Origin of the sequence: Shewanella glacialimarina (assembly GCF_020511155.1) — a bacterium.
Lineage (GTDB): Bacteria > Pseudomonadota > Gammaproteobacteria > Enterobacterales > Shewanellaceae > Shewanella > Shewanella glacialimarina.
The window spans coordinates 2,306,857-2,537,542 of sequence record NZ_CP041216.1; the positions used below are offsets into that span (position 1 = coordinate 2,306,857).

Annotated in this window: 171 protein-coding genes, 6 tRNA genes and 3 pseudogenes (2 of these 180 running past the window's edge); 85 read left to right on the forward strand and 95 right to left on the reverse strand. The window is 40.5% G+C overall.

Annotation, left to right across the window (positions count from 1 at the left end; all coding sequences use genetic code 11):
• The 8 genes from FJ709_RS10055 to FJ709_RS10090 all read right to left on the reverse strand — a co-directional run.
• Nucleotides 1-148, reverse strand: the 5' end (the start) of a protein-coding gene (locus FJ709_RS10055) for a response regulator (protein WP_226409938.1). It extends 215 nt beyond the left edge of the window; only the first 148 of its 363 coding nucleotides appear in the window; it begins with the start codon at nt 146-148; its stop codon lies off the left edge, out of view.
• A gap of 58 nt (nt 149-206) precedes the next feature.
• The gene (locus FJ709_RS10060) at nt 207-1,373 is read right to left on the reverse strand and encodes a methyl-accepting chemotaxis protein (protein WP_226409939.1); all 1,167 of its coding nucleotides are present in this window, start codon (nt 1,371-1,373) and stop codon (nt 207-209) included.
• A gap of 863 nt (nt 1,374-2,236) precedes the next feature.
• Entirely contained in the window at nt 2,237-3,241 is a 1,005-nt protein-coding gene (gene ruvB / locus FJ709_RS10065; protein ID WP_226409940.1) for a Holliday junction branch migration DNA helicase RuvB, read from the reverse strand.
• 20 nt (nt 3,242-3,261) lie between these two features.
• The gene (gene ruvA, locus FJ709_RS10070) at nt 3,262-3,879 is read right to left on the reverse strand and encodes a Holliday junction branch migration protein RuvA (protein WP_226409941.1); all 618 of its coding nucleotides are present in this window, start codon (nt 3,877-3,879) and stop codon (nt 3,262-3,264) included.
• Entirely contained in the window at nt 3,876-4,397 is a 522-nt protein-coding gene (gene ruvC / locus FJ709_RS10075) for a crossover junction endodeoxyribonuclease RuvC (RefSeq protein ID WP_226409942.1), read from the reverse strand. Before ruvC ends, ruvA begins: the two co-directional genes overlap by 4 nt.
• Nucleotides 4,398-4,405: 8 nt before the next feature.
• Complete coding sequence (locus FJ709_RS10080; protein ID WP_226409943.1) at nt 4,406-5,152, reverse strand: YebC/PmpR family DNA-binding transcriptional regulator; 747 nt, start codon at nt 5,150-5,152, stop codon at nt 4,406-4,408.
• 157 nt (nt 5,153-5,309) lie between these two features.
• Nucleotides 5,310-7,088 carry an aspartate--tRNA ligase gene (gene aspS, locus FJ709_RS10085; RefSeq protein ID WP_226409944.1) on the reverse strand — a complete coding sequence of 593 codons (1,779 nt, stop codon included), beginning with the start codon at nt 7,086-7,088 and terminating at the stop codon, nt 5,310-5,312.
• Between the two features lie 399 nt (nt 7,089-7,487).
• Complete coding sequence (locus FJ709_RS10090) at nt 7,488-10,310, reverse strand: transporter substrate-binding domain-containing protein (RefSeq protein ID WP_226409945.1); 2,823 nt, start codon at nt 10,308-10,310, stop codon at nt 7,488-7,490.
• A 304-nt stretch (nt 10,311-10,614) separates the two neighbouring features.
• On the opposite strand from FJ709_RS10090, the gene cmoA reads away from it, so the two are divergent.
• The 7 genes from cmoA to FJ709_RS10125 are packed head-to-tail and all read left to right on the forward strand — an operon-like array spanning nt 10,615 to nt 18,480.
• Nucleotides 10,615-11,346: a carboxy-S-adenosyl-L-methionine synthase CmoA gene (cmoA, locus tag FJ709_RS10095; protein WP_226409946.1), complete on the forward strand. Its 732-nt coding sequence runs from the start codon at nt 10,615-10,617 to the stop codon at nt 11,344-11,346.
• On the forward strand, nt 11,343-12,335 hold the full coding sequence (gene cmoB, locus FJ709_RS10100) for a tRNA 5-methoxyuridine(34)/uridine 5-oxyacetic acid(34) synthase CmoB (RefSeq protein WP_226409947.1): 993 nt from the start codon (nt 11,343-11,345) through the stop codon (nt 12,333-12,335). The genes cmoA and cmoB overlap by 4 nt, the downstream gene beginning before the upstream one ends.
• A 25-nt stretch (nt 12,336-12,360) precedes the next feature.
• Nucleotides 12,361-13,137 carry an ATP-dependent zinc protease family protein gene (locus FJ709_RS10105; RefSeq protein WP_226409948.1) on the forward strand — a complete coding sequence of 259 codons (777 nt, stop codon included), beginning with the start codon at nt 12,361-12,363 and terminating at the stop codon, nt 13,135-13,137.
• A gap of 8 nt (nt 13,138-13,145) precedes the next feature.
• Nucleotides 13,146-14,651, forward strand: a complete 1,506-nt coding sequence (locus FJ709_RS10110; protein ID WP_226409949.1) for an inactive transglutaminase family protein — start codon at nt 13,146-13,148, stop codon at nt 14,649-14,651.
• Nucleotides 14,651-15,607: an alpha-L-glutamate ligase-like protein gene (locus FJ709_RS10115; RefSeq protein WP_226409950.1), complete on the forward strand. Its 957-nt coding sequence runs from the start codon at nt 14,651-14,653 to the stop codon at nt 15,605-15,607. Before FJ709_RS10110 ends, FJ709_RS10115 begins: the two co-directional genes overlap by 1 nt.
• Nucleotides 15,570-17,363, forward strand: coding sequence for a hypothetical protein (locus FJ709_RS10120; RefSeq protein ID WP_226409951.1), 1,794 nt, complete (start codon nt 15,570-15,572; stop codon nt 17,361-17,363). The genes FJ709_RS10115 and FJ709_RS10120 overlap by 38 nt, the downstream gene beginning before the upstream one ends.
• A complete protein-coding gene (locus FJ709_RS10125; protein ID WP_226409952.1) occupies nt 17,341-18,480 on the forward strand; it encodes a DUF3541 domain-containing protein in 1,140 nt (379 codons plus the stop codon). Before FJ709_RS10120 ends, FJ709_RS10125 begins: the two co-directional genes overlap by 23 nt.
• Before the next feature lie 77 nt (nt 18,481-18,557).
• On the opposite strand, the gene grxD is transcribed toward FJ709_RS10125, so the two are convergent.
• Nucleotides 18,558-18,899, reverse strand: coding sequence for a Grx4 family monothiol glutaredoxin (gene grxD / locus FJ709_RS10130; RefSeq protein WP_226409953.1), 342 nt, complete (start codon nt 18,897-18,899; stop codon nt 18,558-18,560).
• A 244-nt stretch (nt 18,900-19,143) separates the two neighbouring features.
• Here grxD and sodB point away from each other — a divergent pair, with 244 nt between their 5' ends.
• From sodB to FJ709_RS10170, 8 genes are all read left to right on the forward strand, one after another.
• Nucleotides 19,144-19,725, forward strand: a complete 582-nt coding sequence (gene sodB / locus FJ709_RS10135; protein WP_226409954.1) for a superoxide dismutase [Fe] — start codon at nt 19,144-19,146, stop codon at nt 19,723-19,725.
• 296 nt (nt 19,726-20,021) lie between these two features.
• Nucleotides 20,022-21,956 (forward strand): PrkA family serine protein kinase, encoded by a 1,935-nt coding sequence (locus FJ709_RS10140; RefSeq protein WP_226409955.1) that lies wholly within the window; start codon nt 20,022-20,024, stop codon nt 21,954-21,956.
• A gap of 68 nt (nt 21,957-22,024) precedes the next feature.
• A complete protein-coding gene (locus tag FJ709_RS10145; RefSeq protein ID WP_226409956.1) occupies nt 22,025-23,293 on the forward strand; it encodes a YeaH/YhbH family protein in 1,269 nt (422 codons plus the stop codon).
• 8 nt (nt 23,294-23,301) lie between these two features.
• A complete protein-coding gene (locus tag FJ709_RS10150) occupies nt 23,302-24,849 on the forward strand; it encodes a SpoVR family protein (protein ID WP_226409957.1) in 1,548 nt (515 codons plus the stop codon).
• A 524-nt stretch (nt 24,850-25,373) separates the two neighbouring features.
• Complete coding sequence (locus FJ709_RS10155; RefSeq protein ID WP_226409958.1) at nt 25,374-26,441, forward strand: efflux RND transporter periplasmic adaptor subunit; 1,068 nt, start codon at nt 25,374-25,376, stop codon at nt 26,439-26,441.
• Nucleotides 26,442-26,453: 12 nt separating this feature from the next.
• Nucleotides 26,454-29,705: an efflux RND transporter permease subunit gene (locus FJ709_RS10160; protein WP_226409959.1), complete on the forward strand. Its 3,252-nt coding sequence runs from the start codon at nt 26,454-26,456 to the stop codon at nt 29,703-29,705.
• Nucleotides 29,702-32,767 (forward strand): efflux RND transporter permease subunit, encoded by a 3,066-nt coding sequence (locus tag FJ709_RS10165; RefSeq protein WP_226409960.1) that lies wholly within the window; start codon nt 29,702-29,704, stop codon nt 32,765-32,767. The genes FJ709_RS10160 and FJ709_RS10165 overlap by 4 nt, the downstream gene beginning before the upstream one ends.
• 47 nt (nt 32,768-32,814) lie before the next feature.
• Nucleotides 32,815-33,711, forward strand: coding sequence for an MBL fold metallo-hydrolase (locus FJ709_RS10170; RefSeq protein WP_226409961.1), 897 nt, complete (start codon nt 32,815-32,817; stop codon nt 33,709-33,711).
• A gap of 296 nt (nt 33,712-34,007) precedes the next feature.
• Here the strand turns inward: FJ709_RS10170 and FJ709_RS10175 are convergent, their stop codons facing one another.
• The 3 genes from FJ709_RS10175 to FJ709_RS10185 form a co-directional block, all read right to left on the reverse strand.
• A complete protein-coding gene (locus FJ709_RS10175) occupies nt 34,008-35,129 on the reverse strand; it encodes an AI-2E family transporter (protein ID WP_226409962.1) in 1,122 nt (373 codons plus the stop codon).
• Nucleotides 35,130-35,204: 75 nt separating this feature from the next.
• Entirely contained in the window at nt 35,205-36,233 is a 1,029-nt protein-coding gene (locus FJ709_RS10180) for a DUF2955 domain-containing protein (RefSeq protein WP_226409963.1), read from the reverse strand.
• A gap of 4 nt (nt 36,234-36,237) precedes the next feature.
• The gene (locus FJ709_RS10185) at nt 36,238-37,401 is read right to left on the reverse strand and encodes an HlyD family secretion protein (RefSeq protein WP_226409964.1); all 1,164 of its coding nucleotides are present in this window, start codon (nt 37,399-37,401) and stop codon (nt 36,238-36,240) included.
• 445 nt (nt 37,402-37,846) lie between these two features.
• Between FJ709_RS10185 and FJ709_RS10190 the strand changes: the two genes are divergently transcribed.
• Nucleotides 37,847-38,710: a delta-class carbonic anhydrase gene (locus FJ709_RS10190; RefSeq protein ID WP_226409965.1), complete on the forward strand. Its 864-nt coding sequence runs from the start codon at nt 37,847-37,849 to the stop codon at nt 38,708-38,710.
• A 1,025-nt stretch (nt 38,711-39,735) separates the two neighbouring features.
• On the opposite strand, the gene FJ709_RS10195 is transcribed toward FJ709_RS10190, so the two are convergent.
• Nucleotides 39,736-39,981: a hypothetical protein gene (locus FJ709_RS10195; protein ID WP_226409966.1), complete on the reverse strand. Its 246-nt coding sequence runs from the start codon at nt 39,979-39,981 to the stop codon at nt 39,736-39,738.
• On the opposite strand from FJ709_RS10195, the gene FJ709_RS10200 reads away from it, so the two are divergent.
• Nucleotides 39,965-41,290: a hypothetical protein gene (locus FJ709_RS10200; protein ID WP_226409967.1), complete on the forward strand. Its 1,326-nt coding sequence runs from the start codon at nt 39,965-39,967 to the stop codon at nt 41,288-41,290. The two genes, FJ709_RS10195 and FJ709_RS10200, sit on opposite strands and share 17 nt — an antisense overlap.
• A 305-nt stretch (nt 41,291-41,595) precedes the next feature.
• Here FJ709_RS10200 and FJ709_RS10205 read toward each other — a convergent pair.
• From FJ709_RS10205 to FJ709_RS10215, 3 genes are all read right to left on the reverse strand, one after another.
• A tRNA-Leu gene (locus FJ709_RS10205) sits at nt 41,596-41,681 on the reverse strand.
• Between the two features lie 42 nt (nt 41,682-41,723).
• A tRNA-Gly gene (locus tag FJ709_RS10210) sits at nt 41,724-41,799 on the reverse strand.
• Between the two features lie 274 nt (nt 41,800-42,073).
• Nucleotides 42,074-43,513 (reverse strand): glyceraldehyde-3-phosphate dehydrogenase, encoded by a 1,440-nt coding sequence (locus FJ709_RS10215; protein ID WP_226409968.1) that lies wholly within the window; start codon nt 43,511-43,513, stop codon nt 42,074-42,076.
• Between the two features lie 203 nt (nt 43,514-43,716).
• On the opposite strand from FJ709_RS10215, the gene FJ709_RS10220 reads away from it, so the two are divergent.
• Both FJ709_RS10220 and gap read left to right on the forward strand, forming a co-directional pair.
• A complete protein-coding gene (locus tag FJ709_RS10220) occupies nt 43,717-44,553 on the forward strand; it encodes a DUF2989 domain-containing protein (RefSeq protein WP_226409969.1) in 837 nt (278 codons plus the stop codon).
• A gap of 192 nt (nt 44,554-44,745) precedes the next feature.
• The gene (gene gap / locus FJ709_RS10225; RefSeq protein WP_226415926.1) at nt 44,746-45,756 is read left to right on the forward strand and encodes a type I glyceraldehyde-3-phosphate dehydrogenase; all 1,011 of its coding nucleotides are present in this window, start codon (nt 44,746-44,748) and stop codon (nt 45,754-45,756) included.
• A gap of 193 nt (nt 45,757-45,949) precedes the next feature.
• Here the strand turns inward: gap and dauA are convergent.
• The 6 genes and pseudogenes from dauA to astE all read right to left on the reverse strand — a co-directional run bounded on the left by dauA (nt 45,950) and on the right by astE (nt 54,152).
• Nucleotides 45,950-47,670, reverse strand: a pseudogene (gene dauA, locus FJ709_RS10230) (C4-dicarboxylic acid transporter DauA).
• A gap of 309 nt (nt 47,671-47,979) precedes the next feature.
• Nucleotides 47,980-49,047, reverse strand: coding sequence for a quinolinate synthase NadA (gene nadA / locus FJ709_RS10235; protein ID WP_226409970.1), 1,068 nt, complete (start codon nt 49,045-49,047; stop codon nt 47,980-47,982).
• Between the two features lie 110 nt (nt 49,048-49,157).
• Nucleotides 49,158-50,774: a dihydrolipoyllysine-residue acetyltransferase gene (locus tag FJ709_RS19720; RefSeq protein WP_226409971.1), complete on the reverse strand. Its 1,617-nt coding sequence runs from the start codon at nt 50,772-50,774 to the stop codon at nt 49,158-49,160.
• 8 nt (nt 50,775-50,782) lie between these two features.
• The gene (locus FJ709_RS10245) at nt 50,783-51,760 is read right to left on the reverse strand and encodes an alpha-ketoacid dehydrogenase subunit beta (protein ID WP_226409972.1); all 978 of its coding nucleotides are present in this window, start codon (nt 51,758-51,760) and stop codon (nt 50,783-50,785) included.
• A 3-nt stretch (nt 51,761-51,763) separates the two neighbouring features.
• Nucleotides 51,764-52,942, reverse strand: coding sequence for a thiamine pyrophosphate-dependent dehydrogenase E1 component subunit alpha (locus FJ709_RS10250; RefSeq protein ID WP_226409973.1), 1,179 nt, complete (start codon nt 52,940-52,942; stop codon nt 51,764-51,766).
• Between the two features lie 166 nt (nt 52,943-53,108).
• On the reverse strand, nt 53,109-54,152 hold the full coding sequence (gene astE, locus FJ709_RS10255) for a succinylglutamate desuccinylase (protein ID WP_226409974.1): 1,044 nt from the start codon (nt 54,150-54,152) through the stop codon (nt 53,109-53,111).
• Between the two features lie 203 nt (nt 54,153-54,355).
• Here astE and msrA point away from each other — a divergent pair, with 203 nt between their 5' ends.
• Together msrA and trxB are read left to right on the forward strand one after the other, a co-directional pair.
• Complete coding sequence (gene msrA / locus FJ709_RS10260) at nt 54,356-54,835, forward strand: peptide-methionine (S)-S-oxide reductase MsrA (RefSeq protein WP_226409975.1); 480 nt, start codon at nt 54,356-54,358, stop codon at nt 54,833-54,835.
• 202 nt (nt 54,836-55,037) lie between these two features.
• The gene (gene trxB / locus FJ709_RS10265) at nt 55,038-55,991 is read left to right on the forward strand and encodes a thioredoxin-disulfide reductase (RefSeq protein ID WP_226409976.1); all 954 of its coding nucleotides are present in this window, start codon (nt 55,038-55,040) and stop codon (nt 55,989-55,991) included.
• 133 nt (nt 55,992-56,124) lie between these two features.
• Here the strand turns inward: trxB and FJ709_RS10270 are convergent, their stop codons facing one another.
• On the reverse strand, nt 56,125-56,754 hold the full coding sequence (locus tag FJ709_RS10270) for a GNAT family N-acetyltransferase (protein ID WP_226409977.1): 630 nt from the start codon (nt 56,752-56,754) through the stop codon (nt 56,125-56,127).
• Nucleotides 56,755-56,933: 179 nt separating this feature from the next.
• Here FJ709_RS10270 and FJ709_RS10275 point away from each other — a divergent pair, with 179 nt between their 5' ends.
• The 5 genes from FJ709_RS10275 to FJ709_RS10295 all read left to right on the forward strand — a co-directional run bounded on the left by FJ709_RS10275 (nt 56,934) and on the right by FJ709_RS10295 (nt 65,576).
• Complete coding sequence (locus FJ709_RS10275; RefSeq protein ID WP_226409978.1) at nt 56,934-58,130, forward strand: efflux RND transporter periplasmic adaptor subunit; 1,197 nt, start codon at nt 56,934-56,936, stop codon at nt 58,128-58,130.
• Between the two features lie 2 nt (nt 58,131-58,132).
• Nucleotides 58,133-61,309 carry an efflux RND transporter permease subunit gene (locus FJ709_RS10280; RefSeq protein ID WP_226415927.1) on the forward strand — a complete coding sequence of 1,059 codons (3,177 nt, stop codon included), beginning with the start codon at nt 58,133-58,135 and terminating at the stop codon, nt 61,307-61,309.
• A 327-nt stretch (nt 61,310-61,636) separates the two neighbouring features.
• A complete protein-coding gene (locus FJ709_RS10285) occupies nt 61,637-64,351 on the forward strand; it encodes a bifunctional acetate--CoA ligase family protein/GNAT family N-acetyltransferase (protein WP_226409979.1) in 2,715 nt (904 codons plus the stop codon).
• Nucleotides 64,344-64,943: a pentapeptide repeat-containing protein gene (locus FJ709_RS10290; RefSeq protein WP_226409980.1), complete on the forward strand. Its 600-nt coding sequence runs from the start codon at nt 64,344-64,346 to the stop codon at nt 64,941-64,943. The genes FJ709_RS10285 and FJ709_RS10290 overlap by 8 nt, the downstream gene beginning before the upstream one ends.
• Before the next feature lie 111 nt (nt 64,944-65,054).
• Nucleotides 65,055-65,576, forward strand: coding sequence for a DUF1993 domain-containing protein (locus FJ709_RS10295; protein WP_226409981.1), 522 nt, complete (start codon nt 65,055-65,057; stop codon nt 65,574-65,576).
• 77 nt (nt 65,577-65,653) lie between these two features.
• Here the strand turns inward: FJ709_RS10295 and FJ709_RS10300 are convergent, their stop codons facing one another.
• The 5 genes from FJ709_RS10300 to FJ709_RS10320 form a co-directional block, all read right to left on the reverse strand.
• On the reverse strand, nt 65,654-65,935 hold the full coding sequence (locus FJ709_RS10300) for a YeaC family protein (protein ID WP_226409982.1): 282 nt from the start codon (nt 65,933-65,935) through the stop codon (nt 65,654-65,656).
• A complete protein-coding gene (locus tag FJ709_RS10305) occupies nt 65,932-66,249 on the reverse strand; it encodes a zinc ribbon domain-containing protein (RefSeq protein ID WP_226409983.1) in 318 nt (105 codons plus the stop codon). Before FJ709_RS10305 ends, FJ709_RS10300 begins: the two co-directional genes overlap by 4 nt.
• Nucleotides 66,250-66,273: 24 nt before the next feature.
• Nucleotides 66,274-67,398, reverse strand: a complete 1,125-nt coding sequence (locus tag FJ709_RS10310; RefSeq protein ID WP_226409984.1) for a M14 family metallopeptidase — start codon at nt 67,396-67,398, stop codon at nt 66,274-66,276.
• Between the two features lie 118 nt (nt 67,399-67,516).
• The gene (locus FJ709_RS10315) at nt 67,517-68,179 is read right to left on the reverse strand and encodes a response regulator transcription factor (RefSeq protein ID WP_226409985.1); all 663 of its coding nucleotides are present in this window, start codon (nt 68,177-68,179) and stop codon (nt 67,517-67,519) included.
• A 175-nt stretch (nt 68,180-68,354) separates the two neighbouring features.
• A complete protein-coding gene (locus FJ709_RS10320; protein ID WP_226409986.1) occupies nt 68,355-70,145 on the reverse strand; it encodes a DUF885 domain-containing protein in 1,791 nt (596 codons plus the stop codon).
• 414 nt (nt 70,146-70,559) lie between these two features.
• On the opposite strand from FJ709_RS10320, the gene FJ709_RS10325 reads away from it, so the two are divergent.
• Nucleotides 70,560-70,790, forward strand: coding sequence for a hypothetical protein (locus FJ709_RS10325; protein WP_226409987.1), 231 nt, complete (start codon nt 70,560-70,562; stop codon nt 70,788-70,790).
• A 74-nt stretch (nt 70,791-70,864) separates the two neighbouring features.
• Here FJ709_RS10325 and FJ709_RS10330 read toward each other — a convergent pair whose 3' ends face one another.
• From FJ709_RS10330 to FJ709_RS10350, 5 genes are all read right to left on the reverse strand, one after another.
• Nucleotides 70,865-72,256 (reverse strand): DEAD/DEAH box helicase, encoded by a 1,392-nt coding sequence (locus FJ709_RS10330; protein ID WP_226409988.1) that lies wholly within the window; start codon nt 72,254-72,256, stop codon nt 70,865-70,867.
• A gap of 87 nt (nt 72,257-72,343) precedes the next feature.
• Nucleotides 72,344-72,431, reverse strand: a tRNA-Ser gene (locus FJ709_RS10335).
• Nucleotides 72,432-72,553: 122 nt separating this feature from the next.
• Complete coding sequence (locus tag FJ709_RS10340) at nt 72,554-73,177, reverse strand: YchE family NAAT transporter (RefSeq protein ID WP_404829952.1); 624 nt, start codon at nt 73,175-73,177, stop codon at nt 72,554-72,556.
• Between the two features lie 595 nt (nt 73,178-73,772).
• Nucleotides 73,773-75,818: a S9 family peptidase gene (locus FJ709_RS10345; protein WP_226409990.1), complete on the reverse strand. Its 2,046-nt coding sequence runs from the start codon at nt 75,816-75,818 to the stop codon at nt 73,773-73,775.
• Nucleotides 75,819-75,945: 127 nt separating this feature from the next.
• Nucleotides 75,946-77,487: a fumarate hydratase gene (locus tag FJ709_RS10350; RefSeq protein WP_226415928.1), complete on the reverse strand. Its 1,542-nt coding sequence runs from the start codon at nt 77,485-77,487 to the stop codon at nt 75,946-75,948.
• Nucleotides 77,488-77,655: 168 nt separating this feature from the next.
• On the opposite strand from FJ709_RS10350, the gene pabB reads away from it, so the two are divergent.
• Nucleotides 77,656-79,101, forward strand: a complete 1,446-nt coding sequence (pabB, locus tag FJ709_RS10355; protein ID WP_226409991.1) for an aminodeoxychorismate synthase component I — start codon at nt 77,656-77,658, stop codon at nt 79,099-79,101.
• Between the two features lie 78 nt (nt 79,102-79,179).
• Here pabB and FJ709_RS10360 read toward each other — a convergent pair whose 3' ends face one another.
• From FJ709_RS10360 to zwf, 4 genes are read right to left on the reverse strand one after another with little or no spacing between them, the layout of a single operon-like run.
• Nucleotides 79,180-79,821 (reverse strand): bifunctional 4-hydroxy-2-oxoglutarate aldolase/2-dehydro-3-deoxy-phosphogluconate aldolase, encoded by a 642-nt coding sequence (locus FJ709_RS10360; RefSeq protein ID WP_226409992.1) that lies wholly within the window; start codon nt 79,819-79,821, stop codon nt 79,180-79,182.
• Between the two features lie 17 nt (nt 79,822-79,838).
• Nucleotides 79,839-81,665, reverse strand: coding sequence for a phosphogluconate dehydratase (gene edd, locus FJ709_RS10365; protein WP_226409993.1), 1,827 nt, complete (start codon nt 81,663-81,665; stop codon nt 79,839-79,841).
• 12 nt (nt 81,666-81,677) lie between these two features.
• Nucleotides 81,678-82,376 (reverse strand): 6-phosphogluconolactonase, encoded by a 699-nt coding sequence (pgl, locus tag FJ709_RS10370; protein ID WP_226409994.1) that lies wholly within the window; start codon nt 82,374-82,376, stop codon nt 81,678-81,680.
• 10 nt (nt 82,377-82,386) lie between these two features.
• Nucleotides 82,387-83,856, reverse strand: a complete 1,470-nt coding sequence (zwf, locus tag FJ709_RS10375) for a glucose-6-phosphate dehydrogenase (RefSeq protein WP_226409995.1) — start codon at nt 83,854-83,856, stop codon at nt 82,387-82,389.
• A gap of 323 nt (nt 83,857-84,179) precedes the next feature.
• On the opposite strand from zwf, the gene FJ709_RS10380 reads away from it, so the two are divergent.
• The gene (locus FJ709_RS10380) at nt 84,180-85,034 is read left to right on the forward strand and encodes a MurR/RpiR family transcriptional regulator (RefSeq protein WP_226415929.1); all 855 of its coding nucleotides are present in this window, start codon (nt 84,180-84,182) and stop codon (nt 85,032-85,034) included.
• Between the two features lie 319 nt (nt 85,035-85,353).
• On the forward strand, nt 85,354-86,793 hold the full coding sequence (gene pyk / locus FJ709_RS10385) for a pyruvate kinase (protein WP_226409996.1): 1,440 nt from the start codon (nt 85,354-85,356) through the stop codon (nt 86,791-86,793).
• A gap of 280 nt (nt 86,794-87,073) precedes the next feature.
• On the opposite strand, the gene FJ709_RS10390 is transcribed toward pyk, so the two are convergent.
• From FJ709_RS10390 to FJ709_RS10400, 3 genes are all read right to left on the reverse strand, one after another.
• A complete protein-coding gene (locus tag FJ709_RS10390; protein WP_226409997.1) occupies nt 87,074-89,350 on the reverse strand; it encodes an acyl-CoA dehydrogenase in 2,277 nt (758 codons plus the stop codon).
• A gap of 22 nt (nt 89,351-89,372) precedes the next feature.
• Entirely contained in the window at nt 89,373-90,014 is a 642-nt protein-coding gene (locus tag FJ709_RS10395; RefSeq protein ID WP_226409998.1) for a TetR/AcrR family transcriptional regulator, read from the reverse strand.
• Nucleotides 90,015-90,433: 419 nt separating this feature from the next.
• Nucleotides 90,434-91,033, reverse strand: a complete 600-nt coding sequence (locus FJ709_RS10400; protein ID WP_226409999.1) for a Smr/MutS family protein — start codon at nt 91,031-91,033, stop codon at nt 90,434-90,436.
• 111 nt (nt 91,034-91,144) lie between these two features.
• On the opposite strand from FJ709_RS10400, the gene FJ709_RS10405 reads away from it, so the two are divergent.
• Together FJ709_RS10405 and FJ709_RS10410 are read left to right on the forward strand one after the other, a co-directional pair.
• Nucleotides 91,145-91,723, forward strand: a complete 579-nt coding sequence (locus tag FJ709_RS10405) for a DUF4440 domain-containing protein (RefSeq protein WP_226410000.1) — start codon at nt 91,145-91,147, stop codon at nt 91,721-91,723.
• Entirely contained in the window at nt 91,723-92,238 is a 516-nt protein-coding gene (locus tag FJ709_RS10410) for a YchJ family protein (protein ID WP_226410001.1), read from the forward strand. The genes FJ709_RS10405 and FJ709_RS10410 overlap by 1 nt, the downstream gene beginning before the upstream one ends.
• A 43-nt stretch (nt 92,239-92,281) precedes the next feature.
• On the opposite strand, the gene FJ709_RS10415 is transcribed toward FJ709_RS10410, so the two are convergent.
• The 3 genes from FJ709_RS10415 to FJ709_RS10425 form a co-directional block, all read right to left on the reverse strand.
• Nucleotides 92,282-94,498 carry a bifunctional diguanylate cyclase/phosphodiesterase gene (locus tag FJ709_RS10415; protein WP_226410002.1) on the reverse strand — a complete coding sequence of 739 codons (2,217 nt, stop codon included), beginning with the start codon at nt 94,496-94,498 and terminating at the stop codon, nt 92,282-92,284.
• Between the two features lie 195 nt (nt 94,499-94,693).
• A complete protein-coding gene (locus tag FJ709_RS10420; RefSeq protein WP_226410003.1) occupies nt 94,694-94,981 on the reverse strand; it encodes a DUF406 family protein in 288 nt (95 codons plus the stop codon).
• Nucleotides 94,982-95,125: 144 nt separating this feature from the next.
• Nucleotides 95,126-95,623, reverse strand: a complete 498-nt coding sequence (locus FJ709_RS10425) for a VC2046/SO_2500 family protein (protein ID WP_226410004.1) — start codon at nt 95,621-95,623, stop codon at nt 95,126-95,128.
• Between the two features lie 125 nt (nt 95,624-95,748).
• Here FJ709_RS10425 and FJ709_RS10430 point away from each other — a divergent pair.
• The 4 genes from FJ709_RS10430 (at nt 95,749) to FJ709_RS10445 (ending at nt 97,315) form a co-directional block, all read left to right on the forward strand.
• Nucleotides 95,749-95,833, forward strand: a tRNA-Tyr gene (locus FJ709_RS10430).
• Between the two features lie 38 nt (nt 95,834-95,871).
• Nucleotides 95,872-95,956: transfer RNA gene (locus FJ709_RS10435), tRNA-Tyr, on the forward strand.
• A 29-nt stretch (nt 95,957-95,985) separates the two neighbouring features.
• A tRNA-Tyr gene (locus FJ709_RS10440) sits at nt 95,986-96,070 on the forward strand.
• A 171-nt stretch (nt 96,071-96,241) separates the two neighbouring features.
• Nucleotides 96,242-97,315, forward strand: coding sequence for a PLP-dependent cysteine synthase family protein (locus tag FJ709_RS10445; protein ID WP_226410005.1), 1,074 nt, complete (start codon nt 96,242-96,244; stop codon nt 97,313-97,315).
• Between the two features lie 42 nt (nt 97,316-97,357).
• On the opposite strand, the gene queE is transcribed toward FJ709_RS10445, so the two are convergent.
• Entirely contained in the window at nt 97,358-98,026 is a 669-nt protein-coding gene (gene queE, locus FJ709_RS10450) for a 7-carboxy-7-deazaguanine synthase QueE (RefSeq protein ID WP_226410006.1), read from the reverse strand.
• A 185-nt stretch (nt 98,027-98,211) separates the two neighbouring features.
• On the opposite strand from queE, the gene queC reads away from it, so the two are divergent.
• Both queC and rrtA read left to right on the forward strand, forming a co-directional pair.
• Nucleotides 98,212-98,925 carry a 7-cyano-7-deazaguanine synthase QueC gene (gene queC, locus FJ709_RS10455; RefSeq protein ID WP_226410007.1) on the forward strand — a complete coding sequence of 238 codons (714 nt, stop codon included), beginning with the start codon at nt 98,212-98,214 and terminating at the stop codon, nt 98,923-98,925.
• Between the two features lie 8 nt (nt 98,926-98,933).
• A complete protein-coding gene (gene rrtA, locus FJ709_RS10460; protein WP_226410008.1) occupies nt 98,934-99,557 on the forward strand; it encodes a rhombosortase in 624 nt (207 codons plus the stop codon).
• Between the two features lie 38 nt (nt 99,558-99,595).
• Here the strand turns inward: rrtA and FJ709_RS10465 are convergent, their stop codons facing one another.
• Entirely contained in the window at nt 99,596-100,600 is a 1,005-nt protein-coding gene (locus tag FJ709_RS10465) for a hypothetical protein (protein ID WP_226410009.1), read from the reverse strand.
• Nucleotides 100,601-100,802: 202 nt separating this feature from the next.
• Here FJ709_RS10465 and trhA point away from each other — a divergent pair, with 202 nt between their 5' ends.
• The 3 genes from trhA to FJ709_RS10480 all read left to right on the forward strand — a co-directional run bounded on the left by trhA (nt 100,803) and on the right by FJ709_RS10480 (nt 103,002).
• Nucleotides 100,803-101,483, forward strand: a complete 681-nt coding sequence (gene trhA / locus FJ709_RS10470) for a PAQR family membrane homeostasis protein TrhA (RefSeq protein WP_226410010.1) — start codon at nt 100,803-100,805, stop codon at nt 101,481-101,483.
• Nucleotides 101,484-101,581: 98 nt separating this feature from the next.
• On the forward strand, nt 101,582-101,953 hold the full coding sequence (locus tag FJ709_RS10475; protein ID WP_226410011.1) for an MGMT family protein: 372 nt from the start codon (nt 101,582-101,584) through the stop codon (nt 101,951-101,953).
• Between the two features lie 95 nt (nt 101,954-102,048).
• On the forward strand, nt 102,049-103,002 hold the full coding sequence (locus FJ709_RS10480; RefSeq protein WP_226410012.1) for a DUF3108 domain-containing protein: 954 nt from the start codon (nt 102,049-102,051) through the stop codon (nt 103,000-103,002).
• Between the two features lie 83 nt (nt 103,003-103,085).
• On the opposite strand, the gene FJ709_RS10485 is transcribed toward FJ709_RS10480, so the two are convergent.
• Complete coding sequence (locus FJ709_RS10485; protein ID WP_226410013.1) at nt 103,086-103,874, reverse strand: class II glutamine amidotransferase; 789 nt, start codon at nt 103,872-103,874, stop codon at nt 103,086-103,088.
• Nucleotides 103,875-104,123: 249 nt separating this feature from the next.
• On the opposite strand from FJ709_RS10485, the gene fadE reads away from it, so the two are divergent.
• Nucleotides 104,124-106,571 carry an acyl-CoA dehydrogenase FadE gene (gene fadE / locus FJ709_RS10490; RefSeq protein ID WP_226410014.1) on the forward strand — a complete coding sequence of 816 codons (2,448 nt, stop codon included), beginning with the start codon at nt 104,124-104,126 and terminating at the stop codon, nt 106,569-106,571.
• A gap of 69 nt (nt 106,572-106,640) precedes the next feature.
• Nucleotides 106,641-107,059 (forward strand): annotated as a pseudogene (locus FJ709_RS10495) (PaaI family thioesterase).
• A 98-nt stretch (nt 107,060-107,157) separates the two neighbouring features.
• On the opposite strand, the gene FJ709_RS10500 reads toward FJ709_RS10495, so the two are convergent.
• The 4 genes from FJ709_RS10500 to dapA form a co-directional block, all read right to left on the reverse strand.
• Nucleotides 107,158-110,250, reverse strand: coding sequence for an efflux RND transporter permease subunit (locus tag FJ709_RS10500; RefSeq protein WP_226410015.1), 3,093 nt, complete (start codon nt 110,248-110,250; stop codon nt 107,158-107,160).
• Nucleotides 110,247-111,329, reverse strand: a complete 1,083-nt coding sequence (locus tag FJ709_RS10505; protein WP_226410016.1) for an efflux RND transporter periplasmic adaptor subunit — start codon at nt 111,327-111,329, stop codon at nt 110,247-110,249. Before FJ709_RS10505 ends, FJ709_RS10500 begins: the two co-directional genes overlap by 4 nt.
• 364 nt (nt 111,330-111,693) lie before the next feature.
• Entirely contained in the window at nt 111,694-112,794 is a 1,101-nt protein-coding gene (gene bamC / locus FJ709_RS10510; protein WP_226410017.1) for an outer membrane protein assembly factor BamC, read from the reverse strand.
• Between the two features lie 3 nt (nt 112,795-112,797).
• Nucleotides 112,798-113,682 (reverse strand): 4-hydroxy-tetrahydrodipicolinate synthase, encoded by an 885-nt coding sequence (gene dapA / locus FJ709_RS10515; RefSeq protein ID WP_226410018.1) that lies wholly within the window; start codon nt 113,680-113,682, stop codon nt 112,798-112,800.
• Between the two features lie 350 nt (nt 113,683-114,032).
• Between dapA and FJ709_RS10520 the strand changes: the two genes are divergently transcribed.
• Entirely contained in the window at nt 114,033-114,572 is a 540-nt protein-coding gene (locus FJ709_RS10520; RefSeq protein WP_226410019.1) for a glycine cleavage system protein R, read from the forward strand.
• 86 nt (nt 114,573-114,658) lie between these two features.
• Nucleotides 114,659-115,123: a thioredoxin-dependent thiol peroxidase gene (gene bcp / locus FJ709_RS10525; RefSeq protein WP_226410020.1), complete on the forward strand. Its 465-nt coding sequence runs from the start codon at nt 114,659-114,661 to the stop codon at nt 115,121-115,123.
• Between the two features lie 106 nt (nt 115,124-115,229).
• On the opposite strand, the gene FJ709_RS10530 is transcribed toward bcp, so the two are convergent.
• The 6 genes from FJ709_RS10530 to FJ709_RS10555 all read right to left on the reverse strand — a co-directional run bounded on the left by FJ709_RS10530 (nt 115,230) and on the right by FJ709_RS10555 (nt 124,583).
• A complete protein-coding gene (locus FJ709_RS10530; RefSeq protein WP_226410021.1) occupies nt 115,230-117,377 on the reverse strand; it encodes a cation:proton antiporter domain-containing protein in 2,148 nt (715 codons plus the stop codon).
• Between the two features lie 443 nt (nt 117,378-117,820).
• Entirely contained in the window at nt 117,821-118,993 is a 1,173-nt protein-coding gene (gene prpF, locus FJ709_RS10535) for a 2-methylaconitate cis-trans isomerase PrpF (RefSeq protein WP_226410022.1), read from the reverse strand.
• An 80-nt stretch (nt 118,994-119,073) separates the two neighbouring features.
• Nucleotides 119,074-121,668, reverse strand: coding sequence for a Fe/S-dependent 2-methylisocitrate dehydratase AcnD (gene acnD, locus FJ709_RS10540; protein ID WP_226415930.1), 2,595 nt, complete (start codon nt 121,666-121,668; stop codon nt 119,074-119,076).
• Nucleotides 121,669-121,753: 85 nt separating this feature from the next.
• Complete coding sequence (gene prpC / locus FJ709_RS10545) at nt 121,754-122,878, reverse strand: bifunctional 2-methylcitrate synthase/citrate synthase (protein WP_226410023.1); 1,125 nt, start codon at nt 122,876-122,878, stop codon at nt 121,754-121,756.
• 107 nt (nt 122,879-122,985) lie between these two features.
• Entirely contained in the window at nt 122,986-123,864 is an 879-nt protein-coding gene (prpB, locus tag FJ709_RS10550; RefSeq protein ID WP_226410024.1) for a methylisocitrate lyase, read from the reverse strand.
• A gap of 62 nt (nt 123,865-123,926) precedes the next feature.
• Nucleotides 123,927-124,583 carry a GntR family transcriptional regulator gene (locus FJ709_RS10555; protein ID WP_226410025.1) on the reverse strand — a complete coding sequence of 219 codons (657 nt, stop codon included), beginning with the start codon at nt 124,581-124,583 and terminating at the stop codon, nt 123,927-123,929.
• 278 nt (nt 124,584-124,861) lie between these two features.
• On the opposite strand from FJ709_RS10555, the gene FJ709_RS10560 reads away from it, so the two are divergent.
• From FJ709_RS10560 to FJ709_RS10570, 3 genes are read left to right on the forward strand one after another with little or no spacing between them, the layout of a single operon-like run.
• Nucleotides 124,862-125,605, forward strand: a complete 744-nt coding sequence (locus FJ709_RS10560) for a (Fe-S)-binding protein (protein WP_226415931.1) — start codon at nt 124,862-124,864, stop codon at nt 125,603-125,605.
• 12 nt (nt 125,606-125,617) lie between these two features.
• The gene (locus tag FJ709_RS10565; protein WP_226410026.1) at nt 125,618-127,018 is read left to right on the forward strand and encodes a lactate utilization protein B; all 1,401 of its coding nucleotides are present in this window, start codon (nt 125,618-125,620) and stop codon (nt 127,016-127,018) included.
• A complete protein-coding gene (locus FJ709_RS10570; protein WP_226410027.1) occupies nt 127,018-127,641 on the forward strand; it encodes a LutC/YkgG family protein in 624 nt (207 codons plus the stop codon). The genes FJ709_RS10565 and FJ709_RS10570 overlap by 1 nt, the downstream gene beginning before the upstream one ends.
• Before the next feature lie 63 nt (nt 127,642-127,704).
• Here the strand turns inward: FJ709_RS10570 and FJ709_RS10575 are convergent.
• Both FJ709_RS10575 and FJ709_RS10580 read right to left on the reverse strand, forming a co-directional pair.
• A pseudogene (locus FJ709_RS10575) lies at nt 127,705-128,602 on the reverse strand (LysR family transcriptional regulator).
• A 425-nt stretch (nt 128,603-129,027) separates the two neighbouring features.
• The gene (locus tag FJ709_RS10580; protein WP_226410028.1) at nt 129,028-130,674 is read right to left on the reverse strand and encodes a methyl-accepting chemotaxis protein; all 1,647 of its coding nucleotides are present in this window, start codon (nt 130,672-130,674) and stop codon (nt 129,028-129,030) included.
• A 286-nt stretch (nt 130,675-130,960) separates the two neighbouring features.
• On the opposite strand from FJ709_RS10580, the gene FJ709_RS10585 reads away from it, so the two are divergent.
• Nucleotides 130,961-131,710: an SDR family oxidoreductase gene (locus tag FJ709_RS10585; RefSeq protein WP_226410029.1), complete on the forward strand. Its 750-nt coding sequence runs from the start codon at nt 130,961-130,963 to the stop codon at nt 131,708-131,710.
• A 110-nt stretch (nt 131,711-131,820) separates the two neighbouring features.
• On the opposite strand, the gene FJ709_RS10590 is transcribed toward FJ709_RS10585, so the two are convergent.
• From FJ709_RS10590 to FJ709_RS10650, 13 genes are all read right to left on the reverse strand, one after another.
• Nucleotides 131,821-132,354 (reverse strand): cell division protein ZapC, encoded by a 534-nt coding sequence (locus tag FJ709_RS10590; protein ID WP_226410030.1) that lies wholly within the window; start codon nt 132,352-132,354, stop codon nt 131,821-131,823.
• A 170-nt stretch (nt 132,355-132,524) separates the two neighbouring features.
• The gene (gene pyrD / locus FJ709_RS10595; RefSeq protein ID WP_226410031.1) at nt 132,525-133,544 is read right to left on the reverse strand and encodes a quinone-dependent dihydroorotate dehydrogenase; all 1,020 of its coding nucleotides are present in this window, start codon (nt 133,542-133,544) and stop codon (nt 132,525-132,527) included.
• Nucleotides 133,545-133,606: 62 nt separating this feature from the next.
• Entirely contained in the window at nt 133,607-138,451 is a 4,845-nt protein-coding gene (locus FJ709_RS10600; RefSeq protein WP_226410032.1) for an NAD-glutamate dehydrogenase, read from the reverse strand.
• 270 nt (nt 138,452-138,721) lie between these two features.
• Nucleotides 138,722-141,031 (reverse strand): efflux RND transporter permease subunit, encoded by a 2,310-nt coding sequence (locus FJ709_RS10605; RefSeq protein WP_226410033.1) that lies wholly within the window; start codon nt 141,029-141,031, stop codon nt 138,722-138,724.
• 43 nt (nt 141,032-141,074) lie between these two features.
• Nucleotides 141,075-142,082 carry a WD40/YVTN/BNR-like repeat-containing protein gene (locus FJ709_RS10610; RefSeq protein ID WP_226410034.1) on the reverse strand — a complete coding sequence of 336 codons (1,008 nt, stop codon included), beginning with the start codon at nt 142,080-142,082 and terminating at the stop codon, nt 141,075-141,077.
• Nucleotides 142,083-142,156: 74 nt separating this feature from the next.
• Nucleotides 142,157-143,521 (reverse strand): DUF1329 domain-containing protein, encoded by a 1,365-nt coding sequence (locus FJ709_RS10615; protein ID WP_226410035.1) that lies wholly within the window; start codon nt 143,519-143,521, stop codon nt 142,157-142,159.
• A 13-nt stretch (nt 143,522-143,534) separates the two neighbouring features.
• Nucleotides 143,535-145,571, reverse strand: a complete 2,037-nt coding sequence (locus FJ709_RS10620) for a DUF1302 domain-containing protein (RefSeq protein WP_226410036.1) — start codon at nt 145,569-145,571, stop codon at nt 143,535-143,537.
• 311 nt (nt 145,572-145,882) lie between these two features.
• Nucleotides 145,883-146,101 carry a DUF2835 family protein gene (locus FJ709_RS10625; RefSeq protein ID WP_226410037.1) on the reverse strand — a complete coding sequence of 73 codons (219 nt, stop codon included), beginning with the start codon at nt 146,099-146,101 and terminating at the stop codon, nt 145,883-145,885.
• 74 nt (nt 146,102-146,175) lie between these two features.
• Nucleotides 146,176-148,734 (reverse strand): aminopeptidase N, encoded by a 2,559-nt coding sequence (gene pepN, locus FJ709_RS10630; RefSeq protein ID WP_226410038.1) that lies wholly within the window; start codon nt 148,732-148,734, stop codon nt 146,176-146,178.
• Nucleotides 148,735-148,807: 73 nt separating this feature from the next.
• A complete protein-coding gene (prc, locus tag FJ709_RS10635) occupies nt 148,808-150,859 on the reverse strand; it encodes a carboxy terminal-processing peptidase (RefSeq protein ID WP_226410039.1) in 2,052 nt (683 codons plus the stop codon).
• 22 nt (nt 150,860-150,881) lie between these two features.
• A complete protein-coding gene (gene proQ / locus FJ709_RS10640) occupies nt 150,882-151,505 on the reverse strand; it encodes an RNA chaperone ProQ (RefSeq protein WP_226410040.1) in 624 nt (207 codons plus the stop codon).
• 276 nt (nt 151,506-151,781) lie between these two features.
• Entirely contained in the window at nt 151,782-152,240 is a 459-nt protein-coding gene (locus tag FJ709_RS10645) for a GAF domain-containing protein (RefSeq protein WP_226410041.1), read from the reverse strand.
• A 75-nt stretch (nt 152,241-152,315) separates the two neighbouring features.
• Nucleotides 152,316-152,600: a YebG family protein gene (locus FJ709_RS10650; protein ID WP_226410042.1), complete on the reverse strand. Its 285-nt coding sequence runs from the start codon at nt 152,598-152,600 to the stop codon at nt 152,316-152,318.
• Nucleotides 152,601-152,783: 183 nt separating this feature from the next.
• Here FJ709_RS10650 and FJ709_RS10655 point away from each other — a divergent pair, with 183 nt between their 5' ends.
• The 4 genes from FJ709_RS10655 (at nt 152,784) to can (ending at nt 157,565) form a co-directional block, all read left to right on the forward strand.
• Nucleotides 152,784-153,410, forward strand: coding sequence for a paraquat-inducible protein A (locus tag FJ709_RS10655; protein WP_226410043.1), 627 nt, complete (start codon nt 152,784-152,786; stop codon nt 153,408-153,410).
• 88 nt (nt 153,411-153,498) lie between these two features.
• Nucleotides 153,499-154,095, forward strand: coding sequence for a paraquat-inducible protein A (locus tag FJ709_RS10660; protein ID WP_226415933.1), 597 nt, complete (start codon nt 153,499-153,501; stop codon nt 154,093-154,095).
• On the forward strand, nt 154,082-156,757 hold the full coding sequence (locus FJ709_RS10665; RefSeq protein ID WP_226410044.1) for a PqiB family protein: 2,676 nt from the start codon (nt 154,082-154,084) through the stop codon (nt 156,755-156,757). The genes FJ709_RS10660 and FJ709_RS10665 overlap by 14 nt, the downstream gene beginning before the upstream one ends.
• Before the next feature lie 196 nt (nt 156,758-156,953).
• A complete protein-coding gene (gene can / locus FJ709_RS10670) occupies nt 156,954-157,565 on the forward strand; it encodes a carbonate dehydratase (protein WP_226410045.1) in 612 nt (203 codons plus the stop codon).
• Nucleotides 157,566-158,007: 442 nt separating this feature from the next.
• On the opposite strand, the gene serS is transcribed toward can, so the two are convergent.
• The 6 genes from serS to lrp all read right to left on the reverse strand — a co-directional run bounded on the left by serS (nt 158,008) and on the right by lrp (nt 165,168).
• The gene (gene serS / locus FJ709_RS10675) at nt 158,008-159,294 is read right to left on the reverse strand and encodes a serine--tRNA ligase (RefSeq protein WP_226410046.1); all 1,287 of its coding nucleotides are present in this window, start codon (nt 159,292-159,294) and stop codon (nt 158,008-158,010) included.
• 18 nt (nt 159,295-159,312) lie between these two features.
• Nucleotides 159,313-159,687: a fluoride efflux transporter CrcB gene (crcB, locus tag FJ709_RS10680; protein ID WP_226410047.1), complete on the reverse strand. Its 375-nt coding sequence runs from the start codon at nt 159,685-159,687 to the stop codon at nt 159,313-159,315.
• Nucleotides 159,680-161,011 (reverse strand): replication-associated recombination protein A, encoded by a 1,332-nt coding sequence (locus tag FJ709_RS10685; protein WP_226410048.1) that lies wholly within the window; start codon nt 161,009-161,011, stop codon nt 159,680-159,682. The genes crcB and FJ709_RS10685 overlap by 8 nt, the downstream gene beginning before the upstream one ends.
• Nucleotides 161,012-161,017: 6 nt before the next feature.
• Nucleotides 161,018-161,650, reverse strand: coding sequence for an outer membrane lipoprotein chaperone LolA (gene lolA, locus FJ709_RS10690; RefSeq protein WP_226415935.1), 633 nt, complete (start codon nt 161,648-161,650; stop codon nt 161,018-161,020).
• Between the two features lie 20 nt (nt 161,651-161,670).
• On the reverse strand, nt 161,671-164,409 hold the full coding sequence (locus FJ709_RS10695; RefSeq protein ID WP_226410049.1) for a DNA translocase FtsK: 2,739 nt from the start codon (nt 164,407-164,409) through the stop codon (nt 161,671-161,673).
• Between the two features lie 258 nt (nt 164,410-164,667).
• Nucleotides 164,668-165,168, reverse strand: a complete 501-nt coding sequence (lrp, locus tag FJ709_RS10700; protein WP_226410050.1) for a leucine-responsive transcriptional regulator Lrp — start codon at nt 165,166-165,168, stop codon at nt 164,668-164,670.
• A 182-nt stretch (nt 165,169-165,350) separates the two neighbouring features.
• Between lrp and ald the strand changes: the two genes are divergently transcribed.
• Nucleotides 165,351-166,469, forward strand: a complete 1,119-nt coding sequence (gene ald / locus FJ709_RS10705) for an alanine dehydrogenase (RefSeq protein ID WP_226410051.1) — start codon at nt 165,351-165,353, stop codon at nt 166,467-166,469.
• Nucleotides 166,470-166,668: 199 nt separating this feature from the next.
• Here ald and FJ709_RS10710 read toward each other — a convergent pair whose 3' ends face one another.
• The 4 genes from FJ709_RS10710 to FJ709_RS10725 all read right to left on the reverse strand — a co-directional run bounded on the left by FJ709_RS10710 (nt 166,669) and on the right by FJ709_RS10725 (nt 173,409).
• Nucleotides 166,669-168,903 carry a sensor domain-containing phosphodiesterase gene (locus FJ709_RS10710; RefSeq protein WP_226410052.1) on the reverse strand — a complete coding sequence of 745 codons (2,235 nt, stop codon included), beginning with the start codon at nt 168,901-168,903 and terminating at the stop codon, nt 166,669-166,671.
• A 144-nt stretch (nt 168,904-169,047) separates the two neighbouring features.
• Complete coding sequence (locus tag FJ709_RS10715) at nt 169,048-170,262, reverse strand: RsmB/NOP family class I SAM-dependent RNA methyltransferase (RefSeq protein WP_226410053.1); 1,215 nt, start codon at nt 170,260-170,262, stop codon at nt 169,048-169,050.
• 145 nt (nt 170,263-170,407) lie between these two features.
• The gene (locus tag FJ709_RS10720; protein ID WP_226410054.1) at nt 170,408-171,676 is read right to left on the reverse strand and encodes a sugar MFS transporter; all 1,269 of its coding nucleotides are present in this window, start codon (nt 171,674-171,676) and stop codon (nt 170,408-170,410) included.
• A 107-nt stretch (nt 171,677-171,783) separates the two neighbouring features.
• Nucleotides 171,784-173,409: an alpha-glucosidase gene (locus FJ709_RS10725; protein WP_226410055.1), complete on the reverse strand. Its 1,626-nt coding sequence runs from the start codon at nt 173,407-173,409 to the stop codon at nt 171,784-171,786.
• Nucleotides 173,410-173,909: 500 nt separating this feature from the next.
• Between FJ709_RS10725 and FJ709_RS10730 the strand changes: the two genes are divergently transcribed.
• The 19 genes from FJ709_RS10730 to FJ709_RS10820 all read left to right on the forward strand — a co-directional run bounded on the left by FJ709_RS10730 (nt 173,910) and on the right by FJ709_RS10820 (nt 204,368).
• The gene (locus FJ709_RS10730) at nt 173,910-176,633 is read left to right on the forward strand and encodes a TonB-dependent receptor (RefSeq protein WP_226410056.1); all 2,724 of its coding nucleotides are present in this window, start codon (nt 173,910-173,912) and stop codon (nt 176,631-176,633) included.
• A gap of 81 nt (nt 176,634-176,714) precedes the next feature.
• Nucleotides 176,715-178,214 carry a tryptophan halogenase family protein gene (locus FJ709_RS10735; protein WP_226410057.1) on the forward strand — a complete coding sequence of 500 codons (1,500 nt, stop codon included), beginning with the start codon at nt 176,715-176,717 and terminating at the stop codon, nt 178,212-178,214.
• Between the two features lie 261 nt (nt 178,215-178,475).
• The gene (locus FJ709_RS10740) at nt 178,476-180,434 is read left to right on the forward strand and encodes a glycoside hydrolase family 13 protein (RefSeq protein WP_226410058.1); all 1,959 of its coding nucleotides are present in this window, start codon (nt 178,476-178,478) and stop codon (nt 180,432-180,434) included.
• A 62-nt stretch (nt 180,435-180,496) separates the two neighbouring features.
• A complete protein-coding gene (locus tag FJ709_RS10745; RefSeq protein WP_226410059.1) occupies nt 180,497-182,449 on the forward strand; it encodes an alpha-amylase family protein in 1,953 nt (650 codons plus the stop codon).
• A 337-nt stretch (nt 182,450-182,786) separates the two neighbouring features.
• Nucleotides 182,787-183,653, forward strand: a complete 867-nt coding sequence (locus FJ709_RS10750; protein WP_226410060.1) for a GGDEF domain-containing protein — start codon at nt 182,787-182,789, stop codon at nt 183,651-183,653.
• Between the two features lie 145 nt (nt 183,654-183,798).
• Nucleotides 183,799-184,101 (forward strand): MscL family protein, encoded by a 303-nt coding sequence (locus FJ709_RS10755; protein WP_226410061.1) that lies wholly within the window; start codon nt 183,799-183,801, stop codon nt 184,099-184,101.
• A gap of 103 nt (nt 184,102-184,204) precedes the next feature.
• Nucleotides 184,205-186,784: a chemotaxis protein CheB gene (locus tag FJ709_RS10760; protein ID WP_226410062.1), complete on the forward strand. Its 2,580-nt coding sequence runs from the start codon at nt 184,205-184,207 to the stop codon at nt 186,782-186,784.
• Entirely contained in the window at nt 186,781-189,459 is a 2,679-nt protein-coding gene (locus FJ709_RS10765) for a sensor domain-containing protein (RefSeq protein WP_226410063.1), read from the forward strand. Before FJ709_RS10760 ends, FJ709_RS10765 begins: the two co-directional genes overlap by 4 nt.
• Nucleotides 189,460-189,675: 216 nt before the next feature.
• Complete coding sequence (gene trmY, locus FJ709_RS10770; protein ID WP_226410064.1) at nt 189,676-190,272, forward strand: tRNA (pseudouridine(54)-N(1))-methyltransferase TrmY; 597 nt, start codon at nt 189,676-189,678, stop codon at nt 190,270-190,272.
• Nucleotides 190,273-190,883: 611 nt separating this feature from the next.
• The gene (mscL, locus tag FJ709_RS10775) at nt 190,884-191,288 is read left to right on the forward strand and encodes a large-conductance mechanosensitive channel protein MscL (protein ID WP_226410065.1); all 405 of its coding nucleotides are present in this window, start codon (nt 190,884-190,886) and stop codon (nt 191,286-191,288) included.
• Nucleotides 191,289-191,631: 343 nt separating this feature from the next.
• The gene (locus tag FJ709_RS10780; RefSeq protein ID WP_226415937.1) at nt 191,632-192,807 is read left to right on the forward strand and encodes a porin; all 1,176 of its coding nucleotides are present in this window, start codon (nt 191,632-191,634) and stop codon (nt 192,805-192,807) included.
• Between the two features lie 168 nt (nt 192,808-192,975).
• Nucleotides 192,976-193,500, forward strand: coding sequence for an FMN-binding protein (locus FJ709_RS10785; RefSeq protein WP_226410066.1), 525 nt, complete (start codon nt 192,976-192,978; stop codon nt 193,498-193,500).
• 34 nt (nt 193,501-193,534) lie between these two features.
• Nucleotides 193,535-194,383: a PepSY domain-containing protein gene (locus tag FJ709_RS10790; RefSeq protein WP_226410067.1), complete on the forward strand. Its 849-nt coding sequence runs from the start codon at nt 193,535-193,537 to the stop codon at nt 194,381-194,383.
• 435 nt (nt 194,384-194,818) lie between these two features.
• A complete protein-coding gene (locus FJ709_RS10795; protein ID WP_226410068.1) occupies nt 194,819-195,016 on the forward strand; it encodes a CPXCG motif-containing cysteine-rich protein in 198 nt (65 codons plus the stop codon).
• Nucleotides 195,017-195,227: 211 nt separating this feature from the next.
• Nucleotides 195,228-197,021 carry a protein adenylyltransferase SelO gene (locus FJ709_RS10800; RefSeq protein WP_226410069.1) on the forward strand — a complete coding sequence of 598 codons (1,794 nt, stop codon included), beginning with the start codon at nt 195,228-195,230 and terminating at the stop codon, nt 197,019-197,021.
• A gap of 237 nt (nt 197,022-197,258) precedes the next feature.
• Nucleotides 197,259-199,289: a glycoside hydrolase family 97 protein gene (locus FJ709_RS10805; protein WP_226415939.1), complete on the forward strand. Its 2,031-nt coding sequence runs from the start codon at nt 197,259-197,261 to the stop codon at nt 199,287-199,289.
• Between the two features lie 363 nt (nt 199,290-199,652).
• Nucleotides 199,653-201,206, forward strand: a complete 1,554-nt coding sequence (locus FJ709_RS10810; RefSeq protein ID WP_226410070.1) for an MFS transporter — start codon at nt 199,653-199,655, stop codon at nt 201,204-201,206.
• A gap of 122 nt (nt 201,207-201,328) precedes the next feature.
• Nucleotides 201,329-203,788 (forward strand): glycoside hydrolase family 15 protein, encoded by a 2,460-nt coding sequence (locus tag FJ709_RS10815; protein ID WP_226410071.1) that lies wholly within the window; start codon nt 201,329-201,331, stop codon nt 203,786-203,788.
• A gap of 178 nt (nt 203,789-203,966) precedes the next feature.
• Nucleotides 203,967-204,368, forward strand: coding sequence for a DUF805 domain-containing protein (locus FJ709_RS10820; RefSeq protein WP_226410072.1), 402 nt, complete (start codon nt 203,967-203,969; stop codon nt 204,366-204,368).
• A 180-nt stretch (nt 204,369-204,548) separates the two neighbouring features.
• On the opposite strand, the gene FJ709_RS10825 is transcribed toward FJ709_RS10820, so the two are convergent.
• The 4 genes from FJ709_RS10825 to FJ709_RS10840 form a co-directional block, all read right to left on the reverse strand.
• Nucleotides 204,549-205,499 carry a DUF808 domain-containing protein gene (locus FJ709_RS10825; protein ID WP_226410073.1) on the reverse strand — a complete coding sequence of 317 codons (951 nt, stop codon included), beginning with the start codon at nt 205,497-205,499 and terminating at the stop codon, nt 204,549-204,551.
• Nucleotides 205,500-205,525: 26 nt separating this feature from the next.
• Entirely contained in the window at nt 205,526-206,449 is a 924-nt protein-coding gene (locus FJ709_RS10830) for a transporter (RefSeq protein ID WP_226410074.1), read from the reverse strand.
• A 105-nt stretch (nt 206,450-206,554) separates the two neighbouring features.
• A complete protein-coding gene (locus tag FJ709_RS10835; protein WP_226410075.1) occupies nt 206,555-207,586 on the reverse strand; it encodes a LacI family DNA-binding transcriptional regulator in 1,032 nt (343 codons plus the stop codon).
• 46 nt (nt 207,587-207,632) lie between these two features.
• Nucleotides 207,633-208,334, reverse strand: coding sequence for a DUF3334 family protein (locus tag FJ709_RS10840; protein WP_226410076.1), 702 nt, complete (start codon nt 208,332-208,334; stop codon nt 207,633-207,635).
• A 271-nt stretch (nt 208,335-208,605) separates the two neighbouring features.
• Here FJ709_RS10840 and FJ709_RS10845 point away from each other — a divergent pair, with 271 nt between their 5' ends.
• The 8 genes from FJ709_RS10845 to FJ709_RS10880 all read left to right on the forward strand — a co-directional run bounded on the left by FJ709_RS10845 (nt 208,606) and on the right by FJ709_RS10880 (nt 216,511).
• Nucleotides 208,606-210,213: a methyl-accepting chemotaxis protein gene (locus tag FJ709_RS10845; RefSeq protein ID WP_226410077.1), complete on the forward strand. Its 1,608-nt coding sequence runs from the start codon at nt 208,606-208,608 to the stop codon at nt 210,211-210,213.
• A 100-nt stretch (nt 210,214-210,313) separates the two neighbouring features.
• Entirely contained in the window at nt 210,314-210,571 is a 258-nt protein-coding gene (locus tag FJ709_RS10850; protein ID WP_226410078.1) for an HPr family phosphocarrier protein, read from the forward strand.
• Nucleotides 210,572-210,580: 9 nt separating this feature from the next.
• Nucleotides 210,581-212,299, forward strand: a complete 1,719-nt coding sequence (gene ptsP / locus FJ709_RS10855) for a phosphoenolpyruvate--protein phosphotransferase (protein WP_226410079.1) — start codon at nt 210,581-210,583, stop codon at nt 212,297-212,299.
• Between the two features lie 246 nt (nt 212,300-212,545).
• The gene (gene crr / locus FJ709_RS10860) at nt 212,546-213,061 is read left to right on the forward strand and encodes a PTS glucose transporter subunit IIA (protein WP_226410080.1); all 516 of its coding nucleotides are present in this window, start codon (nt 212,546-212,548) and stop codon (nt 213,059-213,061) included.
• 288 nt (nt 213,062-213,349) lie between these two features.
• Nucleotides 213,350-213,694, forward strand: a complete 345-nt coding sequence (locus tag FJ709_RS10865) for an ArsC family reductase (protein WP_226410081.1) — start codon at nt 213,350-213,352, stop codon at nt 213,692-213,694.
• Nucleotides 213,691-214,821: a succinyl-diaminopimelate desuccinylase gene (gene dapE / locus FJ709_RS10870; protein ID WP_226410082.1), complete on the forward strand. Its 1,131-nt coding sequence runs from the start codon at nt 213,691-213,693 to the stop codon at nt 214,819-214,821. Before FJ709_RS10865 ends, dapE begins: the two co-directional genes overlap by 4 nt.
• Before the next feature lie 20 nt (nt 214,822-214,841).
• Entirely contained in the window at nt 214,842-215,534 is a 693-nt protein-coding gene (locus tag FJ709_RS10875) for a M15 family metallopeptidase (RefSeq protein WP_404830052.1), read from the forward strand.
• Nucleotides 215,535-215,701: 167 nt separating this feature from the next.
• Entirely contained in the window at nt 215,702-216,511 is an 810-nt protein-coding gene (locus FJ709_RS10880) for an alpha/beta fold hydrolase (RefSeq protein WP_226410084.1), read from the forward strand.
• Between the two features lie 19 nt (nt 216,512-216,530).
• Here FJ709_RS10880 and FJ709_RS10885 read toward each other — a convergent pair whose 3' ends face one another.
• Nucleotides 216,531-217,757, reverse strand: a complete 1,227-nt coding sequence (locus FJ709_RS10885) for a nucleoside recognition domain-containing protein (protein ID WP_226410085.1) — start codon at nt 217,755-217,757, stop codon at nt 216,531-216,533.
• 143 nt (nt 217,758-217,900) lie between these two features.
• On the opposite strand from FJ709_RS10885, the gene rsmF reads away from it, so the two are divergent.
• A complete protein-coding gene (gene rsmF, locus FJ709_RS10890; RefSeq protein WP_226410086.1) occupies nt 217,901-219,352 on the forward strand; it encodes a 16S rRNA (cytosine(1407)-C(5))-methyltransferase RsmF in 1,452 nt (483 codons plus the stop codon).
• Nucleotides 219,353-219,704: 352 nt separating this feature from the next.
• Here the strand turns inward: rsmF and FJ709_RS10895 are convergent, their stop codons facing one another.
• From FJ709_RS10895 to apbC, 9 genes are all read right to left on the reverse strand, one after another.
• Nucleotides 219,705-220,493 carry a TatD family hydrolase gene (locus tag FJ709_RS10895; protein WP_226410087.1) on the reverse strand — a complete coding sequence of 263 codons (789 nt, stop codon included), beginning with the start codon at nt 220,491-220,493 and terminating at the stop codon, nt 219,705-219,707.
• Between the two features lie 45 nt (nt 220,494-220,538).
• Nucleotides 220,539-220,865 (reverse strand): PilZ domain-containing protein, encoded by a 327-nt coding sequence (locus FJ709_RS10900; RefSeq protein WP_226410088.1) that lies wholly within the window; start codon nt 220,863-220,865, stop codon nt 220,539-220,541.
• 64 nt (nt 220,866-220,929) lie between these two features.
• Nucleotides 220,930-221,889, reverse strand: coding sequence for a DNA polymerase III subunit delta' (holB, locus tag FJ709_RS10905; RefSeq protein WP_226410089.1), 960 nt, complete (start codon nt 221,887-221,889; stop codon nt 220,930-220,932).
• Nucleotides 221,890-221,915: 26 nt separating this feature from the next.
• Entirely contained in the window at nt 221,916-222,560 is a 645-nt protein-coding gene (gene tmk, locus FJ709_RS10910) for a dTMP kinase (protein ID WP_226410090.1), read from the reverse strand.
• Nucleotides 222,557-223,570: an endolytic transglycosylase MltG gene (gene mltG, locus FJ709_RS10915; protein ID WP_226410091.1), complete on the reverse strand. Its 1,014-nt coding sequence runs from the start codon at nt 223,568-223,570 to the stop codon at nt 222,557-222,559. Before mltG ends, tmk begins: the two co-directional genes overlap by 4 nt.
• 47 nt (nt 223,571-223,617) lie before the next feature.
• The gene (gene pabC, locus FJ709_RS10920; RefSeq protein ID WP_226410092.1) at nt 223,618-224,451 is read right to left on the reverse strand and encodes an aminodeoxychorismate lyase; all 834 of its coding nucleotides are present in this window, start codon (nt 224,449-224,451) and stop codon (nt 223,618-223,620) included.
• Nucleotides 224,448-225,035, reverse strand: a complete 588-nt coding sequence (gene dcd, locus FJ709_RS10925) for a dCTP deaminase (RefSeq protein ID WP_226410093.1) — start codon at nt 225,033-225,035, stop codon at nt 224,448-224,450. The genes pabC and dcd overlap by 4 nt, the downstream gene beginning before the upstream one ends.
• Before the next feature lie 46 nt (nt 225,036-225,081).
• The gene (udk, locus tag FJ709_RS10930) at nt 225,082-225,720 is read right to left on the reverse strand and encodes a uridine kinase (RefSeq protein ID WP_226410094.1); all 639 of its coding nucleotides are present in this window, start codon (nt 225,718-225,720) and stop codon (nt 225,082-225,084) included.
• Nucleotides 225,721-225,729: 9 nt separating this feature from the next.
• Nucleotides 225,730-226,851, reverse strand: a complete 1,122-nt coding sequence (gene apbC / locus FJ709_RS10935; protein WP_404829953.1) for an iron-sulfur cluster carrier protein ApbC — start codon at nt 226,849-226,851, stop codon at nt 225,730-225,732.
• 151 nt (nt 226,852-227,002) lie between these two features.
• On the opposite strand from apbC, the gene metG reads away from it, so the two are divergent.
• From metG to hisD, 3 genes are all read left to right on the forward strand, one after another.
• The gene (metG, locus tag FJ709_RS10940) at nt 227,003-229,084 is read left to right on the forward strand and encodes a methionine--tRNA ligase (RefSeq protein ID WP_226410096.1); all 2,082 of its coding nucleotides are present in this window, start codon (nt 227,003-227,005) and stop codon (nt 229,082-229,084) included.
• A 560-nt stretch (nt 229,085-229,644) separates the two neighbouring features.
• Nucleotides 229,645-230,544, forward strand: a complete 900-nt coding sequence (gene hisG / locus FJ709_RS10945; protein ID WP_226410097.1) for an ATP phosphoribosyltransferase — start codon at nt 229,645-229,647, stop codon at nt 230,542-230,544.
• 44 nt (nt 230,545-230,588) lie between these two features.
• Nucleotides 230,589-230,686: the 5' end (the start) of a histidinol dehydrogenase gene (gene hisD / locus FJ709_RS10950; RefSeq protein ID WP_226415941.1), read on the forward strand. 1,195 nt of this gene lie beyond the right edge of the window; the window shows 98 of its 1,293 coding nt (coding positions 1-98); it begins with the start codon at nt 230,589-230,591; the stop codon falls past the right edge of the window.

The following is a 230,686-nucleotide window of genomic DNA, read 5'->3' on the forward strand; positions in this document are numbered from 1 at the left end:
TTAGGTTAATTTGCGCACCAGCAAGTTTTTTTAGTGCATCGACACCATCGCAAGCTTCCACAGTATTATAGCCAGCCCCTTTAAGGGTAATACTGACAACCTGCCTTATACTTGCAGAATCATCTACTATCAAAATTGTTTTAGCCATTGGTAATTCCCTGTTTTTTGTTATAATTTCCGATGTTGACTCACTAAGGGTTTTAAGATTAAAAGAAGGTTATCTCTTCCGTGACATCTAATTTTTGCCTAATTGAGTTATGATTCATTCTTTGATCCAGCATGGCATAACCCTTTTCCATATTAGTAAGCCAATGACTGAGATCTTTGTCAGTAAAGTCTTTGCCGATTTGCTTATTCTCATGTGCATGAGCCATTGTCAAACTCAGTTCCTCAATACTGTTGTAAACTTGTGTCAAAATTTGGCTAGTTCGATCTTGGAACTGCAAAGACACTAACATTTCAGATATTTCTTGTTGTATTTTTTGCCCTTCTTGTTGCATGGCCTGTTTAGAATCAGCCAACTCCTCAACAGTAATTGTAAAGCTAGCCAGCACTTCTTTAATGGATTTTTCCGCACGTTCCATGATGCCATCATCATCCTTAGTGGCTTTTTCTGCCACCGCAAATGCGCCATTAACTGCACCATTAATGACATTGACTTTTTCGGTCATATTTCTGCCGGTTGCACTGGACAATGACGATAACTTTCTCACTTCATCTGCGACTACGGCAAAGCCTCTGCCCGCTTCACCTGCTCTAGCCGCTTCAATCGCGGCATTCAACGCCAGTAAATTTGTCTGTCCTGCAATAGCATCAACTTCAGTAGCCATCTTTTTTAACTCATCAGTGTAAGTCGTTAACATTCTAACTTCATCCAAGATTGCTGCTCTATCATGTTGTGTTGCTTGCAAGGAGGCCATAACACTATTAAGCGCTTTTTCTGAGAAAGAAAACGTTTTCTCTATCGTGTTATCTTGTTCACTGTTTGAACTTGAATGGGACGGGAAAGCTTGGCTTAAACTTTCAACTAACAAGCTAAAATTGTTGGCTAACTCTGTGGTTGCTGTTTCTGTTTGTTTGCGTGTTGTTTCTATTTGTCGACTCCAGATAGGGAACACTGCTAAGCAGAGTTTATCTGTGTTATTGATTATTTTATTCGTTTCGATTTGAGTATTAACTTGAGATTTGAGTTCAACAAGTTGTATGTTAATTGAACTTAATGCTTGATGAGTCCAGAGGCTAAACAACAAACCTAATCCAGTAAGAAATAAAGCACTGGTGATGATAACGAGGGACAATGGAGAAAATGATAACAAAAGTATGCTACCAAGAACCCCAAGCACTAATGGGTAGATATGAACTTCTGTACGCATAACACTCCCTGTCACTCTGTGGGTTATATTTTGCCAAAAATCTGATGCTGACCAGAATATCTAATTTGATTAGATTGGCAGCTTTTTTAACAAAGAAACGTTAATAAAATAATTATTTATTAACGTTTATATAACGTCTGTAATTAAATATATCAGACATTTTTTTATTTGCAATCAATCACAAAAATAAACTTAACAGCCATAAACTGAGTCATACAGTCCTATCTTTATAGCATTAATTGGGTGCTATGAAGAGGTAACAAAAATACAGATAAGGATAAGGATTTAACCACGTGATTTAGATTATTTTATTAAAAAAATCAGTAGCTTCAGTCACAATCGCCTTAACGCAAGAACACTCTTCGATTAACTTTATTATATATGCTTGATTTTTAAGGTGGCGAGAACCGAAAATAGGCTCAATTTAATGTTGTAAATTTCATAACTCATCAGATACAGCAAAAGTAATACTTTAGACTTACCAACCTTGATGCTTTCTAATCGTTAATATATATTTACGTTAAGGTTTCAACAGTCGCCGCAGCTGAATTTAAAAGAAATATTCTACCTGCATAACAAATCATTTTCTTCAATAAGATTAATAATTGGGGGGCTTTACTCTTTTGTTTTTATTTTTTCTCTGCACGCCGAATAGTATAGTTACGGAATTTAGGTGGTTTAGATGGTTTAGATGGTTTAGATGGTTTAGGTGTCTATTTAATATTAAATTATGGTTTGATTAGCTATTAAAGGACATTAAAGTAATGAATATTAATTGAAGATAAAATTAGTGCTGATAACTCCAGACGTCATATAATAAATTTAAGAGCACCTAAGTGCTCTTATATCATAGATAATTTCAACTATTCTGGTTTGATTATATTAAAGTGCTGATAAGCCCTTTGAGTTGCAATACGACCCCGGGGAGTTCGCTGGATAAACCCTTGTTGAATTAGAAATGGCTCTAAAACATCTTCAATGGTATCTCTATCTTCACCAATTGCGGCAGCAAGGTTATCAAGGCCTACAGGTCCCCCCATAAATTTATCTATAATTGCCAACAGCAGCTTTCTATCTAAATAATCAAAACCTTCAAGATCAACATCAAGCAAGTCAAGAGCTTGTTCTGCCACTTCCTTAGTGACTACACCATCATGCTTCACTTCAGCGTAATCTCTGACTCGGCGCAAAAGGCGGTTTGCTATTCGAGGTGTTCCGCGGGAGCGCCGAGCAATTTCAACCGCACCTTCTGGTGCAATCGATAAACTCATCACGTTAGCTGAGCGAGTAACAATAGTGGTTAAATCAGCCACATTATAAAACTCAAGACGCAACGGAATACCAAAACGGGCTCGCAGTGGCGATGTGAGTGCACCTGCTCTGGTGGTTGCACCCACCAATGTAAAGGGCGGCAAATCCAATTTAATCGAACGCGCAGCAGGTCCTTCGCCAATCATAATGTCTAATTGATAATCTTCTAAAGCTGGATATAAAATTTCTTCAACTACCGGGCTAAGACGATGTATTTCGTCAATAAACAGCACATCGCCCTCTTCTAAATTAGTCAACAATGCAGCTAAGTCACCCGCTTTCTCTAAAACTGGCCCTGAAGTAGACTTAATATTAACGCCCATTTCATTGGCAACAATCATTGCTAAAGTAGTTTTACCTAATCCTGGAGGCCCGAAAATTAACATATGATCAAGCGCTTCTTTTCGATTAAGTGCCGCTTGAATAAAAATCTTTAGTTGTGCTCGAGTATCATCTTGCCCGGTATACTCATCGAGCATTTTAGGACGCATAGCCCTGTCGACAACTTCATCGTGAATTTGAATTTCAGGCTGTATTAATCGATCTGCTTCAATCATAGTGTTATTGTCCTTTTACCTTAAAGCATCGACTTGAGTGCCGCTTTTATCAGTACTTCTGATGTCATACCAAGCTTGAAATTAGCTGAAACAGCTTTACTGGCTTGAGCTGGCTTATAACCTAATGATATTAAAGCTGAAATAGCATCTTCTTCAGCACTTTCAGCAGCAGGAGATGGGGAATAATTAGATTGCAGCACAAATTCGCGCTCTGACCCTACTGATGCCTCAAGTAAAGATCTTAGTTTATCTCGCATTTCAACAATCAAGCGTTCTGCAGTTTTCTTACCGACACCGGGTAATTTAACTAAAGTGACAATATCATCCCGCTCAACACAGGCAACAAACTCTCCCGCATTCATGCCAGACAAAATGGTTAATGCCAATTTAGGGCCTACGCCATTGGTTTTGATTAACAAACGAAATAACGCGCGCTCTTGCTTTGTGATAAAACCATATAACAGCTGAGCATCTTCGCGAACCACAAAATGGGTATATACCATCGCGGGTTGATTAAGTTCAGGTAACTCATAAAAACTGGTTAGCGGTACTTGAAGCTCATAACCCACGCCATTAACATCGATGACGATTTCTGGCGCATGTTTTTCAACTAAAATTCCATTCAAACGACCAATCATTTGTATCTTCCATATGTTCTTGTATTTGCACGGCCGCTCAACGCAACTAAGCTTTGACTGGTGTGATAATGACATATAGCCACAGCCAGGGCATCTGCAGCATCAGCTTGCGGCGCTGCGGGTAATTTCAATAATTGAGTGATCATATGCTGCACTTGAGTTTTTTCAGCTCTGCCTGTGCCAACCACTGCACTTTTTATTTGTGTTGCACTGTATTCTGCAACCGGTAAGTCTGCACATGTCGCAGCCACAATAGCAGCACCGCGAGCCTGGCCTAGTTTTAATGCTGAATCGGCATTTTTCGCCATAAATACACGTTCAATCGCAAATTCATCGGGTTGATATTGTCTAATAATTTCAGATAACCCAGCATAAATCTGCTGTAACCTAAGGGGGAGCTCATCAGATTGTGTACGGATACAACCACTGCCTAAATACTGCTGTTGTCTACCCACACACTTTATTACACCGTAACCGGTGATCCGTGATCCAGGGTCAACGCCTAAAATAATTGCCATTAATTGAGTTAGCCTAATTGTTCCATTACATCATTACTTATATCAGCATTATGATACACTTCTTGTACATCATCATGATCTTCTAATGTATCGATTAATCTTAAAAATTGTTCGGCATTTTCAAGGTCAAGTTCGGCTTTTGTCGAAGGCACCATAGTGACCTCTGCATTGTCGCTGGTAAATTCGGCTTTATCTAATGCATCTTTGACTTTGCCAAAAGCATTGGGTGAGGTATAGACATCAATAGAGCCATCATCATTGACAATAACATCATCAGCACCAGATTCTATTGCTGCATCCATCACGCTATCTTCGTCTACACCTTCTGAATATGATATAACGCCAAGTTTGGTAAATAAGTATGCCACAGATCCATCAGTACCTAAATTACCGCCATTTTTACTAAAAGCATTGCGAACACCTGATACGGTTCGATTTCTATTATCTGTCATGGTTTCAACCATAACGGCACTGCCACCAGGACCATAACCTTCATAGATGATAGTTTCTAGTTGCTGGCCTTCGATTTCACCCGCACCGCGTTTTACCGCGCGCTCAACAGTGTCACGGGTCATATTATTTGATAAGGCTTTATCAATGGCAGCTCTGAGCCGTGGATTCGCGTCAGGATCTGATCCTCCTTCACGAGACGCAACGGTTAATTCTCGAATAAACTTAGTAAATAACTTTCCGCGTTTAGCATCTTGTGCCGCTTTACGGTGTTTAATGTTGGCCCATTTACTATGTCCTGCCATGAAAACTCCTTTGTATTTTTTTGTAACGCTACCGCTTTTAAATAATCATTTACTGCTTAGTGAAAGCCTGTTGGCCACTTTAACAAAAATAGGGTGCCATAAACACAGACCGAGGCATAAGCCTCGGAATGTAGGTAAAACTTAGCTTAACAGTAAATTACTCTGCGTCAGCTTTAGGCTTCTCAATCACTTGAATACCTAATTCGATTAATTGCTGTGGATTAGCAAAACCAGGGGCATTAGTCAACGGACACGCCGCAGTGGTTGTTTTGGGAAACGCCATCACATCACGAATTGAACTAGCACCTGTCATTAGCATAATAATTCGATCTAAACCAAACGCTAAACCTGCATGAGGAGGCGTACCATATCGTAATGCTTCAAGTAAGAAACCAAATTTTTCCTTAGCTTCTTCTTTCTCGATACCTAATAGATCAAACACGGTACTTTGCATTTCAGCATTATGAATACGCACTGAACCGCCACCTAACTCACAACCGTTTAATACCATATCGTATGCATCAGATACTGTGTTAGCAGGATCAAGTTTTAATTGCTCTGCGCTCACACCGCGTGGCGCGGTAAATGGATGATGCACTGCGTGCAAGCCGCCTTCAACCTTTTCAAACATTGGGAAGTCAACAACCCATAATGGACGCCATTGGCCTTGTAATAAGTTAAAGTCTTCACCCGCTTTTAAGCGTAATGCACCTAGTGCCTCAGCAACTACATTAGCTTTATCGGCACCAAATAAAATGATGTCACCCGTTTGACCGCCTGTACGTTCAATTAATTGCTTAACGATGTCTTCATTTAAGAATTTAAGCACTGGAGATTGAATACCGTCCATACCGGCATCAACATCATTTAGCTTCATCCAAGCTAAACCTTTTGCACCATAAATGCCGGCATATTTGGTGTAATCATCAATTTGTTTACGTGATAACGAAGCGCCAGTTGGAATGCGAAGTGCTGCAACACGACCTTCGATGTCATTTGCTGGACCGTTAAAAACCGCAAATTCAACCTCTTTAACTAAATCGGCAATATCCACTAATTCAAGAGGATTGCGTAAATCTGGCTTATCAGACCCAAAACGGCGCATTGCATCTGCATACGTCATTCTCGGAAAATCACCTAGGTCAACATTTAACAAATCTTGAAATAAACCGCGCATCATTTGCTCAGTTTTTTCCATCACTTGCTCTGATGTCATAAAAGATGTTTCGATATCAATTTGCGTAAACTCAGGTTGACGATCTGCACGTAAGTCTTCATCACGGAAACATTTTACGATTTGATAATAACGATCAAAACCTGACATCATTAATAGCTGTTTAAATAGCTGTGGTGACTGTGGTAATGCAAAAAATTGACCTTTATAAGTACGACTTGGAACTAAATAATCCCGAGCGCCCTCAGGGGTTGCCTTGGTCAAAATAGGCGTTTCAATGTCTAAAAAGCCATTGGTGTCGAGAAAGTTACGCACATAACTAGTCACTTTAGCGCGGAATATAATCCGTTCAGCCATTTCAGGACGACGTAAATCAAGATAGCGATATTTTAAACGTTGTTCTTCACTATTATTTTGATAATTGTCCATGCTAAGTGGTAATGGCGCAGATGCATTGATAATCGTTAAGCCTTTACCTAAGATTTCAATTTCACCTGTTTTCATTTGCGCATTAACTTGGCTGTCTGGACGAGCACGGACTAAACCAGTTACTTGGACACAAAATTCACCGCGCAAGGTACTGGCGATATCAAATACGTCTTTTAAGTCAGGATCGTAAACAACTTGAACTAACCCTTCACGATCACGTAAATCTAAGAAAACCACACCGCCTAAATCACGGCTACGATTAACCCAACCTACTAAGGTAACTTCTTGACCTAAATGAGACTTATTAATGTCTCCACAATAATGGCTACGCATTGAACTCTATCCTTTAAATAAAAGCGATTTTAGCAAAGCAAACGTTCGCATATCAAAAATGATAAAAACGGCATTATATACCCAAACAAACCTAAGATGCTCGTCTCAATAATAATTTATTAATCCTAATTGAGCCTATATTACGCGGCTTTGGCTTTTAAAAATTAAATAGCTAAAGTAGCGGTCATCGTTAAGAATAACTAGGCTATATGCCGTTATCAGAATATAAAAGGCAGTATCAAGGAGAATGAGTTAATTAACCAGAGTAGAAGTGATTATTTGTCATCAACTGAATAAAAAAACGACACTCTATGCCGGTTTTAAAAAATTGTATCTCAATATATTGCTGGTTCTGATAGAAACAACTGCAATATTAGCTACATACTGGAAGACTCTCCTTTAATAGCTTATTCGATGTTGATGACCACCCACTCTTTTAGCTTGATACATCAGAATATCAGAATGTTTCATTAATTCCTCTGCTGTTACGCCATCATGTGGGTACATGGCAATGCCGATACTGGCAGATATTTGAATTGATTTACCTTCAATATTATCAATTTGAGACAAGTTTTTAAGCAAGGTACTCGCCAGCTTTTTTGAATCATCAACTTTCTCTAATTGATTGATCAAAATGACAAATTCATCTCCACCGAAACGAGCAACAGAGTCAGTATCTTTAATAAGCGATTTAAATACCTCAGCAACTTGTGCTAACAGAATATCACCGATGGCATGGCCATGAACATCGTTAACAATTTTGAATCCATCCAAATCAATAAACAATATTGCAAACTTTGAGTGAGTTTTTTGATGGGTCTCAATTGCAATAATTATCTGCTTATCGAGTAATGTACGATTAGCTAACCCAGTCACGCTGTCATGATTTGCCAAAAACACCAATTTATCTTCGGCATCTTCGCGGCGCTTAATCTCTATTTTTAATCGGCGATTAACCACTAAAACCATTACAGTTATCGCACTTACGACCAAGAGCCCAATGATAAGAGAATTCATCCAACGCTGGTAAAATTGATCATCGGTATTTAATTTAACATCGTTCCACTTTTGATAAAGTTGTTGTTGAGCAGTCTTGTCAATTGTACCAATCACCCTATTAATAAGGGGCACTAGTTCCTCAAGGCCCGAAAATATACCTATCCTACTCTGCTGATCAGCTAAATCCGCAAGTAAAGACAGTTTTAAACTAGGGTAATCGCCATTTTTAAGTGAATCAGCCAATGAGGTTACTTTTTCAATAAACATATCAGCAGTACCACTCACAACAGCATTTAGGCCTGCACGTGTATCTGGGACTAATACCAACTTCAACTCAGGATATTGTTGATTTAATTGTTCAACTAACTGATACCCTTCAACAACAGCAATAGTTTTATTGTCTAATTGATTGATATTAAAAATAGGCGGTTGAGTTAAATCACTGGCCACAGCCCAAGGTGAAGGCCAATAAGGATCACTAAATGAAATCGTATTATCACGCTCGCTGTTAGACGCCAAACTGGCCACCAATTGTATCTCACCACTTCGAAGCTGCTGCATCATTTTATCAAAGGTGTCGAATGCAACAGGGATAACTGATACACCCAAATGATTAACAAATAAGGATTTAACATCAGAGTTAACCCCTAAAAACTCGCCATTTTTACCTTGAAACTCCATCGGACGCCAATCTTTAACGTAACCCATTTTGATCGCGCCTAAACTCGATAAGTATGTTTTATCTTGACTGGATAACACAATGCTTTGATTCTGCCCTGAAAAATATCGATCATCAGGATTAATAAGCCATTTTCGTTCTATTTGCAGGCGTTCTTCGGGAGAAATCAATTCAAAACCAGCGCGAATTCGCTCCTCTAAACCACTGTCTTCCGTGCGGATCAAGCTATAGATGTCAGTTGAAAACTCAATATTAATATATTGAGTAAAATCAGCCCAAAGCTTGCTGCCTAATAAATAATGAGAAGTAGTTGCAGAAGAGGCTATAAAACCAATAATGTCACCTTTAAGCGCAGCGTCAACCATCAGCTCAGTCGATTCATAAAAACGTAATTGTGCATTTGGGTATAAGTCATGGATTTCAGAAATATATGGTGCGGTAGGAAACACACCAATTCGAATATTATCAAGTGTATTTAAATCAGCAATATTCTTTTTTAAACTAAAAAAACGGCTCTTGACTGACGTGATATGCCAAGCTTGTTTGAGACCAGTGTTCATTTCATTGCTTTCAGGATAGCCAATATGAACATCAGCAAAGCCTCGCTTAACATCTGCAATAGAGCTGTTCATATCGCCAACAACAAAATCAATACTAATGCCGCTTTTACTTGACCAGAGCTTCCATAAATCAACAAATAACCCGTGGGGTAATCCGTCGTTACCGATATCAACGAAAGGTTCAACATTGCTTTGCATGGCAATAAGTAGTCCAGCATTCTGTCGGTTATAACCTAACCAACGCCGCTCAATTCGTTTAATTTGTTCAACATCAACTTTTTCGAAACCTTGATTAATTTTAGCCAGTAACTGAGCTTTACCATTTCTAACTGCTGCAACTAGATCTACCTTCGCTATCGGGATCCTTGCTGAACTATAATAGTCATTAGCAATATTTTGCTCTAATGCCATATCTCGTTGATAGCCTTCAATTCCAGCAAAGACCAGCACCTCGCCGTTCATCGCTCCAACAAGTAATGCTTCTCTGCTACTATATTTTTGAAAATTAAAGTTTGGATTAACAGCTAGAAGAGATTGTTCATGGGATGAACCATTTACAATACCTATTTTATAAGGCACTAAATCAGATAACTGATGCTTTTTACCAATCGTTTTATGAATAAATAAATAGGTTTGCAACGATGTAATTGGATTGGAGAAATCAAACAAAGTTTGTCTAGAAGCATTAGATGCCATGCCGATATGTATATCGGCATCACCCGACTGGAGCTGGTCCAAAGATTGTTGCCAATTCTGTATAAGGAATTCAACTTTAGTATCTGTAACAAGTGCCCACTCTCGCCAAAGATCAACTAAGATACCTGCAGCATGCTGATTTTCGTCTACATATTGAAATGGATAAGAATCCTCTCCCATTACAATTTTCAATGTTCCCTCTGCAACGGCGGTATCTTGTGAGCTTGCAAAAACTATATTGGCAGTACTGATTACTAAACAGAAGAGTAATCCGACGATTAATTTCAAGTGTCATCCCTATCTACTAGATATACTAATCACTATTAACGGATATAAAGCAATGCTTGTTGATTATATTCCACTAATAGTTAACAAAAATTGAACATCCCTAAGATCGTAATTTACCTCAGATTGCGTCATAATTCTAATAAATATTGCCTTGTTAACGGCCAGTTTAGCAAGGTTTTTACATAAAACGTCAAATAAGACATCACACACAAGATAATAAAATTTAATATATTTTTAACCAGTACTTGCTGGTCATCACTATGATTAGCTAAAATGTGCTTAGAATTTTAAAACCTGTTATCACATGCACTCAGAATTAGATAATATTTATGCCTCAGCAACTAATAAAGTTGCTGATTTTGTATTTGATCAAAAAGTCGCTGGCGTGTTTAACGACATGATACGTCGATCTGTTCCTGGATATGGTCAAATCATTAATACTATTGGTGACTTTGCTAGTACTTATGTCACCAAAAACTCCACTGTTTACGACCTTGGCTGTTCGCTTGGAGCTGCAACATTAAGTATTCGGCGCCAAATTGAACAACGTCAATGTAAAATTGTTGCCGTTGATAATAGTAAGTCGATGATAGAACGTTGTAGTGAAAACCTTTTAGCCTATGTCAGTGATACGGATGTAGAACTTGTTTGCGGTGATATTAGGGACATTGAATTTAAAAATGCTTCTATGGTGGTGTTAAATTTTACCCTACAATTTCTGCCAATAGCCGATCGTGACACGTTAATTAACAAAATATATCAGGGTATGCTACCTGGTGGTATTCTGGTTATCTCTGAAAAGTTACGTTTTGATGATGAAACCATACAAGTATTACTTGATAAACATCATTTAGATTTTAAACGTGCAAATGGCTACAGTGAGTTAGAAATAAGCCAAAAAAGAAGTGCACTTGAAAATGTGATGCGCCCAGATACACTCAGCCATCATCAACATCGCTTTGAAAAATGTGGCTTTCAACACTTTAATGTGTGGTTTCAATGTTTCAATTTTGCATCGATGGTGGCGATTAAATGATAAGCTTTAGCGCATTTTATAAAGAAATAGCAGATTCTAATTTGCAACATTGGTTAGAAACGCTACCGTCTATTCTGGGTAATTGGCAGCGTGAACACAAACATGGCAACTTACCCAAATGGGAAAAAGTGCTCAATAAACTGCATTATCCCACACCAGATCTAGTTGAGTTCACCTCAAATGTTACCATTGGTAGTGGCAAACAGCTTACTGATGGTCAGACAGAAAAACTGTCTAATTTACTCGGCGTATTTCAACCGTGGCGCAAAGGTCCCTTCTCTATCCATGGCATTGAAATTGATACAGAATGGCGAAGTGATTGGAAATGGGATAGAGTTAAGCCACATATATCACCTTTAAAAAATCGAACTGTATTAGATGTTGGCTGTGGAAGTGGCTACCATATGTGGCGTATGTTTGGTGAAGGCGCAAAATGCGTTGTGGGAATAGACCCTTCTCCGTTATTCTTATGTCAATTTGAGGCAGTAAAAAGATTAGCGGGTAACCAACACCCAATTTATTTATTACCATTAGGTATTGAAGAACTTCCACCTTTAGATGCTTTTGATACGGTATTTTCCATGGGCGTACTTTACCATCGTCGCTCGCCGATTGATCACATTATGCAGTTACGTGACCAATTGAGAATGGGAGGAGAGCTCGTAATCGAAACGTTAGTTATAGATGGTGATGAAAACGCGGTACTTGTCCCTAAAGACAGATATGGCAAAATGAATAATGTGTGGTTTTTACCTTCAGTGGCTGCATTAATTCTGTGGCTAGAAAAGTGTGAATTTACCAACGTCAGATGCGTTGACGTCGATATCACTTCATTAGCAGAACAACGCAGCACAACCTGGATGAAAAATGAATCGCTTGTTGATTATCTTGACCCAAATGATGTGAGCTTAACGGTTGAAGGCTACCCTGCACCGAAAAGAGCCATTATTATTGCCACTAAAAACCAACCCAATTTAGATTTAATTTAACTCATAATATTCAACAGGAATTGACATGTTTAAGCAGGCACTTGCACTAACTATTGCAGTATTGATTGTTTCAGGTTGCACAGCAACCCAGCATTCCCATGCACCATCAATCTCAAATGCTGATTTAAACAGCACGCTGCAAACATCCCAAGCACAAATTATTACCGCTTTTAATGACCAATGCAGCAAACAATCTGACGATATTACTGGATTATCGATCGAGTTACGTAAGTTAAAGACACAAGTTAGCGAAGCAATGGCACAGTCGCAAAAGCTCGCTGTCGTCCCTGTCGTTGCACCAGCACCTAGACCTGTAGCAGTGCCATCACAATGTCCTGAATCGCTCATTGGTGAGAAATTCTTATTAGGTGAAGCTGAAAGTGTTTATATGGATGAAGTTAAAACAACATTCGCTACCCGTATCGATACCGGAGCTGAGTCATCTTCATTAGATGCTCGAAACATTGTCCTTTTTGAACGAAATGGCGAAGAATGGGTGAGATATGATGTGATGACTAACGGCCCAGATAAAGCAGGAAATACTTTCGAGTCAAAAGTTGAACGCTTTGTACGTATAAAACAAGATGCTACCAGTGAAGATGATCGCCGCCCTGTTATTCATGCGCATTTAAAAATTGGTCAATATTCAGCTGAAACTGATCTAAATTTAACTGACAGAAGCCATTTAGATTACCCACTACTTCTTGGCCGTAAATTTATGAAAGATATTGCCATCGTTGATGTAGGTCAAATCTACATTCACGGTAAAGACAAAAACCAAGTGACCACACTTATTAAATAGGCGACAAAATGCACTCTCGTAAACCGTTTTATATATTTGTATTTTTACTGTTTTTTGTCGGTATTGGTGCCAGCATCTATCGTGGTATTGAGCATAACGTGCCATTTTTACCCGGTGAACAGGTTCAAAGTTGGGCAATTGATGCAAAAGTGAGCTTTAACGGCCGTAACCAGCCCGCAGAAGTGCAATTCTCATTACCTAATGATCCCGCATTTGACATTTTGGTCGAAAACACAACCTCACCAGGTTACGGTTTAACTATTACTGAAGAGCAAAATCGCAAAGCGATTTGGTCGATTAGAGAAGCATCTGGACCACAGTCTTTGTTTTACCGTGTCACACTGGTGCCAACAGGTAAATTAGAAATTAAATCTGAACAAGAACCCACTGACACTGAAGTCTATCTTTGGCCTGCAACAGAGAAGGCAGCTGCAGAACAAATTGTAGAAGAAGTTTGGCTTCGCAGTGCGACCAATTTATCTTTTGCAAAGCAATTGTTGGATTTGATCCACGATAAAAATCAAAGTCAAAATATGTCGTTATTACTGTCGACTAACACTTCGACCAAATTATTCTTACAAATGTTACATACAAAAGGTGTTCCAGCACGAAATGTCAGTGGCTTAGTATTAGAAGATCAACGTCGTCGTCAAACCTTAACGACTTATGTGCAAGTTTATCAAGATGGCTTATGGCACTTATTTGATGTTGTTAACAACAAGCAAGGCAGAGACGGTAATCTTGTATTATGGGAATATGCTGGTGGCTCTGTTTTAGAAGTCATGGGCGGTCGTAGCTCACAAGTTAGCTTTTCAATGTTACAAGATACGCGCTCCGCATTAGCTACATCTATTGATATGATGATGACTGATGACGCATTAGATTTTTCTTTGTATCAACTTCCACTTGAAGAGCAAAGTTTATTCAAAGGTATATTATTGATCCCTATTGGTGTAATGGTGGTTGTTTTCCTTCGCGTGATTGTCGGTATTAAAACATCTGGTACTTTTATGCCAGTATTAATTGCGATGGCCTTTATTCAAACCACCCTGCTAACGGGTTTAATTGGTTTTCTATTAATTGTGGCTTTCGGATTAATGATCCGCTCCTACCTCTCCACGCTCAATTTATTGTTGATATCCCGAATATCCGCGGTGATTATTGTGGTGATTTTTATCATCGGCTTGTTTACGTTAATCTCATTTAAACTGGGATTAAGTGAAGGGTTAACTGTGACCTTTTTCCCAATGATTATTTTAGCCTGGACAATCGAGCGCATGTCTATTTTATGGGAAGAGGAAGGCCCTAAAAAAGTGTTTATTTCAGGTGGCGGCAGTTTGTTTGTTGCAACCATAGCTTACCTCGCTATGAGCAGTGAATTAGTACAACACTGGGTGTTTAACTTCTTAGGTATTCATTTGGTTATCTTAGGTTTAGTACTGGTTATGGGACAATACACGGGTTACCGTTTGACCGAGTTAAAACGCTTTAAACCCTTAGTGGGAGAGAAGTAATGAAGTATGCCTGGCCTTGGGAATTAAGCCGCGCAGGCGTGCTAAACATGAACAAGCGTAATATCGGTTATATTGGTAAATACAATCCACGTAAACACTATAAACGTGTCGACGATAAGTTAATTACCAAGCAATTAGCATTAGCAAATGGCATTGCCGTACCCGATTTAATTGGTGTTGTTCAAGAACAACATGATATTGAACTGATACCTGCGATGGTAATTGATAGAAGCGGTTTTGTTATCAAACCCGCTAAAGGGTCTGGTGGTAAAGGGATCCTGGTGATTACTAGAGTTGATAATGGCCGTTATTACAAGGCTAATGGCGATGAAGTAACCCCTAACGAAATATATCGTCATGTATCGAATACATTAAGCGGTTTATTTTCACTGGGGGGCAGACCCGATGTTGCCATTGTGGAAGGCTTAATTGTATTTGATCCCGTATTCAACGGTGTCAGTTACGAAGGTGTGCCTGATATACGATTAATCGTGTTCAAAGGGTTCCCAGTCATGGGCATGCTGCGTTGTTCAACTGCAGCCTCTGACGGTAAAGCTAACTTGCATCAAGGCGCTGTTGGTATTGGGTTAGATATTGCCACAGGCAAAAGTTTACACGCGGTTCAATTTGACGTTCCAGTAGATAAACATCCTGATACTCACTTCCCTTTATCCGACATTCAAGTGCCGCATTGGGAAACGCTACTGCATACAGCTTCTAGAGCCTATGAAATGTGTGAAATGGGCTATCTTGGGACCGACATGGTATTAGATAAAAATCGTGGCCCCTTGCTCTTAGAGCTTAATGCTCGTCCAGGTTTAACCATTCAAATAGCAAATGGTAAAGGCATTCTCCCCCGCCTTAAACACGTAGAGTCTTTAAAAGGCGCGACAATGTCAGTTGACCAACGTGTAGAATATGCGAAAAAGCATTTTTGCGATCAGCCTAAGTTTTAATTTATTGGCCACGGCATTCGCCGTGGCCAATCCTTTAAGCCTGTTTGTAGATCAGTGTTTACAATTTGATGCCGAAAGTCAGGTTGCAATCCCTAATGCCTGGAAATCATCAAGCACAACACCTTATACCCCCATAACACAATCAGTATCATTAAATGAATTAGTTGAATTTGAGTCGTCGCTTCTGTCGCTCAATAATTTAAATGATCGCAATAATTACTATCGCCGCTTAACCCAACAAACAGAATATCAGCAGAATCTGCTGATGTGCCAAGTTCATTTAGCTGATGAACTCTCATGGATACTTAATCAAATTGATCCTCAATTATTGCAAGCCGATAAAACCAGATTCAAATTATCTCCACCTCAGCAGCCTTATTATTGGTATCTAACCAGTATTCAACAATTAAAAAATACCCAGCTCAATATGGACGTTAAATCTATGCTTCATGGCTTACAAACAAGCATAGAACACCAGCTAAGACAGCAGTATTTATTCGAGGCAAACGCAGAATGTGCACTAGATACTTCCTCTGAATCAACAAAGAAATCAATTGATAATATTTCTACTACTGCGCAGAATGTTGCTCGTTATCTTGTTTTGCAGCCGAAATCATCTTGTCGACAACAAGCGTGGTTAGCTTATCAAGGGCGAGCGAAAGAGATTAACCAATCAAATTTACTTGCTATTCATAAAATTAAAACAAAGCAGGCAATAGATAATAAATTTACAAACACTGCTGACTTCCAATTAAAAAACAGTGGGTTAACTGTTGAACAATTATCTCTATTTTTAAACAGCCAAACAGAAAATATCCAAATTACGCCTTGGGATTTACCACAAGCATTAAAAAAACAGCCCAAAATTGAAACCGAGATTCAAACTACTGCGCATTTCATTGACACGGTATTTGAGCAGCTATCCCTATTTAGTTTAGATTTTGAACGACTTCCAACAAGTGCAAATACCACCGATATTTATCGCGTTTGGCATAAAAAAAGATTACTAGGTGAAATTTTCTTGGATATTAATACTGGCGAAGCAGCCCAGCCAGTATACGTTAACTATTTCACGATAAAGCAGTCTGTTGTAGGGCAACAATTAGGACAATATGCTTTAAATCTGCCTTTTGAATTAACTAAGGTAAAACAGTATGACGACCTAGTATTTGCCCTAAGCGATATAGTGAATCAGTTAGCAAAAGGAAGTCCATTTTACTATGTTAATCTGCAGAATATTTCGCCACTTAATCAGCAGTTAGGTACCTATTGGTTAGCAACATGGTTAACATCAAATTTAAAACTAGATCATGAACAACACCCTAGAGTCAAACTCATTAACTCTTTTAAGAAACAACAACAGGTCTTTCGCTCAAAAGTTGCGCTACTCTTTTACCAACAACAAGATCTATCTATATTTACGTTACACCAGCCCATTTTGAATCGAATATTGTCCCAATTCTTTGAAGACAGTTTTGGTGTGCCTTATTTAACCGCTTCTGATTCAATATTTAGTTATCTTGCTATTGCTAATCAAGGGATTAATTATTATCTTCTGCTGTGGCATCAAACACTGGCGCAGTTAATTTACAATGAAACACATTCCAGTAGCCAAGCCACGGAAATGTTTGATTTAATTGTTGTAAATGAACATCACCAAAGTCTTTATGAGCAATTATCTGCCGTTTTTAAACAACCAATGGATTTTGAACACCTATTATGGAGAATCAATTATGTTGGCACTGAGCAAGAGTAAGACACTCTCGTTAGTTGCATTATCCGCTGTCTTATTCAGTAGCAGTTTATTTGCCAAAGAATCATTCGTTAATCCGATGCACAATTTAACGGGTGAACAAATTTACAGACAAATCAAAACTAATTTTGAAACTAACCTTTATACTTTACCACCAAGGGTTCAAGGCCATTACGCTATTCGTCAATTTCGCATGACAGGCGATACAAAGTACGCTAATGGGTCACTAATTGACTTGCTTACCATAGCTGAATCACAAGCTTATTTTGCCTGTAATCTCAATAAACCAAACTTCATTGATGATGAGTCAGCATTAGCGGCAAGTCTGTTAGGTGACAAAGCAAGAGGTTTAGCACGTAAAGAAGCTATTGCTCCTTATCCAAAATTTATGTTATTTACTGACTTATTGCGTTTTTCAAGTCGTATCGATGAGTTTGGTTTTACGGGTCCTTGTCATGATTTGCTATTGAGCACCTTAAAGTCGCATGATTTTGCTCCTTCCTTTACCGATAAGAAAATGATTGAGTCATGGGCTGCACAACTTATTAACTATGTATATTGGGCTAAGCAAGTCGGTGTGGGGGATTATTACCAAGTCTATAAAACGGCGTTTATTAACACTTATCCTGATAGTAAAGATGCGACACTTTCAAAGGCACAGTACAAAAATAAGATTTATGGCATGACCCATTTTATTTTTGCTGCCAGCGGATATTATCAAAATGAAGTCGATCCAAAAGAGTTTCAATGGATTTTAGATTATTTTGAAAAAAACCTAGATAAAATTATCGCCGACACTACAGCGGATATCATTACAGAAGTGGGGATTAGTTTCCTAATAACGGGGCATAAAAATCACAGCGTCACTCAACAAATTAAAAAGCACATCATTGCGGCATATAATCCAGAAACTCAAATGATACCATCACCTAAGGGGAGATCGGACTTGTCCTCAGGCGAACACAGAAACGTACTTGCCATGATGCTACTAAATTGGCCAGAAACGCTTCATCCAGGCCCATATCTGAGCAATATCGCTAGTACGAAGAAGAACCTTCCTCGTTTAGTGAATATAAAATCAGTTCAAAATACACTCGATAGCAAGCAGCAATCACATTAGTAATATCGTTGCCCAGTCTTTAATACAAAAAACCCAATGCATGCATTGGGTTTTTCTTAAACTAAACAACAAACAGTTTATTCTGAAGCATCTTCAGTACGAAATTTATCTGCTGTGGCTTTGATAATCGGTTGCAACTCACCTTTTTGGAACATTTCAGTAATAATATCACAGCCGCCAATCAACTCACCTTCGACCCATAATTGTGGAAAGGTAGGCCAGTTTGCAAACTTAGGTAATTCAGCACGGATGTCCGGGTGCTGTAAAATATCTACAAACGCAAACTGCTCACCACAGTTAATCATCACTTGTGCAACTTGAGAAGAAAAACCACAACTAGGTAATTTTGGAGAGCCTTTCATATAAACAATGATTGGGTTTTCACTCAGTTGCTGCTTAATTTTTTCTACAGTTTCCATTTTCATTCCTAATGGTAGATAAAGTATTAATTGTCGTATTGTACGACACCTTAAGCCATAACAAAATGCCACAGTTTGTAAGGGTATAGATTAATTCATCTTATGAATGGCCATAATTGAGATTTTTCCAGAAACAATGATTCACATCACAAAAATAATCAGTACAATAGCTGCAGAGCAGTGTACCTATTTAGTATTTAATTTAGGTATGAAAACGATAACCTAACTCCATGGAGAGAGACTAATGGCTTTCGAATTACCAGCATTACCTTATGCAAAGAACGCACTTGAACCGCATATTTCTCAAGAAACGATTGAATACCACTATGGTAAGCATCACAACACTTATGTTGTAAAATTAAATGGTTTAGTTGAAGGCACTGAATTTGCAGGAAAAAGCTTAGAAGAAGTCGTTAAAACTTCTACTGGTGGCATGTTCAATAATGCAGCTCAAGTTTGGAACCATACCTTTTACTGGAACTGCCTAGCACCAAATGCTGGCGGCGAAGCAACTGGTGCTATTGCAGCAGCTATCGATGCTTCTTTCGGTTCTTTCGAAGAATTCAAAACTAAATTTACTGATTCTGCAGTAAACAACTTTGGTAGCGCTTGGACTTGGTTAGTAAAGAAAGCTGATGGTTCATTAGCAATCGTTAACACTAGCAATGCCGCTACACCACTGACTGATGAATCAGTGACGATTTTAATGACTGTAGATGTTTGGGAACATGCTTATTACGTTGATTACCGTAATGCACGTCCAGAATATTTAAATCACTTCTGGCAATTAGTTAACTGGGAATTTGTGAACAGCAACTTCGCTTAATCACAATCCTCGTTATCTTAAAAAGAGCCCTAGGGCTCTTTTTTTATATGTGTAATTTTGCTTATTTACTTATTAAGAACTGTAAAAAACTATTACTAACTATAAATGCAACTATTGCAATTGCTACGTTCCCCCTTGTTTTATAAACAATAATTTATAAATCTGTTGCGCAATGTCACACTTTCTATTCTAAGCTTATATAGTAGAGGCCAAAAAGATTGATTGGCAATAACGCCAATATTGCTTAATTCCTCGCCATTGTTGCCATCCCGGCATAGACGTCTAAGGGGCTTATTATGGGCATTTTCGAACATTACCAAAAACGTTACGAGAAAAAACTCGATGATGAATATACCTTAGAGCAATTCCTCGATATCTGTAAACAGGATAAAGGTGCCTACGTTTCAGCTGCAGAGCGGTTGTTAATGGCCATTGGTGCACCTGAAGTCATAGACACATCGAAAAACTCTGTCTTAAGTCGTATATTTTCCAATCGTCTAATCTCTCGCTACCCTGCTTTTAAAGATTTTTATGGCATGGAAGAAGCGATTGAACAAATTGTGTCTTACCTTAAGCATTCTGCTCAGGGCTTAGAAGAATCGAAGCAGATTTTATATTTATTAGGCCCTGTAGGTGGTGGTAAATCATCACTGGCAGAAAAGCTTAAATCCCTTATTCAACATATGCCTATCTATATTTTAAGCGCAAATGGCGTTCGTAGCCCAGTTAACGATCATCCATTCTGTTTGTTCGATTTGGATGAGGATGGCAGCATTTTACAACAGGAATATGCAATACCGCATCGCTATCTTAAAACCATCATGTCCCCTTGGGCGGTTAAACGGTTACATGAATTTGGCGGCGATATTAGCAAATTTAGAGTCGTTAAAGTCTACCCATCAATTCTAGATCAAATCGGAATAGCAAAAACCGAACCTGGCGATGAAAACAACCAAGATATTTCGGCACTCGTCGGTAAGGTAGACATTCGCCAATTAGAGCACTTTTCACAGGACGATGCTGATGCTTACGCCTATTCAGGCGCATTATGCCGAGCAAATCAAGGCATGATGGAATTTGTCGAAATGTTCAAAGCGCCGATAAAAGTGTTACACCCATTACTGACCGCCACACAGGAAGGTAACTATAACGGTACGGAAGGATTATCGGCTTTGCCCTACACAGGTATTATTCTGGCACACAGTAATGAATCAGAATGGACAACGTTTAGGAATAATAAAAACAACGAGGCCTTTTTAGACAGGGTTTATATCGTCAAAGTGCCCTACTGTTTACGTATTTCAGAAGAAATGGAAATTTACCAAAAACTGTTGTTCAATTCTGAGCTATCTCAGTCTCCTTGCGCCCCTGGCACACTGGAAACATTGGCCCAATTTAGTGTGTTATCTCGGATTAAAACGCCTGATAACTCCTCTGTTTACTCAAAAATGCGTGTTTATAACGGTGAAAGCTTAAAAGACACAGACCCTAAGGCAAAGTCGTATCAAGAATATCGTGACTATGCAGGTGTAGATGAAGGGATGAACGGTCTATCTACTCGTTTCGCGTTTAAAATTTTGTCTAAAGTGTTTAACTTTGACCATACCGAAATCGCCGCAAATCCGGTGCATTTATTTTATGTGCTTGAGAAGCAAATCGAACAAGAGCAATTCCCCAGTGAGGTAAGTGAACGTTACCTTGAGTTTTTAAAAGGCTATTTAATCCCTAAATACGTTGAGTTTATTGGCAAGGAAATTCAAACCGCTTATCTAGAGTCCTATTCCGAATATGGTCAAAACATATTTGATCGTTATGTAACCTATGCTGACTTTTGGATCCAGGATCAAGAGTATCGAGATCCTGAAACAGGACAACAATTTGACCGAGCATCACTCAATGCTGAGTTGGAAAAAATAGAGAAGCCAGCCGGAATTAGTAACCCTAAAGACTTCAGGAATGAAATTGTTAACTTTGTATTACGCGCCCGCGCTAATAATGAAGGCAATAATCCTTTGTGGACCAGTTACGAAAAACTGCGAACCGTGATTGAAAAGAAAATGTTCTCCAATACCGAAGACTTACTACCAGTGATTTCATTTAATGCCAAGACATCGAACGATGATCAACGCAAACATGATGATTTTGTTAATCGCATGATGGAGAAAGGCTATACCAAGAAACAGGTCAGATTGCTGTCGGAATGGTATTTACGCGTACGTAAATCATCATAACCCAACAACATAGGCTTTACTGAACAGTACTGGGATGTAAAGCCTGCATTTAGGCTTGGGAGGTGCGTATGGCTAACTTTATAGATAGACGATTAAATGCTAAAGGAAAAAGCACGGTTAATCGTCAACGATTTATTGAACGATATAAAACCCAAATAAAAAAAGCCGTCAGTGATGCAGTGACTAGACGCAGTGTGACTGATATTGATAAAGGAGAACAGATTAGTATTCCAACTCGGGATATTAGTGAACCATCGTTTAGACAAGGACAAGGTGGTAGCCGTGAAAGAATTCACCCAGGCAACGACCAATTTAATCGCGGCGATAAAATAGCCCGCCCTCAAGGTGGACAAGCAGGCGGCTCTGGTGACGGTGATGCTTCTGATTCTGGTGAAGGTCAGGAAGATTTTGTCTTTCAAATATCAAAAGATGAGTATCTTGAACTGTTATTTGAAGATTTAGAATTACCCAACTTACAGAAAAACCGCTTAAATAAATTGGTTGAGTATCAAACGTATCGTGCAGGATTTACCAATGATGGGGTACCTGCAAATATCAATATTATTCGTTCATTACGCTCATCTTTAGCCAGAAGAATAGCCATGAGCGGCAGTAAGAAAAAGCGACTTAACCTACTTGTGCAACAGCTTGCTGAACTTGAAAACACCCCCGGAGCCAAAGCCGAGCTTATTTTGGACTTAAAAGCTCAAATTGACATATTACAAAAACAAATTGCTAAAGTGCCTTTTATCGACACCTTTGATTTACGCTTCAACAATTACGCAAAGCGAGAAAAACCCTCAAGCCAAGCGGTGATGTTTTGCTTAATGGATGTCTCTGGTTCAATGGATCAGGCAACCAAAGATATGGCCAAGCGTTTTTATATCTTGCTGTATCTTTTTTTAACTCGTACGTATAAAAACCTCGAGGTGGTTTACATACGCCACCATACCCAAGCTAAAGAAGTCGATGAGCAGGAGTTTTTTTACTCCCAGGAAACCGGCGGCACAATAGTGTCGAGTGCTTTAAAATTAATGCATGAAATCCAACAAGCACGTTACCCCGCCAGTGAATGGAATATTTATGCCGCGCAAGCATCTGATGGTGACAATTGGTCAGACGATTCACCCGTGTGTAAAAACTTGCTTAGTCAGCATATTTTACCTTTAGTGAGGTACTTTAGTTACATTGAAATAACCCATAGACCTCACCAGAGTTTATGGCAGGAATATCAACAATTGCAACAAAGCTTCGATAATATAGCGGTACAAAATATTAAGCAAGTTGATGATATTTACCCGGTATTTAGAGAACTCTTTAAAAAACAAGCTGTATAGGAGGCACTATGGATACATCTTCCCGTTCGCCTTTAAGCGATGGTCCAGAGTGGACTTTTGACTTGTTACAGGCATACCTTCATGAAATTGAAGTGGCGGCTAAATTTTTTAAAATTGATGCTTACCCCAATCAAATTGAAATTATTACCGCAGAACAAATGATGGACGCCTATGCAGGAATTGGAATGCCTATCGGATATACCCATTGGTCATTTGGAAAACGTTTTATTGAAACAGAACAGGGTTACCGCCGCGGACAGATGGGACTGGCCTATGAAATAGTAATTAATTCTGATCCGTGTATCGCTTATTTAATGGAAGAAAATACCATTACTATGCAAGCGTTAGTGATGGCTCACGCCAATTTTGGGCACAATAGCTTTTTTAAAAATAACTATTTATTTAAAACCTGGACAGACGCGAGTTCAATTATTGATTATTTGGTTTTTGCTAAAAACTATATTCATCAATGCGAGCTAAAGCATGGCGTTGAGCAAGTAGAACTAACCATTGATTCATGCCACGCCTTAATGAATTACGGTGTAGATCGTTACAAACGTCCTTCTGAAATATCTTTTAGTGAGGAACAGGCTAGACAGGAAGAACGTGAGGCTTATTTACAAAGTCAAGTCAACGACCTGTGGCGCACAGTGCCCACCAGCAACCAAGAGCAAACCACTAAAAAAAGTAAACAATTTCCGTCAGAACCTCAAGAGAACCTTTTGTATTTTATTGAGAAAAATGCACCACTTCTAGAACCCTGGCAACGTGAGATAGTGCGCATTGTGAGAAAAATGGCACAATATTTTTATCCGCAAAAACAAACCCAGGTAATGAATGAAGGTTGGGCTACTTTTTGGCACTACACTATTTTAAATCGCTTATATGATACAGGAAAAGTCACCGACAGATTTATGCTGGAGTTTTTGCGCAGCCACACAGCAGTAGTAGCTCAACCTGCCTACAACAGCCCTTACTACAACGGCATAAACCCCTATGCTTTAGGTTTTAGTATGTTTGTTGATATTAGGCGTATTTGTGAAAACCCTACCGATGAGGATAAACTCTGGTTTCCAGATATTGCTGGCAGCGATTGGTTAACTACCCTGCACTTTGCAATGAAAAACTTTAAAGATGAAAGTTTTATCAGCCAGTATTTGTCGCCTAAAGTTATCCGCGATTTTAAATTGTTTGGCATATTAGATGATGAAAAACGTACAGAGTTAAATGTGTCAGCAATACATAATGAACAGGGTTATCAAGAAATTCGTCAAATGCTGTCGCAACAATATAACTTAGCGAATATTGAGCCTAACATTCAAGTACAACATGTCGACATTAATGGTGACCGTTCTCTAACTTTACGTTACACACCGCACAATGACATACCTTTAGCCAATAACCATGCCGAAGTATTGAAGCATTTACACCGATTATGGAAGTTTAAAGTCAGTATTGAACAAGTCGATCATGCTAATAAAGTGTCGGTTTTATCAAGCTGTCCGGATTCTAAAACTGATACTGGAGATCAAAAGAGCACTATATTCTCCCAATAGAATTCTTAACAAATAGTCTAGCCTTGTAAACAGATCCAATGTATCAGTCTCAATTACATCGATAAACATCAGCAACCTCTTCTCATCAATGGCCAGTAACTTGTTAATCAAAGTTGCTGGCCAGCTACTTTCGTGCAATCAATAAACTAATACTGTTATTAATATATTTATTGATAAAGTCGCTATTATAGTCACTAGCTGATTTATAATATTGAACCTCACACCGATCATTATTAGTACATTAAGTCAAACTTAACAAATATTAGTTATTCTCACCAATTATTTAACATTATAACTAGCTCTATAAATTCAACGAAGTCACCCGCAAACAAAATTTACGCTAAGCCTTTGTAAGTAAACTATTTATTATTTTGGCACAATTAATGCTTTCAACGTTCATAAACTTATTATTAATTGTTACAAAAGTCAGCGTGACGGCAGCATTTATTGGCGTAGTCTTATTCTTAAGCTACCGCTAAATAATCGCAAGGTAGCACTTGGCTTCACTATAAAGGCAGGTACCCATGGACAGGTTTCAATCCGTTAAAAAAGTTGTTATTCCTTTTTGTTGTTTAGTAATGTTAGCTGGTTGTACAGGAGATGAAGAGCAAGTAAAAGAAGAAGAAAAATTTGCTGTTCCAGTAGAAACAACCTTTGTTGAACAAGGTGATGTGTCTTCGTTTTACAGTACCACTGCAACCTTAGAAGCCCCACAAGAAGCCCATGTGATGACTCGTATTTCTGGCTTAATAAATACTATCAATGTTGAAGAAGGTGATCGGGTAATTAAAGGGCAAGTATTAGCAGTTATTGATGCAAAACGCCAACAGTATGACTTCAATCGCTCTCAGGCTGAAGTTCAAATCATTGAGCAAGAATTAAATCGTCTGCGCAAAATGGATAATAAAGAGTTCATTAGCCAAGACACAATGGCAAAATTAGAGTTTAACCTGCAAGCAGCTGTCGCCCAGCGAGATCTTGCTGAACTACAGGTACAAGAAAGTCGTATTGTCTCCCCGATTGATGGAGTGGTCGCTAAGCGTTACGTAAAGCAAGGCAATACCGTTAAAGAGTTTGACGAACTTTTCTATGTTGTGAACCAAGACCAATTATACGGTATTGTCCATCTACCAGAGCAGCAACTGCCTAGTTTACGATTAGGACAACATGCCAGTGTTCGTCAAAATCAACACAGTACCAATATAATAGATGCTACCGTACTGCGTATTAGCCCCATAGTTGATGCCCAAAGCGGTACCTTTAAAGTCACTTTGAATGTTCCCAACAACAGTGGACAGTTAAAAGCAGGTATGTTTACCCGGGTTGAAATTAAATATGATACCCATAACAACGTGATTACCGTGCCTTATAACGCATTGATAAATCAAGATGACACTCAAGCTATCTATGTTATTAAAGACACTGTGGCTGAGAGACGAGAGGTAAATTTAGGATATCGTCAAGATAATACGATTGAGATTACCTCTGGAGTGATATTAGGCGAGCAAATCGTTATCCGTGGTCAGCAAAACTTAAAAGATCAATCACTGGTCGAAGTGATAAATCCTCTAAACGTAGCTGCTATTAGATAACGGAGCGACCCTATGTCAATCATTAATACTGCTGTCAACCGTCCTGTGACGGTGTGGATGTTCATGCTTGCGGTAATGTTATTTGGTATGGTCGGCTTTAGTCGACTTGCGGTAATGTTATTGCCAGATCTAAGTTATCCCAGCGTCACTATTCGTACCGCCTATGATGGCGCAGCTCCAGTTGAAATTGAGCAACTCGTGTCTAAACCCATTGAAGAAGCGGTTGGCGTTGTTAAAGGCTTACGTAAAATCAGCTCTATTTCACGCTCAGGTATGTCAGATGTTGTCCTAGAGTTTGAATGGGGCAGCAATATGGACATGGCCAGTCTTGAAGTGCGTGAAAAACTAGACACCATTGAACTGCCATTGGACATCAATAAACCATTGTTATTAAGGTTTAACCCTAATCTTGACCCAATAATGCGCTTAGCCTTTTCAGTACCCGATGCGTCAGAGAAAAATTTAAAACAAATGCGTACCTTTGCCGAAGAGGAATTAAAACGCCGCTTAGAAGCGCTATCAGGGGTGGCTGCAGTAAGATTGTCTGGCGGGCTTGAGCAAGAAGTTCATATTCTCCTTAATCAACAAAAGCTTAGCCAGCTGAACTTAAATGCGGATGATATTAAACAAAGAATCAATCAAGAAAACATCAATCTGTCCGCGGGTAAAGTGATTCAAAGTGACAAAGAGTATTTGGTTAGAACTTTAAATCAATTTAATTCACTAGAAGAACTGGGCAATGTCATCATCTTCCGTAATGACCAAACCCTGGTTCGCCTTAATGAAGTGGCTGAAATAAGTGATGCTTATAAAGAACGCAGTGATATCACTCGTATTGGTGACGTCGAATCTATCGAACTCGCTATTTACAAAGAAGGTGATGCCAATACAGTTACCGTTGCTAAAAAACTTCAGGCTGAGCTGGCATTAATCAACAAAGCTGATGAAAATAAGCAGCTGAATATTATTTATGATCAATCAGAGTTTATTGAAAGCGCAGTCAATGAGGTTACTTCATCGGCATTAATTGGCAGCGTGCTTGCCATGTTGGTCATTTACCTATTCTTGCGCAATATCGTCGCTACCCTGATCATTTCTATCTCTATCCCGTTCTCGGTCATTGCCACCTTTAATATGATGTATTTTGCTGATATCAGTCTCAATATCATGTCGTTAGGCGGTATTGCACTCGCTATCGGGCTGTTAGTTGATAACGCCATCGTGGTGTTAGAAAATATTGACCGTTATCAATCACAAGGTATGAGTAAAATTGAAGCGGCGGTTACTGGGTGTAAAGAAGTTTCAGGAGCAATATTTGCCTCCACATTAACGACATTAGCCGTATTTGTGCCGTTAGTGTTTGTCGATGGCATAGCAGGGGCATTATTCGCAGATCAAGCTCTCACCGTCACCTTTGCTTTGTTAGCTTCATTGTTTATTGCTTTAACAGCAATACCTATGCTGGCTTCTCGCCAAGGGTTTAAAAGCTTACCTGCGCCAACTGAAACACCCATCAAAACTATCCCACAATCGAAACTAGGTAAAACCGGTTATTACACTCTTGCCGTTATATCTTGGCCATTCAAGTTGTTGTTTAGTTATATACCCGCAGGTTTATTAACTTTCGGCTTACTGGCTATCCGCTTTTTCAGTTGGTTAATAGGCTTAGTCATGCGCCCACTCGCCAGTGCGTTCAATTATGTTTATGACGCCTTAGCTATAGTGTATGACGGTTTACTGAATAAAGTACTCAAACAAAAAGGGCTTACACTACTGATTGCCCTTAGCATTACTTTAGGCGCAGGAGGTTTATTGCCTAAACTGGGCATGGAACTTATTCCACCAATGAATCAAGGTGAGTTCTATGTAGAGCTATTATTACCACCAGGAACCGAGGTCAGTGAAACAGACAAAGTATTACAGCAGTTAGCCTTGAGCATTAACGATAACCCAGATGTAAAACACACCTTCAGCCAGGCTGGCAGTGGCGGATTAATGACATCAGATACCGCCAGAGGTGGTGAAAACTGGGGGCGTTTACAGGTTGTACTGGCCAATCCTAGTGCATTTGACGCTGTGGCTCATATTTTAAGGCAAACCGCTAAAAAAATACCCGAGTTAGACGCTAAAATTGAGCAACCTGAGTTATTCAGTTTTAAAACACCATTAGAAATTGAATTATCTGGCTATGATTTAGCACAGTTGAAGCAAAGCGCCGACACTTTAGTGAGCGCGTTAAGCCAATCAGCACGCTTTACCGATTTAAATACCACGCTGCGCGATGGCCAACCTGAAATCAGTATTCAGTTTGATCACCAAAGGCTTGCAGCATTGGGTATGGATGCCCCTACCGTAGCACGTCGTATTGCGCAACGTGTTGGCGGAACAGTTGCCAGCCAGTACACAGTGCGCGATCGTAAAGTGGATATTTTAGTTCGCAGCGAGCTGTCAGAGCGCGATCAGATAAGTGATATTGACTCACTTATCATCAACCCTAACAGTGACCAGCCTATTCCGCTAAGTGCAGTAGCAGAGATTAAATTACAGGTTGGTCCATCTGCGATTAACCGTATTAGTCAGCAACGTGTTGCTATTGTGTCAGCAAACCTAGGTTTTGGTGATTTAAGCGATGCGGTGGTAGAAGCAAAACAGATTTTAAGCCAACAACAATTTCCCTCTTCAATTCAGTCCTCTTTTGGTGGCCAAAATGAAGAAATGGAACATTCATTTAGCTCATTGAAAATTGCATTATTGTTAGCGATATTTTTAGTCTATCTGGTTATGGCCAGTCAATTTGAATCATTGCTACATCCATTACTGATCTTAATTGCTGTTCCTATGGCGGTTGCCGGTAGTATTTTAGGCTTATTCATCACCAACACCCATTTAAGTATAGTGGTGTTTATTGGACTGATTATGTTAGCCGGTATCGTAGTCAATAACGCTATCGTATTAGTTGATAGAATTAACCAATTGCGTCGGGAAGGAATAGAAAAAATCAGCGCTATTGAACAAGCTGCTAAATCACGTTTGCGCCCTATTTTAATGACAACATTAACCACAGCGCTGGGGTTATTACCTATGGCGATTGGTATTGGCGATGGCAGCGAAGTACGTGCTCCTATGGCGATTACGGTTATCTTTGGCTTACTGGTTTCAACATTACTGACTTTGTTGGTGATCCCTTGTTTATATGCCCTGTTTGACCAGAAGTCTTATGCCACAGAGTCAGAGCAGGCAGTATCAGCAGAGGCAACGGTATGAACCTTACCAAACTAGCGTTAAAACGCCCTGTCACCACCAGCATGTTCTTTGTCGCTATTATGCTATTTGGTATGGCGGCAAGCAGAATGTTGCCGTTAGAAATGTTCCCTGGTATCGACATTCCTCAAATCATGGTGCAAGTGCCTTATAAAGGTTCAAGCCCAGCTGAAGTAGAACGCGATATTACCAAAGTACTTGAAGAAGCCTTAGCCACCATGGGCGGCATTGAAGAGTTGCATTCTGACTCCACCCAAGATGGTGCTTATATTCAAATGAATATGAAATGGGGAGAAGCTGTTGCCACTAAAAGCTTAGAAGTACGTGAGAAAATTGACTCGGTTAGGCACCTTTTACCCAAAGATGTTGAACGGGTGATGATCCAGCAATTCTCTACCGCCGATATGCCGGTGCTCACCATCAGGATATCCAGCGAACGTGAACTATCTAACGCCTTTGATTTACTCGACAAACAACTTCGTAAACCTCTTGAAAGAGTCGAAGGAGTATCAAAGGTCACTTTATACGGCGTTGAACAAAAGCAAATTGATATACGAGTTAATGCCGACAAATTAGTTGCCAGTGGTATTAGTAATCAACAACTGCAAACCAGCTTGTCAGCACAAAATTTTGTCATCAACGCTGGCACATTAAGAAGCAATGGCAATGTGTTTCAAGTATCGCCTAAGGGTGAGTTTACCAGTTTAGATGATATCACCCGCTTAGTGCTTATTCCTGGTATCACGTTAGGCGACATCGCTACAGTTAAATTTGCCTTACCAGAAAAAATTGAAGGTCGTCATTTAGATCAAAGATACGCCGTGGGTATCGACGTGTTTAAAGAATCAGGGTCTAATTTAGTCGAAGTATCTGATCGTGTTATGAAGGTCATTGAAAAAACCAAGCAAGATAAGCAATTCAATGGCGTTAAGTTGTTTATTATGGAAGATCAGGCCTTTGGCGTGAAATCTTCATTACAAGATTTACTGTTATCCGGTTTATTGGGTGCGCTATTATCTTTTGGCGTACTGTATTTATTCTTACGCAATTTAAAGATGACGTTAGTGGTGGTCTCTTCTGTGCCTATATCACTTTGTATGACCTTAGCTGGAATGTACTTTTTTGGATATAGCCTCAATATTCTATCCATGATGGGATTATTGCTCGCCGTGGGTATGCTTATTGATAATGCGGTAGTAGTGACTGAGAGTGTATTACAAGAAAAACAAGCTGGTCATATAGATGATACCCAGCAAACTAAAGCCAATGAGCGTGCTGTGTTAACAGGGGTAGATAAAGTCTCCCTTGCGGTGTTAGCGGGTACATTGACCACAGCCATTGTATTTTTACCTAATATCTTTGGCGTTAAAGTACAGCTAACTATTTTTCTTGAGCACGTTGCCATTGCGATTTGTATTTCATTAGCCGCATCGTTGTTAGTGGCTAAAACACTTATCCCGTTAATGCTGAACAGCTTCCACTTCGATATTAAGACAGATGATAAGCAAGGCAAAATGGCGGCATTTTATGAGCGCAGCTTGTCTTGGGTATTAACTAGACCTAAGCGTTCTGGTGTTATTGCCGTACTTATTTTAGCCTCAACGGCCTTGCCACTCAGTATGGTTCAGCAAGATCAAAATGACGGCGAAGGCAATGACCGCCTTTATATTAACTATCAGCTAGAGGGACGTCACGCCCTTAGGGTAACCGAAGCGCTTGTCAGTGAAATGGAGGCTTATCTATATGCCAATAAAGAGAAATTTTTTATTGATGCCGTATACAGTTACTATGCCCCACATGATGCGCAATCTACCATTATTTTGCAAAAAGATATCCCTATTGAAACATCTCAACTGAAAAAAATGATCAGAGAAGGGTTTCCTAAATTCTCCATTGCCACGCCACAATTTGGTTGGGGCAATGAGCAAAATGGAATACGTGTCACCTTAACAGGTCGCTCAACTTCAGAACTGATTAACTTAAGTAATCAAGTCGTGCCATTGCTTAATGGAATTGAAGGATTAGTGGACGTCCGCTCGGAAGTGAATAGTGCCCAGCAAGAAGTTGTGGTGATAATTGACAGGGAAATGGCCGCGAGACTTGACGTGCAATTAAGTGAAGTGGCGTCAAGTATTGCATTGGCATTAAGAGGCACACCACTGAGATCATTTAGACACGACCCATCTGGTGAGCTGCGAATTGAACTGGCCTACGATAAGCTATGGCAGTATTCACTTGAGCAGTTAAAACAGCTACCTGTGTTACGACAACAGGACAGGGTTTACACCTTAGACAGCCTTGCACAAATAAAAATTGTGCCTCGTTTTGACAGTATCAAACATTATAATCGCCAAACGGCCTTATCTATTGGTGCCAATCTAGATAAGTTAACCACTGAGGAAGCACAGGAAAAAATAACCCACATTATGGATTCGGTTAATTTCCCCTACGGATACAGTTATTCATTGCGGGGCGGATTTGAGCGCCAAGATGAAGATCAAAACATCATGGCAGTTAATATGATATTAGCTATAGTGATGATTTATATCGTTATGGCAGCATTATTCGAATCATTGTTATTGCCTACGGCAATTATCACCTCTATTTTATTTTCAATTACCGGGGTGTTTTGGGCCTTATGGTTCACCGCAACGCCTATGTCTGTTATGTCCATGATAGGGATCCTTATCTTAATGGGGATCGTAGTGAACAACGGCATTGTGTTAGTAGACCAAATTAATCAAATGACCCCTGCGCTGGATAAGCTGTCGGATACTATATTAAGTGTCTGTAGCACCCGTTTACGTCCAGTACTGATGACGGTGGCCACAACGGTATTAGGTTTAGTGCCATTGGCCATGGGGGATACACAAATTGGCGGTGGCGGCCCCCCTTATTCACCTATGGCAATAGCCATTATTGGCGGGTTAACCTTTTCCACTGTCACCAGTTTGTACCTTGTGCCATTGTGTTATCAAGCGCTATATAGAGTTCGCCATAACGCGGCCATTAGATTAGGTCTAGCTGACAAATTTGCCAAAAAACTGCTACCTTGGACTCGGTAGCAGTAATGTGTAAATGATATTTTAATAGACTATATTAAGGAAAAATTATGCCGTTAAGTGCTTTAAACCAAAAAACAAAGCGTAAACCGCTCGCAAACTTACTTGCCTTAACAGTGCTGGCAAGTATGACGCTTAGCGGTCAGAGCTTTGCCGATGACAAATTTAAAGATGTCACTATTACCTCAAAGCAGCTCACCGATACCACCTTTATGTTCACAGGTTCCGGTGGCAATATTGGCGTATCGGCTGGTACTGACGGTATATTGATTATTGATGACCAATTTGCCCCGCTGGCGGAAAAAATTACCGCATCGCTTAATAATATTCAGCCCGGTGTGCCTAAATATATCGTCAACACCCACTACCACGGCGACCATACTGGCGGTAATGCTCACTTTGGTGAAAAAGGCACTATTTTAGCTCACCATAATGTCTTGAAGCGTTTAGCTTCAGATAGCAATACTCCAAAAAGTGCCCTTCCTGTCATCACATACACTGACAGTATCTCGATACATTTTAATCAAGATACGCTCGATGTCATCCATTTAGGCCCTGGACACACTGATGGAGACAGCGTAGTTCATTGGCAAAACGCCAATATTATCCATATGGGCGATTTATACTTTAAAGATAGATTCCCCTATATTGACCTAGACGGTGGTGGCTCTGTTTTAGGTTATCGCGATAATATCGCTATCATATTAGATAGAATAGATGACAAAACTCAGATCATTCCGGGTCATGGAGATTTAGCTAATAAAACTGAATTACTCAAGTTTAAACATATGCTTGATGACAGTATTAACTGGATAAAAGCGGAAAAAGCTAAAGGTAACACCTTAGCCCAGATAAAAAAGATGGGCGTACCTAAAGCATACCAAGATTGGAGTTGGGCATTTATCAATGGCGATAAGTGGATAGAGACACTTTACAATGGCTTGTAAGGATATATAACCGACCATCAGCATAAAACGGCTAGCTTTCATGTTAGCCGTTTTTATTGATGCACAGTAATGATAATAACTAGCCTTAACTCATATTAAGGGGACAATAACACACCCCAGCTGAACCATCTTCCTCTCGTTACTATCATACTAGCCATTAAGTTTACTCACCAGAGGCATTAATGCCCCTGTAAATGACCCTGTAGTTTGACTATTGCAAGTTAATACAACACAGTTAGCAACACCAAATTCTGTTTAATAACCGTGTGTATTTCAGCTAAGGTTAATTACTTAACTTACGCAGTTGTCTCTAGTCGATTCTCCGTTTCTTCTGCAGGTAACTCATCATTATTTATTTCAATAACTAACCAAGCGGAAAACAGTTTGTAACTCAATGCTAGTACCACTGCCCCAACAAATAAGCCCACTATACCTGACAGTAGCATGCCTCCAATTGCACCCAGTAAAATCACCAGCATTGGAATATCAACACCGCGCCCCATCAATATGGGCTTTAAGAAAGTATCGCTAGTGGCAACCAATAAACTCCAAATCATAAATATTGTCGCTATTGTAGAGCTCTCAACGGTATAAACATAAGCTATCACTGGGCCCAGTATAATGAGTGCAGGTAATTGAACAATGGCTAATATAAGTACTAATAACATCCAAATTCCAGTCCCTGGCACGCCAACCAGCCACATACCGACACCTGACAAAATACATTGAATAAATGCCACACCAATAACACCTTGAACGACACTGCGCACTGTGGCTACCGATAATGAAGCAAACTCGTTGCCATGACTTCCTGCCAACCTAACAGCAATTTTATAGAACATCTGACTTGAACCATCGGCGTTTTTCATGAATACGCCCGCAATAATAATTGAAATAATGAACTGCAACACCGTCAATCCCAAACTGCCTATAGTCGCTGCTGCTGATGCAGAAAAATCAGCAATATATTCTTTATTTTCCTTGAGAACATTTTCTAAATCTGATGATAAGTGCAACCATGACTTGTACAGTTGCTTGCCTATAATTGGCAGTTCGGCTACTGAATCTTTAGGCGGAGGTATAGCAAAGGACCCCTCTTTCATCTCAGTCACAAATTCAGTCGTTCCGCTAACCAAAGCACCAGAAAATATGACACTAGGAACAATTAATAAAGATAACGCTAACAAGGTCACTATTAAACTTGATTTGCCAACAGACAGCTTGGTTTTTTTCGATAGTAATATCACAATGGGATAGAGCGCAATGGCGATAATACCGCCCCATAAAATTGGCATTAAGAAAGGTCTGACAATTTCAAAACACCAAACCACCATTACAAACACCATAGCCACTTTAATAGCCGCATCAACAACAGCATGAGTGAATGCCCCTGAAGTAAAGTCCTGCTTTTTATTCATTTTTTAAATCCTTTATTATTTTTTTAATATTGTTCAGGCTACATGATATTTAACCCAATGAACTCTTGCTTCAGTCTACTTACGTTGCTGCAAAAATGACCAATTACGGGTTTCTAAGTAATATGATGCAATCACCATATAAATACCCACTAAAAAGATTTGAGCTAATCTAACATAAAAATTACTGGCAACATCTGCATCGGCCGATGCAGCTGTTGAACCCACAACAACCAACAGGGTCGAGAATATACCTGCATAAATCGGGGCTTTGGCGGGATCGCTATAAACTTTGTAACCAAACAACATGGCACAAAGCATCGACAAAGCGATATAGAAACTTAGTGTTGGCACTGTGACTAAAAGATTATAAAAAACTATGGCTAACAACCCGCCAATGCCATTGATAATAATTAAAAACAAGCTGACTTTGACACTTTTCTGGCCCGCGGTTTGCTGCGACAAAATAGCGATCATGATCATCGTTAATAAGGCACCGGTAATTTCAAGTAAATAAAAAAAACAAATAATAGGAAAAGCCATTAATAAAGCACGAAAAGCTTCGTGTTCACGAGACTCTTTATCAAGTTCAGGTAGCTGATATTGATCTTTCTGTTCAGCCAAGTCTGGCAGTAATACATGCAATAGCGCAAATATCACCACAGAGACCACACCGGATAAACTTAAGCCATAGGCGACAGCCATCGCAGCACCAGGATGCAGTATGGCCAAATACGGCAGAACGATCGTCGCTACAATAAGAATTAATGCAAAAAAGTTCCATTTTGGGTGGCTAAATAAATAGTAAGCCCACAGCATGCCAACAGCAATTAGAGGTAATAAAATCGACGGATAATGCGTTGGCCCAACACTGACAAGCCACCCCATGGCAAGGGTAACTAACATGGCGATGAGTAGCTCATAGACTGTTTGTACCGTCGGGGCTTGGCGCTCTACTAGAAACTTAGCCACAAATATCGGCACAATATAAGCCAAAGGCCATGAGAAAATAGCCGATACCGCCACAGCGAGACCAATGCCTAAGGCAAACCTTAATACCCGTCGATTGAGTATTTTTTGTGTGAGCGATTCACTCGTATCAATCATCACTCTACCTGACATAAGATAACCAGCTAATTAAGCGGATCCACAATTTACCAAAAACATTGACGATACTACTGTCATCAGTATAAACAATCACATCAGCCTGGCCACCAACACGTTTAAAGCCTTTTGCTATCTCTTTATCAAAAGTTATTGTTACCGGAAAACGTTGAGACTGTCTTAACCATCCAGTTTGACCTGATGCTTGTGCTAATTTACCACTCTGCTCGTTCTGTCCCCAATCAATGCCATAATCAATGAAAGCAACCTTGCCTTTAAACACCTTACCTGGGGCAAAATCTAAAGCAAACTCAACATCATCGCCAGCCTTCATATTACCTAAGCTGTTTTCTCTATAACTGGCTTCAATCCACACATCTTCAGATGAAATAAAGGTCATTATAGGCTGTCCCGCAACGGCATAAACGCCTTCTTTTAATCTAAAATTAGCTGCAACCCCGCTAGTCGGAGCGATAATATGAGTTCTCTCTAGGTTAATCTTAGCTTGTTCAAGTGCTAATAAAGCCGATTTAACATTAGTATTGTTTTCGCCCTCACTGCCTAGTCTCTCTTTCGATTTAGCTAAATCCGCTTGAGCACTGGCTACGCCAGCTTCTGCACTGGATAATTCGGCTCGAGCATTATCGGCATCAGCCTGTGACATCACCCCTTTATCAGCCATAGCAAAAATACGTTTTGACTGAACTTGGGCATTTTTAAGACTTGCTTTAGCACTGGTTACTTTTGCTTCAGAAGCAGTAACATTAGCAGATAATGCCCCCATATTCTGACCAGCCTGTGTGACATTTTGCTGCGCGGTTTGTAATGCTATTTCATAATCAATTGGATTGATTTTAGCTAATACATCTCCCTCTTGTACCAGTGTATTTGGGATAACAGATATCTCGATGACTTCTCCCGAGACTTGTGGAGTAATAGGAACAACAAAGCCTCTTACACGGCCTAAATCGGTTATCGGTATAAATCTATCGGCAATTAAATGAAAAACAAACAAACCGCATACTACCAATAAAATAATATTGGTAACTTTTCTTATTTTTAGTGTTTTAGCATTATCTTTAGCTATATGTTGCTGAGAAGACTCTTTTGTCGCATCTTCAGGCATTGCGAGATCTTCCACGTTTGACGCAGGTTGTTTGTTATCAGTCATACTTATCCTTTACATAACTATTCGGTTTACTGACTTTTCGTCTGTAGATATGGTCCGAAATAGGCAGGGTTACTCAACATATAGGGTAATAGCACCCTAATTAACAATCATATTGAGGTCTTAAATATCATTATCCATAACATAGCTAAATTACTTTATCATTGCCATCTTATTGATTAGGAATCAATAGATCAGCACTCGTATGATGAATCATTTTCATCTTACAAATTAAATATTGTCCCCAAATCACAATCAATCTTGCACTAAAGTGATGATCAAATTCAGATTAAATAGATACCGCACAGTAGATTTAAATCTACTATTAGATTTTTGTACTAATATTGTTTAGCTACAATTTGTAGCACCTAACCCACCTAGCAAAATCGAATATTCACAACGTCGTACCAAACCTAATAGCTAATGCTTTTTTTTGAAAGGATACAAAATGAAACATATATTTATGCTTGTAATTGCCTCTGCCACGGTCTCTTTGGGAGTAACTGCCAAAGACAATCTTGCGGAGCACCATATCGCTGTGTCAGATAAGATCATTGCTGCGCAGCGTGCAGAACTTGCAGAAAACACCCATGGAAAAGGTTTCGGTCCTCAATCACCTCGCGATATTAATTCTTTAGCTGGCAACAATAAAATTGTTTTCAACCAAGCACCGGCTTATACCCAAATGAATCTATGTAATATTCATTTTCATAAAAATGCTGAACATTCTGGTGGAGAATTCACTACCTATGCCGGTAACGGTGACGGTAAAGGTGACTCATCTGGTTTCAAATATTCAGGTAGCTTAAATAAAAAAGACTTATTACCTGTGAAGCAAGCCATTTGTCCGAGTCAGCATGGCGGCCTAACGCCTGGGGATACTATTGAAGTGCATTATGTGCATTCTACCGCTCAAGTAAGCCCTGGCCCGACATTAGGTGCTTGTTTAAGTGAATCGATTAACAATCCACAACTTAGAGTTGAAACTCAAGTTTTTGTATTGGTGAATAATTCAGATGCGTTAGATTTTGGTCAGCTAACCCAATTAGGTCAAAGCGATGGTTATAACCAGGCATTAAATATTCCATCAAATACTGGTGATGCGATTCAATATGCCGGCTCGACAACGGGCCCTGGATATAATGAACAAGGCTCACCGCTTCAAGTATCGTGGAGTGTTCGTCCAAAAGTGGCTCAGGTGAATATCGCCACTGTGGGTAAATGGTGTGAAAGTAATGTGTTCAATGAAGATCATGCCCATGGCGTAAGAAATCTAGTGACGAATCTTGAGTTATTGTCTGCTGCTCAATAGTTTTTTAACACAGTAACTCATTTCTAACTCAGTAACAGTGGCTATCTGGTCACTGTTACATTTTACCTCCTGCTCAAAAACATTAAGTAGCCTTCATTCTACGGCTATCAAACTTTTGGATAAATAAGTTTTACTGACGCCAGTGTTTCAGATTATTTTTATGAAAGTTTACTTTTACCCTACTAAACATCTGAACTCTAATCACTCTAATCACTCTAATCACTCTGATTAGTGTAACTAGTCCAATACTTCATGGATACTTATTGCCTGCCGCAAGCTCGTCCATGTGGGCTTAACCAAAACAAATAACATCCATGTTAAACAGCCAGTTCGGCATCCATGCCTCTCGCTCACAAATGTTTCACTTAGTGAAACTTCGCCCTGTTTTGGATACTCGCTGGCTCATCTGAACCTCAATTATTATCTCTTCGATTTAGCGGCATAGATAACTGTAGGAAAGCGATATAAAAGCTGCTCGGTTAACTCCCTTTTGGACAAAAGTGAGTTAGAGTAATCAAACTAATGTAGTCTCAGCAAATTAGAAAATGTATTCTTAGCGTCTAATGTTGCGGCCAATAATTCTTAGCCACTACAGTGGAATAAACAGGATGCGAGTTAGTTTTTGCTCTAACAAGTAAAGGAGCCCAAATGTATTACAACTTTTCTTTATTTTGAATAAAAGAGCACTAGTAATTATCAGACGTTAATAAACGGACTTGTGGTGCTGCAACCAAATTAATATTATTTACCCAACCAATTGGGTCTATTTTGTTGCAAAAAAGATGATGTAGTATTTATTTTCAGTTACTTAGCGAGTAGAATATTCCTGCATTAGGCTTAAAGAGCCAAGGATGGTCGGTAAAGAATTTACAGGGCAGTAAAGATACTTCGCGCTTGTTTAATCCATTTCCCGCCCCATTCCAACTCAAAAAAAGCTTAACCATCTGATTAAATTATTAAAAAAATTTAAATTGATTCTTTTGGTTTAGCCATTAGATCAAAATAAAAATAATGTAGTAAGGATATTACATGACCTTAGTTCCAAATAAGTGGCTAGTACCCGTCGCGATAGCTATCACGTTATCATTAACGGCTTGTGGTGGTAGCTCAAATTCAGCCGATACTGAAGTAATTTCACCTCCTCCACCACCGCCTCCTCCACCGCCACCTCCACCGCCACCTCCACCGCCACCTCCACCGCCACCTCCACCGCCGCCTCCACCGCCGCCTCCACCGCCGCCGGTGACTGTAGGTTTGTCTGGTAAGGTCATTGACGGTTATGTGTCTGGTGCAACTGTGTGGTTAGATATAAATGGCAACAGTATTTTTGATGTAGATAGCGAGCCATCTGCAATATCTGGTGCAGCGGGTGAATATGCGTTTGAGTTCACTCCAGAACATGCTGAATGTGTCCCATATTCAACTATGTATGTGGATGTGCCTGTGGGCACGATAGATGAAGATACTGGCCCTGTGACAGAGGCTTATCAGATGGCATTACCACCTTCTATTACCCCGCTAACAGATGATGAAATCCGTCATATATCACCACTAACATCGCTATTATGGGAGCAAATCTCTGCCAAGCTAAAAGCAGCTCAACAGCCTATCTTAAGCTGTGAGAATTTAAAAAATAATGTTCAGCTCACAAATGACCTGCAAAATGAAATTCGATTAGTAATGATATACTTAGTGACTCATTATAATCTTTCTGAAGCACAAATTTTTGCTGATTTTATCGCCGATAATAATACTCAAGCCTATGAAATAGCTCAGGCTATCGTCAAAGGGTTAAAGGCCTCTTTTGGCCATAAAGCGAATATACAAGCACAATATCCTGACGCTGTAGAAATTCGAGTCATTATTTATCAAGATAAAAATAAGGATGAAAAATATCAATTCGATAATGCTTGGTACCGAGAGACTTTTGTCAGCCTATCAGACGGTTGGATACTGAACATTGTTAAAATGGAACAAGACTTATTTGAAGTCGATATTATCTTGTCTGACGTAGTTGCCCACAATAGTAGTTGGGGAGATCAAACATTCGCGGGAAAATTACAGATCCGTAAAGATGCTTACTACGATATAGAGCGTGGATATAATTGCTCTGCTTCTGAACAAGTCACCTTTAAAAAAGATGATATTGAGTATCAATTAACTAACATCCCTAAATTTAATTCTGTTAATGCAATGTCTGAGTGCACACAAAATCTTGAGGTTCCTCTAGATCGTATGCATACGGTGTCGTTTTCCGAAAATGGCATGGACTACTTTGCTGAATTTATTTTCCGTGAGGCGAATCCTGAATTTGCGTCATTGCCTGACTGGATAAATATGAAGGATAAGGCTCAACAGCTTAATGCTACCGAACTTATCGAGCATTTATCTATTCTGCCAAAGGGCTGGGATGAGCATGTGTCGATTGACACTCACCATTGGCGTAAACGGATGAATAACAGCTTGGTGCAAATTGATAAGAATAGTTTAGGTGAATGGACTAAAGCCACTCTTCAGGATGATGGAACTAAAGTAAATGAGTGCAGTATTGACGGCATTACATGGACTGGTTGTAACTAAAACTATTAGCTGGTCATAGTTTTATAAAAGGCCTTCGCAGGTTATGGCGAAGGCCTTTTCGCATCAAATAAAGTATTAATGCTATCCAGCTCTAATCTCGTCACTCTTTTCAAGTGATTCTCAGGTGAACTATTATTTCTATAAGCTGAGCTTACTTTAGAATAAACATGAGTCAGAACAGTTAAATAGACTAGGATAAATTGACCCTACGGATAAATGCATAGATATAAAAAAGCCCCGACATAATGTCGAGGCTTTTTTATCCATCACTCTATTTTAACTTTGCAATTAAAAGAGTCTAATAATGGTACCCGAGGCCAGACTTGAACTGGCACGCTTATTCAGCGAGGGATTTTAAATCCCTTGTGTCTACCGATTCCACCACTCGGGCAAAACATTTATTTAAACTGAAATGCACAATTTAAATTAAATTTGGAGCGACATATCGGGTTCGAACCGATGACCTATACCTTGGCAAGGTATCGCTCTACCAACTGAGCTAATGTCGCATTTACTTGTTTATTGCAATTTTACTTTTAACACACTTAACTATACTCACCTTGCGGTGAAGTTCCCCTTAGTGCGGGTTCGCATTCTACCGTTTTCACTTTCAGAGTCAATCAATAAAATAACAATTATTGGTTATTTTGAGTTAACTGCTGAATAAACGTTCATCACTGTTTAAAAGTTAACAGATAGACCTAAAAATAGAAAAAGTACCCTAAGGTACTTTTTCTAAATATCCATTCCCTGCTCGTTAAACGACAGCAGGGACTGAGTTATCTATTGGCTATTTGGTAAAGATAACGTGGTTAATCCAAGCATTTTTTGCATAACACCAACAACTTGACAGCTATAACCAAACTCGTTGTCATACCAAACGTATAAAATGGCACGTTTTCCCTCAGCAATAGTCGCTTGAGAATCAATCACACCGGCATAACGTGAACCGACTAAGTCACTTGATACAATTTCTGTCGATTCTGTAAAATCGATTTGATTCTGCAATTCAGACAATAAAGCCATATCTTTTAAGTATTCATTTAAGTCATGACGGTTAGTTTCAGCATTTAAATTGACACTAATTATCGCCATAGACACGTTAGGCGTTGGGACGCGGATCGCATTACCGGTTAATTTACCTTCTAATGCAGGTAGCGCCTTAGACACCGCTTTAGCCGCACCAGTTTCAGTGATCACCATATTAAGTGGGGCACTACGACCACGGCGATCTGCGCTGTGGTAGTTATCAATTAGATTTTGATCATTGGTGTACGAGTGAATTGTTTCCACGTGACCGTTTTCAATACCGTATTTATCGTTTAATGCTTTAAGTACAGGCGTTATTGCATTAGTAGTACAACTGGCCGCAGAGACAATGGTGTCTTCTGGCAGAATATCATTATCATTAACACCGTGAACCACGTTCTTGATTGCGCCACTCGCTGGTGCGGTTAATAATACTTTTGCCGCGCCAGGACTCTTAAGGTGTAAGCCAAGACCGGCTTCGTCTTTCCAAATACCTGTATTATCGACAATCAGCGCATCCTTGATCCCGTATTGGGTATAATCGACTTCATCAGGTGAATTGGCGTAGATAACTTGAATATAAGTACCATTTGCAATAATGGCATTATTTTCTTCATCAATCTCTACTGAACCATTGAAAGGCCCGTGTACTGAATCGCGACGTAATAAACTTGCCCGCTTCTCTAAATCACCCTTCTTACCGCCACGTAACACAATGGCACGTAAGCATAATTTATTACTTTTACCTGTACGTTCAATTAATAAACGCGCGAGTAAACGACCAATACGCCCAAAACCGTATAACACCACGTCACGTGCTGGCGTATCATCACCATAATTTATGCCCGCTGATAACTCAGTAGCCATATACGCTTCTATTTGGCTAGCATCGCTGTGGTCGCGCCAATAATTTACGGCTAATTTACCAATATCGACTTTACACTGCTTGACAGCAAGCTTGCTAAGAGCTTGAATAAATGGGAAGCTTTCACGTAGTCGTAATTTATCACCTACATGACGACGAACCAAACGGTGAGACTTGATGATTTCAATGGTTGATGCGTTTAATAATGGCTTGCCGTATACCACAACTTCGACACCTTGGTTACGATATAACTTACCAAGTAAAGGTTGCATGGCTTCTGCCATTTCAAAACGTTCTTGCCAGCTTTGTAGATGTTTATCTGCGCTCATGTAGGGTTCCTTTATCTCACTTTTCTTTAAATAGTTTTAGAAAGGTTTGAGTAACAAAAAGAAAAGACCAATAATTAGTGTATTGATGGGGAGTCATCCCCGCTAGGTCGGCGTCATTGTAATGAAATCAGTGGCATTTCGCCAGTAACTAATTTTCGCTAAACCTGTAATTTTATTAGACAATTACTCGCCAGGAGCCTCTTTTGAAGCAAAATCTAGTAATAATTACATCATTTAGTTTTTTTATAGGTTTTTTAGGCCTTTTGGGCTGTGAAAATGACCGAAACAGCGACATGATTTGTAAAAATAATCCTGAAATTTGTGCCGATTTACACCAAGATAGTTGGTGTCGATTTGAAAAAGCCGACCTAATCCGCCATAGACTACAATTAAAGCAAACCGAAAACCCGACTGGTCTGCAACTTTATCAACAACTCATTCATCTGGAAAACTACAGTAATTGTATCGAATTAGCTGCAGGGGTTCAGCACATATTAAATCCGCAGCGAACCCAAGAACGTGCAAGAGCCTTTGCTGTCAGCACCCAGACATTGAGTGAATTACGCGACTATACCAAGGACAATCCAGATATTTACTTAGCTTATTACCGCTGGATACGCTTCAACGATAAAAATTCACAAGATATTGTTATCAAACATTATCAAAATGGCGCAATTGACGATCCAGAAATACTGAGTCAATTAGCAGCTTATTATGTTCGTGTATCTCCAGTGGATGCCAAACGAATATACCGCTTTTTATTTACCTCCGTTGCGGCTGAACAATTTAATCCTGACTGGTTGTTAGGTTTGGCCAGTGTTTTTCAGCAACAACAAAATTTTGAATACGCATATTTGTTTACCAAGGCCAATTCGTTAATGACTGATAATCAAGTTGATCAAAAGCAACTCAACGGATTGATTAATGGTAATACTGAATTAGCGACTGTTTTAGATACACAAGCGCAAGCCTTAATCATAGACATAAAAAGCGCTAATTTTGCCAATTCAATCAGTGCTCAGTTATTAGAAGATAAATAAGTTATGCATAAACACTTTCAATTTCCTGTCTAAAAAAGCCACTAAATGCACAAAATGGATAAAAATTACGAAATTTATAGGTCTAAAAGCGCTTTTCAGACCGATTTAGCTTGACGAAAGCCGTCAATTTGGTAATTTTACAACCAGGCGATTTATATGCCACCAAATTTATTTTCAATTGAGGGATATGAGATGACTATCCGTGTTGCAATTAACGGCTACGGCCGTATCGGTAGAAATGTTTTACGTGCGCTTTATGAAAGCGAAAAAGACTATCCAATCGAAATCGTTGCGTTAAACGATTTAGGTGATGCGTCAATTAATGCTCACTTAACTAAATATGACACTGTACATGGTCGATTTAACGCTAAAGTTGATCATGACGAAGAAGCTATCTACGTTAATGGTGACAAAATTTTAACTTTCCAAGAACGTGACCCATCAAAGTTGCCTTGGGCTGAGTTAAAAATTGATGTTGTGTTTGAATGTACTGGTATTTTCACTTCAAAGGAATCAGTACAATCACACCTTACTGCTGGTGCAAAGAAAGTGCTTATTTCTGCGCCGGGTAAAAATGTTGATGCTACCGTAGTTTACGGCGTAAACAACGAAGTATTAACCGCTGACATGACTGTGGTTTCAAACGCCTCTTGTACCACTAACTGTTTAGCACCTATTGCTAAACCGTTAAATGATGAGTTAGGTATTGAATCAGGTTTAATGACCACTATCCACTCTTATACTAACGATCAACGTTTATCTGATGTGTATCACACAGATTTACGTCGTGCTCGTGCTGCTGCAATGTCAATGATCCCAACTCAAACTGGTGCAGCTGCTGCTGTTGGTCTAGTGGTTCCTGAGCTTCAAGGCAAATTTGACGGTTTAGCAGTACGTGTGCCAACCATTAACGTGTCTTTAGTTGATTTAACATTCTTAGCATCTCGTGACACCACGGTAGAAGAAGTTAATGCCATCATTACCCGCGCTTCACTAAAGGCGCCAATGTCTGAAGTGTTAGCGATTAATGTTGAGCCATTAGTGTCTATCGACTTTAACCACAACCCTTTCTCTTCTAATTTCGACGCAACACAAACACGTGTTAACGGCCGTTTAGTGAAAGTGATGTCATGGTATGACAATGAATGGGGTTTCAGTAACCGCATGTTAGATAATGCTGTTGCACTAATGAACGCTAAGTAATCTACTTTTAGATTAGCTGGTTGGATTTAGTTTTGCTTACAAGCCTCGCATTTATGCGGGGCTTTTTATTACTTGTAATTTATTTGTAATTTACTTGTAGTTAAAGCTTATTAGTTCAAATTCATTACTTAACGTCATACAGGCTTATCTGTTTACCACTGAGATTAATACTTCATTGTGGTGATTGTTATCTTTATTTAACAACATCCTCTAGCGCATCGGCTAAAGTTGAATACGTCACGCACTGCACGCCGTCAGGCTTAAAACCTGCCTTAGCTAAGGTTTTAAGTGGCTGAAATTGAAAATCGGCCAATAATACCCGAGTATTATCACGCTGACATTTATCAATAAACTTATACAGCGCAGAGACACCACCAGAATCTAAAATAGACACCCCGTCGAAATACAACACCACGCCATCTTGGTCGCAGCTCAAATGTGCCAGCTCACCAAAGACACTGTCTGCGGCAGCAAAAAATAATGGACCATTGATTTTGAAGACTTTCCAGCGCGGCGGTAATTCAACATGTACGTGCTTCTTATGCTCGCTTATGTCATGTACCTTGGTCATGTCGGCTACTTGCTTCATGAATAGTAACGACGCCAATATGATGCCGGCACTGATGGCAATCACCATGTCGAATAAGATAGTCAGTAACAAGCACACCATCAACACTAATACTTCACTGGCAGGCGCTTTTTTAACAAGATGGACAATCTTAGGCGCTTCGCTCATGTTCCATGCCACCATAATAAGCAGCGCCGACATGCCCGCCATGGGGATATACGCCAAAACAGTACTGAGCGATAATAATGACACTAATACCACCAGCGCATGGATCATCGCCGCGATAGGGCTTATCGCACCCGCTTTGTAGTTAGCAGCAGAACGAGCAATAGCAGCAGTCGCGGTAATACCACCAAAAAACGGTGCAACAATATTACCTATACCTTGGCCAAGTAACTCGCTATTGGCACTGTGCTTTTTACCTGACATGCCGTCTAGGACCACAGCACACAGTAACGATTCAATTGCGCCTAACATGGCAATCGCAAAAGCTGCGGACAATAAGTCGCTGGCTAATTGCCAGCTGAAGACCAATGGTGCTTCCCCCCTTGAGCGCGTAACCAGGGCCATTGAAAGTCAGGCAACATGGATGGTATACCTGCACCGACTGAGCCGTCGGCTAAGGTGAAGCTGAAAGTTGAGCCAATTGTTGCCACATGAAAACCAAGTTGATTCAGTACCAGCGCCACCACACTAGCAACAACAACAGCAGGAAGATGTGCGGGCACCGCCAACTTGAGTTTTGGCCACAAAATAAACACCACTAAGGTGCTTAATCCCACCAGTAACGTAGGTCCAGAAAACCCTGGAACTTCTTGGGTTAAAGTAATGACTTTACCGACAAAACTTTCTGGCATTTCGCTAATATTTAACCCTAAAAAATCCTTCACTTGTAGCACGGCTATCACCACCGCAATACCACCAGTAAAACCTAACGTGACTGACTCGGGAATATATTGGATATAGCGCCCAAGTCGAAGCAGCGCCATAACGATCAGAATTAGCCCAGACAAAATACTCGCCAGCAGTAAACCAGACAAACCATATTGATGCACTATGGGATAGAGAATCACCACAAACGCGGCAGTAGGGCCAGACACGCTATAACGTGAGCCACCAGTGAGTGGAATAATAAACCCAGCAATAATGGCAGTATACAAACCATATTGCGGCGCAACACCTATGGCAATAGCTAGGGCCATTGCTAATGGAATAGCAATAATGCCAACGGTTAAGCCGGCTAATAAATCTTTAGTGAATGCATTGGTTTTGTAGGGCGCGTCTTTTAACGTCTCTCGCAGTGCATGCCCTATACGAAGAGAAAATAAATGTGTGCGGTATTTCATTGCTATAATCCCATAACCTGGTACGGCGTCAAGATACCCCTAATTATAGGCCGATTACCTTACAGTACAATCGAATTTAATTACCATCTAATGGTAATTTCATTATAATTATATGGTAATGTTTGATAACACAAATAGATCAGGTACCAATGTGGTTAGTGTACCGTGTTAATACTCTTTGAATTATCTAGCCTTTTCCTGGGTGAGTTCACTGTCATTATAATAAGTAGAGCTGTCAGCTTTTCTGACTAAACAAAAAAGCCGACATGATGTCGGCTTGATATTTTATTTTCACAACAAGCTTAACGCTTACGCGTTACCCTTCACTTTCATGTTCAATTCTTTGGCAAAATCTAGCATGCGTGTCAGTGGAATTAATGCTTTTATGCGTAGTTCATCATCGACAAAAATCTCGTGGTCTGTTTTATCCATATCAGATAACGAGGCTTCAATGGCTTGTAGACCATTCATCGCCATCCATGGGCAATGGGCACAGCTTTTACAGGTTGCGCCGTTGCCGCCGGTTGGGGCTTCAAGTAATATTTTACCGGGAGCCGCTTGTTGCATTTTATAGAAAATACCGCGATCGGTTGCGACAATAAACTTATCATTTGGCATGGTTTGCGCGGCTTTAATCAACTGACTAGTGGAGCCTACTGCATCAGCAAGTTCAACCACACTAGCAGGTGATTCTGGATGAACCAGAATAGCTGCACTTGGATGTTGTTTTTTAAGCTCGCGTAATGCTTTGGCTTGAAACTCATCATGCACAATACAGTCGCCTTGCCATAACAGCATATCAGCACCAGTTTGTTTATTAATGTAAGCGCCTAGGTGACGATCCGGTGCCCAGATGATTTTTTTATCTTGGCTATCTAAGTGCTCTACAATTTCTAATGCAATGCTTGAGGTGACAACCCAATCTGCACGGGCTTTCACTGCCGCTGAGGTATTAGCATAAACCACCACTGTATGATCAGGATGCGCATCGCAAAAAGTATTGAACTGCTCAATAGGACAACCTAAATCTAATGAACAGGTTGCTTCTAAAGTTGGCATTAAAATGGTTTTTTCTGGGCTTAAAATTTTAGCGGTTTCACCCATAAATTTGACCCCTGCGACAATTAATGTTTTCGCAGGATGATCACGACCAAAACGAGCCATTTCTAATGAGTCAGATACACAACCACCGGTTTCTTCTGCCAAGGCTTGAATTTCAGGGTCGGTATAATAATGGGCAACGAGAACCGCATTGTGATCAATCAGTAATTGCTTAATGCGTGCCTTATAAGCCAGCTTCTCTGAAGCAGATAAGACTGCGGGTTTAGGCGGAAATGGATAATTAATCGTTTCGATTTGGGGGGCCGACAAGCTCATAACGGTTCCAATAGTGTGGATCTTGGGCGAATTATACGAAAAATCACCCTAAAACAAAAGGACGCATTACGCGTCCTTTATCAAATTAGCATTTATTCTGTTTAGGCTGACTAGCGCATAGCCATTAACATCTCTTGTGGCTGCTCTAAATAGTGCTTCCACAAGTTACAGAATCTCGCAATGGTGCCGCCATCAATCACACGGTGGTCGCCAGACCAACTGACTTGCATGATTTTACGCGCCTCAACTTCACCTTTGGCATTAAAACGTGGCAATACTTGTAACTTACCTAATGCCACTATAGCGACTTCAGGTTTGTTAATAATAGGCGTTGCGACTGTGCCACCTAATGCACCTATATTTGAAATAGAAATTGTGCCTTCTTTCAAATCCGCCGGTGATACTCGGCCACTTCTTGCATCTGTGGTCAAACGGGTGATTTCAGCAGCAATATCTAAAATAGATTTTAACTGTACGTCCTTGACGTTTGGTACCAACAAACCCACTTTTGAATCAACCGCCATCCCAATATTATGGCGAGACTTATAGGTTAACTCTGTGCAATCGGCATTGACTTGACTATTCAAAATCGGGAACTGAGTTAATGCTAAAGACATGGCTTTCATAAAGAAAGGCATCATAGTTAGCTTAACTTCATCAGTTGAATAGCGCTGCTTCATCGTTTCACGTAATGCGACCAGCTCAGTTAAATCAAACTCTTCACAATAGGTAAAATGAGGAATAGTCGATACAGATTCAACCATCATTCGCGCCATAATGGCTTTAACGCCTTTAATTGGCTCGACACGATCTGCTGTATTAATAGTTGCTGTATTAACAGAGCTAGAAACTGTCGCTGAAGGCGCTGTTGTCAAAGCGTTAACCGTTGACACTGGCGCAGAGTTAACAACTCCGCCTTGCTGATGACGTTCTATATCTTCTTTGTATACACGACCATGCTTACCTGAACCTGACACATCGGCAATGTTAATGTCTAAACTGCGCGCTAAACGGCGAACGGCTGGGCTAGCTAGCGCTTTACCTTGAGTAACAGGTTCCGTAGACGAACTGTGGTTTGAACTTGCTGCGTGCTGAGTATCTTGTTGGACAACTTCAGCTGTCGCAGCAGTATTAACAAATTCACTTTCAACTTCAATGGCAAATAAAGGTGAATGCACTTTAGCTAACTGACCTTTACGGTAATAATGCTTCACAATTTTACCGGCTTTCATTGCTGGTATTTGTACTAGCGCTTTATCTGTCATCACATCAGCAATGGGTTGATCTTCAACAACCATTTCACCTTCTGCAACTAACCAATCAACTAATTCACACTCAACAATGCCTTCACCAATATCGGGTAATAGAAAGTCTTCAATTGTTGTGCTTGATACATTTGCACCACTGACATTAACGGTTGAAGTATCAGCAGTTGCCGTCACAGTTTGTGACGCAGGGATAGTTTCAGCAGAGTCTGCATCTGAATCATCAGCTAATCTGACTGAATATAAAGGTGCGTGTACTATCGCTATCTCGCCTTTGGCATAGTACAGCTTAGTGATCACCCCAGCGTTAGGAGCCGGTATTTGCACTAACGCTTTGTCAGTCATCACATCAGCTATCGGTTGGTCTTCTTCTACTGTGTCACCTTCGGCAACTAACCAATCCACCAACTCGCATTCAACAACGCCTTCACCAATGTCGGGTAAAATAAAATCTTTAATCATGCCCACTCCTAAAATGCCATTGTGGTTTTGATGGCTTCAAATGTTTTCAGCTCATCTGGCATATATTCTTTTTCATGAATAAGTGGATAAGGTGTATCTAAACCACAGACTCGATTGATCGGAGACTCTAAATGTAAGAAACATTCCTGTTGAATCGTCGCCGCGATTTCACCCGCAAAACCACCTGTCAATGGTGCTTCATGGTTTATGACTAAGCGGCCTGTTTTCTTAACCGACTTAGCCACAGTATCGATATCCCACGGTGCTAAGGTACGTAAATCGATAATTTCGCATGAAATACCTTCTTTAGCCGCCATAGCACAGGCTTTCTCAACGATTTCAACCTGAGCGCCCCAGGCTAAAACAGTCACATCTGTGCCCTGTTTAACCACGTCAGCTTTACCAAGTTCGATAATGTAATCGCCTTCAGGCACTTCCCCAACGGATGCGCGATATAAACGCTTTGGCTCGAAGAAAATCACTGGATTTGGATCGCGGATTGAGGCTAACAATAATCCTTTAGCTTGCTCAGGATTACGCGGTATAACCACTTTTAATCCCGGAGTTTGGGTAAAGTACGCTTCTGGAGACTGGGAGTGATAATGACCACCAGCAATACCACCACCATAAGGGGTGCGGAAGGTTAATCCACCCACATTAAACTCATTACCACTGCGATAACGGAATTTAGCCGTTTCATTGACGATTTGATCGAACGCTGGAAAAATATAATCTGCAAACTGGATCTCAGCTACCGCGGTCATGCCGTGTGCAGCTAAACCGTTAGCAAAACCCGCAATACCTTGTTCGGTTAGTGGTGTATTAAAGCAGCGATCACGACCAAACTGCTCTTGTAATCCAGAAGTTGCTCGAAAAACACCACCGAAGTGGCCAACATCTTCCCCAAAAACTACCATGCGCTCATCGGCTTTCATGGCAATTGATAACGCCTCATTGATGGCGTGTAACATATTCATTTGAGCCACGGCTTATAGTCTCCCTGCACTTTTTGGATAGGCTTTAGGATATTTGTTGATGTGTTCTTTCAACTCTTTAAGCTGCTTTTTCAGCACTGCAGTTGGTTGATCTAACACATCTTCAATAATTTCATCTAATCGAGGTACAGGTATCTTCTCGGCGACTTTCACCGCAGCAAGCACTTCTTCACGGTATTTCTCGTGGGCTTTACTGTCATCAGCTTCGTTAATCCAACCTTTATTGATTAACCATAGCTTGAAGCGTTTTACCGGGTCATGTTGTTGCCATTTTGCTTCTTCATCTTTAGAGCGATATCCCGATGGATCATCTGATGATGAATGCGCACCAAGACGATACGTCATGGCTTCAATTAATACTGGTGCATTGTGCTCTAATGCATAAGCACGCGCTTGCTGTGTTGCAGCCAGTACAGCCAACATATCATTCCCATCAACACGAATAGTATGCATGCCATAACCTACACCGCGACTGGCAATACCGTTACCCGCGAATTGCTCTTCTGTTGGGGTTGAAATAGCATAGCCATTGTTACGGCAGAAAAAGATGACTGGGGCTTTTAACACCGCGGCCATATTTAAGCCTGCATGGAAGTCACCTTCTGATGCTGCACCTTCGCCAAAATAACAAATAGTGACATTACGCTCGCCTTTTAGCTTTTGCGCATATGCAACGCCAGTAGCTTGCGGTATTTGAGTGGCTAAAGGAGATGAAATAGTATGGTAATTAAGCGCTTTACTACCATAGTGGATTGGCATTTGACGGCCTTTACCCAAATCTTTTTCATTACTGAACATCTGATTCATAAATTGTTCAGTGGTAAAACCACGATAACGCAGTGCAGCATGCTCACGGTACTGAGCTAAAATCACATCACCTTGGTCTAACGCAGCAACACTACCAATAATGGCCGCCTCTTCACCGGTACAGGTCATATAAAAGCTAATACGCCCCTGGCGCTGTGCACCTAACATACGTTCATCTAAAACTCGGGTAAATATGCAAGTGTCATAGATTTTCGCCGCTAAATCTTGATCGATAACGGGTAACACTGCGTTTTCGTAAGTGTTGCCATCTGCCTGTAAAACACGCAAAATGGGAATGTGCAATGACGCCTTGTCGAGAAAGCTGACACGATGCACTGTTTCGTTGCTCAGTGGTGCGTTGCTCATAATGTGCTCTTGTTCTTGTGAGATGCTACCTCAAGAGTAGCAGTCTAATTATAGTTTGCCGACAAACATTACGTTAACGTAAACTTCCATACAATAGTTTAGCCAGGCCATTAATGAATTCTTAGTCTGTTAAATTGTATAATTTGCTTTACGCTAACTCAGTAGCCTACTGTACATCTTCATTTGGTGCAGGTACTAGGCACAATACGGTTCGTTGACCTATAGGTACTTTAGCATTAGGAAACACTATCGCCTCGACTTCTTGTTGCACTTTTATCTCAGTGCCGGCCTCTGTTGCAAGGGTTTCACCTTGGTTAAATTGACTAAAATTGGGTGCATCATTAGCAAAGCTGAAAGCAAAATCGTCAGCACTTTTATTAATTGAACGCGATACTTTGTATAAATTCAATGATGCTGAATTATAGTCTGGCAACTTGACCACATCTTGGGTAATTAACGCCGTTAACATTTTGTGGGTATCTTCAAAACGAGTCATATCGTTTTCGCCAAATGGCATGACTTTACCCAACTCAACCGTAAACGCATCGGCCTTGAAGTGCTCAGAAGAGTAATAGCTGAATGTGGTTGTGGGCTCATGGTGAAACAATATGGTGTCGACGCCACATGCAGCCAAAAACATCATTTGCTCACCACTAAATGCTCGACCTGGGCGGTATGGATAAATAGCAAATTTTTCATGTTTTGATGGGCGTATCGCTGTATGCAAATCGTAATGAATACGCTGACTACCTGATACGCCATTATTGAAAAAGTCGGCCACATACTTTTCTAAAGCTTTGGCACGAATACGCTCAGCATTAACTAACCCCTGTCCTTTTGAATGGGCACCGCTAAATAAACGGTTCATATTCTCTTCTAGAAAACGGGTTTTATTAAGTATTGACGAAGGATTGCCAATTAAAAACAATAGTCGATGTTGAGTAATAATAGTTTCACTCAATAACGACTTAATCAGTTGATTACAAATCTCAATCGGTGCGGTTTCATTACCATGCACAGCACACGACAGTACAATATCTTTTTTAGCAGTGGCAGTTGCAGTTAACGGGGTAAATACAATCACACCGGTATCAAGGATATCAACCTGAGTGTGGTCCCCTAAATGAAAATGGTACTGCTGTGGTAGTGAAAGCGGGCTTGCTAAAGTAAAAGCTAGAAAATCTCTGGTATCCATAAGCGGTAAAGTCAATTTAAGCTCCTTGTTGTTTTTATTATGCAAATCTGGACAGTTTGCTTGTATTTCCTACGTCTAATTCTACCACAAGCCAAACAAAATGAAATTGATCGCCACTAAACTGCAGTTAAAGACGAATCAATGCTTGCAATAATGGTTAAACTTGAACACAATTATAGCCATCTAGACTTCTATTAAAACTTTTGTAAGGGTGTGTCATGGCGTTAGCAACTTTTGGTGCGGGTTGTTTTTGGGGTGTTGAATACTTTTTTCGTGAAATTAACGGCGTAAGTAATGCTACCTGTGGGTATATGGGCGGAAAAGATACTGCAACAACCTATAAAGAAGTTAAAACTGGCTCAACCGGTCATGCTGAAGTCGTTCAAGTTGAATTCGATCCTGCTGTGGTGAGCTATGATGATTTGTTAACTGTTTTTTGGCAAAATCACAACCCGACACAACTGAATATGCAAGGTGGTGATATCGGTAACCAATATCGCAGTACTATTTTCTTCCATGATAAGCAGCAAAAAGCTGAGGCTGAAGCGTCTAAGTTGGCCTTTGCACGTAGTGGCCGTTGGGGACAACGCCATATAGTAACTGAAATAGTGCCTTTACAAACTTTTCATATCGCTGAAGATTATCATCAAAATTATTTAGAAAAAAATAATCTGCCTTCGTGTCATATCGCATATTAATGACCTGACAATATCAAGGTGTCTGTTGATTAATACATCACTGACACCATTTATTGACAGATTAGATTGCCTCAATCGATTATCAATCATAACCGCACCCTTTACCCGCTTTGCTAAATTCCCTACAATCCTGCCTAATTGCATTTTTATTGATTGCACTTTTTTTATTGCGCAATGTATCGTATCTAATCGGAGAATTAACATGAGTGAAGCTCGTCATAGTAACCTATTGATTTTAGGTTCAGGCCCAGCGGGTTATACCGCTGCAGTATATGCAGCGCGTGCCAACCTAAAACCTGTCATGATCACAGGTATGCAACAAGGTGGTCAATTAACCACGACAACTGAAGTTGAAAACTGGCCAGGCGATGCTGATGACTTAACCGGTCCTGCACTAATGGAACGTATGCAAAAGCATGCTGAAAAGTTTGATACTGAAATTCTTTTCGATCACATCAACGAAGTGACTTTAACTGAACGTCCATTTCGCTTGAAAGGCGACAATGGCGAATACACCTGTGACGCATTAATTATTGCCACCGGTGCATCAGCTAAATATCTAGGCTTACCATCAGAAGAAGCCTTTATGGGCCGTGGCGTATCAGCTTGTGCTACCTGTGACGGTTTTTTCTATCGCAACCAGAAAGTTGCTGTAGTAGGTGGTGGTAATACTGCGGTTGAAGAAGCGCTGTATTTAAGTAATATCGCCTCAGAAGTTCACCTTATTCACCGTCGTGACAGCTTCCGCTCTGAAAAAATCTTAATTAATCGTTTAATGGATAAAGTGGCTAACGGCAATATCATTCTCCACTTAGATGAAACTCTAGAAGAAGTGGTTGGTGACAACATGGGTGTAACCGGCCTGAAGAAAAAAAGTACCAAAGACGGTTCAATCACTGACTTAGAAGTCGCTGGCGTATTTATTGCCATTGGTCATAGTCCTAATACTGGTATTTTTGCCGGTCAATTAGAAATGAATCACGGTTACTTACAAGTGAACAGTGGTTTACAGGGTAATGCGACCCAAACCAGTATTGAAGGTATTTATGCCTGTGGTGATGTGATGGACCAACATTATCGTCAAGCTATTACTTCTGCTGGTACAGGCTGTATGGCTGCATTAGATGCAGAACGCTACCTAGACGCACTTAAGTAATCATTTCTGTTCGCTTTGATCCTTGGATTAAAGGGCACAATTAAAAATGCCAATCGCAAGATTGGCATTTTTGTATGTAGACCCTTGTCAGCGAGGATAATAATCTTACGTTCGCTGAGGTACTACATCACGGCTATTTGTTAAGCGAAAGACGATAAAAAACCACTTGCTGATTGTCAGGAACATCAGGATGAGCTTGTTTTTTAACAAAGGTCATGCCCAACTTTTTCATAATATTAATTGAGCCAGTATTATCTTCATCGGCTATCGCACTCAATGAAGTGACTTCGGTATGATTAGTAACTAGATCAGCAACTGCCTTGGCCGCCTCAGTGGCGATGCCCTTTCCCCAGGTAGATTGCTTAAAACGCCAGCCGAGCTCAATGTCATGTAAATGAGGATTATCAGTAAAAAAGAACATCGGCCTCACTAAAATCCAACCTAAAAACTGCCCAGCCCGCTCTTCTGTAACTCTGTTGCTCTCAGTAGTAACAAATGCGGCTTTAGCAATAACCTTCCATAAACCATATCCTTTTAGGGGATTATGATAGCGGCGTAGTCTGGGCATAAAGCGTTGTTCAATGTCTTCCATGGTTGTTTTACGCCCACCATTAATGTAACGCATCACGGCTTCATCTTGATCAAGCTCAAACAGTAAGTCTTGTTCATTTAAAGACATTTGTATCAAGCTCAGACGCGCAGTTTCAATAACAGTAGGTACCGATTCGGCGGTGATAGGCTGACAAGCGTGATCATTTTCCATTAATATCTCGTATTTATTCGCTTATTGACACACAAGTTTACACATTGAAATAACACACAAACAACATATAGATTAATATAACCTTAAATATGCTTGGAAACGAAACTGCAACCAGGCTAAAAAGATAAAACTGACAACAATCATTACATAAAAATAATCAGATAAATTGAGGAAGAGTCGTGGCGACAAAAAAACAGATTATATTACCCATAGTTGTCTTAGGACTGGGTATTGGCGCATTAGCAGGGATTTCAGCTTTAAAAAAGCCGCCTGAAGAAAAACCTGCACTGGATACCACTCCTTTGGTTTCAGTCGAAGAGATCCAATTTCAGCCAATGATGTTTAACGTATCGTCATATGGTGTAGTTAATCCGAAATATAATACCAATTTAGTGTCACAGGTAATGGGTGAAATAACCTATTTATCTGATTCATTTGTCAAAGGTGGATTTGTTAAAGCTGGCGATATTTTAGCTAAAATTGATGCCAGTGACTATGAAGCCGATTTATTAGATGCTCAGGCCAGTATTGCTTCGGCAAAAGCAGCCTTGGTACAAGAACGCGCTAACGTAAAAGTGGCTGAAACAGAATGGGCTCAAATTAGTAACGGAACGCCTACTGATTTAAGTCTACGTAAACCGCAATTAGCACAAGAAATAGCAAAATTAAAAAGTGCAGAAGCGGGCTTACATCGCGCACAACGAAATCTTGAACGAACGGTTATCCGCGCTCCATATGATTCATTAGTCTCTAGCCGAGAAGTGGGTTTAGGCTCTTATGTTAGCAAGGGCACACCTGTCGGGGCACTATTAAGTACTGACATTGCAGAAGTCCGCTTACCGCTAGCAGATAAAGAAATTCAATACCTTGAAGCCAAAGGCGTTAATGCCACTGTTGAACTAGTTGGTAACTTTGCCGGCAGTAAACAAGAATGGATCGGTAAAATCGTTCGCAGCGAAGGCGTTGTAGACAGTAAAAGCCGTATGACCTACTTAGTCGCTGAAATTGTTGATCCCTATGGATTAAAAGCCGACAAGCGCGAATTACGATATGGCACTTATGTTACCGCCAATATTAGCGGTGCAAGCGCTGGAGAAGTTACCATTGTTCCTCGTCACCTGATTGTTAACGGTCAAGTTGCTATTATGGACGATGAAAAATTATTACGTTACATAGATGTCACCATGCTGCGTCAAGAAGGCTCTAAAGTAGTTATTTCTGATGGTCTTGAAAATGGCATGAAACTGATTACCTCAGCATTAGATTATCCTATTGAAGGCATGAAGCTAGCACTGCCAGAAGACAGGATACTGCAAAAAGAGACCCAAGCTGAAGCAGCACAAAGCACTGAATTAGCAATGGATAGTGAGGATTAATGATGGAGGACACCAATAAGGGGCTAATTGCCTGGTTTGCGCGTAACTCTGTTGCAGCTAACCTGTTAATGATCATTATCATCATCGGTGGTTTACTCACCGCCAACTCTATCCGTAAACAGTTTTTCCCTGCGGTAGAAATTAACTGGATTGAATTCAGCGCAGTTTATTCAGGCACGGCACCACAGGAAGTTGAGGAAGGCATTACGGTTAAAATTGAACAAGCACTTGAGCGGGTTCAAGGCCTTAAAAGAATTATCACTTATTCAAATAGAAACATGGCAAATGGCTATTTTCAAATTGAAGATGAGTATGATCCACAGGTAGTGTTGGAAGAAGTTAAGTCTGAAATTGACTCAATCTCTACCTTCCCTGCTGGCATGGAACCGCCAAAAGTAGAACAAATTAAAATACGTCAAGAAGTCATGTACCTCAGTTTATATGGCGATTTAGAGCAACGTCAGTTAAAAGATTTAGGTGAGCGTATTCATCAAGAGATGATGCAACTGCCAGGGGTTAATATCACCGAATACTATGGTGGTTTGGCGTATGAAATTAGTATCGAAGTCAGTAAAGATCGTTTGCGTGAATTCGGCCTAAGCTTTAATGATGTAGCAGAAGCGGTACGCGGCTATTCTCGCAATATGTCAGCGGGACAAATCAAAGCGGAAAACGGCTATATTAATCTACGAGTAGAAAACCAGGCGTATGTCGGTTATGAGTTTGAAGATTTACCACTGCTCACACTAGAGGATGGCACTACCGTATTAGTCGGTGATGTCGCAACCGTCACCGATGGTTTTGAAGATGGTATTCAGTACTCTAAGTTTAATGGTAAAAACTCAGTCACTTTCTTTATTGGTGCTGCGCGTAATCAAAGTATTACCGATGTCGCTGAAACTATCCGTACCTATGTAGAAAAGAAACAGAAATCTCTTCCCACTGGTGTCAATTTTGAGCCTTGGGTAGATATGACCTATTACTTAGAAGGTCGTTTAGACTTGATGCTAGACAGCATGAAAACCGGTGCAGTGCTGGTGTTTTTAATGTTAGCGTTATTTTTACGTGTGCGTCTCGCCTTTTGGGTCATGATGGGTTTACCTGTTTGTTTCTTAGGTACGCTGCTCTTTATGCCGCTGTCGTTTATCGACGTCACCATTAACGTGATAAGCTTATTTGCCTTTATTTTAGTGCTAGGGATAGTAGTCGACGATGCCATTGTAATGGGTGAAAGTGCCCACACAGAGTGTCAAGAAAATGGTCAAAATGTAGAGAACGTTATTCGCGGTGTACAGCGCGTAGCTATGCCTGCCACATTTGGTGTATTAACCACAATTGCCGCATTTTTACCGATAACCTTAGACAATGGTCCTTCAAGTGCCTTTGGTCAAGCTATTGGTTATGTTGTTATTTTATGTTTGTTTTTCTCTCTGGTTGAATCAAAACTGATTTTACCTTCGCATTTAGCCCATATGAAAAAGCCTAAAGTGGTTCAGCCAGGGTCTAAAAATCCATTGGATTGGTTACGCAATGGGGTTAACTATGTGCAATCGCACGTTGATACTGGCCTAAGCTGGTTTATTGAAACCGTTTACCGCCCAAGCTTAGAAGTGGCGGTTAAGTACCGCTATACCGTGATAATGGTGTTTATTAGCTTAATCCTGATCTGTGTTGGCTTATATGCTGGTGGCTTAGTCCGCTTTATCGGTCAACCTAAAATTCCTCACGATTTTCCACGTGTTAAAGTGGAAATGAATGTCGATGCATCCGAAAAAGCCACTCTTGAAGCCGCATTAGCCATTGAATCTACCTTGTATAATGTCGATAAAGAACTGGTTAAAACCTATGGTCAAGGCATGATTGCAGAAATGCAGATAGATCTTCGCGGTCGTACTAGCGCAGAAATTATGACTAAATTAGTCGACCCAAGTATACGTCCTATCAATACCTTTGAAGTGGCTGAGCTATGGCGTCAAGCCATGCCGCTTATTCCTGGGGTCAAATCCTTCACTATACAAGACAGTTTATTTGGTGGTGGCCGAGAAGATGGCGATATTAGTTTCCGCCTAGAAGGTAAAGATGAATCACAACTAGTGGCAGCCTCCCTTGCACTAAGAGACAAGCTTGCCTCACTAAAAGGTGTGAGCGACATCAATGACAGCCGACAATCAAGTGCTAAAGAAGTGCAATTTGAACTAAAGCCACTGGCCCACAGTTTAGGACTGAGCTTAGCCAATATTGCGGGTCAGGTCGGTAACAGTTTTTATGGATTAGAAGCACAACGTATTATTCGCAACGGCGAAGAAATTAAAGTCATGCTTCGTTACCCTGAAGAGCAACGTAACTCTATTGCGTTAGTGCAGGATGTATTAATTAAAACCAGCCAAGGTGCAGAGCTTCCACTATCGGAAGTCGCTGAAATTTCAGTGGTACAAGGTGTGAACAGTATTCGACGTGAAAACGGTAACCGGACTATTAACGTTTGGGCTTCTGTGGACGCAGAGCAAGCTGAGCCATTCAAGTTAGCCAAAGATATACGGGATAATTTTATCCCTGAACTATTAGCTAAATATCCACGAGTAAAAAGTGAAGTCTCTGGCAGTATTCAAGAGCAATTAGACAGTGCAGACACCCAAACCCGTGACTTTATTATCTCTTTGCTGGTGATTTACAGCTTACTTGCTATTCCACTGCGCTCGTATTTACAACCTATCATGATCATGTCGGTGATCCCATTTGGTGTTATTGGCTCGGTTTTAGGACATATCATCTTAGATATAGACTTAAGTGCCCTGTCAGTATTTGGTATTATTGCCGCAGCAGGGGTTGTAGTTAACGACAGTCTGGTGATGGTAGATTATGTCAATAAATCACGCATACAAGGGGTGCCAATGAAGTTAGCAGTATTAAATGCGGGCTGTAGACGCTTTAGAGCCATTATGCTGACATCACTGACCACCTTTATTGGTTTGGTGCCTATTATGGCTGAAACCAGTATGCAGGCTCAAATGGTAATACCAATGGCGGTGTCACTGGCATTTGGTGTGTTGTTTGCGACCGTGGTCACTTTATGCTTAATCCCCTGTTTGTATATTGCCATAGAAGACAGTAAAAGTATGATGCGTAAGCTTATTAGCATCTATGTTCCGGAGAAAAACACTCATCAGGCATCCACATAACGTGTAGGTTTGAGTGGTTTATTAAAATAAAAATGCCAGCATATGCTGGCATTTTTATAGTTCAATGTTACGCCTATAATGATTAGCATAAAAATAACTACAAATAGAATATGATTTGTGCCTGTTATAAGATTAACTCACATAATGACTGCGATTGAAGTGTTATTCTAGGTTGTGGGTTTTATACGACAAAACAACAAAGAGTAATTAATGTCCCAGCCTGTCTTAATATGGTAGATAGGTGGACATACATCACTAGTTAACAGCTTATCTCATCACGATATATGCTTACAAAGCTAACGCGTTGGATTTTAAAGGGAGCATTAAATGAGTCAACGAAGTATTCTTGCATTGTTCAAGCCGACATCAGTGGCTGTAATTGGCGCTTCTGACTCTCCTACCCGGGCTGGCCGCGCCGTGATGCGCAATTTATTATCCGGGGGCTTTTCTGGTCCAATAATGCCAGTCACCCCAAAATATACTGCGGTAATGGGCGTATTGGCCTATCCAAGTATTGAAGCCTTGCCGGTAAAACCCGATTTGGCAATTATCTGCACTGCCGCTCACCGAGTACCAGCAATAGTTGAACGTTTAGCCCAATTTGGCTGTCAAGCGGCCATCATTATGGCCAGTGGCATGGCAGATACCTTTGATGAACAAGGCCAAAATTTATTACATCTTACCCTGCAACATGCAAAACGTTACGGCATGCGTATTCTTGGCCCCAATAGTCTAGGCATGATCTTACCCACTATTGGCCTAAATGCCAGTTTAGCCCACGCCAGTGCCAAACAAGGTAAAGTGGCTTTTGTATCGCAATCATCGGCAATTTGTACCACAGTTTTAGACTGGGCAAACAACAAAGACATTGGATTTTCATCGTTTATTTCACTCGGTGATGGCTCAGATATTGATTTTGATGAATTACTGGATTACCTCGGCCGAGACAGTAAAACCTCAGCTATCATGCTTTATATCGATTCAATTAATGATAAACGCCGATTCTTATCTGCCGCTCGGGCAGCATCACGTAATAAACCTATATTCGTGATTAAATCAGGCAGAACCCATGAAGGTTCAAAAGCCGCCATGATCCACACAGGTGGTGTACAGGGCAATGATGCGGTATTTGAAGCCGCGTTTAAGCGTGCAGGTATGTTGCGTGTTAATGACCTTATAGAACTGTTTGCCGCAGTGGAAAGTTTAGCGCATGCCAGTGTGTTAAAAGGCGAACGCCTTGCAATTATGAGTAATGGCGGTGGCCCTGCGGTACTTGCCGCTGATGAACTGATTATTAAAGGCGGTAAATTAGCACAACTGTCACCAGAGTTGATTAACGATTTGCATCAGCAACTGCCTAACACCTGGTCGAAACAAAACCCTATTGATATGGTCGGTGACGCTAATGCAAATCGTTATGGTGATACCCTTAAACGGCTAATGGATGAAGATAATATTGATGCTATTTTAATCCTGCATTCACCGTCGGTTTTACAACAAAGTGAATTAATTGCACAAAATGTTATTGATACTTATCAGCAGCATCCGCGTAAAAATAGAGTCAACATTTTAACCAACTGGAGCGGTGAAGACTCAGCATATCTTGCGAGGAAGAAATTTAACAAAGCCAGTATTCCAACTTATCGCACACCTGAAGGTGCTGTGCGCGCCTTTATGCATATGGTGGAATATCGCCGTAATCAAAAATTACTCCAGGAAGTGCCACAATCTATCCCCGACAATATTCCAACCGACAGCGTAACAGCCAGAAAGCTGTTACAAGCAGCACAGCAACGTAACCAGTTAGTGCTCGGCACATATCAAGTCAGTAATATATTAAAAGCCTATGGCTTGAATACTATTGACACCTGGTTTGTCAGTGATATTGAAGATGCAGTTGCTACGGCAGATGCTGCTGGTTACCCGGTTGCCTTAAAAGTGCAATCACCTGACTTACAATATAAGTCAGATGTTCACGGGGTCATGCTTAATTTAACCAGTGCAGAGGAAGTGAGCCAGGCTGCTCATTCAATAATAGATCGGGTTCATCAAATTAATCCTAGTGCACATATTGAAGGATTAGTAATCCAGAAAATGGCCTTAACCTCAGGGGCACAGGAAATTCGCGTATCAGTGATCAACGACCCTGTATTTGGGCCAGCCATTTGCTTAGGAGAAAGTGGCACCCTGTGGGATCCAACCCAAGATGCTGCGGTAGCATTACCACCGTTAAATATGGCGTTAGCGCGCTATATGGTGATTCAAGCCCTCAAAGCCAACAAACTACGCGATAGACACCTACCGCTTGGGCTGAATATGAATGCGCTATGTGTGATGCTAACCCAAATATCACACTTAATTATCGACTGCCCTGAAATTGCCGAACTGGATCTCAATCCTGTGCTAGCCGCGGGTGACAATATTACTTTACTCGATGTAGATATGCGTTTACATCCGCTGGATTATGACACAAGTAATCGCCTGGCTATTTTGCCCTACCCTAAAGAATTAGAAGAAACCCTGATCCTAAAAAATGGTTTGAAAGTCATGTTGAGACCTATTCTGCCTGAGGATGAACCTAAACATATGGACTTTGATAATTCATTATCTGAAGAAGATCGCTATAAACGCTACTTTGGTGTGCGGTCTAAAATGACCCATGAAGAAATGGCTGTACTCACTCAAATAGACTACTCCCGTGAAATGGCCTTTATTGCCACCACAATATTGGCCGATGGCCAAGAGTTAACCTTAGGCGCGGTAAGAGCCTCTACCGACCCCGACAACACAGAAGCTGAATTTGCTATGGCCGTTCGCAGTGACTACCAAGGTATTGGTTTAGGTAAGCGGTTATTGGAAAAATTAATCCACTATTATCGCAATAATAACACTCCGGTATTGACCGGGTTTACCATGTTTGAAAACCGTAACATGGCCAATTTAGCCAAATCTTTAGGCTTTCAAGTCTCGTTTGATATGGAAGAACATTTAATAAAAATGCATATGCCTTTCGAGCCAAAAAGTAGAGATAAAAGTGATTAAAATACAGGATAATCAACAATACTATAATCAAGCTTTTAATGAGTTAGTTATCGGATCCCGACTTATCTCTGGGGCAGAGTTTGAAGAATGTGAATTTAGCGCTTGCGACTTTGCTTCTACCACCTTTGCCCATTGTAAATTTGTTAACTGTCATTTTAATCACTGTAACTTCAGTTTGGCAAAAGTCGATTACTCGCAGTTTCTAGAAGTGAGTTTTAAAGAATGTAAAATGATCGGCATTAATTGGACAAAAGCCAATTGGCCCAAATTTACTGTTAATCCTGAGTTATCTTTTATTCGCTGCATTATCAATGACAGCTCCTTTTTTGGATTAACCTTGCACGGCCTTATCTTAGAAGAATGTAAAGTCCATGACGTTGACTTTAGGGGGGGCGACTTTACCCACGCATGCATGACCTATTGTGATTTTAGCCACAGTTTATTTATGCGTACCAATCTACAAAAAGCTGACTTTGCTGAGTCTACTAACTTCAATATTAATGTACTTGAAAATACCCTTAAACAGGCCAAGTTCTCACGATATGAGGCCTTAAGTTTATTAGACAGTTTGGGAATTGAATTAGTCGACTAATGATTTGAAATATTGATTTTAAATGAAAAACTTTAACGGCTTTACCTGCTTTTGTGTTATCACTAACAACCTATATGCTGCCAGTTTGCAGCTTTCATTGAGGATGCCTCCATGCTATACGATTTAACCGTAGTACAATTTAGTAAAATGCTTAACAACTTAAACCATGTTCTTGATAAAGGTGAAGCATTTGCCGCACTTAAACGTGTTGATATCGCGGTGTTACTAAACTCTCGTTTAGCTGCTGATCAGTTTAACTTGATCCGCCAAGTACAAATCGCCTGCGACACTGCTAAAATTGGCGTAGCTAGATTAACAGGTAAATTAGACTCTGCGCCAAAACATGACGACAGCGAAACGACACTAGCAGAACTACGCTTACGCATTACTTCAGTACTTGAATATCTGGATAGTTTTAGTGAGGCTGATTTTGCACACGCTGCTACCATTCATATCTCTCAACCGCGCTGGGAAGGTAAATATCTTACCGGTTATGAATTTGCCATTGAACACGCTATTCCTAACCTGTACTTTCACATCACCACAGCTTACGCCATATTGCGTCATAACGGTGTAGAAGTGGGTAAGAAAGACTATTTGGGCGCCATGCCTTACAAAGCACCAATACTTTAAGTCGGTAGTTATCTCAATCGATAAAAAATGCGAGCTTATTGCTCGCATTTTTTATAACAGACAATTCGCAAACACGACTACATTTCTGGTTCTTTAAACTCAGCGATGGCTTCGCCTTTAAACTGCTTTTTCAATTCAGTTTTAGACAATTCATTAATCGCCCCACCAGCACCAATAGTGAAGTGGTCAGTCTGCTTCAGCTTGCGCGCTTGATAAAGCATAACGACTTGTAGTGTTGACTCACGTTGAGCTTCAGACAAAACCGTACCATCTTCCCACTTACCCAGTTCAGTGGCTGATACTAATCTGTGGTAAACTTCTTCTGGCATTTCATCAATGACTTTATTGATATCATTCATACTGATTTCCGTTTATGTAACACGAGTCTCACTCGGGTAATAAAATATCCTACAAAACCAACAACAAAACAAGAAACAGCCACAATGGCTTGTACTCCTTGTGCTTGCTCCCCACCCCAAAACCAAGCTACTGCCCCAGCAATGAACAGTGATAAAAAAATCAAACTGTGATTCATCAATTTATTCGATTGCTGAATATGGCTGATTTTAGTTAATGACTCAGTACTTCCTGCCAAACTCACTTTACAGTGTTGACATTCCTTAGCCTTGCTAGAAATGCGTTTCTGACACTTAGGACATTCAATTAAGGCCATGAATAAAAACCCTTATGTTACTATTTACAGTTCATCTACTACTGCTAACATTGCTATTAGTGACGCTTCACCTAGATAAATACTACGCTCTGGCGACCAACCCACAAATGGATCAGATAAGTTAGCATTGTCTTTAAATGGCATTTCTAAGGTGTTGGATAAACACTTAAACGTATTCGCAACCCAATTTGAACCTACGGTTAAATTCGCTTTACCGGGTTCATCTTTTGCATAACCATATTGTGTTTGGAAATCAGCGCTAGCAAGTTGCAGCGAAGACACAAACTTACTTTGAAGTTGCGCCATTTTATCTGTGTAGTGAGGCACACCTTCACAGCCCGCGACAAACACATAAGGTAGACCTTCGTCACCATGGACATCATAAAATAGATCAACACCGGTTTCTTTCATCTTATTGACGACATAAAACACTTCAGGGCTTTTTTCTAAACTTGGTGTTTGCCATTCACGGTTTAGGTTAGTGCCAACGGCGTTGGTGCGTAAATGACCACGTACGCTGCCATCTGGATTCATATTTGGCACAATATAGAAATTAGCTTTATCTAGTAGAGACTTGGAATTAGGATTGTCGCCATCTAATAACTGACTCACCAAACCTTCAACGAGCCATTCTGCCATAGTTTCGCCTGGATGTTGTCTTGCGGTAATCCAAATGCTTTTCTTGTCTTCGTCATCATCACCAATTTTTAACAAGGTCATATCACGACCATCAAGGGTCAGCCCTAAGTGTTCTAGACTCACTGAAGGGTGCAACTGTACTTCACTTATAAAGTCTAAATGACGTTCATAGCTATAGGGTGCAAAGTAAGCAATTTGAATAGCCTCACAATCTAAATCTACTGTAATAGTTAATTTACCATCTTGATACGATGTGGGCAGGCGGAACCAATGTTGACGGTCATAACTTGCCACTGCTTGGTAATCTTCCCAGCCTTTAGGGTAAGATGCTGTGCCGGCATTATTGATGTGCATGGTGTAAGTTTGACCAACAGAACCTTCTAAACGAAAGTTAAACCACTGGTAAAACTCACCTCCGAAATCTGGTCTTATAGCAAGCTGAATATCATCGTGTTTATCGATGTTAATCACTTCAATATTGCCGCCATCAAAATTTGCACTGATCCGCATTAGGTTTTCCTTTAGTAAGTTGCTGTCTCATTTTGTCTACAAGTAAAAGATATTATTGATGTAAGTAGACTCATTTTTATTGTCACAGTTTACCAAATACCGCTATTAGTGGGAACCGTTAAAAACTAAAGCTATAGCCTTGACCTCTGACTGTATTGATCAAATCACGGGGTAAATTGCGACTCGCTAGTTTTCTACGGGTATTACTAATATGCATATCTAAATTACGGTCAAATTTACCTAATGGTTTATGCAGCACACGAAGCTGCAACTCTTGTTTGGTTACCACCTCACCTTGGCGCTCATAAAGATATTTAAATAGCCGATATTCGGTATTGGTTAAGGTGATTTTATTACCATTACAGTTTAATGAGTAACTTGGATCATCAAAATGGATCATTGTTTGCTTTTCAGCATTATTGCCAAGATTACTTCGCCGCTTTATAACGTTGAGCCTTAATTGTAACTCACGCAGATTAAAAGGTTTTGATAAGTAATCATCTGCACCCAGCTCTAGTGCATTAATTCTTTCAAAATCATCATTTTTACTTGCAAGTGTAATAATGGGTGTCCAACATTTTCTGGCCATAAGTAGCCAAAATGATTCCATTTTAGGCACTGATAGATCAACTAATGCAACATCAAATAGCTGAGTTTCTATATTAACTAGCGCTTGGAATGCATTATTAACCACAATGACCTGATAACCAATTTCAGTTAATTGCGCGCCTAGATCAAAACCTATTTCGAGTTGTTGATCGATCAATAATATTCTTTTCACAAACACACCACAAATGATAATTATTTGCATTAAGATTAACATGCCAAGTATCGTTAATCTACTTTTTACGTTGAAATGGATTGATAATGAGATCTTTATTACTTTTTTGAAAAACAAAAAAAGCCTGAACACTCAGGCTCAGGCTTTTGTCGTTGGTTGCTGGTTTGGTTATCAGTTATTTCATCAACTGGCGTATGTACTTCACCGGTGCGCTACCGTAGCTTAAAAACTGTTCATGGAACTGTTTTAAATCAAAATCAGCCCCTTTTTCAGCTTTTAACTCTTCTCTGAAGTCATAAATTTCACGGTAACCTGAATAATAACTGGTTAACTGCACCTGGCTTAATGTCGCACGACGCCACTTCCCTTCCGCTTCAGCGCGCTGCTGGAAAGCTTCATTCTCCATTAGCGCAATAGCATCTTGCTCGCCCATGCCTTTAACTTGAATGCTGTAATCTAAAATAGTGTTAGCAATAACGCGTAAATTCCACTTGTAGTACATTAACCACATTTCAGGTTCAAAATTACCATAACCCTCTTCAAGCATCATACGTTCTGTGTAAACCGCCCAGCCTTCAACCATTGCACCATTACCAAATAAGCTTTTAACTAAACTAGGTGATTGATTTGAATATACAAGCTGGGTGTAATGACCAGGGATCGCTTCGTGGATATTAAGCACCTGTAAAATCCAGTGATTATATTCACGTAAATAGCTTTCGGCAGACTCATCAGTCATATCATCAAGGGGGGTCACGTTATAATAAGTATTACTGCCCTTTTCATATGGCCCAGGCGCACTAATTGACGCGCCAGCAAAGCCACGCATATATTCAGGCGTTTCACGCACCACAAGCGGCTTCTTCGGATCAAGGGTAATGAGCTTTTTATCATTAACAAACTTAACTAACTCTGGAATTTGTTTGCGTACATCATCGACAAAGTCTTCACGTTTCACATGCTTTGATGACAACACATCAATAAGTTGTCTGATGGCCAACTTGTCATCCGCAGGCTTTGCAGTATCAATATGTTTTGCCCAAATATCAGTAGTGATTTTGGCCATTTCTGCTTGAACACGATTCTTATCTTCAACGGCTTTATCATACAGTTGTTTCGCTGTCATACCGGCTTGAATATCTAAGGCAAACTTTTGTTCATACAAGTCTTCACCAATTCTAAAGTCACGGCTGCCATTGGCTTGTAAGTCTGTTTCTAGAACGGTTAACCAATCGATGTAAGTATTTATAGCTTGTTTTGCGCTATTGAAGCGACTGGTAAACATGGCTTTTTGTTCAGCATTTAAGCCTGACTGGGCAACCTTGTTAGCTAAATCGTCATTAAGTACTGAAAAAGCGCCACGGTTTTGTTGAATCGCTAATTGAGTGTGTGCCAATGTGGGGTTGTTGATATTATCTTTAGCAGCTTGATAATAAGCCGGCACACTTTCTAGCCGTGCAATAACAGATATCAGGCGCTCATCTAATGGGGCAAAATCTTCATTAATGATTTGTGCAAAGCCACCAGCAACATTATAACTGGATGGATCCCATTGCCATGATTTGAATGTGTTTACTTCCCACTCAAACTTATTCACTAGATTTTCAAGTAATTTATAATCAATCAGTTCATTGGCAGATAATGTGTCTTGATTAAAGGTATTTAATAAACCTTTTTGTTTTGCTACAAATGCGAGGGTTTTGTCACGACTTGCTTGGTTAGGCACATCAAGATAGCCATCGTTAATATGCTTACCGTTGTACATTGCCCAGGTTGGTGCTAAAAGCCATAAATCGTCAATAAAGCTCTGTGAAAAATCAGCAAACGATAATTGAGTAGCTTGTTGAGATGATACTGAATTCTGCGCTGCCTCAGCTGACGCATTACTGGAAGTGACTGGGTCTTGGCAGCCAACAAGTCCGGTAAGCACTGCCGCTACTGAAAGTGAAATTAACGCCTTTTTCATATAATGCCTTTATTGTGTAATTATTGTTTAATTAACCTAAATACGATTAATGCCACTAGTTTGTACTCATTAGTACTCAGGTGCATTTTTGTGCTCGTTTAAGGTTAAAATATTTTGCAAATAGTTAACCATTTTTCAATGCTATTTGCAGTACAATTTGCACTTTTGACACGTCTTGTCACACAATTATTGATTGAATTACAAAGCCAATAGACTTAAGGGTGATTTATTCATTTAACATTAACCGCGGACAGATTTGAGGCTATAGTACATAAACAAAAACCGTTAGCTGAGATTTAGCCATTTTATCCCTGTGATAGGCTTATGAGCCGCATTTTGGTGACAAATGTCACTGGTTTAAACGGTTGAATAGAATCAATATAAGAATACAAACAACATCAGTTAGGAAGCATTATGAACCCAGCTACTTTAGCGTTACTTATTCCAATTCTAGCCATTCTAGGCAGCTTTACTGTCAGTATAATGAAACTCAGAGAGCAACAAATACGTGCTGCCAGTGAAAATAACAGCCATAATAAGTCGTTACAGAAGGAAGTAAACGCATTGCGGGAGCGTGTTGAAATTTTAGAAAGGCTTGTCACAGACGATTCATATGACTTAAAACAAAAGATCAATAACGCTTAACTAAGGCTCACGCAATAACAACCCATATCTGTTATTGCGCGGTCTTGAATATTTAAACGTTTTCGTTGTTAAGCTTAACCTTTTGGTAAACCCCATGGATTTAACGGTAAAGGCTTATCAGCGCGACTTGAAGTGTCAGTTCTTGGTGACGATGAATGTTGATGTTTAGCAGTTTGATCACCGCTTCGAGGCTCGCCACTAAAATTAGGTGCAGAGCGGCCTCTTGCTGTCTCCTTACCTTTATTTAAAGATAAGCTCACTTGTGGTGTTTTATCTTTGTTTGCTTGATGTCGAGCTTGAGGAACAAAGTTTAAGACTGAAATAGGTATAGGCCTTTTCGGCTCAAAACCTTCTATTACTCTACGTTCAATTAGCTCACTCATTCGGCTTTCAATCATACACAGATTTTTAAAGTCATCGTTCGATACTAACGAAATCGCTAAGCCACTTGCGCCGGCTCGGCCTGTTCGCCCAATACGGTGAATATAATCGTCAGCAGGAAAAGGTAAATCATAGTTCACTACAACCGGTAAATCATCAATATCAATACCGCGCGCAGCGACTCCCGTAGCGACAAGATATTGAATATTGCCTTGTTTAAAGTCAGCAAGCAGTTGTTCGCGCACCACTTGACTGCGCCCACCGTGAATACATTCTGCAACTATGTCACGCTTAGCAAGTTGACTCACAAGCTTGGCTGCACCTTGTTTAGTTTCAATAAAGATCAGCGCTTGTGGCCATTGCTGTTGTTGTATCAAGTGACTTAATAATGCCGACTTTTTATCTTTATCAACCGTGGTCAACCATTGCTCAATTTTAGGCTTAGTGGCCACTTGTTTATTCAAGGTTATTTCAACGGCATTACGTACCGCAGTTTTTGCTAGTACTCTGACTTGATTTGAAAGTGTGGCTGAAAATAATAAGTTTTGTCTGTCCTCTGGCAGCTTTGCCAGAATCTTATTAATGTCTTCAATAAAGCCCATATCGAGCATACGATCAGCTTCATCAAGCACTAACACTTCGATTTCATCAAAGTGTAATGCGCGTTGAGTATACAAGTCTAATAATCGACCAGGGGTAGCCACCACAATGTCAACACCGTCTAACAATGCTGCTTTTTGCTCTTTACTGTCAATGCCACCATACATTGCCATAGAACGTAGCGACAAACCTTGCGCATAACGTTCAATATTTTGATGCACTTGTGATACTAGTTCTCGGGTTGGCGCTAATATCAGCGCACGCATTCTTTTTTTGCGCCCCGTTTCGCCTTTGGCCAATTTATCTAAAATTGGCAATACGAAACTGGCGGTTTTACCCGTACCGGTTTGTGCTGCCGCAATAACATTTTTTCCATTTAGGATTTCAGGGATCGCTTTTTGTTGAATCGCGGTCGGTGTCTCATAACCTAATGTAGCTAGGTTATCGATAATAGTGGGATGTAACCCAAGGGATAAAAATGTCATAGAAAGGCGCTCAAACAAGGTGATTGGCAAGGATTAGAAGTCATTATAAACAAAAAAGACGTCCGAAGACGTCTTTCTTTTAGAATATGGCGGTGACGGAGAGATTCGAACTCTCGAAAGGTTGCCCTTTACACACTTTCCAGGCGTGCTCCTTCAGCCACTCGGACACGTCACCTTAAGATTGTTTTAAAGAGTCAATCACTCTGCGGCCGCTACTTTACGCAAATGGTGATGGTGGGTCAAGCTAAAAAGCCAACCCTGTTAGCGTTTGCACAAATGCTGTGCAACATTAAGTATTTAGCCCATAAGTTGAGGGAACAAACCTTTTATACCCGCGGCGATAACTTCGATACCTAAAGATAACATTAACAAGCCCATCAAACGCGTGATCACGTTAATACCGGTTTTACCCAATAGTTTGAAAATCGCGGGAGCCATGTTAAACAATGACCAACTGAGTATGCCAAATAGCAGCACGGTACCAAACATCCCAACAAAATCAATTAAGGTATTATGCTCAGCGGCAAATACGATAACCGAACTAATCGCACCTGGACCGGCCATCAAAGGCAATGCTAGTGGCACAACCGCAACCGACTCCATACCTGATGACTCACGATCTTCTTCTTGGTTTCGTTTAACTTCACTGATTTTACCTTGCAGCATCGACATCGCGATAATACAGATCAGACTACCGCCGGCAATTCTAAACGCTGACAGTGAAATACTGAACATGTTTAAAATATGCTGACCTGCAATAATAGTGACAAATAAGATAACCACTACGGCAAAGTTAGCCACTCTGTTAGTGTGTTTTCGTTCTAAGTCTGTCTGATGGCTGGTTAAACTGACAAAAACTGGCAGCAAACCAACAGGGTTAATAATCGCTAAAAGCCCTAAAAAGAACTTAATGTAAAGCATGTAATCCAATGAGATACCCTCTAAATAGATTGTTTTTAAAGCACATAAAAAAGGAGCGCTACTCTAATGTAAGTTATCAGTTTATAGAAGTGATATTTTCTATAAATTAACAAGTTTTTCATTAGTTTTATTGATGTCACTTAATAATCATTAATTAAGCACGTTATTGTAACTAAGTAACCACGTGCGCACAATAAACACCAACTAAAGACTACTAACGTTATATTTTGGGTTTTTTTTGGTTACAAAATGACACTTTAATGTAATTTTACCTAATTACCCTCGCAAGCAATGTGCTTTGAAATCGACATTAATGTACAATGTTTTACATTAAAAAGATTTCTGCTTAATTGCAATATTCATAAGGATTTTTATGGCGCTGCGCAATAAAGTTTGCCAAAAGAATAATAGTCGTAAATTCAGTAGTTCGCGAAGAAGAATGACCTATTTTTTATGGATAATAAAGCCACACCAAGATAGAGAATCTGACGCCGCTGAGTTGGCGAATGCTCAGAAAAAATCTGCTTCATTTTTTAAAGCATAAAAAAATGTGGTGCCATTGCTGACACCACATCTTATTTCAAATCATCTCAATTTACTTTGCTGTCCAGCGATCCATCCAGCTGAAAACATTCTTATACCATTGCTGTAAATTATCTTGATTTAAGATCCAATGATTCTCATCTGGGAACATTAACAACTCAGATGGAATGCCTTTACGTTGCATAAAGCTAAATGCAGCTAAACCTTGACCATAAGGCACACGGAAGTCTTTTTCACCGTGAATAACTAGCATAGGTGTTTTCCAGTTTTCAACGTAGTTAACTGGATTAAACTTCTCATACAGCTCTTTGTTGTCGTGATAGGTTCCGCCAAATTCATATTCAGGAAACCACAGCTCTTCTGTCACATAATACATAGAACGCATATCAAATAAACCAGCATGGTTTATCAAACATTTAAAGCCGTCATTCCAATTCCCTTGGAACCAGTTCATCATATAACCACCATATGAGCCACCCAGCGCACAGGCATTGTTGGCATCTAACCAGGGTTGTTGCTCAGATACTGCTGCCATGCCTTTTTTCAAATCTTCTAACGGCTTTCCGCCCCAATCTTGGCTAATTGAGTCGGTAAAAGCTTGGCCATAACCAGTAGAGCCATGGAAATCAACCATAACAACACCATACCCAGCACCTGCCCATAACTGAGCGTTCCAACGACCACTGAATGAATTGCCAAATGATCCTTGTGGGCCGCCGTGGACTAAATATGCTATTGGATATTTTTCACCTTCTTTATAGTTTGAAGGTTTTATCCAGTAACCATGAACGGTTTCATCATTCCAGCCTTTAAACTTAAACTGTTCAAACTCACCAAACTTAATATTAGCCAGCTTATCTTTGTTAATTTGGGTTAAACGCTTTAAATTCTCACCTTCTAAACTGATGGTGTACAAATCGCCTGGTTCAACTAATGATGCATTTTTAAAGATAATCTTGTTATTGGTTACCGCAACAATACTGTTGCTGCCATCGTTATATATTGGACGTACATCGCCAAACTGCGGATTAACTTCGAATATTGAGACCTGACCAACATCTTGGGCAGTGACATAAAGCGTACGACCATCTTGACTGAAGTTGATTGAGCTTGGGCTTCTATCCCATAACGGGGCGACTTCTTTTTCTTGCCCTGTTACCGTATCCAGTAACATTAATCGATAGCGGTCAGCTTCAAAGCCAGGTTTTGTCATCGCCAAATACGCCATATAGCGGCCATCGGCTGAATAGGTAGGCTGGGCATCCCAGGCTTTATTGGCTTCGGTTAAATTAACCGTTTCACCGCCTGCTACAGGGACTTGCCATAGATCGTAGTTAGTTGTCCAAGATTGATCCTTACTCGGCGCCTTGGCACTGTATACGATAAATTTGCCATCAGGTGTAAATGTCACTTCTTCCATACCTGAAAATGGCTTTGGTGGTGTTTCAGTGTCACGTCCTTGGGTCACGTTAATGGCATCAGTAATTTTTGTGCCGTTAAGGTTGGCTACAAATAAGTGATTGCGCGCATGATCTTCCCATGTATCCCAATGACGCACCATAAGCTGCTTGTATTCACGGCCTGTAGTTTTACGATCTTTTTCGGCGGCAAATTTTTCTTTCGAGCACACGAGGTCTTTACATTCCGGAAAAACACGCAGCGTCATGACCACTTGCTTGCCGTCTTGAGACAATTTATACCCGTTTATATCAAGGGGTAAATCACTCACCTGCAAAGCTTCGCCGCCATTAAGCGGTAAATGATATAGCTGACTAGTGCCATTTCGGTCGGCTAAAAAATAAATACTTTTACTGTCAGCAGAAAAACTCACGTCATGTTCAGTACCTGACGCAGACGTTAGCTGCTTAGGTATTGCTGTTTTACTACTTAAGTCCAATGAATAAAGATCTGAACTTGCTTCACCTTGACCATCAATCACTTTAACGCCATAAACTAAGGTGTTACCGTCATTTGATACCGCATATGAATGAAGTTTATTCATATTAACTAAGTGCTGAACTGTAAAAGGTTCCGCTGAATACACTGATGTTGCCATTCCTGCGGCAACCAATGCCAAAAGCACTGAAGAAGTTTTCATGTTATTGATTATCTCTTGTTATGGTTATTTATTGGCAGATTAACGAAAGCAAAACGCTCAAGCAAGCCTTAAACAATAAAGACTCTTGAGCGTTTAAGTCACATTACTTTACAGTGACAAGCTTAAATTAAGCTTTACTATTGGCAATATTAACTTTCCAAATAGCTGGGCCGGTTTCATGGGCATTAACCCCATTAGAATCAACCGCTACCGTTACAGGCATATCTTGCACTTCAAACTCATATATTGCTTCCATACCCAGTTCTTCAAAGGCAACAACTCGAGATTTTTTAATCGCTTTTGACACTAAGTAAGCCGCACCGCCCACAGCCATCAAATAAACGGCTTTGTGTTTTTTAATTGAAGCAACGGTTTCTGGACCACGTTCAGATTTACCAATCATGCCCATTAATCCGGTTTTTTCAAGCATCATATCGGTGAATTTGTCCATACGCGTTGCGGTTGTTGGTCCTGCTGGGCCAACCACTTCATCGCCAACAGGGTCAACTGGGCCAACGTAGTAAATAAACTTGCCTTTAAAGTCTACCCCAGCCGGTAAGCCTTCGCCTGAATCTAATAGGGTTTGAATACGCTTGTGCGCCGCATCACGACCTGTGAGCATTTTACCGTTAAGTAATAAAGTGTCACCGCTCTTCCAGGTTTCAATTTCAGCTTGAGTGATATTGTCTAGATTAACTCTGTGGGTATTCTCACCCGCTTCACGGGTAATTTCTGGCCAGTCTGCCAGTGATGGAGGCACTAAATCTGCTGGGCCTGAACCATCTAAATGAAAATGCACATGGCGGGTTGCCGCACAATTTGGGATCATCACTACAGGCTTAGACGCTGCATGGGTTGGTGCAGATTTAATTTTGATGTCTAAAACGGTAGTGAGTCCGCCTAAACCTTGCGCACCTATACCTAGGTTGTTAGCACGTTCAAAAATATCTAAACGCAGTTTTTCTTCAGTTGTTTCAGCGCCTTTAGCGATCAACTCATGAATATCAACTGGATCCATTAATGACTCTTTTGCCATTACCGCGGCTTTTTCTGCTGTGCCGCCAATACCAATACCAAGCATGCCTGGTGGACACCAACCCGCGCCCATTGTAGGCAAGGTTTTTTCTACCCAAGCCGCAATGTCATCGGACGGGTTTAACATAGCCATTTTAGATTTATTTTCTGATCCGCCGCCTTTAGCCGCGATCATTACCTCAACATGATTGCCCGCAACCATATCAATATGCACAACGGATGGTGTGTTGTCTTTGGTATTTTTACGCGCTCCCGCTGGGTCTGCAACAATTGAGGCGCGTAATGGATTGTCAGGATTGGTGTAGGCACGGCGTACACCTTCATCGACCATTTCCTGTACTGTCATGTCAGTTTTATCCCAACTGACATTCATACCAATTTTAACAAATGTAGTCACAATACCGGTATCTTGACAAAGTGGACGTTTACCCTCAGCTGACATACGTGAGTTAATTAAGATTTGTGCGATAGCATCTTTTGCCGCAACACTTTGTTCACGCTGATAGGCAGCATACATAGCATCAACAAAATCTTTAGGGTGGTAGTAAGAAATATACTGTAGAGAATCTTCAATACTTTCAATAAAATCAGCCTGTTTAATGGTAACAGGTGAAGAGGAAGTGTGGGTGTTCATAGACATAATGGGGCGCTCCAGCAGCCATGCGGCCTAACTTATTTATCGTTTTTATGTAAAGTTGATTAAATCAACGTTATTTTAGGGTTTGGTATAATTCTTTGATGGCCAATATGATACTCTTTCCATCCTTTTTGAGCTACAGCACATTTTATTTAAGGGTAATTGATGAAACCGCGTGGTGACAATGCATTAACGATTAAATCATTAACTTGGACTTATTCTAGCCAGTCTTTATTTGAATTAGTCAGTCATCTACCTTGGTCAATGTTTCTTGATTCTGCTAATGCTGCGCATCAGGACGCCCGTTTCGATATTATCGTATTCAACCCGATTGCAACGCTAACCAGTCATAATAATAAGCTTTGTTTTGAGCCTAAAGTAACAGACGAACATCAATCAACTTTATCGACTCTATTTGACGATATACAAGAGTATTTGTTGTCACCTTCCCTAAGCCCATTTGACGCCTTAAAATATTGCTTAGCGCATTTATATCCGATAAAACACCCTAGTATTTATCCATTCAGTGGTGGCGCTATGGGGGCATTGAGCTATGATCTTGGCCGCTCAGTGGAAAACATCATTGAAAAAGCCGCTAAAGATATCGATTTTAATGAGCTCAGTATTGGCTTTTATGATCAGTGTTTAATTTATGATTACGCCAAAAAATCTTGGCTGCATATAAGCTATGATGGCACAGCCCAATTAAACTCAATTGTTAATACCATTGAAAATCTGATGCTGGCTAAATCATCAACCTCATCAGCCCCACCATTTTCACTAACCTCTGATTGGCATAATCAAACGAGTAAACAAACCTATTTGAGCCACTTTAACCGAGTTCAGGACTATTTATTAAGTGGTGATTGCTATCAAATTAATTTGACCCAAAGATTTGAAGCTGACTATAAAGGTAATGAATGGCAAGCATATTGCCTGTTAACTCAGGCGAATAAAGCGCCCTTCTCGGCATTTATACGTTTACCTAACCATACCATATTGTCTATTTCACCAGAGCGATTCATACAATTGCACGGTAATAGCATTCAAACTAAGCCCATTAAAGGCACATTACCCAGAATAAATGATGCTGCTTTAGATAAACAACAAGCGATTAAATTACAGTTATCTGAAAAGGATCGCGCCGAAAATGTCATGATAGTCGATTTGCTGCGTAATGATATTGGCAAAGTGGCAGCACCTGGCAGTGTTGCTGTACCGCAGCTATTTGCTATTGAAAGCTTTCCAGCTGTACATCATTTAGTTAGCACCATTACTGCAATTTTATCAACAACTTACAGCGCAACTGATTTATTAAAGGCATGTTTCCCTGGTGGGTCAATTACCGGTGCACCCAAAATACGTGCAATGCAAATTATTGAGGAATTAGAGCCCTCAAGACGCAGTATGTATTGCGGCAGTATTGGTTATATCAGCCAAGATGGCACTATGGACACCAGCATTACCATAAGAACTTTAGTCACTGAAAAAAATCGTATTTACTGTTGGGCTGGCGGCGGCGTGGTGGCAGACTCAAATGCCGAAGCGGAATATCAAGAGTGTTTCGACAAGGTCAGCAAAATATTACCTTTGCTTACAGTTGAAAAATAACAAGTACAGGGTTCTACACTTAAAGTCGACCATAAAAAAGCCAGCAAATGATTGCTGGCTTTTGATTTACTAAACCGTTTATAGACCGTTTAATGCTTCTTTACAAAGCTGGGTAATACGCGCCCAATCTTCAGAGTCAACGGCATCTGTTGGTGCAATCCAACTGCCACCAATACAGTCAACATTACTTAATGCTAAGTAATCTTTATAAGTGGCAAGACTAATTCCGCCCGTAGGACAAAAACGAATATTGGCTAAAGGACCAGAGAATGACTTAAGTGCATTCACCCCACCAGAAGCTTCAGCGGGAAAGAATTTAAAATGAGTGTATCCCAATTCCATCCCCACCATCACCTCAGAAATACTCGCCACACCAGGAATTAATGGCACGTTGCCTTTTTTAGCCGCTTTAAGTAAATCAACGGTTGCACCAGGGGTAATAATAAACTGAGACCCTGCATCAACCGCTTGCTTTAATTGAGCTTCATTTAAAATAGTGCCAGCACCGATTAAGGCTTCAGGAACTTCTTTAGCAATTTTAGCTATCGCTTCAAGTGCACAAGGGGTGCGTAAAGTCACTTCTAAAACACTTATGCCACCGGCAACCAAGGCTCTTGCTAAAGGGACTGCATGCTCAATTTTATTGATAACCATCACAGGTACAATAGGGCTACGCTTAAAAACATCTTGTGGTTGAAGTGACCAGTTATTGTCAGACATTCGTTACTTTTCCTTAATTAGTAAATTTCGTCAATCGCACTGGTGCTTCTTGCACCGGTTTCAGGACTGCTCAAAGTGCGGCGTAACGCGCCAAACAGTTCGCGACCCATGCCATATCTTGAATGGTGTAAATCAACCAAGCTTGCTTCACGTGCATTAAGTACCGCTTCATCAACCAATAATGTCAGCTCACCAGTATTGGCATTGACACGGATCAAATCACCATCTTGAACTTTGGCAATCATGCCGCCATCAAGGGCTTCTGGTGTTAAATGAATCGCGGCAGGCACTTTGCCTGATGCACCAGACATACGACCGTCAGTGACTAATGCCACTTTAAAGCCTTTATCCTGCAAGCTACCTAAAAATGGTGTCAGCTTATGTAGCTCAGGCATACCATTGGCTTTAGGGCCTTGACCTTTAACTACCACTACGCAGTCTCGGTCTAACGCACCGGCTTTGAATAACGCATCAATGTCATTTTGATCGTTAATCACAATCGCAGGACCTTCAATAATACGGTTTTTGTCTGGTACAGCAGAGACTTTGATCACTGCACGGCCCAAATTACCTTTTAGTAATTTAAGACCACCATTTGGCTGAAAAGGTGTTGCTAAATGAGTTAATACTTCTTTATCTAATGATTCAGAAATACCATCAACCCAAAGCAATTGACCATCAATAAGTTTTGGCTCTTGGGTATATTTACGCAAGCCGAAACCGGCAACAGTATTGACATCTTCATGCAATAAACCGCCATCAAGTAATTCTTTTACTAATAATGCCATTCCGCCTGCAGCATGGAAGTGGTTAATATCAGCATGACCATTTGGATAAACACGTGCCAATAGAGGCACTGCATCAGATAAATCTGAGAAGTCATCCCAGTTAACAATAATACCAGCGGCGCGAGCGGCGGCAACTATGTGCATGGTTAAGTTGGTTGAACCACCAGTTGCAAGAATGCCAACGATACCGTTCACAACAGATTTCTCACAAACCACTTCACCTATTGGGGTGTACTGGGTACCCATTTCTGTTAAACGACATACTTGCTTAGCCGCCATTTTGTTTAGTGCTTCGCGAAGCGGATCATCTGGGTTAACAAACGACGAACCTGGTAACTGTAAGCCCATAATTTCAAGCATTAACTGGTTAGAGTTAGCCGTACCATAAAAAGTACAAGTTCCCGCACTATGGTACGATGCTGACTCTGCCGCTAATAACTCTTCACGGCCAATAAGACCTTGGGCAAACTTTTGACGAATGCGCGCTTTTTCTTTATTTGGAATACCTGACTTCATTGGGCCAGCAGGCACAAACATCATCGGCAAGTGACCAAAGCTTAGTGCACCAATAAGTAAGCCTGGGACAATTTTGTCACAAATACCCAGTAATAAAGCACCATCAAACATGTTGTGTGACAAGCCTACCGCTGTTGCCATCGCAATCACTTCACGACTTAACAAACTTAATTCCATACCTGGCTGACCTTGGGTCACGCCATCACACATTGCAGGAACGCCCGCAGCAACCTGCGCAACACTGCCAACCTCTTCACACGCTTGCTTTAACAGTTTAGGGTAGTCTTCATAGGGCTGATGTGCAGAAAGCATGTCGTTAAACGAGGTAACAATACCAATGTTAGCTTTCGTTAATTGACGTAACGCATCTTTGTCAGCAGGCTTACAAGCCGCAAAACCATGGGCTAAGTTGCCACAGCTTAATGCGCTACGGTGAACCCCTTTGGCTTTAGCATCTTCAAGTGCGGCTAGATAGCCTTTGCGTGAATCTTTACTTCGTTCAATAATTCGGTCTGTAACCGACTGGACAACTGAGTGCATATGACAACTCCTTTATGCGCTGTAGAACACGTCAACGGGCGTTTTATGCTGCGCTAAAACGGCTCTAATGGGCATTTTTGTTACATCATCATTCTCAAGAGCCTGATGATAAACGGTTAATTTTGCTTCACCAACCAGATGTAAATAAATCTGACGGCTGTTTAAAATGGCATCTTTAGATAAGGTGATTCTGGCGTGAGGCGCTGTAGTCGGATTAACTGCAGCGCACACCTCTTGGGTAGTTAATGCATTATCTAATTCTTTACTACAAGGAAACCATGAACAGGTATGTCCATCAGCTCCCATACCTAAAATGACCACGTCAAATGGACGCGGGAAATTTGCTAAAGATTCCCCCGCCATTGCCGCGCCAGCTTCAGGGCTAGCAAACATATTCTTTAAGCCACGAAATTTAGCGTTAGCGGCACGATTTTGCAGTAAATGCTCACGCACTAAACGCTCATTTGAATCTTTATCATCTGCTTCTACCCAACGCTCATCAGCAAGAGTGATATAGACTTCACTCCACTCTAATGTTTTATGGCTAAGCAGTTGAAATAATTTTAATGGCGTAGAGCCACCGGACACAACCAGGCTAGCCTTACCGCGATTATCAATCGCATCTTGCAATTGATTGGCAATTTTATCTGCTAAAGCTGATTCAAGGCTGGCAGGTGTATCGAATGATTTAAATACGCTTTCTTTAATCATGTTAGTTCCCTTATTCATCCCAAGAACGACCGTCTTTAGTGATCAAGGCAACCGAGGCAACCGGCCCCCATGTGCCAGCAGGATAGGATTTAGGACGTTCCCCGCTTTGTTCCCAAGATTGAATAATGCCGTCAACCCACTTCCAAGCTTGTTCCACTTCATCACGGCGCACAAATAGCGCTTGATTGCCTAACATTGCTTCAAGTAATAAACGCTCATAAGCATCGGCAATACGATCATTTTTAAAAGTATCAGAGAAACTTAAATCTAATTTAGTTGTTTGCAAACGCTGCTTTTGCTCAAGACCTGGGACTTTATTCATCATTTGAATCTCAACCCCTTCGTGAGGTTGTAAACGAATAGTCAGCTTGTTCGGTGGCAGGTTACGGTAGCTTGCACGGTACAGGTTATGCGGAGGATTTTTGAAATAAACCACAATTTCACTGCTCTTGAACGGCATACGCTTACCGCTACGTAAGTAAAACGGCACGCCAGCCCAACGCCAGTTATCAATATCAACACGTAATGCAACAAATGTTTCTGTGTTAGATTTTTGATTAGCATCTTCTTCTTCCAAATAACCCGGAACTGGAGAGCCTTTTAGAAAGCCTGCGCTATATTGGCCTCGAACGGTATTCTCATAAACATTGTCTTGATTAATTGGTCGCAGAGATTTAAGTACTTTCACTTTTTCATCGCGAATGCTGTCAGCATCTAGGTTAACCGGAGGGTCCATTGCCACAAGCGTTAACACCTGCAATAAATGGTTTTGGATCATATCGCGCATTTGTCCTGCGCCATCAAAATATCCCCAACGCCCTTCTATACCCACTTCTTCAGCCACGGTGATCTGTACATGATCAATCGTGCGATTGTCCCACTTAGACGAAAATAATGAATTAGCAAAACGTAGTGCAATCAAATTTTGAACTGTCTCTTTGCCTAAATAATGGTCTATGCGGTAAACCTGGTTTTCATTAAAAAACTCAGCGACTTGATTATTAATAACGTGAGATGACTCTAAATCAGTGCCGATAGGTTTTTCTAACACCACTCGGGTGTCTGAATGGATCAATTTTTGCTCATTAAGGCAACGACAAATAGCACCGAATATTGACGGAGGTGTGGCAAAGTAATTTACCATCACTCGTTTTGTCGGTTCTAATAAATCATGGAATGCAGCGTAGCCTTCAGGTTCGGTGAAGTTCGTGCCTATGTAATGACAGCGAGCTAAAAAGCGCTCAAGTGTCTCAGGACAAATCTCATCCTTTACAAAAGTATTTAACGCCTTGGTGACAAGCTCGATGAACTGTTCCTGAGTAAAGGCATCTTTAGCAACACCGATAACTTTGGTGTCCTTGTCTAATAACTCAGCTTTATCTAATTGGTACAGAGAAGGTAATAGTTTACGTCTTGCAAGGTCCCCTTTGGTTCCAAACAATACAAAATCACACGCCTTCGCACTTGATGATTTGCCCATTGCTGACAGCTCTCCTTTATTATTTTGTGTTTGAATCGTTCTAAACGATGAATAAAAACACACTTTTGTTGTAATATAACAACAGAATTTGATTTATGCATCTATATTTTGCAATTAATCTCTTGATAGCTATATAGTCATTTTGATACGTTATCTGCTATGATTTTCTCCACTCACAGACAGTAACAGAAGTTTTATCAATTCAGGAACAATTGAAAATTTACTACAATTGACTTTCAGAGGTAAAAAAATAACTTAATTTCCTCTCTTAAATGAACTTCTGATTTAAAATTACATTACCCAATATTGGCGGATGCATGATTATGAATACACTTGAAAAGGTTCAAAACAACCTTGCTAAATTTAGTAAGTCAGAGCGCAAGGTCGCCGAAGTCATTTTGGCTTCGCCGCAAACCGCTATCCATTCCAGTATTGCTACTTTAGCAAAGATGGCCGATGTCAGCGAACCTACGGTTAATCGCTTTTGCCGCCGATTAGACACTAAAGGCTTCCCTGATTTTAAGTTACATTTGGCCCAAAGTCTTGCTAATGGCACACCTTATGTCAGCCGCCATGTTGAAGAAGATGACACGCCTGAATCTTATACAACAAAAATATTTGAATCTTCAATGGCATCGCTTGATACAGCCCGTCAAAGCTTAGATATAGCGGCAATAAATAAAGCCGTTGATATCTTAACTCAAGCTAAAACAATCTCATTTTTTGGCTTAGGCGCCTCAGCATCGGTAGCGCATGATGCCCAAAATAAGTTCTTCCGTTTTAATGTGCCTGTTATTTGTTTTGATGATGTGCTTATGCAACGCATGAGTTGTATCAACTGCAATGAAGGTGATGTAGTAGTGCTTATTTCACACACTGGCCGAACCAAATCACTAATAGAAATAGCCCGTATTGCACGCGAAAACGGCGCTGCCGTTATTGGTATTACTGCCCGTAACTCGCCTCTCTCTCTTGAATGCACACTTCCTGTAACCATGGAAGTACCAGAGGACACTGATTTATATTTACCCATGGCTTCTCGCTTAGCACAGTTGGTCACTATAGACGTACTTGCCACAGGCTTTACTTTACGACGTGGCCCTCGTTTTCGCGATAACTTAAAACGTGTAAAAGAAGTACTAAAAGAGTCTCGCGTGAACCGAGATATGACCATTTAAGCCATTTTTATGCTTATTGTGAATGTGACTTACAACAAATTATTGATTAATTGTATCTAACTTTAGCTGTGATGATATTAATTAAAAGGCTAGAGACTGGTGTCTTTTAGCCTTTTTTTTGCTAAAAATGATTTATCTGTCACAAAAAACACGTATTAAATACTGACTATTTGTTGGTAACTTTACTACATTTTAAAAGAATGTCTGTTACTATATATACATCATTTCTAGTACTCAGTTTTAGCGTACTTTTAATAACCAAATTTTTTACAACAACTTTAAAATTTTAAAACTTTCCTTTTATATAACGGAGTATGTCATGTTCCGCAGAACAAAAATCGTTACAACTTTAGGCCCAGCAACTGATCGCGATGATAATTTACGTAAAATTATTATAGCGGGTGCCAATGTGGTTCGGATGAACTTTTCACACGGTTCAGCTGAAGACCACCTAAAACGCGCTAATGATGTTCGCGCAATTGCCAAAGAGTTAGGTTTACACGTGGCTATTTTAGGCGACCTACAAGGTCCTAAAATTCGTGTTTCTACCTTTAAAGACAACATGAAAATTAAGCTGACCTTAGGTGATAAGTTTATTCTTGATGCTGATTTAGGAAAAGGTGAAGGCGATCATAACCAAGTGGGTATCGACTACAAAGAATTACCAAGAGATGTGGTGATTGGCGATATTTTAATGCTGGATGATGGTCGTGTTCAGCTACGTGTAGACAGCGTTGAAGGCAATAAAGTTTTCACCACAGTTACCGTAGCAGGTCCTTTATCAAACAATAAAGGTATTAACAAAAAAGGCGGTGGGTTAACTGCGCCAGCATTGACTGAAAAAGATATGGCTGACATCAAAACAGCTGCATTAATCAATGTTGACTATTTAGCTGTATCGTTCCCACGTACTGGTGCAGATTTAGATCTAGCCCGTAAACTGGCTGTTGAAGCAGGTAGTCATGCGCTTATTGTTGCTAAAGTTGAGCGTGCTGAAGCAGTTGCAACAGACGAAGCTATGGATGATGTGATTAGAGCTTCAGATGTTGTCATGGTTGCCCGAGGTGACTTAGGTGTTGAAATTGGTGATGCTGCACTTGTTGCGGTTCAAAAACGCTTAATTCAGCGTTCACGTCAATTGAATAAAGCGGTAATTACTGCAACTCAAATGATGGAATCAATGATTTCTAGCCCAATGCCTACCCGTGCCGAAGTGATGGACGTAGCAAACGCAGTGCTTGATGGTACTGATGCTGTGATGTTATCAGCTGAAACTGCTGCAGGCGACTTCCCAGAAGAAACCGTTAGAGCCATGGCTAATGTGTGTCTTGGTGCTGAATCTCACCCAAGTGTGATGGTGTCTAAGCATCGTTTAGAGCAAAACTTTACCTCTATTGAAGAAACAATTGCACTGTCTACTATGTATGCAGCAAACCACCTTGAAGGTGTAAAAGCGATTATTTCATTAACCGAGTCTGGTGCAACTGCAAAATTAATGTCTCGCATTAGCTCTGCATTGCCAATATTTGCCCTTTCTCGCCATCAGAAAACCTTAGCAACAATGGCATTATACCGTGGTGTACAACCTATGTATTTTGATTCAACGGCATACAGCGCTGATGAATTAGCCCGTGAAGCATTAAACACTATGGTTGCAGCGGGTTACTTAACCAGTGGTGACATGGTATTAATGACTAAAGGTGATGCAATGGAAACAATCGGCGGCACTAACACTTGTAAAGTGTTAGTAGTAGCTTAATGGCTAAACTTAAGTAAAAGTTAGCAAGGTTATTCAAACGCCAATCCTATGATTGGCGTTTTTGCATCTGTGGTTTATTGAACAGCATTTGCGCTCTCTAAACTCGTTTAATTAATATAATGAACGAAGATATTGCTAGACTCTATCCAGTATTAGTCATCTTTTGCTTTCAGCCTTTTTAGCTAAAGTCACACTTATAGCCGACATCATCTACCATTAAAAGATACATAAAAAAACGCTGAACAATGTCAGCGTTTTCATTTTAAGCTAGGTTAAGTCGTTATAGCTTTTCAAAATCATTCACATTGATTGCGGCTAAACGTTTTTTGTCTGCCTCAAGTAATTGCTGATATTCAGCATCTGTAATAATGTTTTTATCTAATGCTACTTCGAATAATTCAAGCATAGGCAGTTTAGATTTAATATGACCACTACGTTGTGCTTTTTTAAGCTTCTTGTAAATATCTCTTGCTGCATATTTTGCAAGAAACGCATCTTCAACTTCAGCCACTCCGCTGGTATCACCTTCAAACTCACCACATAAGAATGTAATGCGGTCACGCGCAGGACTAGGTTTAAGCATAGCTTTTACCAGTTCAACTGCCGCTTTATCGCTTGGTGCATTGAAGTGATTACCCAATGGGAAGATAAGTACACGTAATAGCACACCAGCAATTTTGCTAGGGAAGTTACGAATAGTATCTTCTAATGCTTTTGCTGCAAGTTGTAAACGCTCGGTCATCACATAATGAACACTTGGTAAGTCATCTTGTTGGCGGCCATTATCTTCATAAAACTTCAATGTTGCAGAAGCTAAATAAAGCTGACTTAGCACATCACCCATTCTTGCAGAAATCATTTCTTTACGTTTAAGATCACCTCCCATTATTAACATAGATAAATCAGTCATAATTGCTAAAGAAGAAGATATACGATTCATATCACGATAATATTTCTGGGTTGGTCCACTCACAGGTGCAGATGAGAATCTGCTGCCCGTGAGTGCATTGGCAAATGAACTCAGTGCATTACGAGTAGCATATCCAATGTGGCCTAAAAGCAGTTGATCAAAGCGATCTAACGCTGCGGTTTCATCTTCCATACCCGCTGCTTCCATTTCGGCAAGCACATAAGGATGACAACGTGTTGCCCCTTGTCCAAAAATCATCAAAGAGCGGGTTAAAATATTAGCGCCCTCTACGGTAATTGAAATAGGACTAGCTATAAATGCATGACCTAAGTAATTTTTAGGCCCTAGTTGGATGCCTTTACCTGACTGAATATCCATTGCATCTTCTAATACATCACGGCCAAGCTCTGTCATGTGATATTTTGCAATAGCGGTGACAACTGACGGCTTAACATTAGCATCAATACCTGTGGTAGTTAATTGACGAGCTGCCTCTAATTGATAAGTATTGGCAATAATTCGCGCCAATGCTTCTTGAACGCCTTCAAAGTTACCAATTGGCATACCAAATTGCTGACGAACATAACTATAAGCTGTGGTTGTTTTGGTGGCGATATGGCCAGATGCTGTTGCAAGGGCAGGTAAAGAAATACCGCGACCCGCTGACAGACATTCAACTAACATTCTCCAGCCTTTACCCGCATATTGTGGACCACCAATAATCCAATCTAATGGAATAAAGACATCTTTACCGCTTGTGGTACCGTTCATAAAGGCCATCATTAATGGGTTATGACGACGTCCAATTTCAACACCTGTATGGTTAGTTGGAATAAGCGCACAGGTAATTCCAAGGTTCTTCTTGTCACCTAATAATTTATCAGGATCGTGCATTTGGAATGCTAAACCTAACACTGTAGCAACAGGAGCTAAGGTAATATAACGCTTGTTCCAGGTTAAACTAAGACCTAAAGTTTCTTCACCTTCAAACTCTTGACGACACACCACACCGATATCGGGAATAGCACCTGCATCACTGCCAGCTTCTGGCCCTGTTAATGCAAAACACGGAATATCTTTACCTACAGCTAAAGAAGGTAACCAACGATCTTTTTGTTCTTGAGTACCATAATGGGTTAATAACTCACCAGGACCTAATGAGTTAGGCACCATAACAGTAACAGCTGCGCTGACACTGCGTGTAGCAATTTTTGCGACTATGGTGGAGTTAGCAAAAGCAGAAAACTCACGACCGCCATATTTTTTAGGAATAATTAGCGCAAAAAAGCCTTCCTCCTTAAAGTACTGCCATAATTCAGGTGGTAAATCTTTACGATTATGAACAATGTCATAGTCATCAATCATAGATAGCGCTGTTTGAACTTGGTTATCTAAAAAGCTCTGTTCATCAGCAGTTAAGGTCGGTTTTGCGTAACCATGTAATTTATTCCAATCAGGTTTACCGCGAAATAGCTCACCTTCCCACCATACATCACCCGCTTCCATAGCTTCTTTTTCAGTGCTAGATAACGGAGGAAGTACTTTTTTGAAAAACGCAAATGCTGGACGCGTAATAAATTGCATCCTGATATTTCGTACTCCGAAGAGTACGATGATTGCGATAACAAGCAATATGATAATAGTCATTTTTAACCTTCTTAAGTTTTAACTAGTTGGACATTACTGGTACGGCAACACCCGCAGCCATGTAGGGAATAACTTTTCTTATAATTGCTTCAATATTGTTATGTTCGCCGTAATCTGAGGCAGCAATTTCATTTAGTGCATCGGCAGACGCCATAGTGAATACCATAGTGCCAAGCGTAAAGTGTAAACGCCAAAACATTTCAACCGGAGGAATGTGCGGTACACTTGCCGTGACAGCTTGTACAAAAGTAGTCAAATATTGACCATAATGCGTAGTGATAAACCAGCGTAAATGTCCTTGGCTTTCAATATACCCGCGACCGAGTAACTGCAGGAATATTATTGTGCCACCATTCCTAACCTTATTAAGTTCTAATAATGGTTTGATCAAGCATGAAAAAATGTCATTAAGTGGCGCATGTTCCGGTGCTAAATGTAAACGCTTTATTTCATTTGCCGCGGCGGGCATAAACACATCAAGGTAACGCGCCAATACCGCTCTAATTAACTCTTTTTTTGAACCAAAATGATAATTAACCGAGGCTAAATTCACCTCTGCTTTACTGGTGATTAAACGCAATGACGTTTCTGAAAATCCTCTCTCAGCAAACAGTTTTTCTGCTGAATCTAGAATTCTTGTTTTCGTATCAGTACGACTTGCCATCCTCTAACCCATTCTCAATTTAAACACCCGTTTAAATTAATCATTGAGCGAACAGATGTCAATTTAAATTTGGCTTATTTTCACAGCAAAATAGCTCATACTTTGCATAGACAGTCACAAATGTAACAAGCGCAAAATTTTAAAAAAAGTCTAGGTTCTCTGAAGGAAAAACTGTTGTAAGAAAATAGTTGATGAGTATGATTTTTAAACGAGTGTATATTTATGTGACAGTAATAGCCGTTATTTTCAAACAACCTCCTGTTTAGCAAGTTAACTCAGGCCCTAGACTGCAGGTAAAAAATGAAGCATATGACTGAAATGGATGTTTGTTAATCTTAGCAAAAAGCACTCATGAGATGCTCGCCTATCATAAGAAAACAATATACCATTGCAATCTCGGCATGCTGCCTGGTTAGCTTTTATCTAAAACCACTGCCTTTACGATTTAATTCGCTGTTTTCTATCTTTTTTTGTTGCGACTTTTTAAGCATCACAAACATAGCGCCGGTGCTACCTTGGTCTCGAGTTGCACTATGAAACGCTGCAACATGGTCAATCCTTAAAAGCCAATCACATATAGCACTTTTCATTAAACCTGGGTAAGGCTTACTGTTATACCCTTTACCATGAATAACCAGAATATTGCGCTCTCCGCGTTCAAACGCGCTAAAAATACAATTTATTAAACTTAGTCTAGCTTGGATCAAACTATATTCGTGCACATCTAAAATCGTTTTAATATCATATTTACCCAAGCGTAATTGTTTGAAGACAGCATCCTGCATACCATCATGCTGATGACTGACTATTTGGTCTGGGCAGACCCTCGAAAATTGATGGGGCATGAGCGGTAAAATAGTAAGTAGCTCATGCTCATTTAAAGCGCTTTGTTTGGCTAATTGCCCAGCAGTAGGTAAAGAAGAGCTAACCAAGCTTACAGATTGTGTTTTATTAACATCCTTAAGCGGTATGACATCAGCCATCTCTTCAAAAAACAGTACTTTATCATCTTTAAGCACATTACCTCCCTACACACTTTGTAATGATTATGTTCTATGGCGACGGTAAAGAATAATTTATAGTACCTACCATATTGTAAAATAGATCAATTTGATGAGAAACTCGGTTTAATGAAGCTTTTGAAACCCGTAATAATAATGATGTTAGTCAGTCTGTTTGTCACTATGGCTTCAATGCCTTGTTACAGTAATACAAAATCAGATAATGACATGCTAAATGAAAATTATAGTCATCTAACAAAGGGATTTTATAACCTTAACATGGAGGTTATAAATGATATATACATTGACGATGCTGTTTATATTTCTGAAACACAAGATAAAGATATTGTTTACGGAAAAAAAAATATTATTGATTTATATCATAAGTTTTTTGATAAAATTAAACGGAAAAACGCTAAAATTGAAATTGATTTTCGCGTAGCAATTCGTCAGTCATCAGCTGACCAATCGACCGACATTGGTTATTACCTGGTAAGGTTTCACCCTGGTAAAGAATCAGGAGAACCTGTAAGTGAATTTGCCGGAAAATTTGTTACAGTCTCCAGACTTACAGCGGAAGGTAAATGGAAAATAAGTGTCGATTCTAACACTCGCTCAAAACCTGAGTTTTATTACCGCGCCAAACCTATGCCAAATTGGTATTACGGTAAGCAATTTATTCAACAATCTACAGAACAACCTAAATAATGCAATTTGCTACCTTTGACCATAATCAACCTTGCCCATGCCATAGCGGAATAGCCTACCAAGCCTGTTGCTCTGTTTATCACACACATAAAATAGTTGCTGACAGTGCCGACATATTAATGCGCTCTCGTTATTGTGCATTTGTCGTTGGTGAGTTTAATTATTTAATCGATACCCATCACCAGCAATATTTGGGTGGCTTAACAGCTGAACAATTATCTCAAGGTAATACACAATGGTTAGGCTTGCAGGTATTAGCACATCAATTGATAGATAAAAGTCATCCGGCTTTCGAACTGACATTTATCGTTACAGAACAAGCAATTGTGACATTTAAAGCTTGGTATAAGCTTGATAAAGGCGTTGATGCTATTTTTGAACAGTCACATTTTGTTCGACTGGATGGTCAATGGTTTTATACCCAAGGCGTGCAAATGGAAACCGCTTTGCCGCGCAGGAATGATCTTTGCGTATGCCAAAGTGGTAAGAAGTTCAAACAATGCTGTATCAACTAAACAAATTATTATGAAACAATATTAATAAAAGCGTTCATAAGGGCTATTGTAGTGAGTTTAGAACTAAATCATTAAAATCATTCACTCGAATAGCTGGGCTATATAAGTAACCTTGCGCTTGGTCACACAGCATATTTTCTAAAAAAATGGCTTGCTCAATTGTCTCAACCCCTTCGGCGGTAATTGACATATTCAGTGCTTTAGCCATCGCAATTATCGCACTCACAATTTCACGGCTCTGCTTGCTGGATGATATATCCATAATAAATGAACGATCTATTTTTAACTTAGTGATAGGAAATTGTTTAAGGTACTTCATTGAACTGTAGCCTGTGCCAAAATCATCAATAGCGATGCCAACACCTAAATCGGCAAGTTCATGACAAAGGTTAATGGCATAGCGAATATCGCCCATTAGTTCAGTTTCAGTAATTTCAAGAATAAGGCTTCTTGGCTTAATGCGATAACGCGTTAACAGATCCCACACCTGTTCAAATAAATCACCACTAAAAAACTGTCTAGCAGCGACATTGACATGCATGGTAATGTCCACATTTTTATGCTGCCACAAATTTAATTGTTTACATGCTGTTTCTAATACCCAAGATCCTACGGCATTAATCATGCCCGACTGTTCAGCTATTTCAATAAATGCACCAGGATATAGCACCCCTTTTCGAGGGTGATTCCATCTAATTAATGCTTCAGCTCCGACGTACTGATGACTCTGAAAATCCATTAACGGTTGATAGTACAACTCAAATTGACGACCTTTAATAGCCGACTGTAAGTCTTTTTCTATATCAGCATTATTTTGAAATTGTTGAAGTAATTCTTGGTTAAAAAATTGATAATAACCGTTGGACTGTTTTTTTGCGTATTGCAACGCAATATCTGCACAGGATAAAGGTGCAAATAAATCAATTACTGAACCAATGTCAACGATAGCAATAGCCGGTTTAGGTTCAACTTTTTCTCTATTAATAATCATAGAAGCAGATAAATTGGTGGTGAGTTTACTGACCAACTCATCTAACTCTTTTTCTGACATCATGTGGGGCAACAAAATACAAAACTCATCACTGCCAATTCGAGCCACATCTATTGCTTTGCAGTTCGCGGCAAAGTGTTTTAAACGTCTAGCAACCTCAATTAATAACGAGTCACCCTGTTCATGGCCGTGGGTATCGTTAAATCGTTTAAAGCCTAATAGGTCAACCAATAATAATATGCCATCTTGGGCTTTATCCAGCAGTGGAGTAAAGAAAGATCGATTATGTAGGCCAGTTAAACTACAGTGCCATGCTAAATATTCCAAATCTGCTTGGTGTTCAAATTCAGATGAGATGTCATAACTTGAAACCAAGGCATAGTGATGACCTTGCTCTGTCATAAAACCGGTAATGTGGTAGTGTAGCCAATATTGTTTGCCATCAACTCGCTTAAGTTTAATGTCTCCTATTACACTTTCATTATTCGCAAGCTTTGCCAATATATGTTGAAGTACATCGGGTTTATTTCGAAAAATATCTAAATTCATCACACTTTGATGTTCAATATCACTGCGTAATAAGCCTGTCATTCTTTGATGGGCAAAATTGACATAATCGACAACTAAAGTATCTGTATTGACAATCATAACCACATGTTCTGAATGTTCTGCAGCATTGCGCAACAAATGGATTTGTTCTGATTTATCGTAGGAGTATCGAGTTGCCAAAGTTAATGCAAGCTGATCCGCACACTGAATCACAATTTGAATTTGTTCAAGTTGCCATTCAAATGATGATTTAAAGTCAATCGCTAACACCCCCTCAATATGACCATTAATCCGTATAGCAACATTAAGAGCGCTTACAATCTGGTTAACACCATAATAATCAAAAGAATGGATTAGTTGGTTATCATGCGAGATATTATTAGTGGCTATAAAACGGTGGTTTTTTAATTCATCAAAATAACAAATGTTTATGCCCGACTGCACAGTGCCTAAGGTGGATATTGGCCTATTGTTATCGCAGCCTGAATAATGAGAAATCAGTCTTTTTGAGCAGGATAAAGAAGGGTTTTGTTGCCCATCATATGATGGTTCTGCACTATCCAACTTTTCGTCAAATAGCCAAACGGATACAGTAGAATCAACAAAATGTTGCTGCAATAGCCGACTAACTAACTCAGAGGTTTTTGTAAAATTTCCCTGCTGTTTCGCACTAGAGTTTACAATTAACTCTAAAAGGTGCTGATTTTGTTCTTGTGTCATTAGTTTCCCGAAAAGACATCATGTATTCTCATTCCGCTGAATTATAATTAGTTCGCTCTGTGAGCGATGTGCAGAAACTCAATACATACCATTGGGAGCTTAATAATAAGCTGTTTGTTAACTCTTGATAATCAAAGGCTGTTATAAAATTTAATCGCTGACGATACACCCGCAATTAACAAACAGCAACCCTATTTACACGCCATTTTCTAATTGAAATAGCATTTTTTCCACCGTCACTGAAAAATACAATATAAGCTTAACATCATCGCCTAGATGAACAATCTTAACATCGACCTTGTCGAAACGATTCTGTGCTGTACTGGCAAGCTTATTTGCTTCAATTTCAGCTGCATCCCCCTTAAAAACTAATACTAACTCGGTATCGTGCTCATCAATTACGGCGCCGATATCGACAAAACTCCCACAATCACTGCATGAGTCGTTTACGTTCTGCTGTTGTTCTCTAATTGTGTTAACCATCGTGAACCACCCAAAGCTGAAGAATGAAGATCGGTTTATATGTGATTATCATAAAATAACTGAATAACAATTTCCCTTACTTGGCTCACATATCTAGTTGGCACCATGTTTTTATGCAAATGATATAGTCTCAAGCGGAGGACTTTATGCGGTGAGTTGGATCATCGTTTGACTAATCTGTCGTTGACGCTCTAACTGCTCAACAAAATGCATGTCTTCAGTAGGCTCATAATGGGTTTCTAACCCTTCATATTTTGATCGCACTAAATGGCTGCTATTACTTAATGCTTGAGTCATTGCATCATCATGTTTACCTCGTATTACAATGGCTTCAGGACATAAGCTTTGTTGTAAATGAAATTGACATAACCCTTGGGAGTGAAAAACAGCACCATTATTTGTATGCTCAGCAGTAGCAGATAAATCATCAACTAATTTTTGTGGTTGTTGCAGTTGAAACTGTTTATACAGTTTCTGGTCAATCGTCAGGTGTTTATCAAATTGAAATTGAGCCATATCATTACTGTCTGCTGACAACATGGCTAACAGTAAACCAAATTCACCACGACGCTGGTTTTCGACAGCCGCATTTAAACGACTGCCTAATTGTAATTCATTGACCAGTAGTGATTCAATTTGCATATAAAAACAACACTATTATGACTCGATGCTATTTTATCGACCAAACACACCTAAACTTTAGAAAAATATTCATTTTTAGCCTTTACATATTTTGGGTTTATGACTACTATGGCGGCCGCAATTGAGGAGGGGTTCCCGAGTGGCCAAAGGGATCAGACTGTAAATCTGACGGCTCAGCCTTCGAAGGTTCGAATCCTTCTCCCTCCACCATTTGCGATGTAATTTAGATAGACGAAAAAGAAATATGTGGAGGGGTTCCCGAGTGGCCAAAGGGATCAGACTGTAAATCTGACGGCTCAGCCTTCGAAGGTTCGAATCCTTCTCCCTCCACCATCTTTCTTGCTCATTTATCTCTATTCAGTGGAGGGGTTCCCGAGTGGCCAAAGGGATCAGACTGTAAATCTGACGGCTCAGCCTTCGAAGGTTCGAATCCTTCTCCCTCCACCATTTTACATCTTAATCTTCATACTATATCCCTCAAAATCTGTAATATATCTTTCATTAATTAATCGAATTCGTATTAATTCTCTCTATTATCTCAACCAGTTTATTTTTGCTAGGTTTAACACCTTTTTTTCTTTAAGATTAAGTCATTAATAATCACGATGAGAAAATACTATGCCATCGAATTGGGTAAACCAGGCCATTGCTAAGATTGATGCAGACTATCAACGTTCTGCTGATACTCACCTTATAAAACTCGATTTACCACAACTTAACGGTGTTGATATTTATCTTAAAGATGAAAGTACTCATCCTACGGGCAGCCTAAAGCATCGTTTAGCCCGTTCGTTATTTTTATATTCTTTATGCAATGGTTGGATTACACAAACTACCACCATTATTGAATCATCGTCTGGTAGCACTGCGGTGTCTGAAGCGTATTTTGCACGTTTAATTGGTTTGCCTTTTATCGCGGTAATGCCTTCGACTACGGCTAAAAAGAAAATTCAACAAATCGAGTTCTACGGCGGGCAATGTCACTTCGTTGATAATAGTAATCAGATGTATGCTGAGTCTGAACGCCTTTCTAAAGAGTTAAATGGCCATTACATGGATCAGTTCACTTTTGCAGAGCGCGCCACAGATTGGCGGGGCAATAACAATATTGCTGACTCAATATTCATTCAAATGCAACGTGAGCCACACCCTATTCCCCACTGGATTGTAATGAGCCCCGGCACAGGTGGCACCTCAGCTACCATTGGGCGTTATATTCGCTACCAACAGTTGTCGACTCAACTGTGTGTGGTTGACCCTGAAAACTCGGTTTTTTATGATTACTTCCACAGTGGTGATAAAACGCTGACAGGCCAAAAAAGCAGTAAAATTGAAGGTATTGGACGACCTAGAGTCGAACCCTCCTTTATTGCTGGTGTCGTTGACGAAATGCATAAAATTCCCGATGCGGCATCTATTGCCACCATGCAATGGTTAGAAACCTTGATAGGCCGAAAAACGGGCGCATCAACAGGCACCAACTTATATGGTGCATTAAAATTAGCGACGCGAATGCAACAACAAGGGCAAACAGGCTCGATTGTGACGTTAATTTGTGATGCGGGGGAAAGATACTTAGATACTTACTATAATCCCCAATGGATTGAGAACAATATTGGTTGCTTTAAACAATTTGAACAGCAACTAAGTGATTTTAACCAAAGTGGATTACTCAGTTCATTGGATTGTTAAATCGATTTGCCCCAACACTCATTTTGGGGCAGCCTTTATCGCTTAATCAATATCTAAATACTTATGCATTTGAATCGAGAGACGCCAGTTACGCTCAATACAGACTTTCATCGCCAATGCTGTAGCGCGAGGCTTTTGGCTAATAGGTTGTAAGCAGATAGTTTTATCTTCAATATCAATATCCTTGAGTAAATCATCCAGCTCTTCAATATGTTTATCTGTGGCTATTGGGTGTTTAATTTCATTGGCACGCGTTAAAGCTTGGCTTAATACCTTATATCCACCCTTCATATTGATTTTAGGTGATACTGTTACCCAGGCATCTTGATGACATAGCACCTCAAAAGTGCCCGAAGTCTCAATTTGGACACTGTAGCCAGAGTCGATTAATTGGTTGGTCAACTCAGTTAAATCATACAAGCAAGGTTCACCGCCTGTAATCACTACGTGTTTTGCACTAAAGCCTTCACGATTAAATGCGGCGATAAGACTCGTACCATCATGGTTAGCCCAGCGACCAATGGTGCCATCAACCGCAATCACTTGTTCAGGCGACACTTTGTTTTCAACCAGTACATCCCAAGTTTGTTTGGTGTCACACCAAGAGCAGCCCACAGGGCAACCTTGTAAACGGACAAAGAGTGCTGGCACACCGGTAAAAGTCCCTTCACCTTGGATAGTTTCAAACACTTCGTTAACTGGATAGCTCATTTGTCACCTGCTTTATTCGTTTGGGCGGCATTTATAGTTTATTTCTACCTCAGTATCAAGGTTAGCAGCATGACAATTGGCATAAATGAGCCATTAACTTTGCTATTGCAGGAAACTGTAAGATAAAATGCCATCAATTAATACATTATCATCCTCTTATAATATTTAGCATTAGGTTATTATTCATGTCTCAAACATCATTGCCAAGCAAAGCATTAGTCGTATTCAGTGGTGGTCAAGACTCAACCACCTGTCTTATTCAAGCGTTGACTGAATATGATGAAGTACACGGTATTACTTTTGATTATGGCCAGCGCCACAGACAAGAAATTGATGTCGCTAAAGCTCTGGCTACACAACTAAACTTAGTCAGTCATAAAGTATTAGACACTACACTGCTAAACGAATTGGCCATTTCAGCATTGACCCGTGATGCTATTCCTGTTTCCCACGAATTAATGAATAATGGTTTACCTAATACTTTTGTCCCTGGACGAAATATTTTATTTCTTACTCTTGCAGGCGTATACGCTTACCAACTCGGTTGTGATGCCATTATCACCGGTGTGTGTGAAACTGACTTTTCAGGCTATCCAGATTGTAGAAATGAGTTTGTTAAATCAATGGAGCACACTTTAGCCTTAGGCATGGATAAGCCACTAAAAATCATTACTCCTTTGATGTGGCTTAACAAAGCAGAAACATGGGCTTTAGCGGACAAATACCAGCAATTAGACCTGATTAAACAACAAACGCTGACCTGCTATAACGGTATAATTGGCGACGGTTGTGGTGATTGCCCATCGTGTTTATTACGTCAACGCGGCTTAGATGATTATCTGCAAAATCAACAACAAGTCATGTCGTCATTGCACGCTAAAATACAGCCATCGACATAGAGGTGAATATGGGTAAAACAACTTCATCATTAATCAAGCCATATCAATTTACCTTGGTTATCAGTGTCATTTGTATTGTTTTATTTGCCCTAAGTATCACTAACCCCATCATTGTCGATACCAACAGCTTATTCAAATTTCAACATGATGCTATTGCTAATGGACAAATTTGGCGCCTACTTACCGGTAATTTGTTACACACCAACATCTGGCATTTAGTGATGAATTTGGCTGGCTTTTGGGTCATTGTGTTTTTACATGAATTACATTACCAAAGACATACAGGTAAATTGACGCTACTTTTTTTGTGCCTTTGTGTCTTGGAAGGTGTGGGTTTATATATTTTCTATCCTGAACTCAGAGCCTATGTAGGATTAAGTGGGTTGCTACATGGTTTATTTACTTTTGGCGCGGTAATGGATATTCGCAAAGGTTTACGGTCTGGGTATTTACTACTAATAGGTGTCATTATTAAGGTAGGTTATGAGCAGTATTTTGGTGCAAGTGCGGGTATTTCTGAATTAATCAATGCCAGGGTAGCGACAGAGTCTCATTTAGTCGGCTTAGTTGCGGGGTTAATATGCGCGATATTCTGGCTGACTGTTGCGAACAAATTTCGTCATAAAAAGTAGCGATTAAAAGTCGTTATTAAAAACAGTACTAAAAAAGGTTATTTAATTTTGCTCAGTCGATTACTAATAGCGTTTGTTAAAGCGGTCTTTTGATCATCAACACCACAAAACTCTGCATACCCTAAACCTTCACCATAGGGGTTAACCTGAGTGGCTAGATTGACTACACGATAACAATAATCACCTTGCTTCACAATTCTATTAGGGTCAAGGCGATGATTGTATGTATGGGGTTGACTGGTATCAATTTGGGGGATTAATTCAATAAAGACTAAGTCAGGGTCCATTTCACTCATCGTCCCCCCAGGCTTGTTTGTTAACGCAGACTGATTACCTATTAATGTTTCAAGTTCGTTCATATTCATGTGTTGTAAATACTGGTTTGATGCCTGAGTAATGGCATGGGTTGAAAGTACTCCCACGCTATCACTAACAGCTTCATTACCTGCTTCATTTACAGTTTCATCGTTAATCGCTGAGGTACTATTATTACTGCTGCGATCTGGTTCCCTTGGTGTAATTATATCAGGGGGATCTGCTGGAATCTGTTGTTGAAAATTAGATGCTGATTGGGGTTCTACAACGGGTGTAATGGGTTGTGCCGATGATTTAACCTCCATATTTATATCTTGTTTATCAACCTCTTGTTGATTAATTTTTTCTTTATTAATTTCTTGCTTATCTGCATCTACCTTCAGTTCAGCCTCAAGTGGCTTAACTAATTCACTCGCTTTAACCATAGCTTCATATTGCTCGGTGGTAATAATGTAGCTGTTAATTTTTATCGGTTCAGGGGTCACGATTAAGCTTTGCTGTTTTTGCTCGCTTGCTTGCTGCCAAAACCAAGCTATGATGCCAAAAAAGACAAAATGTATAATAAGTGCAATACCAACTGACTTAACTAACCCACTACGATTTTTAATGATAGGTAAACTAACAAGCTCATTGTCAAGACCGATATCAGCGTCAATATGAGTATTAATGCCATCACCATTTAATGACTTATTTTTTCTATCCATTTTAGTTACTGTCTTTAAAGACATATCCATATATCATTAACTCTGCTGATTTGAATGTAAATCCTTGATAAAGTTCACTAGTCATCTAAAAAATATTGCCCTGTATAATGGGGTAAACTCAGCTCAAAAATTTGAGAGTACACGCGTACACTATTTATAGTTTTTATTGACTAGCCCTGTTAGACTGAGCAGCATCATTCGACTCTTATATTGAGTAAAAAGCACCATGCCCGAAAAATCTGACATTCTTACAGCAGAACAAATACTTAATAGTACTGCCGATTATAGCATCAAAGAGGAGTTAGCTAACGGGTTATCTCACGGGCTTGGTGTTATTGCGGCATTAGTTGGTCTGGTGTTAATGTTAAGTAATGCCAAAGAAGGTTTGTCTTCAACTCAGCTAGCTGGTGTTATTATTTATGGTGTTAGTATCATAGCCTTATTTTTATCTTCTACCTTGTATCACACTAGCCGTACACCTGTATGGCGAAAACGATTTAAAATGGCTGATCACTGCACCATATATACACTCATTGCAGGGACCTACACCCCTCTGATGTTGATCGCTTTACAAGATGATAACGCATTAATTATCTTAACGATTATCTGGAGTATTGCATTCGGTGGCATTGTATTTAAAACCTTGTTTATTGGTCGTTTCAAAGCACTCAGTCTATTTTTATATCTATTAATGGGTTGGCTCTGTGTTACTGTCATGGCAGACCTTATTGCTAACATGACAGAGTTAACATTTAACTTATTGATAATTGGCGGATTATTTTACAGTCTGGGGGTGATATTCTATGCCAATAAGAAAATACCCTATAATCATGCCATTTGGCATATGTTCGTTCTCGGTGGCGCTTGTTCACATTTCTTATGTGTTTATTTTATGGTCACCATTTAATATATTCATCGCCTAAAGCTCAACAGAGCCACTTTGCATGCTGTTCAATACTCATTTTCCATGCCGAATTATCGGTAAACTAATCAAGAGTTAGTCATATGTATCCTGATTATAAACATTCTGCTGAGCAAAAATGGCAAGCAAAGGATAAAATTGTTTTTGTTGTTAAACTGATACCTGAAGGTAAAGTACTTCCTTATGGCAAAGTGGCTGATCTTGCAGGCTTACCAGGGCGAGCAAGATATGTATCGCGCGCACTCAAGCTTGCCCCGTTAACAGCTAACCTACCTTGGCATAGGGTAATTAACGCTGCGGGACGAATTTCGTTTCCCAAAAACACCCTTTTATTTCAACAGCAAACGGAATTATTGCGATTAGAGAATATTGAAGTGAACAATGGCAAGATTCCATTGTCCAAACATTTATGGCAACCTGATCTAGTAACATTAGTCATGACACTTCCGTTTTAGTCGGCATCTCTTTTAGGATTAAAAACTTGCAAACTACTCTTTTAAAATCACAGTCAACTTATCTACTTCTGTCAGCATTAATAGCTTATTTTATAATGATATCTTTTAGTGCGACCAGTAGTACGCTTACCGCTGATTTAGTTTCAACACCACAGAATTCAGTACAAGATGACACTCCTGTTAAACAGGCTGTTTCAAAAAGTACCATTTTATTACCACTAACTCCTCATACCGCGCAGTACAAGGCTTATTATGGCAGTATTGAGTTAGGTGATGCTAAATATACTCTGCCAGCTACTGATAGTGGCTATTATAATTATCTATTCGAAAGTGAAGTCGGACTACTAATGTTGTCTGATGAACGTAAACTACAAAGTGATTTCACCCTTGAAAACGGCAAATTGGTGCCTTTTAGATATGTGCATTACAGAACAGGAACAGGTAGTGATTACACCGAGCAAACCGCTTTTGCTAAATCACAAAATTTTATCCATACCATCTACAAACAAGAAGCCCTAAAATTAGATTATCAAGAGTTAATATTTGACCCACTGATGGTGCAATTACAATTTAGAATGGACGTGATAAGTAATAAAAGACCCCTTAATTATAAGATGGTCAAAGAAAAAGAAGTGGATGAGTACGACTTTAAAATCATTGGTAATGAAACCATTACAGTGGCAGGCGGTACTTTTGAAACCGTAAAGTTTGAAGTTGTTCGCGAGAGTACAAAAAGACAAACATTTTTTTGGATGGCACCTAAGCTTGCTTATTTACCGGTTAGGCTAAGTCATTTCTCTAAAGGCAGTAAACAACTTGATATTCAACTTGCTCAATATCATTTCGATAAGCCATTAACTGACATTCCTAGTCTTGATATCGACCATGAAAAGCGGATATTCGATGCTTATATGGCAGAAAAGTCAATAATAAAACAAGCTGACTCAGCAGAAAAAGATACATCAGACGACGAAGATTTACCCGAGGTAAGCCATGATGAAATCAGCGAAAAAGAAATGTTAGATATTAAAAAAATGGTGGTTGATTAGCACCATTGATTTTAATAATGCCAGCACTGCTGGCATTTTTTTATCCTCTACTAATTTAAATATAATATTTTTATAACAGTATGTTAAACAGCACTATGCTCGATCCGAATATCACCCAGCCTAAATACTCTCCAGTCACCGGCTGAAAGCACCTGCCATTGTTCATTGTTAGTTAACGGTCTAGTCGCAATCACGGTAACCACATCATTAGGGGTGGTTTCTTTTTGAAAATCAATCACCACATCGGTATCAATAAGGGTTGCTTTACCAAAGGGTGCTCTACGAGTGATGTGACACAAATTATTGGTACAATATGCCATTAAATCAATGCCATCGCTTAAGATCATATTAAATATACCTAGAGTGCGGATCTCATCTGCAAGTTTAGCTATGTACTCAAACACCACATTCATATTTTCTGGTGCAGTGTCACCAAACTGCTGTACCACTTGCTGAAGTATCCAACAAAATGCCATTTCACTATCCGTATCGCCAACGGGTTGAAAACGACTTGAAATAAATTTTTGCTCATACTCACTTAGCTGACCATTATGGGCATAGGTCCAGTAACGGCCCCATAATTCTCGCGTAAAAGGGTGGGTGTTTTCTAGTGACACACACCCTCTATTAGCTTGTCGAATATGACTTACAACAATTTCACTTTTTATCGGGTATGACTTTATTAATTGAGCAATATGAGATTGACTGCTTGGAGATGCATCTTTAAATGTTCGGCTACCTTTACCTTCATAAAAGGTAATACCCCAACCATCTACATGCGGTCCAGTTACCCCACCACGTTCTGCTAACCCAGTGAAACTAAATACAATATCAGTGGGTACATTGGCACTCATAGCAAGTAATTCGCACATTTATTAAGCCTTTTTCGTTACTTATTGATCAATTTTCAGCAGTTAAGCATATTGTATCTTTTGTGGTAAATCAGTGAAACAAGATTGACACATAAAAATTTAAACAATTGTTTGAATAATGCTTGTATTCATTGCTACATAAGGTTAAATTTTATGTGGCACAGGTCTGACCACGGTCTATACTTGTGATTAAGATCAATAAAGAATTAGCCATTCACCCTATGAAACTGGCTTTAAGGAGAGAGTAAAGTGACCACCCTATTTTTGATCATCGCGATGATCTGTGTGCTCGGCACAATGTCTTACCTAAGGGTATCGCTTGTCACCACCACGATAGCAGCAGCTGTTGTTTTAGGTGTTGGTAGCGCAATGGACATCGTTGGTACTATTACATGGGCTGTATTCCTTGTAATTGCATTACCTTTTAACATCAAATCATTTAGACAAAATTTTATCAGCCGTCCGCTGCTTAAAGTGTACCGTGGTATCATGCCTGAAATGTCTTCTACTGAAAAAGAAGCAATTGAAGCAGGTACGACCTGGTGGGAAGCGGATTTGTTCGCTGGTAATCCTAACTGGAGTAAACTACACAACTACCCACAATCTCGCCTTACCGCTGACGAACAAGCCTTCTTAGACGGCCCTGTTGAAGAAGTGTGTAAAATGGTTAATCACCACATGGTATCGCATGAACTGGGTGATTTACCTCAAGATGTGTGGCAATACCTAAAAGATCATGGTTTCTTTGCGATGATAATCAAAAAGAAATATGGCGGTTTAGAATATTCTGCTTATGCTCAATCACAGGTTTTACAAAAGCTTGCTGGTGTTAGCAGTGAACTTGCATCAACTGTCGGTGTACCAAACTCTTTAGGCCCTGGTGAATTGTTACAGCACTATGGCACTGCTGCGCAGCAAGATCATTACCTACCTCGCTTAGCCAAAGGATTAGAAGTCCCTTGTTTCGCATTAACCAGCCCAGAAGCTGGCAGTGATGCAGGCTCAATTCCAGATTTTGGTATTGTCTGTAAAGGCGAATTTGAAGGTGAAGAAGTATTAGGTATGAAGCTAACATGGAACAAGCGTTATATTACGCTTGCACCTGTCGCGACCGTACTTGGTTTAGCTTTTAAGCTACGCGACCCTGATGGATTACTAGGCGACAAAGAAGAGCTAGGTATTACCTGTGCTTTAATCCCAACTAATATCCCAGGTGTAGAAACTGGTCGCCGCCACTTCCCACTTAACTGTATGTTCCAAAACGGTCCTACCCGTGGTGAAGAAGTGTTTGTACCATTAAGCTTTATTATTGGTGGACCAGAAATGGCTGGCCAAGGCTGGCGTATGCTGGTTGAGTGTTTATCGGTTGGCCGTGGTATTACCCTGCCATCTAACTCTGCTGGTGGTGTAAAAACGGCTGCAATAGCTACTGGTGCCTACGCACGCATTCGTCGTCAGTTCAAACTACCGATTGGTAAGTTAGAAGGGATTGAAGAACCAATGGCACGTATAGGCGGTAATGCATACTTAATGGATGCAGTCACTAGCTTAACAACCACTGCAATTGATTTAGGTGAAAAACCATCTGTTATATCAGCGATTGTTAAATTTCACTTAACCGACAGAATGCAGAAATGTATTATCGATGCCATGGATATTCACGGCGGTAAAGGTGTATGTTTAGGTCCAAACAACTACCTAGGCCGTGGCTACCAAGCCGCTCCTATCGCTATTACTGTTGAAGGCGCAAATATTTTAACTCGTACTATGATCATTTATGGTCAAGGTGCAATTCGCTGCCATCCTTATGTATTAACAGAAATGGAATCGGCGTTTGATACTGATGCAGCCCGTGGGTTAGCCACCTTTGATGATGCGATATTTGGTCATATTGGTTTTGCTACCTCTAACTTTATTCGCAGTTTCTGGATGGGATTAACGGGTGCTCGTTTCTCTAACGCACCTTACTCAGATAAGACTAAACGTTACTACCAACAGATGAACCGTTTCAGTGCTAACTTAGCGTTACTGTCTGATTTAGCAATGGCTACCTTAGGTGGTAATCTTAAGCGTAAAGAGCGTATTTCAGCTCGTCTAGGTGACTTATTAAGCCAGCTATATCTTGTGTCAGCAACATTGAAACGTTATCAAGATGAAGGCCGTTTAACGGAAGATTTACCTTTAGTTCAGTGGGCTGTTGAAGATTCATTGTATAAATTACAAGATTCTTTAGATGACCTACTTAACAACTTCCCTATGGGATTAGGTCATGTATTACGTTGGGTTATTTTCCCATTCGGTCGTCCAGTTAAGCGTCCTACAGATGTAATGGATCATAAAGTCGCTAAGATAATGCAAACACCATGTGCAAGCCGTGACCGTTTAGGTAAAGGTCAGTTCTTTACTAACTGCGAGAACAATCCCGTAGGTATTCAAGAACAAACCTTTATCGATATTCTAGCTTGTGAGCCTTTATACGACAAAGTGTGTAAAGCCGCTGGCAAACGACTCCCTTTCATGTGGCTTGATAAGATTGCTGCTGAAGGTAAAGCACTGGGTGTTCTAAGTGAAGCTGAAATTGCATTATTAGAACGTGCAGAGATTGGTCGCTTGAAATCTATCAACGTTGATGATTTTGACACCGAAGAGCTACGTGCCAATATCAAGTTACCAGCTAAGCAAGAAAAAGCTGCTTAACAGATAAATTAGTAAAAGTAATATTAAGGGTAAAGCCATGCTTTACCCTTTTTTATTGAGGAAATTTTAATGAATATACTTCAAATGACAGGCCTGCAAATTATGCAAGCTATGTTAGCAGGTGAAATCCCTGCCCCTTCAATCACACAAACGATGCCGATGAAGGCTGTCTCAGTTAGCGAAGGAGAAATTACCTTTGAAGCAGCCGCATAAACCCTATGGGTGGAGTGCATGGTGGCTTTGCAGCTACAGTACTTGATTCAGCCACTGCCTGTGCAGTTCATTCTGCATTACCAGCTGGTGCTAGCTACGCCACTATCGACTTGAATGTAAAAATGGTTAGGCCTGTACCGAAAAACCAACCGGTATTTGCGGTAGGCAAGCTAGTTAACTTAAGCACCAGTTTAGCAATATCCGAAGCAAGGCTAACCGACAAACAGGGTCGATTACTTGCAACTGCAACCGCAAGTTGTATGGTAAGCCGCTAGGGCTATAGATAAAAAAAGAGCCCGTCAAATGACGGGCTCTTTTTTATCTTAATCAGGTCAATAGTGGGTTAACAACCCTGCATTACCCGGTTATCTGTTTACTCACGTAACTCTTGTTCTAATTGTTTGGCAACCGTATCTGGAGAGTGACTGTTTTTAGCAAACAAATTATAAGCCACAGGTACAACAACCAAGGTAAAAAATGTTGCCAAAGTAATACCAGATAAGACCACAACACCAATTACATAGCGGGTTTCAGAACCAGCACCAACCGCCATCACTAAAGGTAATGCTCCAGCAGCGGTTGTAATACCTGTCATCAAAATAGGCCTCAAACGTTGGGTAGAAGCTTGTAATATTGCTTCGTTAAATGCCACTCCTCTATCTCGCAACTGATTAGCAAACTCAACAATGAGTATGCCGTTTTTAGCAGCTAAACCTACCAGCATGATAATACCAATTTGACTATAAATATTGATACTCTGTCCGGTAAACCATAATCCCAGCAAAGCACCTAAGGTGGCTAATGGCACAGTTAACATGATAATCATTGGATGAATAAAGCTTTCAAACTGAGCCGCTAACACTAAGAATACAATTCCTAAAGCTAGCAAGAAGACAAAATTCATCGAACTGCCTGACTCTTGATAATCTAATGAAGGCCCTTTGTAACTGACCACCGCCTCAGCAGGTAAATAAGTTGAGGTCAAATCATTTAGATAAGCAAGCGCTTCTCCCAGACTGTAATCTTCGGCTAGGTTAGCCTCAAGAGTAATTGACCTCATACGATTATAACGATTAAGTGAGCTAGCATCAGCAAACTCCTCAATAGTGACCAGGTTAGATAGTGGAATTAATTCATTAGTGCGCGCAGAGCGCACATAAAGGTTTTCCATATCACTGGCTGTGCTTTGACTTTCTCGATTGCCTTCAATGATGACATCATACTCTTCACCATCACGCATGAAGGTGGTCACCAGCTTTGAACCTAACATGGCTTCAAGTGTGCGGCCAATATGCGAAACAGATACCCCTAAATCGGCAGCTCTAAGCCGATCAATGATCACCCGTAACTGAGGTTTTGTTTCTTGATAGTCATGATCTAAACCAATTAATTTTGGATTATCTTTTGCTTTTTCAAGAATAATATCCCGCCATTCTGCTAACTCTTCATAGCTAGGGCCGCCCAGTACAAATTGAACCGGTTTACCGACTCCGCGACCAAATGCCTGGCGCATAATAGGGAACGCGCGAATACCCGCTAAATCTGATAATCGATTGCGGATATCACCAATAATAGCATTAGCACTTCTACGTTGTCCCCAATCCTCAAGTACGATAATCGCCATGCCATTAGAAAAATCAGTTGCGGTGCCAAACCCCCGCGGTGCACGGATAAGCAAACGCTTAATATCACCACTTTCGACTAATGGCATTAAACGCCCTTCAACTTCATCCATATATTCTTCAATATATTCGAAGCTAGCGCCTTGAGGCCCATTAACCATTAAGAACATAGAACCACGATCTTCTTGTGGGGCAAATTCCTGAGGCACCTTTTGTAATAAATAACCACTAATAACAAAAGAAATAATCACTAAAGAACTAACGAGCAATGGCTTTTTAAATGCCTTAGCAAGGGTAGATTTATACATTGATGATAAGCGATCCATCAATTTATCAATCTGACGTACTAGCCATGAGCCTTCGCTAGAAGGTTTAAGCAGCTTAGAACACATCATTGGGCTAAGGGTTAATGCAACAATACTTGAGAAAATAACCGCGGCGCTCATTGTTACCGCAAACTCTTTAAATAACTTACCTAAGTCCCCTTCAAGGAAAGTAATTGGCATAAATACCGCAACCAATACAAGGGTGGTCGCTACAACAGCAAAAGCCACTTCTCGGCTGCCTAAATATGCCGCTTTTAGAGGCGAATCACCTTCTTCAATTCTTCGGTGAATATTTTCTAACATCACAATGGCGTCATCAACCACCATACCAATAGCTAGAATCATCGCTAGTAAAGTCAATAAGTTAATCGTGTAATCAAGTGCATATAACACTGTGAATGTCGCGAGTAATGATACCGGAACGGTTATAGCAGGGATCAGCATCGCTCTGACACTACCCAAAAACAAATAAATCACAATGATGACTAATATCATCGCAATAAATAATGTTTGGTAGACCTCATCAATTGAGCGTTCAATAAAGACAGAGCTGTCATAAGAACGCTTAATTTCCATACCAGCTGGTAGAGTAGGATTAAGTTGATCAACCAGTGCATTTGCAGCTCGAGCTACTTCTAGGGTATTTGCCGTTGATTGTTTACTGACGCCTAAACCAATCATAGCCTCTGTGTTACCACGGAACACAATCCGCTCTTCTTCACTGCCTATTTCAACACGGGCAACATCACCTAACTTGACTAAATAACCGTCGTCACCTTGGGTAAGTACTAAATTAGCAAAGTCTTCTGGGGTGCGATAAGCACGCTCTAATCGTACCGTGAAGTTGCGATCTTCAGATTCAATCGATCCTGCTGGAAACTCAACGTTTTCTGCTCTTAATGCATTTTCTATATCAGTCACGGTCAACTTTCGTGCAGCCAAAGCTTGGCGGTCTATCCATATGCGCATTGCATAAACTTTTCCGCCACCCAAGCGTAACGTTGACACACCATCAATCACTGAAAACCGATCAACCAAATACCGATTGGCATAATCAGTTAGTTGCAATATGTCCATTTGATCTGAGACCAAATTAAGCCACATTATCACTTCATCGCTGCCATTGGCTTTATAAATGGATGGTGCGTCGGCTTCTTCAGGTAATTGATCTAATAGACCTGATATCCTATCTCTCACATCATTAGTTGCTGCTTCGATATCTCGATCAATATCAAACTCGATTGTCACACTCGAGCGGCCATCAGAACTGGATGAATTGATGTGGCGAATGCCTTCTACACCACTTATTCTATCCTCTATCAACTGAGTTATGCGGCTTTCAACGACTGAACTACTGGCACCGCGATAGCTGGTTTCAACAGATACAATAGGGGGATCGATATTAGGATATTCGCGCAAAGGTAATTTATCAAATGACACTAAGCCCAAAACAATCAATAAAATACTGATTACGGAGGCAAAAACAGGACGTTTGACCGATAAATCCGTTAAGATCATGCTGCCGTCTCCGTCGAGTTAACATTGACGAAGTTAAAGTTTTCAGCTTCCTGCAACGTAACTTTATCACCTGGACGTACTTTTAAAATGCCCCGAATAATAACATGTTGGTTTTCTGCTAGCCCTTCAGTAATTTCAACCCACCCCCGCATCCTAACGCCTAATTTCACCTGAATTTGAATCACTTCATCTTGCTCATTGGTGCTATAGACATAATGCTTGTCTTGGATAGGGATAATTGCTGACTCAGGAAGTAACAGTCCTTGTCGGCTTTGTTTAATTAGTTTCACCTTCATTAACATCCCCGGCAGTAGAGCATAATCATCATTGGATAATACAGCCCTGACCACAACTGCACGAGTATCTGGGTTAACTCGGCTATCAATAGATGTCACTGTCCCTAAAAAGATACGATCTGGGAAAGCAACCGCTTGCGCTTCGACTTGCTTTCCTGGCTTTAATTCTTGAATAAATCGCTCTGGAATAGAAAAATCGAGTTTAATTTTGCTGACATCATCCAGTGTTGTAATTTGCTCGCCGGTTGACACTAAACTACCAAGGCTAACCTGACGTAATCCTAAGCGGCCAGAAAATGGAGCGGTAATTTTTCTATCAATTAATGAAGATGTCGCCAGCTCAATATCTGCTCGAGATAAATCAATTAAACTTTGTAGCCTATCACGCTCAAGCTCTGCAATAGTTTTACTAGTGACCAAAGTACTTATCCGGTCAAACTCTCTAAGGTGCTCAGTTAGCTTGACCTTAGCTACATTAACTTTAGCTTGTTGCTCAGCATCTTGAAGCTGGATCAACAAGTCGTTTTTCTTGACTAAGTCTCCATCTTCAAAATTAACACTTGTGACCACTTCAGTAATTTTTGAGGTCACAATAATCGACTCAAATGCCTTACCAGTTCCTATTGCCTCCACTTCATCGCGAATCGGCATCATTTTAGTAGTAGCAAATACCACATTAGGAATAGGTTTTTCGTGCTGAACTTTATTTTGTTTAGGCTGCATGGCTTGATAGCCATAAGCTGCAATGCCAACAACTGCGATTATTAATATTATTTTTTTCATCAGTTAACCATTCTTTATCGGGATATTGTAATCATGCAATGACCTAACACTGGATAATGTTTTTTATACTGTGTCAGATAAGTGTTTAGTGAAGTAATAGTGCAAACTAGTAAAAATAGATCACTCATCATTGCAATTATTTAATTAATTTTTCAGATATAAGTTTTTACACAAACTCAATGAGGTAAATTACTTGATGTTGATTCTACTCAGTCAGTTATTAGCTGCAAGGCGTTTTACCTTTCCTTACAAATTAGACACATTTAGTAAATTAGTTATCTGACTAACTTAAAAAGTTTGATCCAAAAAAAAGAGATGCCAGTGGGCATCTCTTTTTCAAATAAAAGTAACTAAATAATAGTCATTAAAGCACTTTTCGCTCTTCTTTCATCGCTTGATAGAGACGTTTATAAACTTCTGCAATTGCTTCATTTTTAAGCGGTTCATCAGTTATATCATGAAACAAGATTTTAGTTTCATCTTTGTTATCTGTAGTACGCAGCAACAGTCGATAACTACCTTTCTCAAGTGTTAATTTCTCCTCGCCCCACAGTGAGCTCCAGAAACCACCACTTTCTTCTAAGTTAAGATAAAATAGACCTTTACTGGTATCCATATCGATAACATCTAAGCCTAATTCAGGTAATACGATACGTAGGCGATCCCATGTTTTGCTAAAGCTAGCTTTTGCAAGCCAGTATGATTCAGCTTCAGCACCTGGTTCAACAAGATCAATATCTATCCCTAAGCTTTGCTCAATACGTGCGGCTTGAAGTGCACGCTCACGCTCAACACCCATATACGACACTGTGTTATTAAGCATATCAATGGTATAACGACGTTTATCATCACCCGTTAAGAATATATCTTGCAAGTCTTCATCGTAATACTCTTCATGCTCGACTAGGCTAATAGCAACATCACCCGTTCTACCATGTGGCTTAACATTGATATCAAACTGATAACGTTGACGCAGTAAATACACTTTATCATTTCCGAACCAACTTGTTTCTAATACGTCCTGGCTTTCTATCCAGTCTGTCTCAACAACACCAGTTTCAAAATTATCCGTACGTTTAGCTATGTTATTCTTAGCTAAATAGCTATTGATAACATTAAATATTTCTTGCTTTAAGTCGGTTGAATTATCAACGGATTCAATAATGATTTTTATATTGTTGCTACTTTCTTCAACATGAGTACCCTCTGCCATTGCAATAATTTGCAATGGTGGACGAATATCTAATCGCTTGCCAACAATAGTAGTATCAACTTTGTTACTGACATTTGGAATATCGAACTCTTTGCTGTAGTTAGGTTGCTTCAATCCAGATGGAATCTTCAACAAAGCGGCCGATTGAGTTTGAGCATACTCTTCATTACCATTAGCCTGGCGACGATCTATAGGCGTACTACAGGCTGCAAGCGTTGTTATCAGTAATAGAGGGGTGACTTTTTTAAACATGTATTATTGCACCTTAATTTGCGCTTTTTTCATAGACTCTAGTAACAGACCATGAAACTGCTCAGAAAGTTCAGTTAACGGCAAACGAATATGTCCGTGGGTAATAAGTCCCATACGATGAACAGCCCATTTAACTGGGATAGGGTTTGCTTCACAAAATAATGAACTGTATAAGCCACGAAGTGGTTCATCAATTTCAGCAGCCAGTTGTGCATTTCCCGCAAGAGCGGCATCACACATGGCCTTAAACGCATGGGGTACTATGTTATTAGCTACCGAAATAACACCATTACCACCAGCAAGTAGAAACTCGCGAGCCGTCGCATCATCACCACTGTAAAGAATAAAGTCATCACCACATAATTGTCGTAATAAAGCAACGCGGCTCACATCACCAGTGGCTTCTTTTACACCAATAATATTACTAACTGTACATAACTCAGCAACGGTTTCCGGCTTCATATCTACTGCAGTGCGCCCTGGCACATTATACAAAATTTGTGGAATATCTGTACTCGCTGCAATAGCTTTATAATGTGCGATCAGGCCTTTAGGTGTTGGCTTGTTGTAATAAGGTGTAACACCCAACATGGCACTTACACCTGAATTTTGCATGCCTTTAGTCAGCTCTATTGCTTCAGCAGTTGCATTTGCGCCGTTGCCACCAATAATAGGTACTCGTCCGGCGGCAAATTTTACAGTTTGATTAACAACCGCAATATGTTCTTTCATCGGTAACGTGGCAGATTCGCCAGTTGTACCCACTGCAACAATGGCATCGGTACCTTGATTAATATGAAAATCTACCAGTCCTTCAAGACTTGCATAATCTATTGTGCCATCACTATTCATAGGTGTGATTAAGGCTACGATGCTTCCGTTTTTCATCTATCATTCCCCAAGTTTTCAGGATTTGCTATGTTACTGATGCTATCCACTAATGACAAGCATTAGCAGTGCTCAAATCAAAATTACCCGAAAAAGCCATTTCACCTTGATTCGGCATAAAGTAGCAATATTTTATGCTTTATAGCGAAGAGATTACACATTCTTAATAGTTTTTTTAGATATCCATCTTTCAGCTGATTAAAATTACATCGATTACGCTAAGTATTATTTTTATTCTATCGTTTTAAGGAGGTTTGTTACGATGATATGATAATATTACTGGTTGCATAGACGTATAGTATGTTTAAAGACATCACTCGATATTTCATTCTAACAAATGAGGAAAATCCATGACCAACTATCTGGTCGTTACCGCAATGGGTGCAGATCGCCCTGGTTTAGTCAGTCGCTTAGCGCGTTTAGCCAGTGATTGTGATTGTGATATCGTTGATAGCCGTATGGCGCTATTTGGTAATGAATTTACCCTAATAATGATGATTTCGGGCTCATGGCCAGCAATTACTAAAATTGAAACTATGCTACCCAGTCTCAGTGTTGAACTAGAGCTGATGACCGTGATGAAACGGACATCAAAACATGTGCCTAAAAATTATGTATCGCGTGTAGAAGTGACCATAAGTGGTGAAGACCAACGTGGCACTATGAAAACAATTACCCAATTTTTAGCCGAGCGCTCACTTGATTTGGCCGCGGTACGTTCCCATGCCGATGATAATGAAGGTCTGCAAACCCAGTCGATATTCTTAGCGATTAATATTCCTGATAAAGTCGATTTAACCAAGTTAGAAACATCAATTTATCAATTGGCTGAAGAAATGAATCTCGAGTGCAGCATCAAGTTAATGCAAGGCACAAGTTCATCACAATAAACATGAGTTAAACTATATTCCATTACCTAGCGTATCTTGTGTAATTAGGCCCAGAAATACCTTCTTATATCTGACAAGGAATAAACATGAACACCTTAAAAACGGGTGATAAAGCGCCCTTATTTACACTGCAAAACCAATTTGACCAAGCAATTTCATTACAAGACTGCCTAAAGAAAGGCCCAGTTTTGGTTTATTTTTATCCAAAAGCATCTACCCCCGGTTGTACTGTTCAAGCACAGGGCTTGCGTGATATCAAGCAGCAACTGGATAACTTAAACATCACTGTTTTAGGCATAAGCCCGGATCCAGTTGCTAAGCTACAAAAGTTTTCTGATAAACAAGCATTAAATTTTCACTTACTCAGTGATGAAGATCATGCTGTTGCTGATGCATTTGGCGTTTGGGGTGAAAAGAAATTTATGGGTAAAACTTTTGACGGGATACATCGATTAAGTTTTATTGTAGGCACTGAAGGTAAAGTCACTCAGTTCATTAATAAATTCAAAACTAAAGATCATCATGAAGTGGTACTTGAACTCTTTAAATAGCATGGCTACTAGTTTTATTTAACTACTTAAAATACCAAAAAAGTTATACGAATAAAAAGGCTTAGTATTAACTAAGCCTTTTTTAACAACTCTTATATGGTTAACATTAGGATTTTAACGGTGGCTCTTTGTTATCCAAAGACTCATTCTCATTTGTAACAAGCGTGTCGTTAAGCACTTCATCATTCGATAATTGAATATCTAAAGCCTCAGACTCTTTCTCAATTCTAGCCTCTTCAATCAAAGCAGCCTGCTCTTCTTCAAGTAACTTAGCTTTTTCTTGTTCCTCGAATAGTGCTAGCTCTTCTTCTTTACGACGAGCTTTCTCAAGTGCGCGTTGCTCCGCTTCTTCAGCTTCACGTATAGCACGTGCTTCAGCAGCAGCCTTTGCTTCTTCTTCTGCTTTAACCTTAGCTAAACGAGCGGCTTCTTCATCTAACGTTCGCTGAATAATTGCTTGTTCCTGTGCTTCTTGAGGTAATAAGCTAATTAATTCAATCCCTACAGGCAACTTTTGGGTTTCAGCAGTTATCACTTTCAACTTAGCCTCTTTAGTTATATAAACCAAAGGAATAGCTGTCTCACCGTAACGCTCACGGAACTTTTCATAACTGAAGTTTTCGGTAATATTAGTCACCTTGAGAACAGCACCTTTAGCCATTAAACTGGCTATTTTGGCATAGCTTATCCCTTCACCAAATAAGCATAACCGCTGTAAATAAGACTCAGACAGTTGATGACGGCCACTGCCAACATTTGTTTCACTATTATTTAGACCATACACTTTTTCCGAGCCAAATAAATCTTGGAAATGGAAACTGACCAAAGGATTCAATTGACGATAAGGAGACATAACTAACACTCTGCCTATACCGCTTAAGTCCATGTAGTTAGTAGCATGTTCAGATGCTGGGTTACCGAAGTAAACAGGAATATTTTCCATACGGGCTTGACGAATACTGTCCCAGTTACTGTCTGCTAACACAACTTTAATGTTTTTAGCTAATAGTTGGGTGGCTAATTCTCGAGCAAATTTAGACGCGCCATAAATAAGCAAACCTTGGTTTGAACCTTCTTTAACGCCTAAAAACTTTGCCCAGGGGCCTGCGGTTAAACTTTGAATAACTACGGTACCAATAATGATAAAAAATACTAATGGCACGATAGAGCTTGCACCGTGTACACCAAGCTCTTCTAATTTAATCGCAAACAGTGATGAAATGGCTGCCGCAACAATACCCCGTGGTGCAACCCAACTCAAAAACCATTTATCTTTTGAGGTTAAACTGGTGCCCAGTGCCGAGGTCCAGATACTTAATGGACGCGCTACAAGCATGACGACAAACAGTACACCAAAGGCACCAATACCCAGTCCTAACATAGCGTCAGAATCTAAACGTGCTGCAAGTAAAATAAACAGTGCTGAAATAAGCAATACTGTTAAGGTTTCTTTAAATTCTAGAATATCGGCAATGTCTACACCACGCATGTTGGCAAGCCAAATACCCATTACAGTAACCGTTAAGAGTCCTGATTCATGTTGTAATAAGTTAGAGCCGACGAATACACCCAACATTATCGTTAACACCGCTGTATTACGCAGATAATGTGGGAAGACGTTATTTCTTAGTGCTACACCAATGAAGTAACCCGCGGCTGCACCTATGCCAAAACCAATCACTAAAGTGAGGCCCAATGCATACAATACGTGTGTTGTAGGATCTGCGGTAACGGCAACATATTCGTAAACTAACACCGCGAATAATGCACCTATGGGATCAATAACAATACCTTCCCAACGTAATATACTGGCTAATTTAGCTTTAGGTTGAACCGTACGCAACATGGGTACAATTACCGTTGGCCCTGTGACAACAACTAACGCGCCAAATAGAAATGCGACAGGCCAATCAAATCCCATGAAATAGTGCGCAGCAGGGGTAATACATGCCCAAGTAATCACTGCGCCTATGGTGACAAGATTAGTCACCATACGACTGTTATCTTTAATCTCTTTGAAATTGAGCGTCAATGCCCCCTCAAAAAGGATCACAGCTACACCCAATGAAATGATAGGGAACAATAGATCACCAAAAATTTCATCGGGATTAAGAATATTCAATCCAGGTCCGAGTAACAATCCACATAACAGTAGTGGTAAAATGGCAGGTAATCTTAATTTCCAGCCTGCCCATTGACACAAAAGCGACAATACACCGATTAATGCCAGCATACCCGTGATGTGTTCAACCATAATATTTTCCTTTTCTTATTCTCAATACAAGTTTTCAAGTACTGACTAATTTTTATTTGCATAACAGCTAATCCGCTAAGGATTCACTTATAGTGGCAATAAAAGTCTGGTTTAACCCAATCAATCTGTTGCTAAAGTAACATGACAGTAATTAAGAGGCATAAAAAAACCATCACTCATAAGTGAGGTTATTATCAAATTAAATCACTAAGCCAATGATATTAAACTAATAAAAATTACTATTCTGATAAAATGTCGACAAATGAATTTATGCATATAAAATACTAATTTCTATCTGTGTTCAAGTCATTTTTAGATCTAAACTATATTTCTTTTTACTTACTAAAAACAAAATAACATTTTGATTATTAATTGTTTTAAAATAACAAAGCCTAAGACAGTGCTTAGGCTTTTAAACTACACAATGATCAAAACCAGATACGTTAGTCTTGAGGTATACGCACACTACCTTCCATTAATACTCTAGCACTGCGACTCATTATAGCTTTAGTCACCTGCCAGTTACCATCAATCAACTTAGCTTCCGCCCCTACACGTAAAGTACCTGAGGGGTGACCAAAGGTAACAGATTGGCGCTCAATGCCGCCAGCCGCAAGATTAACTAATGTCCCCGGTATAGCTGCTGCAGTGCCAATAGCAACCGCTGCTGTGCCCATCATGGCATGGTGCAATTTACCCATTGATAGCGCTCTCACCGATAAATCAATTTCTGAAGCACTAATCGCTTTACCACTTGAACTAACATAATCGGCTTCAGGTGCAACAAAGGCAACTTTAGGTGTATGTTGGCGGGTTTTAGCTTCTTCTAAATGGCTGATTAGTCCCATTTTTAATGCACCATAGGCTCGAATAGTTTCAAATTTTGCCAAAGCTGCTTCATCGTTATTAATCGCGTCTTGCAACTCTATTCCGCAGTAACCTATATCTACAGCGTTTAAAAATATCGTCGGGATACCCGCATTAATCATAGTTACGGTAAATGTGCCAATGTTAGGCACGTCTAATTGATCAACCACATTACCTGTAGGAAACATCGCCCCTTCACCATCGGCAGGGTCTAAAAACTCAACTTGTACTTCAGCGGCTGGAAACGTCACGCCATCAAGTTCAAAGTCACCCGTTTCTTGTACTTCGCCGTTTGTTATAGGTACATGAGCAATAATCGTCTTGTGAATATTGGCTTGCCATATACGCACAACTGTTGTCCCATTTACTGGCACTCGGCTTGGTTCGATTAATCCATTACTTACGGCAAATGAACCAACTGCAGCAGTTAAGTTGCCGCAATTACCACTCCAGTCTATGAAGAGTTTATCTATCGCTACCTGGCCAAATAAGTAATCTACATCATGTTCAGGCTGGGTGCTTTTTGATAAAAGTACTACTTTACTAGTACTTGAGGTCGCACCGCCCATACCATCTGTATGCTTGCAATAAGGATCTGGGCTGCCAATAACTCTGAGTAATATCTCATCACGGGCGTTACCGGCTACTTGAGCTGCTACCGGTAAATCAGTGATATTAAAAAAGACTCCTTTACTTGTCCCGCCACGCATATAGGTAGCGGGTATTTTTATCTGTGGTTTAAACGTCATACTTTATCCTTAAAAAAGGCGGTGATGGTAACCCCATACACCGCCTCTTTCTGATGATTGATTATTTCTTCATGCTAAAATTACTGCGCAGCGCTTGACTCTAAAAAGTCCTGAGCAAAACGTTGTAATACACCACCCGCTTCATAAATTGACAGTTCTTCTGCGGTGTCTACACGACACTTCACCGCAATAGTCACTTGTTCACCGTTTTTACGCGTCATGATCACATCTAACATAGCCCCGGGTTTACGATCGCCAACTACATCATAGGTTTCAGTGCCATCAATCTGATAAGTATGACGATTATGACCTGCTGGGAATTCAAGCGGTAACACGCCCATACCGACTAAGTTGGTACGGTGAATACGCTCAAAACCTTCAGCAACAATCACTTCAACACCCGCAAGGCGCACGCCTTTTGCTGCCCAGTCACGAGATGACCCTTGGCCATAATCAGCACCAGCAATAATAATCAGTGGCTGTTTACGCTCCATATAGGTTTCAATGGCTTCCCACATGCGAGTGACTTGGCCTTCTGGCTCAAGGCGCGCCAGCGATCCTTGTTTCACTTTGCCGTTTTCCTGCACCATTTCGTTAAACAGTTTTGGATTGGCAAATGTCGCACGCTGGGCGGTTAAGTGATCGCCTCGGTGAGTGGCATAAGAGTTAAAGTCTTCTTCCGGTAAACCCATTTTATGTAAATAGGCGCCTGCGGCACTGTCGAGCATAATCGCGTTTGATGGCGATAAATGATCTGTGGTGATGTTGTCGCCCAATACCGCTAATGCGCGCATACCTTTCATCGAACGCTCACCCGCTAAGGCTCCATCCCAATAAGGTGGACGACGAATATAAGTACTTTGTGGACGCCATTCATATTGTGGATTAACGTGACTGCCATATTCTACTTTGATGTCGAACATAGGCTCATAAACTTTACGGAACTGTTCAGGTTTAACGCTAGCTTTAACAACCGCATCGATTTCTTCATCGGTAGGCCAAATGTCTTTTAATGTAACCGCTTGACCTTGGTTATCGATACCTAAGATATCTTTTTCAATATCAAAACGAATGGTACCGGCAATGGCATAAGCAATGACCAATGGCGGCGAGGCTAAAAACGCTTGTTTAGCGTATGGGTGAATACGTCCATCGAAATTGCGATTACCCGATAACACAGCCGTTGCGTATAAATCGCGATCAATCACTTCTTGTTGAATAACCGGATCGAGTGCGCCACTCATGCCGTTACAAGTGGTACAGGCAAAGCCGACAATGCCAAAACCTAAGTTTTCGAGCTCAGGTAACAAGCCCGCTTCTTCTAAATATAACTGCACCGCTTTAGAGCCAGGCGCAAGCGATGATTTCACCCAAGGTTTACGTAATAAACCACGTGCATTGGCATTTCGTGCTAATAACCCCGCGGCAATCATGTTGCGAGGGTTGCTGGTGTTAGTACAGCTAGTAATGGCGGCAATAATCACGGCACCATCGGGCATTTTACCTGGCTCGTTTTCAACTACGCCGCTAATGCCAAGAGCAGCAAGCTCAGAGGTTGGAACCCGAGAATGCGGATTTGAAGGACCGGCAATGTTACGGCCAACCGATGACAAATCAAAGTGCAGAACACGCTCATACACAGCATTCGTTAAGGTATCAGCCCATAAGCCGGCTTGTTTGGCGTAGGTTTCGACTAATTTAACTTGTGCGTCTTCACGACCGGTTAATGTCAAATAATCAATGGTTTGCTTATCGATATAAAACATCGCCGCGGTGGCGCCGTATTCAGGTGTCATGTTGGTAATGGTGGCGCGATCGCCCAAGGTTAAATGGGTGGTACCTTCACCATAAAACTCAAGATACGATGACACGACTTTTTGCGCCCGTAAGTATTCGGTTAAAGCTAATACAATATCGGTAGCGGTAATGCCTGGTTGTGGTTTACCGGTTACTTCAACACCGACAATTTCCGGTAAACGCATGTAAGATGCGCGGCCCAGCATCACGCTTTCCGCTTCTAAACCACCTACCCCAATGGCAATAACACCTAACGCATCTACATGTGGTGTATGGCTATCGGTGCCCACTAAGGTGTCAGGAAACGCCACACCATTTTGAGCATGTACCACTGGCGACATACGTTCTAAGTTAATTTGATGCATGATGCCGTTACCAGGTTGGATAACATCAACATTTTTAAACGCCGTTTTGGTCCAATTGATAAAATGAAAACGGTCTTCATTACGACGGTCTTCAATAGCGCGGTTTTTATCAAACGCGTCTTTGTCAAAACCGGCATGTTCTACAGCCAGTGAGTGATCGACAATCAATTGAGTCGGTACTACGGGGTTTACTTTAGATGGATCGCCCCCTTTTTCAGCAATCGCATCACGCAGACCCGCTAAATCAACTAAAGCGGTTTGACCTAAAATATCATGACATACCACACGAGCGGGATACCACGGAAAGTCGAGATCACTCTTACGTTCAATCAACTGCTTTAACGAATCGGTGAGCATATCTGGCGCACAACGACGCACTAAGTTCTCGGCAAATACGCGAGAACAATAAGGCAATTTGGCATAAGCGCCAGGTTCAATTGCGTCGACAGCCTCTTGGGTGTCAAAATAATCTAATTGGGTGCCCGGCAAGGCTTTACGGTATTGAGTATTCATAACTTCATCCACAATAAACATCAAACTAATAAGCGCTAATCTACAACGAAAAGCCGAGTCATCATTATCAGACTCGGCAAGTTGATTAACGTTGACTAATTGGTAGTACTTTACGTGGCTCACTGCCTACATAGTCAGCACTTGGACGAATAATACGGTTGTTAGAGCGTTGCTCCATCACATGTGCAGCCCAGCCTGTTAAACGTGAACACACAAAAATTGGTGTGAATAACTTAGTTGGAATGCCCATAAAATGATAAGCAGAGGCATGGAAGAAGTCTGCATTACAAAATAGCTTTTTGCTGTCCCACATAAACTCTTCACAGGCGACAGAAATATCATATAACGAGGTGTCACCATTTTCTTGAGCCAACTTTTCAGACCAGGCTTTAATGATCACATTACGTGGATCAGACACACTATAAATAGCATGGCCAAAGCCCATGATTTTTTCTTTACGTTCTAACATACCCGCCATTTGCACTTTGGCATCGGCTGGTGAGCTAAACTTTTGGATCATATCCATTGCAGCTTCGTTAGCGCCACCGTGAAGTGGACCACGTAATGAACCAATTGCACCAGTCACACACGAATACATATCAGATAAGGTTGAAGCACATACGCGCGCGGTAAAGGTCGATGCGTTAAACTCATGCTCAGCATAAAGGATCAAAGACACGTCCATTACCTTACGATGTTGTGCTGATGGCGTTTCACCACGTAATAATTTAAGGAAATGACCGCCAAGTGATTCTTCATCACTAGTACAGTCAATTTCTACACCTTCATGGCTGTAGCGATACCAGTAACACATAATCGCAGGGAACGCGGCAAGTAAGCGATTAGATGCTTTATGCTGCTGAGTAAAATCAACTTCTGGCTCAAGGTTTCCTAAAAACGAGCAGCCCGTCCGCATAACATCCATTGGATGAGCATCAGCAGGAATAAGCTTCAATACCGCTTTAAGGGCGTCAGGTAAATCACGTTGCGCGGTTAACTCTGTTTTGTAAGCACTTAATTGTGCTTGAGTTGGTAACTCACCGTTAAACAGTAAATAAGCCACTTCTTCAAAGGTGGCGTTGTCGGCTAAATCCGCGACATCATAACCACAATAAGTGAGCCCAGAACCTGATTTACCGACTGTACATAATTTTGTTTCGCCAGCACTTTGACCACGTAATCCTGCGCCCGATAATTTCTTGTCTACCATGATATCTTCCTTCTTATGCTTGTCGCGATTAAGCCAAGCTTAACCGCGATTGTAGGGTATTTTTTATTCTAGTCGTAAAAATGGTTCACACTTTTATTACCGGATGATTATTTGTTTTTGCCTTCGGCAAATAGACTATCTAGCTTTTGCTCATAATCGTGATAGCCTAGATAGTCATATAAATCCATCCGCGTTTGCATGGTATCCACTACCGCTTTTTGGTCGCCATCGGTTAAAATAGCACTGTAGACATTTTCAGCCGCTTTGTTCATCGCACGGAATGCACTTAATGGGTATAGCACCATAGATGCACCCCACTCGCCTAATTGCTGTTTATTCCATAATTCAGTTTGGCCAAACTCAGTAATGTTTGCCAAAATAGGCACATCTAATGCTTCAGCAAAGGCACGATAATGTGCTTCGGTTTTAATCGCTTCAGCAAAAATACCGTCTGCACCTGCTGCTACATAAGCTTTAGCACGCTCAATTGCCGCTTCTAAACCTTCTTGAGCAAACGAGTCTGTGCGCGCCATAATGAAAAAATCAGGATCTGTGCGGGCATCAACCGCCGCTTTAATGCGGTCGACCATTTCTTCTACAGGCACAATTTCTTTATTTGGGCGATGACCACAACGCTTTTGCGCCACTTGATCTTCCATGTGCACAGCGGCTGCACCGGCTTTTTCCATATCGCGAATGGTTTTGGCAATATTAAATGCGCCGCCCCAACCCGTGTCGATATCCACCAGTAAAGGTAAATCACACGCTGATGTAATACGTTGCACATCCACTAACACATCATTTAAAGAAGTCATGCCAAGATCAGGCAAACCATATGAGGCATTTGCCACGCCACCACCTGATAAATAAATGGCTTGATGGCCAATTTGTTTTGCCATCATGGCTGAATAGGCATTGATGGTACCGACTATTTGCAATGGTTTATTGGCCATTAGTGCCTGGCGAAATTTTTTACCTGCGCTCATATTCTTTCCTTGTGTGTATTAACAATCTTGATTCGATTCTCGGTCACCATAATCATCGATGACTAACTTAACTTGGCTTCAATACTATTTTTTGAATACATAATATGGCGACGCATTAACATCTCAGCGAGTTCAGCATCACGATTAGCAATGGCTTTTACAATATGTTTATGCTCATCATAGGCGGTGGTTACTCTAGGTCCCGCCATACCAAGCTGCACACGATACATGCGCACTAAATGATAAATACCATCAAATAACATACTGATTAAATGCTTATTTTTGCTACCTAGTATGATTCGATAATGAAAGTCGACATCGCCCGCTTCCTGATAATAAGACTGACCGTCTTTGACTTCATCAAAATGGCGTTGCAGTAATCCCATCAAATCATCAATTTCTTCATGAGTCATATTCACAGCCGCTAACCTTGCGGCCATGCCTTCTAATGACTCGCGCACTTGATAAAGCTCTATCAAGCCTTGAGGACTCAGTGCGACCACTCTAGCCCCGACATTTGCCTTGCGCTCCACTATGTGACAAGCCTCAAGGCGATTGATTGCTTCACGGATAATCGCACGACTTACCGCATATTTTGTCGACAATTCTGTCTCACTGAGTTTTGAACCCGCCGCAATTCTGCCTTCAACAATATCGTCTCTAAGCAAAATAAAGGTTTTATCTGCTGCTGTTACTGGCTTTTCGTTAGCGAGGAGCATGCTTTTAACTCAATTAACAATTCGTATGTCGACAATATAGCAGCAAATGAGTGATAAACAACCCAAAAAACCACATATTGTCGACATAATGGTGTTTTTATTGCTAATTACGACTAATTGATGAGGTTATAAAGCCATCTTTTAATATTTAGTCGACAATCCTAAGGTTAAGTTTCAAAAATGAAAATATCCTGACGGTTCATTACTATTTTGTCTGTATCACTCAATAGTATTGGCGAGTAGATTAATAGTATCCGTGATTATTGAAGTCAATGAATATGAAAATTGCACTGTTTATTCCCTGTTTGGTTAATCAAATGATGCCTGATGTGGCGATTGCCACTTTGTCATTACTTGAAAAGTTGGGGCATCAAGTGATATTCCCTCAAGGCCAGACCTGTTGTGGCCAACCTATGACAAACTCAGGCTGTTTTAACGAAGCACGCAATACCACACTCAAATTACTAAATGCGTTTAAAGGCGTGGAATGCGATGCCATCGTCTGCCCAGCGGCATCTTGTTTAGTCGCCGCTAAAGAAAACTTTCATGAGTTTGATAAAAGCCAAGCGGCACAAGATGTGATCGATAAACTGTATGAACTTACGGAATTCTTACACGATATAGCACCAATAGCGTCATTTAAGTATAAATTTGAGCATACCATTAGCTTACAGATGAGTTGTCATGGACTGCGTATGCTTAACTTAGCGACGCCAAGTGAATCAATGGGACCACAATTCAATAAAGTCGAAGCCATACTGCAAAACATCCCAGGTATCAATATTGTTTATCCCGCACCACGCGATGAATGTTGCGGTTTCGGCGGTACCTTTGCGGTTGATGAAGGCGCTGTGTCAGCCAAAATGGGCAAAGATAAAGCCCATACCCATGCAGCCACCCATGCACAATATGTTGTAGGGTTCGACCCTTCTTGTTTACTGCATCTTGATGGCATGATCCGCAGGCAGCTGCTACCGATACAAACCCGCCATATAGCTCAAATCATCGATGCGGCATTATAAGGAGGCACTAAGATGAATCAATCAAATCAGTACCAATCTACAAGTCATGCCGACAATGCCGCTATATTCTGCCGAGATGAAAATCGCGTCGATTGGCACTCTAAAGCTTTGTGGAATTTACGTGAAAAACGTGACAAAGCCGCAGCAAGCGTGCCGGAATGGGAACAACTTCGCCAACTCGGCTCTGAAATCAAGTTGCATACATTGAGCCATCTTGGGGATTATCTTTGCCAATTTGAACAAAAGTGTATTGAAAATGGTATTCAGGTGCACTGGGCTAAAGATGCCAGTGAACATAATGAAATTGCATTAAAGATTTTGTCTGTCCACGCTGTCAAAAAATTAGTTAAGTCAAAATCGATGTTGACTGAAGAATGCCATTTGAATCCTTTTCTTGAAAAGCATGGCATTGAAGTGATTGATACTGATTTAGGTGAGCGCATTATCCAGCTAAATAATCAACCACCATCGCATATTGTAGTGCCTGCCATCCATATGAAAAAAGAAGAGGTTGGTGAGCTTTTTCACCAAAAGCTCAATACCCCAAAAGGCGAATCCGATCCCACTCGCCTGACCCGTGCAGCGCGAAAGCATTTGCACGATCAGTTTTTAAGTGCCGATGCTGCTATGACTGGCGTGAACATAGCCATCGCCGATTTAGGCGCTGTGGTTGTGTGTACCAATGAAGGCAATGCCGATATGGGTGTTAACTTACCCAAACTGCAAATTCACTCAATGGGCATAGATAAAATAGTGCCCGATGCACAGAGTGCCATGGTGCTACTGCGTATTTTAGCCAGAAATGCCATTGGTCAACCTATTACCACTTATTCGTCTTTCTATCGCGGCGGTAAAGTCGACGGCGAAATGCACATTATCATTGTCGATAATGGCCGTACTGACATCATGCAAGATAAAATCCTTGCTGAGTCATTAAAATGTATTCGTTGTGGTGGTTGTTTGAACACATGTCCGGTTTATCGTCGCTCTGGCGGATTCAGCTATAACTATACTATTCCTGGCCCTATTGGTATTGCCGTAGGTGCTCAGCATGATGAAAGCAATACTATTCCCTGGGCCTGTACACTTTGTGGCAGCTGTAGTTATGTTTGCCCTACAAAAGTCCCACTGGATAAAATCATTGCACACCACCGCCGTTTAAAAGCAGAACAGGGCAAACTGCCATTTGGTAAGAAGTACTATATGCCCGCTGTAGGTAAATTGATGAGCTCGCCGACGTTATTGAATTGTGCTATGGGCAGCGCGCGATTGGCATTAAAAGTACTTCCCCACAGTCTTATCACACCCTTTTCAGGCGCCTGGGGTCAGTATAGAGAATTGCCCGTTTCACCAAAATCAAGTTTTGATACCTGGTATAAACAACATAAAGCATCAAACAAGGAGGCTAAGTAATGTCTAATAATGCGGCAAGCAAACAAGCCATTCTGGCCGCTTTGGGCCGGTCTGCCCTTAACCAGTCAAATCTTAAACCTAATTTGTCAGTGTTAGAAAGTACCGCCCTTTCACAATTTGATTTGATTAATCGATTTGAGAAAGGTCTTGCCTCAGTCACAGGTGAATTAATTTATTCTGACAGTGGCAATAGCATTGACATACTTAAATGCGATATAGCGCAGTTGATAAATCAAGGGATGCAAGTGATTTCGTTAGTTGACGGCATCGAAGGTAATCAGCTTATGCCAACAAAGCCCCATGAACTAAAACACATCGACTACGCTATCATACAAGCAAGGTTTGCTGTGGCGGAAAATGGCGCGATATGGGTAGACAGTGAACAATTGAATGGCATAAACACCCAGACTCATAGAGTACTGCCTTTTATCTGCGAAAACCTTATTATTGTGCTGAATAAAGACAATATTGTTGCAACCATGCACGATGCGCCAGCAAAAATGCAATTAAATATCGGCGACTTTGGGACATTTATTGCAGGTCCGAGTAAAACTGCCGATATTGAGCAAGCCTTGGTTGTGGGAGCCCATGGTGCGTTTAGTTTAAAGGTATATTTGGTTTAAGCTTAAAGTCATAAAGCAACCATTCGCAATGGATAACCCAAAGCTCATTTGGTCATTTGGTCATTAATCCATTGCGAAAATAGTTTCACCACGACTGAGCATAAATTCGATAAATAATTGTACTTTTCGAGGCTGCTGTTTACGCTGATGATACAACAAACTAATTCGGCGGTTTTCACCCTGCCATTGTGGCAATACCCGGATCAAATCACCCCGATGTAATTGCTGTTTCACAAACAATGATGGCCCATACATTATTCCGCCATCATCAACACAAGCCTTAATTGCCCCGTGTAAATCAGCCAAGGTCATTTTGGCCTCACCTTCATAATAATATTCTTGGTCGCCGTGCTTTAATGTCCAATTAAATAATGGCCACACCTTAATTAACCTGTGTTGACGCAGTTGGTTGGGATGATCTATTTTGTCAGACTGTTCAAGATACTTGGTTGAAGCATATAAGCCATAATGTAATACCCCCAAAGATTGAGACACCCAGGACGAATCAGGCTGGACGCCACCGACAATAGCCACATCAACCCCTTGATCGATTAAATCTATTGTTTGATTATTTTGGCTAATGTGCAGATTAATATCAGGATATAACTTAGAAAAGTCATTCAACGTCCGCATTAAAATCATTGAGGTAATTGAAATCGGCGTAGCAATTCTTAAGGTACCACTGGGTGTAGATACCGTTTGCTGGTTCAAATCATCAAACTGGCTAATCAGTTGATAATATCGTTCAAATAACTCAGCCCCCTCTTCAGTTAAACGCAGCTTACGAGTACTGCGCATGATCAACTGGGTATTCAAACGGGTTTCTAGTTTGGCAATTTTTTCGGCTAACCGTTGCCACTGGAATATTTTGTAACTGACTAACCTGTGAAAAGCCGCCAGCACTGACCAAATGGACAAATAAATAAATCAGCTGTAAATCACTTGGGCAATGTGAGTTCATTGGTTTTCATCGAGTGTCGTAGAGTTGGCTACTATATCATTTAGCCTTACCGCCAGTACACAGCTGGCATAAAGGCTCAACAATTAAGGCCTTATATTCAAAAACAATATTGTCATATAAGGCCATAATCAATTGAAACAAGCTGGCTATCTTACTCGCGCCAATTGCCCTCTGCGAATGATCTTTTGCGCGATAAAAGCGTGTTAATTAAGAGGACTTTAATACCGTTTAGCGGTCAAACTTCACCTCAATCAAAGATTAACTGAATCAAAGCTCAACTGAATCAACAATGAACAAAACACTGTTAACAGAACATGTTAACCTGGGGCTGTTGATCTTGATTCATTTCACCACAAATTTTTTGTCTGATATAAATGATCAACATCAAGCAGTAAAAACAACCTTAAAATAAACAGGCCGAAATATTACACTTTAAAATGAGCGACTAATTCAGCAAGTTTTTCAGACCCTTGCTCAATTTGGCTACTACTTTGATTAATGTCCTGATTATATTCTCTGTTCTCGACGGACATGTCGTTTATGCGAGTAATATTCATATTTAACTCTGCAATAACCGCACTTTGCTCTTCTGTTGCCGCAGCTATTTGAATATTCATTTGTGAAATCTGTTCAATTGAATTTTTAATCACATCAAGCGCGCCAACCACTTGGCCAGTTTCTGAAACCGTTTCATTTGATTTAATTTTCGCTCTTTCAACTGAAGCATTAACACTGTCGATAGCGTGACGAATGGCATCGATAATACCGTTAATTTCTCGGGTTGAATCTTGCGTTCTGCTTGCTAGAGTGCGCACTTCATCTGCCACAACCGCAAATCCCCGTCCAGCCTCACCAGCTCGGGCAGCCTCAATAGCCGCATTTAATGCTAACAAGTTGGTTTGCTCTGCAATACCAACAATCACATCTAATATTTGGCCAATTTTACTCGAACTAATTTGTAGTCCTTTAGCCACTTCCTCGGTATGAATGAGCTCACTTGAAAGCTCATTAATTTTGCCCATGGCGTTATCAACTACTTTAGCGGTTTTGTCCGCTTCTTCATCGGCAGAATGCGCGCTTTGTGCGGCCAGTTGCGCATTAGAAGCCACTTCTGAGGCTGTCATCGACATCTGGTTGATAGCCGTTGCTACGTTTTCGGTTTCCATTTGCACGTTAGTTGAAACTTGATTCGCTTTTGCAGCAATCGCTGACATTCCACCTGCTAATTCACTGCTGTGTTGAATAGACTCTCCAACAGAAGCAATAACGTTCTGAATTTTAGAGGTAAACATATTAAAGTGAGTAGCAATCTCTTTTAACTCATCAGCCCCTTCTTCTGATAATCGCAAGGTTAAATCGCCCTCTCCTTTAGCCACATTTTCAAAAGCAGTGATGGTAGAGCGCATTGGTACCGAGACACTCTGAATAATAATATAAAGAAAAATAAGTACCGGTAGCCAAACCAAAGCAAGCAAAAAGATGTAACTGTAAATAAATTCATGATTTTGGGCATCAATGTCATCAACATAAATACCTGTTCCAATAATCCAGTTCCACGGAGTAAATTTTTTCACCACCGACATTTTTGGACTTGGGTCTACTTGATTGGGCTTATTCCACATGTAATCGACTCTAGCAGACTCTTGAGTTTGCGTTCTATCAATCATCAATTGGAACAATTTAATCCCGTCAGGATCTTTCATTCCTATCACACTGGTATCAACAAGTTTTTTGGCAAAAGCATGCTGAATCATCACGCCTTGGGTATTGATACTGAAATAGTATTCTTGCCCTGCGTAGCGCAAATGATCAAGTGCAGCGATAGCCGACGTTTGTGCCTGCTCCGCAGTTAACTCTCCTTGCTCACTGCGTTGATAGTATTGATCGACAACAGCAACAGCCGCATCAACTAAAGCATGTAATTTGGCTTCTTTTTCGGCAATGAGTACATTATCAATACGGTTAAGCGCAAATAAAAACATTAAAATGGTGGCGACAATGCTTAACACTAACATTCCGAGTAATCGTTTCGAAATGCTCATTTTTCTTAATAGAAGGTTTATAACGTTCATATAACCACCTGAGAGTATTAAAAATAAAGTATTTTAAAATCTTAAAAAGTTATGACACTCTAGAGATTATATCGTCAAAACAACACTCTCCTTTAGTATGATGTGATGTTTTTATAATCATTATTGTCAATCTAAACTTGGATCAATAACAGCAGTTTGTCAAATTTAAGACACAATAAATCAGTAAGTTAGTTATTTCTAAAGTGGTATGGTTAGTGTTCAAGTAAAACCGTCTACAAGATGTATCTGCTCTTACATTAAAAATAAAAATAATAAAGGAATATTCATGCATAGAAGCAACATCCTCATTACAGGCGCAAGCTCAGGTCTTGGCCTTGGAATGGCGAAACAATTTGCCAAGAAAAACCATAACCTGGCTTTATGTGCACGTCGAATTGAGCTGTTAACCCGACTAAAAGAAGAGCTATTAACAATTAATCCAAATATCACAGTGTTTGTTTACGCGCTAGATGTGAACGATCATGAAGCAGTTTTTACTGTATTCAAACAATGCCAAAAGGATATGGGGGCAATTGACAGGATCATCGTCAACGCTGGAATGGGTAAAGGGGCTTCGATTGGCACAGGTTTTTTCAAAGCCAACCTAGAAACCGCACAAACTAATTTTATTGCTGCCATTGCCCAATGCGAAGCAGCGATGGAAATATTTAGACAACAAAATAATGGCCATTTAGTGACAATCTCTTCAATCAGTGCAGTTAGGGGATTCAGACGAGCAATGACTGTTTATGCAGCAACCAAAGCTGGATTAACCTCTTTATCGGAAGGGATCCGAATTGATGTGATGCACACACCAATTAAAGTGACCTGTGTTCATCCTGGTTTTATTCGTACTGAAATAAACGAAAAAGTAAAAACAGTGCCCTTCCGAGTAGATTTAGAAACTGGCTGTAAAGCGATGGTTAAGGCTATAGAGAAAGAAAAGGATAACGTTTATGTACCAAGCTGCCCTTGGGCTTTTTTACACTGGCTACTTCGTGTTGCGCCTTTAAGCCTTATTAGAAAAATGAGTTAACATTATTCTTAGAGTCGACAATAGCAAAAAGCCAAACATCATTGTTTGGCTTTTTTGTAGTAACTGAGCGGATTTTAAGGCAATAACCATTTCTTATTGAATGATTTATCCTAAGCTGCAACCACTTGCTTAGCTTTGCGCAATGGATGCAAGCGATTGTGCATTACTTTAATGGTATCAAATTGATTAAGTGACTTAGTGTCAGATAAAGCACAAGAGTTAGACAAAAGCATCACTGTAGCAGCCTGAAGGCTGTCCTCAACTACTAAAACTAACACCATGACACCATTACAATTAAGTTGAAACAACTTACCTGCGCCGCAAAAAACACATTCATCACTTGCCATGAAAAACCAGGATTTTGGCATTTGAGGTTTAAGTAAGAAATGTGCTGCAGTTGCGTTGAGTGCTGTTTGAACTATCCCAGCATCGGAAATATGTAAAACCTTAGGTAAAATTTCAAGCAAGCGAATGTAATACTTAGCGTGTTCAACACTAAATTCTGTCATTCCTAGCGCATCAGGAATAAGTAGTTTTGACTTATATGGGGTTAAGAACTCCATCTCGGAACCTAAAGATACGCTTAGTTGCTGATATCTTGTGTTAAATTCCCAATGCCAGTCCTTATTTGGCATTAATAACATGATGCAATTTCACCTAAAAATTGAATACTGGTCGATAATAGATTATTTTTCAAACAATATCAAAATTTATTTAAAAAATATTACTGATATTTCATTATCTTAGAACAAAGTGCGATCGCATAGATGCGATCGCGGCATGATTTTTGATCTTATTAATTGATCGTTTGTGGTTATTTTGTGCGATAAGCAGAACAGATTTCTGATACTAGCTGAGGGCCTTGATAGATAAAACCACTGTATATCTGAACTAACGTAGCACCTGCTGCGAATTTGTCATTTGCATCCTTTGCAGAATTTATCCCGCCGACACCAATGATCGGGATCTGGCCGTTTAAATAACCAGCAAGAGTCTTAATTACTTGAGTAGAAAGATCGGTTAACGGCTTTCCACTTAAGCCACCCATTTCCTCTGCGTGCTCTAGACCGGCTACAGTATCTCGCCCTAAAGTGGTATTAGTGGCAATAACGCCATCAAATTTATTTTTAATCAACGAATCAGCAATAGATTTAATTTCATCATCGGTTAAATCTGGTGCTATTTTTAATGCAACCGGTACATATTTACCGTGTTTTTGGGTTAATTCAGTTTGTTTGGCTTTAATCGAACTTAATAAATCATCCAGCAGCTCACCATATTGTAATGTGCGTAAACCAGGGGTATTGGGGGATGAAATGTTGACAGTGATATAAGCACTATACTGATAAACCTTATCCATACAAATCAGGTAATCATCTTTACCCTGCTCTACCGGAGTGTCTTTATTTTTACCTATATTTACACCGACTAAAACATCAGATTTTTTGGCCATGAGGTTACGGACAAGGTTATCAACACCTTTATTGTTGAAACCCATACGGTTAATAATCCCCTTTGCCGGTTTAAGGCGAAACAAACGCGGTTTATCATTACCCGATTGTGGGCGAGGTGTTACTGTACCGACTTCTACATGGCCAAAACCCATTGAATAAAATGCATCAATCGACTCGCCGTCTTTATCTAATCCAGCCGCTAATCCAACAGGATTTGGAAAAGTAATCCCCATACATTCAACGGGTGTTTTTGCGATATTTTGACGATAAAAGCAATTAAGCGGTGTGTTACCGGTTATTTTCAAACTGCCTATGGCAACATTATGAGCCAACTCAGGGTCTATCTGAAACATTACTTTTTGTGCGAGTTTATAAAACATGTTTTCTCCTAGGCCTAAAAAAAGCCCCGGCAATCGCCAGGGCTAGTTCACATTATAAAGAATTACTTCTGACCTTCACAATGCAAAATAAGCAAATTAAGTTCACGTAGGGCGACTGAGAACTTAGCAAACTCATGTGTTTGCGATACTTTAAAGTCAGCTAACATGTGATACCAACGTTGAAGCAAGGTTTTATTACTCTTTATCCATTGATTAATCACAATATCTGCATCACAAGTATCACTACAAGTACGAAGTACCGCTGAGCTTAATGCACGTTGCTGCCAGTCCAATTCTTCACGGAAAGCTGCACGAGCTAATGCTTGCCAATGGTTTGCCACTGGTTGCGCACTAATTTGCTCTAAGAACCAATGCAGCTCAACTTTTGCACCTAGTTTAAAGTAGGTTGCAGACACTAAGTCGAGTGATTTATTTTCAATTTCAGCAATTTGTGCGATATCAAGCGCCGAGAATAATGTGCTCATTTTAGCAACCACTGTTGCAACTGACATTGGCACATTTTCTTTTGTAAGCGAATTAATCTCTGCAGATATCGCTTTAACTTCGGCAGCTATCATATATTGATCTACATTGTCTTTAAGCTTTTCAAATACTGGCTTAAAGAACTCAACTGTTTGTTCAATATTATGACTACGATTACGATGACGGATAAACCAGCGACAAGCACGACGCATATTACGACGTAACTGGTGCAACATCTCACCCTGTACAACTGCTGGAATTACACCGTTTAAATCAGTAATTGATTTAGTTAATTCATCTAAACCGAACACTTCACGGGCCATAGTGTAACAAATGGCCGCTTCAGCTACTGTGGCACCAGTCTCATCTTGCATACGTTGTACAAAATTGAAGCCCATATCATTAACTAGCTCATTTGCTAATGATGTTGCAATAATTTCACCGCGAAGAGGATGCTGTACCATCTTATGGGCGTATTTAGCTTGAAGTTTTTTCGGAAAGTAAGCCACTAGCAATTTACTTAAGAAACTGTCTTCAGTAATTTCAGGGGTCACTAACTGCTCTTTAAGCACCATTTTCGCATATGCAACTAAAACTGATAGCTCTGGACGGGTTAAAGCACGACCATTGGCTAAACGCTCGGCCAAATCATCATCAGTTGGTAAGAATTCAAGGGCACGATCTAACTTGCCTTCTTTTTCTAAATACTGAATGAAACGGATCTGTTCTTTAAGCTGAGAAACACCATGAACTTGAGTCACAGAAATTGTACGTGTTTGATCTTTACAATCCTGCAGTACAATTTCACCGACCTCATCGGTCATTTCTTCAAGGATACGGTTACGCTGCTTAACAGTTAGCTCACCTTCGGCAACTAAAGTATTCAAGAAGATTTTGATGTTTACTTCGTTATCAGAACAATCAACACCGCCTACGTTATCAACGAAATCGGTATTAATACGCCCGCCATTCGCCGCGTATTCTATACGCCCAAGTTGAGTACAACCTAAGTTACCACCCTCACCGACGATTTTAACTCGCATTTCATTGCCATTGACACGCAATGCATCGTTTGCGCGGTCACCCACTTCAACATGGGTTTCTTTACTTGATTTAACGTAAGTCCCAATTCCACCGTTCCACATCAAATCAACTGGCATTTTAAGCAGTTCTTTTAATAATTCGACTGGGTTCATGCTGTCTTTATCGGTAGACAACATGGTTTTCATTTCTGGGGTCAATTTTAATGACTTGGCAGAACGTAAGAAAATACCGCCGCCCTTAGAAATTAACTTAGCGTTGTAGTCTTCCCAACTTGAACGTGGTAGTGCGAATAAACGCTGACGTTCAATATAGCTTTCAGCAACATTTGGGTTAGGATCAATAAAGATGTGCATATGGTTAAATGCAGCAACTAACTTAGTGTGCTCAGATAACAACATACCGTTACCAAACACATCACCTGCCATATCACCTATACCTAAACAGGTAAAATCTGTGGTTTGACAATCAATGCCTATTTCACGGAAGTGACGTTTAACAGATTCCCAGCCACCTTTTGCAGTAATACCCATTTTTTTATGGTCATAACCATTACTGCCGCCAGAAGCAAATGCATCTCCTAGCCAGAAATCGTACTCAATCGCAATTGAGTTAGCAATGTCTGAGAATGTCGCAGTGCCTTTGTCGGCCGCAACAACCAAATATGAATCATCTTCATCGTGACGTACAACATCAACTGGCGGAATAACCTCGCCATTTTTGATATTGTCGGTAATGTCCAACAAACCGCGAATAAATAAACGGTAACACTCTTGCCCTTCGGTAAAGAATGCTTCACGTCCGCCTTCAGTAGGCAGTTGTTTACACACAAAACCACCTTTTGCACCAACGGGTACAATGACGGTGTTTTTGACTTGCTGTGCTTTTACAAGGCCTAATACTTCTGTGCGGAAGTCTTCACGTCTATCAGACCAACGTAAACCACCACGGGCTACTTTACCGCCACGTAAATGCACACCTTCGATTCTTGGTGAATATACAAAGATTTCGAATTTCGGTAATGGCTTTGGCATTTCCGGAATTAAGTTAGGTGCAAATTTAAACGAGGTATAAGCTTTATGATCGCCTTTAGCATCAGTTTGATAGAAGTTAGTCCGTAAGGTCGCGTTAATTAAATCTAAGTAACGGCGAATGATACGGTCATCATCTAAGCTTGATACATCATCTAATTGCTTATCTATTTGCTCTAGGAATTTGCTTAATGTGCGCGTTTTAAGCTTAGGGTTAAACTTACGAATAAACATTTTAACAAGCAAGTCAGCAAGTTTTGGATAACGGCTGAAGGTTTCTTCAATGTAAGACTGGCTGAAAGTGGCATCAATTTGGCGCATATATTTTGCATATGCACGTAAAATAGACACTTCACGACCGTTCAAACCAGTCGACAGTACCATACGGTTAAAACCGTCATCTTCTAGTTTTTTCTGCCATACAAATGACAAAGCATTTTGGAAACGTTCTTGGCTATCGGCAAGATTATCAATTGCAGCACCTTGAACTGTCATTAAGAAGTCAAGAATCCAGAATGTATTACCATCATTGGTTTTAACTTCGTATGGGCGCTCATTAATCACACGTAAACCAAAGTTTTCAAGCATTGGTAGCACATCTGATAAATGGATCGGTTCATCTTTATGGAACAGCTTTAAACGCACTTTATTGTCATTCAACGCTGTTTCTTGCGGCTGATAGAATAACATGCCTAGTTTATGTTCATCATCCAAGGCTTCAAGGTGTTGAAGATCAACAACAGCAGAACTTGGTAATACATCATCTTTATAACTTTGTGGGAAAGCATTGATGTAACGTTTAGTTAACCCGGTACCCGCTTGCTCACCTAAAGCATTATTAAGTGCTGAGTGTAATTTATCATCCCATGAGCGCGCAGCCTCAATAAGATTATGTTCAATCGCAGCCACATCTACATCCATATTATTATTGTCGACTTTAATAATGTAATGAGTACGTGCAAGAGTAGACTCAGAGAAATAAGTCGTAAATTCTACATCTTCATTACTATTAAAGTGTTGAGCAAGAATGCGTTGAGTATCCTGGCGGAATTTAGTGTTATAACGGTCTTTAGACACATACACTAAACACGATAAGAATCGACCAAAACCATCTTTGCGCACAAATAGCTTCAACTTGTCACGGTCTTGCATTTGCAATACACCGTGTGCCATATGTGAAAGCTCTTCAACTTTCGCTTGAATCAGCTCATCGCGAGGCAAGTTCTCAAGAATATTCATTAAAGCTTTATAGTCATGTGAACGTGGTGCTAAACCTGACTGGTCTAGTACGCGTTGGACTTTTTCAGCCAATAATGGAATTTCACGCGGGCTACGGTTATAGAGATTTGAAGCATATAAACCAATGTAACGATCTTCACCAATCACATTGCCTTTCTTATCGAATCTTTTTACACCGACATAATCGACATAAGCTGGACGGTGAACACGGCTTTTAGCAGAGCTTTTAGTCAGCACAAGTAAACTTGAATCTAACGCTTCACGGCGCGCACTTTCAGACAAGGTCGACAACAATAAACCTCGATCACTTGTCGCTGTTTTTGAGCGGCTCATTAAACCCAAACTACTTTCTAAGTCAGGAACTAATTCAACATCACCTTCAACACGCTTTAGATCGTAATAACGATAGCCTAAAAGTGTAAAATGATGGTTATTTAAATAAGTAAGGTAATTAACGGCCTCTTCTAACTCAGATTTATCTCCAGGAAAAGGGCGCTGTGGTAATTGTTTAATTGTGTCAGAAAGCTTTGCAGACATTTCTTCCCAATCAACAACAGAGGCGACAACATCAGCAAGTACGGATTGAATTTCTTTTTCTATTGCTTTGATGTCTGCATCGCTATTTTGCTTATCAATCTCGATTAAGAATACGGCGATATTATCACTGGCTTTAGGCGCGTTATTGACAAACGTTACTTGGGTAACGGCTTTACTGTCACGCACCACAGCTAATGGGGTATGTAACATCACATGAGCGGTTATCCCCATGCGGTTAAGTGCCATAGATAATGAATCAACTAAGAATGGCATATCGGGTTGAATAACTTCAATCACACTATGGCTTGACTGCCAGCCATGTTTTGATTGAGTCGGATTGAACACGCGAATATGGGTATCCCCTGTCGCAGTTTTATTAAGCGCATTCCAAAGACTCACTACTGCACCATATAAATCACTGTCATTTCGGACATTGAGGTCGTCTCTTGACATATGGGCATAGAGGCATTGGGCAAATTGCTCAACTTGTTTTGCTTGTGAATTAGGAATTTTTGAATGAATCAAATTAACTACATTCTCTAATAGTACAGAAGGCATTACATCTTTAAAGGCCATGTTGCAGATTCCTTAAGCGTCTATGGCAGCGCTTTTATCATTTTATGGATGCTTCAGCTTGTTTAACTCAGAAACGCAATTTCTGAGATCTGATGCAGAGCTTAGTACTAAATTGCTGCTATATCGAGGAAAATTTTAGTGGTACATCCTCTCGATATACAGTTTCGTAAGTCTTTTGTTGTTTAATATGCAATTAAACTCGAAGTTTTAGATTAACTATGCAAAAAAAAATGGAGGGCTAAGCCCTCCATTTAAGTCAAGTTATTGTTTTTATTTCTTTTTAGGCCAAAACAGCGCTGAAAGTGCTGGCAGAATAATAATTGCGCCTAACATATTTACTAAAAACATAAAGGTTAACAAAATACCCATGTCCATCTGGAATTTAAGTGCAGAAAAGAACCAAGTGCTTACACCTATGGCTAAAGTTAAGCCAGTAAATATAACCGCACTGCCACGCTCAACCAATGCTTCAAAATAAGCCTGTTGTACTGGCATGCCGTTGCTAAGTTTATTTGACATAGTCGAAAGAATATAAATTCCGTAGTCCACCCCAATACCGACACCTAATGCGATTACCGGCAGAGTACTTACCGCAAGGCCAATATCCAGTAATGTCATCAAGGCCTGTGCAAGGGTTGATACCACATAAAGTGGAATAATTACAGCAATCGTCGCTTTAAGTGATTTAAAGCTAATTAAACACAGGAAGAACACCGCACCATAGACGTAAATCATCATAGGGAGTTGTGCTTCGCTAACGGCTTCATTAGTCGCTGCCATAACGCCAACTGGACCAGAAGCTAATTTAAACTGCAATTTATCGCTATTTAGCTCAGCGGCAACTTGTTTAACTTTATCGACAACTACCTCAATCGTTTCTGCTTTGTGATCTTTTAAGAAAAGATAAACCGGCATCACTGAGCAATCACCATTTAGTAGCCCCGATGTTGTAGGCACTTGCCCAACCGCTTGAACTAAGCTAGCTGTGGTGCGAGGCAATATCTGCCATTTAGGGTTACCTTCGTTGAAACCTGAGTTAACCGCTTTAGCAATCGATGCCAAACTCGCTGTAGACTCGACGCCTGGAGTGTTAGCAACCATCCATTCAAATTGATCAATTTGATTAAGCAATGAATGATAAGTACAGGCTTCTGGTGCAGCTTCAACAATAATGGTCATTACATCGGTAGTAATAGAAAAGTGATCTGTAATGAAAAAAGTATCAAGGTTATAGCGCGAATCTTGATGCAGCGCTGGAGCGCCACCTTTTAAGTCACCAATTTTCATTTGAGTCGCTTGCATATAGCCAACACCATAAAGCACAGCGGTAAAACTTAACACGACAACCGCATACTTTGGTGTTGCAAATTTGGACAAGCTACGCCAAAGGTTTTCTACTTTAGCCTTGTGCTCTGGGTTTTCTTGGGCATTAGATAAGTTGGTATAGGAAATAACCAAAGGCAACAAAATTAAGTTTGTTAAGATAATCACTGCCACACCTAGAGAGGCAGATATAGCTAACTCACGAATAATACCAATATCGATGGCTAATAATGTTAAAAAACCTACCGTATCAGACAATAATGCGATGCCACCTGGCACTAATAGGCTTCTAAATGCTGATGCGGCGGCGGCTTTTGTTGATTGACCATCAAGCACTCTACGCCGCACTGCATTAATCATTTGAACGCCGTGGCTGACACCAATAGCAAACACTAGAAAAGGTACCAGGATCGACATAGGGTCTAACCCAAATCCAATCACTGTAAGCAGCCCCAACTGCCAAATAACCGCCATTAAACTACATAGCAATGGCAAGACAGTTAACGTGATTGATTTAGAAAATAGGTAAACCATAACGGCAGTAATTGCGATAGCAATTAAGAAAAACAGCAAAACCCCTTTGGCACCATCGGCCACATCACCAGCCATTTTGGCAAAACCGATGATGTGAATTTTAATATTTTCATTTTCAAATTGACCACGTAGTTGCGTTTCTAACTGCTGTGCAAAGGCGATAGTATCAAGCGGTTTACCGGTATCAGGGTCAAAATCCATTAATTGAGCTGAAACAATTGCTGCTGAATAATCATTAGCAATTAAGCGGCCCACAATACCTGCTTTTTCAATATTGTCGCGAACAGTATTAAGGCCGAACTCATCGGTTTGAAAGTCAGCAGGAATAACTGGACCGCCCGCAAAACCATCTTCAACCACTTCAGTAAAGCGTGTTGAAGGAGAATAGAGTGATTTAACTTGTGAGCGCTCAACACCGTTAATAAAAAACAGCTCATCGTGCACCTTTTTTAGTGCGTCAAAAAATTCGGGATTAAATATATTACCACTGGTGTCTTCAACCGCGACCATGATCCCATTAGCACCGCCAAAATCTTTTTGGTGTTTGGTATAGGTTTGCATGTAGGTATGCTGAAGTGGAATATTCTTACTAAAAGCCGCATCCATTTTAAGCTGGCTTGCTTGATATCCTAGAAATACCGTGATGAAAATAAATGAAATAATAACCCACATCCGATTACGGAATAAGTGAGTTTCAAAACTATTGACCAGTTTTTCTAACATCTTGTCGGCCCTATTATTATTGTTGTTTTTGTTTTAGTAAAAGTTATTTAGGCAGCTGAAACAGCCCTTTTGAACCCGCAAACCAAATATCGCCCTGCTTGCTTTTGGCTACTGAAACGATGTTTTCACCTTGACGACGTGCCACTATTTCAGCTTTTCCATCATCAACTTTTAAAACAATACCTGCATTTCCTACAAGATATAAATCACCATCATTAACTAAAGCACCGTTAATCGATGATTCAACAGGTAATTCAATTTGTTGCCAAACGTCTAAATCTGATGATGCTTGGAACACATGGCCACGCAAGCCCATTACATAAACATTATTATCGACGGTGATAGCATTAAACATTGAACCATCATAATCAAAATCGACTCGTTCAAAAGAACGTCCCATGTCAGTAGACACCGCAACTAACCCTAACTCGCCAACTAACAACAAACGCTGATCATCTAAGTTAATGACACGATTAAAATGAGGTAGCAAGGCTGCTCTTTCAGACAAGTAAAGCTGTTGATCTTGTTGTTTTAAATCGTTCAAATAAGACACGTCTTCTTCAAACAATAATTCTTGATGAAACTCATCTTGCCAGGTTTTACCACCATCTTCAGTGCGATAGAATAAACCATATGCACCAATTGCTATACCATGTTGCTCAGAGAAAAAACGAACGTCTAGAAAAGGCTTTTCTAACTCGGTCGATTGCATCTGTAAAGACCAGGTCATTCCACCATCATTGGTGTGAATAATAGTTGCATCGTGACCAACTGCCCAGCCTAATGTATCGTTCAGAAAAAAAGCTTTCGTCAATTGGGTGACAACAGGTGTAGAAACTTGCAGCCATTGCTTATCAAATACTAAGACATGACCACGTTGGCCAACAGCGACTAATTTATCGCCTGCATTGACAACATCCGTAATAAGTGATGTTTGAGCAAGCGTTTGAATTTGGACTGTTAAAGGATCAAGTTGTGCATTGACCGAAGCAGTATATAAACATGCACTTAATCCTATCGCGACAGCACTGCGAAGCATGCTAACCTTCATACAAACTTCCTTAAATTTAGGGGCGCAATGCGCCCCTTTTATCTAAAAACTAATATTGAACAAACTAACCTAAATTAACGAATACCCGCACGACGAAGTGCATCAGGGGTAAAGTTAGACTCTGATAGGTTTGCATCAAAGTTATACATACGGCCTTCATTGTCTAAGCCCATCGCCAAATAACGACGAGATTGAAGGTCATGGAATATTTCTAAGGTACTCCATAATGTAGGCACTTCATAATAGTTAATAGTATGTGCTGTGCCGACACGGTATAGCTCATCGCGGTTATCATACATATCAGTTAACGATACCTGCCAAGAATCTTCATCAATGTAGAAAACACGGGTTTTATAAATATGACGCATGCCTTCTTTCAAGGTCGCTTTCACTTCCCAAACACGGTGTTTTTCCCAACGCGCATATTCAGGATTAATATGACCAGGCTTTAAAATTTGATCATATTTAAGCTCACTTGAATGAAGCTTATAATCGTTATAAGGAATAAATATTTCCTTTTTACCGACTAATTCCCAGTTATAGCGAACTGGTGAGCCATTAAACATGTCGAAATCGTCCGTGGTTCTCAAACCATCAGACACTGTACCAGGCGTATCAAAAGCAACGTTAGGTGCCTTACGCACGCGACGTTGTCCTGTGTTATAAGTCCACGCCTGACGCGGTAATGCTTCTTGATCCATGGTTTCTTTTACAAGTAATGCCGTTCCAGCAAGACGTGCTGGCTGTGTTACCACTTGCTTGAAATAAAATAGAGTGTTGGTTTCTTTTAACTTATCTAAAGTAATTTCTGGACGAGTATACTCAAAACGTATTTCTTCAGCATTTTCAACCAGAGTGTATGAACCTCCAGAAGTAGGTGCTGCTTGGCTACGGTAAGTTTCTACATCGACACCACGATAGCGTAATATATGGTTCCAAATTACCTCGAGACCATCATTTGGTAACGGAAATGGCACCCCAATAGTTGCGCCAGAAATACCGTTTCCTTGAGAAATTAATTCCGCAGAAGTAGCATTCACTTTAATGGCATCATAAACATACTGTGGAACTGATGCTGAACGACGAGTTTCATATACATTCATTTGATAGGTATCTGGATACAAATCAAATAGTTTATTCTGACCCGGCGTTAAAAAATCTTTGTACTGTGCCTTATTAGCATTGGTAACAGTAAACAAGATTTTATCATTTGGAAAAGGGTTTAAATGGTGCATTCCTTTTTCATATCCAGCAACCGGCTTAGTAATTCCGCCATCCCACGCTGGAATAGAACCATCTGCGTTACCCGCTTTTTCAGCACCCATAGGCGTTAGGCTTGTACCTAACTTAGCAGCATCAGCTTCTGATACTTTAGCTATGGCAACTGGAGCACCTAGTGCAAAAATAACTGCTGCCGATAATATCGTCAGTTTTTTCATTGTTATTATCCTTTTAAATCGAATACTTGACGTTAAACGAGATATAATCTCTATCTTCCATCGCGTTAGTTGTCCCTACACCACCGAAGAAGCTGTTGTAAGAGAAATCTACGCCCCAACGATTCTGATAATCAAAGTTAAGCCCTAAAGCTACTGACTTTTTACCTTCGGTGAATAAAAACATTGGATCTGGTGTAATCCCGTCAACATCGTGAGAGAAAATAATACGTGGCGCCATGTTAACACCGGCAAATACATTATTAAAATCGGCTTTAGCCACTAAACGATATCCCCAGGCGAAATCAGTTGGGAATGGATTGGTTTCAGGACCATTATGTAAAGCTTGAATAATACCAGTCATATCTGGATTACCACCAGAACGTCCGGTTCCAGGACCATTTAAGCGCAATTCATCAAAACCTGGCATATCGTGAATCCACACACCACCAATTTCGGCCAACATAGTTAAGTTATCTGTTCCTAATGTAGGACCAAATAAGTGTGTCAGTGTCATTTGTGCTTGAGTAGTATCTAGCTGAATAAAGCCATCAACGGTTGCTCCTGGTGCAGCAACATCCATTTGAGATATACCATCTAAATCAGGGCGAAGACCAGCATTAGCTAGCTGTTGAGGCATAGCAGCAAAAAGCAATTCAACGTCATCAATTTGAAGTGGTTCATCTACACGGTGCGCAATTTCACCAGCAACAGACGTATCACCCACTAAAGTATTAAAGCTGAATCCATATAGTTGAATGTCTTCTGGATAGACAATTTGTGCTTTAGTAAAAGTCTCCATACTAAGTAACAATTCACGATCAATTTTACCTTGGCTAGCGGCTAATTTAGCATAATCACCACCAATACCTGCTGCAGTAAAATTAGACGCTGTGCCACTAATAAGTGGACGGCGGCTATGGTAATTCATGTAATATAAACCAAACTCTGTTTCATTTAATTCAGGAGAATAAAAACCTAGTTTAAGGCCGTACTGGCCATCATCACTTGGTGTCGCCTCATCTTGAATTAATGCTACTTTAGTTGAATATGCTGTCATTGCTGAAGCCATTGCAGGATTAAAACCAGTGGCCGCTGCATTGGTATATATTTTCTTATATTCAGATATTAAAAAGTCTAAGTTAATGTCTGGATTAGAGTTAAAGCCTAATTGCGCATTTTGATTATAGCCACCAAAACCGGCAAAATCATTTGTTGCGAAATTAGAACCCGGTGTAGGTACCCAAATTGGTTCCCACTGGTATTGGTAAAAAGCTTCAACATTGAGGTTTTCAGTTAGCCCTAAAGAAGCCCATACCATACCTTGTGGACGGAATGCTTCTTTAAGCTCAGCACCTGGGGCATTAAGGATGTTTAAATCCACAGGGTTTATTACACCAATACCGTGTGGAATTAATGTACTTTCGCCCCAAGAAACAACTTGATTACCGAGTCTGACCGTTAATGGATTTTGGCCGTCATTTAAATCCCAATTAGCATAAACAAAAGCATCTAATAAACGGACATCTTTACATTGCACTTCTGATGCACGATCATCGGCACAAGGATCAAAACTATTACCCGTTAATGGGTCATTAAAATCATAATTACCATCGTTTAATTTGCGATCATAGAAATACATACCACGAACAAACAAACCATAATTTTCATATTTGAGGGATAACTCATGTAATCCCTTTACGATTTCAGAGGTCGTGTCACCTTGTGAGTAAAGTAAATTACTTAAATCGTTATTACTTGAATAAGAGCCTGGTTGAGCCCAAATTTCAGCGGATGTATATTTAGTGTTACTAAATGCAGAATAACCAGACCAATCAAATTGTGGTTGATTAACCTTACCAATTTGGCCTTCCCAGTCACGTTCACCGACACGCCAGCTAGCGCCGACTGTCCAGGTAGAATCGAAAGTACCTTCTACATCGCCCCAGTCAAACGAGGCAGCAGAAGCATTTTGACTCATTCCAAAACACAAAGCCGACATTACCCCCAAAGTAATTGCCGACTTGTTAAATTTTTTCTTAACAATATTCATTTTAGCTTATCTCCGTAACCTGCTGGAATCGTTGTTATAGGAATTTAAACCAACATCTTGTTAGCCCACAGGCAACACCATTGTTACAGTATTTAACCTTGTTGAGCAAGGCCAAAATAAAGAAAATATATAATAAAATTAACGTGGTTAACGAGAATGCTACAACTAGAATGAGTGCTATATTTGAATTGAGTTTAGGGAACCGAAAATGAGTTGATGACAAATAATTAAATACATTTTATTTCAGTAGTTTATTCAAAATTAGTTTGATGGCTTAACATCAAAATCAATAAATCAAACGTTTGAAGTAATTACTCTAACTTAGTTAGTGACTTATATCTACCTTGACTGTCTAACTCCAACTTAAATTGGCCCTTAATACCATTTAGCGTCAAAAAAGGTCTGAAATATTTAGCGTTAATTTGCAAGTGTCGACCTTTAACATCTGTTAAAGCAACAGAATCACTATAACCCTGATAGTATGAAGAAAACTTTATGTAGCTAATATAAATAGAAAAATAAAACTCCACAGGGCCTCCATATAATATTCAGCAATAAAATTAAAAAGAAGGGAGAGTTAACCCCCTTCCGTTTTATTTAGAGTTTAACTGAGCGCTTTATTCACCTTCTCGTAAAGGTCTTTAGATAAGTTAGGCAGATTCTGCAGCGTCATTAATGACTGTTTCATCATTTGCTGCCTGCCGTCATCATACTTCGCAAATTGGATCAAAGGCGTAATCATTCTTGATGCTACCTGCGGATTAGTCTTATTTAGCTTAATCAAAATGTCAGTTAAAAAAGTATAACCTGCGCCATCTTTGCGGTGGAATTGATAAGTATTACCAGAAACAAAAGCACCGATTAATGATCTAATACGATTCGGGTTACTAAAACTGAAGCTATTGTGATGCGTCAACTGCTTAATTGCGTCAATCACATTATCGGTATTGGATAATGCCTGTAACATAAACCACTTATCCATCACTAATGGTGTTGTGAGCCATGTAGATTCGAATGCCTCAAGTAACTCAGCTAAACAATCAAACTGTCCAACAGTTGCAGCTTTAAGAGCAGCAAGACTGTCTGTCATATTAATTGAGTGGTTAAATTGCTCAATTACTAATGGCTCATACTCTTGTGAAACACTCGCAAGCAATAACAATGATGCATTTTTAAATGCACGTTCTGCAGCGTTATCAATAACTGAGAGTTGTCTATATCTTGCTAGTAACTCATCTTGACAAGCTGATGCAATTTCTTCAACAACGAACTCTCTTGCCACTTGCAACGCATCTAAGTCAAGCTTATCAACCTGCTCGATCAGAGAGGATGCAGACGGTAGATTCAATATTTCAGCAACCAAAGCATGATCGAGTGCGGGGTCTAAAATTACACCTCGAAATGCCTCAATAACGCCAGCGTCAACAGACATGACTTGCTTATCTGTTAACAGTGAAACATTGTCCCAAACCGATTGACTAAATAATTGAACTGAGGCTTCCCAACGTGCCACCTCACTTGAAGCAAAGCGCATGATATGAACCAATTGTTCAACGTTAAATGCATACTGTAATTTCACAGGTGCTGAAAAGTCTTGCAAGAGAGAAGCAACTGGCTTCTCACTAAATCCTTCAAAGACAAATTGTTGAGAAGATTTTTTAACGTCCAGTACTTGATTGACAATTGAGCTACCGTCAAGATTAATTAACTCGATGCTAAAAGGAATATGTAGATTTTGACCTTTTATTCCCTGGCTTTCAACAGATTGTTTAATCGTTAAAGTGTATAAACCTGTTGTGTTATCAAATGTATCTTCAACCGCAACTACCGGGGTGCCTGCTTGGGTATACCAACGTCGGAACTGTTGTAAATCATTACCGCTGGCATCTTCCATTGCGTTGACAAAGTCATAACAGGTCACAGCTTGACCGTCATGACGGTCAAAATAACATTTCATTCCAGCTTGAAAACCTTGCTCGCCAAGAATGGTATGCATCATTCTAATCACTTCAGCACCTTTATTATAAACAGTCACTGTGTAGAAATTATTCATTTCTATTACAGATTCTGGTCGAATAGGATGAGACATAGGACCTGAGTCTTCAGCAAATTGCTGATTCTTCATAACCTTAATGGCCTGAATACGATTAACGGCACGTGAACCAATATCAGAGCTAAATTCTTGATCACGAAAAACAGTCAAGCCTTCTTTAAGGCTCAACTGAAACCAATCACGGCATGTCACACGGTTACCAGTCCAATTATGAAAATACTCATGCCCCACAACAGATTCGATGCCATGATAATCCTCATCAGTAGCACTCGCTTTGTCAGCAAGCACATATTTTGTGTTGAATACATTGAGACCTTTATTTTCCATTGCGCCCATGTTGAAGAAATCAACAGCAACAATCATATAAATATCAAGATCGTACTCTAACCCAAACCTGTCTTCATCCCACTTCATTGATTTTTTAAGTGATGCCATAGCGTGAGCAGATTTATGTAAATTACCTTTATCAACAAATACCTGTAACTTCACATCGCGGCCAGATTGAGTAATAAAGTGATCTTCAAGCATATCAAAATCACCTGCAACCAATGCAAACAAATAGCTTGGTTTTGGGAACGGGTCTTGCCAACGGACAAAGTGACGGCCAGAGCGCGGCATTTCGCCTGTTTCAATTAGGTTTCCATTGCTCAATAAATAAGGGAATTGAGCTTTATCAGCTTCGACTCGAACTGTGTAGGTCGCTAACACGTCCGGGCGGTCCAAGAAATAAGTAATACGTCTAAAGCCTTCTGCTTCACATTGTGTGCAATATGCTCCATCAGACATATATAATCCTTCAAGGCTGGTGTTTGCTTCAGGATCTAACGCGGTCGTAATTTCTAATTCAAACTCTGTCTCATCTGTAACAACCACTAATTGACTTTCAGTTTGACGATATTCACACGCTTTACCATTTAATTTCACCGAAACCAAGTTGAGCTGTTCACCATCTAATATCAAATCTAATTGGTGTGAGTTAGTGCGCGTTATCTTACTCAGTGCTATCACCTTAGTATTCTCACCATCTAAAATCACATTCAGATCAATATGACTAATAGTAAAAGTTGGTGCGGTATAATCTTTTAAATGCTTAACCTGAGCTTCAGACATTGTATTTCCTTGCATAATTTATATTTTTATAACAAAAAACGCGCAAATGCGCGTTTTTAATATATTTTTTTAGCTAGAGAGTTGGTGCTTTAGCTAACTTTTTCGCGTCTACCATATCCAGCATAATTAAGGCTGTTTCATCTAAGAATGGATCTGGGACTTTAGCATCTTTGTCGTCTTCAATATCATCTAAAGACTTAACCACCTGTAGCCCGTCGCTGACACGACGTTTATTAGTACGATCTAATGCACGTTTTTCATCGTCTTCACGTGATTTTATTCGTGTACTTTCCACTAAAGATATTGTTTTATCATTATGATGCTTTTTGAATTCTGCAATATCTTCATAGATATAGCCAAACTCTACGTCAGCACTTATACGCTGTCTATGCTTAGTATCAAGTTGAGTAACTAATTCAGGGAATATACTACCAAGTGCACCGTATTGAGCTACAGGAACCTTGTCCCAAGGCAGCGCATTTTTCTCTTCTGACTCACCATATTCACCGGCATCTAGTGCACTCGGGAACAAAATGTCAGGAGTCACGCCCTTAAGTTGGGTACTACCGCCATTAATACGATAAAACTTAGCAATGGTGTACTGTACATGGCCAATAGGCTTGTCATACATATCATAAATACGACCTAGGCTTTTATGCTGCTGAACCGTTCCCTTACCAAATGTTGATTCACCTACAATCAGTGCACGTTCGTAGTCTTGTAAAGCTGCAGCGAAAATTTCTGATGCTGATGCACTGTAGCGGTCAACCATCACTGAGAGTGGGCCGTCATAAGTACTTCTACCATCATTATCGCTATTTTGGTTTACTCGACCATTGGCATCACGAATTTGCACAACAGGTCCTGCATCGATAAACAATCCAGTGAGTAATGTGGCTTCAGTGAGGGCACCACCGCCATTACCACGTAAGTCAATAACCACACCTTCGACTTCAGCTTCTTTCAACTTCGCCAATTCTTTAGCTACATCTTCAGATAGGTTCATATAAAAGCCAGGAATTTGAATAACGCCGACTTTACGATGAGCAAACTCACCTGCGCTAGGCTCAATTACTTTAGAATTGGCTGCACGATCTTCTAAACGAATTTTGTCTCGAATAATGGTCACATCAAAAGGTTTAGCATTGGCGCCACCTTTTTTAGGCAAAATCTGCAGCACAACTTCACTGCCTTTAGGCCCTTTAATAAGCTCAACAACATCATCTAAACGCCAACCGATAACATCAACAATGTCTTTACCTTTTTGGCCAACACCAACGATTTTATCTTCCGGTGACAGCTTTTCACTTAATGCAGCTGGACCACCTGCAACCAAACTTTTAATGACGGTGTAGTCATCGTCCATTTGTAAAACAGCACCAATACCCTCAAGACTTAGGTTCATCTCCATTTGGAATCGCTCGGCATTGCGTGGCGATAAATAACTGGTGTGTGGTTCGACAGTTCTAGCAAAGGCATTCATAACAGTTTGAAATACATCTTCACTATTAGTTTGACTTAGACGTTTAATCGCATTGTCATATCGCTTGGTTAAGATTTCAACAATCTCATCCCATTTTTTGCCCGTTAACTTGAGATTTAACGCATCATATTTAACACGTTGACGCCATAACTCATTAAGCTCAGCGTCATCTTTTGGCCATGCTGCATCTTTACGATCGAATTCATAAGCGTCACCTTCTTTAGCAAAATCGAATTCTGCTTGTAACAAAGTCAAAGCATAGGCAAAACGCTCGTAACGACGAATCTGCAGTAAATCAAACATTTTATATGCAGGTGATATATCACCCGCTTTTACCATGTCATCAAACTGACTTTTATATTGGTCAAAGTTATTAATATCTGCTTGAGTCAATACATTGCGGCGATAATCGAGCTGCTCTAAAAATCGTGAGTATATCTGTTCTGAAAAAGCATCATCAAGGTCAAAACGATGATAATGCGCACGAGTAAACAAATTTGTCACTCGCTTGCTCGCAGCCTGATGTTGAGGCTCTTGGGCTAGTTTGGGTAACTCGCTGATTTGAATCGTTGGTGAAATTGCCCATGCAGAAAATCCGACGAATGCACAAGCAATTGACGCGGCCAATGTAAGTTTTCGCATCAACAAGTTACTCCTTTAAATTTTATAATAGTATGTGGGCTACACGTACTTTGATGCTCAAGCCAGAATCTAACTGAACATGGACATCTTCTTTCTTAATGTCGGTAATCGTTCCAGCAACTGGCGATGCACCTAATTTCACGTTTACACGTTGGTTGGTGGATAAATCTTCCATTTTTGCAGGTACTAGATTAACAACCGGCGCAGCCACTATAACTGGGCGCTCTTTTTTAGCTTCTGGACGAGCTTTGGGAACCGCTTTCTTAGCAGGTTTTTTAGCAGCAGGCTTGGGCGCTAGAGCTTGACGTTTAGCTTTGGCTTTATCTTGGCTCTCTTTCAACGTGGCTTGAGCATGATCAATATGCTCTTGCTCTAAGGCGCCACATTCATTGCCGTCTAAATCAACACGCTGCACACCAACTTTAACACCTTTAAGGTATCTCCAGCTGCTAGTGTAACGACGTAAAGCAACACGAAGTTGTGTTTTACTAACCCTAGAATCATCAGCTAACCGTTCAGCCAAATCTTGAAATAAACCAATTTTTAATGGCTTTGTGTCGCCCTCTGCAATAAAGCATGCAGGAAAGGTTTCATATAAAAACGCTAAAATTGCGTTGGTGTCGGTCAACTTGTCTGTTGATTCCATTTTTACTTCCACGTTAAATAAGGGGACTAAATCGGCAGATATAAATAAGCCTGTAGTCGTTCATCTTTTGCTAAGTTTTTCAGTTTACTGACACTTAGCCTACAAATTAGCATTAACAGCCGTTTTGCTAAAGCCTCTGAAACAAACTCTAACAAATTTTCAGCTATTTACACTAGCATCTATTTGGCTTTTCACAGATATGTGAATGCTCAAGCAGGCTATTATAAAGCTCACAGCAGCGATTGCGACAATCATTTACTATTTTTTGCCTGCAATTTAATCAAATAGGCAAGTTTCAAACTGTTTTACCAGTAATTCAATCCCATCTTGATCATCTTGGTCAAAACGATGGAGTGATGGGCTGTCTATATCAAGTACCGCAATGACCTTACCATTTTGGCGAACGGGTACAACGATTTCTGAATTACTAGCTGAATCACATGCAATATGTCCTTCAAACTGATGAACATCTGCTACTCTTTGGGTCTGATTTAGTGCAGCGGCCGTACCACAAACGCCTTTACCCCAAGGTATTCTGGTACAAGCTACTTTACCTTGAAACGGGCCAAGTACAAGTTGCTCACCTTTAGTAATATAGAAACCAGCCCAGTTTAAATCATCTAGATTGTCGTTTATTAATGCAGAAAAATTTGCCATTGCAGCAATAATATCGTCCTCACCTGCCATTAAGGCTTCCACTTGACGAGTTAACGTTCGATAAAACTCAACTTTCATTGTAATTCCTTGATCCCAAAATATTACTTTGACTAATTTAACCCATAGGTTAGCAGTAGTTTTTATTATTTGAAATTAATCTTGTTTAACGACCTTTTTCTTTTGCTTTGTTTCTGCAGGTGTAGCCGCTTTAACAACACCACGAAGCACATTGGCTAACTCGTCTTTATTATTCGCTAAATAGAAAGCGAGTTGTTCGCAGGTACTATCATCTAAATTAGCATCAGAAGCTGCTAGAAATGGTACTAAATTATCGACTATATCGAGCATTTTGTCGTAAGCATCGGCCTCTTTCTTCGATGTGAAAGTCATTTTCTCAACCCCTTCTCTTACCACGACAAATTGAGTAATCACTGCCATGAACGTATCTCCACTGTTTTTATATACAGTGCCAAGATTGACATAGTTAAAGGGTAATACGCAATAGTCATTAACATAATAATTGACTTGTTTTATGATTTTGTTCGATTTTGCTCATTAAATTTTTAAATGTCGTATAATATAAGCAGCTTAATGATAAGGAAAATTTAAATAATAAACATAATGCCAGAGCCTAAGCTATTTAAAGCAGTCATTCTTTGTCGCTCATGCGATTTAGTTATTCGTAAGCGCGCATTGCCTTCTAATGTCAGGGCGCTGTGTCCGCGATGCGATACAGCACTGTATGACACACCCTATTGCTCTATAAACGGTCTTTTAGCTTTATGTATCACTTCACTTATTTTATTTTTACCTGCTAATTTGTTACCTGTACTTGAAATTAACTTTTTAGGCAGTATTCGTACCACCACCGTTTTTGAATCTGCTGTAGCGGTATGGGAACAGGGATACTGGATTGTAGGTTTAGCCGTCATAGCATCTGCGGTTGCCGCGCCTGCGTTGTTAGTCTTATCTATTCTATTTCAAGTGTTAATTATAAAGTTTAATTTAACCTCTTCTTTTTGGCAGCAAACGTTCCGCAGCCTACTCAAAAATCATGGCTTGCTTTCTCAATTAACAATGCTTGAAATTTATGTGATTAGTTTTTTAGTCTCAGCATTTCAACTATCTGACTTTTCTGATGTTTATTTCGGCATGGGAACATTAAGCTTTTGTTTATTATTCTTATCTATCCTATTTTTACAGCGTGAATATAATCTTGAGCATATGTGGAGTTTTGTGAATGACTGATAATAATCAAGTCACTCATGCGACTTTGCCACAAGCAGAAGTTGAATCAGCTAATCAATTAACCTCTTTAGCGCCTCAGGGGCAGAAAATGGGGGTGTGTTTATGTCTGGTGTGCAAAAAAGTTAATCCGATAACTGAGCAAAATTGTAGTCGCTGTCATTCACGGTTGAATACCAGAAATTATGCTAGTATTCAACAAAGTTGGGCTTTATTGGTCACGGCAACCATTCTGCTGGTCCTCGCGAACATTTACCCCATTACCTTATTAACCAATCGTGGTGTAGTGACTAACGACACAATATTTAGCGGCATTGCACATCTTGTGCATTTAGGTCTTTACCCGATTGCCATCATAGTTTTTACTGCCAGTATTCTCGTACCTTGGCTTAAAATATGTGGATTAGGGCTGTATTTATGTGCCATCAGTTTTAATATTCCTATTTCTAAACGGAAAATGATGATCGGTTTTCACATAATTGAATGGATTGGGCGCTGGTCAATGTTAGATCTATTTGTTATCTCACTCACTGTGGCATTAGTGAATATGGGCCAACTATTAGATGCAAAACCCGCCCCTGCTGCAACTGCCTTTGCATTAGTAATATTACTCACACAACTCGCAGCAAAAGTGCTGGACACTCGCTTACTTTGGGACCGCTTGGAAACTCATAATGACGCAAATTGAATCGCCAAAAGTTGTAAAGAAAAAACTATTTTCTCCTATCTGGTTACTTCCTATTGTTGCTTTAGTACTTGGCGCTTGGCTTGGAATTAAAAGTATTAAAGAATCAGGTATAGAAATAAATATCCACTTTCCGAGTGCTGCAGGCATTGATATTGGTAAAACCTTAGTAAAATATCAAGGGTTAGCAGTGGGTAAAGTCACAGATGTCAGCATTGATGAAGATCTTAATGGCGTAAATGTAAAAGTCATTATGGATTATCGTGCAGATCCTTTTTTGAACAAAAACACCCAGTTTTGGTTAGTTAAACCCAAAGCCAGTATTACTGGTGTTGAAGGGCTTGAAACACTATTTTCGGGTAATTATATTGCCATTCAACCTGGAGATGGTAAATCACGCACTAATTTTGAAGCACAGCGAGAAGCACCAGCTATAACTCCTGGTAGTGAAGGTATGGTTATTGAGCTTCATACCGATAAACTTGGCTCTATTGATGTAGGTTCATCTATCTTTTATCGACAAATACCCGTTGGTAGTATTGTTGGTTATCGATTATCAGGTAGCTCAAATGTTATTATTAGCGCCTTTATTCAGGAGCAATATTCGCATTTAGTCCACTCTGACTCTCGCTTTTGGAATGCATCTGGCCTCAGTATTGATGCCTCATTATCTGGGGTCAAAATCAATACCGAAAGTCTTGCTTCAATTCTAGCGGGTGGCATTAGTTTTAATACCGGCAGTGAAACCACTCAAGCTGAGAATGGGGATATTTTTAGTTTATTTGAAGACGAAGAGCATGCCAATGGCGGTTTAGTGTTTAATCTGCACTTACTGAATGCCGAGGATATTAGCGAAAATGCGAGCTTGGTTTATAGGGGCGTTACTGTCGGTAAAGTTGAAAAACTTGCTTTAACTGACACAGGAGTATCGTTACAGGCTGCAATTGAATTGCAATATCGCTCATTATTAGCAGCGGATTCTCGATTTTGGATCGCCGGTGCGGACATTTCTTTTGCTGGAGTGAAGAATCTATCACGCCTAGTGACAGGCAATGTGATTAATATTTTACCTGGCACCTCCTCTGCAGCAATACCTTCAAGTTATCCGCTTGAAACTAAGGCCCCAGATCTACTAAAACAGCAGAAGTTATTAATAAACTTAACCTCAGACTCACACACTGGTATGAGTATTGGAGCCCAGGTCAGGTATAAACAACTACCAATAGGTAAAATTATTTCGACCCAATTGACTGAAGATTTTAGTGCGGTTAAGTATCAGGCTGAAATTTATCCCGAATTTAAATCACTTATTACTCAAGGAAGTTTTTTTGTAAGCGAACAGGCAATCAAATTAGACGCATCCTTAGATGGGGTTAAATTTGAAACACGTGATTTAACAACATTACTTGAAGGAGCAGTAACATTAGTCCCCAGTCATGCTAAGGAAACCGTCAAGTCAGGTAGTTCATTTACCATTTATACTAGTATTGATACAGCTCAGCAGTTATTTGCTGAACAACAAAAAATTAAATTGACTATTGTAAGCCAAGATGGAGCAGGCTTAAGTGAAGGTGCTCCAATTTATTACAAAAAAATGCCTATAGGCAAGATTACAAAAATGGAGTGGCAAGCAAAAGGAGATTTATTTGCATTGCATTTATCTATTGAGCAGCAGTTTAAGCAATTACTACAACCTAGGACGGTATTCTGGCGTAATGATGCTGTGACAGTGAATGCAAGTTTGGCTGGTGTCAAAATTGACGTTGCACCGCTTGCAGGGGCAATTAAAGGCAGTATTTCACTCGGTTTTATTGATGATGAGCTATTTCGAACAGTTGATACTAAAACGTTATCAACACAAGACAAGATAGTATTTAATAATCAACTTTTTGACAATCAACATTTAGCCTTAACTCAGGCCAAACCGATTTCTATTGTTCTACCGGCCAATGCTAAAATTGAATCTAACTCCCCTATCCGCTTTCGTGGTCATCAAATAGGTGAAGTGAAGCAGGTTAAGTTAGCCAAGGATTTATCTCAACAGCATGCCACGGCTTATTTATATGGAGAGTATGCTAAGCACTTTAGTAAACAAGATTCTGAATATTTTGTTGTTGAAGCACAAATCTCGCTTGCTGGTATAAAAAATGTTGATACGCTAATCACGGGTGCATATATTGGTGTATTGCCGGGGGCATCTAATATTACTAGCGACCAGTTTGAAGCAAAAATGGCTGTTCGCTATGATGCTAACCGCCCTAAAGATGCCGTTAGCTTTACCTTAATCGATAATCAATTGGGGTCAATTAAAGTCGGCACGCCTCTATTCTTCAGAGGTATAGCTATCGGCCAAATCGATGCTTACGAGCTATCAAGTACAGGCCAACAAGTCACTATGTTTACTCATATCCGTCAAGAGTATGCTCACCTTGTTAATACCAGCAGCCAGTTTTGGGATGCATCAGGAATTAAGCTTGAAGTAGGTATTTTTTCAGGAGCACAAATTGAAACAGGTTCTCTTGAAACTCTACTGTCAGGAGGAATTTCAGTAGCGACCAAGGACATCACAACTGATTTAAATAAGATTTCACCCTCAACTGAGTTTTTGCTACAAAACAGCATGGATAAAGAATGGCAAGAGTGGCGCCCAGCTCAAGATAAGTAAATCGGGCTTGTTATATTGTTTTAAAGGCGAAGTAATTATTTTACTTCGTCTTTTTTATAAATTAACAATTCTATCAATCAAACAGATTATTGGTTAATTGGATAGACCAGATTACCGTGCTTTACTGATATACTCGTTATAAAATTAAACCTAGGCATTCAGCATATCTATTATTAACAATGATATGTGACACTTTATGAAACTGCTAAAACCTTTATTTGATAATAATCGCCGCTGGGCTGAGCGTATTAATCAAGAAGATCCAACCTTTTTCCAAAAACTGGCCAATCAACAGAATCCTGAATACCTTTGGATTGGGTGTTCCGACAGCCGTGTTCCATCCAATCAAATTATTGATTTGATGCCGGGTGAAGTCTTTGTCCATCGTAATATTGCCAATATGGTAATCCATACCGATCTTAACTGTTTATCCGTCTTACAATATGCGGTGGACGTTTTAAAAGTTAAGCATATTATGGTCGTTGGGCATTATGGTTGTGGTGGTGTAAAGGCGGCTATGCAAAATCAACGTCTTGGTTTAATTGATAACTGGTTAGGGCATTTACGCGACATCCATCGTATTCATCAAGATGAATTAACCGGTTTAAATGAAACCGCGCGTTTTGACCGTCTTTGTGAACTAAACGTCATCGAGCAAGTGGCTAACGTTACCACATCCACAATAGTCCAGGAAGCTTGGGATAGAGGTCAAAATGTCTCTGTTCATGGCTGGATTTATGGAATTAATAATGGATTATTAACCGATTTAGGTGTGACGGCCGATCATGATACCGCATTAAGAACCTAGTTCACATTACCCTATTAGCAATCCGATTTTAATATAAGCACAATTTATATTCTTTATAAGTTACTCTTCACTGAATGCAACTTTAACAGAGTAACTTTCTAAAAAAGTCGATGCGTAGGATACAAAATCTTGTATGTATATGCCATTTTATAGTTTCTTACCTTGTCACTTCAGTTGAATATGTTAGTGAATAACAAAAAGCCTCATTGATTTATCAAAGAGGCTTTTATATTTCGGCTTTAAAGTTTGAAGCCATTTTCAATAACAATGAACAGTGCTTGAGCAAATTGAAACATTACTAACGCACCGAAAAACAACATCACTAACGAGTAAATTCTACTTTTATTATTATCATTACGCCTAGGCGCCATAGTCGTACTTTCCCAAGCACTTACCCTCAATAACCATGTCACTAATGATTACTGAGGATTAATTGTATCTGTTAACCAATAACGGCTAAACCACCCATATATGGACGCAATACTGCAGGCACTGTAATAGTACCATCTGCATTTTGATAATTTTCTAATACTGCCACTAAAGTACGTCCAACCGCTAAACCAGACCCATTTAATGTATGTAATAAGGCAGGCTTATTATCCACTTTATTACGATATCTAGCCTGCATTCGACGGGCTTGGAAGTCCTTCATATTTGAACAAGAAGAAATCTCGCGATAAGTATTTTGTGCAGGTAACCACACTTCAATGTCGAATGTTTTACTTGCGCCAAAGCCCATGTCACCAGTACACAATATAACTGTACGGTAAGGTAGTTCGAGCGCTTCTAAAATACTTTCAGCATGTTTAGTTAACTCATCTAATGCGGCCATTGAATGGTCTGGGTGAACAATTTGCACTAATTCAACTTTATCAAATTGGTGCTGACGAATTAAACCTCGGGTATCACGACCGTATGAGCCTGCTTCACTTCTGAAACACGCTGTTAAAGCCGTCATTTTTATCGGTAATTCGGCTTCATCAACAATCGTGTCACGCACCAAGTTAGTTAGCGGGACTTCGGCTGTTGGGATCAAAGATAAGCTTTGTGCTTCTTCAGTTGCAGGCTTGGTGTGAAATAAATCTTCACCAAACTTAGGTAACTGGCCTGTGCCTAATAAGCTGTCTTCGTTGACCAATAACGGTACATATGTTTCGATATATCCATGCTCATTGGTGTGTAGATCTAGCATAAATTGACCTAGAGCACGATTTAAACGGGCTATTTGACCACGCATGATAATAAAACGTGAACCGGTAATTTTAACCGCACTTTTAAAATCTAACCCGCCTAATGACTCACCTAAATCAATGTGGTCTTTTATCTCAAAATCAAAAACGTTAGGTGTACCCCAACGTCTAACCTCAAGGTTATCGTTTTCATCTGCACCATGTGGAACAGCATCATCAGGTAAGTTAGGTAAGCTCATTGCAATTAAGTTTAACTCTTGCAATAACGCGGTTAGTTCCGTTTTCTTAGCGTCTAACTGGGCACCTAAATCACCTACTTGCGCCATGATCGAACTGGTATCTTCACCACGAGCTTTTGCTTGACCTATCGACTTAGACATCGCGTTACGAGAAGCTTGTAGCTCTTCTGTTTCAACTTGTAGCGTTTTCCGCTTATCTTCTAATGTGGATAGGTGTTTTACATCTAAAGTAAAACCTCGGGTAGCTAATCGCTCAGCTGTGACTTCTAGTTCGTTACGCAAAAATTTTGGATCTAGCATGTTGTTAGTTCTTTTTAGTTAAACGCGTGAAAAAATCAGTTGCTGACCTAAATACACCATGAATAAACACAGTGATACATTCAGCAACACATTAAGCATACTTTTAAACCATAAACCCTGCTGCATCAGCAATAAGGTTTCATTGGAGAAAGTAGAAAAGGTAGTTAATGCCCCAAGTAAGCCGACACCAACGAGTGACTTTACCTCAGGACTTAAATGGCTTAGCTGCCCAAGGGCATAAACTATTCCCATTAAAAACGATCCTAATACATTGACCAACAGTGTACCAAAAGGAAAACTGCTTCCAAATACTTGGATCATAAAAATTGAAATAAGATAGCGTAAAACAGCACCAATTGACCCACCTAACGCCACGAAAAGAATATTAGTCATAACGTTTACGCCCACTTTGATAATTTCGCTGCTCAAGACTGGCTAATTTATCTTGGATGCGTTTTTCAAAACCGCGGTCTGTAGGTTGATAAAAATGGCTGTTGTGCAAAGATTGAGGCAAATAATTCTCGCCCGCAGCAAATGCACCAGGCTCATCATGGGCATAGCGATATTCTTCGCCAAAACCAATATTTTTCATTAATTGAGTCGGAGCATTACGCAAATGGTTGGGCACAGGTTCATGGCCAGTTTGTTTTGCAAGCTCTCTGGCTTGTTTAAATGCGGTGTAAACAGCATTACTTTTAGGCGCGCTGGCTAAATAAAGTACCGCTTGGGCTATAGCACGCTCTCCTTCAGCAGGGCCTAAGCGATGAAAGCAATCCCATGCATTTAACGCAACTGTCATTGCCATAGGATCGGCATTACCAATATCCTCAGATGCAATAGCAAGAAGACGCCTAGCGACATATAAAGGGTCGCCGCCGCCCTCAAGAATACGACAAAACCAATATAAAGCAGCATCTGGTGCTGAGCCACGAACAGATTTATGTACTGCAGAAATTAAATCGTAAAATTGATCGCCATTTTTGTCATACCCTGCCACTTGATGGCCGGCAACTTGGGTGAGCATATCAAGAGTAAATTCGCCCTTATCTGCAACTAAATCACTCATTAACTCAATTAAGTTAAGCGCTTTTCGGGCATCGCCATCACATATTTGAGCCAGTGATTTAGCGACCTTATTAGATAATTGAAGCTGCCTTTTACCCAATCCACGCTCATCATCCATTAATGCTTGCTGAGCTATTTGAATAATCTCGTCATCGGCTAACCGATTAATAAGATAAACGCGCGCGCGTGATAATAAAGCATTATTGATTTCAAAAGAGGGATTTTCAGTGGTTGCCCCAATAAAAATCACCGTACCATCTTCAATAAAAGGTAAAAATGCATCTTGCTGACTTTTATTGAATCGATGTACTTCATCAACAAACAACAATGTGCGTTGACCACGACTTTGAGCAATTGCTTTGGCTTGCTCAATAGCAGCACGGATGTCTTTTACACCTGATGTCACCGCAGAAATACGTTCAACGTGGGCATTAGCATAATGGGCAATAATTTCGGCCAAGGTGGTTTTACCGGTTCCGGGTGGCCCCCACAACAACATTGAATGGGCACGATTAGCCTCTAATGCTTTACGTAAGGGTTGCCCTTCACCTAATAGATGTTTTTGACCTATGTATTCGCTAATTTCACGCGGCCGCATTCTCGCCGCAAGAGGGCGAAAATCAGGGGCGAAATCAAAACCGAGATTTGCCACCTTAAGTTATTGGATCTGCTTTAAACGTTGATCGTCAATATCAACATTTTCAGGAATGGCAAACTTAAATAATGTTTTTTCAGATGGCGAAACAGGACGTTGCTCTGTCAGCATAAACTGACTTAAATTGCCTTGCTCATCGGTTAAATCAAACGCCGACAGTTGCTTACCTTTAAAACACACAGCAACCGCCACAACATTACCACGGGCTTCTTTAGGTGAAATATTAAAACAATTAGCTTTGTTACCCGCCTTAGCCACATTATATTGCGACCATGTAGCTTCATCACGATGAACTAACAGCGCTATCGGTGAAGCATCGACCGCTTGTGATACATCCATCACAGTGACTTCTTCTGCAAATGGATTATATATCCATACACTGAGGCCATCGGCTACAATCAATGATTCATCAGGTTCAGTTAAGTGCCAATAAAATTTATTCGGGTAAGACAAAGCGAAAATACCGCTACCAGATTGAATAAGCTTTTGATTTACATCAGTTACTTTCTGTTCAAACTTAGCGTGTAAGTTGTCAATATTAGTGAGCTTGGCTCGCAGTGCATTGGCATCGTCAGCCATTACACTGTGGCTGCTTAATAAAGCCATTACTGTCGCTGCAATCATGGTCGTGCGCATAAATAGCATACAAATTCCTACTAATTTCTTGGTGGCGGTGGCGCCAATACTTCACGATTTCCGTTATGCCCTTGCGAGCTAACAATCCCTTGCGCTTCCATTGATTCAATAATTCGTGCTGCTCGGTTATAACCAATTTTGAATTTACGTTGCACACTTGAAATAGACCCTCGTCGAGTTTCTGTGACAAACGCAACCGCATCATCATAAAGTGCATCTAACTCATCATCTGAGTCACCGGTCTCACCAGGTAAAAGCACTTGTTCTCCATCTGAGATACCGTTCAAAATTTCTTGAACATATTGAGGCTTACCACGCTCGCACCAATCGGCAACCACTTTATGAACTTCATGATCATCAATAAAAGCACCATGGACGCGATTTGGTACACTTGTACCTGGCGGTAGATATAACATGTCGCCCATACCCAATAAGGTTTCAGCGCCTTGTTGATCTAAAATGGTTCTAGAGTCGATTCGAGACGATACCTGGAATGCGATTCGAGTGGGTATATTAGCTTTAATCAAACCAGTAATAACATCTACCGATGGGCGCTGGGTGGCCAAAATAAGATGAATACCGGCAGCTCGAGCTTTCTGGGCTATACGAGCAATCAGTTCTTCCACTTTTTTACCCACTATCATAATCATATCGGCAAATTCATCGACCACAACTACAATTGCAGGTAATTTATCTAATGGCGGAGCTTCATCCAGCATGCTTTCAGACTGCTTCCAAAGCGGATCCGGAATATATTCCCCTCTGGCTGCGGCTTCTTTAATTTTGATGTTGTAACCTTTTAAATTACGCACCCCTAAAGCCGACATCAATTTATAACGACGTTCCATTTCGCCCACACACCAACGCAGTGCATTGGCGGCTTCTTTCATATCGGTTACCACTTCACACAGTAAGTGTGGGATGCCTTCATAAACTGACAATTCAAGCATCTTAGGATCGATCATAATAAAGCGCACGTCATCAGGACCAGACTTATACAATAAGCTGGTGATCATCACGTTTACGCCTACTGATTTACCCGAGCCTGTGGTACCCGCTACCAATAAGTGTGGCATCTTACCTAAATCGACAATGACAGGCTCGCCGGAAATATCCTGGCCGAGCACCATAGATAAGGTTGATTTACTGTCTCTAAAAGCATCGCTGTCTAATACATCTCGCATGTACACAGTTTCACGGAACTTGTTAGGTAACTCTATACCGACATAGGCTTTACCTGGAATAACTTCCACAACACGGACATTTTCTGACAATAATGAGCGCGCTAAATCTTTTGACAAATTAGTGATTTTTGAGGCCTTCACTCCCGGTGCAAGTTCGAGTTCAAAACGTGTCACAACAGGGCCAGGATACACACCTACAACGTTAGCGATAATATTAAAATCGGCTAACTTCATTTCCACTAATCGCGCAACTTGCTCTAATTCTTCTTCACTAATCGGGTTTTTCTTTCTATCTGGCACATCTAATAAACTGATACTGGGCAATAAAGTCATCGGTTTTTTGGCTTGTTGAAGTGTTTGACCATCAATAAGCACAATGCCATCTACAATTTTGGCTTCTTTTTTAGGTTGCTGTTGAGCAACTAACGCACCAGTAGAATGTACTGGTGTAAATTCGATGTCATCATTAGATTCATCTAAATCATCGTCAAGATCATCATCCAAATCATCAATAGCCGAAAAACTCGGGGTTCTGACTTCATCGTCTTCAGACCAAGAGGTAAAAGACGGGTCTAAATCATTAATGTCCTGTTGGAACATTTTAGGTTCCAAGCGTTCATCATCGTCATCTTCATTTATTTCAGACTCAACTTTAGGCTCAAGCGGCTCAGGTTTTATTTTACGACTAAAAATACTGCGCTTTTTCTCTATTGTTGGTGTTGGACTATCTTCATCAGTTGATGACTTGTCAGCATCAAATACGTTAGAAGTTTTTTGATTTAATTCAGAATGTGATTTATCTGCTTTAAGTAAACTTTGGATATTTCGTGATGAAGCGGTTTTCTTTTCATCAACATTAGCGGTAAAAGAATGTGACAACTCATCGTCAAACCCACTGTCACGGCGTTGCTTAAACTTATCTACAACAGACATAAAACCACGTGTATCTTCGGTTTCACGTTCACGTTTGAACACTTTCGGTAATTGCCATATCTTCTTTACTAACCAAATAACGCCACGGCCAAGCAATTCAATAATCGTTAGCCAGCTAATTCCTGTGGCGAGGGTAAATCCCGCACCGATAAAACACAGTAATAATAACGTGGTACCTAATATACTAAAATAAGGCAGCATGGCTTGACTAATGACATCACCCGCGACTCCACCGGCAGAAAAGACATAAATGTCATCGACATTCATGCTCACCATAGCAGCAAGCGCGAGTACCATTAACATGAAACCAATAATACGCAAACCTACTGAAAAATAATCCACCTCAAGCAATCTATGCGAGCGGTTAAAAAAGAACCATCCGGTGGCAGCAATAATGACCGGAATGGTGTAGGCGATAAAACCAAAAAAATAAAATAAAACATCAGCAGTCCATGCGCCAACAGCGCCGGTCCAATTGTGTATTTCACCTTGAAAATGCGATTGACTCCAACCCGGATCATTCGGGCTAAAGCTAGACAACGCCAACAGAATGTAGGTGGCGACCATACAGCAAAGAATTAAACCGCCTTCAAGCAGTCGCTGCAGTCCACTGAGTGTTTTTAAATTGTTTCCCTGAGTCAAAGGAATCATCCATAAAAAATTAGAGAGATTAATATTACAGAATATAACAGAATTAGTCTGTGTTATCAGTGATTATGCACTGAGTACGACATAAGCTCAATTGAATGTGAATAGGATTTAATCGCTTGAATTAAGGAATGATTAAGAATGGATAATTAATAAACAGAATTAGCCAGTTCGACGACTAATTCTGTTACTGTTTCTTTTTCTGACTCACTAATGTAGTACGTCATCTTAACGTGAAATCAATAATAACGATTAATCCACCAATAAATTTAGGGCAACTTTATTGGTTTGCTTAACTTCTTCCATCACCACGTATGTACGTGTATCAGAAACTGAAGGTAGTTTAAGCAGAGTTTCGCCCAATAAACGACGATAAGCAGACATATCGGGTACCCGCGTTTTAAGCAAATAGTCAAAGTCGCCGGAGACTAAATGACACTCTTGAATATCATCGAGTAGTTGAACCGCTCGATTAAAACGATCAAAAATATCGGGTGTATCACGATTTAAGGTGATTTCAACAAATACCAATAAAGATGCACCCAAATAGTGTGGATTAACTAATGCCGTGTACCCATTTATATATCCTTGTTTTTCAAGACGTTTAACCCTTTCTAAACAAGGTGTTGGGCTAAGACCAACACGTTTAGACAGTTCGACATTTGAAATACGACCATCCACTTGGAGTTCATTCAAAATGTTTCTATCAATCCGGTCCAAATCTTTTATTGAATAGTTTTTATTGTTAGCCATATTTTAAACTCTAATTTAACACTTAAACGACATTTGTATCTTTTTATTATCAAACTTCAGCAGGATAAACTACTTAAGCAGTACTATACTAGAGTTCTCTGAAACAAGCACGTTCAGGGTAAATAATTAATAATAAAATTACTCGTCTATCCTACGAGTACAATTCTAATCGAGGCTCAAAAATGATTATTGGTGTTCCAACAGAAATCAAAAACCACGAATACCGTGTTGGCATGGTTCCTTCAAGTGTTCGTGAATTGACTATCAAAGGTCATGATGTTTTTGTTCAATCTGATGCTGGTGTTGGTATTGGCTTTACCGATCAAGATTATATCGACGCAGGTGCTGTTATTTCAGCAACGGCTGCTGAAATTTTTGCTAAAGCTGACATGATCGTAAAAGTAAAAGAGCCACAAGCGATTGAGCGTGCCATGTTACGCCACGACCAAATTCTATTTACTTATTTACACCTTGCACCAGATCTAGCACAAACTGAAGATCTCGTTAAAAGTGGCGCTGTATGTATTGCTTACGAAACCGTTACAGATGACCGTGGTGGCTTGCCACTACTTGCACCTATGTCTGAAGTTGCTGGTCGTATGTCTATACAAGCTGGTGCCCGTGCACTAGAGAAGTCACTTGGTGGCCGTGGCATGTTACTTGGTGGTGTACCAGGTGTTGAGCCAGCGAAAGTTGTGATTATTGGCGGCGGTATGGTCGGCACTAATGCTGCACAAATGGCTGTTGGCATGGGTGCTGATGTGGTTGTTCTTGACCGCAGCATTGATGCTCTTCGTCGCTTAAATGTTCAATTTGGCTCAGCAGTCAAAGCGATTTACTCTACAGCAGATGCTATTGAGCGCCATGTACTTGAAGCTGACTTAGTGATTGGCGGTGTATTAGTTCCTGGTGCTGCGGCGCCTAAACTTATCACCAAAGACATGGTTAAACGTATGAAGCCTGGCAGTGCCATTGTTGACGTTGCTATTGACCAAGGTGGCTGTGTAGAAACTTCTCATGCAACCACTCACCAAGACCCAACTTATATCGTTGATGATGTAGTTCATTACTGTGTCGCTAACATGCCTGGTGCGGTTGCACGTACGTCAACTTTTGCATTAAATAATGCCACTTTACCTTATATCATTAAGTTAGCGAATCAAGGGTATAAGCAAGCATTATTAAATGACAAAAACTTCCTAAATGGTTTGAATGTCATGCATGGAAAGATAGTGTGTAAAGAAGTGGCTGAAGCACTCTCACTTACATTTACTGATCCTAAAAGTTTACTGTCTTTATAAACTAACTTAAGTATCTGGTTTTGAAAATACCGCTATTTATAGCGGTATTTTTTTAACTAAAAAAGTACAACGCCAATTAGCTCAAATCAGTGAGAGAATTGCTCTGCATATGATAAAAGCAACAAGACAGACGCCCGTTAAATATAGGCTTAATCAGGTCGGAGAGATAATAGATACTTATCAATAAAAATTAATAAGATTATATCAATTTTAAAAAGGCATTTTTAGACATAGGCTTATGGAAAAAATAGCCCTGAACAGCAGGAATATTCAATTGATTGACAAAATCTAACTGGCTCTGAGTTTCAACCCCTTCGGCAACAACAGTCAGATCAAGTGCCTTACTCATGCTCACAATAGCCTCGACCAAAGCATTATGCCGAGAGTCTGTCTCAAGCTGTTGGATAAAAGACTTATCTATTTTTATTTGATCGACGGGGAAATTAACTAAATATGACAATGATGAATAACCGGTACCAAAGTCATCTATGGAAATTTGTATGCCTCTTTTACGTAATAGCGACAAAACCTCGCACACTTCAGATTGCTGTTTCATCATAAGTGATTCAGTAATTTCTAGGGTAATCATGTCATAAGGAAATACATCAATACTTAGTGTTTCAAGGACTGTATCAAAAAACTGTAAAAAGCGCTTTTGAAGGTCTCCTGACCAAAACTCTAAGGTGGAGACATTAATCGATATTGGAATGGCCAAATTGCGCTTTTTCAATTCTACAGCGGTAATTACAGCTTGAGTTTTAACCCACTCACCTATTTCAACAATCAAACCGGATTGTTCGGCAATGGGAATAAACTCCGCAGGGGAAATGTATTTCCCTTCATGACACCAGCGTAATAATGCCTCTGCTTTAATGATTTTTCCACTTATAGGCTCAACAATCGGTTGATAATATAATTCGAACTCATTTTGGCTAATGGCTTTTTTCAAATGAAAATGCAGTTGGGCGGTGCGCTCTGCTTCTAATTGTATGTCCTGATTAAAAAACTGATGACAATTACGGCCACTGGCTTTGGCATTGTACATAGCTTGACTGGCACAATTTAGCATGAGTTCTGCACTTGTGGCGTCATTGGGAAATGTGGCAAATCCACTGCTGATATTCAAGCTCAAAAGCTCGTTACTAATAGCAATTTCTTTACCTATTACGGCTTTAACTTGTTCAGCAAACACAGATAACTTTTCACTGCTTTGATTCCCAGGTAGTACAATCGCAAACTCATCGGCTGCGATTCGACAAGGTAAGCTGTTTTCAGGAATGACCTCAAGTAGTCGTTTGCCAACTCTACATAAGACTTCGTCACCATTATCAGAACCTAAAGAGTCATTAATTTGTTTAAAATGATCCAAATCTAGAATCATCAAACTGAATTGTGACTGCCCATGGACAGCTTGACTTTGGTTGATTAACGCTTCTATTTTTTTAAATAGATACTTTCGATTTGCTAATCCGGTAAGTTGGTCATAATGGTTTTGAAAATCAATTAATTTTTCAGCTGTTTTTCTCGCTGAAATATCAGTAATCATCCAAGCATAACAATTTTGCTGAGTTAACGAATCACGGATAACAGTAACAATCAATTCAATATCAATAATATCGTCAGCGGTTTTCAACCCTTTTAACTCTCCAAGCCAAGCATGGCCGCGGTTAATGTGGGCGAGTAGCTCACTAACAAGTGCTTGATCTGAATGTTGTAAATAAGCCTTAATGTCAAAGGTTTTAAGTTTACTGTTATAAAGTAAAGTCGATTTAATAAAGCTTGGATTAGCAGACAATACAGCATCTTGATCATTGGTAATGACCAATGCGATAGGTAAACTTTCAAAAATCTTACTGTTCAAACGCTGTAAGTGCAGGCCACGACTACGTTCAATGGCTAAACTGGCTAATCTTGCCGCCTCTTGAATTAAATTTAAATCTTGTGCAGTAGGTGCTTTTATCGTGTCATAATACATAGCGAATGTACCTAACACATTATTCTCACTATCAAAGATAGGTTCAGACCAGCAAGCCTTCAACCCCACTTTGAGGGGTATAGATTTGTAATCAGCCCAATTAGGATCGGTTTCTATATTTTCGACAATGACTCTTTGTTGTAAATATGCAGCAGTACCACATGAACCAACATTAGGGCCAATAGCCACACCATTAATGGCATCATTATATTCACTTGGAAGATTAGGAGCAGCGCTGGACAACAGTCTTTTTCCATCATCACTGAGCAATAATACCGATGCACGGGTACCTATTTTCTGAGCTTCAATCAACAACACCAAAGAATGTAAAATCTCCCTCAATGAAACGCCTTCAAGCACCATATTCAAAATAGTGCTATAGCGTTCAATACTGGACTTGTATTGTGCGGTTAATAATAACTCGGACACAAGGTTGGTATCTGGTTGACCTAAATCCATGCAACTCCAAACAGACAATAATTACAAGTTAAAACACTCAACATAAGTACCCTATCAAGGGTATGCATTATATTAAATATGATCAACATTTGTTTCGAAATTATTATTTTTTAGTAAAAAATTATTTTGCATTTACACCTAACACTATTCTGAATCTCGGCTCATTCTGGCGATATAAAAACCATCAAAACCATGCTCGGAAACCAAAATAGATTCATCATCAATTAAACTAAAATGAGGATTATCTGCTAAAAAACGATCAACTTGATTGCGGTTTTCATCCGGCATAATTGAGCATGTCGCATAAACCAACATACCACCGACTTTGACCATACGACTGTAGCTATCAATGATTTGTTTTTGCAGCTCAATTAATATCGGTAAACGTTCCGCTGTATCACGCCATTTTGAATCAGGATTACGCTTTAGTACCCCTAAACCCGAACAAGGTACGTCAAGTAATACTCGGTCTGCGGTCAGCTTTAAACGTTTAATGGTTTTAGAGCTAGCTATAATGCGGGTTTCAACATTATGGGCACCCGCTCTTTTAGCACGGGTTTTAAGATTATCAAGCTTCCACTGCTCAATATCCATCGCTAATAAGCGCCCTTTACCTTGCATTTGTGCTGCTATATGTAATGTTTTACCGCCTGCACCTGCACATGCGTCTACTACACGCATCCCAGGTTTAGCATCCACAGCCGCGGCAACTAATTGCGAGCCAGCGTCCTGTTGCTCAAATAACCCTTTTTGAAAGCAATCTGTTCTAAATAATGCAGAATTGGATGTCACTTCAAGGGCGCTATCGACAGACTCAACTATTTGAGTATCAACACCTTCTTTGACTAGCTTTTCCATCAGGGTTTCACGATCGCACTTCAAGCTATTAACGCGAATATAACGCTTAGGGGCTTGCATTAATGCCGCACGTTCAGCAGGCCATTTTTCGCCTAACTGCGCATCACCTAATATATCTAACCATTCTGGGCAACCATCCCATAATGTCGGTATCGCTTTAGCCGCTTCAATGTTTGCTCTCAATGTGGCTTCATCAACTTGCAATGAATATTGCATTTTGGGTAAAGCTAAATCATGGAAAAGATGCCAACCGTTAAGCAATTTAGACCCTAAACGTTCAAATTCATCCTGTTCAATATCAACAATAAAACAATACAGATTTAAACGACGTAAAATATCACCGGCAACCACAGTAATACGCGCCTGCTCAGCAGGCTCCAGCTGTAAACCAGAGAAGTTATGTGAATAGGCACGATCTAATGGCTTGCCCTGGTTTAGTACCATGGTTAACACATTTAACACCAGCTCAGAAGAACTGCCAGATAAGGAATAAGTCAGCATAACACTCTCAATTTAGACACAATGGAAAAACAGAAACACAATTGCGCCGATCATAGGTATTTACGCCACTGATAGCAATAAAAAAGCGACCTAAATGGTCGCTTTGCATAGTCATGTGGCTTTTACCCAACGAATATAACCTAAATTACATTTTTGAGCCTTTGGCCCCGTAAAACAAAATAAAGCCGTAACAAATTACCGGTAAGATAAACGCCGGTTGTAAGCCCATGCTGTCAGCCATCACACCTTGTAATAAAGGAATAATTGCGCCGCCAACAATAGCCAAACATAAAATGCCTGAGCCCTGTGAAGTATGTGGGCCTAAATCACGTAGCGCTAAACTGAAAATAGTAGGAAACATAATAGAGTTAAATAAGCCAACCGCTAGAATGGCCCACATGGCAATCATGCCATTAGTATTCATAGCCACTAACACTAAAGCGGCTGCCATTAATGAATTAAATGCTAGCACGGTTCCTGCTGGAATTTTTTGCATAACAGCAGAGCCAATAAAGCGCCCAACCATTGCTCCGCCCCAGTAATAAGCAATATAGTTAGCCGCATCCGCTTCTTTCAATCCTGCAATGTTTTCTTCGCCCAAGAAGCTGACTAAAAAGCTGCCGATTGACACTTCAGCACCCACATAAACAAAAATACCCACTGCACCTAAGACAAGGTGCAACGACTGAACTGCACTGGTTTTGCCATTATGACTAATATTACCAGCGGCATCAGCAGGTTCATTGTGTTCAACAATTTTAGGTAAGGTCACTTTGGCAAAAATAGCCGCAAGTAACGCCAACATACCGGCTAAAATCAGATAAGGTAATTTCACCACTTCCGCTTCGGCCTGAGCATGGCTTAAGTCACCGGTTGCACCTGAAGCAACAGATAAAATTAATACCGCACCAAAAAATGGCGCTACAGTTGTACCGAGTGCATTGAATGCTTGGGTGAGATTTAATCGGCTTGATGCAGTTTCAGCGCTGCCGAGTGCATTGACATATGGGTTGGCGGCAACTTGTAAAATGGTAATACCGGAAGCAAGTACAAATAAAGCCCCTAAAAATAGACCATAAACGGCTAAGGCAGCAGCCGGATAAAACAATAAACAGCCAACACTGGCAATGACTAATCCCGTCACAATACCTTTTTGATAACCCAGTTTCTTAACCAACATACCAGCAGGCAGTGATACTAGAAAATAGGCACCAAAGAAGCAAAATTGAATTAACATCGCTTCGGCATAGCTCAGTGAAAATACCGATTTAAGGTGCGGAATAAGAATATCGTTCAAACAAGTGATAAAACCCCACATAAAAAACAATGAAGTTAATGAAACAAGTGCAAAACGGTAGTTACCCTCACCACCCGATGCAGAAGTATTCGTCGCAGCTGATATTGTTGAAGCCATAATTAAGATCTCTTATCTATTGTTGTTATTGTGGCACTTAAAGCCTTTTAAGTGCTGTTAAAAACTAAAATGCCACTAATCAAGAGGTTGGCGGCGTGGTGTTGTCTTTACGATAAATCAGCAAAGAAGCTGGCAAACGGTGGCAGGTTAACTTGCTTAGCTTCATCTACCACTCCAGACAATAAGCCATGTCCAAGGTGGACATAGCTTAAAGCCAATTCACCTAAGTCGAAATGAGCTGCTTCAGCGGTTAAATTAAATAACACCAGCATTGTTTTATCATCAATTTGTCGTTTAAAACCTAAGACTGCCGGCAATGTATCAATAAACTCAATATCCCCTTCTATTAATACAGTTTGCTTTTTTCGCCACGCTAAAAAATGACGGTAACTGTTCAATACTGAATATGGATCCATTTCCTGCACATCAACAGCTTGGTTGGCATGCTCCGCAGGAATAGGTAACCAAGGTTGCCCTTGAGAAAATCCAGCCTGAATTGCAGTTTTACTCCAAGGCATCGGCGTTCTGCAACCATCGCGGCCTTTAAACATCGGCCAAAATGCAATGCCAAATGGGTCTTGAAGCTGTTCAAACTCAATTGGCGCTTCGGTTAAACCTAATTCTTCACCTTGATAACTGCAAATACTGCCGCGCAGGGAAAACAGCATACCATTGAGCATTTTAACTAAATCAGTATTGCTCTCGCCTTTACCCCAGCGAGACGCCACACGCTGAACATCATGATTACCTATGGCCCAACACGGCCATCCATCACCAATGCTGGCTTCTAACTCTTCAACAGTTTGACGAATGTAGGCTGCACTAAAATCATCGGTTAACAGTTCAAAGCTATAAGCCATATGCAAACGATCATCACCCTGGGTGTATTCAGCCATAGTCACTAATGAATCTTCAGAAGATACCTCCCCTAAAGTCACCGCACCTGGGTAGCGATTAATTAATCCCCGTAACTCTTCGATAAAGCCAACGGTTTGCGGGCGAGTATTATTATAGTAGTGATATTGATAAGCGTATGGATTGTCTTCACTAAAACCACGCCCCTGGCGCTGATCTTTTGGTTTAGCTGGGTTGTCTCGCAACTGTTCATCGTGATAACAAAAGGTAATCGCATCTAAGCGAAAACCATCAACTCCTTTTTTAAGCCAAAACTCAACATTGTCTAACACAGCTTGACGTAAGTCGTCACAATGAAAGTTCAAGTCAGGCTGACTTTTTAAGAAGTTATGTAAATAATATTGCTGACGACGGGGCTCCCATTCCCAAGCACAACCACCAAAAATAGCTAACCAGTTATTCGGTGCGCTGCCGTCATCTTTAGGATCGGACCAGGCATACCAGTCTGCTTTGGGGTTAGTTCTGCTTTGGCGACTTTCCTCAAACCATGCATGTTGATCAGAAGTATGGCTGAGTACCTGATCAATAATAATCTTGATGTTTAACCTATGGGCTTTATTAATCAATTCGTCAAAGTCGGCCATAGTGCCAAACATGGGGTCGATATCGCGATAGTCACTAATATCATAACCAAAGTCTTTCATCGGTGATTTAAAAAACGGTGAAATCCAAATTGCATCGACATTTAGACTAGCAATGTAGTCAAGTTTAGCAATGATACCCTGTAAATCACCCACGCCGTCATCGTTTGAATCCATCAAACTCCGTGGATAAACTTGGTAAATTACTCCGCCGCGCCACCAGGTTACTTGACCCATAACATTCCCTCTAAATGATGTTTAACACCGACCCACTATTCCAATAGTGTTAAACACATGTTGCGACGTTATAACACGTCATCATTATATTGTTGTTGCCTTGAGGATACGTGAATAGGGAAATGAGGTTCAATAGACCTGCATACGTATGCATAAAAATACTTTGAAAACAATCTGTTCGATAATTGAATTATCCATAATATATACATAGACTTAAGCAACACAAACAACATCGAAACCAGGTTAATTAAATGTAAATAGACCACAAGTTTCTCACTGCAAAGCTTTTGAATACGTATGCATAATATTGTCGGCCAAACAATCCTAGGAGTAGTATCGTCACTATTGTGCAACAACTTGGTCATAACTTCAGCACTTACAGCAGTCAATTAAGTATGCTGATACAAAAACACAATAAAGACTGTAACCAAAATCAAAAAGATTGCTAATACTTGAACTCGATATATCAAGGTTAAGCCGTCGCAAAAGGGGAACGATGAATGTTGCTATTTAAACCAAGCCTACTCACATTAGCGTTAGTTGCTGCAGGAGCAAGCATCAGTGCTTATGCTGCTGACGATGTGAATGCCGCAGCTACTGCAGATGAAAATATCGAAGTGGTTAAAGTCACTGGTATTCGCCGCAGTTTACAAGAATCACAATCACTAAAAATGTCATCTTCTTCTATCGTAGAAGCTATTTCTGCTGAAGACATTGGTAAATTACCAGATGTTTCAATCGCTGAGTCACTAGCGCGTTTACCTGGTGTATCTGCACAGCGTCTTGATGGTCGTGCTAACGTTATCTCTATTCGGGGCATGGGCCCAGATTTCACCACGGCAACCTTAAACGGACGCGAACAAGCCTCTGTGAATGACAACCGTGGTGTTGAATTTGACCAATACCCATCAGAACTATTAAACCGAGTTGTTGTTTATAAAACACCTGATGCATCTGTTATGGCACAAGCCATCGGCGGCACTGTGGATATGCAAACAATTAGTCCACTAGCACACGGTGAGCAAACATTTGCTATCGGTATGCGCGGCGAAATGAATGACCTTGGCGCGCTTAATAGTGGCTCAGAAGACAAAGGTTACCGCGGCAGTATCTCTTATATCGACCAATTTGCTGATGATACTATCGGTATTGCTTTAGGCTATGCGCGTATGCAATCGCCTAACCAGGAAGAGCGCTGGCAAGCATGGGGTTACCCAGAAAATGCCGCTGGTGATAGCGTATTAGGCGGTGCTAAGCCATTCGTACGTTCAAGTGAACTTGAACGTGATGGTGTGCTAGCCGTTTTTGAATATGCACCAAATGACTTTTTTCATTCTGTTGTAGATGTTTACTACTCTAAATTTACCGATGACCAACGTTTACGCGGTATTGAAATCCCTGCAGCTTGGGGCGCTAACGGCGGTGTTGAAGCCACTAAAACAGAAGACGGTTTAGTCACTGAAGGCGTTATTCGTGGCGCTGAAGTGGTAGTACGTAACGATGTAAACAAGCGTGATGCTGAATCATTGTCAATTGGCTGGAATAACAAATTCCAAGTTAATAACAATTGGTCTGTTGAAGCTGACATTGGTTTGTCTAAAGCTGACCGTACCGACATTGGTATGGAAAGTTACAGTGGTACAGGCCGTGGCACTGGCGTTGGCGCAGTAGACGACTTAGGTTTTGTGAACAATGGCAATGGCGGTTATGAATTTAACCACAGCCTAAATTATGCTGATCCTAGCGTAATTAGACTGGGCGATTCACTTGGTTGGGGTAGCCCTCTGGGTGCTAATACTCAAGATGGTTTTATTAACAAACCAGAAATTGAAGATGAATTACAGTCTTTCCGTCTAAGTGCTGAGTATGTTCTTGATGGCGGCGCTTTGCGCAGCATCGAATTTGGTGTGAACTACACTGAGCGTGACAAAACAAAATTAGACAAAGGTTACTACTTAACCCTTAAAGGTTATGACGGTACTGATCCTAATTATATGATGACAGTGCCAGATCAATACTTATTGTCACCAACATCACTTGGCTTCTTTGGTATGGGTGATGTACTCAGCTATGACTCATTAGCCTTCTATAATGACGGTAACTATACTGAAACTGACGTAGCAAATGTTGATTTATCACGTGCGACCAACTCTTGGGCTGTAAGTGAAGAAATTACCACTGCATACGTGATGGGTAATTTAGAAACTGAATTATTTGATATCCCAGTGACCGGTAACCTAGGTTTACAAGCGGTACAGTCTAAGCAAAGTTCTGACGGTACTGTGGCAACTGTTGCTGATGGCGAAGTCACCATGACGCCACGCACTGCGGGCGATGATTATGTTGAATGGCTACCGAGTATCAACTTAGGTTTTGAAGTTGCTGATAGTCAGATGATCCGTTTTGCTGCTGCGCGTACATTAACTCGCTCTCGCATGGATCAAATGAATGCTAACGTTAACTTTAGCTACAATGAAAATCCAAATGACGGTATTAACTGGTCTGGTGGTGCAGGTAACCCTGAACTACGTCCATGGTTAGCCCGCCAGTTTGATATAAGTTACGAGAACTACTTTAGTGATCAAGGTTACTTTGCAGTAGCAGCATTCTACAAAGACTTAGAAAACTTCGTATACAATCAGCAAGCTGTATTTGATTTCAGTACAATTTTACCGCAAAACCCAGGCGACAACCCACTAGGCGTTGTATCGCAACCACAAAATGGTGACGGCGGTTATGTACAAGGTATCGAAGCTACATTCTCTTTAGATTTCGGCTTATTTGCTGATTCACTAACGGGTTTTGGTACAGTGCTTAGCGGTGCTTACAACGACTCTGAAGTAAAAGAAACCGCTGAAAGTGATCCAACGGCACTGCCTGGTTTATCTGAAAAAACATTCAGCGCAACGGTTTACTATGAAAACTCAGGCTTTGAAGCCCGTGTTAGCTCACGTTACCGCAGCGACTTCTTAGGTGAAGTCACGGCTATCAGTTTGACTCGTCAAAATGTTAACGTTAAAGCTGAAACCGTGGTTGATGCGCAAGTGGGTTATGACTTTACTGAAAGTGGAATTGATGCCTTATACGGCCTATCTGTCGTACTTCAGGTGAACAACTTAACCAACGAGCCATTCACTTCATACACTGGTGATGATGCCCGTCATGTACGTGACTATCAAAACTACGGTCGCAATTTCATGTTAGGTGCGAACTACAAGTTCTAATCTAGCGGCGACAAAAAAGCCTCTGTAACCTGTTACAGGGGCTTTTTTACTTTATAGGTAATATCACATAAGGCGATTACTATGAATAACAACAAAATCAACAACATTGTAATTGTAGGCGGCGGTACATCGGGTTGGATGACAGCGGCCATGCTCACTCGGCTTTTTAAGTCACAGCTCAACATCACCTTAATTGAATCAGAGGACATTGGCACCATAGGCGTTGGTGAAGCGACCATTCCTCCGCTGCAAATTTTTAATAGTGTGCTGGGCATTAAAGAAACTGATTTTATTAAACACACCCAAGCCACCTTTAAATTAGGTATTGAATTTGAAAACTGGGGCAAGCAACAACAAAGTTATATGCATGCCTTTGGCGACATAGGTAAAGACATTGGCTTTACTCAATTTCATCATTACTGGCTAAAATCAAACCCGTTAGACAATAGCGACTTTTGGCAATACTCACTAAATTATCAGGCAGCTAAGGCAAATAAATTTACCGTCATGGACAAGGTTGCAGGCTCACCACTTGCCGGTATTACCCATGCCTATCATTTCGATGCCGGACTTTATGCCTCATTTCTGCGCCAATACAGCGAAAACCTCAACGTTAAACGGATTGAAGGATTAATTACCTCAACTCAATTGACCCCAAACGGTAATATTGAATCAGTCACATTAGAGGGTAATCAGTGTATTCGCGGCGATTTTTTTATCGATTGTTCTGGTTTTGCCGCACTGCTTATTGAAAAACAATTGCACGTTGGCTTTGAAAATTGGCAGCATTGGCTCCCCTGCGACAGTGCTTATGCGGTGCAATGTGAACGCACAGCAACAATCACCCCTTATACCCGCTCAATTGCCCATGATGCAGGCTGGCAATGGTGTATCCCATTACAAACCCGTACCGGTAATGGCTTGGTTTATTGCAGTAAATTTATCTCCGATGACGATGCCAAAGCACTGCTATTGAACAATCTTGATGGTAAACCATTAACCGAACCCAGAAAGATTAACTTTAAAACCGGCCGACGTGAAAAACAGTGGCACAAAAACTGTGTCGCGATTGGGTTATCAAGTGGATTTTTAGAGCCGCTGGAATCCACCAGCCTGCATTTGGTTCAATCTGCCATTATTAGGTTAACAAAGCTATTTCCCCACAATGGCGTTCAACAAACCAACATTGATGAGTTTAACCGCCAGTCACAGACGGAATTTGAGCAAATTCGTGATTTCATCATTTTGCATTACCATCTAAATCAACGTGCAAATAAGCGCGGTGAAGAGGCTGATTTATGGCAACAATGTCGTGAAATGGCCATCCCTGAATCACTGCAACGCAAAATAGATTTATTTGCAGCAACAGGTATCGTGACCCGCCATCAAGATGAGTTATTTACCGAAGCTGCTTGGGTTCAAGTGATGCTAGGTCAAGGTATTATGCCTAAAGACTTCAACCCACTGGCCAATAGTATTCAAGACCATGACTTGCAAGAGTTTCTGACTAATGTCAAAACCATCATAGGTCGAACTGTTGATGCAATGCCTGAACATGAGCATTTTATTAACAAGCTGTAAATAATGAGCAAAAAATTGTTGATTACAAAAATAACTAACCTCAACTCGAGTTAAGAGATGGGCTCAATAAGCTGAATTCAACAGATTTAGCTTATTTTTTAGCAAACTTGCTATTTGTTTTGAAAACAAGGCGCATTAACACGTCAATAGCTGGCCTATTGCACGTTAATGAAACGCAGTTAGCAAGGCAAAGGGCTGTTTGGTAAGCGTTTATTATCCCGAGCTGAGGTTAACTAAAGACTAAATTTAATAAGGTACCCCATGGAATTAACTCGACACCAGCAGGCTTATTCTCTTATCACTGGCTTATTATTCAGTGCCACTGTGTTGTTCAGCGCTCATACTTTTGCAGACATCAGTCCAATAAAAATTGAATCGTTCAAAGTGGAGCCCGAGTCCTGGTGGGCTGGCATGCACAATAGCCAATTACAACTATTAGTGTATGGCAAAAACATAAGCCAATTTGACGTAAAGCTTATTCACGCCATCGATATAAATTTAGTCGATGTTAATGCCTCACAAAGCCAACATCACTTATTTATCAACTTAGATTTGGCCAATGCACCGCCACAAACCTTAACGATTGGACTTTATGATAATAATACGCTCATACAAAGCATTGAATACCCTATTTTAGTGCGAGAGAAAGAGTCTAAAAACCGTCAAGGTTTTAGCAATAAAGATGTAATTTACCTCATTACACCCGACCGTTTTGTTAACGGCAATTCGGAAAATGATAACCACCCTGACATGCTTGAACAGACTAATCGAGCCGATAAAGATGGTCGCCATGGTGGTGACATTATGGGTATTCGTAAAGCACTGCCCTACTTGAAAGACTTAGGCGTCACCCAGCTTTGGATCAACCCACTACTTGAAAATAATCAACCGCAGTATTCTTATCATGGCTATTCGGCCACCAACTTTTACAATATTGATCCACGCTTTGGCAGTAATGAAGAATATAAATCCTTAGTAGAAGAAGCCAACATTTTTGGCATTGGCATCATTAAAGATGTGGTGGTTAATCATATGGGTTCTGGCCATCAATGGATGAAGCCTAATGGCCTAGGTTTTCCCACCTCAAGCTGGATTAACGGCCAAGCTAAATGGCAGCAAGATGCTAAAAATATCACTTATACCAGCCACAGACGCACCACAGTACAAGACCCTTATACAGTAGCATTAGACACCTCAGAGTTTGAAAACGGCTGGTTTACCGACACTATGCCAGATCTGGATCAGCGCGATCCCTATTTAGCTACCTATTTAATTCAAAACAGTATTTGGTGGGTGGAATATGCAGGCCTTAGCGGTATTCGTGAAGACACCTACTCCTACGCCGACAAAGCTTTTTTGGCAAAGTGGTCTAAAGCGGTAATGGATGAATATCCTAACTTTAATATCGTCGGTGAAGAATGGACCGCCAACCCCATCACGGTCAGTTATTGGCAAGCAGGCAAAAACAATAAAGACGGTTATCAGTCATATTCACCAAGCATGATGGATTTCCCTTTGTATGAAAAAATCATTTCAAGTTTAAACGAAAAAGAAGATTGGGGGACTGGGTTAATAAACTTATATGAAATGCTCGCCAATGATGTGGTTTATGCCAACCCAACAAAGTTGGTGTTATTTGAGGGTAATCATGACACTAATCGTTTATACAGCTTGTTAAATGAAGACATGGCGTTATACAAAATGGCCATGGCATACGTGCTAACCAGTAACCGTATTCCACAAATTTTTTATGGTACTGAAGTGGCGATGACCAGCCCCACAAAAGACCGCAATGATGGCGCAGTTCGGGCTGATTTTCCAGGTGGTTGGAATGGCGATAATCGCAGCGTGTTAGAAAATACCAATCTCACCGCCACTCAAGTTGATGCACTTAACTTTACGCGAACATTGCTCAATTATCGTAAGCAGTCTGAAGCGATTACGGTAGGTAAACTCACTCATTATGCGCCCCAAGAGGGCGTTTATGTGCAATTTAGGCAAGCCGAAGATGAAACGTTAATGATCATTTATAACAAAAATGAGCAAGTGGTTGAATTAGAGTTAGCTCGATTTCAGTCAAGTATTACCGGTAATGAACCGAGTGCAGAACCTATCATCGTCAAAGATATTCTGACATCACAATCGTATTCATTAGAACAAAGCCTTAAATTAACGCAAAAAGGCGTCACCATTCTGCTACTTTCCAGTAGACAACATTAATCGTGACTGACACATGCCAGCATTTAAAATTAATAAATACGTTAACCAATAAGAATCCTAATATGAATTTAACACCATTACCCTTAACTCTGTCTCGTGTATCCACTTTACTCATCCTCAGTGGTTGCTTAACGGCTTGCTCTGGTGACAAGCCTTCTGCAACAGGATCTATTATTGATACCACATCAGCACAAAATCAAAGTGCTGACATTGCCGCTGAACTGCCCCATAAAGCGGTGGTTTATCAAGTGTTCACCCGCCTATATGGCAATACCAACACAACCAACAAGCCTTGGGGTACTCTTGACGAAAACGGCGTGGGTAAATTTAGCGACTTCACCGATGTAGCATTACAAGACATTAAGTCGTTAGGCACAACCCATGTTTGGTATACAGGCGTTCCCCACCACGGAGTCATTAATGACTACACTGCAATAGGGATAGCAAACGATGACCCTGACGTAGTCAAAGGCCGTGCGGGATCGCCTTACGCAGTAAAAGATTATTACAATGTTAATCCTGATCTAGCCGATGACCCAGCCAACCGTTTAGCCGAGTTTGAATCGCTCATTGCCCGTACCCATCAACAAGGTATGAAGGTCATTATCGATATTGTACCTAACCATGTGGCGCGTAATTATCAATCATTATCCTCGCCCGCAGGTGTAGAAGATTTTGGCGCTAAAGATGATAAAACTCAAACCTACAGTAAAAATAACAACTTCTATTATGTCGTTGGCGAAAATTTTCAAGTCCCTGACCCAGCCAATGGATATCAACCATTAAATGGCGAAGTCAATCCACTGAGTGACGGCTTATTCAAAGAGTCTCCCGCCAAATGGACGGGTAATGGCTCGCGATTAGCCAAACCGGACGCTAATGACTGGTATGAAACAGTTAAAATTAATTATGGTGTTAAGCCCGATGGCAGCTATGACTTTCCTGCCTTACCTAGTGGCTTTGACACAAAATCAGCTGCTGAACATTATCAATTCTGGCAATCGCAACCCAATAAGGACATTCCAGACTCATGGCGTCAGTTTGAGCACATCACTCAATATTGGTTAGCTAAAGGGGTTGATGGTTTTCGTTACGATATGGCCGAAATGGTGCCCGTAGAATTTTGGAGCTATCTCAACAGCCACATTAAACGCACCAAACCCGATGCGTTTTTACTCGCCGAGGTGTATAATCCAAGTCTTTATCGCGCCTATATTCAACAAGGAAAAATGGACTATCTTTACGATAAAGTCGATTTATACGATACCCTCAAAAACATCATTCAAGACAAGGCTAGTACCGCACAAATTGCTATCGACCAGGCAAAAGTCGCCGACATTGAAGCCCATATGCTGCACTTTTTAGAAAACCACGATGAACAGCGGATTAACACTACTGACTTTGCGGGTTCTGCAGAAGCAGCCTTACCGGCTATGGTGGTTTCAACCTTAATTAGCCGCTCCCCCACTTTGCTTTATTTCGGACAAGATGTTGGCGAACAAGGCACAGAACACGCAGGCTTTGGTCATCCGACTCGTACCAGTATTTTTGATTATATTGGCGTACCGGCGCATCAACGTTGGATGAATAACGGCAAATTTGATGGAGGACAATCAACAGCGCAAGAAAAAGCCCTGCGCCACTATTATCAAAGGCTATTAAATTTAAGCCACACAGCAACAGCATTAAAAGGTGAGTATCAAGAGTTAGATACATATCAGCGCAAACTTAACGTGGTCGGATATGACGATAAAGTGTTTGCATTTAGCCGCTATAACGACCAGCAAAAATTGATTATTGTCAGTAATTTCAGCCAAGATAAAGCTAAACAATTTAGTCTTGAACTCCCCAAAAACCTTGTGCAAAAGTGGAACATTCATACTCACGTTAAGTTAACTGACTTACTGAGCGGATCGACATATCAGCTAAAATTAACACCACAAAAGCAGGGTAATGCAACAATTAATATCAGCTTACAACCACTAGAGTCGGTTATATTGAGCGTTTCACCATAGGCATCTTTACTGTATCTCCTAGCTTGGCAAAACTGGCTGGGGGATGAAGTATTGATAAAATCAAAGGCGTATCTTGCTGCCGCTGGTTGTGAGTTATTGGTCATAGGCATTACCGCAACATTGAATTAGCAAAATAAGTCACAACTGCTCCATTTAACCTCCCCCAACACTTCGCACTCATTAATAGCTCTATGGCCAAAACTAATATCACATTATGAACTATGGCCAATTTGTCTATGGATACAGCAATATTTGCACTTATTGCTATGCTTAACGAAACACAATAAAAATCATTGCAAGATAACTATTTTTATCGGTATCGACGCATAGGGCGCTTATGGAATATAAAACTCAACACACCATTATATTGCTTTATGTTTTGGCTTTTATTTACAAAGTCACTATTTATACTTTTACTTGGCCAGAAGATTTAATTGAATTCATCGCTGAAATTGCGATGCTGATTGCTTGTTTTGCGGTAATGTACTACATCAACCCTCTCAAAGTGTTTCCTAAAATATATTGGCTGATGCTGTTTGGTTCAGCCTTTTACAGCATGTCTGCATTTATGGATTTAACAGAAGAGTTTTTTGTAGAGAGTACTGTTCGTAACAGTAACCTTGATGATTTTTTAAAAACCTCAGGCTTTATTCTTTTAAGCCTTGGGATCCATCGGTGGATGAATTTACACCTGCAACTAATCAGCGAGTTAAAACGTAAAGCAGAAACGGATCAATTAACCGGACTGCTGAATCGGCGCGCATTTATCCAAAGAATAACAGGCACATTTAAACCTAAAGAGTCAGAAGGACGTGCTTTCTTGTTACTCGATATCGATCATTTTAAAGCAATAAATGACAATTACGGGCATGCGTGTGGCGATCAAGTATTAACCTCTGCGGCAAAGTCATTAAAAGCTAAAGTACGAAAAGACGATATTTTAGCCCGTTGGGGGGGAGAAGAATTTCTGTTTTTCCTCGCTAATGTGACCAAGGATGAAGCCATTGCTATCGCAAATTCATTGAGGCAACACATCGCACAACTGACATTTCAATGTAATAACGAAGCCATTCAGTGCACTACAAGTATCGGCATTTACCATGCTTTTAGCTCAAGTGGCCTTGAAAAAGAAATTGACAGTGCGGATCAAGCCTTATATCAAGCTAAGTCAAATGGGCGTAATTGTGTTGTGTTATACGAGTAACAGAGTCCCTTTCCTTTTGATTAATACCATTCACAAACGGCTTAAATCGTCTTCTGCCTATATCAATCAAACACACCCTTAAATCAATTTTAGCGTTACAGCCTGTAGTAAAACTGAGATAATGCCATGAGGAATTATTATCTTTATGCGAATCCTAATATTGCGCATAGCCTTCATAATTTATCGGTGTTTTTTTTGCAAGATTGTCACTGCATTAGTTACGGGGGTTATTATGTCTCCGATAGGCGTGTTATTAGGCGGAGTAAATTTTACTGATTTAGCCATTGTGGTAAAAGATGCGGTTGGTGATGCGCCAGTTATAGTAATCAGTTATAGGGCTTTCATCCAAACCGTTATTGATTTTACTCTCATTGCATTAGCAATATTTGTGATTGTAAAAGGCATTAACAAAGATCAGCACAAATATAGTCGCTTTTATTTAGGCTAAAAGTATGCCTAATGGGTAAATTACTGTCCCGCCGTGATGAGTTGACATACTTGTCCAATTAATTCGTCTACAATTAATGCATGCATAATAAAAAGTTCACCCTATGACAAACCAAAGTAAAACATTGACTAAGCCACTTAAGGATTCTAGTAGATTGGCTGTGGTGAATACACCTATCATTGTTGGCATTGGTGCTTCAGCTGGTGGCTTGGAAGCATTGGCAGATTTTTTTTCCCATGTATTAACTCCCAGCAGCATTGCATTTGTTGTTATTCAACACCTTGACCCTAGTCGCAAAAGCATAATGCCTGAGCTATTGCAACGCACGACCTTGATGAAAGTGACCCAAGCCAGCAATGGTATGAAAGTCAAGCCGAACTGTGTATATGTGATACCACCTAATAAAGATTTATCTATGCTTCACGGATCGTTATTGCTGCTTGAACCAGTCGAAACTCGTGGATTGCGCTTACCGATTGATTTCTTCTTTCGGGCGTTGGCTAATGAGCAGAATGAGCGGGCTGTAGGGGTTATTTTGTCTGGAATGGGGTCTGATGGCACGCTCGGTTTACGCGCAATAAAAGAACATGCTGGTGTGTCTGTGGTGCAGTCACCTGAGTTTGCCAAATTTGATTCAATGCCTTATAGCGCGATTAATACCGGACTTGTTGACATCATTGCTCCTGCTGACGCTCTCCCAGGACAGATTATCGCTTTTCTCAAACATAGACCTCGTAGTGTTCCAAACGATTTTGAATCGAGTGTAGCGCTCAAGTCAAAAAGCGCGCTTGAGCAGATCATTAGTATCTTACGTGGACGCAGTGGTAATGACTTCTCACTGTACAAGGAAAACACCATCTATCGTCGTATTGAAAGACGTATGGCTCTGCATCAGCTTAAAAACATATCACTCTACACGCGCTATCTGCGTAATAATGCACAAGAGCAAGATCTACTGTTCAAAGAAATGTTAATTGGGGTAACAAATTTCTTTCGAGATCATAAAATGTGGGCGCAGCTCAAGTCAGTCACACTTCCAGCACTATTGGCCCATTACCCTAAAGGTAAAGAACTTCGAGCATGGGTGACCGCCTGTTCTACCGGGGAGGAGGCCTACTCGCTCGCGATGACGGTAATGGATGTATTGGATGACGTTAAACATAAAGGGCGTTTCAAACTACAAGTTTTTGCTACCGATGTTGGTGAAGATGCCATCAATATTGCACGAAAAGGTTATTATCCGGCAAGCATTGAAGCAGATGTTTCGCCAGAGCAATTGAATCGATACTTCATTAAAGATGGAAGTGGTTATCGTATCAACAAGCAAATACGTGACATGGTTATTTTTGCGCCACAAAATATCATCATGGATCCACCGTTCACTAAGCTAGATATTGTTACCTGTCGTAATCTGCTGATTTATCTTGGGCCGGAATTACAAAAAAAGTTAATTCCACTGTTCCACTACACATTGACTTCTAATGGCATTTTGATTTTGGGTAATGCTGAAACCATTGGTAATTCCACCTCATTGTTCTCAGAAAGCAAGGAAAACACGCGGATCTACACCCGCATTAATAGCACTGCACCGCAGATGGAAGTCGACATCCCGACACGGATATTCCCCATCATATCCTTGGTAGAAAATGAACCTGAGAGAACCAGTAAGATGACTACAAATATTACCGATCTACAAATGCAGGCCGATCAAATTATCCTCCAAAGCTACTCGCCAGCAGCGGTCTTAGTCAATGCGGCAGGCGATATTATCTACATCAATGGTCGCACCGGAAAATATTTAGAGCCAGCCGCAGGTAAAGCCAACTGGAACATTCACGTCATGGCGCGTGAAGAGCTACAATATCAACTTCACCTTGCTATAATGAAAGCACAGCTGCAAATAGAGCCTGTAAATATTAAAAACCTGACCATAGACAAACACACTATTAATTTGACGGTACAAGCTATTACTAAGCCAAAAGCTTTGCTCGGCTTGATCATGGTGGTCTTTACTGAGGTGGTGACGCCGACCAAGTTACCACGCAGCAAAAGGGGTTCTGCAGAGAAAGAAATTCAGGCCGAACTGCAACAAGCACAGGACGAAATACAATCGCTTCGCGAACAAATGCAATCCTCTCAGGAAGAGCTAAAATCGGCCAATGAAGAGCTGCAATCCACTAATGAGGAATTGCAATCCACCAATGAAGAATTGACCACATCCAAAGAAGAGATGCAATCAATGAATGAAGAATTGCAAACCGTCAATACTGAACTACGATCCAAAGTCGATGATTTATCATGGGTCACTAACGACATGGAGAACCTGCTTGATAGTACCCAAATTGCCACCATTTTTCTGGATAACGAACTGCATGTTCGCCGCTTCACCAACTATGCGACGCATCTATTTAAGCTTATCCAAAGTGATGTAGGCCGAGCATTGTCCGACATCGTCACGGAATTAGATTATGTCCTGCTACAAGAAGATTCAAAGGAAGTATTGAAGACGCTTATCTTCATCGAAAAAGAAGTAACCGCTAAAAATAAACGCTGGTTCAAAGTTCGCATCATGCCTTATCGTACCCAAGAAAATGTGATTGATGGCGTGGTGATCACCTTTACCGATATCAGTGAAGCCAAGCTACTTGAATCAAAGTTACGTAAGATAAGGCCTAGCCTATGAAGACTACGCCTAAGTCAGTCAAGCAGTCTACCAACACTTTACGCGAGCGTGCGGAAGCCAAACTGAAAAATCAAACTAGGGATACACAATCTACTCCTAGTGACTATGAAGCCAAAAAGATGCTCCATGAGTTGCAGGTTCATCAGATTGAATTGGAAATGCAAAATGAAGAGTTAAAGCAAGCTCGGATAACAGAACGATTATATTATCGTTACACCGAGTTATTTGAATTTGCACCGATTGCTTACTTTGTATTTGATCTCAATGGCATTATTAGTCATGTCAATTTACGAGGTGCCAGCCTGTTGGGTATTGAGCGCGCTCACTTAGTTGGCAAACCGTTTTCACACTATGTCACACCGCGATATCGTGAGATCTTTAAACTTTGCTTGGGAAAAGCCTTTGGTGGTAGCGGTATACAATCCTGCGAAGTATTAGGACAAGTGACTAATAATACGCTTTGGCTCGATATTGAGGCTCATCTCGGTATCACAGGCACAGACTGTCTTGCCGCTATGATTGACATCAGTGATAGAAAAAAAGCTGAAGATAGTCAACATCGAGCGAACATAGAGCTCGCCTTTCAAAACAAAGAGAAAGATAAGCGAGCAGACGAGTTAGTTCTAGCTAATGAAGAGAAAGAACAACGTGCCAATGAATTAGCCCTTGCTAACATAGAGCTCGCCTTTCAAAACAAAGAGAAAGATAAGCGAGCAGATGAGTTAGTTTTAGCTAATGAAGAGAAAGAACAACGTGCCAATGAATTAGTTCTTGCTAACATAGAGCTCGCTTTTCAAAACAAAGAGAAAGATAAGCGAGCAGATGAGTTAGTTTTAGCTAATGAAGAGAAAGAACAACGTGCCAATGAATTAGTTCTTGCTAACATAGAGCTCGCTTTTCAAAACAAAGAGAAAGATAAGCGAGCAGATGAGTTGGTTCTAGCTAACGCAGAGAAAGAACAGCTCGCCAACGAATTAGCCCTTGCCGCCAAGGTATTCATTCATGCTCGTGAAAGCATTATGATCACTGATGCTGAAGGTCTTATTATCGAAGTCAATAAGACCTTCAGTGACATCACAGGTTACAGCCGCGAAGAGGCCATAGGGCAAACCCCTCGCATTCTCAAGTCAGGACGTCAATCACCAGAGTTCTATGTTGATATGTGGCATGCCATAGTCACCGAAGGATACTGGTATGGCGAAATTTGGAATCACCGTAAAAATAATGAAGTTTATGCAGTAATGCAGACCATAAGTGCAGTTCGTGATATACAGGGTATGACGACCCATTATGTCTCTTTAGCGAGCGACATTACGCCGATGAAACAGCATCAAGAACAGTTAGAACGTATTGCTCACTATGATGTACTGACCAATTTGCCTAATCGGGTATTGCTGGCAGACAGATTATCTCAAGCTATGCGGCGGTGCAGTAGACACGAGCAGTCTTTAGCGGTGCTATTTCTAGATTTAGATGGTTTTAAAGCGGTGAACGATGCCTATGGGCATGATGTCGGTGATGAACTGCTTATTGCACTATCCATCAGGATGAAAGAGGCGCTTCGTGAAGGTGATAGCTTAAGCCGCATTGGCGGTGATGAATTTGTCGCAGTGTTGTCCGATTTAGTCAAAGTTGAAGATTGTGAGCCAGTATTGGAGCGGTTATTATTGGCCGCGTCAGAGCCTGTTATCGTTGGTGGTGCGGTACTCAATATATCCGCCAGTATTGGTGTTACGCTTTATCCGCGAGATAATGTAGATGCCGATTTACTGATGAGGCATGCCGACCAAGCTATGTATATCGCTAAAGAATCCGGTAAGAATCGATATCACTTATTTGATATGGCGCAAGATGATGCCGGTAAAGTGCAACGAGAAAGTCTAGAGGCTATTCGCTATGCTATAGATCATCATCAGTTTGTCCTCTATTACCAACCTAAAGTTAATATGAAGATAGGTACAGTGGTGGGCGTTGAGGCGCTTATTCGTTGGCAACATCCTGAGCGCGGACTATTAAGCCCAATCGAGTTTTTGCCTGTGATTGAAAATCACACCATGATGCTTGAAATAGGTGAATGGGTTATTGATACCGCATTAACACAAATCGGCCAATGGCAAGCTATGACGCTTAATCTCCCCCTAAGCACTAGCGTTAACATTCCGGCAGTACAATTACTGCAGCCTGGTTTTATACAGACGTTAACGGATCTTCTTGCAGCCCACCCCAATGTTGAACCTCGCTATTTAGAGCTAGAGGTGTTGGAAACAAGCGCTTTAGAAGATGTTAATCATGTGTCAATTATCATGAATGACTGCATAAGCCTAGGTGTCAATTTTGCTTTAGATGATTTCGGCACTGGCTATTCGTCGCTAACTTACCTTAGGCGATTGCCTGCGAGTTTGATTAAGATAGATCAGACCTTTGTCAAAGACATGTTGAGTAATATTGATGATTTCGCCATTGTTGAAGGCGTAATCGCCTTAGCGAAATCATTTAAACGTGACGTGATTGCTGAAGGCGTTGAAACCGTTGAACATGGCACTGTTTTATTACAACTAGGTTGTGAATTAGCACAAGGTTATGGCATTGCCAGACCTATGCCTGCCAGTGATATCCCCGCGTGGATAAATGACTGGAAGCCTGATGCGAGTTGGCAAAGCGGCATCACTGATTGAAATCCATCGACTATTTTTGCGTAGGGCGATTGTTATCTTCCATATAACGAGCTCAAGCTGATATGAAGTTAATATTAGCGTTACAGTCACTCGTAAAGCTGAGATAATACTTAAACACGCACACATTGATTATGTTTAAGATTAACCATTTTCAACGCGACACCTTAACATTCTCGATAGAGATAATTTATCCTATTCGACTCAACAGGACCTATCATGCGCGCCTTTGTTTTACGAGCCAGAGCTGCTCCGGTCGACAGCAAACTTTTTCTAGCAGGCATTGGCCAAGAAGCCCACACCGAGATTTTAGCCCACGTACTAATGAACACAATTTTTGTGGCACAATCATACCGCGATGATGTAGTGGTGCATTTGGTGCTTGAAAGCACTAATGACTTTTCCCGCACCATCAGTTTTACATCTAATGAATTGCGCAATATTGGCGGCTTTCACGAACAAAACCTCACCGCTAAAATCGCCAAAGCGTTAGACGCCTCTAAAGGCATGAGTAAAGAGCAATCTCGTGTCGTTGAATCTGGTATTACCGTGCGCACTGTCAGTTTTGAAAAGTTAATCCAAGAGTTAGCTGAACATTATCAGCTGTATATGTTGGAGAAAAAAGGCACCCCAGTAAGAGAAGTCGAGTTTGTTCATAATGCTTGTTTTCTACTCACCGATCATATTCCTATGCCTAAAAAAAGCTTTAATAGCTTGAAGCGTCTTGGTACTCAACATATCAATTTAGGTCCTAAAATGCTGTTTGCATCTCAGTGTGTGTTATTGATCCACAATGAGTTAGACATGAGATTGTAATGGATATTAGCTAAGGCAGAAATCTTGTTATGCCATTTTCAATGACTTGCCGCAGGGATGTTTTGCATGAAAACAATGTCCTGTTCGCATGACGGTGACACAGCTATGATTAGTCCACAACCACCATCAAATGGTGGTTTTTTATTTTTCTTAATAAACATCTACAAGGGCTTTCTAAAATATTCCTTCCACCGCCAAATGTACCAGCTGCATTTTTATAAAAACAAATCATATCCTCAGATAAAAATTAACATACAGGTTTCACATTAACTTACTCTCAATTGAGCCGTGAGGTAATACGCAGCGCTATGCCAGCTCGCGCTTTACCGGCCGTGTAAGAGTAGCTGACTGGTAACCTATTTTATTATCACAGCAATACAAAATGACATTCGCCCCCCTTTTTAAAGGCGCTATCAGAACAGAGGGTTAGCCGACGTTATCTATAAAACAACTACCGTAATAAAATAAATTCCTATAGTCTTTTATGTGATGTGAAAGTTACCGATTAAAGTGGACGTGGCAACGGCCCAGCCCAATAAGTCATCTGTACCTTACAAATCACATAATCAAATAATCAAATAATCGATTTTCAGCTATAAAGGAATAGTACTATGAGCATGATGAAAGAATTTAAAGATTTTGCGGTAAAAGGCAATGTAGTTGATATGGCTGTTGGTATTGTCATAGGCGCGTCTTTTGGCAAGATTGTCACTGCATTAGTTGCGGGGGTTATTATGCCTCCGATAGGCGTGTTATTAGGCGGAGTAAATTTTACTGATTTAGCCATTGTGGTAAAAGATGCGGTTGGTGATGCGCCAGCTGTGGTGATAAGTTATGGGGCTTTCATCCAAACCGTTATTGATTTTACTCTCATTGCATTAGCAATATTTATGATTGTAAAAGGCATTAACAAATTAAAGAAAAAAGAACAGGCTGCGCCTAAAGCACCACCAGCTCCCACAGCACAGGAAATATTACTAACGGAAATACGTGATTTATTAAAAGCTAAATCATGATGATGACTGCTAGCTAAAAATGATCGCAATCGCTGCCGCACCTTTAATTTTCACATCGTTAAGCATTGAAAATAGCGCTCATAACAAGCCCTCTTTACGGAAAAAGGTGGCCAATACTGATTGGCCACTGAATTTTAATCGAGTTAAGGTCATCTATTTTTCTGTGAACCAAATTGACTTTCAATTGTCATCAAAAGCAGAATTTTATCTTATTGTTAATATTAAATTATTTATATTAATGTGATTTCAAACACAAATTCTAAATACGAATAGTTTGCATTATTCATATCAATTGGTAGAATCCGTGTAATTTCCACTTTTACTATTAATTGAGATGAAAATGATGAAGAAAACATTACTTGCCACAGCATTATTGGGCATGTTTGCAAGCCACTCTGCCGTTGCGTCACAAGAGACTCAAGAGCTACGTAAAATTATTGAACAGCAGCAGAAAGTATTAAAAGATTTAGAAAAACGCCTTGAACAGACAGAACAACGTGTGGAAAAAACCGCTGATGTTGTTGAATCTACCGCATCAAGCAAATCTGCCACGACTATCGGTGGTTATGGTGAGCTGCACTACAACAACATCTCTAATAATCTGAATAACACGGATAAGAAAGAATTCGATTTCCACCGTTTCGTATTATTTGTGGGTCATGAATTTAACAGCACAACACGTTTCTTCTCTGAATTAGAAGTTGAGCATTCAATTGCTGGTGAAGGCAAAAAAGGCGAAGTGGAATTAGAGCAAGCTTATATCGAGCATGACTTTAATAACATGTTCACCGGTAAAGCGGGTCTATTCCTGATGCCAGTAGGTATCATCAACGAAACTCACGAACCGACAACTTTCTACGGTGTTGAGCGTAACCCTGTTGAAAAAGACATCATCCCAGCAACGTGGTGGGAAGGTGGTCTTAACTTAAATATTAAAGCGGCACCTGGTGTTGCCTTTGATACTGCTGTGACTTCAGGTTTGTATATTCCTCAGGGTAAAGAATACAAAATCCGTGATGGTCGCCAAAAAGTCTCTGAAGCTAAAGGCGAAGACTTAGCCTACACCGGCCGCGTTAAGTACACTGCGGTGCCAGGTCTTGAGCTTGCAGCGACGGTACAATACCAGTCAGATTTAACCCAGGGTGAAGCAGGCGTTGATACTGCATCAGCGACATTAATGACAGCTCACGCTATCTACAACATCGAAAACTTCTCTGTTAAAGCGCTTTACGCTCAGTGGAATATCGATGGTAAAGAAGCTGAATCCTTAGGCCGTGATAAGCAAAATGGTTTCTACATCGAGCCTTCTTATCGCATCAACGACCAGTTTGGCTTATTCGCTCGTTACAACGAGTGGGACAACAATGCTGGCGACAATGCAGACACTAAGAAAAAGCAAACAAACGTGGGTGTTAACTACTGGTTACATGAAAACGTGGTATTTAAAGCAGACTACGAAAACATCGGCGGTGCTGCTGATTCAGATGGCTTTAACTTAGGCGTTGGCTATCAATTCTAAGTAATTGAGTCTGTGGATATAAGCCTTTGGGCTTAATCACATAAAACACTTGGGGTGGCTATCATTTTTTCAGTATGATAGGCACCTTTGTTTTATGTGCCTTTTTTCAATAGTGCCTAATTAAACCGTTTCTAATTAGTCGACCCTAACTAAGAGCTCCCCTCATTTATGAGATTACTTTGCTGCATCATACTTGGTATCAGTTTATTAACGCCTCAGGCTCAGGCTGAAACCACTCAATATTTATCTTCTCAGGATTTTATCAAACAGGCTTTTGAAGGCGACTTGCCTAAAGCTAAGGTGTTTTGGCTTGATGATGAAGCCAAAGCGGCTATCGAAGAGATTTTATCCCACAGCTTTAATAAAATGCGGGTGCGTTATTGGCAAAAAGATGACGCCAGTGTGTGGATCTTGGATGAAATTGGTAAAGAGGCCCTGATAACGGTAGGCATTCACGTTAAGGCTGCTGAGATAGCTCAGACAAAAGTGCTGGTGTATCGTGAAAGCCGCGGCGATGAAGTGCGCCATGACTTTTTTACCGACCAATTTAAGACGGCCAAGCTTAATGCTGATAATAAGCTCGATAGGCATATTGATGGCATTACTGGGGCGACCTTATCAGTGCGCGCCTTAACCAAATTATCCCGTATTGCACTGTGGCTCGATGCCCATGTTAATAAAGCTGAGAATTAGTCCATAGCAATGACAGATATTACGAGCAAAGATAATGATAAAAAGTAGACGTCCAAACCAACAACTGAGACGTCAAGGGATTAAATATCAAATCCTCAGAGCACTGCGTCCTTGGCATCGACGATTGGGTCTATTAAGTGGTGTGTTTATTCTGTTATTAGCCCTCACTGGCGTTGCCATTAATCATAGCCAAGACTTCAACTTAGATACTGCCCAGGTAAAACAAGCCTGGTTGCTGGACTATTACGGCATCAATGCACCGCAACAAATAACGGTATTTTGCATCAGTTCGACGACAGGATCTGCTACTGACGCCAATGAGCACGCTAATGCGGCATCGTCTTCCCAATGCAAGGTATTAGTGGCGGCTACAGACAGTCAACTCTGGCTGAAAGACAAACTTATTCTGGAGAGTCAGTTACCTATTCTTGGGGCTACACAGGTTGGAGACTCCCTGGTGGCCGCTGATGCTAAGCATGTGTATTTGTTTTCAGCAACAGGTGAACTTTACGAAACCCAAGGGCCAAGTACCGGACTCCCACAGGGTATATTGGCTCTGGCTAATACTGATGCAGGAGTGTGGATCAATACTACTAAAGGGGTGTTTTTAAGTGATACCGATTTACTGGAATGGTCACCACAAGCCGCCAATGCTGATATTGCTTGGTTAGCCCCAATGGCTAAAAATGAATTAGTGCCATCACAATGGCAAGCTATCGAGCTTAATGCCCGCAGTGGTCACTTAACATGGGAGCGAGTCATGCTGGACTTGCATAGTGGCCGCTTATTTGGAGAGTTAACAATCTGGTTATGGGATTTATTCGCCCTCGCCTTGTTGTTAGTTGTCAGCAGCGGTGTATGGATTTGGGCAAAGCAGCGCTAAAACCATCAACAATTTTCTTTCTAAAAATTCTTAGATTCTAAAACACTTCAATTTAAAATCACTTAGATTTTAAAATTGTTAGAATCGGCAAATAATTGCAGTCTGTGTCAGAGTGCCCCTACTCAATGACTCGTATGAATGCGTCCCCTTGATAAACGCCTTTAGCACCTGATTACTGCCCGCCATAGACGGCACTTGGTTGATTTACACATCTTTAAGGATTTATTACCAGAGTCAGTGGTAAAATTGCACCCTATTCGAATAAAAAGGTGGTAAGTTGAGTTACCTACAGCCAATGTAAAATGATAAGTAACTAACGATAAGTAACAAATGATAAGTAACTTAAGTGGCTGACATCAACGTAAGAGTCATTTCACTAGACGTCAGATAATTACTTTACAGTCAAAAATTTAGGCAATTCAGGAGCGCATAACATTGAACCAATTAACTGAGCAACTTATAGATTGCCCCTACTGTGGTGAAGCTATTGAAATTCTCATTGATTCATCCGACATGGGACAAGAGTATATTGAAGATTGCCAGGTGTGTTGTAAACCCATTAATTTCCTGGTTTCTGAGAGTGTAAATGGCGAGCTTAATGTTAATGTTTATGGTGAAGACGAAGCATACTAATCATTGTTTAAGTGACAATGATTTTTCGTTATAATACCAAATCACATTCATAACAGTTCATTGAATACTTGGATTTAATTGTAATCAAATAAATACCATAACCAGAAAAGAATGATCTCTAGTACACTCGCCACAAATCGAAAAATCGAAACCGTCGATGAGCTACACCCTAAGGAATAAAGCCTTTCCACTCAATCACTAAGGCACCCCTATGACACATAAACTGTCCCAAGACACTTCTGTAACTATCGACACAGTCAATACCATCGACGACCTCGCTAAGCTAGTCAACTATTCCTTTATGAATACGCTCAACTGCGATCCTGATGCGACAAAAAATGGTATTGACTATGCGCCTCGACAAGTATTCTCAGGGCACTACGTCACCGTTAAACCGACACCTATCGAAAACCCCGAGTACGTAGTGCATAGCAACAGTTTATTTCGCGATTTGGGCTTTGCAGACAGCATGGCGCAGTCACCTGACTTCATTAGCATGTTTTCCGGCGACCTCTCAAACGTGCCAGCACCCATGAGTAAAGTCGGTTGGGCGTGTGGCTATGCACTGTCTATCTTTGGCACTGAATACATTCAACAGTGCCCGTTCAAAACCGGTAACGGCTATGGTGACGGCCGCGCTATGTCTGTATTTGAAGCTGTCATCAAGGGAAAACGCTGGGAAATGCAGCTTAAAGGTGGCGGTCGCACACCCTATTGCCGCGGAGCAGACGGTCGCGCAGTGTTACGTTCAAGTGTCCGTGAGTTTTTAGCACAGGAGCACATGCACGCGCTGGGTGTACCAACATCGCGTTCGCTAAGTTTGTATGTGTCGAAAACCGAGACGGTAAAACGGCCGTGGTACTCTGAGGGTTCGCGTTCGCAAGATCCTGACAGAATGATTACTGAGGCAGTTGCGATTTCAACGCGTGTGGCATCTTCATTTATTCGAGTGGGGCAACTCGAGCTTTTCGGTCGCCGTGCCCGCAAACAAGAACACCCGCAAGCAATGGCGGAGCTTGAACAACTGGTATTGCACTTAATCGATCGTGAATACGCTGATGTTATCGACTCGCAGCTTAGTATCAACGACAAGGTGTTGCTGCTAGCAAGCGAGTTCCGTCACCGCCTAACCTCATTGGTGGCAAACTGGATCCGCGTCGGCTATTGCCAAGGCAACTTTAATAGTGATAACTGCGCCGCCGGTGGTTTCACCCTCGACTACGGTCCTTTCGGGTTTTGCGATGAGTTCAATCCATATTATCAACCCTGGACAGGCGGCGGTCAGCACTTTGCATTTTTGAATCAAGGCGTGGCTGCAGAGCGTAATTTTCTGATGTTTTGCACGGCATTAAGTCCATTATTAGTCAGTACACCCGTTGACTTAGAGCAACTCCAACAGTTAGTAAATGGCTTTTCGAGCGAAATACAAACAAAAATGCAGCAGATGTGGGCCGCAAAACTTGGGCTTAACACATTCAATGCTTCGCTATTGACAGAGCTTGAAACGCTTATGATGCAAACACCTGTTGATTACACCTTGTTCTTCCGCGAACTCTCAGCACTACCGGTCAATATTGCTCCTCTGAAAAAAAGTTTTTACCAGGACCTACAACACGCTCCCGAAGGATTTGAGCAGCGCTGGTCAGCCTGGTTAAGCCAATGGCAGTCATTACTGGATTGCACAGCTGATTCGGATGTTGATGTGAGTTCTGATGAAAGTGCAGATGCAAAAAACGATGTCAATTCAGCCCAGCCTCGCACCCGTGAAGAAATCATTAAGCAGATGAAACTGGTTAACCCAAAATACACTTTGCGTGAATGGTTACTGGTGCCAGCCTACAACCAAGCAAGCAAGGGCAATTATTCGCTTGTTAGAGAATTGCAGGCTGTGATGACTCAACCTTATGCCGAGCAGCCTCAGGAAGTAGAAGATAAATTTTATCGACTTAAGGCATCTGAGTTTTTTGCGATCGGTGGACTGTCGCACTTAAGCTGCTCATCGTAACGCTGAGGGAACCGGTGAGATCAGTAATAAGTGCTGAATACGTATGCAGATCTTTGCGGTAAAATCGTAAAGCGTCATATATTGCTTGTTGAATATTAAAATAAACAACAAGGACTTTGTATGGCGCGCGCTGACTCAACTAGATCAACCCGCTCAGCTCATTTTACGGCATCAACCACGACAATTCGCCCCGCTGGCATAGCAACTAAGTTAGGCTTAACACCTAACTTAGTTGCTATGTCCTATGCTGTCTCACTACTTAGCTTGGCCATTCCAAACATGGCGCAAGCTAAAACCGTAAACGTCGTCTCCCCTGACAAACACATTTCAGTCAGTTTGACCGACGACAATGGTCGTCCTGAATATCAGGTTAAATTTAACGGTAACACCGTGGTTAACCCAAGCAAACTGGGCTTGGTATTCCAGCAGTTGGGTGAGTTTGGCGTGGATTTCAGCATTAAAGAGGTTAAAAGTAACAGCGTTGATCAAACCTGGCAGCTACCTTGGGGCGAGCGTGAAAATGTGCGTGACCATTACAATCGTATTGTCGCGACGCTCAGTAATGGCAAAGTCGACTTTGATGTTGAATTTAAGGCCTTTAACGACGGTATTGGTTTTCGCTACTTAGTGCCAAAACAAGCTGGACTGGCTAAAACACCCAAGCTGGATATGACTGACGAATTAACTGAATTTGCCATACCCGATCCGCAACTCACTACCGCATGGTGGATCCCCGGTCGTGGCTGGAACCGTTACGAGTATTTATACCGAACAACCTCGCTTGATAAAATCGATATAGCCCACACACCAATGACGTTTAGAACGGCTGATGGCGTGCATTTAAGCATTCATGAAGCTGCCCTCACCGACTATGCGGCTATGGTCCTTAATCAAGGTCGTGATGGTATTTTACGCACAGATTTAACCCCATGGTCCGACGGTATTAGGGTTAAAACCCAGCCAGGTTTTTCAACACCCTGGCGTACTATTCAAATTGCTAAAGATGCCCCAGGACTGCTTAACTCAGATATTATCCTTAATCTTAACGAGCCGAATAAACTCGGTGATGTGTCATGGGTGCAACCGGGTAAATACGTGGGTATTTGGTGGGGTATGCACTTAAATGAAAACACCTGGGGCAGCGGGCCTAAACATGGCGCGACCACCAGTGAAACTAAGCGATACATGGACTTTGCCGCCAAGTATGGTTTTGATGGCGTATTGGTTGAAGGCTGGAATGAAGGCTGGGACGGCAGTTGGTTCGATAACGGCGATGTGTTCAGTTTTACTCAGTCTTATGCTGATTTTGACCTTGATGCGATTAGCCAATATGGCAAAAGTAAAAATGTGCGCTTAATTGGCCACCATGAAACCTCAGGCTCAGTCACTAATTACCGTAAGCAAATGAGCGATGCCTATGACTTGTATAAAAAGCATGGCGTAACGCAAATTAAAACCGGTTATGTTGCCGATGGTGGTGATATTAAACGGGTTGATGAACACGGTATTACCCGCCATGAATGGCACGATGGCCAGTTTATGGTTAATGAATATCTGCACAGTGTCACCGAAGCGGCTAAACGGGGCATTAGCATAAATACCCATGAGCCGATTAAAGACACTGGTCTTCGTCGCACTTATCCAAACTGGATAGCCCGAGAAGGCGCTAGAGGCCAAGAATTTAATGCATGGGGCTCGCCACCTAATAACCCCGAACATACTGCCATTTTACCTTACACCCGTATGTTGTCTGGCCCAATGGATTTTACCCCAGGCATATTCAATCTAGCACCCCAGGGGTTAGATGCCGTTAATCGGGTACAAACAACCTTAATGAAGCAGCTTGCGCTTTATGTAGTGCTTTATAGTCCCATTCAAATGGCAGCAGATTTACCGCGCAACTATGTTGAGCGTTTAGATGCATTTCAATTTATTTTAGATGTGCCAACCGATTGGAGCGAATCAAAAGCCCTTGCCGGTGAAGTGGGTGACTTTGTTGTTTTTGCACGTAAATCACGTAAAAGTGATGATTGGTTTGTCGGTGGATTAACCGATGAAACACCGCGCAGTGTTGATATTGCTTTAGACTTTTTAACTTCAAATTCGCAATACCAGGCACAAATTTATCGTGATGGTGACAAGGCTGATTGGTTAACTAACCCATACGACTATGTTATTGAGCAAAAAGTGGTTTCAGCCAAAGACACGCTGACGTTAACGATGGCCGCCAGTGGCGGCACAGCGATTAGATTTAAATTAATCAGATAACATAGACTTACTTAATATATAAATACAGACTGCAACTTAAAAATGTAACCAGGATGTGTCACTTAAGTTGCTTATAATTGATGAATACGTATGTATTCAGTTGTGCAAATCCTGAGTGCAAGGCTACTATAAAACCTGCTAAATTCGCTCTCGCTTGTGGAGATGAAGAAGGCTAGGTCGTTTCTGATACTGACCATACTATGGCAAGTATCGGCTTTGGAGTACCTCGATTAACTTTGTTTAGCGTTTTGTTTGCTGAATAAGGATATTAGGTCATTGGCGAATACCCGTCTTAGGGAGATGTGTATTCGCTTTTTTTTATCTAACGACTGAACTACCGCCTACCCATAATAAGGATAAAAAATGTCGGCAAATAACCATGCTCCGCAAGAGCTTAATAAACAAGTTCAGCCTCAGCTCAATTTTTGGCAAATATTTAACATGTGTTTTGGCTTTCTTGGCATTCAATTTGGCTTTGCCCTGCAAAATGCTAATGTCAGCCGAATATTTCAAACCTTAGGCGCTGAGATAGACGACATTCCTATTTTATGGATTGCTGCGCCGCTCACCGGATTAATCGTTCAACCCATTATTGGTTACTTAAGTGATAATACCTGGAACTTTTTAGGTCGCCGTCGTCCTTATTTCTTATTCGGTGCCATTTTTACCACACTGTCATTATTCATCATGCCGCACTCACCTGCTTTATGGGTCGCGGCTGGGATGTTATGGATTATGGATGCTTCAATTAACATCGCCATGGAACCATTTCGGGCTTTTGTGGGCGATAATTTACCGCAAAAGCAACGCACCCAGGGCTATGCAATGCAAAGCTTTTTTATTGGTGTCGGCGCGGTAATCGCATCAGCATTACCCTATATTTTGACTAATTATTTTGATGTCGCCAATACCGCACCTGCCGGTGAAATAGCCGACTCAGTTCGCTATGCCTTCTACTTCGGTGGTGCGGTATTATTTCTTGCTGTCGGTTGGACCATAGTTTCCAGTAAAGAATACTCGCCTGAAGAATTAGCACGTTTTCATCAGCAAGAAACAGATCAACAGCAACCGCTAGTGGAAAACCAGCGCAGCGTCAGCCAGTACCGAAATGGCGCAATGATTTGGATGGCGATTGGGGCGTTATTTACTGCCATCATTATTGCTCAAAATCTCGATAAGCAGCTTTATATCTTAAGCTTAGGCATTTTTGCTTTTGGTCCTTTGCAGCTAATTTGTTCAATAAAACTGGCAAACAAAAACCAACAAGCACGCAGCTCTCTGGGATTAGTGTTTAACGTGGTTGACGACTTATTCCACATGCCAAAAGCGATGCGACAACTGGCTGTAGTACAGTTTTTTGCCTGGTTTGCCCTATTCGCCATGTGGATTTATACCACAGCCGCGGTCACCTCATATCATTATGGTTCTACTGACGTGGTTACCCAAGCCTATAATGACGGCGCTGATTGGGTCGGCATGTTATTCGCTTCATACAATGGCTTTGCTGCCATTGCGGCAATCATTATTCCTTTTTTAGCCAAAGCTGTCGGCATTAAGTTTACTCACACTATCAATATGTTTTTAGGCGGCATTGGCTTAATCAGTTTTTACTTTATTAAAGACCCGACTCAATTGTGGATCCCGATGATAGGTGTAGGTTTCGCCTGGGCTTCTATTTTATCTGTGCCGTACGCCATGTTATCGGGGGTTATTCCACCGAAAAAAATGGGTGTATATATGGGCATTTTTAACTTTTTCATCGTGATCCCCCAACTGTTAGCAGCCAGTATTTTAGGATTATTACTGAAAGTATTCTTTGATGGTCAGCCAATATATGCCGTGGTATTAGGCGGGGTGTTTATGATGATTTCAGGCATAGCCGTGCTATTTGTTGATCAAAACAAACACACTCAATAATAAGTAATTAATAAACAATCAGTCACCTTTTTATAAAGGCTAAACATTTCAAACAAGTGCCTTCATAGCGACTATAAAAATAGTTGATACACATAATTAACAATAAGAAATTGGGGAACTCAATGTCAAAAATTGATTCACTTATCAAACAGTCAGCAATCGCCAGCGCAATTAGCCTTGCGCTACTTAGTTTAAGCGCCTGTTCAGATAGCACAACGGCACCAATAGATGAGCCTATCGCTAGCACAGTGACTCATATTGCACCTGGCGCTCCGGGTGCGGATCCTGTGTGGGCATTTTCAGGAAAAACCGGTATTGGCACTTCCTATGAGCCTTATTCCAATGGCCAGTATGTTGACAGCGAAGCTAACCCTGTCAGTAAAGTGTGGTTCTCAGTCGCCCAGGGTATTTTAACTGAAACCATGTACGGCATGATCCACAATGCACAGTTAAAAGAATTGCAATTTGTGATTGTCGGTAATGGTTTTGTTGATACTGAAAAAGAGAATACCAACAGTACTATTGAATATCTGCATACCGACGACCAAGGTCGACCATTATCTTTGGCCTATAAAATTGTTAACACGGATAAAGACGATAAATACAAGATTGAAAAACATATTTTCACCGATCCAACCCGCGACAGCTTAATGATGAAGGTGGTTTTTACCGCATTTGAAGATGGTATCACGCCTTATCTTTATGCTAACCCACATATAGACAATAGCGGCGCAAATGATATTGCCAGTATTGAAAATGATGCCTTGGTGGCTTATACCAGTGCTGATAATTCATCGGTATTAACCATTAAATCCGATATTGATTACGTCAAAGCCAGCGTGGGTTTTGTTGGCACCTCAGACGGTTTAGTCGACCTAGCCGATAATAGCCAGCTTGATAAGCTGTATCAAAGTACCAGTAAAGACAAGTCAACCGTAGGAAATGTCGCATTAACGGCGCAATACCCTACCCTTAATAGCAACAGCTATACGGTCAACTTTGCTATAGGTTTTGGTCACAATAAAGAATCTAGCCTAAACAATGCTAACACCACCCTTGAAACCGGTTATGACGCTGTATTAAGCGCCTATCTTGGTGATGATAAACATATTGGCTGGAAAGACTATTTAGCCTCGCTAACACCCCTTAATAATATGTCGACTAACACTGCTGATAGTGGCAAGTTACTTTACACCAGTGCATTAGTGCTAAAAGCGCAGGAAGATAAAACCCATGCGGGTGCCTTAATTGCCTCACTGTCTAACCCTTGGGGTGATACCGTTTCAGCTAAAGTCGGCAGCACGGGTTATAAAGCGGTATGGCCGCGTGATTTCTATCAATGTGCAATGGCATTCTTAGCCATGGGCGATACGCAAACGCCTAAAGTCGCATTTGAGTATTTGAAAAAAGTCCAAGTAACCGCTCAAACACCTGGTTATGAGGGAACGCCCGGCTGGTTTTTACAAAAAACCCATGTTGATGGCGAAATTGAATGGGTAGGTGTACAGCTAGATCAAACCGCCATGCCTATTATGTTAGGTTGGAAACTGTGGCAAGCGGGTGTATTAACCGATGCAGAAACGGTGAAGTGGTATCATGACATGCTTAAACCTGCAGCGGATTTTCTAATCACAGGTGGCAAAGTTAAATTAGATTGGAATGAGACTGAAATTACCCCGCCAAGCACTCAACAAGAGCGCTGGGAAGAACAAGCAGGATACTCTCCGTCGACCACTGCTGCAGTAATTGCAGGCTTAGTTGCGGCAAGCGAGTTAGCCGTGCTAGCTAAAGATGAAAAAAGCGCTCAATACTTAAGTGCAGCGCGCAAGTTAGCTGCTGAATTAGAAACCACTATGGTGGCAAATACAGGTGATTTTGCTATAAACCAGCACGCTGAAGTTGCCCCTTACTATGTCCGCATTAGCCCTAATGGCACCCCTAACACTGCAGACAAACTGCTTGATAACAACGGTAAAACAGGCGTTGATCAACGTACCATTTTAGACGGTGGATTTTTAGAACTTGTGCGTTATGGAGTTAAAAACGCTCATGACCCAATAATTAAGAACAGCGTGTTTCTGATTGATAACACCAAATTAGACGATAACCTGAGGGTAAAATATGAATTTACCGCCAAAGATGGCAGCACTGTGCCAGGTTATCGCCGCTATGGTAACGATGGCTATGGTGAAGATATTGTCACCGGATTAAGTTATGCCGAAAAGGGCAATACTGAACAGCAACGTGGACGAGTCTGGCCATTCTTTACCGGTGAGCGCGGCCACTATGAATTAGCACTGGCTAAAGCATCTGGCACGCTTAACCCAAACACTAAATCGCAACTTATCCAAACTTATGTGCAGGGGATGGAAACGTTTGCTAATGAAGGGTTAATGCTGCCAGAACAAGCTTGGGATGGTGTGGGCAATGCCACTCGCTATAAATACAAAATGGGCCAAGGCACAAACTCAGCCACCCCACTTGCGTGGACACATGCTGAATACGTTAAATTGGTTCGTTCAATAACAGATGAAAATGTATGGGATCACTATCCTATAGTCACTGAACAGTTAAGCCAATAAACACCAACTATATCAACTTAAGTTATTATTAATATCCAGATAATTTAACAGCTTAATACCGTGACATTGAAAGATGTTACGGTATTTTTATAGGTTTTTACTTGTTAACTGACGGTAAAATTGTTACAAAAGCATGTGCAAATTTTGCATTATAAAAAATTGGGATTAGGAAAAAACAATGGAATGGTATTTAACAGTTTTAAAAAAGTATTTTGTATTTAGTGGCCGTGCGCGCCGTAAAGAATATTGGATGTTTGCTTTATTCAACTTCATCGTTAGCTTTGTGTTATCGCTAGTCGACATGGGAATTGGTAGCTACAATGAAATTATGGGATTAGGTACGCTAAGTGGTATTTATACCCTACTGGTGCTTATACCAAGTATTGCAGTCGCCATTAGACGTTTACATGACACAAATCATTCTGGCTGGTGGCTATTAATCGCATTAATTCCGCTATTGGGTGCATTATTCTTACTCGTTGTTTTCTGTTTCGATAGTAAAGAAGATAATGAATATGGTCCAAACCCAAAAACGTTAAATGATAATGACAGTGGCAATAGTGCCACCGTCGAAGCCTAGAAAGTAAATTAACTCGGTAAAATCAATTGACATAAATTGGTTTTAAAATGAGTAACAAAGCATAGCGTGAGACTTTATCAGCCTCACGCTATGCTTTTTTGTTAATGCCAAATTAATAATTTTATTACGACTAGCTAATAATGTCCGTTACAAAACGGGTGGCACTAACACTAACACTAATTATGCCCTTACCTTCTGTATTAAACTCATTATCGCTAACGCTATCGCGCCTGCAACAATACCAAACAAGGCATTTAGAATACTTGGCGTGAGCATTTTCAATAGGCTACCAACATATTCTAATTGCTCAACCAAAACAGCAGCATGTTCAATATAGGCTCCAACCACATGAATACCGTGGGTTAAAATACCACCGCCCACCATAAACATTGCAATTGTGCCCACCACGGTTAATATTTTCATTAAATATGGCGCGGCGATAATTAATTTAAGCCCAATGTATCGCCCTACGCAATTAAAAAAACCTTCACCTTGGCGTTTATTCAAATAGAAACCAAGGTCGTCAATTTTAACAATACCCGCGACTAAACCATACACGCCGACTGTCATCACTACCGCGATAACCGATAAGGTTAAAAACTGACTCATTAAATCAGACTCAGCGACCACACCTAAACTAATAGCAATAATCTCTGCAGAAAGAACAAAGTCGGTGCGAATTGCCCCTTTTATCTTTTCTTTTTCATAGGTTTGTAAGTCAGCAACATCTCTGGACAATTTCCGTTCAACTTCGACAGCATCCGATTTTTGAGAAGGTTTATCCCGTGAAGGCTTATGCTGATAAGAATGATGTAATTTTTCAAAGCCTTCGTAGCATAAGAATAATCCACCAAACATTAATAATGGCATAATAGCCCAAGGAATAAAGGCACTAATTACTAGCGCCGCCGGCACTAATATTAACTTGTTGCGAAAAGAGCCTAACGCTACCGCCCAAACGACAGGTAATTCACGTTCTGACGCGACCCCAGACACTTGCTGAGCGTTTAATGCTAAATCGTCGCCCAGCACGCCTGCGGTTTTACGTGCTGCGACTTTACTCATCGCAGCAACGTCATCTAAAATGGTTGCAATATCATCTAGTAATGTCAGTAAGCTTGCACCGGCCATAGTAAGTAAATGTCCCTAAAATAAAATTATAATGCGTACTGCCAGAGTACGCCAAATGAGTCAAAATCATTACCAATACGGGTGATAACACCGGTATTGGCATAAAATTTTAAGCTATGCTGCTGATTTAGTGCTATTGAATAAGTTAGCCCAAAGCGTGAGTTATCTTGATCGTCATTGGCCTGAATGCCATTTTTACTGGTTTCACCACCCATAAAATAATTGCCGCTCAGCGACAACCACTGCCCTTTGGCTAAACTGTAGATTACATGCCCTTGCAGAGAATATTGCGGTGCTTTGTCTAAATTTACACCATTATAAAACTCATCGTTGTCACTGTATAAACGCACTGTGGTATTAGCACCGTAATACCAGTTTCCCTGCCGAAAAGACACACCAAAACCAGGTCTAAACACCCATTGATTTGCCCCAATATTGACTAATTTACTGGGATCATATTCACCAATAGGTGCAGTCACTTGCAGACTCACTCCCATAACTAGCCCTTCTTGGTATTGACCAAACTCTTGTCGAGTTAACGCTGGCGCGCCATAAAAATTCCAGGTTAATTTAAGGACGGGGTCAGCATAACCACAGCGTTCAGCTTCAACATACTCACCTTGAAATACCGCAGAACCGGCCATACAGACACGACTGGCAACCACATCAAACTTAGATGAACTGCCACCTAAATCAAATGTAGTGGCATAACCGATAATGCCAGCATTAATTTCAATTTGTGATTTTTCGATAGGCACTTCTGGCGCAGGTGATAAGCCGCCCTGTGAGCGACCATAGCCAGCTACTAAAAAGTGCATATCAATAGGTATGTTGGTGTAACTACGGGGTTCTAAATCTTGAGCCATGCTTTGAAAACTGCTGACACTTGTGAGTACAGCAAAACCGAAAGCTTGTAGTCTAAATAACTGGCGATATGATGGCGTTTGCATTGAATCTATTTATCCTTAAATGATAACTGATGCAGAAGCATTAAAAGCTCATTTAGGAATATCATTAAGGTTGAGAACAACTACAACCTTAATGATATTTACCCATTAATCTATTGTTGAACCACAAGATTGACGCACCACTAGATTGGTAGGAATTAACATAGGTGACACTTCTTGCCCGCGGATCAGTTTGAGTACACTGTCCACTAAAATCTCCCCCGCCAATTGGGTGTTTTGCTTAATGGTGGTTAGTGGCGGATTGGCAAAACTAGCCACAGGTATATCATCATAACCAATAATAGCGACATCTTCGGGTACGTTAACACCGCGTTTTTTTAACGCCCTAAGAGCACCAATTGCAATTAAATCACTGGCTGCAAAAATAGCATCAAATTGAGTCCCTTTGTCCAGCAAGGCATTGGCAGCATCAAAGCCTGAGCTTTCAGTGCTAATAGCATCAAATTGTAATTGCTTATCAAGGGGAATATTTTGGTTTTTTAGGGCTTCACAGTGGCCTAAGTAACGGTCTCTAAATTCTGGGCTACGGCTTGAGGAATCCCCTAAGAATGCAATTTGTTTTCGACCTTGTTGCAGCATATGCGCTGTGGCTATAACCCCACCTTGGTGATTATCACACCCGATTGATAGTACAGATTTATTATTATGTTCAGCGCCCCATATTACAAAGTGAGTATTTTGCTCTAGCAGTTTTTCTAGCTTGTGGGCGTAATCCATATAATCGCCATAACCAAGCAAGATAATACCATCGGCCTTATTACTGTCTTCATAGTCCGCATGCCAGTCACTAGAAAGCTGTTGAAATGACACCAGTAAGTCATACCCCTGACGGGCGGTAGCCCGGGTAATGGAACCCAACATAGAAAGAAAGAACGGATTAATCAATGAATCATCATTAGTGGGATCTTCACAAATCAGTAGCGCCAATGTATGACTATTTTGAGTACGAAGATTACTGGCGTTTTTATCCACTTTATAATTTAATTCTTTAGCTATCGCTTGTATGCGTTGCCGGGTTTCTAAATTAACTAAAGGACTATTTCTTAACGCGCGAGAAACCGTTGACTGAGATACCCCAGCGCGATAGGCAATGTCAATTGAGGTTGCTTTAGATGCCATTTTTACTGTTCTACCTTGTTAATTTAATGAGTGAAATAATGGTTATTTATATTCCTAACTCATCAAGCAAGCTATCTGCCTCATCTGTCACTGAGTCTTTAACTGCGATTGAGTTGGCTGACTCACTTGCAGTTTTATCATGTTGCTTTCTATGGGTTTCAATTAATGCATCAGGATCGAACTCTTCATCCATTTCGAAATCCCTTGAACGAATGAACTCAGTTTTATCCATTGCAAACTCAAGATAAAATATATGATTATTCTGTGTTCTAAATGATACACGGCGGGCAACTGCATTATCTAAATTGGTATCAACAGAAATAGTAAGCTCTTTATTAAGCGTCAGCATTTTAGGCTGGCTCTGGCTAATAGAGGTTTGTAACTCTTTCGACACTTTGCTGATAAAATCCCCCAACATTTGGTTCATCAACTCGCCCATCACATTGGCAACGTCATCAGAGGTATGAGAAAAAGCCAGTTCATTTTCAGGCATACCCATATTGATCATATAGCGACGATAAATCTCAATCGCTGCATCAGCTGAGAAGTTGATAACCACTAAACCAGAAAAGCCGCCGTCAAAAATAGAAAAACAACCTAAGTCAGGCTTTAAACGAGTACGAGAAATAGATTGCACCATTCCAGCATGGATAACACTACTTGCAGTGGTATTGGATAATACATGGGAAACTGAATGACACAGTTTTAGTAAAATATCGTCGTTTTTAACGGTTTGAGAAGCGTTCATGGCATACACCTTATTTTTATAATTAAGCTAATCTTGCGGGTAAAATGATAAAAAATCAAAATTAAAACAACTCTTTAGCATAAAATATGAGTCAACATTGCATTTAACAAATTAAACTATTGATTTACAATAAATTAATAAATTATAGCTGTTATTTAAATTTTTTCTATTAAATGTATGTTGCCTCACATTTTTGCGACAATAAACTCCTGTAAAGTCAATTAATCTTTATAATCAACGGCTTCTAGGGTTTATAATTTTAAGGATAAAAATGATAGCTTCATTACGTCAGTTAACCATATTAAAACGCCTATTTATCATGCTAATTCTTGCGGCAATCGGTACTGTATGTTTTGGTAGTTTTTCCGTTAAAGAACAATATGACAATCTGGTTAATGAAAAATATCATCAATTAGCGGGTAATATTGTCCAATTCAATGCAACAGTGGAGGAATTAGCCTCTCAAAACACCCCTAGTTTAACCATTGTAGCCATTCTTGATGCTATTAATCAGCAAGCTCAAAATCCTATTTATCTGCTAGATAACAACAAAAAGCTATTATCACCGTCTACTGATGTTTTTTTTGCTAATGCCGACATAACCAAGATAACCGATATCAATGGCAATTTGAGTCTTAATGCAATGCTTGATTTAGCTAAAAGACAGGGGTTATCGAATGGGTCAATTACATTCACTATAAATGGCCACTCTCAAACACGTTTATTATCAATAAAATATGATAACCGACAGCAACATTATGTACTTTCTTATGCCGATAATGACAGCATTAATACAGCACTCAAGAGTATCATAATTGACTACTTAATCATTATGATGATGATTTCTTTGCCTATTTTTATCTTCTTCTTATTGCTTAATCATTCAATCACCCAACCTATCAATATCGCCATCAAAACTATGCGGGACATTGCCGCAGGTGAAGGCGATTTACGTCAACGACTGGATGAAAATGGTAAAGATGAAGTCTCTGAATTAGCCAAAGCATTTAACTTGTTTGTCGTCAAAATTGCTAATGTTGTTGCAGAATTAAATCCAATATGCAATCAACTCAATATCAATGCCAACGAGTTATTAAAGGCGGTTAGCACCTCACAGCAGAGCAGTCAAAATGTGAATCAAGAAACCCAAAGTGTTGCAGCTGCAATTCATGAGATGTTAACTACAACCCAAGATATGGCACGTAACACTCAACAAACCGCTGAAAATGCCAATAAAGTGACTGTAGAGGCCAAACATGGTCAACAATTGATGTTATCGACAGTGGTTCAAAGTGAGGCGCTAGGCAATGAGCTACAACATAATGTGCAAGTCAGCGAAAGCTTATCCCTTGCATCCAATGAAATAAGCTCTATTTTAGATGTGATTAAAGCGATTGCAGACCAAACTAACTTACTGGCTTTAAATGCCGCCATTGAAGCCGCACGCGCGGGTAGCCATGGGCGTGGCTTTGCGGTTGTAGCAGATGAAGTGAGGGCTCTGGCAACCAGAACCCAGGACTCGACCAATGAAATCAATCAAATTGTATCTAAAATTCATCTAGGTATTGAATCTTTACGCCAAAGTAATAGCCAAACACTTAAGCAGTCTGACGACTTACAATTAAAAGCACGTCAATCAAGTGACTCTATGGCAAGCATTCTCGCGTTAGTTGATAACATCAACGACATGACCAGCCAACTTGCCAGTGCAACCGAGCAGCAAGCTATGGTGACTGAAGAGGTTAATATTAATATAAATGCCATTTCAGGCTTAACCCATCAAGTGGTTGCGGCAAATAAATCTAATGAACATGAAGCGAATGAGTTAGAAAAGATAAGCCAAAAAATGGATAACACCCTTAAACAGTTTAAGATTTAACTCGCAAATAACTAATATAACATTGCTTACTTTGATGCCCTGTCGCATTAAGGTATAGTTATTCGTTTTCATTTTCGTCATTAATATGAGTTCAAGCAGTATGTATCAAAAAACGGTGACCATTACAGCGCCACACGGGATCCACACTCGCCCGGCAGCATTACTGGTAAAAGAGGCAAAAAGTTTCGATTGCGATGTCATCGTAGAATGCAACGGTAAGCAAGCTAGCGCTAAAAGCTTATTTAAATTACAGACACTCGGTTTATATCAAGGCGTTGAAGTCACGGTAATCGCCCAGGGCGAACAAGCTCAACAGGCCGTTGAAAGGGTTTCAGAACTACTTATCACCTTAAGCTAAGAGGTTATCATGCAAGTTAATGGCATTGTGGTATCAACAGGTATCGCCTTTGGGCATGCGCTCAATATTACCACCCAGCCTCAACCGCTTGATCTTCGTTTGTTACCCCTTTCTAGTATAGAAACTGAAAAAAAGTCGTTAAACACTGCAATTAGTAAACTGATAAAATACTTACAAGACTGCCAACAACGTGTTTGCCCAAGTTGTGACAATTTTCAACTTATCGATGCCGATATATTGCTACTTGAAGATGATGAGTTATTAACTGACATGCAACAACATATTGTGCAATATCGCGTCAGTGCCGCTGTTGCCATCGATAGAACCTTTAATGATCAAGCGCAAGTCATCGCAGAAATGGCAGACCCTTATCTTGCTAATCGTAGTCAAGATATTTCGTTGCTCGGTCAGCGCCTAATAACCATATTACAGGGTGCTAACCAACACGACTTATCCAAACTGAGCCAAGATACCATCTTATTAGCAGACGATCTTACCCCTGCTGATTTTGCTATGCTGCCACTCGAGTTTATTAAAGGGATAGTGCTAGAGTCTGGCGGTTTAACAAGCCATACCGCCATTCTTGCTCGGTCCGCCGGTATTCCTGCATTACTTAATTGTCCTTGGTCTAGTCAAGATGGTCATATTACAGATGGATCACCGCTGATTTTAGATGCCATGAGTGGTGTTTTATATATCAATCCAATACCGACTGAATTAGCCTCTTTACAGCTAAAACAAGCTCATCACCTTGAGCAACAACAAGCGCTAATGACTTACAAAGATATGCTGAGTCAAACCCTTGATAGCCATCCACTTATATTACGCGCTAACGTCGGTAACCTAAGTGATATCAGCTCATTAATGCAGGTAGGTGCTGAGGGTATTGGCCTGTTTAGAACTGAATTTTTATTGATGAACGCTAAAGCGTTACCGGATGAAAATCAGCAATACAAATTATATTCTGAGGCTATGCACGCACTCAGTGGGCAAATGTTATCGATTAGAACATTTGATGTCGGCGCAGATAAAGAGATCCCCTGTTTACATCAGCACACCGAAGAAAATCCCGCTTTAGGAGTGAGAGGTATTCGTTATAGTTTGCAGCACCCAGAAATGTTTATGGTGCAAATTAAGGCTATTTTACGGGCTGCTAGTCACGGTCAAATTCGGTTAATGTTTCCAATGGTGAGTCAACTTGAAGAGCTGCAACAAGCGCTTGAATTAATTGAGCAAGCTAAACAACAACTGCGTGAACAAGGCGCCCGCTTTGGCTCAGTAGAATATGGCATAGTGGTTGAAACACCCGCTGCCGTATTAGCATTAGCAAGTATGTTACCGTATTTAGATTTTGTCAGTATTGGTAGTAACGACTTAACCCAATATACCCTTGCCGCTGACCGAACTAACCCTAAGCTTGTAAGCAGTTACCCCACTTTGTCTCCTGCGGTAATAAGGCTTATCGCCATGACAATCAGTGACTGTCAAGAGGCTAATGTTAAGGTCTGTTTATGTGGGGAACTGGCAGGAAATGAGCACGTCTTACCTTTATTGATGGGCATGGGATTAAATGAGTTAAGTATTAACCCCAGTAATCTATTAGCGGTAAAATCCCGAGTCATTAATGGTAATTACCAAACATTTTTACAACATGCGCAACTGGTTAAACAACTAAAAACCAATGCAGCCATTGACGAAGCGATAAAAAAGTTTAACTTAGATAATTAACATTAAATCAGTTTAACAATTGCCTTAGTTTAGTGCGCTTTGGCTCTAAGATTGAAGTATTGCTGGGTAATATACAGTACTGAGATAATATAAAGCCCAATACTGAAACAACAAAATAACATACATTCGCCAAAGCTTATGCATAGAGCAAAGCTTAACCATTGGCACCTAATAGGTATAAAGTGATATGCAGTTCGCTGTGTACTATAACCATAAAGATAACGACATCATAAGAGGCTTGTTCTAATGGGATTTTTAAGCCGTATTCGACGACTAATATCAGGTCAAACTGAACTCACTGGCGGCATTGCTATTTTAGCGCCAGTGTCAGGTCAAATTGTACCAATTGAGAAAGTACCCGACGTGGTATTTGCTGAAAAAATTGTAGGTGATGGCATTGCCATTAATCCTGAGGGTGAGTTTATTGTCGCGCCAATTGACGGCACGATTGGTAAAATTTTTGAAACCAACCATGCATTTAGCATTGAATCTGCCCAAGGATTAGAATTGTTTGTCCATTTTGGTGTAGGGACGGTTGAGCTGCGCGGTAATGGCTTTAAGCGCCTTGCGGAAGAAGGCCAACAAGTTAAAGCCGGCGATCCTATATTATCGTTCGACTTGGCTTTTTTACAAGGTCAAGTAGAAAGCTTATTAACCCCTGTAGTACTGGCCAATATGGAAGACATTAAAGGCTTAGATAAATCTCCTCAAGGTTATGTCACCGCCGGTAAAGATGTCATTTTCACTGTGCAGTTGTCTTAATAAAAACGCCACGGGGTGTAACCAATGAATATTAAATGCAGAGCCAGTATCTGCATTTTTGCTTTTATGATTGGGTATATTAAGAATAAATTTTTACATGATTGAATTTTATTCAAATGCACGCCTTTATCTTGTTCAAGCGTAATCACAATGCCACAATACTGACAAAGATTAATGTCATCGATTTATTGCAAAACATAAGTTAACAGGCATGCATTAAAACACTTTCATTTACAACATTTTGCAGCCTAACAAATAACAAACAATGTCGCTGAGGGAGTATTCAGGTTGAAGTTATATGGTATCAAGAATTGCGACACGGTTCGTAAAGCGCGTAAATGGTTAGACGCCAACAAAATACAACATCAATTCCATGACTTTCGTGAACAGGGCTTAGATCAAGATACTGTCGCTAAATGGTGTCAAACCTTGGGATGGGAAACCGTATTTAATAAACGTAGCACCAGCTTTAGAAGCTTAGATGACGCGCAAAAATCAGATTTGACCGAGCAAAAAGCAATTGCATTAATGCTACAACACCCTACCCTGATCAAGCGTCCGGTGTTAGATAATCATTCAACTATTATGGCTGGCTTTAAAGAAGCTGACTATCAAGCGTGGTTTACCAAATGAGTCAAGTTATCGATTTAGCCAAAGATTTACTATCACGCAAATCAGTTACCCCACTTGATGAAGGCTGCCAATCGCTTATGGCTGAACGTCTTAGCAAGGTCGGATTTAATATTGAGTCGATGGTATTTCACGACACCACCAATTTATGGGCACGTCGCGGTACTGAGTCACCGGTTTTTTGTTTTGCGGGCCACACCGATGTAGTACCAACAGGCGATTTAAATCGCTGGCATACCCCGCCATTTGAGCCAACCGTAATAGACGGTTACTTACATGGTCGCGGCGCCGCTGACATGAAAGGATCATTAGCTGCTATGGTCGTCGCCACTGAACGCTTTGTTGCTAAACATCCCGATCATAAAGGCTCTATTGCCTACCTGATCACCAGTGATGAAGAAGGCCCATTTATTAATGGCACCCCAAAAGTCATCGAAACCTTAGAAGCGCGTAACGAAAAAATTACCTGGGCATTAGTGGGCGAGCCTTCATCGACACATAAACTCGGTGACGTCGTTAAAAATGGCCGTCGTGGAAGCTTAACGGGCAATTTAACCGTTAAGGGCATTCAAGGCCATGTGGCCTATCCTCACCTTGCAGATAACCCTATTCATAAAGCCACTCCTGCATTAACTGAGCTGGCACAAATGCACTGGGATAGCGGCAATGAGTTTTTCCCGCCAACCAGTTTTCAAATAGCCAATATTAATGGCGGCACAGGGGCATCTAATGTGATCCCGGGTGATCTTCAAGTGATGTTTAACTTCCGTTACTCAACCGAAGTGACCGCCGAAATATTAATACAACGGGTGTTAAGTATTCTTGATGCCCATGGTTTAGATTACGATATTAACTGGGTATTCAACGGACTGCCTTTTTTAACCGGTAACGGCCCATTATTAGAAGCGACCAAACAAAGCATTCGCGAAATTACCGGTTATGATACAGATCCACAAACAACCGGTGGCACATCCGATGGCCGCTTTATCGCGCCAACTGGCGCTCAAGTTATCGAGCTTGGTCCGGTTAACGCAACCATTCATAAAGTAAATGAGTCTGTGAATATCGCCGACCTTGAGCTACTGACGTTATGTTATGAGCGAATACTGGAAAAACTGTTGTGCGACTAGAGCCTATTACAGATTCAAGCATTAACAAAAATGCATTAGCGATCTCACATCCTCACCTTTATGGCTTGGATGAGGCAAATTTAGTTAAGTTTGAATCTGTTTTATTACAACCAGAAGCCGCAAAAGCATTTTCGACTATGCGTGATGCGGCAAAGCGCCAAGGTATTGATATGGCGATATGCTCAGCTTATCGCAGCTTTGATAAGCAATTATCAATTTGGAATGCCAAAGCTACCGGTAAGCGGCCACTGCTTGATAAACAACATCAACTGCTTCATTTTGAATCCTTATCATCGCAGCAAATTATCGATTCAATTTTAATTTGGTCTGCACTCCCTGGTGCATCTAGGCACCATTGGGGAACAGATATTGACGTATACGACCCCAGCAAAATCAGTCATGAAGCATTACAGCTGGTTGCTGCTGAATATCAAGCCAATGGCCCTTGCCATGCGTTATACTTGTGGTTGCAACAACATGCTCACAAATTTGGCTTTTACTTCCCTTTTCAGCAAGGAAAAAGCGGAGTGAGTACCGAGGAGTGGCATTTAAGTTATTTCCCTGTTGCCAGTCATTACACTGAGGCGTTTTTATGCAAGGATTTATTTAAGGTTTTCGAACACGCGGAATTTGAATTAAAAGCCCCCGTACTCGCTAGGTTAGAAGAGCTTGTTGCCCATTACGTTAAATTTGTAGTAAGTGTACCAGCCTAGCTAACCTTTATTGAGGTCGATAAGCCAAGATAGCTTCTAGGCCTTTCCGAGTGAGCCCCTTACGAGTAATTGCTTTAGTCGTGCGTTGAATTAACATTCTTAGCAGTGCATAGGCTAATATCAGCGAACAACCATAGTTATCCCATTTTTATTTACTGAGTCTTATTATGTTATCCAGTTCAAAGCATTGTTTAATTGACCAACAGCCGCTGCATTACACTGACATTGGCCAAGGTGATGTCATTGTATTATTACATGGCTTATTTGCTAATCGACAAATCTGGCAAGCTCAACTACAAAGTCTAAGTCAGCACTATCGATGTATTGCGATTGACTTATGGGGCCACGGTGACAGTAAAAGTATACCTGCCACCACCAAAAACTTACTTGATGTTGCACAACACATTGCGTCCGCTTTAGCGGAGTTAAATATCGAGAAGTACCATATTATTGGCCACGGTTGCGGCGGTGCGATTGCTGCAGAAATGGTGCTAAACGCTCCTGCAAAAGTACAATCGCTGGTAATGATCAACGCATTTATAGGCTTCGAGCCAGAAGTAAACTGTGTTAAGTACCAACAATGGCTTGATATTATGAACGAGACTAAAACCATCACCCGCGAATTAGCAGATACCATTAGCCCGTTAATGTTTGCTAAAACAAACCAAGATAAGGCTGCTGTTGAGCTACTTAGCCAACAACTGCAAAATATTGATAGCCAGCAAGTGCCGGTATTAAGTCGTTTTGCCCATATGGCAATATTTAAGCGCGATACCATGGAGTTAGTGGAACAATTTACCCTACCAACACTGGTGATAGTTGGTCTGGAAAACCATTTACGCACCGTATTAGAGAGCTACCTGATGAGTGATGAGATTAGCGGCGCAAAACTTCACCATGTGCAGCTTGCAGGCCATTTAGCCATGCAAGAAAAAGCGGATGAGATAAATCAATTATTGATTAACTTTTATCAGTAATTGATCCACTCTGCTTATATTAACCATAAAACCAGTAACACACACTGATGGCGGCAATAATGCCGCCTAAGTCAGCCGCTAAACCACAGCCTAATGCATGACGACCGTTTCGAATACCTACCGAACCAAAATAAACCGCCAACACATAAAAGGTGGTTTCAGTACTGCCTTGAAAAATAGCCGCTAAACGCCCAGCAAAGGAGTCAACCCCATGATGTTCCATGGTTTCTAGCATCATAGCCCTAGCACCTGAGCCGCTAAATGGCTTCATAATGGCGGTCGGCATAGCATCAATAAACCGTGTGTCGTAACCCAGCATAGACACTAAACTAGCCAGCCCTTGTAATACATAATCTAACGCACCCGATGCCCGTAATAATCCAATAGCCAACAACATAGCTAATAGGTAAGGAATTAATTGTACCGCCTGATTAAAGCCGCCTTTTGCACCGTCAATAAACTCATCGTATATTTCGACTTTTTTAATTCCCGCCACTATCACAAAACTCATTACCAGTAATAATAAAATGCCATTACCTAATACACTTGAGACTTGACCGATGGCTTCTGCGCTTAAGCTTAATAAGTAAAACATCGACGCCATAATCAGCGACAACAATAAAGCAGCATAGGCTAAAATAACGCTGTTAAATAATGAAATGCGTTGCACGATTGCCACCACTAATAAACCGACGATTGTTGAGGCACAAGTGGCTAATAAAATAGGTAAAAAAATCTCAGCGGGCGATGCTGCGCCCTGTTGTGCTCGATATAAAAATACCGTGACAGGCACTAAGGTTACCGAAGAAGTATTCAGTACTAAGAAAAGAATTTGAGCATTAGTCGCCACGGTTTTATTCGGATTTAGGCTTTGTAAATCTTGCATGGCTTTTAAGCCAAGCGGCGTAGCTGCATTGTCTAATCCAAGCATATTGGCGGTTAAATTCATGCTAATGCTGCCATAAGCAGGATGTCCACGCGGAACATCAGGCATTAGTTTGCACAATAATGGCTCAAACAATTTAGCAAATAAGCCCACTACACCGGCTTTTTCACCTACCTGCATTAATCCCATCCAAAGGGCTAATACACCAATCAACCCTATGGATATTTCAGCGGCGAGTTTGGCGCTGGCAAAAAGCGCACTCACAGAATCACTTAATACGGTCACATTGCCAGATAATAACTGCAATACGATAGCAATTGCTGCAACAATGAAAAAACCTAACCACACTCGATTTAGCACATAATCTCCCTTTGCTTGGCAAATTTACTTTGAACCGTTTAACGCATTTGTCGCGACTAGTTTATATCGCTGAATAACCAAGCTGATACATTCCATGATATTATCTTGGCAATTATGCCACGTGAGTAAACAATGTCTGCATTATGGTTCAATTAAATCCAAATTTTATCAAACACATTAGTGATGAATTACCCAAGCACCTTTCTCTGGATGAATTTATCGCCATCTGTGACAAACCGCTACGAAAATCGATTCGAGTCAATACATTAAAAATCACTAGCGCTGAGTTCGTGCAGTTAATGCAACATAAAGGCTGGCAATTTGACCCCATACCTTGGTGTGATGATGGTTTTTGGATTAATGTCGATGACGAGCAACAACTCGGTAATTTGGTTGAACATATTCAAGGGCTGTTTTATATACAAGAAGCCAGTTCAATGCTTCCTCCGACCGCTTTATTTGATGGTATTTTATCGCCTGAGCTCATTTTAGATGTTGCTTCAGCTCCTGGTTCAAAAACCACTCAGATAGCGGCATTAATGCATAATAAAGGCTTGTTAGTCGCCAATGAATATTCCGCTAGTCGAGTTAAAGTGCTGCACGCCAATGTGCTTCGTATGGGCGCGAGTAATGTGGCGTTAACCCATTTTGACGGCCGAGTATTTGGCGAATATATGTATGACACTTTTGATGCTATTTTGTTAGACGCCCCCTGTGGTGGTGAAGGGACGGTTCGCAAAGATGCTAATGCATTAAAAAATTGGGATATAAACGATGTAACGGCAATCGCGGATACCCAAAAGGATCTTATTGAAGCGGCTTTTCTCGCGTTAAAGACTGGTGGCACCTTGGTGTACTCAACGTGCACATTGAGCCAATTAGAGAATCAGCATATTTGTTATCATTTACAGCAAACGTATCCTGATGCGGTAGAGTTTGTGCCATTGAATGATTTATTCCCCAATGCGCAAGCCGCCTGTACTCCAGAAGGCTTCTTACATGTATGGCCACAAATTTTTGATAGTGAGGGCTTCTTCGTTGCTAAAATCCGTAAAATCGCCCCGATTGAACGAATTAAAAAACAGCCTAAACTGCAAAAAAACTTTCCGTTTAGCATTGCAACAGATAAACAAACTGAAGCCTTAAGCGACTATTTATTAAGTCATTTTGATATCGACTTGCCCCATGAGACTTCTGTCATGCAAAGAGACGATGAGTTTTGGCTATTCCCAAATCAATTTATGCCAATGGTAGGAAAAATGCGTTTCCAACGGATTGGTCTTAAGCTTGCTGATGCGTTAAAAAAAGGCTTTAAGGTCAGACATGAAGCTATCATAGCTTTAGTAGGTTCCACCCTAAACAATCAAAATTGCATTGAGTTAACATCACTACAAGCACAACAGTTTTTGATGGGTAGAGATATTGAAACGGCCAGTTTTAGCCCTGAGCGACAACAGTGGCTCAATCAACATGCACACGGCGAAATGTTAGTTAGTCATCATCAATGTGCATTAGGCGTTGTTAAGCACTTAGGCCATAGACTGAAGAACAATCTGCCACGTGAATTGGTTAGAGACAAAGTGGCTTACACATAATAGCGCTTGTAGCATTCTACTACTGGCACTTGAAACACATGCTCTAAAAACACAGCTACCTAAAGCAAAAAGCCTGAAATTATTCAGGCTTTTTTGCTTTTTCATAGTCGACTAATTATATGATAAATAATGCGTTTACTTAATCACGCTAAAAATATTACCGTAAACAACAAATTAATGATGTTTTTTTAAGCAAAAATTGGAAGTAATGACTATAATTTGTGCAGAGATTAAATCCTCAACTCTAGCGCACGGCTCTGTAAAGAGCCATTTCCCTAGGCCCAAGACAATCGGATCGTTTTGGGTCTTTTTTTTGCCAAAAAATAACCATTTAAACAATGCATAATCTTGTTTAACGACCGATCAACTTCCCGGCATCCTTAAACAAATTAAAGAAGTTCTCTGAAGTGTAGTCCGCCAGATCTTGATACTTTTCACCGCGAAGCTCTGCAACAAACTCTGCAACATCACGAACATAAGCTGGTTGGTTTTCTTGGCCGCGATGTGGCACAGGCGCAAGATAAGGGGAATCTGTTTCAACCAATAATCTATCTTTTGGGACTTTACGGATCACGCTACGTAGCTCACCGGCATTTTTAAAAGTGACAATACCCGAGACTGAAATATAAAAACCCAAATCCATTGCGGCTTTGGCCATTTCCCATGTTTCTGTAAAACAATGGAGCACCCCTGCCACTTTGTCAGCTTGACCATTTTTAAGCATGGCTATAGTGTCTTCTCTGGCATCACGAGTATGGACAATAAGGGGTTTATTGACTTCAACAGCTAAGGCAATTTGTTGTTCAAAACATTGTTGTTGCAGAATTTTAGTTTCATCGGCATAAAAATAATCTAAACCTGTTTCACCAATCGCAATCACTTTAGGATCGGTGGCAAAACGTCTAATTTGATCAACATCTAAGCCTTCTTTAACATCTAAGGGATGCACCCCTGATGATAAAAAAATATTATCAAACTGCGCTACTTTATCGCGCATTTGTTCAAAACCTTGCTGGCGCACATTCACACACAATAGATAATCCACCCCTTGGGCTTTGGCGTTATCCATAATAATTTGTAACGAGGCTTGATCTGGCGCCGCTTTTAAACGGTCCAGGTGACAATGTGAATCAATTAGCATAATAACAGACGAGAATTAGATAAATGGGATGCAGAGGATACCGAGCTACATGGTACAGGTCAAATCACCTGACGATAATTCTTGTGCTAATAACTTTTCAATATGGTGTTTATGGCTTTCAGGGTCAGTTCTAATTTTAATACCAATCCCTGCAGGTCTTCCACCCGATGCGCCAATAGGATTAATCCATACCACAGAGCCTTTAAATTCATTAATTTGGCTAGTGTTAGGTAAACGGTATGCAATGGTGAGCTCTTGACCTAAAAAATGACTTTCTGTAGTTGCCACAAATAATCCCGCCGGTTTAATAAACGGCATATAGGCACGATATAGCTGGTGCAGAGTATCGTAATTAACCACCAAGTCGACCATATTATCTCTTAATTCTCTTATAAAATGATGTGAGTACTTATATTAAGCGGTTTAAGCATAGCACTTAGCTTAATGCTAGCACGTGCCTGAATTGTAAAACATAATTTTGACATAAAGCCTGTGTGTTTACATTAGCCATTGTAGCTAATTTATGGGTCATGTGCATAACATCACCAGCTAATTCAATCACTTTTGATTGAATTAATGGATTTAACTTATTACTTTTTAACACATATTGCCTTAAGTACAAATATAAAACCTTCAAAGCATCTATTATTTGTATATCAGTTAACTTTAACAAACTATTTTGCAAGTGACCCGATTGTAAGCTTGCGGACCAATCTTGTCGATATTCAAGTAATTGTGGGTAATGTTTTGACTGCAGGCTAGCGGCTAACTTTAACGGACCACCTACCACGCCTAAACACCAAGTAACATCATGTCGTTGCCCCTGGGCATTAGCAATTGGTAATAAATCCAGTGCGTCAAGCCAATCAGTTATATGTGTTTTAGTTGGGTGAGTAAAGGCTATTTTTTGGCAACGGCTTGTTATGGTCGGCAATAAACTCGCTGGGGTATCGGTTTGTAATAATAATAACGTATTTGCGCCAGGTTCTTCTAATGTTTTAAGCAGTGCATTGGCCGCGGCAATGTTCATTCGTTCACTTTGCTCTATTACAGCAACACGAGCACCTGACTGCTGTGCGGTATGCAGTAATGATTGACATAACTCGCGTATTTGATCGACTTTGATTTGATTGCCATCACTGCGTACCCAATGTAAATCGGGATGATTACCTGATTTGCATAACAAGCATGCTTTACATATACCACAAGCGCCCACTGGGGTTTTGTCGACACACAATGCCATTTGAGCCATTTCAGTAGCCAGTTCGATACCTCCTAAAGCGATATCGACAGGGATAAGTTGGGCATGACTATGTTGATTTTGGTAACACAACTTAGCAAAGCGCTCAAATGGAGTAGCCAACCAAGGTAGTTGTGTCAAAGTATAGTCTGTCATCTTTTTACCCCTTGTATCAGCATTGCTTAAGGCCGTTTTACTGCTAATAATCTTTTGGTTAATTTATCACGAATATCTTGATGTACTTTGTCGATAGACTGACTTGCATCAATAACAATAATGGACTCGTCTTCGGCTGCAAAGGCTAAGAAGGTAGCACGGGCACGTTCAAAAAATGCAATATGTTGCAACTCAATTCGGTCAAGTGCACCACGGGCAGATGCGCGTTGTAAACCTAGGCTAGGGTCAATATCTAAATACAGGGTTAAGTCAGGTTTAAAGCCATGCAAACTTGCATCACTAATGGCTTTAACTAATGGCATTAAACCTCTGCCACCGCCTTGATATGCTAGCGATGATAAATTGTGACGATCACCTAATACCCATTGCCCTTTGGCTAATGCAGGCTTAATCACATTAGTAATTAACTGGGTACGTGCTGCATAAAATAGTAAGCATTCTGCTTCATCGCATAAGGGATCGTTTTCATCGGCAATTTTAACTAAGTCGCGAATTTTTTCAGCCAGAGGTGTGCCGCCAGGTTCTCGGGTACATACTGGTGTTTGACCTGTATGTTCAGTAATAATGCTTTGAACTAAAGACACCGCACTAGATTTACCAGCACCCTCTAGGCCTTCGATAACAATAAATTGTCCTAATTGTTGACTCATTTTTTCTTTCTCTGATATTCATTTACAGCACGGTTATGTTCTTTATACGTCGATGAAAAAATATGACTGCCATCATTTCTTGATACAAAAAACAAATAATTCACTTTGGCCGGGTTTGCTGCCGCATATAAAGACGCCTTGCTTGGAGCCGCTATCGGTGTAGGGGGTAAGCCATCAATTCGATAAGTGTTAAAAGCGGTTTTCTCTAGTATGTCTTTCTTAGTAATATTGCCTTTATATCTGTCGCCCATACCATAAATAATGGTGGGATCCGTTTGTAAACGCATGCCCTTTTTCAAACGATTATTAAATACTGCACTGACCCAATTACGTTCTTCATCTTTAGCGGTTTCTTTTTCGATAATTGAAGCAATAATCAGCAGTTCATAGGGCGAGTTTAATTTTAAATCAGGATCACGCTGTTCCCAGGCTTGCGCCAAATGAGTTTGCATCATTAAGTAACTGCGTTGCATCATTGAAAATAACGTTTCATCGACACGATAGTGATAAGTTTCAGGGAAAAACTTACCCTCAGGTAATCCTGTCGTATCGCCATTTGCTTCAAGTACTTTAATAAACACATTCTCATCATATCGCATGTGTTCTAGACCTTGTAATACTGGTATCCATTCCTTAATGGTTTTACCTTCAACAAATGTCACTGAAAATACCATTTCTTGGCCTAATCTCAGTCGGTTGATAAAATCCACCAGCTTATCGCCTGGCACCATCTGATAAAGCCCAGCTTTAATATCGCCTAAATAAGGTTCTAGTTTAACTAACAAGCGCACTTTCCAGCTTTCAGTAATAATGCCTTGTTGTTCTAATTCCTGGGTTAATTTCAGTAAAGATGTACCAGATGTCACGGTAATGATTGTGGGTTCCGTCAGCGTTAATGGCTGATTTTTGTATTGCAAAATATCTTTTGCATACCAATAACCCACTAAACACATAATGGCTAAAAGTGGAATTAAACTGGCTAACAATCGGGTTATTATTGTTGTTTTCATAGACATCTAATTAGGTGAATGATTCTTGTTGGCTCAAGTAAAGTGCCTTAGCTTAATAGCGTTTGCAACTGCTGTGCAATAGCTTGCGTGTGAGACCATGGCTGATAGCTGTTTTTATCGACTCGTACAACATCAATAAGGCCGAGCAAACTATTACTCATCATAATAGCATCAGCCATTAATACACTATTACTGTTTAGCTGAGTCGCATGAACTACAACACCCTGTGCTAACATGATGTCAATCACAGCTTCACGCATTACACCACTCACACCAGCTTGATTAATCGCAGGAGTAAACACTTGATTATCTTTAACTATAAAGATGTTCGCCATTGAGGCTTCAATCAAATAGCCGTGGGTATCGTAGACTAACCAATCATCAAATCCAGTGGGTAAAGTATGTGATTTTATCAGCACTTGCTCTAACCGATTAAGGTGTTTAATACCCGCTAACAGTGGTTGTCGAGCTAAAGTGACTGGTGAGGTAGTTAACGCAACGCCACTTTTTTGCCAAGTTTTATAATGCTCAGGTATTTCATGTACTGAGGTGATTTCGGTAATATTGGCTATTTCAGGCGCTTGATAACCACGGCCACCAACACCACGAGTCAGCAGTAATTTGACACATGCATTGGGATAACTACTGGCGAGATAAATTAAATGCTTGCGTAATTGACTAGATGCAGACCAATTAAGGTTAAGTCGTTTACTGCCTTGCTCCAGTCTAGTTAAGTGTAAATCTAACAACATAATGCCAGCTTTGGTGGATGTAGAAGGATAGGTTCGCATAGTCGCAAACAGACCATCGCCATAAGCTAAACCACGATCAAACGGGTTGACGCTTGCCATATGTTGTTGATTTACCCAAACTTGCGTCATTTATCGTCCTGACTTATCCGGCTGGCTACGGCATCTTGCTGGTTGTTATATTTTGCACTTTTACGTTTATTGTATGGCCGCGCCACTGGACCGCTTAAACGCTCAAAATTTAATGCACCAATGGTCATGCCAGGACGAAGCGCCAATGGCAATTTACCACTATTGAAAAACTCTAATACAATCTTGCCTTGCCAACCGGGATCGATTCGATGGGCGGTAACATGAACCATTAAGCCTAATCGGGCTAATGATGATCTGCCATCTAACCAACCGACAATATCAGCCGGTAAGGTAACAGTTTCAAGGGTAACAGCTAAAGCTAATTCGCCAGGATGAAGAAAAAACGCTTCACCGTCAGCAATATTAATTTTATCGCCCATCACCTTATCCAAGGCAACTTGCATTTCAGCGGCAGGACCACTTAAGTCAATATAGGGTGCTGTATGATCTTGAAATACCCTAAACTGGCTGCCAAGGCGGACGTCAACACTGACACCTGAAATAGCTTCAACTGGAGGTCTTGGGTCAATTATAATCAACCCATCATCTAAGCTTTGTTCTATTTCGATATCGGTTAAACGCATTAGCACAACCTTAATTGAGTAATCGAGCCTTTAATAGTGGGTGATGTTACTTAGCCAGCAAGTGTTGAATACGTGCCTTTAATATATCGGTTGCGATACGATTTTTGCCACCACGGGGAACAATGATATCGGCATATTGCTTTGACGGTTCAATAAACTGTAAAAACATCGGACGTACTGTTTTCTTGTATTGTGAGATAACCGATTCCATTGTTCTACCACGTTCTGCAACATCTCGTGTTAATCGCCGTAAAAAACAGATATCTAGTGGTGTGTCCATAAACACACTGGCATCCATGAGTTCACGTAACTTAGGATCGGTTAGTAACAAAATCCCTTCTAGAATAATGACTTTTTTAGGCTGCATTTCGAGCGTTTCAGATATACGAGTATGTTCGGTGTAACTATAACGTGGAATGTTAACAGCCTCACCACGTTTTAATGTTTCTAAATGGTTAGCAAGCAGTTGATGGTCAAGTGCTTTAGGGTGGTCATAGTTGGTTTGAATCCGCTCATCCATGGTCAAATGAGATTGATCACGATAATACGCATCTTCATTGATAACCCCTATTTGGTTGGTGCCGAGATCACGGCAAAGCTCTTGAAAAATAGTATTCGCAATTAAGCTTTTACCTGATGCCGATGCACCGGCGATACCAATAATGACACACTGTGGAGAATTCATGCTTTGACCTTACTCGTCGTCCGATATACTAATAGAAACAGTTGATTTAACTTGTTGTAATGCTAATTGCGCGCCTAACTTGCGCGCAATTTCACGATAAATACCAGACACTTCAGAATCAGGCTCAGTGACCACGCTAGGCGCACCATTGTCCATCGATTCACGAATATTAATATTTAACGGCAACGCCCCTAATAATGGCACATTATAGCGTTCAGCAATTTTACTGCCGCCATGGGTTCCAAATGGGTGTTCTTTGTGACCGCACTCTGGGCATAAATGAAAGCTCATGTTCTCAACAATACCGAGTACTGGAATTTGTACTTTATTGAACATGCTAATGCCTTTTTGCGCATCAGCTAAGGCAATATCCTGTGGCGTAGTGACAATTACCGCGCCACTTACGGGAAATTTTTGCGATAGGGTTAATTGAATATCACCTGTACCTGGCGGCATATCTATAATCAGATAATCTAAATCTGGCCACTGGGTTTCATTCATTAATTGTACTAATGCGCCTGCTGCCATTGGCCCACGCCATACAGCAGCCTCACCATCACCTAGCATAAAACCAATTGATTGTGCTGCAATGCCGTGAGCCGAAGCGGCTGTCATCATTTTGCCGTCGGGGCTTTGTGGACGAAAATTTGGAATACCTAGCATAAGCGGAATCGATGGACCATATATGTCGGCATCTAAAATGCCCACTTCTGCCCCTTCAGCTTTTAATGCTAAGGCTAAATTAACTGCTGTAGTTGATTTACCAACTCCACCCTTGCCTGATGCAATGGCAATAACTTGTTTGACATTTTTAATCGGTTCTACAGAGGTAATAGCAGAATAAACCCGCGGCTGAAAATCTATTTCACATTCAACTTCGTCAATGGCATCTAGCACTGCAAGTTTATTGGTTATAACCATCACGGTGTCGCGATATTGAGTCATACAAGGATAAGGATATACCAAACCTAATTGTAATCTTTTACCTTCAATGGCTAATTTTACAACACAACCGGCAGAGACTAAGCCTTGTTTTAAATAGGGATCTTGATGTGCATCTAAAATGGCAAGCACTGAGGCTAATAATTGTGCATCAAGTTGATAATCAGGATAGGAAATAGACAAAAGCATGACTCCCGTTGACAAATTTGTGCAAGTGTATCAGAACTTCATTATTTTTTAGTTATAAATACACCTTTTTAGTGCATGTTTTGGTGAAAATATTGCATTTTTCAGTTAGTATCTTGGCAATATTTTTAGCGAAATTCGATGTTGAGAAAAAATGACCCAATCACAACGTAAAATTCTGGTTACCAGCGCCCTTCCTTATGCCAATGGCCCAATTCACTTAGGCCACATGCTTGAATACATTCAAACTGATATCTGGTCTCGCTTTCAAAAGTTGCGCGGACATGAATGTCACTTTATTTGTGCAGACGATGCCCACGGCACGCCTATCATGCTTAAAGCCCAGCAACTTGGTATTGCACCAGAAGAAATGATTGCGCAAGTTCAAAAAGAACATCAACAGGATTTTGCTGATTTTAATATTCAGTTCGATAATTTCCACAGCACCCATAGTCCTGAAAATCGCGAGCTGGCCAGCAGTATTTATTTGAAACTTCGCGACGGTGGTTACATCAAAACCAAGACTATTTCACAGCTATTTGATCCTGAAAAGTCGATGTTTTTACCAGACAGATTTGTAAAGGGTACCTGCCCTAAATGTAAGTCTGAAGATCAGTACGGCGATAACTGTGACAATTGTGGCGCAACCTACAGCCCTACAGATCTCATTAATCCTAAGTCTGCTGTTTCTGGTGCAACACCAATAATGAAAGACAGCGAGCATTTCTTCTTCGACCTACCGGCATTTGAAGGCATGTTGCATACCTGGCTTAATTCAGGTTCCTTGCAGCCAGAAGTGTCTAACAAGCTAAAAGAATGGTTTGAGCAAGGCCTGCAACAATGGGATATTTCTCGTGATGCGCCCTATTTTGGTTTTGAAATACCAGATGCTCCAGGTAAATACTTCTATGTATGGTTAGATGCACCAATCGGTTACATGGGCTCTTTCAAAAACTTCTGTGATAAAAATCCTCAGGTCAGCTTTGATGAGTTTTGGGCCAAAGATTCAACCGCAGAGGTTTATCACTTCATCGGTAAAGATATTGTCAATTTCCATGGTTTATTCTGGCCGGCAATGCTTCACGGCGCTAACTATCGCCAACCGACCAGCGTTTTTGCCCATGGTTATGTGACGGTGAATGGCGCGAAAATGTCTAAATCAAAGGGCACCTTTATTAAGGCGCGTACTTATTTAGACAATTTAGACCCTGAGTTTTTGCGTTACTACTACGCGGCAAAACTGAGCAGCCGTATTGATGACTTAGATTTAAACCTTGAAGACTTTGCTCAGCGTGTTAACTCTGATCTTGTCGGCAAATTAGTCAACCTAGCATCACGTACAGCTGGCTTTATCAGCAAACGTTTTGATGGCAAGTTAGCGACCATTGAAGATAACAGCCTAGCTGAATTATTTTTAGCCAAACAAGATCAAATTGCAGAGTTTTACGAAACCCGTGAATACGGTAAAGCAATGCGTGAAATCATGGCATTGGCCGACATAGCCAATGCTTTTGTGGCTGAGCAAGCCCCTTGGCAGTTAATTAAGCATGAAGACCAGCAGCAACAAGCGCATCAAGTGTGCTCTATTTCATTAAACTTGTTCCGTATCTTAGTGACTTACTTAAAGCCGGTATTACCGCGTTTAAGCCAAGATGTTGAAGCGTTTTTACAAGTTGAATTAACATGGGAAAGCTTAGATAAAAATATGGCTAACCATGAAATAGTGCCTTTTAAAGCGATGATGCAACGTGTGGACCTAGACAAAGTTGCTGCTATGGTTGATGCCTCTAAAGACAACTTACAAGTAATTCAAGCTCCTGCTGAAGTAAAAGCAAAAAAGGCTGCTAAAGCAGACAAAGCACCTGCAAAAGTCAGTACAGGTAATCCGCTACAGGATGACCCAATCAGTGACACGATTGAATTTGATGATTTTGCTAAATTAGATTTACGCATTGCCCGCATAGCAAAAGCTGAACATGTGCCTGACGCTGACAAATTGCTTAAGCTTGAACTGGATTTAGGCGGCGAGACCAAACAAGTGTTTGCCGGTATTAAATCAGCCTATGCGCCAGAAGACCTAGTGGGTAAGTTGACTGTCATGGTCGCCAACCTTGCACCTCGAAAAATGCGTTTTGGCATGTCAGAAGGCATGGTATTAGCTGCAGGTCCTGGTGGTAATGAGTTATGGATTCTTGAGCCCCACGAAGGTGCCCAACCAGGAATGCGAGTCAAGTAATCGCTGCAAACAGTTTCTATGACGTTGGTGAAATACAATTAATGGCTATGCCATTTAAAAGCCAGAAATATTTACATCTGGCTTTTTTATTTATTTTTTCTACAAAAATAGCCGTTAATTTAAATTGTTCTAAGTTATTACCATAAAATGTGTAAATAAATTACCATTTCCCTTTATTCGCTATTGCAAACAACATCAATAGCGGTTAAGTTTTATGGCATAGAAGTTTACGGCCGTATGAACGGTAACTTCATCAGAATTTATCAAGATAACCATTTGGGTATCTTCATTAACATTATTAAGAGACAAACAATGATATTCATCCTAGCTACTACAATCCATCATCACCACCATATGCGGTAGCCTTCGGATGCTTACTGCCGAGGGTCTATTTCCCTTCCGGCGGTGAAACTATCACAAACCCCTGGAAGCAATTTCAGGGGTTTTTTGTTTTCTTAAGTTTGCTTTTTATTTTTACTAAAATTTTTTATTGCTAACTAATTGTTTTTATATTTGAAATCTTACTATTTATTTTCAACTTTAATTAATGGATATTTATCATGACTGAATCAAACCGTTTACGCATCGCTATTCAAAAATCGGGCCGCTTATCTAAAGAGTCACAACAACTACTGAAAAGTTGTGGTGTGAAGTTTAATGTAAATGAGCAGCGCCTTATCGCCCACGCCGACAATATGCCTATCGACCTACTTCGAGTACGTGATGATGATATTCCGGGATTGGTGATGGACGGCGTCGTTGACTTAGGTATTATCGGCGAGAACGTTCTAGAAGAAGAACAGTTAGAACGTCAACTGGTCAACAAGCCAGCTGACTTCACAAAATTACGTGATCTTGACTTTGGTGCCTGTCGCCTATCTCTCGCAGTGCCTAATGAATTCAGCTACAAGGATGCCAGCTCATTAGAGGGTCTGCGTATTGCCACTTCATACCCCAATATCCTTCGCCGTTTTATGCAAGAAAAAGGTATTAGTTACAGCGACTGTATGCTCAAAGGTTCAGTTGAAGTCGCACCACGTGCAGGTTTATCCGATGGTATTTGTGACTTAGTGTCAACAGGTGCAACCCTTGAAGCCAATGGCTTATATGAAACTGAAGTCATTTACCGCTCAATGGCCTGCATCATTCAATCTAATCAAACTCAAACACCGGCTAAGCAAGCGTTAATCGACAAAATACTGTCACGAGTTAATGGCGTTATCCGCGCACGTGAAAGCAAGTACATCCTGTTACACGCGCCAACAGCCACTTTAGATCAAATTGTGGCTTTATTACCAGGTGCAGAAAATCCAACTGTATTACCGCTAAATGATGATTCTAATCGTGTTGCTGTGCATGCAGTCAGCTCTGAGGATTTATTCTGGGACACAATGGAGCAGTTAACGGCCTTAGGTGCCACCTCTATTTTAGTAATGCCAATTGAAAAAATGATGGGGTAATACTGATGACCATGACACAATCACCATTACAGTATTCATCACCAATGCAAATCCTTAATTGGAATAGTTTATCTGCTAACCAGCAAGTTGCGGCATTAAAACGCTCACCTTTGGTGGGTGATAACAGTGTTGAGCAGCTAGT

Excerpts from the sequence above, each read along its gene's own strand:
- FJ709_RS10060 (WP_226409939.1), bottom strand. The coding sequence starts at position 1,373 with ATGCGTACAGAAGTTCATATCTACCCATTAGTGCTTGGGGTTCTTGGT.
- ruvB (WP_226409940.1), bottom strand. The coding sequence starts at position 3,241 with ATGATTGAAGCAGATCGATTAATACAGCCTGAAATTCAAATTCACGAT.
- ruvA (WP_226409941.1), bottom strand. The coding sequence starts at position 3,879 with ATGATTGGTCGTTTGAATGGAATTTTAGTTGAAAAACATGCGCCAGAA.
- ruvC (WP_226409942.1), bottom strand. The coding sequence starts at position 4,397 with ATGGCAATTATTTTAGGCGTTGACCCTGGATCACGGATCACCGGTTAC.
- FJ709_RS10080 (WP_226409943.1), bottom strand. The coding sequence starts at position 5,152 with ATGGCAGGACATAGTAAATGGGCCAACATTAAACACCGTAAAGCGGCA.
- aspS (WP_226409944.1), bottom strand. The coding sequence starts at position 7,088 with ATGCGTAGCCATTATTGTGGAGACATTAATAAGTCTCATTTAGGTCAA.
- cmoA (WP_226409946.1), top strand. The coding sequence starts at position 10,615 with ATGCACTCAGAATTAGATAATATTTATGCCTCAGCAACTAATAAAGTT.
- cmoB (WP_226409947.1), top strand. The coding sequence starts at position 11,343 with ATGATAAGCTTTAGCGCATTTTATAAAGAAATAGCAGATTCTAATTTG.
- FJ709_RS10105 (WP_226409948.1), top strand. The coding sequence starts at position 12,361 with ATGTTTAAGCAGGCACTTGCACTAACTATTGCAGTATTGATTGTTTCA.
- FJ709_RS10110 (WP_226409949.1), top strand. The coding sequence starts at position 13,146 with ATGCACTCTCGTAAACCGTTTTATATATTTGTATTTTTACTGTTTTTT.
- FJ709_RS10115 (WP_226409950.1), top strand. The coding sequence starts at position 14,651 with ATGAAGTATGCCTGGCCTTGGGAATTAAGCCGCGCAGGCGTGCTAAAC.
- FJ709_RS10120 (WP_226409951.1), top strand. The coding sequence starts at position 15,570 with ATGCGAAAAAGCATTTTTGCGATCAGCCTAAGTTTTAATTTATTGGCC.
- FJ709_RS10125 (WP_226409952.1), top strand. The coding sequence starts at position 17,341 with ATGTTGGCACTGAGCAAGAGTAAGACACTCTCGTTAGTTGCATTATCC.
- grxD (WP_226409953.1), bottom strand. The coding sequence starts at position 18,899 with ATGGAAACTGTAGAAAAAATTAAGCAGCAACTGAGTGAAAACCCAATC.
- sodB (WP_226409954.1), top strand. The coding sequence starts at position 19,144 with ATGGCTTTCGAATTACCAGCATTACCTTATGCAAAGAACGCACTTGAA.
- FJ709_RS10140 (WP_226409955.1), top strand. The coding sequence starts at position 20,022 with ATGGGCATTTTCGAACATTACCAAAAACGTTACGAGAAAAAACTCGAT.
- FJ709_RS10145 (WP_226409956.1), top strand. The coding sequence starts at position 22,025 with ATGGCTAACTTTATAGATAGACGATTAAATGCTAAAGGAAAAAGCACG.
- FJ709_RS10150 (WP_226409957.1), top strand. The coding sequence starts at position 23,302 with ATGGATACATCTTCCCGTTCGCCTTTAAGCGATGGTCCAGAGTGGACT.
- FJ709_RS10155 (WP_226409958.1), top strand. The coding sequence starts at position 25,374 with ATGGACAGGTTTCAATCCGTTAAAAAAGTTGTTATTCCTTTTTGTTGT.
- FJ709_RS10160 (WP_226409959.1), top strand. The coding sequence starts at position 26,454 with ATGTCAATCATTAATACTGCTGTCAACCGTCCTGTGACGGTGTGGATG.
- FJ709_RS10165 (WP_226409960.1), top strand. The coding sequence starts at position 29,702 with ATGAACCTTACCAAACTAGCGTTAAAACGCCCTGTCACCACCAGCATG.
- FJ709_RS10170 (WP_226409961.1), top strand. The coding sequence starts at position 32,815 with ATGCCGTTAAGTGCTTTAAACCAAAAAACAAAGCGTAAACCGCTCGCA.
- FJ709_RS10175 (WP_226409962.1), bottom strand. The coding sequence starts at position 35,129 with ATGAATAAAAAGCAGGACTTTACTTCAGGGGCATTCACTCATGCTGTT.
- FJ709_RS10180 (WP_226409963.1), bottom strand. The coding sequence starts at position 36,233 with ATGATTGATACGAGTGAATCGCTCACACAAAAAATACTCAATCGACGG.
- FJ709_RS10185 (WP_226409964.1), bottom strand. The coding sequence starts at position 37,401 with ATGACTGATAACAAACAACCTGCGTCAAACGTGGAAGATCTCGCAATG.
- FJ709_RS10190 (WP_226409965.1), top strand. The coding sequence starts at position 37,847 with ATGAAACATATATTTATGCTTGTAATTGCCTCTGCCACGGTCTCTTTG.
- FJ709_RS10195 (WP_226409966.1), bottom strand. The coding sequence starts at position 39,981 with ATGACCTTACCAGACAAACCTACAGTCACCGGCGGCGGTGGAGGCGGC.
- FJ709_RS10215 (WP_226409968.1), bottom strand. The coding sequence starts at position 43,513 with ATGAGCGCAGATAAACATCTACAAAGCTGGCAAGAACGTTTTGAAATG.
- gap (WP_226415926.1), top strand. The coding sequence starts at position 44,746 with ATGACTATCCGTGTTGCAATTAACGGCTACGGCCGTATCGGTAGAAAT.
- nadA (WP_226409970.1), bottom strand. The coding sequence starts at position 49,047 with ATGAGCTTGTCGGCCCCCCAAATCGAAACGATTAATTATCCATTTCCG.
- FJ709_RS19720 (WP_226409971.1), bottom strand. The coding sequence starts at position 50,774 with ATGATTAAAGATTTTATTTTACCCGACATTGGTGAAGGCGTTGTTGAA.
- FJ709_RS10250 (WP_226409973.1), bottom strand. The coding sequence starts at position 52,942 with ATGAGCAACGCACCACTGAGCAACGAAACAGTGCATCGTGTCAGCTTT.
- msrA (WP_226409975.1), top strand. The coding sequence starts at position 54,356 with ATGGCGTTAGCAACTTTTGGTGCGGGTTGTTTTTGGGGTGTTGAATAC.
- trxB (WP_226409976.1), top strand. The coding sequence starts at position 55,038 with ATGAGTGAAGCTCGTCATAGTAACCTATTGATTTTAGGTTCAGGCCCA.
- FJ709_RS10270 (WP_226409977.1), bottom strand. The coding sequence starts at position 56,754 with ATGGAAAATGATCACGCTTGTCAGCCTATCACCGCCGAATCGGTACCT.
- FJ709_RS10280 (WP_226415927.1), top strand. The coding sequence starts at position 58,133 with ATGGAGGACACCAATAAGGGGCTAATTGCCTGGTTTGCGCGTAACTCT.
- FJ709_RS10285 (WP_226409979.1), top strand. The coding sequence starts at position 61,637 with ATGAGTCAACGAAGTATTCTTGCATTGTTCAAGCCGACATCAGTGGCT.
- FJ709_RS10295 (WP_226409981.1), top strand. The coding sequence starts at position 65,055 with ATGCTATACGATTTAACCGTAGTACAATTTAGTAAAATGCTTAACAAC.
- FJ709_RS10300 (WP_226409982.1), bottom strand. The coding sequence starts at position 65,935 with ATGAATGATATCAATAAAGTCATTGATGAAATGCCAGAAGAAGTTTAC.
- FJ709_RS10305 (WP_226409983.1), bottom strand. The coding sequence starts at position 66,249 with ATGGCCTTAATTGAATGTCCTAAGTGTCAGAAACGCATTTCTAGCAAG.
- FJ709_RS10310 (WP_226409984.1), bottom strand. The coding sequence starts at position 67,398 with ATGCGGATCAGTGCAAATTTTGATGGCGGCAATATTGAAGTGATTAAC.
- FJ709_RS10320 (WP_226409986.1), bottom strand. The coding sequence starts at position 70,145 with ATGAAAAAGGCGTTAATTTCACTTTCAGTAGCGGCAGTGCTTACCGGA.
- FJ709_RS10325 (WP_226409987.1), top strand. The coding sequence starts at position 70,560 with ATGAACCCAGCTACTTTAGCGTTACTTATTCCAATTCTAGCCATTCTA.
- FJ709_RS10330 (WP_226409988.1), bottom strand. The coding sequence starts at position 72,256 with ATGACATTTTTATCCCTTGGGTTACATCCCACTATTATCGATAACCTA.
- FJ709_RS10340 (WP_404829952.1), bottom strand. The coding sequence starts at position 73,177 with ATGCTTTACATTAAGTTCTTTTTAGGGCTTTTAGCGATTATTAACCCT.
- FJ709_RS10345 (WP_226409990.1), bottom strand. The coding sequence starts at position 75,818 with ATGAAAACTTCTTCAGTGCTTTTGGCATTGGTTGCCGCAGGAATGGCA.
- FJ709_RS10350 (WP_226415928.1), bottom strand. The coding sequence starts at position 77,487 with ATGAACACCCACACTTCCTCTTCACCTGTTACCATTAAACAGGCTGAT.
- pabB (WP_226409991.1), top strand. The coding sequence starts at position 77,656 with ATGAAACCGCGTGGTGACAATGCATTAACGATTAAATCATTAACTTGG.
- FJ709_RS10360 (WP_226409992.1), bottom strand. The coding sequence starts at position 79,821 with ATGTCTGACAATAACTGGTCACTTCAACCACAAGATGTTTTTAAGCGT.
- edd (WP_226409993.1), bottom strand. The coding sequence starts at position 81,665 with ATGCACTCAGTTGTCCAGTCGGTTACAGACCGAATTATTGAACGAAGT.
- pgl (WP_226409994.1), bottom strand. The coding sequence starts at position 82,376 with ATGATTAAAGAAAGCGTATTTAAATCATTCGATACACCTGCCAGCCTT.
- zwf (WP_226409995.1), bottom strand. The coding sequence starts at position 83,856 with ATGGGCAAATCATCAAGTGCGAAGGCGTGTGATTTTGTATTGTTTGGA.
- FJ709_RS10380 (WP_226415929.1), top strand. The coding sequence starts at position 84,180 with ATGAATACACTTGAAAAGGTTCAAAACAACCTTGCTAAATTTAGTAAG.
- pyk (WP_226409996.1), top strand. The coding sequence starts at position 85,354 with ATGTTCCGCAGAACAAAAATCGTTACAACTTTAGGCCCAGCAACTGAT.
- FJ709_RS10390 (WP_226409997.1), bottom strand. The coding sequence starts at position 89,350 with ATGACTATTATCATATTGCTTGTTATCGCAATCATCGTACTCTTCGGA.
- FJ709_RS10395 (WP_226409998.1), bottom strand. The coding sequence starts at position 90,014 with ATGGCAAGTCGTACTGATACGAAAACAAGAATTCTAGATTCAGCAGAA.
- FJ709_RS10405 (WP_226410000.1), top strand. The coding sequence starts at position 91,145 with ATGAAGCTTTTGAAACCCGTAATAATAATGATGTTAGTCAGTCTGTTT.
- FJ709_RS10410 (WP_226410001.1), top strand. The coding sequence starts at position 91,723 with ATGCAATTTGCTACCTTTGACCATAATCAACCTTGCCCATGCCATAGC.
- FJ709_RS10415 (WP_226410002.1), bottom strand. The coding sequence starts at position 94,498 with ATGACACAAGAACAAAATCAGCACCTTTTAGAGTTAATTGTAAACTCT.
- FJ709_RS10420 (WP_226410003.1), bottom strand. The coding sequence starts at position 94,981 with ATGGTTAACACAATTAGAGAACAACAGCAGAACGTAAACGACTCATGC.
- FJ709_RS10425 (WP_226410004.1), bottom strand. The coding sequence starts at position 95,623 with ATGCAAATTGAATCACTACTGGTCAATGAATTACAATTAGGCAGTCGT.
- FJ709_RS10445 (WP_226410005.1), top strand. The coding sequence starts at position 96,242 with ATGCCATCGAATTGGGTAAACCAGGCCATTGCTAAGATTGATGCAGAC.
- queE (WP_226410006.1), bottom strand. The coding sequence starts at position 98,026 with ATGAGCTATCCAGTTAACGAAGTGTTTGAAACTATCCAAGGTGAAGGG.
- queC (WP_226410007.1), top strand. The coding sequence starts at position 98,212 with ATGTCTCAAACATCATTGCCAAGCAAAGCATTAGTCGTATTCAGTGGT.
- rrtA (WP_226410008.1), top strand. The coding sequence starts at position 98,934 with ATGGGTAAAACAACTTCATCATTAATCAAGCCATATCAATTTACCTTG.
- FJ709_RS10465 (WP_226410009.1), bottom strand. The coding sequence starts at position 100,600 with ATGTCTTTAAAGACAGTAACTAAAATGGATAGAAAAAATAAGTCATTA.
- trhA (WP_226410010.1), top strand. The coding sequence starts at position 100,803 with ATGCCCGAAAAATCTGACATTCTTACAGCAGAACAAATACTTAATAGT.
- FJ709_RS10475 (WP_226410011.1), top strand. The coding sequence starts at position 101,582 with ATGTATCCTGATTATAAACATTCTGCTGAGCAAAAATGGCAAGCAAAG.
- FJ709_RS10480 (WP_226410012.1), top strand. The coding sequence starts at position 102,049 with ATGATATCTTTTAGTGCGACCAGTAGTACGCTTACCGCTGATTTAGTT.
- FJ709_RS10485 (WP_226410013.1), bottom strand. The coding sequence starts at position 103,874 with ATGTGCGAATTACTTGCTATGAGTGCCAATGTACCCACTGATATTGTA.
- FJ709_RS10500 (WP_226410015.1), bottom strand. The coding sequence starts at position 110,250 with ATGATCTTAACGGATTTATCGGTCAAACGTCCTGTTTTTGCCTCCGTA.
- FJ709_RS10505 (WP_226410016.1), bottom strand. The coding sequence starts at position 111,329 with ATGAAAAAAATAATATTAATAATCGCAGTTGTTGGCATTGCAGCTTAT.
- bamC (WP_226410017.1), bottom strand. The coding sequence starts at position 112,794 with ATGTTTAAAAAAGTCACCCCTCTATTACTGATAACAACGCTTGCAGCC.
- dapA (WP_226410018.1), bottom strand. The coding sequence starts at position 113,682 with ATGAAAAACGGAAGCATCGTAGCCTTAATCACACCTATGAATAGTGAT.
- FJ709_RS10520 (WP_226410019.1), top strand. The coding sequence starts at position 114,033 with ATGACCAACTATCTGGTCGTTACCGCAATGGGTGCAGATCGCCCTGGT.
- bcp (WP_226410020.1), top strand. The coding sequence starts at position 114,659 with ATGAACACCTTAAAAACGGGTGATAAAGCGCCCTTATTTACACTGCAA.
- FJ709_RS10530 (WP_226410021.1), bottom strand. The coding sequence starts at position 117,377 with ATGGTTGAACACATCACGGGTATGCTGGCATTAATCGGTGTATTGTCG.
- prpF (WP_226410022.1), bottom strand. The coding sequence starts at position 118,993 with ATGACGTTTAAACCACAGATAAAAATACCCGCTACCTATATGCGTGGC.
- acnD (WP_226415930.1), bottom strand. The coding sequence starts at position 121,668 with ATGAATACTCAATACCGTAAAGCCTTGCCGGGCACCCAATTAGATTAT.
- prpC (WP_226410023.1), bottom strand. The coding sequence starts at position 122,878 with ATGGTAGACAAGAAATTATCGGGCGCAGGATTACGTGGTCAAAGTGCT.
- prpB (WP_226410024.1), bottom strand. The coding sequence starts at position 123,864 with ATGAGCGCAGGTAAAAAATTTCGCCAGGCACTAATGGCCAATAAACCA.
- FJ709_RS10555 (WP_226410025.1), bottom strand. The coding sequence starts at position 124,583 with ATGCTCCTCGCTAACGAAAAGCCAGTAACAGCAGCAGATAAAACCTTT.
- FJ709_RS10560 (WP_226415931.1), top strand. The coding sequence starts at position 124,862 with ATGAAAATTGCACTGTTTATTCCCTGTTTGGTTAATCAAATGATGCCT.
- FJ709_RS10565 (WP_226410026.1), top strand. The coding sequence starts at position 125,618 with ATGAATCAATCAAATCAGTACCAATCTACAAGTCATGCCGACAATGCC.
- FJ709_RS10570 (WP_226410027.1), top strand. The coding sequence starts at position 127,018 with ATGTCTAATAATGCGGCAAGCAAACAAGCCATTCTGGCCGCTTTGGGC.
- FJ709_RS10580 (WP_226410028.1), bottom strand. The coding sequence starts at position 130,674 with ATGAACGTTATAAACCTTCTATTAAGAAAAATGAGCATTTCGAAACGA.
- FJ709_RS10585 (WP_226410029.1), top strand. The coding sequence starts at position 130,961 with ATGCATAGAAGCAACATCCTCATTACAGGCGCAAGCTCAGGTCTTGGC.
- FJ709_RS10590 (WP_226410030.1), bottom strand. The coding sequence starts at position 132,354 with ATGTTATTAATGCCAAATAAGGACTGGCATTGGGAATTTAACACAAGA.
- pyrD (WP_226410031.1), bottom strand. The coding sequence starts at position 133,544 with ATGTTTTATAAACTCGCACAAAAAGTAATGTTTCAGATAGACCCTGAG.
- FJ709_RS10600 (WP_226410032.1), bottom strand. The coding sequence starts at position 138,451 with ATGGCCTTTAAAGATGTAATGCCTTCTGTACTATTAGAGAATGTAGTT.
- FJ709_RS10605 (WP_226410033.1), bottom strand. The coding sequence starts at position 141,031 with ATGTTAGAAAAACTGGTCAATAGTTTTGAAACTCACTTATTCCGTAAT.
- FJ709_RS10610 (WP_226410034.1), bottom strand. The coding sequence starts at position 142,082 with ATGAAGGTTAGCATGCTTCGCAGTGCTGTCGCGATAGGATTAAGTGCA.
- FJ709_RS10615 (WP_226410035.1), bottom strand. The coding sequence starts at position 143,521 with ATGAAAAAACTGACGATATTATCGGCAGCAGTTATTTTTGCACTAGGT.
- FJ709_RS10620 (WP_226410036.1), bottom strand. The coding sequence starts at position 145,571 with ATGAATATTGTTAAGAAAAAATTTAACAAGTCGGCAATTACTTTGGGG.
- pepN (WP_226410038.1), bottom strand. The coding sequence starts at position 148,734 with ATGTCTGAAGCTCAGGTTAAGCATTTAAAAGATTATACCGCACCAACT.
- prc (WP_226410039.1), bottom strand. The coding sequence starts at position 150,859 with ATGCGAAAACTTACATTGGCCGCGTCAATTGCTTGTGCATTCGTCGGA.
- proQ (WP_226410040.1), bottom strand. The coding sequence starts at position 151,505 with ATGGAATCAACAGACAAGTTGACCGACACCAACGCAATTTTAGCGTTT.
- FJ709_RS10645 (WP_226410041.1), bottom strand. The coding sequence starts at position 152,240 with ATGAAAGTTGAGTTTTATCGAACGTTAACTCGTCAAGTGGAAGCCTTA.
- FJ709_RS10650 (WP_226410042.1), bottom strand. The coding sequence starts at position 152,600 with ATGGCAGTGATTACTCAATTTGTCGTGGTAAGAGAAGGGGTTGAGAAA.
- FJ709_RS10655 (WP_226410043.1), top strand. The coding sequence starts at position 152,784 with ATGCCAGAGCCTAAGCTATTTAAAGCAGTCATTCTTTGTCGCTCATGC.
- FJ709_RS10660 (WP_226415933.1), top strand. The coding sequence starts at position 153,499 with ATGGGGGTGTGTTTATGTCTGGTGTGCAAAAAAGTTAATCCGATAACT.
- FJ709_RS10665 (WP_226410044.1), top strand. The coding sequence starts at position 154,082 with ATGACGCAAATTGAATCGCCAAAAGTTGTAAAGAAAAAACTATTTTCT.
- can (WP_226410045.1), top strand. The coding sequence starts at position 156,954 with ATGAAACTGCTAAAACCTTTATTTGATAATAATCGCCGCTGGGCTGAG.
- serS (WP_226410046.1), bottom strand. The coding sequence starts at position 159,294 with ATGCTAGATCCAAAATTTTTGCGTAACGAACTAGAAGTCACAGCTGAG.
- crcB (WP_226410047.1), bottom strand. The coding sequence starts at position 159,687 with ATGACTAATATTCTTTTCGTGGCGTTAGGTGGGTCAATTGGTGCTGTT.
- lolA (WP_226415935.1), bottom strand. The coding sequence starts at position 161,650 with ATGCGCACGACCATGATTGCAGCGACAGTAATGGCTTTATTAAGCAGC.
- lrp (WP_226410050.1), bottom strand. The coding sequence starts at position 165,168 with ATGGCTAACAATAAAAACTATTCAATAAAAGATTTGGACCGGATTGAT.
- ald (WP_226410051.1), top strand. The coding sequence starts at position 165,351 with ATGATTATTGGTGTTCCAACAGAAATCAAAAACCACGAATACCGTGTT.
- FJ709_RS10710 (WP_226410052.1), bottom strand. The coding sequence starts at position 168,903 with ATGGATTTAGGTCAACCAGATACCAACCTTGTGTCCGAGTTATTATTA.
- FJ709_RS10715 (WP_226410053.1), bottom strand. The coding sequence starts at position 170,262 with ATGCTGACTTATTCCTTATCTGGCAGTTCTTCTGAGCTGGTGTTAAAT.
- FJ709_RS10720 (WP_226410054.1), bottom strand. The coding sequence starts at position 171,676 with ATGGCTTCAACAATATCAGCTGCGACGAATACTTCTGCATCGGGTGGT.
- FJ709_RS10725 (WP_226410055.1), bottom strand. The coding sequence starts at position 173,409 with ATGGGTCAAGTAACCTGGTGGCGCGGCGGAGTAATTTACCAAGTTTAT.
- FJ709_RS10730 (WP_226410056.1), top strand. The coding sequence starts at position 173,910 with ATGTTGCTATTTAAACCAAGCCTACTCACATTAGCGTTAGTTGCTGCA.
- FJ709_RS10735 (WP_226410057.1), top strand. The coding sequence starts at position 176,715 with ATGAATAACAACAAAATCAACAACATTGTAATTGTAGGCGGCGGTACA.
- FJ709_RS10740 (WP_226410058.1), top strand. The coding sequence starts at position 178,476 with ATGGAATTAACTCGACACCAGCAGGCTTATTCTCTTATCACTGGCTTA.
- FJ709_RS10745 (WP_226410059.1), top strand. The coding sequence starts at position 180,497 with ATGAATTTAACACCATTACCCTTAACTCTGTCTCGTGTATCCACTTTA.
- FJ709_RS10750 (WP_226410060.1), top strand. The coding sequence starts at position 182,787 with ATGGAATATAAAACTCAACACACCATTATATTGCTTTATGTTTTGGCT.
- FJ709_RS10755 (WP_226410061.1), top strand. The coding sequence starts at position 183,799 with ATGCGAATCCTAATATTGCGCATAGCCTTCATAATTTATCGGTGTTTT.
- FJ709_RS10760 (WP_226410062.1), top strand. The coding sequence starts at position 184,205 with ATGACAAACCAAAGTAAAACATTGACTAAGCCACTTAAGGATTCTAGT.
- FJ709_RS10765 (WP_226410063.1), top strand. The coding sequence starts at position 186,781 with ATGAAGACTACGCCTAAGTCAGTCAAGCAGTCTACCAACACTTTACGC.
- trmY (WP_226410064.1), top strand. The coding sequence starts at position 189,676 with ATGCGCGCCTTTGTTTTACGAGCCAGAGCTGCTCCGGTCGACAGCAAA.
- mscL (WP_226410065.1), top strand. The coding sequence starts at position 190,884 with ATGAGCATGATGAAAGAATTTAAAGATTTTGCGGTAAAAGGCAATGTA.
- FJ709_RS10780 (WP_226415937.1), top strand. The coding sequence starts at position 191,632 with ATGAAGAAAACATTACTTGCCACAGCATTATTGGGCATGTTTGCAAGC.
- FJ709_RS10785 (WP_226410066.1), top strand. The coding sequence starts at position 192,976 with ATGAGATTACTTTGCTGCATCATACTTGGTATCAGTTTATTAACGCCT.
- FJ709_RS10790 (WP_226410067.1), top strand. The coding sequence starts at position 193,535 with ATGATAAAAAGTAGACGTCCAAACCAACAACTGAGACGTCAAGGGATT.
- FJ709_RS10800 (WP_226410069.1), top strand. The coding sequence starts at position 195,228 with ATGACACATAAACTGTCCCAAGACACTTCTGTAACTATCGACACAGTC.
- FJ709_RS10805 (WP_226415939.1), top strand. The coding sequence starts at position 197,259 with ATGTCCTATGCTGTCTCACTACTTAGCTTGGCCATTCCAAACATGGCG.
- FJ709_RS10810 (WP_226410070.1), top strand. The coding sequence starts at position 199,653 with ATGTCGGCAAATAACCATGCTCCGCAAGAGCTTAATAAACAAGTTCAG.
- FJ709_RS10815 (WP_226410071.1), top strand. The coding sequence starts at position 201,329 with ATGTCAAAAATTGATTCACTTATCAAACAGTCAGCAATCGCCAGCGCA.
- FJ709_RS10820 (WP_226410072.1), top strand. The coding sequence starts at position 203,967 with ATGGAATGGTATTTAACAGTTTTAAAAAAGTATTTTGTATTTAGTGGC.
- FJ709_RS10825 (WP_226410073.1), bottom strand. The coding sequence starts at position 205,499 with ATGGCCGGTGCAAGCTTACTGACATTACTAGATGATATTGCAACCATT.
- FJ709_RS10830 (WP_226410074.1), bottom strand. The coding sequence starts at position 206,449 with ATGCAAACGCCATCATATCGCCAGTTATTTAGACTACAAGCTTTCGGT.
- FJ709_RS10835 (WP_226410075.1), bottom strand. The coding sequence starts at position 207,586 with ATGGCATCTAAAGCAACCTCAATTGACATTGCCTATCGCGCTGGGGTA.
- FJ709_RS10840 (WP_226410076.1), bottom strand. The coding sequence starts at position 208,334 with ATGAACGCTTCTCAAACCGTTAAAAACGACGATATTTTACTAAAACTG.
- FJ709_RS10845 (WP_226410077.1), top strand. The coding sequence starts at position 208,606 with ATGATAGCTTCATTACGTCAGTTAACCATATTAAAACGCCTATTTATC.
- FJ709_RS10850 (WP_226410078.1), top strand. The coding sequence starts at position 210,314 with ATGTATCAAAAAACGGTGACCATTACAGCGCCACACGGGATCCACACT.
- ptsP (WP_226410079.1), top strand. The coding sequence starts at position 210,581 with ATGCAAGTTAATGGCATTGTGGTATCAACAGGTATCGCCTTTGGGCAT.
- crr (WP_226410080.1), top strand. The coding sequence starts at position 212,546 with ATGGGATTTTTAAGCCGTATTCGACGACTAATATCAGGTCAAACTGAA.
- dapE (WP_226410082.1), top strand. The coding sequence starts at position 213,691 with ATGAGTCAAGTTATCGATTTAGCCAAAGATTTACTATCACGCAAATCA.
- FJ709_RS10880 (WP_226410084.1), top strand. The coding sequence starts at position 215,702 with ATGTTATCCAGTTCAAAGCATTGTTTAATTGACCAACAGCCGCTGCAT.
- rsmF (WP_226410086.1), top strand. The coding sequence starts at position 217,901 with ATGGTTCAATTAAATCCAAATTTTATCAAACACATTAGTGATGAATTA.
- FJ709_RS10895 (WP_226410087.1), bottom strand. The coding sequence starts at position 220,493 with ATGCTAATTGATTCACATTGTCACCTGGACCGTTTAAAAGCGGCGCCA.
- FJ709_RS10900 (WP_226410088.1), bottom strand. The coding sequence starts at position 220,865 with ATGGTCGACTTGGTGGTTAATTACGATACTCTGCACCAGCTATATCGT.
- holB (WP_226410089.1), bottom strand. The coding sequence starts at position 221,889 with ATGACAGACTATACTTTGACACAACTACCTTGGTTGGCTACTCCATTT.
- tmk (WP_226410090.1), bottom strand. The coding sequence starts at position 222,560 with ATGAGTCAACAATTAGGACAATTTATTGTTATCGAAGGCCTAGAGGGT.
- mltG (WP_226410091.1), bottom strand. The coding sequence starts at position 223,570 with ATGAAAACAACAATAATAACCCGATTGTTAGCCAGTTTAATTCCACTT.
- pabC (WP_226410092.1), bottom strand. The coding sequence starts at position 224,451 with ATGACGCAAGTTTGGGTAAATCAACAACATATGGCAAGCGTCAACCCG.
- dcd (WP_226410093.1), bottom strand. The coding sequence starts at position 225,035 with ATGCGTTTAACCGATATCGAAATAGAACAAAGCTTAGATGATGGGTTG.
- udk (WP_226410094.1), bottom strand. The coding sequence starts at position 225,720 with ATGAATTCTCCACAGTGTGTCATTATTGGTATCGCCGGTGCATCGGCA.
- apbC (WP_404829953.1), bottom strand. The coding sequence starts at position 226,851 with ATGCTTTTGTCTATTTCCTATCCTGATTATCAACTTGATGCACAATTA.
- metG (WP_226410096.1), top strand. The coding sequence starts at position 227,003 with ATGACCCAATCACAACGTAAAATTCTGGTTACCAGCGCCCTTCCTTAT.
- hisG (WP_226410097.1), top strand. The coding sequence starts at position 229,645 with ATGACTGAATCAAACCGTTTACGCATCGCTATTCAAAAATCGGGCCGC.